We start from the raw sequence: 184,861 nt of genomic DNA, 5'->3' as shown, positions 1-184,861 counted from the left end.
CCGCCGCCGGTGACGCGGCGCCCGGCTGCTCCACGGGCTCGCCGTCGTCGTCGACCGCGCCCTCGATGCTCAGGCGGGAGCGGAGCACCGGACGCTGATCGGCGCCGGCGACCGCCTCGTACGCGGCGCGCACCGGTCCGCTCAGCTCCTCCACCAGGGTGAGGCGCGACTGCATGATCTCTGTCCCGAGCGCGATCAGGCGCTCGTCCCAGATGTCGAGGGTCCCGAGCTTCGAGGGGTCGCGGACGCCGCTCGCCCGTGCGGACTTGAGCAGCGAGTTGCGCTGGCGCAGCACCCGCTCGTAGTCGGCCTGGACGGCGCTCATCCGCGGGGAGCGGAGGATCACCAGCTGGTCGAGGAAGCGGCGGCGGGCCGACGGGTCGCCGCGGATGAGGAGGAGGTCCTCCGGCGCGAAGAGGACGCTGGAGAAGAAGCGGGGGAGCTCGCGCGGCTTGATCCCGCCGCGGTTGATCTGCGCGCGGTTGGGGGAGGAGCGGTTGATCTGCACCTCGGCCAGCAGGTCGCGCTCGCCGTTGCGGAGGCGGGCGCGCACCACGGCGCTGTCCCGGCCGGCGCGGATGAGCGCCTGGTCGCTCGACACGCGGTGCGAGCCCAGGGTGGAGAGGTAGCCGAGAGATTCGACGAGGTTCGTCTTGCCCTGGCCGTTGCGGCCGACGAAGAGGTTCGGTCCGGGCACGAGCTCGACATCGACCGACTCGTAGTTCCGGAAGTCGCTGAGCGCCAGCTGCGTCACCTGCACGTCGCGCTCCTCTCCTCCACCCGTCGTCGCGGGCCTTCACTGCACCCCTGCGGGCTCCTGGCCCGTCTCGCTCGGCCGATCCACCCGCTCCGGCGCCTGCGGCCCGCTGTCCCACGGTCGGCCAGGCCTTCGCCCCCGGTCTCGACACACCCCTGCGGGCTACTCGACCAGCACGGCGGCGGAACCGTCCGGGACGCGGATCCCGATACGCCCGTCCGGGGCCACTACTCGCTCACCATGATCGGCGGCGCCCCGTCCCCGCCCGTGAAGGCGGCCGCAGGCTCGCCGCCCGACGCCGGTAGCAAGGTGGAGGCGGCCGGAGGCCCGCCGCCTCCATGAGAGCATCCCTGCCTCACGGGGGCGGCGGGCCGCAGTCCGCCGCCCGTCACCGGCCCTGCGGAACGCGCCCCCCTCCGGAAGCCGACCGCCGTGAGGACTGCCGGAGGCAGTCCTCACCAGCCGACTCAGTCGACGGCCTTGACGGAGTGCCCGCCGAACTGGTTGCGGAGCGCTGCGACGGCCTTCATCGCGGGGGAGTCCTCCTGACGGGAGACGAAGCGGGCGAAGATCGAGGCGCTGATCGTGGGCACCGGGACGGCGTTGTTGATGGCCTCCTCGATGGTCCAGCGGCCCTCGCCCGAGTCCTGCACGTAGCCCTCGATGTTCTTGAAGTCCGGGTCCTGCTCGAGGGCGCGGACGAGGAGCTCGAGCAGCCAGGAGCGCACGACCGTGCCGCGCTGCCAGGCCTTGAAGGTGCCCGTGACGTCCTTGATGATGTCGCTGCGGGTCTCGAGCAGCTCGTAGCCCTCGGCGAACGCCTGCATCAGGGCGTACTCGATGCCGTTGTGGACCATCTTCGCGTAGTGGCCGGCGCCGACCTCGCCGACGTGGACGAAGCCCTCCTCGCGGGGGCCCTCGGGGCGCAGCGCGTCGAAGACGGGCATGGCGTACTCGACGAGCTCCTTCGGGCCGCCGACCATCAGGCCGTAGCCGTTCTGGAGTCCCCAGACGCCGCCGGAGACGCCCGCGTCGATGTAGTGGATGCCCTTGGGCTTCAGCAGCGCGTCGTGCTTGAAGTCCTCGGTGAAGCGGGAGTTGCCGCCGTCGATGACGAGGTCGCCCTCGCTGAGCTTCTCCGACAGGTCCTTGACGACCGCGTCGGTGATCTCGCCGGCCGGCACCATCACCCAGACGATGCGGGGCGAGGGGAGTGCGGCGATCATCTCGTCGAGAGAGGCCGCGTCCGAGACGTCGGGATTGCGGTCGTAGCCGGTGACCTCGAGCCCCTTGGAGCGGAGGCGGGAGCGCATGTTGTCGCCCATCTTGCCGAGGCCGACGAGTCCGATGTGCATGGTGAACCTTCCTGGATTCGTTGTCCGGCGGGCGGGCGCTCGTCGGGAGCGGGGCGGTCGCGGCTCTGCGATCCGGGGAGTGGTCAGCGCAGCAGCAGGTTGGGCTGGAGCAGGTAGCGGTAGCTGTCGCTGCCGGGCTGCTCCCGCGAGGTCTGCGCGGTGATCAGGACGGGGCCGGGCTTGTTGGGGTTCTCGGTCTTCGTGAACGCGATGCGCACGAACTCCGAGTGGACGGCGGCGAGGCCGTCGAGCAGGAACTGCGGCTTGAGCGAGACGACCACGTCGTCGCCGGTCACGATCGCGTCGATGCTCTCGGACGCCTGCGCCTGCTCGGAGCCGATGGCCTCGAGGGTGAGGCCGTCGCTGCTGAAGCTGAAGCGGAGGGCCGCCTCGCGCTCGAGCACGAGCGAGACGCGGCGGGTGGCCTCGATGAGGTCGCTGGTCGACATGACCGCGTAGTTCTCGACGGAGGCGGGGAAGAGGCGCTTCACGGGCGGGAAGTTGCCCTTGATCAGCAGCGAGGTGACGGTCTTGCGGTCCGCGGTGAAGGCGATCAGCTCGCGCTCGTCGCGGTTGGTGATCGCGACGGAGACGGTGCCGGAGTGGCCGAAGGTCTTGCCGACCTCCTGCAGCGTGCGCGCGGGCACGAGGGCGGTGAGCGGCTGGGTGGGCGCGGGGTTGTCCCCGTTGTCCCAGTCGATCTCGCGGACGGCGACGCGGTAGCGGTCCGTCGCGACGAGGCCGATCGTGTTCTCGGTGATCTCGAGCTGCACGCCGGTGATGACGGGGGTCACGTCGTCGCGGGAGGCGGCGACCGCCACCTGCGAGACGGCGGCCGCGAAGGCGTCGGCCGGGACGAGGCCGGTGGAGGCGTCGATCTCGGGGATGCTCGGGTACTCCTCCACGGGCATCTGCAGGAGCGTGAAGTGCGCCGAGCCGGCCGAGACCGAGACGCGCGACTCCTCCGTGGCGATGCGCACGGGAGCGTTGGGGAGGCGGTTCGCGATGTCGGCGAGCAGACGGCCCGAGACGAGCACGGTCCCCGTCTCCTCCACGTCGGCCGCGATCTGCGTCTGCGCGGACACCTCGTAGTCGAAGGAGGACAGCGTCAGACCCTCGGAGGTCGCCTCGATGAGGACTCCGGAGAGGATCGGCAGGGTCGTGCGCTGCGGAAGCAGCTTGACCGCGAAGGACACCGCCTCGCTGAAGACATCGCGGTTGGCTTGGAACCTCACGAGTACACCCCTGACGAGTCGCGGACGAAGACCGTCGCCCATCGTACCCGCCGGGCTCGGCGAGCTCGGAAGGGGGTGGACCGCCGAGCACTCCCGAGCCGCTGTGGAGAGGTTGCCGGTCGAGGCTTCATTAAAGAGAGAACTGCGTTAACAGTGTTAACACGTGTGGAAACTGTGGAAAACGCTTCGGACCCCTACTCCTGGGTGGGATCGGAGGGACCCGCCCCTGTGGAGGGAGTGTGAGCGGGCCCGTGGACGCCCTGTGGAGGGATCCGAGCCGACCGGTCGCCCTCCACAGGCGGGCTCTCCCGGCGCACAGTCCCGAGGCGGTTGTCCACAGTTATCCACAGGTTCCTCACACTGTGGAAATCGGCCCTCCGAGGCGCGCGAGGCGGCGTGTCCGAGGCCCGCGCGGAGGGTCGAGGAGTCCGTCGACGACTTTTCCGGGTCACGACGGAGACCGTCGAACGCGGCTCGCGCCGTCCGAGCGGCGCGGAAGACGATGCGCGCTCCCTCTCCCCTGCGCTGCTCTCCTGGCCGTCGCACGGCGGATCGACACCGTTCGATCGCACGCCGGCCGCTCAGCCGCTCACCCGGACCCCTTGAGAACGTGCGGTTCATGCTGGTCGAGTAGCCCCAGCGAGCCGTATCGAGACCCCCGCCAGCGCCTTCGCCTGATCTCGACGCGCGCCGACACCGACGTCCTGCTGCTCGCGCCGCGATCCCCGTCGCTCCCTCCCCTCACACGAGGAAAGGGGAGCGACTACCCGACCACCGCGCACGGACGCCGATGGACCCCGGGGCACGCCACCCGGAACAGGTGGTCCCGGGGACCGTACGACTGCGGGCTAGCGGTTCGTCTTGATGCGGGTGGTCAGCTCGGTGACCTGGTTGTAGATGCTGCGGCGCTCCTTCATGAGCTCCGAGATCTTCTTGTTCGCGTACATGACCGTGGTGTGGTCGCGGTTGCCGAACAGCTGGCCGATCTTGGGCAGCGAGAGGTTCGTCAGCTCGCGGCACAGGTACATGGCGATCTGGCGCGCGGTGGCGACGGCCTGCGAGCGCGACGAGCCGTAGAGGTCGTCGACCGTGAGCTTGAAGTAGTCCGCGGTGTGGTTGATGATGTCGACCGGCGAGATGACGTTGTCCTCGTCGAGCGTGATCAGGTCCTTCAGCACGGTCTGCACGAGCGACATGTCGACCGGCGTCCGGTTCAGGCTCGCGAACGCGGTGACGCGGATGAGCGTCCCCTCGAGCTCGCGGATGTTGCTCGACACCTTCGACGCCATGAACTCGAGGATGTCGTCGGGCACGAGCAGCTTCTCGCTGACCGCCTTCTTGCGGAGGATCGCGATGCGGGTCTCGAGGTCGGGAGCCTGCACATCGGTGATGAGGCCCCACTCGAAGCGCGAGCGCATCCGGTCCTCGAAGCCCGTCAGTGCCTTCGGCGGCAGATCGGACGTGATCACGACCTGCTTGTTGTGGTCGTGCAGCTGGTTGAAGGTGTGGAAGAACGCCTCCTGCGTCTCCGCCTTCCCCTGCAGGAACTGGATGTCGTCGATCAGGAGGATGTCGACGTTGCGGTAGCGGCCGTGGAAGGCGTTGCCCCGGTTGTTCGCGATCGAGTTGATGAAGTCGTTCGTGAACTCCTCGCTCGAGACGTACCGCACGCGGATCCCCGGGTAGAGGCTCATCGCGTAGTGGCCGATGGCGTGGAGGAGGTGCGTCTTGCCGAGCCCGGAGTCGCCGTAGACGAAGAGCGGGTTGTAGGCCTTGGCGGGAGCCTCGGCGACGGCGACGGCCGCGGCGTGCGCGAACCGGTTGGAGCCTCCGATGACGAAGTTGTCGAAGCTGTACTTCGGGTTCAGCCGGGTGTCGGTCGCCGGCACGGTCCGCAGCTCCTCGACCCCGCGGGTCGGCGCGACCGTCGCCGAGGAGGCGGTGATCGGCTCGAACGGGTTCATCGACTCCTGCGACGACGGGGAGCTGAGGGGCTCGTGCTCGATGTCGGGGTTCACCACGAAGGCGAACGTCGTGACGCCGAAGGAGTCGTCGAGCGTCCCGATCGCGCTGAGCAGGGGCACGCGCACGCGCTGCTCGAGCATCCCGCGGGTGAACTCGTTCGGGACCTCCAGGTAGAAGGTGCCCGCCATGATGCCCTTGGGCTCCACGAGCGAGACGAACCCGTAGAGGGGAGCGGTGATCCGCTCGTCCTGGGACAGTGCGCCGAGGATCACGTTCCACGCGTCGACCATCGACGTGTCGTCTGCCATCTGTCTCCGGTCCTGGGTGCTGTCGCTGTGAAGTCGCTGCGGGATCGCCGTCTCCGCCGGACCCGTCGCCGCCCGCTGCAGGGGCGTCGCGGACCGGGCGCGGAGCCGGGTCTCGAGTGCCGCTCTCTCCACAGGGTTGTCCACCGGCCTCGAGCGATGCCTGTGCGGGCGCGGGAGGACGCGGATCCCACCTGTGGATAACTGCGGCTCAACACCGTAACGAACGGAGTCGACGGGAGACAAATCCACCACAGCGACACCCGCGTGTCAATGCGCGGAACCCCGTGTCCCGTGTGCATGATCGAGGTTTCGCGCCGTCCACATTTGACCGGTGGCGGAACAGGCCGTAGTTTAAATCAGTTGACGCCTGCCCGGTGTCGTCCGTGCGGCCCTCGCAGGCCGAGCGGATTCCGCAGCCGGGCACCCCTTCTTCCCGGAGGATCCGAGTCTCCGCCCGAGCGGGTGGTGCCGGTTCGCGCCGCGGAACACGTACGTGGAGATCTGATTATGAGCAAGCGAACCTTCCAGCCGAACAACCGTCGTCGCGCCAAGGTGCACGGCTTCCGTCTGCGCATGCGCACCCGTGCCGGCCGCGGCATCCTCAGCGCGCGCCGCGCCAAGGGGCGCACCGAGCTCTCCGCCTAGCAGCGAGCGGTACCGACCAGCGGTGCTGGCCAGAGCCAATCGCATCGTCCACGGAGGCGAGTACCGGACAGTCGTCCGTCGCGGTGTGCGGTCCACAGGACCGCACACCGTCACGTATGTCCGCCGGTCCTCCGCGGGCGATCCGGCGCGGTTCGGGTTCATCGTCGCCAAGACGGTCGGCACCGCGGTGACGCGCAACACCGTCCGCCGCCGGCTCAAGGCCGTGGCGTTCGAGCTCGTCCCCGAGATCGACCCCGGCACCCAGGTCGTCGTCCGCGCGCTGCCCGGCAGCGCCGACGCCCCCTGGTCGGAGCTGCGCTCCGAGGTGTGGTCCGCGATGGCGCGAGCCGCGCGGAAGAGCGGGGCGTCCTCGTGACCGCCGTGCTCCCCCGCCGCGAGGCGCCGTTCGCCCGGCTCGGGTGGGCGATCATCCTGCTGCCGCGGAACATCGGCGTCCTGCTCCTGATCGTCTACCGGGCGGTCGTGTCCCCTCTCTACGGGGACGTCTGCCGTTACTACCCCTCGTGCTCCGCGTACGCGCTCCAGGCGGTCCAGCTCCACGGGCTCGTCCTCGGCTCCGTCCTCGCGGCCCGCCGTCTGCTCCGCTGCCACCCGTGGGCGGCCGGCGGCATCGACGACGTCCCGACCTCGATCCCCCTGCACCGACCGGCTTCCGGCCGGACCCGCTTCGCCGTGACGCGAGCCGGGTTCGTCGTGGGCCCTCGAAAGGACTGACCCCACTCCATGGACCTCCTCGGCACGATCCTCTGGCCCCTCAAGTGGGTGGTCGAGCTGCTCCTCGTCGCCTTCCACCAGCTGCTGACCTTCACCGGCATGGAGGCGGCCGCGGGAATCACCTGGGTCCTCTCGATCGTCGGCCTGGTCATCGTCATCCGCGCCGCGCTCATCCCGATCTTCGTCAAGCAGATCAAGAGCCAGCGCCGGATGCTCGAGGTCGCGCCCCAGCTCAAGAAGATCCAGGACAAGTACAAGGGCAAGCGCGACCAGCTGTCCCGCGAGGCGATGTCCCGCGAGACCATGGAGCTCTACAAGAAGACGGGCACCAACCCGCTCGCCTCCTGCCTGCCCCTTCTGATCCAGATGCCGATCTTCTTCAGCCTGTTCTCGGTGCTGAACGCGGCTCAGCACAGCCAGAAGGGCGTGGGCCCGCTCGACGAGACGCTCGCTCGCCAGTTCGGCGAGGCGAACCTCTTCGGCGTCGCACCGCTGCACCAGTCGATCCAGGGCGCACTCGCCGAGGGCGGCCAGGAGCCGGTCATCATCATCGCGGTGATCATGGTCGTCCTGATGACCGCGTCGCAGTTCATCACGCAGCTGCAGATCGTGTCGAAGAACATGTCGCCCGAGGCGAAGGCCTCGCCGACGTTCAAACAGCAGCGGATCCTGCTCTACATCCTCCCCCTCGTCTTCGCCTTCTCGGGCTTCGCCTTCCCCCTCGGCGTGATGTTCTACTGGCTGACCTCGAACATCTGGACGATGATCCAGCAGTTCATCGTCATCCGGAACATGCCGACCCCGGGCAGCGAGGCCGCCAAGGCCCGCGAGGAGCGCCTGCGCCGCAAGGGCAAGCTGGTCGAGGAGACCACGGCCGCCGGCGACGTCACCCTCGTCGAGAAGAAGGCCGTGCAGCGCACGCAGCCCGTGAGCAAGAACCGCTCCAAGAAGCAAGCCGGAAAGAAGTAGAGCCGCCATGACCGATCCGATGCAGACCATCACCGACGACGCGTCCGCACCCGTGGACGTGGACGCGTCCGCCGTCGACGAGGCGCCCGAGTCCACGCTCTCTCAGCTCGAGGACGAGGGGGACGTCGCCGCCGACTACATCGAGGAGTTCCTCGACATCTGCGATCTCGACGGCGACATCGACATCGAGGTCCGCAACGGCCGCGCCTACCTCTCGGTCACCGCCTCCGGCGACACGAACCTCCGGGTGCTCTCCCGTCCCGACGCCGTCCAGGCGCTGCAGGAGCTGACGCGACTGGCGGTCCAGACGAAGACCGGCGCGTTCTCCCGCCTCATCCTCGACATCGGCGGCTCCCGCGACGCCCGCGAGGCGGAGCTCGCCCAGCTGGTCGACCGCGCGATCGAGCGGATCGAGGACGGCGCGACGTCGGCCTCGCTCCCGCCCATGTCGTCGTACGAGCGCAAGCTGGTCCACGACATGGTGGGCGAGCGTGGCTTCGTGTCGGAGTCGCGCGGCGAGGCGCGCGAGCGCCACACCGTCATCACCCGCGGCTGAGCAGCGTGGAGTCGAGCCTCGAGGCCGAGCCCGCAGCCGCTGCGGCGATCGCCGGCGACCGCCTGCCCCTCCTGCGGCGCTTCACGGAGGCTCTCGCCGACCAGGGCGAGGAGCGCGGCCTGATCGGGCCGCTGGAGCTCCCCCGGCTCTGGACGCGGCACGTGCTCAACAGCGCCCTGGTGGCCCCTCTCCTGGGTCCTGGACTGGTCGGTGATGTCGGCAGTGGCGCGGGCCTTCCCGGGCTCGTCCTGGCCATCGTGCGGCCCGACGTCCGCTTCGTGCTCATCGAGCCGATGGAGCGTCGCGTCGTCTGGCTTCAGGAGCAGGTCGACGGACTCGCACTCGAGAATGTCTCAGTTCTTCGAGCCCGTGCTGAAGAGGCGGAGCTCGCGGAGCCTCTCGACCAGGTGACCGCTCGGGCGGTCAGCGCCCTCTCGAAGCTGATCCCGCTGACCGCGCCGCTGCTGCGGCCCGGAGGCGAGCTGGTCCTGCTGAAGGGCATCAACGCCGAGAAGGAGATCGAGGCGGCGGCCAAGCAGATCCGTCGTTTCCGGCTCTCCCCGCCCGAGGTCGTCGTGCTCGGCGACGGCGTGCTCTCCGAAGTGACGAGGGTCGTCCGGGCTACAGTGGGTTGATCGCCACGACGCCGCAGTGAGCCCCCGACTCCTCGTCCGTCGACTCCTCGGTGCTGATGTCCGTCCCACTCGCTGAGCGAAGGTTTCACGTGAAACAAACCGATTCCGCCGGTCTGACCGGAGGCTTCGATTCCTCGACTCCCCTGGCCCGGGAGATCGCGGACATGACCCGTCGGCGCGCACTGCTGAACGCCCAGCCGCTGCCGAAGCCCGAGTCGACGCGCGTCATCACGATCTCGAACCAGAAGGGCGGCGTCGGCAAGACGACGACGACCGTCAACCTCGCCGCCGGGCTCGCCCGCGGTGAGGCGAAGGTGCTCGTCATCGACCTCGATCCGCAGGGCAACGCGTCGACGGCCCTGGGCATCGAGCACCGCGCCGAGACGGCCAGCGTGTACGACGTGATCGTCAACGACACTCCCCTCGCGGACGTCGTGCAGAAGAGCCCGGAGTTCGCCTCGCTCTACGGTGTGCCGGCGACCATCCACCTGGCCGGCGCCGAGATCGAGCTGGTCTCGCTCGTCGCACGCGAGCAGCGTCTCCGCCGTGCGCTCGACCGCATGCTCGACACCATGGACGAGCCGTTCGACTACGTCTTCATCGACTGCCCGCCGTCGCTCGGTCTGCTGACCATCAACGCGTTCGTCGCCGCTCGCGAGGTGCTCATCCCGATCCAGTGCGAGTACTACGCGCTCGAGGGGCTCAGCCAGCTGCTCAAGAACATCGACTTGATCGAGCGGCACCTCAATCCGAACCTCGGTGTCTCGACGATCCTCCTGACGATGTACGACGGCCGCACGAACCTCTCCCAGCAGGTGGCAGCGGATGTCCGAGAGCACTTCCCGAAGGAGGTGCTGCGCGCGGTGATCCCGCGCAACGTGAGGATCTCGGAGGCGCCGAGCTACGGACAGAGCGTGATCAGCTACGACCCGCAGTCGTCCGGTTCGCTGGCGTATCTGGAGGCGGCCGCGGAGATCGCACGACGCGGAGCCCGGAAGACACCCGAGACGGCACACGAAGGAGAGGCACGCTGATGGCGACCAAGCGCACGGGACTCGGCCGGGGGATCGGCTCGCTCATCCCGACCAGCGACGAGTCGCGCTCCCGGCCCGTCGACGTCTTCTTTCCTGATCAGGTCGGCGATTCGGCCCGTGCCGAGGAGCTCCTCGAGGTCCCCGGAGCGCGCTTGGCGCGACTCCCCCTCGCCGACATCACCCCCAACACGGCGCAGCCGCGGTCGGTGTTCGACGAGGACGACCTCGCCGAGCTCGTCCACAGCATCCGCGAGTTCGGAGTGCTGCAGCCGATCGTCGTCCGGCCCGTGACGGCTCGCGGCGGAGCGAAGTACGAGCTCGTCATGGGTGAGCGCCGGTTCCGCGCCTCGAAGGCCGCGGGACTGACCACCATCCCCGCGGTCGTCAAGGACACGGCCGACGAGAACATGCTCCGCGACGCGCTGCTGGAGAACCTGCACCGCGCCGACCTCAACCCGCTCGAGGAGGCGTCCGCCTACCAGCAGCTCCTCAGCGACTTCGGGATCACCCAGGAGGCCCTGGCGACGCGGCTCGGACGTTCGCGGCCGCAGATCTCGAACACGCTCCGTCTCCTGCGGCTCCCGGCCGATGTGCAGGCCCGCGTCGCTGCCGGCGTCCTGACCGCAGGACACGCGCGTGCAGTTCTGTCCCTCGACGACGTCGAGATGATGCGCCGCCTGGCCGACAAGATCGTCAACGAGGACCTGTCCGTCCGTGCCGCCGAGGCTGCCGCCGCGCAGATGAAGGCGCCGCGGACGACCGTGCGTCCCGTGGTGGAGGAGCAGGGCGGGCACTCCGGACACCTCTCGTCGATCGCGGATCACCTCGGCGACCGGTTGAACACGCGCGTCAAGGTCACCCTGGGCGCACGTAAGGGCCAGATGGTCATCGACTTCGCCACCATCCAGGACTTGAACCGCATCCTCGCCGAGATCGGGGAGCCGACCGAGGTGTCGCTCGCTCCGTAGTGGGCCGGCCTAGCGGCTGCCACTGATCCGCCGTGGGGTGGCGAGGGCGCGCTCTTGCTGTGGTCTAGGCAGTAATGGCTGATGAGGCGGTATCTGCTTCCCTCGTCGGCATCACGATCACAGAGATCAGTACGCTTGAGGTGACCTACGAGCTGCCGTGCGAGCTCGGCACTCTCGGTCGTCGCCATTTCTCTGATTGTCAAGCCCTTATGACCGGTAGAGCCTGATGAGGTGGCCCCAGGATCTGCGAGGCCCCGCTGACTCCGGGCCTGGTCGCGAATACGGCCGGTATTACCGATCGGCGACAATCGCCGGGTGTCGGGGGCATTGATTTCTGGATAGAGCAACTCACGATATGCCTATGTGCGGTCGAGTAGGCGTGGAGCGCCGGATCGAGGGTTGGCGTAATTCAGACATCGTCGCCCTCCGGAGTTGATATCGCGTGCGGTGACTCGCTGGCGGGCGCAGGACGGGCGCCTGGACGGGTCGTACTCGTTGGCGCTCTCCGCTACCCAGGGCGACGTCATCGTCGCCGATAGTCGCGTACGCAATGTTTCACGTGAAACAGCCCTCCATTCACCGCTGCGATGAGGACCCCCTTGGCTGACCGTGCATCCCATGTTCCTCGGGAGGAGCGCTTCCTGGGCCTCCAGGCATTGGCCAGCGGGCGGGCAAGTAAGACGAAATGCAGTATCCCTCCATTTGCGGATCGACGCCGATGTGATCAGTGGGTTCGCCGATGTCCTACGGAGGACCCCGTCGGCGGTCGCCCCCAGAGAGCACTGAAAGACACATTGGAAGGGCCGTTTCACGTGAAACGGTGCGCTCTAGGGCGGCCTGGCCATTGAAGAGCTACGAACTCGTCAGGTCAATCAGGAGGCCCTCGTCGGCTTGACTCGCTCCACAGGGCGCATCTCTTCCGATTGAAGTTGCTCAACGGCCGCGGAAGCATTTCACGTGAAACGCCCCTGCCGAGAACCTTAGACGCACCTGCGGATCATCGTGGGACGGACTTCGACCGCAGTGTTTGAAAGAGATCGCTCACCTGACCAACGAATTTCAGGCACCACCCCCCCGAGGCGGAGTTGAGGTCGGAGAACCAAGCGAGAGGGGTCCCTTCGGGCCGCGGGTCCCGATACGTCGCGTCGTGGCCACTCGACCAGCATGGCCGTGAGTGCCTGGTGTCGATCAGTGTCGATAGAGCAGGTCGGTTCTTCCCAGAGATGGCGCGGGTGGCGATCGTGGTGAGCCTCGATTCGACACACTACCGCTCTTCACCGGTATGTCTGCGGATAAGGGCGAATGATGGGCGTGGATATATTGCTCCAGGCAATGCCTCACCTGGTACCCACTGAGGGGTGTCCGGGTTTCGATACGCGGCAATGCGGTTCCTCGACCAGTATGACGATGAGGACCAGGTGGCGATCGATGCCCGTGGGCCAGGTCGACTCTTGGCGGGCTTAGCGCGGTGGAAGGCGGGATCCCCGCGCTGATCTGCGGTTAGTCGACCGGCACGGCGACATACGTCTGGCGTTGGTGGGAGTCGATACGCGGCCGTGGGCAATCCCCCGAGTTGGCACTGACGGTCTGCAGATGAAGACCAGGACACGTAGTTGCGCGGCTACTCGACCCGCGTCATAAGAGAAGGGAGCGATCGCGGGTCTCGATCGGCCGAGACGCGTCTACTCGTCGGGTTTGCTTTGAAGCATCTGATCAGAACGACGTCGCAGCCACTCGACCAGGAGCGGACGCGCAGCGGACCGTTTCACGTGAAACGGTATGGAGTCAGAAGGCTGCGAGCTTCGCGAGGGTGGAGTAGACGTCGCCGAGGTAGCGGCCGGACGCCTCGATGGCCTGGGGAACGAGCGACGTCTCGGTCATTCCGGGAAGGACGTTCGCGTCGAAGAACCAGGGGAGTCCGGCGTCGTCGATGATGAAGTCGAGCCGCGACAGGTGGCGGAGTCCCAGCAGTTCGTGGATCGCAACGGCCACGCGGGACACCTCCTCCGTGATCTCCGGCGAGATCCGGGCCGGCGTGTAGAAGTGCGTCTCCCCCGCGTTGTAGCGCGCCTCGAAGGTGTACTGGCCCGCGACGGGTGCGATCTCGACAGGCGGCAGGGCGAAAGGTCCGTCACCGAGGTCGAGAACACCGACGGAGACCTCGGTTCCCTGGATCTGCTGTTCGATGAGCACGACGTCGCCGTAGGTGTACGCCTCGACCATCGCTCGCGGGAGCTGCGACGACTCCGTCACGATGCTGACGCCCTGGGCTGAACCGCCCTGAGCGGGCTTCACCACGAGGGAGCCCGGCAGGTGCGCCTCGACCTGCTCCAGGATCCCAGCGGCTCCGAGCTCGCGGAAGGTCTCGCGGGGGAGGGTGACGGAGCGCGGGGTCGAGAAGCCGGCGCGAGCGACGAGCGTCTTCGCGGTCGGCTTGAACCAGGCGAGGCGCGCCGCGTCCGTCTGCGAGCCGACGTAGGCGAAGCCCGCCGCCTCGAGGAGCCCGAGGAGTGCACCGTCCTCGCCGCTCGCTCCGTGCACCGCGGGCCAGACGACGTCGGGACGCTTCTGCAGGAGCGTCGAGAGGAGGCCGGCGTCCGGTTCGTGCAGGGAGACGCGGTGGCCCATGGCGGACAGACGGTCCGCCACGCGACGGCCCGACCGCAGGGAGACGTCGCGCTCGTGGCTGATGCCACCGCTGATGACGACGATGTCGAGTGTACGGTCGAGCACAGAGAAATCGGTCATGACCAGGGCTTTCTTATCGAAGGAGCGGTGTCAGGAGACGTTCGGCGGCAGGACGGCGTCACGCTTGCTCGCGTCGGCGCTGCTCAGCCGGCCCGTGCCCGCGAAGGTCGACAGCAGATCGAGCTCTCCGTTGATGACCGTGGCGAGGCGGCGGATGCCGTCACCGATGCGCTCCGGCGTCGGGTAGCAGAACGAGAGGCGGATGTTCTGACGTCCGTCTCCGTTGCCGTAGAACGCAGTGCCAGGCGTGTACGCGACGAGCTCCTTCACTGCGCGCGGCAGCATCGCCTTGGAGTCGAGCTCCTCGGGCAGCGTGACCCAGACGTAGAAGCCGCCGTTCGGGTTCGTCCAGCTGAGGCCGGGCAGATGGGTCTGCAGGCCCTTCAGCATCGCTTCCTTCCGCTCGCGGTAGACGCCGCGGAAGGTGTCGATCTGTCCGCGCCAGTCGGCCGTCTCGAGGTACTTCGAGATGACCAGCTGGCTGAAGGACGACGGGCTGAGGACGGCCGCTTCGTTGGCGAGGATCAGCCGCTCGCGGATCGCGTGCGGAGCGAGAGCCCAGCCCACCCGGAAGCCGGGAGCGAGCGTCTTCGAGAACGTGCCGAGGTAGATCACTCCGTCCTCCTCCAGCGAGCGCATCGCCTTCGGCGGGACGTCCTCGAAGTAGAGGAGGCCGTACGGGTTGTCCTCGAGCACGAGGATTCCTTCGGACTTGCAGATCTCGAGGATCTCGACCCGGCGCTCCCAGCTGAGGGTCACGCCCGCGGGGTTGTGGAAGGTGGGGATCGTGTACAGGAACTTGATCGTCTTGCCGGCGGCGCGCACGCGGGCGATGTGCTCGCGGAGGGCGGCGGGGATGAGCCCGTGCTCGTCCATCGGGACGTGCTCGACCTCGGCCTGGTACGACCGGAAGATGACCATCGCCGTGACGTAGCTGGGGCCCTCGGAGAGGACGACGTCCCCCGGGTCCAGGAACAGCTTGGAGACGAGCTCCAGGGCGTGCTGAGAGCCCGTGGTGACCACGATGTCGTCCGCGCTGGCGGAGATGCCCTCGAGGGCCATGACGTCGAGGATCTGCTCGCGCAGGACGGGCACGCCCTGGCCCGACCCGTACTGCAGCGCGACGGGTCCCTGCTCCCGCATCACGGTGTCGATGGCACCGGTCACCAGGTCCTGGGGGAGCGCGGACACGAACGGCATGCCGCCGGCGAGCGAGACCACTTCGGGGCGTGACGCGACGGCGAACAGGGCTCGGACCTCGCTGGCGGCCAGACCGGCCGTGCGCTCCGCATAGGAGTTGTACCAGGGGTCGAGGTTGGTGCCGCGGTTGGTCACGATGGTTCCGCTTCGCTCGGTGGACAGTGTCTCTCCGGCCGGAGCCGGGTGGATCCACAGTACCGGCCGGTCCTGTGCTGCGGCGGGGCGGTCGGGCGCCACCGCAGGGAGCGTGGCCTGCGTCCCAGCGGGGCTGTTTCACGTGAAACAGCCCCGGGAACGAGGAGAGCCCCCGTCACGACGTGACAGGGGCTCTCGGAGACCGCAGAGGGCGGTCAGGGGTGCGAACTCAGAGGAACGCGGCCAGGTCGGCCTCGAGGGCCGGCTTCGGCTTGGCGCCGATGACGGTCTTCACGACCTCGCCCTTCTGGTAGACCTTCATCGCCGGGATCGACGTGATCTGGTACTTCGCAGCGGTCTGCGGGTTCTCGTCGACGTTCAGCTTGACGATCTCGATCTTGTCGCCGTGCTCGGCCGAGATCTGGTCGAGGATCGGCGCGACCATGCGGCAGGGGCCGCACCACTCGGCCCAGAAGTCGACCAGGACGGTCTTCTCGGAGTCGAGGACGTCGGACTGGAACGATGCGTCGGTGACGCTCTTCGCGGTGGACATGGTGTTCTCTCCTTCACGAGTCGGCGGGCTGCCGGCTCCGATGTGCGATGACCGGACGGTCAGCGGGTGATGAGCTCGGCCCGGGGTGAGCCTTCGGTGTGGGCGGTGCCATCGGCGAGCGAAGCGAGGTAGTGCTCCGCGTCGAGGGCGGCGACCGTTCCGGATGCCGCGGCGGTGACGGCCTGACGGTAGGTCGGGTCGATCACGTCGCCGGCGGCGAAGACGCCGGGAACGGAGGTCTGGGAGGAGCGGCCGACCACCGAGATGGTGCCCTCGGTGGTGAGGTCGAGCTTGCCGTGAACGACGTGCGTGCGCGGGTCGTTGCCGATCGCGATGAACAGGCCGTCGAGGTCGAGGTGGGACTCGGTGCCGTCGACCGTGTCGCGCAGCTTCACGCCGTCGACGTGGTTCTCACCGGTGATGCCGGTGACCTCGGCGTTCCAGATGAACTCGATCCTCTCGTTGTCGAAGGCGCGCTTCTGCATGACCTTCGAGGCGCGGAGAGAGTCCTTGCGGTGGATCACATAGACCTTCGCGGCGTGCTTGGTGAGGAAGGTCGCCTCCTCCATGGCGGAGTCGCCTCCGCCGACGACGGCGATGGTCTTGCCCTTGAAGAAGAAGCCGTCGCAGGTGGCGCACCACGAGACACCATGTCCCGACAGGCGGTCCTCATCGTGGAGGCCCAGCTTGCGGTAAGCGGATCCGGTTGCGACGACGACGGTCTTCGCCTCGATGCTCTCGCCGGAGCCGAGGTGGACGGTCTTGACCTCGCCCTCGAGATCGAGGGAGGTGACGTCGTCGTAGAAGGTCTCGGCGCCGAACTTCTCGGCCTGCGCCTGCATCGAGGTCATCAGCTCGGGGCCGAGGACGCCGTCGGGGAAGCCGGGGAAGTTCTCGACGTCCGTCGTGTTCATCAGGTCGCCGCCGATCTCGACCGACGAGGCCACGACCACCGGGTGCAGCTCGGCGCGCGCCGCGTAGATGGCGGCGGTCCAGCCGGCGGGGCCGGATCCGATGATGACGATGTCGCGCACGGCAACTCCTCGGGGTCTGTACGAGCGGTGACGGGTGGGGCGGGAGCCGAGCACCCGGAGCCGGTCGCTCGAATCGTTCCGCGGCTCCGTGGGCTACAACACATCCTAGGCGGGCACTATTCCGCGGGCCCGGGAGCGTGGGCAGCGCTACGGTCCGGTCGACTCAGCAGAACCGGAAAGGGCCTCTGACCAGGTTTTTACCAGAGCAGCATCAGTGGCCCAGTCGGCGGAGCACCGGAGCGAGGACGGCGCGCAGCTCCGGCACCCGGAGGAACCAGAGGACCGTGAAGTAGACGAGCGCCATCACGGTGCCGATCGCGGCCATCGAGAGCAGCGGCTCCACGTAGTTCGAGACGGCGAAACCGCCCGCGCGCGTGCCGCCGAGGGCGACCAGGACGCCGTAGCCGGCGGCGGCGGAGGGCAGCGCGGCGAGGACGAACTGCGCGAGCCTGACGAGGATCCGCCTGCCTCCGCGGCCGCCGAGCCGGCGGCGCAGGAGGAGGGCCGCCACGAGGGCCTGCACGCAGATGCCGAGCGAGGTCGCAGCGGCGATGCCGACAGCGGTGCGGTCGGCGGGGAGCCGGAGCACGATCAGGTACCCGGCGACCGCCACGACGACCTGCACCAGGGTGAACAGGAACGGCCGCGCTCCGTCGCTCAGGGCGTAGAACGCGCGCTGCATGATGGCGATCGAGGAGAACAGCGGCAGGGCGATCACGTAGGCCATGGCGATCGCTCCGATGGCCTGCGCGTCCGCGAACGAGTCGGTGAAGACGGAGCCGAACGGCACCGCGACCACGACGATCGCGGCGGCGGCGAAGACGAGCATCATCAGCACCAGGCGGAGCGAAGTGGAGACGTCCGAGCGGAACTCCTTCATCTCCCCCCGTGCGGTGTGGCCGCTCATCTTGGTGAAGTAGGCCATGGCGATCGAGATCGCGATGACCGAGTGGGGCAGCATGAAGATCAGCCACGCCTTCTGCAGCGCCGCGGCCGAGGGCCCCTCGCCGGACGCGGTGGAGGAGACCTGGCTCTCGACGATGCCGGCGACGATGGTCAGCAGCACCGTGGCGAACGACCACAGCGACATCCGCCCGGCCGTGCCGAGGCCGACGCCCCGGAAGCGGAAGTCGGGGCGGTAGCTGAGGCCGACCCTCCGCCAGAAGAGCATCAGGAACAGCGACTGGACGACGATGCCCAGCGTCGCGCTCCCGCCGAGGAGGGTGACCATCGCCGGGGACCACGAGTCGACCGGACGGTTCCCCTCCGGATCGGCGCCGAACAGCACCATGAAGGCGACGAGCCCGGCGATCACCACGACGTTGTTCAGCACGGGCGCCCAGGTGAAGGGGCCGAACGAGCCGCGGGCGTTGAGCACCTCGCCGAGGATCGTGAAGAGGCCGTAGAAGAAGACCTGCGGCAGGCACCAGAACGCGAAGGCGACGGCCAGCTGGTACTGCTCCGGTCCGTAGCCGGGCGCGTAGAGGCGCACGAGCAGGGGAGCGAGGACCGTGGCGGCGATCGTTGTCACCAGGAGCAGGCCGAGCGCCAGGGTCAGCAGGCGGTTGATGTAGCCGCGGCCGCCGTCGGCGTCGAGGCCCGCCCGCACGATCTGCGGGACGAGGACGGCGTTCAGAGCGCCGCCCGCGATGATCGAGTAGATCGTGTTGGGAAGCAGGTTCGCCGTCGTGAAGGCGTCCGCGCCCGGCGCGACCGCGGCTCCGATCGTGTTCGCCATGACGATCGACATGACGAAGCCGAGGATCCGCGAGACCATCGTGCCGGAGGCGAGGACGGCGCTCGCGCGTCCGAGGGAGAAGCTAGCCACGCGGGTCCGATCGCTGGTCGTCGAGGTCGGGCTGGACCTCGAGCACGGCGTTCGGGTCCTCCTCGTCCTCAGGGGTGTCGCCTCGACGGCGACGGCGGATGTTGCGGAGGATGCCGGCTCCGAAGACGACGACGAGCGCGATCCCGATGACCAGGGTGCCGACGGTCTCCCAGTCGGCGCGGACGCTGGTCGTCATGCCCGTGGGGGTGCCGATGGGGACGCCCTGCGCCGAGGTCAGCTGCAGGCCGAGGCTCGTCTCTCCGTTGCCGACCCGGGCCTTCACGGGGATGAGGACGCGGCCCTGCGAGCGGGCGTCGATCTCGGTGGTCTCGATCGCCTCCTCGTCGATGTCGAGGACGGCGTTCGAGGTCGAGGCCTGGATGCGGACGGCGATCGGCCAGGGGAGCTCGTTGCGGACGTACACGGGGATGCTCGAGTCGCGGGAGACCTGCAGGATGCTGCCGGTCGCGTCGATCGACACCAGCGAGAGCGTCCGGTCGGCCTCGGTCATGGCCGCGCCGACGGCGTCGCCCCAGCCGCTGCCGTCTCCGCGCCAGGTCACCGAGAGCAGCGCCAGCACGTCGTTGCGGCTCTTGCCCGACAGCAGCTCCGGCTCCTGCAGCACGGAGGAGAACGCCTCGACCTCGGAGCCGGCGTCGAGCAGGTCGCGCACCCGGTCGAGCCGCGACTCCGACTCCGGCGAGTCGACGACGCTCGCGCCCTCGGTCGCGGGGACGGCGAGGGCGGTGGAGAGGGCGACTCCGCGGGCCCAGGGCAGCGACTCGATCGCGTCGAGGGTCTCGGAGAGGCGCGCGGCGCCGATCGCCGAGCCGCGGCCGAGGGTGAGCACGACGTCCGGCGCGGTCCCCTCCTCCTGCACCTCGGCGAGATCGGTGGCGATCTCGGACATGCGGGCGCGCCACTCGGTGTCGTCGGTGGCGGTGGCGGCCGCGTCGAACGCCTCGGTGAGGCGCGAGTCGGCCACGACCAGGTCCGAGTCGCCGACGGTGGCGCGCGAGGTCGTGGTCACCTCCTCCGGCAGCAGGAGACCGGAGGAGGGGACGACCGTGCGGTTCATGCCGCTGGCCGCGTAGACGTCGAGGTCCGACCCGCGGAGGGTGCCCTCGTCGGGCCAGGCGACGCTGCCGAGGGAGGTGCTCCAGTCGGAGGCGAGCAGCGACTCGGTGCTCGGACGCGCCGGCAGGTCCTCGGCCGGCTGGTCGGAGTCGACGGCGACCGTGGGCGCCGGGCTGGCGGTGCCGGGGACCGCGGCGAAGCGGGTGTCGTCGATCGCGTACTCGAAGGAGGTGGGAGAGAGGAGCGCGGAGAGCCCGGCCTGCGCCTGGGCCGAGACGTCGGCGTCGGCGTACGGCAGGGCGAAGCGCTCGTTCGGCACGGACTGCAGCCGGTCGAGCCAGTCGAGCGCCGACTCCGGAGCGGCGCTGCCGAGGATCCGGATCGAGGCGAGGATGCGCGGGTCGACCCCGATCGTGACGCCCTTCCCCGCGACCGCGTCGAGCTGCCGGGTGAGGGTCCCCGTGCCGTCGGTGTAGTCGGCGAGGGCCTCGGCCGAGAGCAGGCCGTCGGCCGTGTCCGGGACGGTGAGCGGGACGAGGACGCTGACGCCGGTCTCGGGCTCCGGGGCCGCCGCGTCGTCGGTCAGCTCGACGGCCGTGCGGGCGGTCGAGACGACACCACCTGGACCGGTGACCGTGACGAGGACGGCGTGGGTGCCGAGCGCGGTCCGGTCGTTGGAGAAGGGGATCTGGTCGACCGGCACGGTGAGGCCGGCCTCGGCGGTGCTGGAGGGCAGCAGGCGCAGCTGGGCGGTCGCACGGACCGGGTCGGTGTCGTTGTCGGCCTCGGCGTCGAGCCAGTCGTGCAGCTCCGCGCGGGTGTCGAGGGTGGCGTAGGAGAGGGCGACCGTCACGTCGGCGCTGTCGATCGCCTCGGTGGTGCCGTTGCGCACGGCGATCGAGAGCTCGAGGTCCTGGCCGGGCCGCAGGACGCCGTCACTGCCGGCCCCGGCGGTCGTGGTGACGGTGCCGGGAGCGGGCGTCGAGGTCGCCGTCGCGGCGGCGACCGGGGCCGCGAGGGCGGGGGAGGCCACGCCGGTCAGGCCGAGCGCGAGGGCGGCAGCACCTGCCGAGCGGAGCAGGAGGAGGGCCGCCCGCGAGCGGCGGGAGCGGAGGGAGGGGTCGCGCCGATGCATCGGACTCACTCGGCCTCCATGCGGGTGATTCTACGGGCAGCCCTCCTCGGGGCAGGCGGTGCGTCCGCTGTGCAGGCGGTTCCCCGGCGTAACCCCCTGGCACGGTCTCCCGCTGCCGGGACACCCCCCGCCACTAGGATCGTGCGAATGCACAGCGTCCAGACCGCTCTCGAGACCCTCCGCGCGCTCGCGGGGACGCCCACGGTGACGCGGCTGGCGGAGGCGTTCGCAGCCCAGGGCCACGAGCTCGCGCTGGTCGGCGGCCCGGTCCGCGACGCCTTCCTCGGCCACGGCGTGCACGACCTCGACTTCACCTCCTCCGCGCGCCCCGACGACATCGTGCGGATCGTCGCTCCGATCGCCGAGGCGCACTGGGACATCGGCCGGGCCTTCGGCACGATCGGCGCTCGCGTGGCCGGCGAGACGGTCGAGATCACGACCTACCGCAGCGACAGCTACGACGGGGTGAGCCGCAAGCCCGAGGTCGAGTTCGGCGACTCGCTCGAGGGCGACCTGGTGCGGCGCGACTTCACGGTCAACGCGATGGCGCTGCGGCTTCCGGAGGTCGTCCTCGTCGATCCCTCGGGAGGAGTGGAGGACCTGCTCGCCGGCCGGTTGCGCACCCCCTCCCCCGCCGACCTCTCCTTCGGCGACGATCCGCTCCGGATGCTCCGCGGCGCGCGCTTCACCTCACAGCTCGGCTTCCGCACCACCGACGAGGTCGAGTGGGCCATGGCCGAGCTCGCCGGCCGGATCGACGACGTCTCGGCGGAGCGCGTGCAGGAGGAGCTGCGGAAGCTCCTCGCGACCGCCTCGCCCCGCGCCGGCCTGGAGCTGCTGGTCGACACCGGTCTGGCCGGTCGCTTCCTCCCGGAGCTGCCCGCGCTGCGTCTGGAGCAGGACGAGCACCACCACCACAAGGACGTCTACACCCACAGCCTCACCGTGCTGGAGCAGGCGATCGCGCTGGAGGAGTCGCGGCACCCCGGAGCCGCGCCCGACGTGGTGCTGCGGCTCGCCGCCCTCCTGCACGACATCGGGAAGCCGGCCACGCGGCGGCTCGAGCCGGGCGGAGCGGTGAGCTTCCACCACCACGACCTGGTCGGCTCCAAGCTCGCGATCAAGCGGATGCGCGCGCTGAAGTTCGACAACCAGACGACGAAGGACGTGGCCCGCCTCATCGAGCTGCACCTGCGCTTCTTCGGGTACACGGACGGCGCGTGGACCGACTCCGCGGTGCGCCGCTACGTGACCGACGCCGGGCCTCTGCTCGAGCGGCTGCACATCCTCACCCGCGCCGACGTGACCACGCGCAACCGCCGCAAGGCCGACCGGCTCGCACACGCCTACGACGACCTCGAGGCGCGCATCGCGGAGCTCGCCGAGAAGGAGGAGCTCGCCTCCAAGCGCCCCGACCTCGACGGCACGCGGATCATGGAGATCCTCGGCCTCGCCCCGGGCCCCGAGGTCGGGCAGGCGTACCGGTTCCTGCTGGAGCTGCGGCTGGAGGAGGGTCCGCTCGGCGAGGAGGTCGCGACGCAGCGGCTCCGCGAATGGTGGGCGTCGCGCTGAGGCGCTGAGCCGGGCCCCGTGCCCGCCTCGCCCTGCGCCCGGGATGGTGCGCCTCGAGCGGATCCGTCCGGCGCGTCGCGGCGGTCCTGTTGTAGTCTGTACAGGTTGTCCACGACCAGACGCACTCGCGTCCGCGGGAGTGGGCAGATGCTACATACCCTCCTGTCACGGAAATACCGTGGCCGTTCAGTCCGAAGGAGGTGGGTTAGTGACGCATCAGTACGAGATCATGGTCATCCTGGACCCCGAGATCGATGAGCGCACCGTCGCTCCGAGTCTCGACAAGTTCCTCAACGTCATCCGCACCGATGGTGGATCCATCGACAAGGTCGACGTCTGGGGCCGCCGTCGTCTGGCGTACGAGATCAACAAGAAGTCCGAGGGCATCTACGCCGTCGTCGACTTCACGTCGACCTCCGCCGCAGCGAACGAGCTCGACCGTCAGCTGAAGCTGTCCGAGGCCGTCATGCGCACCAAGGTGCTGCGGGCCGAAGAGGGCATCGCCCAGGTCGCGGCCGCCGCGAAGCTCGCCGACGAGAAGGCCGCCCGCAAGGCCGCCAAGGCCTCGGCCGCTCCCAAGGCGTAGCGCTCATGGCCGGCGAGACGATCATCACCGTGGTGGGGAACCTCACCGCCGACCCCGAGCTGCGCTACACGCAGGGCGGGCTCGCGGTCGCGAACTTCACCATCGCCTCCACGCCGCGCACCTTCGACCGTCAGGCGAACGACTGGAAGGACGGCGAAGCGCTGTTCCTCCGCGCCTCCGTCTGGCGCGAGTTCGCCGAGAACGTCGCAGGAACGCTGACCAAGGGCAGCCGCGTCATCGCGACCGGCCGCCTGAAGCAGCGCTCCTACGAGACGAAGGAAGGCGAGAAGCGCACCAGCATCGAGCTCGAGATCGACGAGATCGGGCCCTCGCTGCGCTACGCGACCGCGCAGGTCACGCGCGCCTCCGGTGGAGGCGGACGCGGCCAGGCCGGTGGCGGCCAGGGCAACGGCGGTCAGATCGGCGGCGGCCAGGGCGGCTTCGGCGGCGGCGGTCAGGGGGGCTCCGGCAACGCCGGCGGCAACCGTGGCGGTCAGGCCGAGGAGCCGTGGGCGCCGAGCGCTCCCGCCGGTGGCGACGTGTGGAGCACGCCGGGCAGCTACAACGACGAGACGCCGTTCTGAGCCTCGGCTCGGACGCTCTCCTCACCTGAATCACGCCTCCCCCGCACCGCGATCGCTCGCGGCGGGGCAGGGGCGAACCAGAATCTAAGGAAACCACTATGGCTGGAAAGAGCAGCGGCGACCGCCGCAAGCCGATCCGCGGCAAGGGCGCGAAGAACGCGGCCCCCGCGAAGTCGGTCCGCGTGGGTGTCATCGACTACAAGGACGTCGCGACCCTCCGCAAGTTCATCTCGGAGCGCGGGAAGATCCGCGCCCGTCGTATCACCGGCGTCTCCGTTCAGGAGCAGCGCCTCATCGCCCGTGCCGTCAAGAACGCCCGCGAGATGGCGCTCCTGCCCTACGCCGGCAGCGGAAGGTAGGTAACGGTATGTCCAAGGTCATCCTGACCCACGAGGTCGACGGACTCGGCTCGGCCGGCGACGTCGTCGACGTGAAGAACGGGTTCGCCCGCAACTACCTCATCCCGCAGGGCTTCGGCGTCGCGTGGACCCGCGGTGGCGAGAAGCAGGTCGAGCAGATCAAGTCGGCGCGAGCCGCTCGTGAGCACAAGACCATCGAAGAGGCCCAGCACACCAAGCAGGTCCTCGAGGCCAACCGCGTGAAGCTGACGGTCAAGGCCGGCAAGGACGGCCGCCTGTTCGGCTCGGTGAAGACCTCCGACATCGCGAACGCGGTGGCGGCGGCCGGATTCGGCGAGCTCGACAAGCGCAAGATCGTCATCTCGAACGCGATCAAGCACGTCGGCGAGCACGAGGCCGTGGTGCGTCTGCGCGACGACATCCAGGCCACTGTGAAGCTGCAGGTGGTCGCGGCCAAGTAAGGCCGTGAGAACGCCGCGGAGGGCGGTGCGACGGGACTTCCGAGTTCCCTCGCACCGCCCTTCGTCGTTCCCGTTCTCCACAGCTCCATCCACATACACCCTCCAGCGGGACCAACCTTCACTGTGGTCTTGAGACTCTTTTCCCCACACACCTGTGGAAAGCAGGAAATGCCTGGTCAAGAGCCGGAAAAAACTTGCTGAGGGCCGCTGATCCCACAGGGTTGTCCACACGTTGCCCACAGTGGGCCCGGCGTTTCCCCTCGGTTCTGCACAGATCTCTCCACAGGGCGGTTTGCGTGCCGCGGTCGGCGGTCCGTAGGGTGGCGCAGCGCCCCGCGAGGGGTGCGGGCAGGCGCCCGTGCGCCGCTGTCGGAGGTCGCTGGTAGACCGGATCCCGGCACCGGCTCGACCGGACGCGCAGCACCCGACAGGAGGAGGCGAAGGCATGACGATCGCGCACCTGGCGGTACCCGGCTCGGAAGGACGGGACGGTCGCGGAGACCGCGGCGAGTCGCGCGGGAACGAGCGGACCCCTCCGCACGACCTCCTCGCCGAGCAGTCGTCGCTGGGCGGCATGCTGCTCTCGAAGGACGCGGTCGCCGATGTCGTCGAGAGCGTCAAGGGCACCGACTTCTACATCCCCAAGCACGAGATCATCTTCGACGCGATCCTCGCCCTCTACTCGCACGGCGAGCCGACCGACGTCATCGCGGTCACCGACGAGCTCACGAAGCAGGGCGAGCTGCAGCGGGCCGGCGGCGCCGACTACCTGCACACGCTCACCTCGATGGTCCCCACCGCGGCCAACGCCGGGTACTACGCCTCCATCGTCGCCGAGCGCGCTCTGCTGCGCCGCCTCGTCGAGGCGGGCACCCGCATCGCGCAGATGGGCTACCAGGGCGAGGGCGAGGTGCTCGACCTGGTCAACACGGCGCAGGCCGAGATCTACAACGTCACCGGCTCCGAGACGGCGGAGGACTACGTCCCGCTGACCGACGCAGTGACCGTCGCGATCGACGAGATCGAGGCGGCCGCTCACAAGGACGGCAGCTTCACCGGCGTCCCCACCGGCTTCGCCGACCTCGACGACCTGACCAACGGCTTCCACGCCGGGCAGATGATCATCGTCGCCGCGCGCCCCGCGCTCGGAAAGTCGACGCTGGCGCTCGACTTCGCCCGCGCCGCCGCGATCAAGCACAACATGGCCACGATCTTCTTCTCCCTCGAGATGGGGCGCAGCGAGATCGCGATGCGCCTCCTCTCGGCCGAGGCGTCCGTGCCGCTGCAGCACATGCGCAAGGGCACGGTCGACCAGCGCGACTGGACGACCATCGCCTCCACCCGTGGCCGGATCAACGACGCGCCGCTCTACATCGACGACTCGCCCAACATGACCCTCGTCGAGATCCGGGCGAAGTGCCGCCGGCTCAAGCAGCGGGTCGGGCTCAAGATGGTCGTCATCGACTACCTGCAGCTGATGACCTCCGGCAAGAAGGTCGAGAGCCGCCAGCAGGAGGTCTCGGAGTTCTCGCGTGCCCTCAAGCTCCTCGCGAAGGAGCTGCAGGTGCCGGTCATCGCGCTCTCGCAGCTGAACCGAGGCCCCGAGCAGCGCGCCGACAAGCTCCCCGCCATCTCGGACCTCCGCGAGTCCGGCTCGATCGAGCAGGACGCCGACATGGTGATCCTCCTGCACCGCGAGAGCGCCTACGAGAAGGACAACCCGCGCGCGGGCGAGGCCGACCTCATCGTCGCCAAGCACCGCAACGGCCCGACCCGCACGGTGACCGTGGGCTTCCACGGCCACTTCTCGCGCTTCGCCGACATCCCGGCGGTCTGACGTGACAGGTGCTGCTGCCGTCCCCGAGCCCGTCGACGTCCCGCTGGGCGGCGGGTCGATCCGCCTGGGCCAGTTCCTCAAGTTCGCGGGGATCCTCTCGGGCGGCGAGGCCAAGGAGGCGGTCGCCGAGGGGATGGTGACCGTCAACGGCGAAGTCGATCTGCGCCGCGGGCGCCAGCTCGCCGTCGGCGACGTCGTCGGGTTCGACCGGAACCGCTTCCGCGTCTGCGAGTGAGCGCGGCCGCGCCTCGACGGGTGCGATCGGCCGAGACGCCGCGGAACGGATGAGACGCCGCTCAGAGGCGGGCGCGTCGGCGTGTTGAGCGGTGGCTCGGCGCACACTGGCTCCTGGACATCCCGGGACGACAGGAGACGCGCGTGCAGCTCGGCATTCACTTCATGAACTTCACCCTTCCGGGCGGAAGCGCGGGGATCGCGCCGATCCTCGGAGCGACCGCGCGGACGGCCGAGGACGTCGGCTGCGCCTGGTTCACGCTGATGGACCACTACTTCCAGATGGAGCACTTCGCGACGAGCGAGGATCCGATGCTCGAGGGCTACACCTCGCTCGGCTTCGTCGCCGGCCGGACGGAGCGGATGCGGCTGGGTCTCCTCGTCACCGGCGTGACGTACCGCCATCCGGGACTGCTCGCGAAGATCGTCACCACCCTCGACGTGCTCTCCGGCGGGCGCGCGATGCTCGGCATCGGGGCCGCCTGGTACGAGCGCGAGCACCTCGGGCTCGGCGTGCCGTACCCGCCGCTGAAGGAGCGGTTCGAGCGGCTGGAGGAGACGCTGCGGATCTGCCGTCAGATGTGGAGCGACGACGACGGGCCGTTCGAGGGGACGCACTACCGGCTCGCCGAGACGCTGAACCACCCGGCGCCGATCCAGCAGCCCGGCCCGCCCATCCTCATCGGCGGCGGCGGAGAGAGGAAGACGCTGCGGCTGGTCGCGCAGTACGGCGACGCCTGCAACCTGTTCGGCACCGGCGCGGACGACGTGGCGCACAAGCTGGACGTGCTGAAGCGGCACTGCGACGATCTCGGGCGCGACTACGCGACGATCACGAAGACCATCACCGGGGGCGGCGATCCGATCGGCGATCCCGACGGCTTCGTCCGCGCGATGGAGGAGTACGCGGCGCTGGGGATCGACCACGTGCAGCTGGCGCCGGCCGGGCCGGATCCGGAGGGGTACGTCGCTCGGCTGGGCGAGGCCGTGATCGAGCGGGTGGCGGCTCTCGGCTGAGGGCTTCGGGACGCACGGCACTCCGACCGGTTCGGGTGCCGCGGGCGTCACCGCTGATCCGCTCCGCCGGCCGGGTCCGCCGTCACCGGCGCGAGGACTCCAGTGGCGGCCATGTCCCGGGTCGGGGGACGCCGTCGGCGGATCCTGCCCCCCGTCAGGGTCGCGGCGTAGACGCGGGCGAGGAGCGCGACCTACGGTTCGAGCCTCCCACCTCGGGTTATTGAGCTCACGCTGACGTGGGCAGATCGCTGGCCTCATGCCGCACGTGTCCTCTCGTACCTCGCTCCGCCGTCATCGGCAGAACCGCAGAAGAGGGGCGATCGGGACGGGTGTCGTCCTCGCCGTCGTCGGCGCCGCGCTCTTCGCCGGCGTCTCGGCGCAGGCGGCCACTGCTCCCGATCTCGGCACGGCGGAGGACTACTCGGTCCTGGCCGCGTCGACCGTGACGAACACGGGGTCGAGCGTCCTGGACCAGAGCGTCGGGGTCAGCCCGCTGACCGCCGTCACCGGGTTCCCGCCCGGACGGACGGACGGAGTGATCCACCGCGGAGACGCGGAGGCGGCCCAGGCCCAGGCCGACGTGGGCACCGCCTACGGACAGCTCGCCTCGCAGGCGACGACCGCGCAGATCGGCGCCGAGATCGGCGGCAGCACGCTGAAGCCCGGGGTCTACACCGCGGCCGGACCGGTCGGAGTGACGGGGACGCTCACGCTCGACGCCGAGGGCGTCAACGAGGCGGTCTTCGTGATCCGCGCCGCGTCGACGCTGACGACGGCCTCGTCGAGCACGGTGGCCCTGATCAACGGAGCGCAGGCCTGCAACGTCTACTGGCAGATCGGCAGCTCCGCGACTCTCGGCACCGACTCGGACTTCGTGGGCTCCGTGCTCGCCTCGGTCTCGATCACGGTGACGACGGGCGTCTCCGTCGAGGGCCGCGCACTGGCCCGCACGGGAGCGGTCACGCTCGACTCCAACGACTTCACCGAGCCGGGCTGCGAGCCCTCCGACGGCGGATCGTCGCCGACGGCGACTCCGACCATCACGCCGACCGTGACGCCGACGATCACGCCGACCGTGACGCCGACGGTCACGCCCACCGTGACGCCGACCGTGACTCCGACGGTCACGCCGACCGTGACCCCGACGGTCACGCCCACCGTGACGCCGACGGTCACTCCGACCGTGACGCCGACGGTCACTCCGACCGTGACGCCGACGGTCACTCCGACCGTGACGCCGACGGTCACTCCGACGGTGACGCCCACGGTCACTCCGACGGTGACGCCCACGGTCACTCCGACGGTGACCCCGACCATCACGCCGACCGTGACGCCGACCGTGACTCCGACGGTGACCCCCACCGTCACGCCGACCGTCACGCCGACCGTCACGCCGACCGTGACTCCGACCGTGACTCCGACAGTGACTCCGACAGTGACTCCGACGGTCACGCCGACCGTGACGCCGACCGTGACTCCGACCGTCACGCCGACCGTCGTGCCCACCGTGGCTCCGACGGTCACGCCCACTGTCACTCCGACCGTGACTCCGACGGTCACGCCCACCATCACTCCGACGGTGACCCCGACGATCGCGCCCACCGTGGCTCCGACGGTCACGCCGACGACCACGCCGACGGCGACTCCCACCACCACGCCGACGGTGACCCCCACCACCACGCCGACCGCGACGCCCACGGCCTCGCCGTCTCCGACCGCGACCACAGCGCCGCGACCGGCGCCCTCCCACGCCGCGGTCGTTCCCGTGTCCGGGTCGAACGGTCCCCGCGGTCCGGCTCTCGCCTCGACCGGAGTGGACGCCGCAGCGACGGCGACCGCCGGAGTGCTGGGCCTGCTCGCCCTGGTCGGCGGCGGTCTGATGCTCCTCACCCTCCGACGCCGCGGTGAGCGCACCGGCAGCTGATCCCGGCTGATCACCGGCAGCTGATCACCGCCAGGCCGTGCGCCGGACTCCCGAGGGGTCCGGCGCACGTCTGCGTCCACGATCGCGCTCCGCCCGTCTCTCCGGTGTCCTCGCCGCTGTGCGCAGGCCCGCTCGTGGGTCGAGACGCCGCTCCGAGCGTCGGGGCACCGCTGAGCAGGCGGTGTCTCGGACGTGGGGCGGTGTCCGGGCAGGAGGCGGGTGCGCGTCCGGGTGAGCACGCACTGCTCGTGACACGGGTGTATCCCGGTGCCGTCGGGCCCGCTCGTGCGTCGAGACGCCGCTCCGATCGCCGGGACATCGCGGTAGGGCCAGTGTCTCGGGGCGGAAGGCGCAATGCGAGGAGTGCGCGACCGTTCTGCTCGGAACGCGGGCGTCCGCTCGATGCCGGGGTCCGCTCCGCCCGGCCGTCAGACGCCGGCCAGCTCGGCTCGGAAGGGCGGGTCCGCGCCGATGCGGGAGGCGGTGACTCCCGCCGCCCGGGCCGCCCACCGGCCCGCCGCGAGGAGGGCGTCCTCGTCGAGAGCGGTGGTCCCGCTGTCGAGGAGGGCGTCGATCAGCCCGGCCATCGCCGTGTCGCCGGCGCCGATGGTGTCCGCGACGGTGATGCGGGAGGCGGGGACGACGACCCGGGCCCGGCGGGACGCGAGGACCATCCCCTCGCCGCCGCGCGTGACGATCGCCAGCGAAGGGCCGGCGGCCAGGAGGCGGTCGAGGACGGCGTCGACGGAGTCGCCGGGGTGGAGCCACTCGGCGTCCTCGTCGCTCAGCTTCACCAGATCGCAGCGCCGGAGGAGCCGCTCGAGGACGCGGTGGACCTCAGCGCGCGCAGGGAGCACCTCGGGCCGGATGTTGGGGTCGAGGCTGACGGAGGTCCTGGGCGGCAGACGGTCGAGCAGGTCCGCGACCGCGTCTGCTCCGGGATGCAGGAAGGCGGCGATCGACCCGGTGTGGAGGTGCACGGCTCCGTCGGGATCGATGCGGTCCGGGTCCCAGCTGAGGTCGAACTCGTACCGGGCCGACCCGTCGGCGCCGATGACCGCCGCCGCGGTCGACGTGGTGCCGCGCGCGGGCGCCGACACCGCGACTCCGGCCTCCTCCAGGTGCGCTCGGGCCCGGCGTCCGCGCTCGTCGTCGCCCAGGGCGGTGGCGAAGCGGACGGAGCGGCCGAGCCGGGAGAGGGCGACGGCGACGGTCGCGGGCGAGCCGCCGACGTGCTCCGACCGGCTCCCGTCCCGCTCGACGACGTCGACGACGGTCTCGCCGACGACGAGGACGCGAGAGCCGGAGCCCGCGCCGGGGCCGCTGCCGGAGCCCGCGCCGGGCCCGCTCACTCCGCCGCCGCGCGGACCTGCAGCGTCGTGAACGGCGCCGACGGGAAGACGAGCTGGGTGAGGGTGCTGAGACCCCCGCCGAGGAACACCTCGACCACCGAGGCGTCGACGACGATGCGGACCGGGATCCGCCCCGACTCGTCCGGCCCGGGCAGCGGAGCCCAGTCGACCGAGGGGAAGGACGCCGCGAAGTCGACCGCGCCGCTGCGCGTGCGGTCGCAGGTCAGCACTCCCTCGTCGCCGTCGACCGTGAGCACCACTTCGTCGTCGGTCGTGCCGGTGAGCAGGCGCAGCTCGGTGCGGTCGCCGGGGAGGCGGGACACGTCGACGTCGAAGACGCGGACGTCGCGGGACGCCGGCCCGGTCGGCAGGACCGCCCGCTGCGCGAGGCGGAGACGGCCGTCGGCCCCGCGGACGAGGTCGAGCTCGCGCACGAGCGACATGGACGAGCGCCACGGGCCGGTGGGCGTCTCGTTCGCGTAGTCCCAGTTGCTGGCCCACGCGATCGTGAGGCGGCGGCCCTCGGGAGCGTCGTTGAAGGAGACGGCCGCGTAGTAGTCCCGGCCGTAGTCGAGCCAGTCGTAGTCGGCGGGGTCCTCGGACGCGCTGAGCCGGTCGGCGGTGAACTCGGCTCCGTCGAAGTCGCCGAGGAAGTACTGGCTGCCGGAGCCGCCGGCGATGCCGCCCGGGTTGAGGCTCACGATCATCATCCAGCGGACCTCGTCGGTGCCGCGCACGCGCAACGGGAAGAGGTCCGGGCACTCCCAGACGCCGCCCGTGGCATGGGCGGGGCCGAAGTGGGAGCGCCGGGTCCACGCGATCAGGTCGGGCGAGGTGTAGACCGCGACGCGGCGGTCGACCGCCTCGACGGCGACCATCACCCAGTGGCCGTCGTCCCCGCCGAACCAGAAGACCTTCGGATCGCGGAACTCCGCGGAGCCGATGTCGAGGACGGGGTTGCCCGCGTACCGGGTCCAGGTGGCGCCGTCGTCGACGCTGTAGGCGAGCGCCTGGGCCTGCGAGGCTCCGGTGCCGTCCGGGAGGGCGTCGCGGGCGGCCGTGTAGACCGCGACGAGGGCCGTCTCGCCGGGGCCGGCGAAGCCCGCCGTGTTGCGGACGTCGGCGACGGCGCTGCCGGAGAAGGCCATCTCGCCGTCGAGGACGGGGATCGCGACGGGCTGCTCGCTCCACGACACCAGATCGGTCGAGGTCGCGTGGCCCCAGGACATGTTGCCCCAGGTGCTGCCGGTCGGGTTGTTCTGGAAGAACAGGTGGTAGGTGCCGTTGTGGAAGAGGAGCCCGTTCGGGTCGTTCAGCCAGGTGGATCGGGCGGTGAAGTGGGCGGATGGACGCCAGGCGTCGGTCGTCGTGGTGATGGTCACAAGGGCTCCTGAGGAGAGGGGTTCGGTGCGGCCGGACGAGGGGCGCGGGCGGCTGCCGCCCGCGCCCCCGGGGACTACTCGCCGCCGTTCTGGAAGCGGTCGTAGGCCTGCTGGTACGTCGCGGTCACGTCGGAGGCGCCCATCGACTCCAGCTGCGAGACGTAGGAGTCCCACTCGCTGTCGACGGTCCCGTTGACGATCCAGGCGGCGAACTTCTCCTTCACCAGGGTGTTGATGTCGGTCAGCGCGTACGAGACGCGGTCGAGCTCGTCGTTCGAGAGCATCACCGGCGGGTAGGCGTCGTTCGCCTTGTAGGGGAGGTAGTACTCGTTCACCAGGTCCTGGCGCTCCTTCGCGCGCGGCTCGGGGGCCACGACGGTCTCGAAGTCCTTCTCGGTGGTGATCTTCGGGCCGCCCGGGGCGACCTTCTGGCGGCGCTCGCCCTCGGCCTCGCCGGCGGCGGCGGGGATCTGCACGAGGAGGCCGGTGGCCTCGTCCTTCTGGAGGGTCACGCCGAGGGGTCCCCAGCTGCTCTGGGCGCTCATCTCGGGGTCGAAGAGGCGGTCGGCCCAGCGCATCGTGGCGGCGGGGTACTCGTTGGAGCGGGTGATCGCCATCGCGCCGCGGTTGATCTCCTGGTTGCTGGTGACGCTGGCGCGCTTCTCGCCGTCGACGCCCTCGAGCACGCCGAGGATCGCGTAGTCGCCGAGGCGGTCCTCGCCGACCATCTCCTTCGCCTCCCACCAGAAGAAGGAGCCGAGGACCGGGGTGTCGGCCTTGCCCTTGGAGAGGAAGGCGACGTCGTCCTGCGAGAACGACTCGGGGTCGATGAGCCCGTCGGCGTACCAGTCGGAGAGCGCCTCGACGCCCTGCTTGTAGCCGTCGGTGTCGGCCGTGAACTGCACCTTCCCGTCGACCACGATGCGGTGGTCGTTGTTCTCCGGCTGCCCGCCGAGCGCCGCGACCAGGTCGTGCGGGTTGCCGCAGAAGGAGTCGGTGCGGAAGGACAGCGGGATCTCGTCGGCCTTGCCGTTGCCGTTGGGGTCGCCGGTTCTGAAGGCCTCGAGCGCGGCCCGGTACTCCTCGATCGTCGTCGGCATCGGGAGGCCGAGCGCGTCGAGCCAGGCGGTGTTGATGAAGAGGAAGTTCGGGTACTGGAGGATCCCGAGCTCCTCGACCGAGGGCAGCGTGTAGATGTGGCCGTCCGAGGCGGTGAGCGCGGCGCGGATGTCGGGCCGGTCCTCGAGGATCGCGGAGAGGGTCGGCGCGTGCTCCTCGATCAGGTCCTCGAGCGGGATGAGCGTGCCGTTCTCGCCGTACTGCACGATCTCGGCGTCGGTGAGGCCCGAGTTGAACAGCACGTTCGGCACGTCGTCGCTGGCGAGGAGGAGGTTCTTCTTCTCGGCGTAGACCTGCTCCGGGAGGTTCTTCCAGTCGATCGAGATGTTGGTGTCCTCCTCCCACTGCTGCACGAGCTGCATCGAGGAGTAGTCGGGGGACAGGGCGGACTTGGTGCCGCCGAAGGTCAGCGACAGCGTGTCGTCGACGATCGGCAGGCCGGTCTCGTTGAAGCCGACCTCGCTCGAGCGGTCCTGGACGGGGTCGTTCCCGCCGCCGGTCGTGCAGCCGGCCAGGAGCAGTCCGCCGGAGAGGGCGAGTGCGGTGGTGGTGAAGAAACTGCGGTGTCTCATCGTTCGTGTTCCTCTTGTCGAAAGGGTGGTGCGGGAGGGGTGGAGGGTCAGCTCTTCACGGCGCCGAGAAGGGCGCCCTTGGTGAAGTGCTTCTGCATGAAGGGCAGGACGATCAAGAGGGGGATCGTCGAGACGACGATCATTCCGTACTTGATCAGCTCGCCCAGGCGCTGGGCGGCGGCGTAGGAGTCCATCGCTCCGGAGCCGCCTGCGGAGGTGACCTCGGACTGGATCAGGACGTTGCGCAGCACCAGCTGGAGCGGGTACTTGCTCTCGTCGTCGAGGTAGATCAGGGCGTCGAAGAAGGCGTTCCAGTTGGCCACGAGGTGGATCATGATCATGAGGAAGATCAGCGGCTTCGACAGCGGCAGGACGATGCTGAAGAAGAAGCGGAAGTCGCTCGCGCCGTCCATCTGAGCGGCGTCGCGCAGCTCGCCCGGCACGTTGTTCTCGAAGAAGGCGCGGGCGATGATCAGGTTCCAGACGCCGACCGCGCCGGGCAGGACCACGGCCCAGATCGTGTCCAGCATCCCGAGGTCGCGCACCACCAGGTAGCGGGCGATCAGGCCTCCGTCGATGAACATCGTGAGGATGAAGATCAGGAGGAAGACGGTCCGCCCGTAGAGGTCCTTCCTCGACAGGGCGTAGGCCGCGCAGAGGATCGTGCTGACGCTGATCGCGGTGCCGACGACCGTGTACAGGACCGAGTTGCCGAAGCCCTGCCAGATCGCGCCGTCCGAGAAGATCCGCCCGTAGCCCTCGAGGGTGAAGCCGGCCGGCCAGAGCCAGACGTTCCCGTTGAGGATCTGCGACGGCTCGCTGAACGAGGCGATCACGATGAAGTACATCGGGTAGACGATCGCGACGATCGCCAGGAGCAGGACGGCGATCGCGATCGTGTTGAACACGGGGTCCGCGTACCGTCCGGTGCGCTTCGCCGGCGCGGTGCGGCGAGGGGGAGTCGGTGCCGACGGCTCGCGGACGGCGCGGTCGGGGTGGATGGTCTGTGTCATGGCGTCGTCACCAGAGGCTCGATTGGCCCGCACGGCGGGCGACCTGGTTGAAGGTCGCCAGCAGGACGAGGTTGATCAGGGAGTTGAAGAGGCCGATGGCGGCCGAGTAGCTGAACTGCGCCTGCTGCAGCCCCGCCTTGTAGACGTAGGTCTGGATCACCTCGGAGGTCGGGAGGTTGAGGTCGGTCTGCATGAGCAGGACCTTCTCGAATCCGAGGTTGAAGAGATTGCCGATCGCCAGGATGAACAGGATCGTGATCACCGGCAGGATGCCCGGGATGTCGATGTGGCGGATCCGCTGCCACTTGCTCGCTCCGTCGACGCGGGCGGCCTCGTGCAGAGCCGGGTCGATCGCGGTGAGGGCGGCGAGGTAGACGATCATCGAGAATCCGGCGTTCTGCCAGATGTCGGAGCCGATGTAGAGGGGCCGGAACCAGTCCGGCGAGCCCATGAAGAACACCGGCTCTCCCCCGAGGGCGACGATCGCGCTGTTCACGATCCCGGACCGCGGCGAGAAGAGCAGGTGGATCATGCCCACGACCACGACGACCGAGATGAAGGACGGCGAGTAGAGCACCGTCTGCGTGAACTTCTTGAACCGCTCGCTCTGCAGCTGGTTGACGATCAGCGCGAGCACGATCGGCACCGGGAAGGCGATGAGCAGCCCCAGGGCGTTCACCGTCAGGGTGTTCTCGATCAGGCGCCCGAACTGGAACGACGAGACGAAGCGGGTGAAGTTGTCCAGGCCCACCCACGGGCTGCCCGAGAAGCCGAGCGACGGGTTGTAGTCGCGGAAGGCGATCTGAGCGCCGTACATCGGCCAGTACTTGAACAGCGCCACGAAGACGAGCGCCGGGGTCAGTAGTACGTATAACTGCCAGGAGCGCAGGGCGCGCCTCGCAGCGGAGCCGAGGCGCTGCCTCGGGCTCAGGAGGCGCCGTGGCCGGGGGATCCCGGGGGCGGACTTCATCGTCGTCATGCGCGCACCTCTGCACTCGTCACCGATCCGCGGAGGACCGGTGAGCAATGGATGGGATGGGGTCGGGGCTCCTCGCGCGGTTCCGCGAGGAGGAGGGAGACGGCGTCGCGGGCCATGCGCTCGTGGGGGAGCGCGACGGTCGTGAGGCCGGGGTCGAGGTAGGAGGCGAGGGTCTCCTGGTCGTCGAAGCCGACGATGGAGCAGTCCTCGGGCACGCGGAGGCCGCGCGCCTCGAGAGCCCGGTAGGCGCCCCAGGCGGTGCGGTCGTTGCCGCAGAAGATCGCGGTGGGGGGATCGGCCTCGTCGAGGAGCTCCGCGGTGAGCGCGAGGCCGTCCTCGACGGTGCCGCCGGAGCCGTGCCGGACGAGGCGGGGGTCCACGGTGAGGCCCGCCTCCTCGAGGGCGCGGCGGTAGCCCGCCCGCCGTCCGACACCCGCGGGGAGATCGCTGTCGGCCGGCTGGATGTCGATGTAGGCGATGCGGCGGTGGCCGGCGCCCGTCAGCTGGCTGGTGGCGGTGTACCCGCCCTCCTCCTCGTCCGGGAAGACGCTCGAGAAGCGCCCGCCGGCGGACTGGGCGTTCACGACCACGGTGGGCACGTCGCCCAGCGCCTCCGGCACCTCGACGACGCGGTGGTACATCGAGGCGTAGATGACGCCGAGCACGCGGTACGACAGCATCATGTCGATCGCCGACTCCTCGAGGGCGCGCTCGCCGAAGGTGTCGACGCTGAGGATGATGTGGCCGCTCTCCCAGGCCCGCATCTGCGCGCCCTTCAGCAGGCGGCCGGCGAAGGGGGAGCTGGCGACCTCGTCCGAGACGAAGCCGATCATGCCCGACTGCCCGCTGCGGAGCGACTTCGCGAAGGCGTTGGTGCGGTAGCCGAGATCATCGACCGCCTCCATCACGCGGGCTCGGGTGGCCTCGGTGACGCGGTTGCCGGGAGCGTTGTTGAGCACGAGGGACACGGTGGCCTGGGAGACGCCGGCGCGCTCCGCGACCTGCCTCATCGTCGCCGTCCGTCCGGCCATGACCCACCTCCTCGTGGTCTCGGTTATTCGTATAACTGGAAAGTACACATCCGAGAGCGCGGCGTCAACATCCGATTCCGCGAGCCCCGATCGGCAGGTCGCGAGAACGCAGGAGTCGTCGTTCCGGAGCTCGAGTGCGACGACGTCCGCGTTCTCGCGGAGGGCGGGGGCGTCAGCCGGAGGACTCCCGCGGCACGAGGCGGACGGGCATGGCCTGCACGCCCGCGGTCGGACGTCCGTGGATCGCGTTCGAGAGCTCCTCCGCGGCGGCACGGCCGAGCGTGTCGAGCATCATGTCGATGCTCGAGAGCGGCGGGCGGGCGGCCTCGACGAGGAGGTCCCAGTTGTCGAAGCCGACGACGGCCACGTCCTGCGGCACCCGCCGGCCGGTCTCGCGCAGGTGGTCGAGGGTGCCGCGGGCGATCTGGTCGCTCGCGCAGATGATCGCGTCGAGGTCCGGATGCGCGCGCAGCAGCGACTCGGCGCACTGGCGGCCCCAGCTCTCGGACCACTGCCCGAAGAGGACGCCGCCGCCGACCAGCGGTAATCCCGCCTCCGTCAGCGCCTGCTCGACGCCCCGGGCACGGTCGTGGGCGGCGGTGTAGCTCGGCTCGCCGTTGACGAGGGCGATCCTCGTCCGTCCGCGCTCGATCAGGTGGCGGGCGGCGAGGACGCCGGCCTGCACGTTGTCGGGCGTGAAGGAGGAGTCGCGCGGATCCTCCGAGGGCGCGTAGGCGTAGACGACCGGCACCGGGATGGTGCGGGTGATCGAGGGGCGCGGGTTCGTCGTCCGACCGAGCACCACGATCCCGTCGACGCGCTTGGCGAGCAGGTTCTTGATGTGGTGCTGCTCGCGGATCGAGTCGCCGCGGGCGTCGCAGAGGAGCACCGACGTCGATCCGGCGCCGAACGCGTCCTCGGCGCCGAGCAGCACGGGGAGCACGAAGCGGTTGTCGAGATCGTTGGTGAGCATCCCGATGGTGCCCGTGCGCCGGGAGTTGAGGGCCTGCGCGAACGGGTTCGGGGTGAAGGAGAGGGCCTCGGCGGCGTCCAGCACGCGCTGGCGGGTCTCGGCGCGCACCTGGTCGCGGCCGTTGAGCGCCTTGGAGGCGGTGGCGATCGAGACGCCGGCGGCGGCCGCCACGTCGGTGAGCGTGATGGTGCCGGTGGGCTTGCGTGGTGGCACCGCGTCTCCGTTCCGGGCCCGACGGGCCGCCGCGATGATCCTCGCACGACTCGGCGTAAAAACCGAAAAGACCGAAAAGGTCGCATCTCTTGACGGACTGACCTGCTCTGCCTAGGTTTACCCGACAGAAAGTAGTTTCGGCCCGGCGTAGACGATCGGGACGACTGCCGAGGAATCCGTCAACGACGAAGGGATCATCCGTGAAGACGAGGAAGCACGCTCGGGGCCTCGCCGCCGCCGTCCTGCTGGGAACGGCCGCGGCCGCACTGACCGGCTGCGCGAGCGGCACCGGGGGCGACTCCGGCTCCGCCGCGGGAGGCAGCTACACGTTCTGGGACCCGTACCCCCAGTTCGACGAGTCGTCCGACTGGGCGAAGCTCATCGACTCCTGCGGGACCGAGGCCGGCGTCACCGTCGAGCGCACCGGCTACGACACCACCGACCTGACCAACAAGGCGCTGCTCGCCGGTCAGCAGGGCAACTCGCCCGACCTCCTGCTCGTCGACAACCCCGTGGTCTCGACGCTCGCGGAGTCGGGCATCCTGACCACGACCGCCGAGTCCGGGCTCTCCACCGAGGGGATCGACGCGAACATCCTCGCGGCCGGCCAGACCGGCAGCGACACCTTCGGCGTGCCGATCGGCGCCAACACGCTCGCGCTGTACTACAACAAGGCCGTGCTCGAGAAGGCCGGCGTGGACGCCGCCTCCATCACCGACTGGGCCGGGCTGACCGACGCGCTCGAGAAGGTCACCGCCTCCGGCGGCAAGGGCATCACGTTCTCCGGCATCGGCACGGAGGAGGGGACCTTCCAGTTCCTGCCGTGGTTCTGGGGCTCCGGCGCCGAGCTGACCGACCTCGACTCGCCCGCCGCGGTCGACGCCGTCTCGCTCTGGAGCGACTGGCTGGAGAAGGGCTACGCGCCCAACTCCGTGATCGGCAACACGCAGACCACGAGCTGGCAGGAGTTCGAGACCGGCGAGTACGCGTTCGGCGAGAACGGCACCTGGCAGCTGGCCAACGCGAAGGCCTCGGGCATCGACTACGGCGTCCTGACCATCCCGTCGAAGGACGGCGGAGCGGCCCCCGCACCGACCGGAGGCGAGTTCCTCACCCTCCCGGTGCAGTCGGACACGGCGCGCTACGAGACCTCGAAGAAGATCGCCGAGTGCCTGACCTCGACGAGCAGCCTGGTCACGACCGACAACACGCTCTCGTACATCGCGCCGACGGCCGAGGCGCAGCAGGAGCAGGTCGCCGGCAACGCCGACCTCGAGCCGTGGGTCACCGCCGTGCAGGCCGCGAAGGGCCGCACCTCGGACGATCTCGGCACGAAGTACCCGAAGATCTCGGAGCAGCTGTGGGGCGCGGTGCAGACCGTGCTCAGCGGCTCGCAGTCTCCCGAGGACGCCCTGAAGGCCGCCCAGTCGGCCGCCGAATCCGCCACGAAGTAGGACGACCGGGGGCTCCCGCTCCCCGAACGAGGTCCTTCCGGCCGGTGCTCCGCGCACCGGCCGGGGGGACGGGAGAGACCATGACCACTGCCACCGAGACCGCCCGCCTCCTGCGGCGCGGCACCGAGCCGCCGGCCCCGCCCGCCCCGGCCGCCGAGAGCCGTCGGCGCCGCCGGCGCCCCGAGGGCGGCCGCCTGGTCGCGTGGGCGTTCCTCGCCCCGCTCGTCGCCTACCTGCTCGTCTTCTACGCGTTCCCGCTCTACCGCAACCTCGAGCTGAGCCTGAAGGACTACACGGTCCGCTCGTTCGTGCAGGGGAACGCGCCCTTCGTCTGGTTCGACAACTACGTCCAGGTGTTCCAGGACGCGACCTTCGGCCCGGCGCTGCTGCACACGGCGGTCTTCACCGGCGTCTCGCTCCTCTTCCAGTTCACGCTGGGGCTGGCGCTCGCCGTGTTCTTCTACCGCCGCTTCCCGCTGGCGAGCACGCTCCGGGCACTGTTCCTGGTGCCGTGGCTCCTGCCGCTGATCGTCTCGGCCTCGACCTGGTCGTGGATGCTCAACAGCGACTCCGGCATCGTGAACGCGTTCCTGGAGTCGTTCGGGATCGGCCAGATCAACTGGCTCACCTCGCCGACCACCTCGCTGATCGCGGTCCTGATCGCGAACATCTGGATCGGCATCCCGTTCAACCTGGTGATCCTCTACTCCGGCCTGCAGAACATCTCGCAGGACCTCTACGAGGCGGCCTCGCTCGACGGCGCGACCGGCGCCCAGCAGTTCTGGCGGATCACGCTGCCGCTGCTGCGCCCGGTGTCGGCGATCACGATCCTGCTCGGCCTCGTCTACACGCTGAAGGTGTTCGACATCATCTGGATCATGACGAAGGGCGGCCCCGCCGACTCCTCGACCACGCTCGCCACCTGGACGTACCAGCTCGGCTTCGGCTCGATGCTGCCCGACTTCGGACCGGCCGCGGCCGTCGGCAACCTGCTGATCATCCTGGCCCTCGTCTTCGGCCTCGTGTACATCCGGGTCCAGCGGAAGCAGGCCGACTCGTGACCGCCCGCCGCCCCTGGTATCTCACGGTGGTCGGGATCGCCCTCACGGCGGTCATGCTGTTCCCCGTCTACTGGATGATCAACGTCTCCCTCACTCCGACCGGCTCGATGCGGAAGGATCCGCCGGACTGGTTCCCGTTCTCGCCCACGTTCACCGGCTACCAGGCGGTGCTGAGCGAGCAGCTGCCCTACCTGGGCACCAGCCTCGTCGTCGGCCTCGGCACCGTGCTGCTGACCGTGGCGATCGCCGCTCCCGCCGCCTACTCGCTGGCGAAGCTGCGGCCCCGCGGCGGGCAGGCCCTCTCGTTCGTGCTGCTGATCGCGCAGATGATCCCGGCGATCATCATGGCGATGGGCTTCTACGCCATCTACCTCAACCTGGGGCTGCTCAACTCGATCCCGGGCCTGATCGTGGCCGACTCCACCATCGCGGTGCCGTTCGGCGTGCTGATCTTCACGGCCTTCATGTCGGGGATCCCCGACGAGCTCACCCAGGCGGCCCGGATGGACGGAGCGAGCGCCTGGCGCACCTTCACCTCGGTGATCATGCCGATCAGCCGCAACTCCGTCGTCACCGTCTCGCTGTTCGCGTTCCTCTGGGCCTGGTCGGACTTCATCTTCGCCTCGACGCTCGACAGCGGCGGGAAGCTCCAGCCGATCACCCTCGGCATCTACAAGTACATCGGCAACAACAACCAGGAGTGGAACTCGATCATGGCGACCGCCGTGGTCGCCTCGCTCCCGGCCGCCGTCCTCCTCGTCGTCGCCCAGCGGTACGTCTCGGCGGGAGTCACCGCCGGCGCCGTCAAGGACTGACCCGTCCCTCCAAGGAGACACCGTGACCCTCACCGCCCCCACCGCCACCGCCCTCGGCGGCCCGGTCGCCCCCTCGCGGAGCGTGCTCCGGCCGCTCCGCCAGGACGAGATCCGCCTCACCGGCGGCTTCTGGAAGCACTACCAGGACCTCAACTCCTCCGCCGTCATCGAGCACTGCCGCTCGTGGATCGAGCGCGTCGGCTGGGCCGGCAACTTCGACCGCGCGGCCGACGGCTCGATCTCGTCCGCCGAGAGCGGCGACGCGCACGCGGGCATCGAGTTCGTGGACTCCGAGGTCTACAAGCTCCTCGAGGCCATGGCCTGGGAGCTCGGCCGGAGCGACGACACCGGGCTGCAGGAGCGGTACGACGACCTCGTCGCGCGGGTCGCCTCCGCCCAGGACCCGGACGGCTACCTGCACACGAGCTTCGGCCGGCCCGGCCAGCGTGCGCGCTACTCCGATCTGGAGTGGGGCCACGAGCTGTACAGCTTCGGGCACCTGATCCAGGCCGCCGTGGCGCGGCTCCGCACCGGGCACGACGACCTCCTGCCGCAGGTCGCCCGACGGCTCGCCGACCACGTGCACCGCGAGTTCGGGCCCGAGGGGAGGGTCGCCGTGTGCGGCCACCCCGAGATCGAGCCGGCGCTCGCCGAGCTGGCGCGGGCGACGGGGGAGGAGCGCTACCTCGAGCTGGCCCGCCTCTTCGTGGAGCGGCGCGGGACGGGGACGCTGAAGCCGATCGCGTTCGGCGCCGAGTACTTCCAGGACGACGTGCCCGTGCGCGACGCGGAGGTGCTGCGCGGCCACGCGGTGCGGGCCCTCTACCTCGCCTCCGGGGCTCTCGATGTCGCGGTCGAGACCGGCGACGCCGAGCTGGAGGAGGCGGTCAGGCGCCAGTGGGAGGCGACCGTCGAGCGGCGGACCTACGTCACGGGCGGGATGGGCTCGCACCACCAGGACGAGGCGTTCGGCGCCGACTACGAGCTGCCGCCGGATCGCGCCTACGCCGAGACCTGCGCGGCGATCGGCTCCACGATGCTCAGCTGGCGGCTCCTGCTCGGCTCGAACGAGCACCGCTACGCGGACCTGATGGAGCGGACGCTGCTGAACGCGGTGCTCCCCGCCACCCGCGAGGACGGCCGCGCCTTCTTCTACACGAACACGCTGCAGCAGCGCGTCGACGGAGTGGCTCCGGACGAGTCGCGCGAGACCGACCGCGCGCAGTCCAGCCTCCGCGCGCCCTGGTTCTGGGTCTCGTGCTGCCCGACCAACACCGCCCGCACCCTCGCGAGCGTCGAGCTCGGCTTCGCGACCGCCACCGACGACGGGGTGCAGCTGCACCAGTACGGCGCGTACGAGGTGCGCACCGGAGGCGTCGCGCTGCGCGTCGAGACGGAGTACCCGGCCGACGGCGAGATCGTCGTGCGGATCCTCGAGGACGCGGAGTTCGCGTTGACGCTGCGGGTGCCGCCGTTCGCGCGGGGCTCGGCGCTGCTCGACGGCGAGCCGGTCTCGACGCCGACTGTCACCGTCCGCCGGGCGTTCTCCGCCGGCGACACCGTGCGGCTCTCGCTGCCGATGACGGCCCGCTTCGTCGCCCCGCACCCCCGGATCGACGCGGTGCGCGGCCAGGTCGCCCTCGAGCGCGGGCCGTTCGTGCTGGCGATCGAGTCGCTCGACCTGCCCGAGGGCCTGGACACCGAGCACATCGCGGTCGACGCCTCGGTGCCGCCCGTCGTGACGGCGGAGGGAGCGCGCGTGTCCCTCGTGGCGCGCGAGGCGGCTCCCGGCTGGCCCTACGGTTCCGTGCCGGTGGAGGAGGGGCGCCGCTTCGAGGTGGAGTTCCGGCCGTACCACCGCTGGGCGAACCGCGGACCGTCGACGATGCGGATCTGGACGCCGACGGCCTGACCCGGCGGCGCTCGCGAGAACGCAGAAGTCGTCGCACCCGAGTGTGAGTGCGACGACTTCCGCGTTGTCGGCGGGGGACCGGTGGAGGGGAGCCGGGCTCCCCTCCGACCGGCTCAGCCCTGGGGCGAGGAGAGACTGACCTGGCGCGCCTCCATCGCGAACATCGAGAGGTTCGGGTGGATGCCCGCCGCGGACGAGTCGCCGTAGGGCTGCGCGATCCAGCGCGTGCTCTGCGGCTGGCAGATCCCGTGGTCCTCGGACTGCGAGCGGATGTCGACCAGCCGCAGCTGACCGGCGGGGAGCCCGAGGTCGCTCGAGATCGCGGTGAGCGTGGAGGCCTCGGTGGTGGTCAGCGTGTCGAGCAGGTTCTGCAGATACGTCGACTCCGCCGCGGTGTAGCTCCAGGCGGGATCGCTGCCCGATGCCGCGCCGGAGCAGGAGACCGAGGTCCCCGGCCTGCCGAACACCGACGGGTAGCTGATGAACCGGATCTGCACCGACGAGGTGCCGTCCTTCTTCGTGGCGGCGAGGATCTGCTCGACGATCGGCTTGAGGTTCGCCTTCATCGCCGCAACGGTGATGTCGCCCTTCCGAGTTCCGCCCTTCGTTCCGTTCCAGTTCGGGACGCCGTTGCCGTCGACGCACGAGGTCGTCCTGTCGCAGGCGTACATCGCTCCGGTCACCGTGCCCTCGTACCTCTTGCCAGCGGAGTTCGTGCCGGAGTAGACGTCGTTGCCGCCGACCGAGACGGTCACCGTCTTCGTCCCCCAGCCGAGCGCTCCCGCTCCGCGCCACGGGTTCGCGGCGTAGCCGGTCGCGGCCTCGGCGAGCTCGTCGCCCTGACCGGTCGACGTCGCGATGGACTGGCTGGTGTCGGAGGGGCAGGACGCGTCGTAGAAGGTGTCGCGCTGCCCGAAGCGGTCGGCGAGGTACTGCACCTGGTTCCAGCGGGAGCGCTGGCAGGCGCCGCGGTCCACTCCGCCGCTCTTGATGAACTGGCGAGCGTTCTGGTCGGTGAAGGTCGAGACGCCGGGACCGGCCGCGTAGGAGCTGCCGAAGCCGACCGTCGTGGCCCAGCCCATCCCGGTCGGGACGACGGTGAGGCGGTCGAGGTTGAAGCCGCCCTTCTTCACCAGGACGTAGAGCGCGTGCGTCCCTGCGGGGATCGGCACGTTCTGCACGACCTGGGTGCGCCAGGTCTGCCAGCCGTTCGTGTTCGGGATCGTGGTGTCCGCGGGGCTGACGATGTTCGACCGGTCGTCCAGCGCGTAGGCGATCACTCCCGAGTCGAAGCCGCTGGCGACGCGGGCGCTGATGTCGAACGCCCCGGCGCTGTCGGCGTGCACGTCGTAGCGGAGCCACTCCCCGTCGTCGGTCCCGCCGACGTCGAAGTTGTCGCCCTGCGAGGACTCGACCGACGAGGACTCGAGGTCGACGTCGCCGCCGCGGTAGTAGCCGACGAGCGGCAGGCCGCGGTACGTCGTGTTCCCGTTGCCCGCCGTGGTGTCGTGGTAGCCCGTTCCCTCGCCACCGGCCGCCCAGTCCTCCGCCTCGATGGTGCTGCCGGCGGTGATGTCGGTGATGCGCGACGCGGTGAGAGTGCGCAGGTCGATGAGTCCGCTCGCGACCACGGTGAGGGTGTGGGTGCCCGCCGGAAGAGTGACTCCGGAGACGGACCGGTCGGCCCAGGCTCCCGCGGTGGTGGATGCCGGGAGGGTCGCGAGCGGCTGCCCGTCGAGCAGGATGCTCGCCCCGCCGGTGAGGTTGTTCGTGGTCCGGAGCCGCAGCGCGAGGTCGTAGCGGCCGCCGGCGACGACGTCCACCGTGTAGTTCAGGCGGTCGCCCGAGGCGAGCCCGACGACGGCCTCGCCGCCCCCGTAGGTGGTGTCCGTGCTGGTCGCCAGGTTCACCGCGTCGGGGCGGTAGCCGCTCGTCGTGCTCTGCGGCTGGGCGATCGAGTAGCCGACGCCGGAGCCGCCGTCGTTGTAGTCCTGGGCGAAGACCACGCCGGGGAGCACTCCCGCGTTCGTGCTGTAGCCGGAGGCGAGGCCGCCGGTCACGGTCGAGCGGTGCGCGTCGCCGGTCGCGGGCAGCGGGGAGACGCGGACGCCGGCGAGCGAGGGCGTACCCTGTCGCGCGACGGTCGCGAGGTTCAGCGTGCCGTCGGAGACGGCGACGACGGCGCTCGCCGTGGAGGCGCTGCGGGCACCGGATCCGGCCGCGAAGGGATCGACGCCACTGAACGCGGTCGCTCCCTCCGCTGTCACGTCGAAGACGTTCTGCCCGGCAGCGGTCCCCGCGTTCTCGCTGAGGAGGAGGGAGACGCGGTAGCGGCCGTTCGGGACCGGCAGTGCGTACGAGACGGCGCCGGTGCGGGTGGTGCGGTAGAGCGTGTCGTCGGCCGTGTTCGCGATGTCGCCCGCGACCTGCGCGGTGGCGCCGCCGGAGACGAGCCCGGAGTCGCCGGTGAAGTGCTCGGAGGCGATGTCGCTGTAGCCGGCGGTCGCTCCGGGCGAGAGCGCGTAGCTGCTCTTCGCCCCGGCCCAGGTGTAGGTCGAGGTCGAGTGGGCCTGCAGCTTCGCGGTGAAGCCGGTGGTCCCCTCGCCGACGGTCGCCGTCGTGGCGGGTCCGCTGTTCACGACGACGAGCACGCGGCTTCCGTCGGGGTTCTCGAACGCGGTCTGAGCGACGTCGTCGCCGGTCAGTCCGCCCTCGGCGCCGATGCGGTGCGCGCCGGGCTTCACGAACTTCGAGAACTGCGCCAGCTCGTAGAACTTGGGCATGTACGAGACCGTCGCCGCGGATCCACTGGTGTCCACCTCGACGAGGGGCTCCTGCGGAGCAGAGAGGTCGGTGACCGGTCCGCCGTTCTGGTCGAGCACCATGTTCCAGTAGATGTACGCGCTCTGACCGTGGTTGATCTGCTTGACGATCTCCTTCGCCCACTTCTCGTCGCGGATGTAGTTGGTGGGCTCCGCCTGGCCGAGGTCGGTGTGCTCGCTCATCCAGGAGGAGTACCCCGGGCTGGACTGGGCGAAGAGGTCGAGGTTGGCGTCGGAGCAGTAGTTCTGCCCGAAGTCGCACTCGTAGGGGTGGAAGTCCGCGCCGGAGGCGTACGGCTTCACGGCCGGGTCGTTGAGGACGTTGGACGGGTAGTACCAGTGGTCCTGGTTGTGCTCGTAGACGCGGATCTTCGTTCCGGTGCTCTGTGCGGCGAAGGTGGGGCCGAGGTAGGAGCCGACGAACTGCGCCATCTGCGAGTCGGTCCAGAGAGTCGCCTCGAATGATGCGGGGTTCTCGGGCTCGTTCTGCACCGAGACGTCGGTGACGTCGATCCCCTGCTGCTTGTAGGCGGCGACGTACTTCGCGAAGTAGTCGGCGTAGGCCTGGTAGTAGCGGGGATCGACGGACGGGGCGACGAGGGAGGCGTCGCCGGAAGCGGTCGGCTTCCCGAGGAGGGACTTGTTGTTCTTGAGCCAGGAGGGCGCAGTCCACGGCGAGGCCATGAGGCGGAAGGGTCCGCCGGCGGAAGCCTGGGCGGCCTTGATGTAGGGGATCAGGTACTGCTGGTCCCGCGCGACCGAGAAGTCGTTCAGGCCGAAGTCGCCGTCCGTCTCGTCGTAGGAGTAGTGGTCCAGCGCGAAGTCGTTGGACCCGATCGAGGTGCGGGCGATCGAGAAGCCCGCTCCGGTCCCGGGGTCGAAGAGCTGGTCCATCACGGCGCCGCGCTGCGCGGCGCTGACGCTCGGGCGGTTGAGCACGTCCCAGCCCGCCTCGTTGAAGGTGGCGCCGAAGCCGTCGATGGCCTGGTGCTGCTGAGCGGCGTCGATGCGGATGTCGGGGACGGCGCCGTTGAGGCTGCCGAAGGTGGTCGCGGTCTTGGTGGCGAGGCGGTCGGCCGCGAGTGCGGTCTGGGTGACCGACACGGTGGTGCCGGAGGGGGCTGCGACGGCGGACGTGGCGAGGGCGCCCGTCGTCAGTCCGGCCGAGGCCAGCGCTGCGATCGCCGCGGCGGCGATCACGATTCTCGGTTTCATGGTTCTCCTCATCGAGTTCCCGCTCGGAGCGGTCTGGGCACACGATAAGGACTTACCAAGTCGTAAGTAAACACCGACCGCAGAAATGGACTGAACGCGGCTGGAGTCCGTCACGGCCCGCAGGACCGCCCGGTGGGCGTCGGCGCGGCCGGCCGGAGTGGCGCTTCGGACGCACCGGAGCGCTCCCGAGAGGGGGTGGCGCGGCGGGGATCAGCGCAGGCGCGCGAGCAGCGACTCGATGACCAGCTGGACGCTGCGCCGCATGGTGACGCGGCGGTCGCTGAGGAGCCACTGCGTCTGCAGTCCGTCCATCGTCGCGATGATGACGGAGGCGGCCTCGGCCACCTCCACGTCCTCCGGATCGCGACCGGTCGCGTCGGCGACGGCCGAGGTGATCATCGAGCGGAGGCCCTCGTAGCGCTGGGCGAAGAAGGCGCGGGCGGGGTGGTTGTCGGTGACGGACTCGCCCAGCAGCACCGTGTAGGTCTGCACGATCCCGGGCCGCAGAGCGTTGGCGGCGGCGGTGTCGATGAGGTGGTCGAGCAGGGCGGCGCCGCGCGGGGCGTGGTGCCCCTCCAGGTCGGCGACGTCCGCGTCGTCGCGGTACTCGAGCAGTGCGATGAGCAGCTGCTCCTTGGAGCCGAAGTGGTGGAGGACGCCGGCGTGCGTCATGCCCACGCGCTCGGCGATGTCGGCGAGGGAGCCGTTCGCGTAGCCGTGCTCCCCGAACACGGCCATCGCCGCGTCGAGGATCTCCTTGCGCCGCTGCCCCGACCGCTTCTGCGGCCTCTGCGCCTTGCCCGCCCCCGATGCGGCAGGCGCCGGCCAGCTCTGCTGTGCCCTCATCCGCGCCCCTTCCGCCGAGTCGATTCTACCTCTCGAAAAATTTACTTACCGGTCTGTCAGTAACTGTGTGATGATGACTCCCATCAGCCCGACCCGATGGAGCGACGACGATGATGTCACCCCCTACTTCCCACCTCCCCGACGACTTCGTCTGGGGTCTCGCCACCTCCGCGTACCAGATCGAGGGCGGAGTGCGGCAGGACGGCCGCACGGCCAGCATCTGGGACACCTTCGCGCACACCCCCGGCCGCACCCGCCACGGCGACACCGGCGACACCGCGTGCGATCACCGACGGCTCTGGGAGGCGGACCTCGACCTGCTGGTCGAGCTCGGCGTCCCCGCCTACCGCCTCTCGCTCTCGTGGACGCGCCTGCAGCCCGGAGGCCGCGGACCGCTGAACCCCGCCGGCGTCCGCTGGTACCGCGAGCTCCTGAGCGGCCTGCACGCCCGGGGCATCCGCCCCTTCGTCACGCTCTACCACTGGGACCTCCCGCAGGAGCTCGAGGACGAGGGCGGCTGGACGGCGCGCTCCACGGCCCGCGCCTTCGCCGAGTACGCCGGAGCGGTCGCCGCGGCCCTCGGCGATCTCACCGGGGACTGGATCACCATCAACGAGCCGTGGTGCGCGGCGTTCCTGGGCTACGGCCTCGGTGTGCACGCCCCCGGCCGCTCCAGCACCCGCGACGCCGTCACGGCGGCCCACCACCTCAATCTCGCGCACGGCCTGGCCACCCGCTCGATCCGCACGGCGGCCCCCGGTGCCCGCATCGGAGTCACGAACATCGTCGCGGACCTGGTTCCCGCCACTCCCGACGACCTCGACGCCGTCGAGCGCCTCGACGCCGTGAACCACCAGCTGTTCCTCGCGCCGGTCTACCGCGGGGAGTACACGCCGCGGACCCGGGCCCTGCTGGACCCGTGGGGGCTCTCGGACGCCGTTCTCCCCGGCGACCTGGCGATCATCGCCGAGCCGACCGACTTCGTCGGCATCAACCACTACCAGCGCGTCGTGGTCGAGGACGACGCGGACGGCGGGGCGGCCCGGGTGCGCGAGACGCCCGCGGGCTCGGAGCACACCTCGTTCGGCTGGTCGGTCACTCCGGAGGCGCTCACCGCCGTCCTGCTCCGCGTCACCTCCCGCTACTCCGATCTGCCCGTCTACATCACGGAGAACGGGGCGAGCTTCCACGACTACGTCGACCCCGAGGGCCGCGTACTCGACCCCGAGCGGATCGACTACCTCGCCGGCTACATCGGAGCGATCGACGCCGCCGCCGCGCAGGGTGTGCCCGCGGCCGGCTACTTCGCCTGGTCCTTCCTCGACAACTTCGAGTGGGGCGAGGGCTACGACAAGCGCTTCGGCCTCGTCCACGTCGACTTCGGCACGCAGAAGCGCACGCCCAAGCAGTCCGCCTCCTTCTACCGCGACGTCATCGCCGCGCACCGCTCCTCCGCCGCCGCCCCCGCGGCGGCCCTCACCCGCTAGCCCCACCCCCCACGAGAAAGCGAACTTCGATGAAGAAGCTCATCACCGCGATCGCCCTGACCGCCGTCACCGGGATCGCCCTGACCGGCTGCGCCGTCGGCAGCGCCGGATCCTCCGACGGCTCGACGACCCTCACCTTCCAGAACCAGTTCTCGGACGCCGAGACGGCCGAGGCGCAGAAGCTGGTCGCGGAGTACCACGAGGCCCACCCCGACGTCACCGTCACCCTGGCGCGTGACAACGACTCCTCCTACTACGACAAGCTCGTCACGCAGATCTCGGCGGGCAAGGGCCCTGACATCGTGCGCCTGGAACCGCCGAAGGTGGCGCAGTACGCGGCCAGCGGATTCCTCGCCCCCGTCGAGGACTCGCTCGGCGACAGCTCCGACTACTTCGAGAACACCATCACCGCAGCCACCCGCGACGGCCACGTCTACGGCGTCCCGCAGGACGTCTCGACGCTCGCGCTGTTCTACCGGAAGGACCTGCTGACCGCGGCGGGGATCGACGCGCCGCCGACGACCTGGGAGGAGCTGACCGCCGACGCGCAGAAGCTCACCGCCGACGGCAAGTACGGCATCGGCCTCTTCGGCGGCTGGGGCGCGTACGAGTTCTACCCCTGGCTCTGGCAGTCGGGCGCCGAGGTGATGGCCGACTCCGGAAGCGAGGTCGCCTTCGACTCGGCCGACGGGGTCCGCGCCCTCGAGCTCTGGACCGACCTGCAGAAGACCGCGATGCCCGCGGGCATGGCGACCGCCACCGAGGACGACGTCCGCGGCCCGTTCACGAACGGCGACATCGCGATGATGACCTCCGGCCCTTACATGACGTCGATCCTCGAGGCCTCGGGCCTCCAGGACGACCAGTGGGGTGTCGCGCCGCTGCCTGCGGACGCGACCAGCGCCTCCGTGCTGGGCGGGATGGACCTGTCGGTCCTGGCGAGCAGCCCGCACCAGGAGCAGGCGGGTGACTTCCTGAGCTGGTGGGCCTCCGACGACGTGCAGTCGCGCTGGGCTGACGACCTGGGCTATGTGCCCGCGAAGAAGTCGCTCTACGAGCAGGCGCCCTTCACCGACGACCCGACCGTCGCGACCTTCGGCACCATCATCGAGGCGTCGAAGTCGCGGCCGACCGTGGCCCGCGCCGCGGACGTCGACTCGGCGCTCGGCAACGCCGTCGCCGCAGCCCTGTCCGGCGCGGCCAGTCCGCAGGAGGCGCTCGACGAGGCGGCGCAGAAGGCGAACAGCGCGCTCGATGAGTAGCCAGACGCTCCTCGCGGCCGCCGTGCGCCCCCGTGCACGGCGGCCCCGCCGCGACGGTGTCGCACCGGCGGTGATGCTCGCGCCGATCTCGATCGCCGCCGTCGTCGTGATCGGCCTGCCGATCCTCTTCGTGATGGTCGAGAGCTTCTTCGACGTGAACCCCAGCCGCCATGTGGGCTGGCAGTGGACCGGCCTGGACAACTACGCCCGGATCGCCGGCGACAGCGAGCTCGGCCCGGTCATGCTGAACAGCGCGGTCTGGACCTTCGGCTCCGTCGCGCTGCAGTTCGTGCTCGCGTTCGCCGCCGCTCTGATCGTCCGCGAAGCCCTCCAGGGGCGGGCGTGGGCCTGGCTCCGCGCCGCGTACGTGGTCCCGTGGGCGACGCCGATCATCGTCGGAGCGATGTCGTGGCGCTGGCTCTACCAGCCGCAGTTCGGCCTGCTCAACGATGTGCTCCAGCGCGTCGGTCTCGGCGACCTCCAGCACGCGTGGCTCAGCGACCCTTCGACGGCTCTCGCCGCGGTGATGGTCACCAACGTGTGGCGCGGCTTCCCGTTCATCATGATCATGCTGCTCTCGGGTATGGCGGCCATCCCCGACGAGGTCTACGAGGCGGCCCGCGTCGACGGCGCCCGCACCGGGCAGCGGATCCTCTGGATCACTCTGCCGCTGCTGCGTCCCGTGATCCTCCTCAGCACGCTCATGTCGCTGATCTGGACGTTCAACAACTTCGGCCTCATCTACGTGATGACGCAGGGCGGCCCGGACGGCGCCAGCGACATCCTCACCACGTTCGTCTACAAAAACGCGTTCCAGCGCTTCGACTTCGGCTACGCGAGCGCCCTCTCGGTGTTCCTCTTCGTGATCGTCGCCGCCGGGTCCCTCCTCTACGTCCGCGCACTCGGGAAGGGCGCCCTGAAATGACCGCCACCGTCGACCGGCCCGTGCTCACTCCGAGCACCCCCGTCCCTCCGCCCCGTCCGCCCCGGCGCGTGCGCCGCCGGCCCCGCCCCGGCATCGTCGCCGTGCGGATGCTCGGCGTCGTCATCGGCGTCTTCGCCGTCGTGCCGGTGCTCTGGACCGTCCTCGCCTCGTTCAAGGACGGCACCGAGATCTTCCGGAGTCCGCCGACGATCCTGCCGGCGAACCCCACCATCGAGAGCTACCTCTACGTGCTCGGGCGGGGAGCCTTCTCGGCCTGGTTCGTCAATTCGCTGATCGTCTCGTTGTCGACCGTGGCGCTCGGGCTGCTGATCGGGGTACTCGGCGGCTACGCCCTCTCCCGCTATCGGATCCGCGGCAAGCGCTTCTTCCTCGTCGGCCTGATCATGACGCAGATGTTCCCGAGCGTGCTGCTGATCATCCCGCTGTTCTGGCTGGTCTCGAATGTGGGGCTGTACGACAGCATCGCGGCGCTCATCATCGCGGGCGTCTCCACATCGGCGCCGCTCGGCGTGTGGCTGATGAAGACCGCCTTCGACGAGATCCCGCGGGAGTTCGACGAGGCGGCGCGGATCGACGGCGCCGGAGCGTTCCGGACGCTCTTCAGCGTCGTGCTGCCCGCGGCCCGGCCGGGCGTCGTCGCGACCGGCATCTTCCTCTTCATCGGAGCGTGGGAGGAGTTCGTCTTCGCGCTCACCTTCACCAGCTCGGACCAGAACCGCACGCTGCCCGTCGGACTCTCGCAGCTCAGCTCGGCGTTCGAGGTGCACTGGAACGACGTCTCGGCGATGAGCGTGCTCGTGCTGATCCCCTCGCTCGTCCTCTTCGTGTTCATCCAGCGCTGGCTGCTGGGCGGGGCGATCGCGGGCGGAGTGAAGGGGTGAGCCTCGTCGAGCCGGGTGCCCTGCCGATCAGCGGTGAGGTGCAGTTCTGGCGCATGGAGCCGGAGGAGTGGGAGCCGGCGCTGCGCGCGGTGCAGGAGATCGGCATCGACACGGTCGCCACCTACCTCTCGTGGCGGCGGCACGAGCCGGTGCAGGGCACGCTCGATCTGCGCGGCACCCACGCGCCGGAGCTCGACGTGCACCGCTTCCTGCGCCTCTGCCGCGAGCGGGGTCTGCGCGTGATCCTCAAGCCGGGGCCGTGGATCTGCGCGGAGGAGCCCAACGGAGGTCTGCCCGACTGGGTGGTGGCCGATGACGCGCTGATCGCCCTCGATCACCGGGGCGAGCAGGTGTCCGGCTACAACCCGCCCTTCAAGCACCCGATGCCCAGCTGCTCGAGCCGCGCATACCGTGCCCTGGTCGAGAGGTGGATCCGCGCCGTCTGGAGCGACCTCGCGGAGTTCCTCGGCGAGGACGGCCCGGTCGTCGGCACCCAGTACGACAACGAGCCGAGCCTGGGGTTCCAGGACAGCATGCACGGCTTCGACTGGCACCCGGACGCACTGGCCGACTGGCACCGGTTCATCGGCGGGACGGTGGAGCCGCCGCGCCCGCGGACCGGGCCCCCCGAATCCGCGACCGCTCTCGAGTCGGCGTGGGCCCACTGGCACCGGGTCTACTTCGCGGACTACCTCGCGTGGCTCCGCGAGGTGACGGCCGACGCCGGCGCCGCGGTACTGGCGGGCACGATCAACCTCAACACCCACCCCGTGCGGGGCTGGCCGCAGGACGGGCGGGTGCTGGTCGAGGCGCTCGAGGGCACCGTGGTCGGCGAGGACCACTACTACGTGCCGCCGCTGGACGACCGCGACCTCGCGGGGCTGGCGCTCGCCGTGGCGCAGGCGCGCGCTTCGGCGACTCCGCTGGTCTGGTCTCCCGAGATGCAGGCGGGCATCTGGCGCTCGCCCGGCGAGGTCGTCGACTACCCGGACCCGACGGTTGAGGAGCAGGTGGCGTGGTGGGGAGCCGCTCTCGCCCTCGGCTACCAGGGCTTCAACCTGTACATGCTGGTCGACCGGGAGAACTGGGAGCACGCGCCGATCACGCGGAGCGGTGTCGTCACTCCGCTCGGACGCGCCCTCCAGCGGATGCTGCGCGAGCTGCGCGGGGTGCGGATCCGTCCGGGCTCCCGCCCGCTGCCGGCCACCGCGCTGGAGTGGGACGACCTCGCTCGGGTCGACGCCTACCGGGTGCGCGGCACGCAATCGGCGCCGGACACCGCCTGGGACTCGCCTGCCGCTCGCCGACGCTACGACGCGGTCGAGAAGCAGGCGCTCGAGGCGGTGCGAGCGGGCCGGCAGTTCGACCTCGGCGGGACCGCTTCGGGCGTCGCGATCGAAGCGCCGGCGGGGTTCCTCGTGCGGGCGCACGAGGACGCGCAGGGGGCGGTGCTGCTGTACGTCGTGCGGCTGCCCGGAGCGGCGGTGCGGGGTCCGGTGGAGCTCGGGGTGCCGCTCGCCTGGCGCGCGGTCCGGCGCGCGGACGCCCAGGTGCGGTGCGAGTCGGGGCGGGTCGTGCTGCCGGCGGCGGCGGACGTGTTCGAGATCTGGAGCGTGGAGGCCTGAGGCGGAGCGGCATCCGGCCGTTCTGGGCGGCGGTGGTGCAGCCGGGCCGTGCGCTCAGATCCAGCCGCGCTCGCGGGCCTCGATCACCGCGCGCTGGCGGGTGTCGACGTCGAGCTTGCGGAGGATCGACGAGACGTGATTGCGGACGGTGCCGGAGGAGAGGTGCAGAGCCGCGCCGATCTCGCCGATCGTCTCGCCGCGGGAGCCGGCGCTGAGCACGTCGAGCTCCCGGTCGGTCAGCGGGCTGCGCGTGTTCGCCAGGGCGTCGGCGGCGATCTCCGGATCGACGTAGCGGCGTCCGCTCGCGACCTGACGGATCACCTCGGCGACGTCCTCGACCCGGCGCGACTTCGGCAGGAAGCCGCTGACGCCCGCTCCCAGCGCTCGCCGCAGGACCCCCGGCCGCGCGTGCCGGGTGACGACCACGACCCGCGTCGCGGAGACCCGGCGCAGCCGCTCCGCCGCCTCGATCCCGTCGAGCCCGGGCATCTCGACGTCGAACAGGCACACGTCGGGCTGCAGGCGCAGCGCCTCCGCGACCGCCTGCTCGCCGTCGCGGCACTCGCCCACGATCTCGAGGTCCTCCTCGAGGCGGAGGAGCGCGGCCAGCGCCGTGCGGATCATGTCCTCGTCGTCGGCGATCAGCACCCGGATCACGAGTCGCTCCCCACCGGCAGGCGCGCGTCCAGCTCGAAGGAGCGGCGGACCGCCCCGGCGCGCAGCGTCCCGCCCGCGCGCTCGACCCGCTCCGCCATGCCGAGGACGCCCGAGCCGGTCCCGTCCGCCTCCTCCGCGTCCGGTGCCAGGTCGTTCACCGCCTCGAACCGCCACTCGTCCTGCTCCCGCGCGAGCCGCAGCCGCGCGCTCGAGCCGCCGCCGTGCTTGAGGATGTTGGTCGTCGTCTCGCGGACCACCGGCCCGAGCGTCTCCGCCGGCGCGTGGGACGCCGCCGGGTCGACCTCGAGCTCGACGCGGAGCCCGGCCGAGCGGAGCAGGTCGGCGGCGTTGGCCAGCTCGTCGACGAGCGGGACGCTGCGGAAGCGCGTCGCCAGCTCGCGGGTGCCGGTGCGGGCGCCGTCGACCGAGCGCTGGGCGGCGCGCAGCTGCTCGAGAGCGGCCTCCGGGTCGCTGCCGAGGAGGCGCTCGGCGAGCTCGAGCTGCAGCGCGATCACCTGGAGGTGGTGGCCCTGGAGGTCGTGCACGTCGCCGGCGAGCAGCAGGCGCTCCTGCGCGGCGGCGAGCCGGCCCTCGGCGGCGCGCGCCCGGTCGAGCTCGCGGACGATGTCCCACCACCACAGCGCGCTGACGACCGTCAGGGGCAGCAGCGTCGCGAACAGCAGGAGGGTCGAGAGCGCGGCCGACGCGTCCGGCGCCGCGCGCGTCTGCTCGAGCACCGCCGCGACCGCGAGGACGATCGTGCAGAGCACCATCACCCGGAGCCGCACCCCGCTCTGCCAGGGCAGCACGGCGACCAGGGTCGCGGCGAGCGAGAGTCCGAGCGCGAGGCTCCCGGCGGCCGTGCCGGTGAGCGCCGCGGCCGCCACTCCGAGGCAGAAGACCAGGGTCGGCACAGCCCGGAGGCGCACCGGGCCCTCGCGGTCGGCGCGCCGGTACGCGAGCGCGGTCGGCGAGAACACCGCGACCCAGGCGGCCGCGCCCAGGAAGTAGGCGCCCTTCCGCCACTCCTCGGCCTCGGCGCTCAGCACCGCCACGGACCAGACGGCCAGGACGATCACTACGAAGGAGGCGGCCGACGCGAGGGTGTACCACCAGGTCACGGCGACGCCGCGGCCCGCGCGCACGGGCGGATCCGCCTCGGTCGAGTTCACCATGCGGCCCAGGCTACGACCATGACACTTGTCACCCCTCGGGCCGTCGATCCTCCCGGGAAGCGGTGACCCGGCGGCACTGCCGCAGCGGGCGCGGACACGGTCGGATGGAGGAGTCCCGAGAGCCGGGGCCACGATCCGGAAGGCACGACCATGACGATCATCAGCGACGCGATCCTCGGATTCCAGGACCTGATCGGCCGCGTTCCCGAGCTCGTGCAGCCCCTCGTCGTCGCCGGGGCCGGGGCCGTCCCCTTCATCGAGGGAGAGGGAGCGGCGAGCATCGGGATCATCGGCGGCATCCACCCGGTCGTCGCCGGGCTTGCGGGGGCGATCGGCAACTTCGTCTGCGTGGCGCTGCTCGTGCTGCTGGGCACCGGCGTCCGCTCGGCGATCACGGGCCGCTCGGAGGCGAAGCGGACGACTCCGCGGCGCGAGAAGTTCCAGCGGGCCTTCACCCGCTACGGCGTCCCGGGCGTGAGCCTGCTGGGGCCGCTGCTGCTCCCGACGCACTTCACCGCGGTGATGCTGGCGGGCGCCGGAGTCGGCCGAGGGCGGATCCTGCTCTGGCAGGGCGTCGCGATCGCGCTGTGGACGACGGTGCTGACGGTGATCGTCGGGCTCGCGGTCTCGGGCGCGACGCAGGCGGGCTGAGCGGGCCGGACACGGTCCTGAAGCGTGCGACCCCGGTGGCGCAGAGGCGTCCGCGCCATCGGTCAGCGCCGGATGCGCCGTCCCGGTCCGCCGTCCGGGTCCGCCGGGCCGGCGGACTGCAGGTGGGTGTGCAGGCGGATGAGGGTGTCGCGCAGCCGGGTCTTGACGGTGCCGAGCGGGATCGACAGCTCCTCCGCGATCTCGGAGTGGCTGTACCCGCGGACGTAGGCGAGGTAGAGGACGTCGTGGTGGATGGCGGCGAGCTGCCGGATCGCGCCGGCCGCGGGCGCCAGGGCCAGCCGGACGTCCGAGCGCTCCCACTCGTGATCGCGCGGCCGGTCGAGGACCGTGTACTGCAGCTCCCGGCGCCGCGCCGACCGGTCCGCCCGGGCGCGGTCCACGGCACGGCGGTGCGCGACCTGGGCCAGGAAGGCGAGCACGGGACGGCCCGGGTCGAGCGAGCGCGCGGTGCGCCAGAGCTCGAGGTAGACCTCCTGCGCGACCTCCTCGGCTGCGGCGCGGTCGTCGAGCACGGCGTCCGCGACGGAGACGACCCGGCCCGCGGTGAGCGAGTAGAGCTGCCGGAAGGCGGTCCGGTCGCCCGCGCAGACCCGCAGCAGCAGGGCCGCTGACCGCGCAGGGCTGTCCCCGGGCTCACGCCGCTTGCCCGTCATCGTCGACACAGGGCTCAGCCTGGCACCGCGGACGCGCTCCTCCCGGGGTCGCCCCCTGTGAGGTGGCCCCCGTTAGAGGCTCACTTTCACAGGAGTCCGCCGATGCGCGCCGCATGTCCGCCGATGCGCGGCCCCGGTCGCGCGCGGGGCCCGTGCGGCGGCGTCGACGGACTCGGCCGCCCGCCCGTCAGGCGGCGACGCGCGCGTTCGACTGCGCGAGGAGCGCGACCGAGCGCAGGCGCGCCTCCGTCTGCAGCGACGCGTGGGCGACGATGACCTCGTCGGCGTCGGCGGAGCGGGCGAAGTCGGCGGTGTAGTCGGCCACCTGGTCGCCGGTGCCGACACCGGTGTAGGTGGTCATGCTCGCGACGTGGGCGCCGATCGGGGCGCTGAGCAGGGCGTCGAGCTCCTCGTCGTCGAAGGTCTGGCCGACGGGGATCTGCCCGCTCTGGCGCAGCAGCATCATCAGGCGGGCGCGCTTCATCTGCGCGAACTGCTCCTGCGCGTCCTCCTCGGTGTCGGCGGCGATGGCGTTCATCCCGGCGATCACGTAGGGCGCGTCGAGCTGCTCGGAGGGGCGGAAGCCGCGGCGGTACTCCGCGACGGCCTGGTGCAGCGCGTCCGGAGCGAAGTGCGAGGCGAACGCGTACGGCAGGCCCAGCGCGGCCGCGAGCTGCGCGCCGAAGAGCGAGGAGCCGAGGATGTAGAGGGGGACGCGGGTGCCGGCACCGGGCGTCGCGCTCACTCCGGGGATGCGGGACTCGCCGGCGAGGAAGGCCTGCAGCTCCAGCACGTCCTGCGGGAAGCGCTCGGAGGAGTCGGGGTCGCGGCGGAGCGCGCGGAAGGTCGCCTGGTCGCTGCCGGGGGCGCGGCCGAGCCCGAGGTCGATCCGGCCCGGGTGCAGCGTCTCGAGGGTGCCGAACTGCTCGGCGATGGTGAGCGGGGAGTGGTTCGGCAGCATGACGCCGCCGGAGCCGAGGCGGATCGTGGAGGTCTGCGAGGCGACGTGCGCGATGAGCACCGAGGTCGCGCTGGACGCGATGCTCGCCATGTTGTGGTGCTCGGCGTACCAGACGCGGCGGTAGCCGTTCCGCTCGGCCTCCTGGGCCAGGGCGACGGAGGCGGCGAAGCTGTCGCGAGCGGTCTCACCGGGGGCGATGGGGGCGAGGTCGAGGATGGAGAGGGGAACGCTCATGGTGAGGGCAACGCCCGCGACGGCTCCGGTGTTCCCGTCGCGGGCGCCTTCCTCACGCCTCGGGGATGTCGCGGCCGTACGCCTCCAGCGTCACGGCCTCGGGCTCCGGTCCGCCGCGCACGCCGGCCTCGAGGGCGTCGATCCGGGCGAGCTCCGAGCCGGAGAGCGCGAAGTCGAACACGTCGATGTTCTCGGCGATGCGCTCGGGGCGGGTCGACTTCGGGATGACCTGGCGGCCCTCCTGCAGGTGCCAGCGGAGCATCACCTGCGCGGCCGTCTTCCCGTACTTGGCGCCGAGCTCGAGGAGCACCGGGTCGTCGAAGCTGCGGCGCGGGGAGTCGCGGTAGGCGGTGATGCCGCCGATCGGCGACCAGGCCTGGGTGAGGATGTCGTTCTCGCAGCCGAACCGCTCGACCCGCCGCTGCTGGAAGTACGGGTGCACCTCGAGCTGGTTCACCGCGGGGACGACGTCGGTCTCGGCGAGCAGGCGGGTGAGGTGCTCGACCATGAAGTTGCTCACGCCGATCGCCCGCACCCTCCCGTCGGCGAGCAGCCGTTCGAGCGCCCTGTAGGCGTCGAGGGTGCGATCGAAGGCCTCGGGCAGGGCCTGGTGCAGGATCAGCAGGTCGATCCGCTCGACGCCGAGCTTGCCCGCGCTCTTGTCGAAGGCGTGCAGCGTCTCGTCGTAGCCGTAGTCGCTGATCCACACCTTCGTCTCGAGGAAGACGTCGTCGCGGCCGGCGATCGCCTCGCCCACCTCGCGCTCGTTGCCGTAGGCCGCCGCCGTGTCGATGTGCCGGTACCCCGCGTCGAGCGCGGCGGCGACGGCGGCGCGGGTCTCGTCGGGCGGAGTCTGGAAGACGCCGAGTCCGAGGGCGGGGATCTCGACACCGTTGTGGAGAGTGAACGTGTTCATGAGCCCACGCTACGTCCGCAGACGCCGAGTCGCCCGAGAAGCCGCGCGCGACTCCTCAGGCGACCCCGTCGCTCCGGCCCTGTTCAGCCGTCGATCGGCAGCAGGATCCCCTTCACCGTCTCGTCCGTGGCGAGGAACTCCTGCACGGCCGGGTCCTGGAAGGCCTGGACGAGCTTCTTCACGTTCTCGGTGTCGCGGTACTTCGAGCCGATGGTGAGCTGCCCGGCGAAGTCGTCGGGGGCCTGCGGGGCGAAGATCTGCTGCTCGATCGGGATGCCGGCGGCGAGGTAGTACTCGGTGTAGCCGACGGCCGCGTCGAGGTCCGGCAGCGCGCGCGACTGGGCGGCGAAGTCGAGCAGGGTGAACTGCAGGTTCTTCGGGTTCTCGGCGATGTCGTCCTGGGTCGCGGTGCCCGGCTCCGTGCCCGGCTTCAGCGTGATCAGGCCGGCGTTCTGCAGCAGCCAGAGGCCCTGCGCCTCGTTGGCGGGGTCGGAGTAGAGCGAGACCGTGCCGCCGTCGGGGATCTGGGAGACGTCGGAGTACTTGTCGCTCCAGAGCCCGAAGCCCCAGCGGAAGACGGGGGTGGCCGCCTCCTCCTCGAAGTCGGGGTTGGCCTCGAGCACCTGTCCCAGCCAGAGCTTGTGCTGGTAGACCGTGGCCGCGACCTCGCCCTCGCTCACCGCGCGGTTGATGGTGTTGCTGTCCGAGAGCCCCTTGAAGGCGACGGTGATGCCGTAGCGCGGCGCCACCTCCTTCGCGACGAAGTCGACCAGGGCCTGCTCGGAGGCATTGCCCTCGGCGGTCGCGACGTAGAGCGTCGCGCCCTCCTGCTCGTTGGCCGAGACGGCGGGGGAGAGGAGCGGGACGGCGATCGCGGAGGCGACGCCGACCACGACGACGGCCGCTCCGGCGATCCAGGGCCAGCGGCGCTTCTTCTTGAGATCGAATCCGAGGTCGTCGGGAGTGGACATGGCGGTGCCTTTCGAAGAGGGGGTGCGCGGGCGCGCGGGAGGGGCGCCCGAGGGCGCAGGAGGAGGAGTGGTGGTTCTAGACGGCGGCCGCGACCCGCGGCGCTCGCCGCGAGCGGGAGGCGCCGGGCGTGGTTGCGCGGACGAGGGCGTCGCCGGTGAGCTGCACGGTCGCGACGGTGGCGACCAGGATCACGATGGTGGCGAGCATGACGGTGGTGTCGAAGCGCTGGTAGCCGTAGGTCACCGCGACGTAGCCGATGCCGCCGGCGCCGATCGTGCCGGCGATCGCCGAGTACTCGATCATCGCGATCGTGTTGATCGTCAGGCCGCCGATGATCTGCGGCACCGCCTCGCTCAGCTGGGCGGTCCGCATCACCTGCAGCCGCGACGCTCCGGAGGCGCGGGCGACGCGGGTGAGCGAGAGCGGCACGCTGCGCAGCGCGTTCTCGACGATGCGGGTGAAGAAGGCGACCCCCGCGATCGACATCGGCACGACGGCCGCCGCGATCCCGATGTTGGTGCCGGTGATCAGGCGCGTGAACGGCATGATCGACGCCATCAGGATGAGGAACGGCAGCGAGCGGCCGACGCTGATGACGGCGCTGAGCACCTGGTGGGCGGCCCGGTTCTCGGCCAGCCCGCCCGGAGCGAGGTTGTGCACGAGAGCGCCCAGCGGCACGCCGACCAGCACCACGATCGCCATGACGATGCCGACCATGATCAGCGTCTCGCCGAGCGCCGGCAGCACCAGCGCGGGGATCTGCTCGAGCGGGACCTTGTTGTCGAGGTGGAGGATCACGCCGCCACCTCCTCGGCGAGGACGCGCACGCCGGCGGGCCGGACCGACAGGCCGAGCTCGGCCGCCGCACGGGTGAGCCGCGCCTCGTCGACCGGGCCGAGCCCGATCGTCGCGTGGCCGACCGCCTGCCCGTCCACCGTCTCGATCGCCGCGCCGAGCAGCGCGACCGGGCCGACCGCCTCCGCGAGCCGGGTGACCCAGTCGGTCGGCACTCCGGAGCGGGAGTAGCCCACCACCCATTCGCCCAGACCCGGGCCGGGCGCGACGGAGGGGCGCACCGGGTTGAGGGCGAGGCCGAGCGGGGACGCGGGGTCGCGCAGCAGGTCGACGAGACGGCCCGACTCCACGATGCGGCCGTGGTCGAGGCGGGCGACGGAGTCGGCCACCTGGCGCACCGTCTCCATCTCGTGGGTGATGAAGAGGATCGAGAGGCCCAGGTCGTCGCGCAGCTCCTTCAGGAGCGTGGTGATCGCGGTGGTCGAGGCGGGGTCGAGGCCCGAGGTGGCCTCGTCCGAGAGCAGCACCGAGGGGCGGAGGGCGAGCGCGCGGGCGATGCCGACGCGCTGGCGCTGACCGCCGGAGAGCTGGTGCGGGTAGTAGCGCGCGCGGTCCGAGAGGCCGACGCGCTCGAGCAGCTCCGCGACGCGCCGCTTCGTCTCGGCGGCGGTGACGCCGAGGTACTCCAGCGGCAGGGCCACGTTCTGCTCGGCCGTGCGGCGGCTGAAGAGTCCGTCGGACTGGAAGACGGTGCCGATGCGGCGGCGGGCGACGCGCAGCCGCTCCTCCGAGAGCTGCGAGAGCGCCTCCCCGTTGACGACGACCGTGCCCGAGGTGGGCCGCTCGAGGAGGTTCACGCAGGCGGCGAGCGTGCTCTTGCCCGCACCGCTCGGGCCGACGACGGCGAAGATCTCGCCGGTCGCGACCGAGAAGTCGAGGCGGTCGAGAACGGTCGCCGGACCGTACGACTTGCTGAGCTGCTCGAGCCGGATCATCGCGTTCCTTCGGACGGGTCGGGCGGCCGCGGCCTCTCCGCGTCGTCCCGGACACGATGATGGAGCACCGCGGTCCCGCCCGTCCCGGCCCGCGTCGCCCGGCGTAACCCTTCGTCGCCGGGCGTAACACGGCGCGGGGCGGAGGGGGTCGCTCACGCCGGTCCCGCCGCTGCCGGGCGCGGCAGGGCGCTCCCGTTCAGCTCGCGGCGGCCGCCGCGCGGGGGCTCTCGGCGCTCGCCTCGCGGTCGAAGCGCTCGCGGCTGAAGACCTGGTCGGCTGTCGTCAGGGCGAGGCCGATCACGCCGGCCAGCTCGCCCAGGTCCGATGTGTGGATGGTCAGGTGCCGCGTGGCGAGCGGGTGGGTGCGCAGGTAGACGCGCTCGCGCAGGCCCGACATCAGCACCTCGCCGCAGTCGCCGAGCTGGCCCGAGATCACGATGGTCCGCGGGTTGAGGATGTTGACGAGGTCGGCGACCGCCTCGCCGAGGACGCGGCCGGCCTGGCGCACGGCCTGGGTGGCGCGCATGTCGCCGCGGAGCACGCGGGCCGTGACGTCGGCGACGTGCTTGATCGAGGGGTCGTCGGCCGAGAGGTCGCGGACGAGGGCCCAGCCGCTCGCGTACGCCTCCACGCAGCCGGCGTTGCCGCAGCGGCAGGGCAGCGGATCCGCGTCGACCGTGCCCGTGACCGCGCGGGTGTGGCCGATGTCGCCGGCCGCGCCGACGGCTCCGCGGATCGTCGCTCCGTTGAAGACGAGGCCCGAGCCGATGCCGGTGCCGAGCTTCAGGCTGATCAGGTTGTCGGAGCCGTGGTGGCGCGACTCGGCGAGGGCGCGGGCGTTCGCGTCGTTCTCGATGACGACCTGCACGCCCTCGTACGGCTCGGCGAAGTAGCCGGCGATGTCGAAGTCGTCCCAGCCGGTCATGATCGGCGGGTTGCGCACGCGCCCGGCGGCGAACTCGACCGGCCCCGGGACTCCGACGCCGATGCCGGCGACCGCGTCGCCCTGCTGCAGCCGCTCGAACGCGGCGATCACCAGCGAGAGCACGGCGTCCGGTCCCTCCCAGACGTCGACGACGCCGCTCTCGTGGCGGAGGGGGGTGCCGCGCAGGTCGCAGGCGGCGGCGACGAACCCGCTCGCTCCGATGTCGGCGGTGAGGAACACCGTGCCGACGAGGTTCATCGCGAACATGCTCGAGGGGCGCCCGCCGGTCGACTCGCCGCCGGTGGTGGGGGCGATCAGGCCGAGCTCCACGAGGGTCGCCAGGCGCTGGTTGACGGTGGAGCGGGAGAGCCCCGTCTGCTCCATCACCGCGTTGCGCGAGACCTCGCCCTGCTCGCGGAACAGCGCGAGGACGTCGGCCACGTGCGAACCGGCCTCGCCGGTGGAGTACGCCTTCATCGCTCCCCCTCTTGTCACGGTCAGCGTACATGCCTGCCGACGGGAAACCTGAAGTTCCCCGACTTTCGTATTGCGATAACGCGAAAGCCCCGGTAGTTTTCACACACCGGCACGCAGTGGTGCCACTGATCCTCAAGGATGACGATGAACCGCACAGCACGCCGCCTCCTCCCGGTTCTCGCACCGGTCGGCGCCCTCGCACTCCTCCTCACCGGCTGCGCCTCGGGTGGCGACACCGCCGCCGGCGGCTCCGGATCGACCAAGGTCGCCGCGGTCATCAAGGGCCTCGACAACCCCTTCTTCCAGGCGATGGAGAACGGCATCGAGGACACCGCGAAGGACGACTCCGTGGACGTCTCGGTGCAGGCCGCCGCCGACATCGGCGACACCACCGGCCAGGCCGACAAGCTCACCACCGTCGCCGGCCAGGACTTCGGCTGCCTCATCGTCAACCCGATCAGCGGCACGAACCTGGTGCAGGCCCTCGCCTCCGCCACCGGCAAGACGATCGTCAACATCGACAGCCCGCTCGACCCCGACGCGGTCGAGGCAGCGAACCTCGACGTCACCACCTACATCGGCACCGACAACGAGGCCGCCGGCGGCAAGGCCGGCGACTTCCTCCTGCAGCAGCTGCCCGCCGGCTCCGAGGTCGCCGTCATCGGCGGAGTCTCGGGAGACGTCACCAGCGCCGCCCGCGTCGACGGCTTCACCGCCGCGATCGGCTCCGACCTCACCGTCGTCCAGGAGGCCGCGGCCGACTGGAAGCGCGAGGTCGCGCTGACCAAGGCGACCGACATCCTCGCCGCCAACCCCGACGTGAAGGCGTTCTTCGCCGCGAACGACGACATGGGCCTCGGCATCGTCAAGGCCGTCGAGAACGCGGGCCTCACCGGCTCCGTGCAGGTGGTCAGCGTCGACGGCAACGAGGACGCGCTGCAGTCGGTGAAGGACGGCGGCCTCACCGCCACCGTCGCCCAGTACCCCTACGCGATCGGCCAGCTCGGCGTGCAGGCGTGCGAGGCCGTCGGCGCCGGCGAGGAGATCCCCGCCGAGATCGAGTCGCCCACCGCGCTCGTGACCTCCGAGACCGCGGAGCAGGCCCTCGGCGCCTTCCCCCAGCCGTTCGAGGAGTTCGACAACCCGCTCGCCGCGCTCGTCCCCAGCAAGTAGGACCTCCCGCCCATGGCAACCCAGGAAGCGACCATGACCTCAGTCACCGCCCGACCCCCGGCCAGCGCCTCCCCGCTGCTGGCGAACCTCCGTCAGCTCAGCTTCTGGGCCGAGAACGCCGCACCGATCGGGCTCGTCGCCCTGGTGATCGTGTTCTCGATCGCGACGCCGACGTTCCTCAGCCTCGGCAACATCAAGGCGATGCTCGTCGCCGCCGCGATCCTGGTCATCCTCTCGATCGGCCAGTCCTTCGTCATCACCACCGGCGGCATCGACCTCTCGATCTCGGCGACGATGACCGTCGGAGCGGTCGGCTTCGGCATCGGCTGGAGCGCCGGCTGGGGCTTCTGGCTCTCGGCGCTCGCGGCCCTGCTCTTCGCGGGGCTGATCGGAGTGATCAACGGCTTCCTGATCGCGAAGGGCAAGGTCACCGACTTCATCGCGACACTGGGCACGCTCTCGGTGGCGACCGGCCTCGCGCTGATCATCTCCGACGGCAAGCCGATCACGGTCGGCAGCCCCGAGCTGCTCCGCCTCACCACCGGCTCGATCGGGATCATCGGCTACCCGATCATCCTGGCCGCGGTCATCGGAGTCGTCGCCTGGGTCGTCATGTTCCGCACCCGCTTCGGCCTGCACGTGCAGGCGGTCGGCGGCAACGAGGAGAGCGCGGTCGCCAACGGCATCAAGGCCGGACGCGTGCGCATCGCGGTGTACATCATCGCCGCGGTCCTCGCCGGAGTCGGCTCGCTCCTCCTCGTCGCCCGCGTCGGCGCCGCGGAGCCGGCCATCAACACGCAGTACCTGCTCAACTCCATCGCGGCCGTCGTGCTCGGCGGAGTGAGCCTCACCGGCGGCAAGGCCAAGATCGTCGGCCCGATCATCGGAGCGTTCCTCCTGACCGCGCTGACCAACGGCCTGACCCTGCTCGGCGTCTCGCAGTTCTACCAGCCCCTCGCCGTCGGCCTGGTGGTCGTGCTCGCCGCCCTCATCACCCGCTACCAGAAGAAGTGAGCCCAGCCATGACCAGCGACATCCTGCTCGAAGCGCGGGACATCAAGAAGTCCTTCGGCGGCGTCCACGCTCTCAAGGGAGCGTCGATGTCGATGCGCCGCGGCGAGATCACCGCCCTGATCGGCGACAACGGCGCGGGCAAGTCCACCCTCGTCCGCTGCCTCTCCGGAGTGCACCCCGCCGACTCCGGCACCATCACCCTCGACGGCGACGTGGTGCACTTCACCACTCCGCTCGGCGCCCGGGACGGCGGCATCGAGACGGTGCACCAGACCCTCGCCCTGGTCGAGGACCTGACCGTGTGGCAGAACTTCTTCCTCGGCCGGGAGCTCACCAAGGGCGTGCCCGGGGTGCGGTTCCTCGACCGGACGCAGATGAAGAAGACGGCCCAGGAGCTGCTCGGCGACCTCGCCGTGAACGTCCCGCCGGTCACCAGCAAGGTCCGCCGCCTTTCGGGCGGCCAGCGCCAGGCGGTCGCGATCGCCCGGGCCGCGGGCTGGGGCAGCAAGATCGTGATCATGGACGAGCCGACCGCGGCGCTCGGCGTCCAGGAGACGGCGCGCGTCGAGAAGATCATCCTCAAGCTGCGCGACGCCGGAGTGGCCGTGCTGCTGATCAGCCACAACTTCGACCAGGTGATGCGCCTGAGCGACCAGGTGTGGGTGATGCGCGCGGGCCTCGCCGTCGCCGGCCGCCGCACCGCCGAGACCAGCGGCGACGAGCTCGTCTCGCTGATCACGGGCGCGAAGGCCGCCTGATGCACCCCGAGTTCCTGCACCGCGGGAGCACGGAGCGCTCGTCGCCGATCGGGGTCCACGCGGGCCTGCTCGTCGGCGACTGGACGCCGGAGTCGGGGCGCCGCGCGATCGGCGCCGCCGCCTCGATCGGCTTCGACCTGATCGAGATCCCGGCTCCCGCCGACCCCGACGCCTCCGCGTGGACCGCCGACCTGCTCGACGAGCACAGGATCGACGCGGTCGTCTCGCTCGCGCTGGACGCCGACTCCGACATCACGGACCAGGCCACGGCCGGCCGCGGCGAGGAGCGGCTCCTGGCGGCCGTGCGGTTCGCCGAGGCGATCGGCGCGCGGTACGTCGGCGGAGTCACCTACTCGGCCATGCGCAAGTACGAGCACGCGGCCGACGCGGCTGCCCGCTCGCGCTCGCTCGACGTGCTGCGGAGGGTCGCCGCGGCCGCCGCTCCCGCCGGCGTCGTCGTAGGAGCGGAGTACGTGAACCGCTACGAGAGCAACCTGCTGAACACGGCCGCCCAGACCGCCGCGTTCCTGCGCGAGCTCGACGCGCCGAACGTGCTCCTGCATCTCGACACGTTCCACGCCCACCTCGAGGAGGTCGACCTCGCGAGCGCCGTCCGCGACGCCGGCGACCTGCTCGGCTACCTCCACGCCTCCGAGAACCACCGCGGAGGGCTGGGCACCGGGAGCACCGACTGGACCGGGCTCGCGGCGGCGCTCGCCGACTCCGGCTACCGCGGCCCGCTCACCCTCGAGAGCTTCTCGCCCGCCGTCCAGCCCCCGGCCTCGGCCGAGGGCATGGGCCTCTGGCGCGAGCTCTGGCACGACCCCGTCGCCCTCGCGACCTCCGGTCACGCGTTCCTCGCGGACCTGCTCGACACCGACCCCGCGGCCCGACGCCGCCCCTGAACCTCTCGAACCAAGGAGCACCACCATGACCACGAACCCTCTCGGAGTGCACGCCCTCGTCTTCGCCGGCGGCACCACCCCCGACGAAGTGACCGCGACGATCGAGCAGACCAAGGCGGCCGGATTCGACCTGCTGGAGCTCTCGCTGCACGACGTGCAGAACCTCGACACCGCCTCCGCCCGCGCCGCCCTCGAGGCGAACGACCTCGGCATCGTCTGCTCGCGCGGCCTCGCCTTCTCGGCCGACGTCTCCAGCGACGACCCGGAGGTGGTGGCGCGCGGCGCGAAGCTGCTCGCCGACTCCCTCGAGACCACCCACGCGCTCGGCGGCACCCACTTCACCGGCGCCCTCTACAGCGCGCTCGGGAAGTACAGCGCGCCCCTCTCGGCCGCGGGCCGCGCGAACGTCGTCTCGGTGCTGACCGACCTCGCCGCCGAGGCTGCGACGAAGGGCATGACCCTCGGCCTCGAGATCTGCAACCGCTACGAGACCAACGTCATCAACACCGCCGCGGACGCCCTGCGCCTCGCCGACGACATCGGCGCCGACAACGTCCTGATCCACCTGGACACGTACCACATGAACATCGAGGAGGACGACTTCTTCCGCCCGGTGCTGCTGGTCGGGGATCGTCTCGGGTATGTCCACATCGGCGAGAACCACCGCGGCTACCTCGGCAGCGGCCACCTCGACTTCACGACGTTCTTCCACGCCCTCGCCGCGATCGACTACCGCGGACCCATCACCTTCGAGTCCTTCTCGTCGGCCGTCGTCTCGCCGACCCTCTCGAACGACCTCGCCGTGTGGCGGAACCTCTGGAACGACGGCCCCGCGCTCGCCCGCCACGCCCACGGCTTCCTGGTGAACGCGCTGGAGAGCAGCCGTGGCGAGGCCTGAGACCGAGGTCGCGCCCGACGCGGTGCGGCCCGGCCTCGACGAGCTGGCCGGGCGCGCGCTCGCGCTGACCTCGCCGGGCCGCCGTGCGATCGTCGCGATCGCCGGCAGCCCCGGCGCCGGCAAGACCACGCTCGCCCGGGCCGTGGTCGCCCGCGCGAACGAGCTCGCGGGGGAGGGGACCGCTGCCTTCGTGCCGATGGACGGCTTCCACCTCGCCAACGCCACGCTCGACGAGCTCGGCCGCCACGACCGCAAGGGCGCCCTCGACACGTTCGACGGCTGGGGCTTCCTCGCCCTGGTGCGGAGGCTGCGCGCCGAGACCGACCACGTCGTCTACGCGCCCACCTTCGAGCGCACCGTCGACGAGGGAGTGGCCGGCGCGCTGGCCGTGCACCCCTCCGCCTCGCTCGTCGTGCTGGAGGGCAACTACCTCCTCGTCGACGAGGGCCCGTGGGCGCTGCTGCGCGCCGAGTTCGACGAGGCCTGGTTCTGCGCGACTCCCGAGACCGAGCGCTTCGAGCGCCTGGTCGACCGCCACGTCTCCTTCGGCCGCGCCCCCGAGGCGGCCTCCGCCTGGGCCTCCGAGGTCGACGGGCGGAACGCGCAGCTGATCGAGGCCACCCGCGACCGCGCCGACCTGATCGTGTCGGGAACGGCGGCGGGGGTGGTCTGACGCCGGACGTGGCGGAGGAGCGGTCGGCTTCGGGGCGCGACGTGGGCTCTCGGGCGTGTCCGGCCGGTCGATCGGTGGGACGACGGAGGACCCGTCGCCCGGCGGATGCGGTCTCGACGGGTCGGGTGCCAGGCTCGAGGGATGGACGACTCGACACGGAACTCCTCGGAACAGCCCGCTCCCACTATCCCGCCGGCCGCTGCGCCCCTCGGAGCCGGGCAGCCGCCCCTCCCCGTCGCTCTCCTCCTCCTGCTGCGGCGGAGCGACGGGCGGCCCGCGGCTTCGTCGGGCGCTCTCGACACCGTCCTGGCCGCCTCCGTCCTCGCGGAGCTCTCCCTCCGGCGGCGCGTCGAGGTGGACGCCGGAGTCGTCGCCCTCGGGCCGGAGCGGTCGGCGCTCGGGGACGCCGTGCTCGACGGGGCACTCGGGTGGATCGCAGCGGAGCGAGCACCGCGCAGCGTCTCCTGGTGGATCGCCCGCCTCACTCGGAGGGAGCTGCATGCCGCCCTCCTCGAGCGGGTCGCCGCCGTGGAGCCGGCGGAGGACGAGCGGCTGCGGATCCGGGTCGCCGAGGTCCTCGCGGCTCGGACGGCGCCCCTTCCGTCGGACGCGGCGCTCATCGGCCTGCTCGACGCGGCCGGAGCGCTCTCGCCGAGGCCCGGCATCCCGGACCGGCAGGCGATCCGGTCGCTCGCGGCGCAGCACTGGGCAGGGCCGGCGGCCGCCGCCGTCCTCGCGGGAACCGCCGCGAGCGTCACGGGAGCCGCGGTGATCGCGGCGACGACGACGGTCACGATCACCGGCATGTGATCCGATGCGTGTGACTCGCTGAAGCCGCGCGCCCCTACTCCGCCGGGTAGTCGGGCGCGACGAAGACGCAGAACGGGTGGCCGGCCGGATCGGCGAGGACGTGGAGCGCCTCCTCCGGGTCCTCGCTCCTGTCCTCGATCAGCTCGGCGCCGAGAGCGAGCGCCCGGGTCTTCTGCCGGTCGAGCTCGTCGGCGTCCGCGACCATGAAGTCGAGGTGCAGCTGCTGCGGGACGGGCCCCTCCGGCCAGGTCGCGCGCGGCAGGGCGGCCACCCGCTGGAACGTGAGCTTCGCGCCGTCGGCGGTGACGATCGCGACCCACTCCGCCTCGTCGTCGGAGCCGTCCGCGGGCGGCTCGTCGCCGGGGCGGTACTCGCCGCCGAGCAGGGCGAGGTAGAAGGCGGAGAGGGCGCGGGCGTCCTCCGTGTCGAGGACGACCTGGCGCAGGCGCATGCGGGCAGGGTACCGCCGGACGAGCACTGGAGGGGGATCACGTGCTGTGCGGAACGGCTGCGGCGGGCCGGGCGTCCGCGGGTCGCGCGCCGACGTCGGCTGAGAAGGGGCTCCCCGCCCCGACACGGCGGGCCGCCTCTCAGCGGAGGTCGTGCAGCTCTCTCGCTCCCGACCGCGCGGCCCTGCCACTCCGCGCCCGCTTCCTCAACCCCTCCCGGCTCCCGGGCTCGCGCCAGGGCCCGGCGCGTACTGTGGCCGCTGACTCACGACGGCTACGAGGGAGACACCATGACGGAGCAGATCGGAATCCCCGAGGCCGCGGCACTGGGGAGCGAGCGGCGGAGCATCGCAATCCTCGGAGCGGGCGGCGACCTCACCGAGCGGCTGCTGCTGCCGGGCCTGGGCCGGGTGGCCGAGCTCGCGCGCGACCTCGAGCTCACGCTGATCGGCGCGGCGCGCACGCCCCAGACCGACGAGGAGTGGCAGGGCCTCGTCCGCCGCAGCCTCGAGGCGGCCGGAGTCGCCGCGCACACGGTCGAGGCCCTCGCGTCACGGGCGCGCTTCGTCGCCACCGACGCCTCCGACCCGGAGCAGCTGAAGGCCCTCCTCGACGCCTGCCCGTCGACCCCGGTGCTCTACGTCGCCCTGCCGCCTGCGATGGGGCACAAGGTCGCCGCCTCGCTCGCCGAGCTCGACCTCCCCGAGGAGCTGGTCGTCGCCATCGAGAAGCCGTTCGGCGAGGACCTCGACGACGCGATCGCCCTCAACGCGGCGTTCGCGAAGGTCCTCCCCGAGAGCCGCCTCTGGCGCATCGACCACTTCCTCGGCAACGCGACCGTGCTGGGGATGCTGGGCCTGCGGTTCGGCAACAGCATGCTCGAGGCGAGCTGGAGCGCCGAGTGGATCGAGAAGGTCGAGATCGTCTACGACGAGACGCTCGGCATCGAGGGCCGCGCGGCCTTCTACGAGAAGACCGGCGCGCTGCGCGACATGCTGCAGAGCCACCTCCTGATGGTGCTCGCGCTGACCACGATGGAGCGCCCCGACGAGGTCGCGCCCGACGAGGTCCACGCGCGCATGGCCGAGGTGCTCGGCGCCGTGCGGCTCTGGCGCGACGACCCCTCCTCCGCCCGCCGAGCCCGCTACACCGAGGGCCGCGTCGACGGCCGCTTCTTCCCCTCCTACGTCGACGAGCCCGACGTCGACCCCGAGACCGGCACCGAGACCCTCGCGCAGCTGCTGCTCCAGGTCGACACCCCGCGCTGGGCGGGCGTCCCCTTCGTCCTCCGCTCCGGCAAGGCGATCGGCGACCCGCGCCGAGAGGTGGCGATCCACTTCCGCGCCGCCACGCCCCCGCGCGGCCTGCAGGCGGTCGAGGGCGACGCCGGGACGGTCCTCCGGATCGGCCTCAAGGGCGGCGACGTCAGCCTCGACCTGGTCGTGAACAGCGCCGACGAGCTGACCGATCTCGAGCGCACAACCCTGACGGCGCAGCCCGGCGCGGCCACGCTCGACCCCTACGCGCAGGTCCTCGCCGGGATCCTGCAGGGCGACACCCTGCTCTCGGTCCCGGGCGACGTGGCCGAGCAGTGCTGGCGCATCATCACTCCGGTGCTCTCCGCCTGGGCCGCGGGCGACGCTCCACTGGACGAGTACGAGGCGGGGAGCGCGGGGCCCGAGGGCTGGTGAGCTCGCGGTGAGGCGCGCGGGCTGAAGCGCGAGAGCTGAAGCGTCGGCGTGAGGCCGTGTCGGCTCCGCCGGCGCCGGACACGTTGCCGCCCGCCCGGCTCCGGTCGCTCCGCTGCTGCCCGCTCCGCTGCTGTCCGTCCCGCGTCGGCACCCCCGCCCGTTGACCCTCCCGCCCGTTGACCCTCCCGCCGGGGGAGACGGGATGCTGGAGGCATGTTGGGCATCGGGGAGTACGCAGGCATCACGGGTCTGAGCGTGAAGGCGCTCCGGCACTACGACGAGAAGGGCGTGCTGGTCCCGGCGGATGTCGACGAGCGGTCGTCGTACCGCCGGTACGCCGACGCGCAGGTCCGGGCCGGAGTCGTGATCAGCGCCCTCCGGAGCGCGGGGGTGCCGCTGCCCGAGGTCGCGGCGGCGACTCGAGCCGGCACCGCGGCGGAGGCGCTGCAGGCGCATCGGGAGCGCGTGCTCGCGGAGCGGGAGCAGGAGGACCGGGCGTTCGAGGCCGCCGAAGTGGCGCTGCGAGCGCTCGCCGTGCCGGTCGAGGTCGCCGAGCGGACGATGCCGGCGCAGCCCTACGTCGGCCAGGTCCTCACGATCGCCCTGGACGAGGCCGACGGGCCGGGCGACGACGAGGCGAACGAGATCTTCGGCGCGCTCGCCACTCGAGTGCACGCGGCAGGGCTCGGGCCGACGGGACGTTTCTGGACGGCGCTCCGGGCGGGCGAGCGGAGTTCGGCGGAGCTCGTCTGCTGCTGGCCGACGTCGGCGGAGGCGGAGGGCGACCTCGCCGATCTCGCCGCGATCCTCCCGGCGCGCACCGAGCTGGTCGCCACCTGGCGGCCTCGCGACGGGGAGGAACTGCCCGAGGGGACCCTGCATCCGGCGATCGTCGCGCTCTTCGACGCCGCCGGAGACCGCGGCCTCCGGCTCGACGGGGTCGAGGTGCGGCAGACGGTGCTGGGGGAGGGGCCCGAGGACGTGGCGGTCGAGGTGTCGCTGACCGTCGCGGGGTGAGCGGAGGGCGGGAGACGCCTCAGGTGGGCCGAGTGTCAGCGCTCGAGGACCGGCTCGGCAGGACCGGCTCCTCAGGACCGAGCGGAGGCGGGTGTGGCGCCGTCCGGCCGATCCCGCGCCACTTCGTGCCGCGGTCCGGGCCGTCTCCGTAGGCTCCGACGCATGACGAGCGGAGTCGAGGCCGGAGTCCATCGCGGTGACGAGCGGACGGTCCTCGACCGCCCGTGGTTCGCGGTCGCGGCCTCCCTGGTCTTCGCCTTCGGCTGGCTGGTGGTCCCCGGCGTCGGCTGGCTGATCGGCGCCGTCGCCGTTCTCTGCAGTTCGGCGTGGACGCGGTCCGAAAAGGGATCGGCGCTGGCGATCCCGCTGGTCGCGGCCGCTCTGGTCGGCAGCGGGGTCGGGCTCTTCTACGGTCTGCACGGCGCGCCGAGCTCCAGCCTGACGACGTGGACGGCGGTGGGTGCCGGGATGCTGGCGGGAGGCGCGGCGACTGCGCTTCTGGGGGTCCGACTGTGCGCTCGGGCACTCCGCCGGCCGGAGGAGTCCGCTGGGGGCTCGCTCTCGGCAGCTGCCCCGGCCTCGGGCGCGCACGACGTCGGCTGAGAGGAGGGGCGTGGGCTCCTGAGGGAGGCCGCCCTGTCTCAGCGGAGGTTGTGCGGCCGCTCGCCGGCCCCGCTCGCGTCGTAGCGGAGCCGCACCAGCTCAGAGCCCGGCAGAACCGTCGCGTCGAGGAGGCGCAGCCCGTGCTGCGGCGCCCCGGAGTAGAGCGGCGTCCCGCCGCCCGCGAGTCCGGCGCCGACGAGGACGATCAGCTCGTCCACCAGGCCCTGCTCGAGGAGCGGATTCCAGGTGGTGCCGCTGCCGAACATCAGCAGGTCGCCCCCGTCGCCCTGCTTGAGCAGCTCGATCTCGGCCGGACCCTGCTTCCGCGGCACGATCCGGGTGGTGGCGGCCCACGGCGCCTCCGGATCGGGAGCCAGGGAGTCGCTGATCACCAGCGCGTCGAGCGACGTGACCAGCCGCGCGGTCTCGTGCTCCCGCTCGCCCGCCGTCCCGTCCGCGGCGACGGCGCTCCAGCTGTCCCAGTTGTCGCGGAACCAGCGGCCGCCGTAGACGAGCGTCCCCGCGCGGCGCAGCAGCTCGAGGTTGTGGTCGTTGAACGCGTCCTCGAACGGCAGCGCCGAGAGGTCGTGCCCGGGCCCCTCGAAGCGGCCGTCGAGCGAGGTGAGGACGGAGACGACGAGCCTGCTCATGCGGGGGATGCTACTCAGGCGGGGGTGCCGGGTGAAGGGGTGCGACCGTGCCCCGCACCCCTCCTCACATCGCCGCTCCTAGCGCGTCCCGCAGCGTCGCCCGCGCCCGCGCGTGCCGACTCCGCACGGTCGCGGCGCGGAGGGACAGGATCTCGGCCGCCTCGGTGAGGGAGAAGCCGTCCCAGTAGACGAGGGTGATGATCTCCTGGTCGACGGGCTTCAGCTGCGCGATCGCGGCGCGGACGTCCTCCGCCGCGTCGTCGGCGGGTGCGGGCGGAGTGATGCGGAGCTCCTCCGCCAGCCGCTCGACGAGCGCGCTCCTCCGGGTCGCGGTGCGGCGCTGGCCCGAGAGCACCCGCCGCGCGACGCCGAACGCCCACATCCGCGCGCGCGTCTCGTCCTCGGGGATCGACCGCTCCTTCCGCCAGAGGATCAGGAGGGTGTCGCTGAGGAGATCCGCGGCGTCCTCGGGGCTCGCCGTCCGCCGTGCGAAGTAGCGGAGCAGGTCCGGCGCCTCCCGCTCGACCAGGGCCGTGATCTCGGCCTCCCGGTCGCGCGCGGGGGAGCGGACGACGCTGCGCGCCATGGACGGCGCCGCCTCGCCGGCGCTCATCACAGCTCTCCCGTGCAGTCGGTGCTGCCGCCCAGGCCGCCGTCGCCCTCGACGATCACGCCCTCGGGGATCGTGTCGAGGATGTGGTCGTCCGCGGCGGTTATCCAGGCCCGCCAGCGGATCGTCTCCTCCGAGAGGCCGGGGCCGTCGCTGTTCATGTCCGAGGCCAGCCAGGCGGGATCGGTCGTGTAGGCGAGCGCGTCGTCGTGGATCCGCTGGCCGACGCCGCTCCAGTCCTGCGCGCGGAGGTAGTCGGTCGCGGAGGTGGTGACCTCGCGGTAGTCGATCTCTCCGTTGAAGTAGTCGATCGAGCACGACACCGCTGCGCCGGAGTCGGTGGTGTAGCTGATCGGGATCGTGAAGTCGGGGACCGAGCGGACGTCGGTGCCGGCGCTGGTCGCCAGCACGAGACCCGGGACGAGGAGGACGGGAGCCGCCAGCCACCACGCCCTCGACCGCGCGGGACGGCGGGGCGCGCGTTCGCGGGTCTCGGCGATCACGGCGCGGAGGGCGGTGCGGACGCCGGGCGCCCGGTCGTCGGTCGCGGGGTCGCTGCGGGAGAGCAGGTCGTCGAGTGTGGGTCGCGTCATCGGGTCCATCCTTCGTCGGTCGGGCGTCTACCGAGTACGTGGCCGGGTGGGGCCCGAGCGTTGCACGGGACTGACGGGAGGAGTGAGCCGAGGCGGTCGCGCGTGCTCACTTCTTAGAACTCCTTCGCGAGGACCCGTCAAAAGGCGCCATATTCGGCTTCACCCCGGTCCTTTTCTCATCGGTTATGGCCCCGACAAGGGGGGCTCACTTCTCTATGGCGAGAGGGAGGCCGACCTATACGTTCATCTTCGGAAGCCCGCGGGGAATGCGTGCTCCCCTCCGGAGTCTGGGGCCTCCGCACTCGCTGCGACATCCGTGTCGTTCGTCGTGTCGACGTTTCGCTCATCTCCACGATCGACAACACGACTGAGAAGCAGAACCATGGCTTTCACGACCCGGCGGCGCCGCCACTCACGGCACCGATCGCCGTCGCGCCTCGGAATGCGGGCCGTCGTCTTCGCGACGATCGGCGCTCTCCTCGTCGGCTCGTGGGGGCTCGGCGACGTCTCCGCCTCGTCTCCCGCTCAGGCCGCGAACCAGGCGGATCCGGTCGCCGGCGACGCCCCCGCCCTTCTCCCGACGCCGGTCGCACCGACACCGCCGACAGCCCCCGAGGCCGATCCGGCACCCGCCCCCTCCGCATCTGCCACCTCGGCACCCACTCCGTCAGCGTCCGCCCCGTCGACGTCCGCCCCGTCGGCACCCGCCGAGGCCGCGGAGTCGCCGAGTGCCACGGCGGAGGAGCCCGCTCAGGACGAGCCCGATCCCGCAGCGCCCCGCAGCGCCGCGCAGACGGAGCAGCCCGTCGAGCCGGCGCCCGCCGAGTCGGCGCCCGCTCCCACGGCGGCCTCGGACGACGTTCAGGAGTCGGACCGCGGCCCGCCCGCGACGGCGCGAGCAGCGGGAGGCTTCTCCACGCTCGCGGCCGGCGTCGCCGAGGCCCCGCGGCAGGTGTGGACGGAGACCTTCGAGCAGGGCCTGACCGCCACCCCGAGCGCGCTCACCGCCTACGCGAACGGCCGCTACACGGCCGCCACCGGCTGGTCGACCGCCACGAACTGCACCGGCGTCCTGGTCAACTACACGGCGCCCTACCCCAACTCCGCCTTCTGCCCGACCCGGCCCCTCCTCACCGTCGGCACGGGATCGTCGGCCGCACGCGAGACCCGCCGCATGGCGGACGTCCTCGGCCAGGTGGCGGCCGGAGTGCAGGGGTCCACCTCCAGCACCGCACCGGCCAACGGCTCGAACACCGGCACGCAGGCGAACCACGCCCTGGTCGAGTACCCGTACGCCACCATCACCGGCGGCACGACCGTCGCCCAGAGCGCCGCGGGGATCGGCGTCTCCGCGCCCGCCGCCCGCTACTACGCCGTCGGCATGAACGCCGCCGGCGGGCAGTGCGGGACGAACAACGCGTCCCTCTCCCTCAACCTGGTCTCGGGCGGGTCCACCGTCCTCACCGGATTCGCCGCACCGGTCGTGCCCTGCGCCGCGACCGGCAGCGTGTTCTACACGTCCCCGACCCTCCCGCTGGTCGGCGGGCTCGGCGCGCTCGTCGATCCCGCGCTCCCCGCCTCCGCCCGCGCCGTCGCCTACACCGGCACGAGCACCGCGCTCCTCACTCCGGCGCAGATCGCCGCAGCCCAGGTGCAGCTCGTGAACACGGTCACCGGCACGGGAAGCGCCTTCGCCGTCGACGACCTCCGCGTGCTCGACGTCACCCCCGCTCTCGACGCGGCCTTCACGCAGGCCGTGCCGACCGCGACGGTGCCGACCACGCTGACCTACACGGTCACCAACACCAGCGACCTCCTTGCGAAGGCGGACTGGCGCTTCTCGACCGCTCTCCCGGCCGGCCTCGTCGTGGCCCCGACGCCTGCTGTCGGCGGGTCCTGCACTGACGTCACCGGAACGGCGTTCGCCGTGACCGCGGCCGCCGGATCCTCCTCCGTCTCGACGGTCGGCGGCGACCTCGCCGCGGGCGCGACCTCGTGCACGATCTCCGTGGACGTGGTGGCCGCCGCCGCCGGGACGTACAGCACCGGGACCACGACTCCCACCGGCCTCATCGCCTCCGCCCCCACGTCGGTGACGGTCCAGGCCGCGACGACCCTCACCGTCCGGAAGAACCTGCCGGTGCGCAGCGCCACGGGCGACCAGTTCACGCTCTCGGTGCGCAGCGGCACGACGGTCCTCGCGTCGGCCACGACCACGGGCACCGCCACCGGGATCCAGGCCGCGCAGATCAGCCGCCTCACCGTGCAGTCCGGAGCGACGTACACGATCGCCGAGGCGCAGACCGCGGGCGCGGGCCTGGGGTACTCCAACAGCTACGAGTGCTCGCGCGGCGGCACGGTCATCGCCTCCGGAGCATCCGCCGCCGGGTCGATCACGATCCCCAGCGAGGCGGGAGCGGAGGTGCTCTGCACCTTCACGAACACGGTGCAGACGCCGCGCCTGTTCTGCGACACCGGCCGCTTCTACTCCCTCACGGCGGCCGGCGCCCTGCAGCAGGCCGACATCGTCACGGGATCCCTGACCTCGATCGGCAGCTGGTCGGGGACCGCCGAGGCCAACGCGCTCGGCGTCGGCGCGAACGGCGCCTTCGCCTACGCGCTGGACCGCTCGTCCGACGCGACGGACGTCGACGCCGTCCTCAAGTGGACGCCGGAGGCCGGCTTCCAGAGGATCGCGAACAGCGCGTACACGACCGTGGCCGGCGGAGCGCAGGTGACCGGCAGCATCGTCGCCGGCGCGGTCGACCTCCGGACGGGCCGGTATCTGTTCGGCAGCTTCGCGAGCGGCCAGTTCTACATCTGGAGCTTCACGGAGGCCAACCCCGTCGCCACCCGGTTCGCCCTCGTCGGCTCCTTCCCCACCTCCGGAACCCCCAACGGCAATGGCGACATGGCGTTCGACGCTCGCGGCAATCTCTACGTCGTCGGCGCGGGCTCGGTCAACAACGCCAGCAGCGCCGCGATCTTCACTGTGCCGGCCGACGCCCTGGCCGCGGCGACCGGCGGCACCCTCCCGGTGAACACCTCGATCGCGAAGGCCGTGACGGGGACCGACGCCGCCTTCGCCAACATCAACGGCATCGCCTTCTCGCCGCGCGGAACCGTCTACCTCGCCAACGGCGACGTCGCCGCCGCGAACGGTGTCCCCGCCATCCCCGGCAGCGCGTACGAGTTCGACGCCACCACGTGGACCCGCGTCAGCGGCACGCCGCGCGTGAGCGTCAACGCCGTCGACCTCTCCGGCTGCTCCTCGCCGGCCACGATCACCGTGCAGAAGAGTGTGGTGGGCCGCCTGGCCGCGGCGGACCAGTTCCAGCTCACGGCCGCCGCCGGCTCCCCGGCGTCGCCGTTCGCCACGGCCACCACCACCGGCGCCACCACCGGCCGCCAGACCGCGCAGATCGGCCCCTTCCCCACTCCGATCAACAGCACGGTGACGGTCTCGGAGGCGATGGCCGCGGGTTCCGCCTCCCCGATCACCGCCTACACGAGCATCTACGAGTGCTATGCGGACGGCGTGCGGGTGAGCACGGGCTCGAACCCGACCGGCACGGTCACCCTCCCGAACCGGCTCGGCGTCAACGTCACCTGCACCTTCTTCAACTCCCCGCGCCCCGCCTCCACCGTGCGCATCACCAAGACGATCCGGGACGCCTCCGGCACGACCCGCCCCGGCGCGGACTGGACCGTGGGCACGACGGCGACGGCCACCGCGGGCACCGTCGCCCTGCTGCCGGAGCAGTCGCCCCGCCAGCAGACGGACGCCGCGGGCCAGGCCGCCTGGACCGTCCTGTTCGGCACGGAGGCGTCGCGGGCGACGCTCACCGTCTCGGAGGTGCAGCAGACGGGCTTCGCGTTCGTCAGCGGCGCCTGCACGGTCAACGGCGCCGCCCGGGCGACCACGTTCTCGCAGTCGGGGACCGTCATCAGCGCGAGCCTCACCGGCATCGCCTCCGCGGCGGTCGTCGAGTGCTCGATCGTGAACCGGCCCACGGCCTCCCTCACGCTCGTGAAGACGGTGAGCTCCGGCAGCGCGCTGCCCAGTGACTTCACGCTCAGCGCCACCGGCCCGACCGGCGCCCTGCCCGGCCCGACCGGCCGCGCGGGCTCCGCTGGCGTGTCGGCGATCCCCGTCACCCCGGGTGCCGCCTACCGGCTCGCCGAGACCGGGGGCCCCGCCACCTCCGTGCAGACCGGACCCTGGCAGTGCCGCACCGACACCGGCGCCGCCCTCACCGTGAGCGCGGCCGGAGACGTGACCCCGACGAACGGCGCCGCCGTCACCTGCACCGTGGACAACGCCAGCGCGACGATCACCCTGGTCAAGCAGGTCCTGCGCCCCCAGACCGGCTTCCAGGCGGCCGACTGGCGGGTCACCGCGACGCCCGCCGCACTGGCCGGAGCGACGCTCCCGACGGAGACCCGGGCCGGCGCGGAGTACGTCGCCGCGGGCAACCCGGCGAGCACCTTCGAGGTGCGACCGGGTCATGGCTACACGCTGTCCGAGGCGGCGACGGATCCGACCCGCCGCCTCGCCTACCAGGAACTGCGTCTCGAGCGCCTGACCGGGACGACGTGGTCCCCGGTCGCCTCGCGGACGATCACGGCCCCCACGGCCGGTCAGACGGCGGTCTACCGCTTCGTCAACGCCCCCGTGGACCCCACACGCCTGCCGCTGACCGGTGGCGCCAGCACCGACGCGTTCCTCCTGGGCGGGGGGTCGGTGCTCACTCTCGCACTCGGCCTCCTCCTCTGGGAGCGGCGCCGGAGGCTGCGAGGCCCCTCCCGGTGACGCCCCGACCGAGAGCCCCGGCGCTCTCCCGCAGACCCCTTCCCGCACACCTTCGACTCCACGACACCAGCACTCACGACCTCAGTAGGAGAGATCACATGTCCCGCTCACTCACCAGGCGGCTCGCCGCCGCAGCCGGCGTCCTCGCGCTGAGCGCTGCGGCGGTGTTCACCGCCGTCGCGCCGGCGTCAGCGGTCACGCTGCCCGGCAACATCGACCCGACCATCAGCCGCACCCTCACCGTGCACAAGCTCGCGCTGGGATCCAACAACGGCCAGGCGATCGGCACCGGCCAGGAGATCACGGTCCCCGGGGACGCGCTGCCCGGAGCCGTGTTCACCGCCGCGCGCGTCCAGGGCGTCGACCTGACCACGCCCGACGGCTGGAACCAGGTCGCGAACCTGACCCCGGGCACCGCCGCGACCCGTGTCACCGCCGCCGACACCTTCACCGCCACCAGCGGCACGGACGGCGAGGCCGTGTTCAACAACGGCGCGAGCATGCCGCTCGGCCTCTACCTCGTGACCGAGACCCAGCTCCCCGCCGGAGCGACCAACGGCGCGGCGCCGTTCCTCGTGACTCTGCCGTTCCCGACGGGCCCGACCGGTGCGCCGGCGAACCAGTGGATCTACGACGTCCACGTCTACCCCAAGAACGCGGTCACGGAGCTCACCAAGACGCGCGTCCCCGCGGCGGCGAACTCGGTCGAGGCGCGCAACCCCGACCTCATCCGCTGGGCCATCGCCTCGGACGTGCCGGTGCTCGCCGCCGGTGACGCGCTGGAGGCGTTCACCCTCACCGACACGCTCCCCGCCGAGCTGACCTACCTGCCGACCGGCCCGGCCGGCGTCGCGCCCACCGGCATCACGGTGACCAGCGCCGCGGGCACCGCGCCCGCACCGGCGTTCATCGCGAACACCGACTACACGCTCGGCTACGACGCCGCGACCCGGAACGTGACGCTGAACTTCTTGCAGTCCGGCCTCACGAAGCTCCAGGGTCTTCAGGGCGGCGTCGTCACCCTCACCGTGCTCACCCGTGCCACCGCCATCCCGGCCAACGGCATCATCACCAACTCGGCGACGAGCGTCGTGAACGGGGCCACGGAGACGGTCACCGGCAGCACCCCGATCGGTCAGCTGACCGTGTACGCGTACCAGAACAACGGCGCCAACCGCGTGCCGCTCGCGGGTGCGGTCTACCAGGTGTTCCTCACCGAGAACGACGCCAACCTCGGCCAGAACCCGGTGTTCATCAACGGCAACCAGAACTGGACGACCGGAGCGAACGGCATCGTCGAGATCCCGATCATCACGCCGGGCAACTACTACGTCCGCGAGCTGACCCCGCCCGCCGGATTCCGTCTGCCCACCCCGGCCCAGGTGCTGACGCAGGTCGTCGCCGGACCGAGCTCGGCCACCGCGCCGATCCAGAACTACGTCGAGTTCCTCCACACCCAGGTGCCGGCGTTCGCCCTGCCCCTCACCGGTGGCGGCGCGCAGTGGTTCACCCTCGGTGGAGGCGCGCTCCTCGCCCTCGCGATCGGTTCGGGCCTGATCGCCTCGCGCCGCCGCACCGCGCTGGCTGCTCAGACCGCCGAGTAACGTCGCACCATGACGAAGTCGAATGCGGGGCACCCGTCGGGTGCCCCGCATTCCTCTGTCTCCAGCCCTTTTCCTCCGCGGAGGCGGATCCACCGCCGGCCGCGCTGGCGGCTCCCGATCGCCCCGCTGGTCATCGCGCTCATCAGCCTCTCGGGAGTGGCGCTGCTGCTGTACCCCGTCGCCGCCAGCTGGCTCAGCGCCGTCGAGCAGGCGCGCGAGATCGACTCCCTCACGCAGGACATCACCGACCTCGGCGCCGAGACCCTCCGGCAGAACCTCGTCGAGGCCCGCGCCTACAACCAGAGCCTCAGCGGAGGCGGCGCGGCCGTCGCCGCCAACGAGCGCCTCCCCCTCGCCGACGACGAGCAGGTCGCCGACCGCGAGCGCTACTCCTCCCTCCTGCGCGGCGACGCCGAGGGTCTGATGGCCCGCATCCGGATCCCCGCCATCGACGTGGACCTGCCGATCTTCCACGGCACGAGCGACGCCGTCCTCGAGCGCGGCGTCGGCCACCTCGAGGGCACCGCCCTGCCGGTCGGCGGCCCCTCCACCCACTCGGTGCTCACCGGCCACCGCGGCCTCGCCTCGGCCGAGCTCTTCACCCACCTCGACCGCGTCGACGTCGGCGACACCTTCACCATCGAGGTCTACGGCGAGGTGGTCACCTACCGTGTGCGCGAGACGCTGGTCGTTGAGCCGGAGGACACGCAGAGCCTCCTCGTGCAGCCCGGCCAGGACCTCCTGACCCTCGTCACCTGCACCCCGCTCGGGATCAACACCCACCGCATCCTCGTCACCGGCGAGAGGGTGATCCCGACGCCCCAGTCGGACGTGGACGCGGCGGGGGAGTCGCCCGACGTCGCCGGGTTCCCGTGGTGGGCGGTCGCGGCCGGAGGCGCCGTGGTCGCTGCCGGAGTGTACGTGTGGTGGGCGGGGCGGCCGGCGCGCGGGGCGTGGGTGCCGGCGGTGGTCGCCGGTCAGGAGCGGGACAGGGTTCCTGCGGGTCAGTGAGGCGAGGGGGGTGCGGATCTCCGCAGTCCTGCTCCGGACGCCTCGGCGCCATGCTCTCCCCGGGATCGCTGCTGTGCCGGCCTGGTCAGGCGGGGCGCCACTCCTCGAGGAACTCGGCGACCGTCTTGGTCTCGAGGTCGAGCTCGACCTGCCCGAGGAGGTAGTGGGGATCGGTGAGATCGGCCTTCACGCGGATGATCTCCGCGCCTGTGTCGAGGCGGACGACGACGAGGTCGTAGGGAGCGAGGATCCCGCTGCCCAGCGCTATGTCGATGGTGAGGCGGAGCCGCCCGAAGCGCCGCAGCTGCAGCTCGGCGCGGAGGTGCTCGGCGGCGACCTCGGGGGTGTCGGGAGTGGGGTCGGGCATGGGGAAGACGGTACCGAAGCGGTGGTGGCAGGACCCTGGTCGCGCCCGGGACGGCGTTGTCGCGACGTGAGCCGCTGGTCAGTCCCGCAGGCCGACCGTCACCGCCCGGCTCTCCGGCGCCTCGATCAGGTTCTTCGCCACCGCGGCCGAGAGGTAGGACGTCGCGTCGTGCCGGCGCAGAGTGACGACCGAGGCGACGGCTCGCACCGCCAGGACGATCGGAGCGAAGCTCGGCCCTGAGGTCAACCAGTCTCCGACCGCGACGCCGACCTCGGTCATCGGGATCAGCACAGTCATCGGACCCATTCGCCCGCCGCGCTCGCCTGTCAGAGGTCCGGACGCTCGATGCAGCTCGGAGACACGCGACTTGTAGGTGAGGAGCGAGGGCTCATCCAAAAACATCCGCGATCCCTTCGGCGGACGATTTACGCAATACCCTTAGTCGATCTGCCGCCGTAGGGCGCCCCCCCTCGTATGGGTCCCATAGCTGGTAGAGGAGGCGCTCGAGGTCGGTGCGTTGCGTGGTGCCGGTGAGGTCGAGGAACGGGTCAATGATGATGATGCGTGCGCTGGTGTTCGTCGCCGCCCAGCGGGTGATAGTCCCGGTGATATGGGAATCGTTGAAGCTGAAACCGATGACAACGAGTGTTTCTGCCCGCTCGAGTTGCGTCTCCCACTCCCGATAGAGTGACCCGAATGGTCCGTATGGGGTGAGCTTGTTCCCCTTTCCAAAGATGAGGGTGGGATCCACACGTGGTAGTGATCTTGCTGGTCCGGTCCCGTCGCCACCTACTTCTTCGAGGCGTTGGTCGGCAAGTAGTCCGCCGGTACTGAATGGAGCTACTCGACGCCAGTTCAGAGAACCGTGAGGCTTCAGGATCGGAACGGCTTCTGCGGGGAGGTCATCGTTGAACCATCGGAATCCGCCGTCCCAAAGCTCTGCTCCAGTTGCAATTCTTAGCCCGCCCTCACGGGCAGCCTTTTCGATCATGAGGTCGTAGTTTAACGTCACGACAGCTTGAGGCCGAGAATTGAGGAGAGGGAGTAAGTAGCTCGGATCTGCCGCCTCAGTACGTTCAGCGAGGATCATCATCACGAACTGTTCGACGCTACTCGCAAGGAAATCGACCGATTGATCGAACGTCACGTCTTCCTCAGCCGAAGGCTCGGGTAGCTCGGCCCACTGGGAGACCCATAGCCGAGTCGGATCGCTCAAGCGATGTGGGACGTCTGCTATTGCGGTATAGAACTCTTCAATGTTTTGCGTCTCCTGACTCATCAATTGGTCTCGCATCGCCCGCCACAGCCGATCTATGTATCGGTCGCCCGACAGGCTCGCCGACAGTCGTGCAATCACCAACGCCGTTAGCTCGGTCGACACTGGCAGGCTTGGAGCCGAGGCGCCAGCCCCCAGCAGTGCGACCGTGGACCGCGGCCGAATCCACTCATGCATTCTCTATTGATCCTCGCCTGTAGTTACGGCTCAGCCCCTGTTGTCCTCGTTGCGCGAAAGGCCCTAGCCGAAACACTCGGCGTCCGCAGTGCTGTTGAGACCGACAAGATCGTCGAGTTACAAGAGCTTGGGATCGCATCTTCTGTAGAAAGCTGCTAAATCCTGATTTCGAGGGGATCGTTGCACGAGACTCGGGCGAGCTCATGCCACGATCTCGGGCCGAGCGCGAGCCTCCACGTCGGCCAGGATCTCCACGATGACGGTCACGTCGGACTCGTCGAAGAGGTAGTCGACGCCGCTCGGAGCCCGGTCCGTGTAAGGCGATTCGTAGAGGCGTCCTGCGTCCATCAGGCCGTTCGAGGTGAGCTCGTCGGCGATCAGGTGGATGAATCGGATCTGATCGACGGAGAAGCGTGACCCGTCGAGGAAGCGCGCGAACGACTCGAGCGCTGCCTCTCGATCCAAGCCGACGAGGGAGCGGATGAACGGTCCGAGTCCGTGCGCTTGTTCGGTGGCCAGTTCGATGTCGGCCTTCGAGCCCGCTCCGCTGGCGAGGAGCATCGTCTCGAGGGCGCTGAGGTCGTCGGGTGTGAGTTGCCGGTTGCGGCGCAGGCGTTGGAGTGCGAGGTGGTCCTCGTGCTGCCGCAGGTAGGCGGCCGCTTTCGCTCGGAATCGTTCGAGGTCGGTGCCCGGGGTGGTCTGGCGCAGCTGGATCTCGGTTGCGTCGCTGAGTTCGTCGATGAAGTCGGTGTAGACGCGCGGGCGGGTGACGTTGGGCACGAAGCGCACGAGCGCTCGGATGCGCTGCCGTGCGATCTCGAGCATGCCGAGGGTCACGTCGATCCACCAGTCGTCGGTGGCGACCTCTTCCAGCAGCACAAGTTGTTCCGCGACCGGGGGGATCGCTGTTTTCGCGAGCAGTGCTGTCGTGATCGCCTGGACCTGCTGGCGGATGCGGTCGGCGGCGGCCAGGTCTCCGTCGAGTTGTGCGAGTTGCCTGCGCAGGATCAGCAGGTCGAAGCGTTTCGCGTCGACGTCGTCGTCCGTCACTTGCGATGGCAGGCCGGCTAGGTGCTCGAGGACCTCGGCTGCGTCCTCGGGTGTCAGGGCGTCCCAGGCAGTCGAGTCGGCGAACTGCTCGACCCAGCGCCGTTCTGGGCGTACGAGGAAGTTGTCGATGTTCATGCCTGCGACGATCTCGTGCAGGGTGTCGGCGGCTGATGCACGTAGCTTCTCGTCGAGGTGTGCTCGGTCGAGCGCGGTGATTAGCCCGAGCCGGGCCTCGAACAGTCGCTGGGTGAGGGACTTCTGGGTTGAACCTTCGCTGGCGGGTAGGTCCTGGCTGAAGAACTCGAGGTTGCCGCAGAAGTCGAAGACCAGGAAGTCCTGCTTGGGCTGGCCTTCCCCGAACAGGTCGGGGCGCAGGCGGGTCCCGCGGCCGATCATCTGCCAGAACTTCGTTTTCGACCGCACGGGCTTGAAGAAGACCAGGTTCACGATCTCGGGCACGTCGATGCCGGTGTCGAGCATGTCGACCGAGATCGCGATGTGTGGCGCGAGGTCGGCGATCGAGAACTCGTCGATCAGGTTCTGTGCGTAGGGGGTGCTGTGGGTGATGACGCGCGCGAAGTGTCCTGCGTGCTCGGGGTACTGCTTGTCGAAGCGTTGCTGGATGAACTCGGCGTGCGCTTGGTTCTTCGCGAACACGATCGTTTTGCCGAGCCGGTCACCGCCCGCGACCTTGTACCCGCGCGTCATCAGGGTCGCCAGCACCTTGTCGACGGTGTCCTCGTTGAAAAGGAACCGGTTCACTTCGTCCGCATCGACCGTGGTCGGCGTTCCGCCGTCGCCCCAGTCGAGCGCGTCCCAGTCGTCCTTCTCCGCTTCGCTGAGGTCGTCGTAGCGGATGCCCTGACGCAGAAACCGGGTGCCGACTGACACCCCGCGCGGCGGGACCAGGAAGCCTTCTGCGACTGCCTCGTCGAGCCCGTACGCGTCGGTGGGTACGCCGTCTTCGAGGTGGAACCGACGGTAGGTGTTGTGGTCGACCTCGTCTTTCGGCGTTGCCGTCAAGCCGACGAGCAGCGCGTCGAACCAGTCGAAGATCGCCCCGTACTTCTGGTAAATCGACCGGTGCGCTTCATCGATCACAATCAGGTCGAAGAATCCCGGCCCGAACCGCCGCGTCGGCCCGCCCTCGCCGTCGGTCACCTGGTCGATGAGGTTCATCATCGTGGGATACGTCGACACGTAGACGCGCCCCTCAGCGTTCCGCTCGGTCACCAGGTTCACCGTCGCGGCGCCGGGCAGGTGTGCCTTGAACGCATTCGCCGCCTGGTTCACCAGCGCGGTGCGGTCGGCGAGGAACAGGATGCGCTTGGCCCAGTTCGCCTTCATCAACTGATCGGCCAGCGCGATGACCGTCCGCGTCTTGCCCGACCCCGTCGCCATGACCAGCAGCGCCTGCCGCTGCTTCCGGTCGAACGTGTCACCGACTGCTCGGATCGCCCGCACTTGGTAATGCCGGCTCGCGATGCCCGAACTGAGCGCCGCCCCGGATAGTGGCAGGCGGGTGGAGCGGCGCTGGATCATCAACTCCAGCTCGCTGCGCGTGAAGAACCCCGCGACCGGCCGCGGCGGATAGCCAGCCGCGTCGTCCCACAGCCAGTGCTCATACCCGTTCGTGAAGAACACGACCGGACGCCGCCCGAACTCCGCTTCAAGGCAGTCGGCGTAAAGCTTCGCCTGCTGCTGCCCAACCTGCGCACTCTTCGTCGTGCGCTTCGCCTCGACGACCGCGAGCGGCAGGCCGTCACTTCCCCACAGCACGTAGTCGACGAACCCGACTCCCTGCCCGTTTGGCATGCCGGCGACCTCGAACTCGCGATCGCGCGCGTCGGTGAGCGGCCAGCCCGCCTCGGCCAGCAGCACATCGATGAACAGGTCGCGAGTCTCGGCCTCGGAGTAGTCGTGGTCGTCGGACGCGTGGTTCGATGCCTGCGCCGCGGCCACCTGCGCCCGCAACCGCTCGATCTCCGCCGCCTGCCCCGCCGCGAGCTCGTCCCGTTCAGCAAGAGCCTTGACGTGTGCTTCGTCCTGCGCGGCGAACTTCGCCGCGAGCCGCTGCACGTCCTCGCGCGTGAGCGGTGCCGCTCGGGCCGCGAGAGCGGGATCAAACGCGGCTCCCGTCGGGACGACCTCCGGGTGCGCCGAATGCCGGAACACCGCCCACACCAGAACGTGGTGCAACTCCCGCAGCACTGCAAGCGCGATGTCGGGCCGGATCGGCTGCGGCACGTGCACCGCCTGGTTGCCAAGCTTGCGGATCAGGTTCAGCTTCTGCCCGATCCCCACCCCCGCGACCCGCGCGAAGCCAGCGTCGTTGATGCGCGCGGCGAGATCGTCCTGGTAGGGGACGGGCAGATCGAGTACCTCGTACAGGTGGCCAACGAGTTGCTCCACTGCACGGCGGCTGTAGAAACAAGCCGACCGCGGGTCGCTCGACAAATAGGACTCCGCGCGGGAGGCGTCAGCGAACACGTCAGGCCATGCCGCCCGTACGAAGTCAAAGTTTGCGGTCACAGTTCACCCAGGAAGGCACGGCGCTGCAGTGACGCAAACAGGCTGTCATCGAGCTTCAACAAGCGCCTCACCTCGCTCTGCCGATTCTCGATCTCAGTCACAAAATTGGCGAAGGCGATTTGGTCCTCAATTGGAGGAATCGGGACCAATATTGTCGCAAACGCTTTAGCGTACATGGCGAATACGCTCGTAGTTCCAGACTTTCTAGACTCCAGCTGCCTTCGCCCATCGAGCGACCACAGGAAGCCATGGATGTACTGCGGGGTAACTTGTTCTGAGAACCTAATTCGGCTCAAATTGTTATTGTACAGACAGGGCGGACCGTGATAGACGGCTGACTTACCCACTAGTTCACGCGAATTTCTGGTATTCAACAGCAAGTCGCCGTCGCGAACGGCATACCTCTTCGCCTCATCGACGGACGCATCGACATTCGTGAGACGCGTGAGATCTAGTTGGCCGTCACGAGTGATGACGTCCATCTTCAGATAACCGTGCGCACGGTCGGCGCCCTGCTCGCTGGAACGGCGATCTAGCCCTATCTGTTGCTCGGCGATTAAATCACTCATTGGGACCAGGTGCCAAGCCCGTCCAGCAAATGCTTCGTCGAATCGTCGCGACGGGAGCGAACCGAGCTGAGTGAGCACCAGGCGGCGCTTGGCTCGCAATGCGCTAGCGTGGTCGAGGATCGAGGCAACCCGCCGCTGCTCCTCGAGCGGCGGCAGGTCAATCGCAATATCCAGCAGGATGTCAATTGGGAAGTTATCGGCGGTGGTGGCCCGAACCTGCCCCAATACAACGGCCTCCAACGCTTTAATGCGCCGCGCAAGGTAGCGCGCATCAACACCTGGCGAGGGAGTCAATGCCTTCATGTCTTGATTGACAGTGACAGGAACGCCTGTCAGAGCAACGGGAAGTGTGTGTTTTAGTACACCCGAACGCACGACAACAAGAATGGAGCCAGCAGGGATCCATTTTGCCGGAGAATTGGCAACCCCGTCCGCTGTCAGAGTGATTTCTGAGGAAACGATTGTAGGTCGCTTCATATCTTTGGGAGTCACCCAGGGGATTGAGCCACCGTAATACGAGCCGTTCGAGCGCCGCGGCGTCCCTCCTCCCGAAACGTGGACGAGGTCCCGAATCGTGACCGAGGTCAAGCGAGCATCGCCTTCAGCTCGGCGAGCCCGCTCGCAATTTCTGCTTCTAGGGCTTCGATGTCGGCGATGATATCGAGTGGTGGCCGGTGCTCGACCTCGTCGTGGACGATCTCCTTATAACGGTTCAGGGAGAGGTCGTAACCCTGCGCGGCGATGTCCGCCTTGGGCACGGTGAACGACTGGTCGGTGCGGGCGCGGTCGCGTTCGCTGCTGCGGCGGTCTGCCCAGCGGGTGAGCACGTCGGGAAGGTCGTTCGCCTCGATCGGGTTGCGCTTGTCGTCGAGCGAGAGTCCGTCGGCGTGCACGTCGTAGAACCAGACGTCGTCGGTGCCGCCGGAGTTCGTCTTCGTGAAGAACAGGATCGCGGTCGAGACGCCTGCATAGGGGCGGAAGACGCCGGACGGGAGCTTGACTACCGCGTCGAGCTTTTGGTCCTCCACGAGCATCCGTCGCAGCGCCCTGTGTGCCGTCGACGAGCCGAACATCACGCCGTCGGGCACGATGACGGCCGCGCGGCCGCCGGGCTTCAGGAGCTTCAGGAACAGGGCGACGAAGAGCAACTCGGTTTTCTTCGTCTTCACGATGCGCTGCAGGTCCTTCGACGTCGACTCGTAGTCGAGCGAGCCGGCGAAGGGCGGGTTGGCGAGGATCAGCGTGTACCGCTCGGCGTCGTCGCTTACGCCCTCGGAGAGCGAATCGCGGTAGCGGATGTCCGGCGCTTCGATGCCGTGGAGCAACATGTTCATGCTGCCGATGCGCAGCATGGTCGAGTCGAAGTCGAACCCGTGGAACATGCTCGTGTGGAAGTGCGAGCGCTGCGCTGTGTTCGTCAGCACACCAGGGTGCTCCCGCCGCACGTACTCCGATGCAGCGACGAGGAACCCGGCCGTGCCGCACGCTGGGTCGCAGATCTCGTCCGCCGGCTGGGGCGCCATCATGGCGACCATCAGCTCGATGATGTGACGGGGCGTGCGGAACTGCCCGTTCACTCCTGCGGCGGCAATCTTCGACAGCAGGTACTCGTAGAGGTCGCCGTTGGTGTCGCGCTCGGCCATCGGGATGTCGTCGAGCATGTCGACCACCCGCGAGAGCAGCGCGGGCGTCGGGATCGTGAAGCGGGCGTCACGCATGTGCTCGCCGTACGTCGACCCGTCACCACCGAGGCTGCGCAGGAACGGGAACACCTCGTCGCCGACGACCTGCCACATGACCTCGGGGTCGTCGTTCTTGAAGCGGCTCCACCGCAGATGCTCCAGACCCAGCCGGTAGATCGGCCGCTCGATCGCTCCGCCGGTGACGCGCGCCTTCCTCTCGGCGAGCGTCTGCAGGTCATCGAGCCGCCGCACGAACAGTAGGTAGGTGATCTGCTCGATCACCTCGAGCGGATTCGAGATGCCTCCGGACCAGAACGCATCCCAGACCCGATCGATCTTGCTCTTAAGCTCTCCGGTGATCACGTTTTCACCATATCCGAGCTACAGGCGCTGTCCCTGGCGCCTCACGCGGTCGTCAAGACGCCACAAGGCCGTCGCGCCGCCGTCCAGGCAGCCCGGCAAACCGTCACATTGCTGCCGACGGTCGACCGATTGTGCGCTGGCGTCGGCTGAATAATCCCCTTTGACCCCCGATGAAGTCTGGCGACGGGCGTCGAACGAGACAGGCGTCAGCACGGGTTGGGTCCCGTCGATGGTCGGTTCCATGCGGCTTCGCCGGTGGGTGATGCAGCGAAGCCTGTTGGTCTCGTGAGCACGGTGCGCTACTGCGCGGTGCGTCGATAGCGAGCACTCCGTTGCGAGACAACCGCAGCCGCTCCTCATCCGGTGGCCGCCTCGTTAAACATTAGCTTCCTGGGACTCGCGGTCGCCTCACGGGCGAAGCCCGAGCGCTCGTCGGATCTCGGGCGCACGTTTGTCTCGGCAAGGCGTCTCGTGGCGGGACGTCTCGCTTTGGGTTCGCGAGGGGGTTTTTGAGGCGGAGCCGCACCACAGTTGCTTGGCCTCGGGCGCACGTCCGATAGATCGTTGCGCTCGGCTGCACCTCGACGCGCCCGTCGCTGCTGGGATCCAACAGCTGCAAGCTCTGCGTCGTAGCCCCGGGGGAGCAAGGTCGTAGTCGAGCGCTCTGGGGTGAGGATGCGCCTCGAGTGAGCCGAGGGGCAAGTTGGTGCCTTCGTGTGTTGCATTAGCCGATTCAGCCGGATCTTGATCGCTCTACTCACACCGCCACCCTGCTGAGGGCGGGCGGGTCACCCGATTGTCCTTCGAGGCGCATCGGAAGCATCAGTGTGCCCTTGCGTGAGGGAGGGCGCCCGTCGCGGCGCGCGCCGTCAACTTTCTACTTCCGCCGGTTCAGCACCTTCGTCCCCACCCCCGCGATAGCAGCACCCACGATCGGCGCCACCAGGAACAGCCACACCTGCCCGAGCGCATCCGGCCCCGCGAACACAGCGGCAGCGATCGATCGCGCCGGGTTCACCGACGTATTGCTCACCGGGATGCTGATCAGGTGCACGAGCGTCAGCGTGAAGCCGATGGCGAGCGGCGCGACGGCCTTGTACTCGCTCTTGGCGGTGACGGAGAGGATGACGGCGACGAAGACGGCGGTCAGGACGATCTCGGTCAGCATGACCGCGCCGAGGCCGAAGCCGCCGGGGGAGGCGGCGCCGTAGCCGTTGGAGGCGAAGCCGGAGTCGCGGGCGGCGGCCAGGTAGCCGGCGGGGCCGTCGGCGGCGACGAGGAAGACCACTCCGGCTCCGACGAGTCCGCCGAGGATCTGGCTGACGATGTAGCCGGGGATGTGCTTCCACTCGGTGCGGCCGGCGATGGCGAGGCCGACGCTGACGGCGGGATTGAAGTGGCCGCCGGAGATGTGGCCGACGGCGTAGATGCCGGCCATCACGGTGAGGCCGAAGGCGAGGGCGACGCCGAGGAAGCCGACTCCGAGCGCGTTGCCGGAGTCGGGGAAGGCGGAGGCGAAGACCGCGGTGCCGACGCCGCCGGCGACCAGGAGGAAGGTGCCGAACGCCTCCGACGCGTAGCGCGCTCCGGCCGAGTACTGCTCGGCGTGCTCGGTGCGCTGCTCGCTCGTGGTGCGGCTGGCGGGGTGGGGGCGGGCCATGATCGTTCTCTCTCTCGGGTCGGGGGAGTGCCTGCGGGATCACCGGGCACCGGGACACTCCAGCACCAGCCAGCCGAGCCTGAGCCGGGACGCGGAGGGCTCTCAGATTCCGCCGGACGACGGTTCCGTGAGCGGCCTGGAGCCACTCGCTCGGCGGCCATCCCGGGCGCACATGCACAGGCGTCCGACACCGTAGCGACCGGCCGAGGCCCGCACGTCTCAGCGCCGGGGACAGGCGGGAAACGGGCTCCAGGTGGCACGAGCACCGCTTCATCCACCTCCCTCTTCTCCTCCGCGCGCCTCCCTGCTACGGTGCTCTGAACCGGTTTACAAAACCGGTTCAGACGCGGCGACGAGCGAAGGAGCTCCCATGGCGGGCAGACCGACGATCCTCGACGTCGCGCGCGAGGCCGGCGTGAGCAAGGCGCTCGTCTCGTTCGCGCTCAACGACCGGCCGGGCGTCTCGCCCGACTCCCGCGAGCGGATCCTCCGCGTCGCCGCCGAGCTCGGATACCGGCCCAGCCTCACGGCCCGCTCCCTCTCCACCAGCGTCTCGTTCGCGGTGGGCCTCGTCGTGGCGCGCGACCCGGCGGTCATCGCGGCCGACCCGTTCTTCCCCTCCTTCATCTCGGGGGTCGAGCGGGTGCTCGCCGAGCGCGGCCGCGTGCTGGTGCTCAGCGTCGTCGATCCGGGCGCCTCCGAGGAGGCCGTCTACCGCACGCTCGCGGCCGACCGCCGCGTCGACGGCGTGTTCCTCACCGACCTCCGGCAGGACGACTCCCGGCCGGCACTGCTCGCCGAGCTGCAGATCCCGGCCGTCACGCTCGGGCGCCTCGAGGGCTCCTCCTCACCCGCCGTCGTGATGGACGACTCCGCGGGCATCGCCGACGCCGTCCGGCACCTGGCGGAGCTCGGCCACCGCCGCATCGCGCACGTCGCGGGGCCGGACCACCTGCTCCACTCCTCTCGCCGCCGCGAGGCGTTCACGCGGGCCTGCACCGACGCGGGGCTCGAGCCCACCGCGCTCGTCGCCACCGACTTCAGCGCGGAGCAGGGCGCGGCGGCCACCGAGCACCTCCTCGACAGCCCGACCCCGCCCACCGCGATCGTCTTCGGCAACGACCCGATGGCCATCGCCGGGCTCGGCGTCGCGCACGCCCGCGGGCTCCGGCTCCCCGACGACCTCTCGATCACGGGCTTCGACGACTCCGAGATCGCCGCCCACGTCTACCCGTCGCTGACCTCGGCCCGCACGCGCCCCGCGCGCTGGGGCGAGGAGGCCGCCCGCACGCTGCTCGACCTCATCGAGTCCGGCAGCGCCCCCGACGTCGACCTCGAGCCCGCCGGGCTCGTGGTGCGCCACTCGACCGCTCCTCCGCGGCCGTCGACCCACTGAAGACGCGTGCGCACCGTCGCGCACGCCGGACAAGGAGAACACCATGGCCCCCTCGACGACGAGACGCTGGCTGACCGGGATCGCCACCGCCTCCCTCGCGACCCTCGCCCTCACCGCCTGCAGCGGTGGTGGCGGAGCGTCGACCGACCTCACCGCCACCGGACCGATCACCATCTGGTACTCGAACAACGAGCAGGAGGTGCAGTGGGGCAAGGCGATGGTCGACGCGTGGAACGCGGACCACCCGGACGAGGAGATCACCGGACAGGAGATCCCCGCGGGCAAGAGCAGCGAGGAGGTCATCGGAGCCGCGATCACGGCCGGCAACGCGCCGTGCCTCGTCTTCAACACGGCCCCGAGCGCGGTCGGCCAGTTCGAGCGCCAGGGCGGACTCGTCGACCTCTCGAGCTTCGACGGCGGCGCCGACTACATCGAGACCCGCAGCGGCGACCTCGCCGAGCAGTACCAGAACGCCGACGGCGAGTACTTCCAGATGCCGTGGAAGAGCAACCCGGTCGTCATCTTCTACAACAAGGACCTCTTCGCGAAGGCGGGACTCGACCCCGAGAACCCGTCGCTGTCGACCTACGACGACTTCCTCGCCACGTCGAAGACGCTGGTCGAATCGGGAGCCGCGCCCGCCGCGATCCAGCCCGCGCCCACCAGCGAGTTCTTCCAGACCCAGTTCGACTTCATGCCGCTCTACGCCGCGGCCACCGGAGGGACGAGCCTCGTCGAGGACGGCAAGGCCACCTTCGCCGACGACGAGGGCTACGAGGTCGCCGACTTCTGGAAGAGCCTCTACGACCAGGGCCTCGCCGGCCGCGAGCAGTACCAGGGCGACGCCTTCGCCGACGGCCAGGCCGCGATGTCGATCGTCGGCCCCTGGGCGGTCTCGGTCTACGACGACCTGAACTGGGGCTCCGTCTCGGTGCCCACCCCCGACGGCACGCCCGCCGAGGACACCTGGACCTTCAGCGACGCGAAGAACGTCGGCCTCTACTCCGCCTGCGCCAACAAGGGCACGGCGTGGGAGGTGCTGAAGTTCGCGACCAGCGAGGAGCAGGACCGCTCGCTGCTCGAGACCACCGGCCAGATGCCGCTGCGCACCGACCTGCAGACCACCTACGCCGACTACTTCGAGGCGAACCCCGCCTACCAGCGCTTCGGCGACCAGGCGAGCCGCACCATCGAGGTGCCGTCGGGGCCGAACACCGTGCAGATGCTGCAGGCGATCCGCGACGCGTGGGGCAAGACGGTCATCTTCGGCGAGGGCGACGTGAAGACGGCGCTCGACGGAGCGGCCGAGACCGTCACCGGGCTCGCCGGCCAGCAGTGACCCGGCCGTGACCACCCTCACCCGCCGGCCCGCGCCGGCCGGGGCACCGGGGAAGCGGAGCCTCCTGCACCGCGTCCTCGGGCCCCAGCCCCTCGGGCTGCTGTTCGGCAGCCCCTACCTCCTCTTCGTGCTCGCGGTCTTCGCGTTCCCGGTCGTCTACTCGGTCTGGATCGCGTTCCACGACTTCTTCTTCGCGGCTCCGGGCGTGCAGGTGGAGCGGCCGTTCGTCGGCCTCGACAACTTCGTCACGGCGTTCTCGAGCCCGCAGGTCATCCGCTCCTTCGGCAACATCGGGATCTTCCTGGTGATCAACGTGCCGCTGACGGTGGTGCTCTCGCTCCTGCTCGCCGCGGCGCTCGACAAGGTCGTGCACCTGCGGACGTTCCTCCGCGTCAGCTTCTACGTGCCCTACGTCACGGCGAGCGTCGCGGTCGTCGGCGTCTGGCTGTTCCTCTTCAACGGGAACGGCCTGGTCAACAGCCTCCTCGGGCCGCTCGCGCCGAACCCGTCGTGGCTGATCAACGAGCAGCTCGCGATGCCGATCATCGCGCTCTACGTCACCTGGAAGCAGCTCGGGTTCTACATCCTGCTGTACCTGGCGGCGCTGCAGAACGTGCCGAAGGAGCTCTACGAGTCGGCCTCGACCGACGGCGCCGGACGCATCCGCCAGTTCTGGTCGGTGACCGTGCCGAGCGTGCGGCCCGCGACCCTCCTGGTGCTGCTGGTGTCGACCGTCACCGGGGCGAACCTCTTCACCGAGCCCTACCTCCTCACCGGCGGAGGCGGCCCCAACGGCGCGTCCGCCTCGCCCGTGCTGCTGATGTACCAGCTCGGGATCCAGCAGGGGCAGCCCGACGTGGCCTCGGCCATCGGCGTGGTCCTGGTGCTGCTGGTGCTGGTCATCGCCTATCTGCAGAACCGCTTCGCGGGGGAGAGGAACTCATGAGCACCCTGTCCAGTGCCGGAGGCGCCGCCTCGGCCGTGCCCGCCGCCGTCGCCCCCGAGAAGTCGCCGCGGAGGCGCCCCGTCGGCTCCAGCCGCGGAGCCGTGATCGTGCGCGGAGTCGTGCTCGCGATCGGCGCGATCGTCTTCCTCTTCCCCTTCTACTACATGATCGTCGGCTCCCTGCAGACGGATCCGGACCCGACGCTGGCGGGAGCGATCCCGGAGCCGGGCAACCTCACGCTCGACAACTACGTCAACGTGAACGAGCGGATCAGCCTGCTCACCGGCCTGGTCAACTCCGGGATCTTCACCGGCGGCGTGCTGCTCTGCACGGTGTTCTTCGGCGTCCTCGCCGGGTACGCGCTGGCGATGCTGCAGTGGCGGGGGCGCAACGCGGTGTTCGCGCTCGCCCTGCTGGTGCAGGTCATCCCGTTCCAGCTGCTGCAGATCCCGCTCTACGTGCTGATCGCGCGCGACTACGGCCTCGCGGACAGCCACCTCGGGATGATCCTTCCGTTCGCCATCAACTCGACGGCGGTGATCATCTTCCGGCAGTACTTCCTGCAGCTCCCCAAGGAGCTGTTCGAGGCGGCCCGGATCGACGGCGCCGGCGAGCTGAAGCTGCTGTGGACCATCGCGCTCCCGCTGGTGCGGCCCGCGCTGGTGACCGCCGTGCTGCTGACCTTCATCGGCCCCTGGAACGAGTTCCTCTGGCCGTTCCTCATCACCAAGGACGCGTCGCTGCAGCCGCTCGCCGTGTCCCTGGCCAACTACATCTCGAACGTGGCGTCGTCGACCGACAACCCGTTCGGGGCGATCCTCGCGGGAGCCGTCGTGCTCGCCGCGCCCGTCGTGGTGCTGTTCATCGTGTTCCAGCGCTACTTCGTCTCGACCGATCTCGGATCCGGAGTGAAAGGCTGACCATGTCTCCCACCCTCACCACTGTCCCCTACCGTCTCGAGCGCGTCGGCGTCGTGATGGAGCCCGCCCCGGGCGACGCCCTCGAAGCCGAGGGGGTGCTCAACCCCGGCAGCGGCCGCGGACCCGACGGCGAGCTGTACCTCCTGCCCCGGATGGTCGCCGCCGGCAACGTCTCCCGCGTGGGCCTGGCCCGCGTGGTCGTCGAGGGCGGCGTGCCCGTCGGGGTCGAGCGCGAGGGCGTCGTGCTCGCGCCCGACCGCGGCTTCGAGCGCGGCGCGCACAACGCAGGCGTGGAGGATCCGCGGATCACCTTCATCGAGGCGCTCGGCCTGCACGTGATGACCTACGTCGCCTACGGACCGCTCGGGCCCCGGACGGCGCTCGCCGTGTCGGAGGATCTCCGCGACTGGCGGCGCCTGGGCCCGGTGACCTTCGCCTACGACGACGCGCTCGACATCGACCTCGGCCTGTTCCACAACAAGGACTGTGTGTTCTTCCCCGAGATCGTCGCCGCCCCGGACGGCACCCGCTCGTTCGCGGTGCTGCACCGGCCGATGTGGGACCTCGGCGAGACGCGGCCGGGCGAGGGCGTGCGCCTCCCGGCCGGGATCGAGGACCCGCGGCAGAGCATCTGGATCAGCTACGTGCCGGTGGACGAGGTCGACCGCGACCTGGCGAGCCTCACGCGCTGGACGCGGCACCGGTTCCTCGCGGGCCCGGAGTTCCCGTTCGAGGAGCTGAAGGTCGGCGGCGGCCCCGCGCCGCTGCGCGTGCCCGAGGGGTGGCTGCTCATCCACCACGGGGTGACCGGAGTGATCGACAGCGCCTTCGCGCAGCAGCAGCACGTGAACTACTCGGCCGGAGCGATCCTCCTCGACGGCGACGAGCCGTCGCGGGTGATCGCGCGCACCGCCGAGCCGCTGCTCGAGGCCGAGACGGAGGAGGAGCGCAGCGGGATCGTCCCGAACGTCGTCTTCCCGACGGCGATCGAGGAGATCGACGGGCAGCACTACGTCTTCTACGGCATGGCCGACTCGAAGATCGGCGCGGCCCGCCTCGTCCGCACGGACGGCTGACTCCGCTGATCGAGTCCGCCGGCGCCTCCCGCTGATCGAGCAGCCCGCACCGCCGGCGCATCGAGATCCGCCCCCCCACATCCCCCACCCAAGGAGAGTTCGATGACGAACACGCTCACCAGATCGGCGGCCGTCCTGGCCGCCGCCGCCCTCACCGTCGGGGGCCTCGCCCTCGGCGCGACCCCCGCGCAGGCGGCCGAGCCGCTGACGAACACGGCGCACCTCGACTTCCTCCTCGACACCGCCACTCCGGTGCCCGAGCCCGGCCACACCACCTACCGGCTCGACGAGGAGCCGACCCTGGTGATGCCGTGGACCTACGCCGACGCCCGCGACGGCGGCGCCTTCGAGCGCGTGGGCGGCGGCCGCCTCGATCCGGCGACCGGCGACTACGAGCAGGGCGCGTTCAACACCGACGACATCTCGCGCGCCGCGGTCGTCTACCTCCGTCACTGGCAGCAGACCGGATCGACCGAGAGCCGCGAGAAGGCCTTCGAGACGCTCCGCGCCCTCGCCTACTTCCAGACCACCGAGGGCGACGACGCCGGGAACGTGGTGCTCTGGATGCAGACCGACGGGGAGCTGAACGCGAGCGCCGAGCCGGTCGAGCTGCCGGATCCCAGCGACTCCGAGGACAGCTACTGGCTCGCCCGCACCCTCTGGGCGCTCGGCGAGGGCTACGCGGCGTTCCGCGACACGGATCCGGAGTTCGCCGCCTTCCTGCAGGAGCGGCTGCGCCTCGGCGTCGCCGCGGTCGACCGCGAGGTGCTCACGCGCTACGGCGAGTACGCGCAGGCCGACGGCGTGCAGGTGCCGGCCTGGCTGATCGTCGACGGCGCCGACGCCACCTCGGAGGCGCTGCTCGGCCTCTCCGCCTACCTCGAGGCCGCCCCCGACGACTCCGCGGTGCGCACGAGCACGGCCGAGCTCGCCGAGGGCGTCGCCGCCTACGCCCGCACCACGACGGAGGCGGACACCACCGCCTGGCCGTACGGCGCGATCCTGCCGTGGACGAAGTCGCGCACGCTCTGGCACTCCTGGTCGTCGCAGATGGCCGGCGGACTCGCCGCGTCGTCCGCGGCGCTCGACGACTCCTCCCTCCTCGAGCCCGCGATCGTCGACGGCGCCCGCTTCGCTCCGGAGCTGCTCACCGCCGGCGGCCCCGACAACGGCTGGAACCCCACTCCGACCGACCGCGTGCAGATCGCCTACGGAGCCGACTCCCGCCTGCAGAACTCGCTCGCCCTGGCCGACGCCACCGGCTCCAGCGCCTTCACCGACCTCGCGGCCGTGCAGGGCGCCTGGTTCTTCGGCCTGAACCGCAGCCTCGCCCCGGTCTACGACCCGGCCACCGGAGTCGTCTTCGACGGCGTCCAGGCCGACGGCTCCGTCAACCGCAACAGCGGCGCCGAGAGCACCATCCACGGCCTGCTGGCGATGCTGGCGCTCGACGAGCACCCGGACGTCGCCGACCGTGCCCGCTCCGTCGCCACCGAGCGCTCGCGCGACGGACTGACGCTGGTCGAGGCGGAGAGTGCGCGCGGTGGCACCGTCGTCACGCCCGAGTCGTCCTGGACGGGGGAGGCCGGCTGGAGCGGCTCGTACCTCTCGCTGACCGACCCGCGCCGCGCGATCTCGATCCCGATCGGCTCGTCCACGCAGGACCGCGTGGTCGAGGCCGTCCTTGACCAGCCGCAGCGCGGCACGGAGCGCACGCCCCTGAGCGTCTGGACGTCGGGGAAGCGGCCGCTCGACCTGCTCCGCTCGACCGTCGGGTCGCAGGGGGTCACCGAGGCGTCGGGCGCGCTGCTCCCGGAGAAGCTCCGCCGCACCGTGCCGGCCGGCTCGTCGAGCGTCGAGGTCCGCCCGCTGAGCGGCCGGACGCGCCTCGACGCGCTGCTGGTGCGCCCGCTGGTGACGCGCCTCGTGGTCGGAGGAGAGGGCGGCCGCACCGAGCTGATCCGCAACTCCACCGACGGGGTGCGCACCACGGCGATCGGCGTCTCGGGCGGCTCCGGCACCCTGCGCGTCTACTCGCAGGACGGCGCGCTCGCGAGCGAGTCGTCGCCGTCCGGTGCCGTCTCCGTGCAGCTGCCCGCGCAGGGCTTCGCGGTGCTGGTGGGCTGAGGGCGGCCTGCTGATCGAGTAGCCGCTACTCGATCGGCAGAGGGCGGTGAGTCCACGGAAGTCGCGATACTCGCGTTCGAGTACCGCGACTTCTGCGTTCTCGCGGGGCGAGGGCGGCGGGGAGGCGCGCGGCTGGGCGGGGACCATCAATTCGATGAGAGCGCTCTCTCGAAAACGCTTGACCTCTCCGAGGGGGCGTGCGTAAGCTCGCCGCACACCTCGTGAGAGCGCTCTCACATACGCGGAACAGCACGCGTGAGAGCGCTCGCAGGGGTGCCCCACCACCATCACGAAGGAGTGACCGTGCCCTATTCACGACGCACCAGGATCGCCGCGGCGATCGCCGGCGCCTCGGCCCTCGCCCTGATCGTCACCGGATGCTCGTCGGGATCCGACGCCTCCGAGGGCGGCGAGATCGAGCTGACCGTCACCACGTTCAACGCCATGGGCTTCGACGAGCTCTACGGCGAGTACGAGGACGCCAACCCGGGGATCACCATCGTCCCGAACAACATCGACACCGGCGGCAACGCGCGGACCGACGCGTTCACCAAGCTCGCCGCCGGCTCCGGACTCGCCGACGTCGTCGCCATCGAGGAGGGCTGGCTCGGCTCCGTCATGGAGGTCTCGGACCAGTTCGTCGACCTGCGCGACCACGGCATCGAGGACCGCAAGGCCGACTGGGTCGACTGGAAGTACGAGCAGGCGACCGACCCCGAGGGACGCGTCATCGGCTACGGCACCGACATCGGACCCGAGGGCCTCTGCTACAACACGGCCGCCTTCGAGGCCGCCGGCATGCCCACCGACCGCGCCGCCGTCGCCGAGATGCTCGGCGGACCGGACGCGACCTGGGACGACTACTTCGCCGCCGGCCAGAAGTACCACGACGCGACCGGCAAGGCGTGGTTCGACCACTCCGGATTCGTCTGGAACGCCATGGTCAACCAGCTGCCCGAGGGGTACTACACCTCCGACGGCGAGCTGAACGTCGAGGGCAACCCGGAGCTCGAGGAGCGCTGGGGCCAGCTGACCGACGCCACCGCCTCCGGCCTCTCGGCCGCGCAGAAGGCGTGGGACTGGAACAAGGGCAAGTCGTTCACCGACCAGACCTTCGCCACCTTCGTCTGCCCGGGCTGGATGTTCGGCACGCTGAAGAGCAACGTCGAGGCCGGCGGCGGGAACGCCGAGGCCACCGGCTGGGACTTCGCCGACGTCTTCCCCGGCGGCCCCGCCAACTGGGGCGGCTCGTTCCTCTCGGTCCCGACCCAGTCGAAGCACCCCGCCGAGGCCGCAGCGCTGGCGTCGTGGCTCAGCGAGCCGGAGCAGCAGCTGAAGGCGTTCGAGGCGGCCGGACCGTTCCCGAGCACCCTCGACGCGCAGAAGGAGCTCGCCTCCGCGGCCGCTCCCGACCCCGGCATGAACGACTCCCCGACCGGCGCGATCCTCGCGCAGCGCGCCGAGGGCGTCGTCGCCCAGTACAAGGGCCCGGACGACTCGCTGATCCAGGAGAACGTCTTCGGACCGGTCCTGCAGAAGGTCGACCGCGGCGAGATCGACGGCAAGGAGGGCTGGAACGAGGCGCTCCAGCTCCTCGGCGAGCTCGTCGACTGATCCGGTCGGGCCGACGCCCGGGGGCTGACCCCTCCGGGACGAGGCCCCACCATCACGGGAGGTCCGGCCGCCACCGGACCTCCCGGTCCCCGTGCGGCCGGGCCGCCCGCATCCCGGGCCACCTCGCCGCACGGGAGAAACGCTGCCGCCCGCCGGCCGAGGCCTCTCCGGCCCCGCCGCCCGCGACTCCTCCCGGCCGGCCCCGCCGTACGAGAGACTCCGGCCCCGCCGCATCCCCTCCGACTCCGACTCGACCTCGAAGAGAGCGCCATGACGAGCACACTCACCCCGCCGGCCACGGCGACGCCCCCCGCGGGGAAGCGGCGCCCGGCGCCCCGACTCCCGCTGACCTTCCGCCAGCGCGCGAGCCGCTTCGACGTGAAGGCCTCGCCCTACCTCTACATCTCGCCGTTCTTCCTGCTCTTCGCGCTCACCGGAGCGTTCCCGCTGGTCTACACGCTCGTCGTGTCGCTCTACGACTGGCAGCTGCTGCAGGGCCAGGGCGACTTCGTCGGGTTCGCGAACTTCGCGGCCGTGCTCGGCGACCGCTTCTTCTGGAACTCGATCGTCAACACGCTGAGCATCTTCCTGCTCTCCACGATCCCGCAGCTCGCCGTCGCGCTGCTGCTCGCGGCCGCCCTCGACCAGGCGCTGCGGGCCAGCACCTTCTGGCGGATGAGCGTCCTGCTGCCGTACATCGTCTCGCCGGTCGCGGTCGCGCTGATCTTCTCGAGCGTCTTCAGCGACCAGGAGGGCCTGATCAACAATCTGATCGGCCTCGTGGGCATCAGCCCGATCGAGTGGACGAACGACCGCCTCGCCAGCCACGTCGCGATCGCGACGATGGTCAACTGGCGCTGGACCGGCTACAACGCCCTCATCCTCCTCGCCGCCATGCAGGCCGTGCCGCGCGAGCTGCACGAGTCGGCCGCGATCGACGGGGCGAACGCGTTCCGCCGCTTCCGCTCGATCACGATCCCCAGCATCCGGCCGACCCTGATCTTCGTGATCATCACCGCCACCATCGGCGGCCTGCAGATCTTCGCGGAGCCGCGCCTGTTCGACGTGTCGAACGCGGGCGGCATCGGCGGCTCGGACCGGCAGTTCCAGACCACCGTCCTCTACCTCTGGGAGATGGCGTTCTTCCGTCAGAACTTCGGCGAGGCGGCCGCGATCGCGTGGCTGCTGTTCCTCCTGATCGTGCTGATCGGCCTGCTGAACTTCGCGATCTCGCGGCGGATCGCCTCCGTCGAGAACCGCATCTCGCAGCGCTCGAAGCGGCGCTCCGCCCGCCCCGCGACCGCCGACGAGATCGCCGCCGCGGACCCCCTGCTCACCACCACCGGCCTCGGCCAGAACGAGAGCGAGCGATGACCGCCCCCGCCACCTCCGCCGCCTTCCCGGTGCGCCGCGTCCGCGCCTCCCGCGCCGGCCGCGTCGACCGGCCCGGCTTCCTCACCTACGGGCTGCTGAGCGCCTTCATCCTCGGCTCGACCTACCCGCTGTGGTGGTCGTTCGTCGTGGCGAGCGGCTCGAACGCGACCCGCAGCGAGACCCTGCCGCTCGTCCCGGGCGGCAACTTCCTCGCCAACGCCTCGCAGGTGCTGACGGCGATCCCGTTCTGGACGGCGCTGCTGAACAGCGTCATCGTCTCGGGGATCATCACGCTCTCGGTCGTGTCGTTCTCGACGCTCGCCGGCTACGCCTTCGCGAAGCTGCGGTTCCGCGGGCGCGACGGCCTGATGATCGGAGTCGTCGCGACCATGGCGATCCCGACGCAGCTGGGCATCATCCCGCTGTTCATCCTGATGCGGCAGCTCGGCTGGACCGGCTCGCTCGGCGCCGTGATCGTGCCGACGCTGGTCACCGCGTTCGGCGTGTTCTTCATGCGGCAGTACCTGGTCGACGTGATCCCGGACGAGCTGATCGAGGCGGCGCGCGTGGACGGAGCGAACCAGTTCCGGACGTTCCTCACCGTCGCCGTCCCGGCGGCGCGACCGGCGATGGCGATCCTCGGGCTCTTCACGTTCATGATGGCCTGGACCGACTTCCTCTGGCCGCTGATCGTCCTCAGCCCCACGAACCCGACCCTGCAGACCGCGCTCGCGCAGCTGCAGTCGGGCTACTACGTCGACTACTCGATCGTGCTGGCCGGCGCCGTGCTCTCGGTGATTCCGCTGCTGGTGCTGTTCCTGCTCGCCGGACGCCAGCTCATCGCGGGCATCATGAGCGGAGCGGTGAAGGGCTGACGCCCGGAGACTCCCGCGAGACCGGGTCGGGGGACATCGGACCGCGGGACGGGGGCCTCGGGCCCGGGGCCGTGGTGCTCCTGGTCCGGGGGTCGGGGGCTGCGGTGAGGGATCGGGCCGTGGACTGAGCGGTCGGCGGGTTCTCGGCTCGGCCGTTCGTCGTGCTCGGCTCATCCTGACCGCTGCCGCGCAGGATCCCGTCGATCATGCCCCGTCCGGCCCTCCTGGCCCGGCCTCCCGCCGCCTAGGCTGGCGCGGAGGAGGCGACATGGAGCCGAAGGACCCGCGCGACGAGGACCCCTCGAGCGGGCCCGCGCAGCCGCGTCCGGGGGACGGGCCGACGCCGTCCGAGCAGGCGCTGCGCGCCATCCGCGATGTCGCGAACGGGGCGGACCCGACGAGCGAGGCGTTCCGGCTGTCGAACGACTTCACCGACCGGCAGGCCGAACGGCTCCGGAGACTCCTCGCGCGCTTCCGTCGCGGGCGCTGACCGTCACGGGGGCGGCCTGCCGCCGGCGGCGGGCGATCGATCGCTGCGCGCCGGTCGTGTCGGCCATCGCCGAGGCGGTGCCCCCGACCGCCCGGCGCCACCCCGAACGGCCTCGATCCGCGCCCTCGCACGCCGCGGACTCACTCCGCCGGCCCGCTCCGCCGCCCCGCATCACCCCCGAATGGCCGCGATCCGCGCCCCTTCGCGCCGAGGACGCCGTCCACGAGCCCGCTCCTCCGGCGCTCGGCTAGCCTCGGAGGCACCCGCGAGGAAGGCCCGCATGACCCACGACACCGCCTCGGCCGCCCCGACCCTCGAAGCCGTCGCCGCGCTGGCCGGAGTCTCCCGCGCGACGGTCAGCCGGGTCGTCAACGACTCCCCGCGCGTGAAGGACGGCGCCCGGACGGCCGTGCTCGCCGCGATCGAGCAGCTCGGCTACGTGCCCAACCGCGCCGCGCGCTCCCTCGCCAGCCGCCGCACGCAGACCGTCGCGCTCGTGGTGCCGGAGTCGGCGGCGAAGGTGTTCGCGGATCCGTTCCTCGCCTCGGTCGTGCAGGGCGCCGCGATGGCCTTCGCCGGCACCGAGTACACGCTCACCATCGTGATCGCGTCCGAGGCGGCTCCCGAGAAGACGCGGCGCTACCTGCTCGGCGGCAACGTCGACGGCGCGCTCGTCGTCTCGCACCACAGCGGCGACCACTCCTACGCGCAGCTCGGCGCCTCCCTCCCTGTGGTCTTCGGCGGGCGGCCGCTGACGGAGGAGGGCGGCAGCTTCTTCGTCGACGTCGACAACACCGGAGCGGCGCGCACGGTCACCGAGCACCTCCTGGGCCTCGGCCGCACGGCCCCCGCGATGATCGCGAGCCGCCAGGACATGCCCGCCGCGATCGACCGCCTGTCCGGCTGGCGCTCGGCCGTCACCGCCGCGGGGCTCGACGACTCGCTCGTCGAGTACGGCGACTACTCGCCCGAGGACGGCGCGACCGCGATGCGCCGCCTGCTCGACTCCGGGCGGCCTATCGACGCGGTCTTCGCCTCCAACGACCAGATGGCGGCGGGCGCCCTGACGGCGCTGCGCGAGCGCGGCCTCACGGTGCCGGGCGACATCGCGCTCGCGGGCTTCGACGGCGACTACTTCGCCGAGGCGAGCGAGCCGCGCCTCACCACGGTGCGCCAGCCCTCCACGGGCCTCGGCGAGGCGATGGCGGACGTGCTGGTGCGACTCCTGGCGGGCGAGGAGGTGCAGCGCGTGACGCTGCTGCCGACCGAGCTGCTGGTGCGCGGCTCCACGGTCGCGGGCGCGTGACCCTGCGCCGCCCTGCGCGGATCCGCTCGCTGAGTCGCCCGGATCGGCTCCCCGCTGCGGTGTGTCGCGAGCCGATCCGGGCGACTCAGCGCGGGACGGGCTCGTCGGGGATCTCGAGCAGGTGGAAGGGGCCCCGGGGGAGCGGGCCTGTGCTCCACAGCGCGACGACGGCCCAGCCGAGGTCGGCGTGCGCGACGGCGCCCTCGGGCAGGGTCCGGGTGAAGAGCGCGTAGTCGATCCCGTCGAGGGGGAGGGGGCTCACGTCCCACGCGGGCCGGTCGGCGGCCAGCTCCTGAGCCCGCGCCTCCGCCGCCACCATCGCCGCTCGCGTCCGGTCCCCGGGCAGGCCGGCGGGGATCACCGAGAGGAGGAGCGAGCCGATCGCGAGCGCGGCCGTCGCGACCGGGTCGGTGACCACTCCGTGCACCGAGCCGCGCGGCCCGAGGCGGACACCGGTCAGCCGCAGCGTCCGGACCGAGTACGAGCCGCCGTCCCGCTCGGCGCGGACCGCGAGGTCGTCGACGGGCCCGTCGTCCGCCCGCCCGCTCCCGTCGACGGACCACGGATCGGAGACGGGGACCAGCGCGCGCACGCCCTCATCCGACTCCCTGCGGTGCCGCCGGTCAAGAGGCGCAGCTGGAATGCGGCCCCGGCAGGCCGGCCGGTCGGTGGGGACGCGTCAGGCGCGGAGCGCTCGCAGGACCCGCTCGACGTGCCCCTCGATCCACGCGCCGGTGAAGAGGCCGCTCCGGAGGAGCCATCGGTGGAGGATCGGGCCGAGCAGGAGCTCCGCCGCGCCGGAGGGGTCGGCCGCTCCTCCACTCGCGAGACGCGCGGCGATCGCGCTCAGCTGGGGCTCGAGCAGCAGGGTGCGGTACTGCGCGGCGAGCTCGGTGTCGGTCTGGATCGCAGCGGTCACCGCGCGCAGGAGCGGCTCGGCCACTGGGTCGCTCAGCTCGGCGGCAGTGCCGGTGACCAGGAGGAGCAGGTCGGCGCGCAGATCTCCGGAGTCCGGGACGGCGATCACCCCGTCAGGAGTCAGGCTCCGCGCGAGGAGCGCGTCGAAGAGGATCGCACCGGTGGAGGGCCAGCTGCGGTAGAGGGTCTGCTTCCCGACTCCGGCGCGGGCGGCGACGCCCTCCATCGTCAGGCGCGGAAGCCCCTCGGTCCCGACGAGGTCGAGCACGGCGGCGTGCACGCGCTGCCGGGTCCTGCTGGTGGCCATTCTCCGATCCTACCGCGAAACGAGACGGAGCGTCTTGTTCGGAGTAGCGTGCAGGCATGACCACTCGACAGACCTGGCTGATCACCGGAGCCTCCCGCGGGCTGGGGCGTGCGCTCGTCCTCGCGGCGCTCGCCGAAGGCCACTGCGTCCTCGCCGCCGTCCGGGGCGCGCACTCCCTGCCCGAGCACGAGCGGCTGCAGGTCCACCGGATCGACGTCGCGGACTCCTCCGCAGCCGCGGGCGCCGTCGCCGCGGCCACGGCGATCGAGGGGCGCCTCGACGTCCTCGTCGACAACGCGGGCTACGGGCTCATCGGCACGGCGGAGGAGGTGGGCGAGGACGAGGTGAGGGAGCTGCTGGACGTCGACCTGCTCGGTCCGCTCTGGCTCTGCCGGGCCGCGCTGCCTGTGATGCGGCGGCAGGGGGCCGGGCACATCGTGCAGATCTCGACCGTCGGCGCGGTGGGGACGATGCCGACGCTCGGGGTCTACAACGCGGCGAAGTGGGGCCTCGAGGGCTGGACGGAGGCGATGGCCGCAGAGGTCGCCCCCTTCGGCGTCCGCGTGACGCTCGTGCAGCCCGGGGAGATCGCCACCGACTGGGCCGGCGGCAGCATGCGGTTCGCGGCGCCGATGCCGGAGTACGACGACCTGCGGCGGGAGCTCTTCGGAGCGGCCGAGGTCCCCTGGCCGACCGACGGTCCGCAGGGAGGCACGCCTCCGGCCGAGGTGGCGGCGGAGATCCTCGCGCACGTCGCTGATCGGAGCGACGCCCGGTTCCGTCTGCTCGTGGGCGACGACGCTCCCGGTCAGGTGCGCGCCGCGCTCGAGAAGCGCCTCGCGGACTACGCCCTCGACCCGCGCTGGGCTGCGTCCGCGCTCTGAGGGACCGCCGCTGAGGTGCCCGGATCGGCTGGCAGTTCCGGCGTGTCGCGAGCAGATCCGGGCAACTCAGTGCGGAGGAGGCGCGGAAGTGCTGAGACGTGGAGGCCCGCAGGCGCTGCTCAGAACTCCTCGTAGTTGTAGGGCTCCGGGTCCTCGTCGATCACGGGGCGCGCGATCGTGGCGCGGTTGCTCTTGATGCGGGAGCGGATGTCCTCGACGGCGGCCTCGACGGCGCCGGTGGTCGACTCCTCGTCCTTGATGGAGACCTCGACGGGGACGGCGACGAGCTCGCTGCTCGCGTCGAGGGTCATCTTCGCCTCGATGAGCTCGCCGTCCTCGGTGAACGCCGGGACCGTGACCGCTTCGGAGTGCTCCTGGCGGTCGATCGCGGTCACCAGGTCGAGGAGGGCCTCGGTCACTGCATCGGTCGTCACGAAGCTCTTGGAGGCGTAGGTCAGCTGCTGCATGCCTCCACTCTCCCGAACGGGAGCGCCCCTCGCGCGGGGTTGCGCCTCGTCGGCCCAGCCCGTAGCGGAGGGGCAGCACGACCGGCGCGGGCGCGAGGAGTCAACCCTCTAGGCCGCGATCCGCGCGTCCGCTTCCCTGAAGGCGGGGCCTCGGGAGGAGGCGCGGGGGTCTCGGGATCCCGGGGCCCCGGCACTCGATCGGGAGGGGACCGGATGCGGCGGAGCGGCCGGGGACTCCGCGGCGACCGGGCGTTCCAGGGCGCCTTCCTGATCGGAGTCGGCCTCATGGCGGCCGTCGACGAGATCGTCTTCCACCAGATCCTCGCCTGGCACCACTTCTACGACCGCTCCACCCCGGCGATCGGCCTGCTCTCGGACGGGCTGCTGCACGCGGCCGAGCTCCTCGCGCTCGTCGGCGGCGGCTTCCTGCTCGCCGACGCCCGGCGCCGATCCGCTCTGCGTCCGCGCACGGCGTGGGCCGCGGGGCTCACGGGGGCGGGACTGTTCCAGCTGTGGGACGGAGTCGTCGACCACAAGCTGCTCCGCGTGCACCAGGTCCGCTACGACGTCGACCTGCTCCTCTACGACTCCGCCTGGATCGCCTCGGGAGCGGTGCTGCTGGCGGCGGGGCTGCTCCTCCTGCCGCGGCGACGGCGCACGACGGCGTGACCCCGCACGCCGACCACTCCCTGCTCGACCCGGGCCTGCTGCTCCTGGTCCCGCTGGCCGCAGCGGCGGCGCTCGGAGGGGGTGCGGCGGCACTCGAGCGGCGGCGCGGACGGCCGTGGCCGCTGTACCGCACCGCCCTGCTCCTCGGCGGGCTCGCGACCGCGGCGCTCTGCTTCGCGGGTCCGCTCGCGGAGTGGTCGCACGCGGACCCGCGCGGGGCGATGCTGACGCACCTGGTCCTCGGGATGCTCGCGCCGCTCCTCCTGGTGCTCTCGGCCCCCGTCACCCTGGCCCTGCGGGCGCTCGACGTCACCGCGGCCCGACGGCTCTCGCGGCTGCTCCGGAGCCGCCCGGCCCGTCTCCTCGCCCACCCGGTGACGGCGCTCCTGCTCTCGACGGGCTCCCTCTGGCTCGTGCACGCGACCGGGCTGCTCGCCGCCGCACACGCGGATCCGCTGCTGCACCTCGCACTCGGCGTGCACTTCCTGCTCAGCGGCTGCCTGATGACGGCGGCGCTCGCCGGAGTCGATCCGAACCCGCACCGCGCCCCGTTCGGCCTGCGCCTGGGGTGCTCGGAGCGGGCATCGCCGCGCACGGGCTGCTCGCGAACGTGCTCTACGCGGAGGCTCCGGACGAGACCGGACGCCAGGCGGCGCTCCTGCTGTTCTACGGAGGCGACCTGCTCGAGACGGCGCTCGCCGTGGTCGTCTGCGCCCGGCGCTACGCGGCGACGGCGCCCCGGCAACCCCCTCCGCCGAGCGCGCCCTGCTCCCTACGCTCGGACGCATGCTCCTCATCTTCGGGACCCGAGCCGTCGAGGACCTCCTCCGGACGCTCGTCTTCGTCTGCCGCGTCTGCGGGCAGCGCGACGAGCAGCGGATCCTCCGCCGCCGGACGCGCCTCTCGCTCTTCTTCGTCCCCGTCCTGACCGTCTCGACCCGCTACCTGCTCGAGTGCTCGCACTGCCGCACAGTGTCCCCGATCAGCAAGGAGGAGGCGCAGGGCTCCGTCCGCTGGGCCGGCAACTCCGACCAGTGACCGCCCCGAGCGGGAGGCTCCCGCGGTGCGCTCAGCGCACCGGAGCCGGCACCGCCGCGGGACGCGCGGCGACCGCGGCCGCGCGCCGCGTCGCCCAGTTGTTGAGCAGCAGCGCCGTCACGACGATGGCCGCGCCGAGCAGGGCGACGGGCCCCGGCCGGTAGCCGCCCGCCATGCTGATCGCGAAGGTCGTGACCGGGACGAGGTTCTGGAAGAGCGTGCCGTTGAGGGCGCCGAGCAGCTTGATGCCGGCGTTCCACAGCAGCACGGCGACGACGCCGGCCAGGAGGATCAGGTAGGCCAGCTGCGGCCAGGCCGCGAGCACCTCGGCCCCGGTCGGCGGGTGCGCGGAGCCGGTGGCCGTCGCCACGGCGACCGCGACGGCGATCGAGGGGCAGCCGAGCGCGGTGGTGAGCGTCGAGTACCGCAGCGCCGACCAGCCGGGGAACGCCGCTGCTCCACGCGTGTAGACGACCCAGCAGATCGCGCCGAGCAGGGCGAGCAGCTCGCCGAACCCCAGCTCGCCGTCGAGGAGGAGGGCGACGTCGCCGCGGGTGACGACGAGCGCGACTCCGGCGAGCGCGAGCAGGATGCAGCCGACGGTGGCGGCCGGCGGCAGGCGACGCGCGCCGATGCTCGCGAGCACCGCGCCGATCGCGGGCATCATCCCCATCATCAGGCTGACGTTCGGGGCCGAGGTGAACCGCAGAGCCGTGAAGGCGAGCAGGCCGAAGCCGGCGAATCCGGAGGCGCCGAGCAGCGCCAGCCGCCACCCGCGGCCGTCGAGCCGGAAGGCGCGGAGCCCCTCCGCCCGGGCGAGCAGCAGGGCGAGGACGACCGCGGCGGCCGTGTAGCGGATGAGGGTCATGAAGAAGGAGTCGACCGTCGCCGCGATGCTGTCCGCGACCGGGAGCATGCCGCCCCAGAGGATCGGCGGGATCAGGCAGAAGAGCAGACCTCGCGACCGCATGGCGCCCCTGACCCGTCGGGTGCGGCCGCCCCGGGCGGGGGCCGTCGCTCGATGGTGGACCCCGGCGGCTCGGCGCACAAGAGCGCCGCCGACCCCCGAACGGCCCGCCGCGGGGCCGAGCGGACAGGGGTGCGCCGGGTGTGGAGGAGGCTCGGCGAGCCGACGGATCAGCTACGACGAAGACGAAGAAGCCGCAAGGACCTTGCGTGGCCCCTTTAGGGTGACAAAATTTGCTTGCTTCCATCATCTCCGTGCCCCTAGGTTGATCGCAGCACCCCCCGATGCTGTCCTCTGTCAGGCCCTGCTCCGATCCCCCCGTCGGACGCCGTTCCTCACTCGGGTCGCGCCCACCCCGGCGACGACCTCCGTTCCGCGCGGGCGCTCATCAGCGCACATCGGCCCCCGGCCGCGGAGAGGAACAGTCATGACCACACAGCCCGGCCACGGCGCGGACGAGCCGACGGCTCCCCGTCGCCGGGCGACCTGGGAGGCGCACGACGAGACGGCCTCGCGCCCGCTCTCGGGACGCCGTGCCGCCCGCTCCGGGCGCGAACGGGTCTCCGCTCCGCGCCGCCTCGCGTCCGCGACGCCTGCCGGAGCGGTGACGGTTCCCGCCGCCCCGACCGCGGTGCTGGAGCGTCCGGCCGCCCCGTCCGCGGTGGTCGAGCGACCGGTCGTGCCGACCGCTGTCCTGGAGCATCGGGCCGCGATGGTCGAGGGTCCGGCCGCGCCGACCGCCGTGGTCGAGCGTCCGTCCGCCGTGACCGCGCTCCTGGAGCGTCCGTCCGCCGTGACCGCGCTCCTGGAGCGTCCGTCCGCCGCGACCGCGCTCCTGGAGCGTCCGCCGGCCCCCGCCGCGGTCCTCGAGCGCACCCTGCTCCCCGCCGTCGACGCCGACCGGCTCCCTCCGGCATCCACTCCGATCCGCGGCACGCGCCCCCGCAGCGGCCGCCGCGCCTCGTCGCGCATCGGCGACCTGGTCGCCGCCCTCCCCGCCCACAACGAGGAGGCCGGGATCGCCGCGGCGATCGAGGGCCTGCGCCGGCAGACCTGGCCGCCGGACCGGATCGTCGTCATCGCCGACAACTGCACCGACGCCACGGTCGAGATCGCTCTCGCGCACGGCGCCGAGGTCTTCGTCACCGTCGGGAACAGCCACAAGAAGGCGGGCGGCCTCAACCAGTTCCTCGCCGAGGTCCTCCCGGGGCTGCAGGACGACGACCTGGTTCTCGTGCAGGACGCCGACTCCGCGCTCGACCCCGGGTTCCTCGAGATCGCCCGCGGCAGGCTGCACGGCGGCATCGGCGCGGTCGGAGGAGTGTTCCGCGGCGGCGAGGGCGGCGGCTTCGTCGGCCACCTCCAGCGCAACGAGTACGCGCGCTACGCCCGCGACGTGCGCCGGCTGAACGGGAAGTGCCTCGTCGTCACGGGCACCGCGGCCGTGCTCCAGGTCGCCGTGATGCGCCGCATCAGCGCGGCCCGCCTGGCCGGCTCCCTCCCCTCCGGAGACGGCATCGGCGGCATCTACGACACCACGGTCCTCACCGAGGACAACGAGCTCACGTTCGCGATCCGCCACCTCGGCTACGACGTGCTGAGCCCCGCCGGCTGCACCCTCGTCACCGAGGTCATGCCGACCTGGGGAGACCTCTGGCGTCAGCGCCTGCGCTGGAAGCGCGGAGCGGTCGAGAACTGCGTGCAGTACGGCTTCACGCGGGTCACGGCTCCCTACTGGGGGCGCCAGCTGCTCACGATGCTCGGCTGCATCATCACGTACGTCTACCTGGCCACGATCGTCTACGCGGTCGGCTGGGGCGAGCTGAGCCTCCAGCCGTTCTGGCTGGCCGTCACCGCGATCTTCGTCGTCGAGCGGATCGTGACGGTCCGCGACCGCGGCTGGCGGTACATGCTCGCCGCCGCGTCGATGTACGAGCTCGTCGTCGACCTGTTCCTGCAGGTCGTCCACACCAAGGCCTACCTGGATGCGCCGACACGCCGTCGGCGCGACTGGTGAAACAGAGAGAGAGACATGTACAACCACATCGGAACAGCCGCCGGAGCCGGAGTCGGTGCCGGAACGCTCGCCATGACCGGGTTCGACTCGGTCTGGCTCGCCCTCGCGGCCTTCGCCCTCATCGCTGCGGGGACCGCCGTCCTGCGCATCGCTCCTCGCCGCAAGCGCGAGGTCTGAGACACGGTGGCGGGCGGGGGACAGCCCGCGCCCGTCACCGTCCCACGACCGCCGTCGCCGCGGAGGTCCGGCTCGCGGTGGTGTACCCGGTCTTCGTCCCGGTGACGGTCAGCGTGATCCGCTTCCCCGCCTGAGCCTTCGTGAGCGTGAACCGCGGCGACGTCGCTCCCGCGATGGCCGCGCCGTCCGCCTTCCACCGGTAGGTGAGGTTGACGGGGGTCGGCGTCCACGGACCCGGGGCTGCCGTGAGCACCGCTCCGACCCGGGCCGTGCCCGTGACGGTCGGCGTCGCGGCGCCGAGGGTGCCGGCGGCGACCGGTGCGGTCGGCTGCGAGGTCGTCGGGCCGGAGCCGTCGGCGGCGCTCACCGTCACGGTCACCCGCTTGCCGACCGCGGAGGAGGGGACCACGAGATCCGGACCCGTCACTCCCGCGATGTCGACGCCTCCCGCCGCCCAGCGGTGCACGAGCGGTCCCGTCCGGCCGGCGGAGGAGGACAGGGTCGCGCCCACCGCGGCGGTCCCGACGACGACCGGAGCCGGCGCCGCGTCGGACCGGTAGACCGCGACGTGGTCGACGAGCATCGTCCCGCCGGAGCTCTTCGGAGCGGCTGCACTGTCGCACCCGCACACGCCGTTCGGCAGCCCGCCCCCGATGGCGAGGTTCAGGATCAGCAGCACGTCGTTCGGGACCGCGGCCTGCCACGCGGCCGTCCCCACCTCCGACTCCCGCACCACGTGCCGGGTGACGCCGTCGACGAGGAACTCCACGCGCTCGTCGCCGGGCACGGTCCGGTCGAGCAGGGCGGAGTAGCGGTGGAACCCCGTCACGCAGGACGCGCAGTCCAGCATCCCGCTCGTCCGGCCGGCGGGCTCGTCGCAGGGGCCGCCGTCCGGCACTCCGCAGTGCAGCGTCTGGATCACCTGGGCGGTGCCGTTGACGGCCTCGAGCATGTCGAACTCGCCGGTCGCGGGCCAGTCGATGACGGCGTTCGCGTCCCGCCCGAGAGCCCAGAAGGCGGGCCAGTAGCCGGTGGCCTGCGCGACGTCCGGCAGCTGGATCGAGGCGGTCATCAGCAGTCGGCCGCCCGCCGGCGCCGAGAACGACTTGTCGGCGGTGACGATCCGCCCGGACGTCCATGCTCCGGCGGAGTCGCGGAGGGCGCGGATGCCCAGAGCGCCGCCGCCCGTGAGGAAGACGTTCGCCGTCGACGCGGTCGTGCGGTCGACCGCCCCGGTGCCCCAGGTGCCGACCTCGTGCTCCCACTGGCTCCCGACCGGCGCGCCAGCCGGCCCGGTGAAGTCGTCGCGCAGGAGCGTGGTCCAGCCCGGGGCGTCGGCGGGCGCCGCCGTGACGGCCTGGCCGGCGGACGAGGCGGTCGGAGTCGCGGACGCCGGTGCGAGGGCGGCGACCGCCTGCGGGGGTGTCGCCGCGAGCACTCCGAGGCACAGGGCCGCGAGGGCGAGGGCGAGTCGCGGCCGGTCGAGGAGTCGTGAAGGCATGGCGAGTCCTCTGCGTCGAAGGGGCGCGCAGCTGCACGCGCCTCGACGCTAGTGAGGAGTGCTCGCTCTCCCTCCACCCTCCAGGCGGGGTGATCCCCGGGACGAAAGCTCATGACCGGGCTCAGCGGGGCCGGGTCTAGGGTGCTGGCAGAGGGGCGGCCGCCGTCGCCTCCGATCGCCCGTTCGAAGGAGAACACCATGCACCGTCGTCTCACGGCCACGCTCGCCGCGATCGCCCTCGCCCTCGGAGGGGCCGTCGCCGTCGCGACCCCCGCCTCCGCCGGGCAGCTCGTCTACCAGAACGGCGGCCCGGGCAACTGCTACGAGGTCCGCTCGCAGCGCGACTCCCTGGGTCGCGCGCAGGTCACGGTGTGGTGGCACTGCGACCAGGCGAGCAACGTCAAGGTCATCTGGAAGAACGGTCCGGACAGCGGCTGCAACAAGATGAGCGTCATCAACCGCAAGTTCAGCGACAGCTCGGGCGTCGCGTCCCGCTTCGACCGCCTCGTCTCCTGCTGACCCGGGCTGCCCCTGATCCCTTCCGCGAGACGCCGCTCCGCTACGCGGCACGCCGCACGCGGCGTACCCGAGCGGCTTCCCGCGGGAGGGGACGGCGGCGGCACCGCTCAGTGCTCGGCGCGCCCCGAGTCCTCGATGAGGCGCACCTTCACGTTCACGGCGAGCGGCCCCGAGACCGACGGGTCGGCGGCGAGCAGCGCGTGCATCCGCTCGCCCACGAGGCGGAGCGTCTCGGGGGCCGGCAGTGCGGCGGACGCGGCGATGTGCGCGCTCACCGTGGTGAACCCCTCCGACCGGTCGATGTCGACCAGCACGTCGGGCTGCCGCAGGTCCAGCTTCACGGCGAGCGCGTCGGCCGCGGCCTCGACGATCGGCTGGGCGGGGTAGACCCCCGCGACTCCTTCGATGTCGCGGATCTCGGCGGTCAGCCGCTGCGAGAGCTCGGTGTCGTCGGTCATTCCCGCTCCTCCCGGTGGGGGTACACGTCGTCGACGGTCACGTCGATCGCGCCGACGGTCAGCTCGGTGTGGCGCTCCAGGGCGTAGCGGATGCGCTCGCGCAGGCGGTCGGCGGCCACGGCGACCGGCAGGCCGAACTCGAGGGCGCAGGTCACGTCGATCCGCACCACCGCGCCGGGAGCCGAGACGTCGCCGTCGAGGGTGCAGCGGCCCATGATGACGCCGCCCATCGTGTCGCCGGCGCGGCGGATCATCCCGCGCACGGCCGCCTCCGTGAGCGCCAGGCGGAGGGTCGGGTCGGGGTGGCGGACGGGGATGTCGCGGCCGGAGCGCACCTCGGAGCGGATCGCGTCGAGCAGGCCGGCGATCCAGACCTCGTCGCGGTCGGGCTCGCGGTCGGCCTCCTGGCGCAACGCCCGTGCCGAGAGCTCGGTGAGGCGGGTGAGGTTCGCGAGAGCGAGCCGGCACGCGGCGGAGTTCTCGATCGAGGGGTCGCGCGGCTCGCGGCCGCGGTCGAGGTACTCGCCCAGCTCCTCGAGCGTGTGGCCGTCGAGGTCGTCCTCGGGCACGGCGGCGTCGTCGGTCATCGCCATGCCTCCAATTCGTGGAGCAGGAATCGACGGGCCCGGGCGAGGAGACCGCGGACCGTCGAGACGGGGAGTTCGAGAGCGTCGGCGATCTCCTGGTAGCTGTAGCCGGCGGTCTCGCGGAGTAGCCAACAGCGTCGCTGATCAGCAGGCAATCGGTCCAGCGCTTCCCAGACCGCGTCCAGCTGGAGTCGTGCCTCGACGATGCGCTCGGGGGAGTGCTCGGGCGGCGCGGGCGGATCCCAGTCGTCGATGTCGTCGTGGCGGCGGCGGACGCGGATCCGGTCGATCGCCTTGTGGGTGACGATGCGCATCAGCCAGTTGCGGATGTGCGCCGGGCTGTCGAGATCGGCCAGACGCCGCCAGCCGGTGAGGAACGCCTCCTGCACCACGTCCTCGGACTCCGCCTCGGAGCCGAGGAGCTTCGCGGCGTAGACGCGCATGAGCGCGCCGTGGCGGCGGGCGAGCTGCTCGAACGCCTGCACGTCGCCGTCGACGGCGCGCGCGGCGAGGGTCGCGTCGGACGCGTTCAGGAGGGGGTCGTCGTCGATGAGCGCCTCCTCCGCGGTCCCGCGCGCGGTGTCCCCGCGCGCCGATGCCCTCAGTGTGGAGCGCCGTCCGGCATGACTACCAGCCTTGACAACGGGCCGCCGAATCCGCTGGCCGGATTGCGAGTGCCGCCGATGGGGGACGTCTCGAGACGGGATTCGTGACATTCCGGCTCCTCGACACGTCTTGATTCCGTACCCCTCGTGCGTCCCCCCGAGCGCACGGACCCCGAACCCGGAAGAAGTCCCCCATGCACTGCTCCCTCCGCCGCCGCCCCGGGCGGACGTCATGAGCGAGTCGACCTTCACCCTCGGCAGCCCGTTCGCGGGCGACGAGCGGGCCGACCGGCGCTACGAAGCCTCCGGCGACGATCCGTCCGCCGCGTCCGCCGTCTACTCCGAGGCGTACGGCGGAGGCGAGTTCCGCGTCGCTCCGTCGCAGCGCGGCTTCTCCTACCGCTACGCCGTCCGCGGCAGCGACCGGGTGACCCTGCGCACCTCCGACTGCTCCGGCGCCCTCACCGGCCAGGTCCCCCACCTGAAGGAGTACGTCGTCGGCTGGTTCCGCGCCGGCGGCGGACGCCTGAACCTGCCGCCGTTCACCCGGACCGGCGCGCTGTCGGCCCCGTTCCTGTTCCCCGCGGAGCGCCAGTTCGGGCTCGAGTTCGAGCCGCACCGGCAGAACCTCATCCACTTCGCCCCCGGGTTCCTCGAGGACGTCGCGACCGAGACGCACGCCGGCCCCCGCCAGCCCGTCTCCTTCGACCACGCGGCGGACGCCGACCCCGGCGTCCTCGCCCGCTGGCGCGCCGCGGTGACGGAGGCGAGCGCCGCGCTCGCGACGGCCGCGATCACTCCGCTCGTGCGCTTCACCGCCGAGCTCGACCTCGCCCGCGTGCTGCTCCTGCTGTTCCCGTGGCGCGCGTGGGACGTGCCGGCCGTGCTGCGGCGCCCGTCCGCGTCCCGCACCCGGGTCGCGCTCGACTTCCTCCAGCACCACGCCCACGAGCCGATCACTCCGGCCGACGCCGCCCGCGCGGCAGGCCTGCACACCCGCACGCTGCAGCAGGCGACGAAGCGGCACCTCGGAGTGTCGCCGTCGGTCTACCTGCGCGACGTGCGGCTGGACCGCGCCCACTCCGACCTGGTCGCCGGCGACCCCTGCTCGACCACGGTCGCCGCGGTCGCCCGCGACTGGGGCTTCGGCAACCTCGGCCGCTTCGCGAGCGCGTACCAGGTGCGCTTCGACGAGAAGCCGAGCCACACGCTGCGCCGCTGACGCGCAGCCCCTGCGAGCCCGAGGGCCCGGACCGTCTCACGGCGGCGCCGGGCCTTCGTCGTCTCCGGGTGCCTCCCGAGGGACCGTCTCGGAAACCGGTTCCACGGCTAGCCGGGCGTTCGTGCCGCTCGGCCGACCGGCCGCGTCCGAGAAGGCCGCCGAGGTCATCGGCCTCCTCGTTTCGGATGCCGCCGCCTCGGTCCCGGGCGCGGAGATGGTGGCCGACGGCGGCACGGCCCGCACGGTCTGAGGCCGCCCAGCCGCTCCGGCCTCCTCGTGAGCGGTTGCTCATCGACGTCGCCAGATGAGGCGCCACACGAGAACGAGTCACCGAAGATCGCCTCACCTCTCCTCAGCACCAGACCCTCATCGCCGACGCCGGCCCTCGAGGGCGTACAGCCGGTCGATGCAGCGCCGTCCCCAGAACCGTGTTTGGTGGGTGGAGCCGTCGCGATAGCGACGGAAGCAGTGGTGGCGTTCTGCCGGGCAACGCTCGCCCACGACACCTGGATCGGCGAGCTCTACCCGTTCGCGGGCCAGTAGTGGCCTACAGGACGGTGGACCCTGCGAGCGTGCCCTGCATGAGCATCACAGGCGCTACGACCATCCGAGACGGTGATGGCGCGTTCACGATGCGCATCCTTCTCCCCACGGACGCGGGGGAGTACCCCATGTACGTCCACCGCACAGCGGAGAGCGCTCCCTGGGCCGTCACTTCGACGCGCTCACCCGCCTGGACCGTGCGCGCGGCGTGGGCCCGGCGATGATCAGCCACACCATGTTCGACCTCCTCGCACTGGCCTCCTCGGAGGATCAGATGAAGGCGAAGGGCTTCGTGGAACGCTCCGGCATGGTCATCTGCGGCGGCCTCCCCGGCGCGGAGATGCCGCTGCTGACCTCGGCCGTGCCGATGTCGATCGCGGAACAGGGGATGCTCACCTCCTGGCAGGACCCGCCCGCCTGGGACCCCGTGTCAGGGCACGAGTCCGAGCCTCCCGGCCGCGGCCGCTTCCTGATCAAGGTCGGCGGACGTCCCGGGATCCCGGTGCGCGTCGAGCTGACCGCGGCGGAGAAGGAGGTCAACGACACCAACAAGCTCTGGCACGCGACCTCCCGCGCCGGCCGCGCAGCGGAGCCGCTGCCCACCGATCCCGTGAACGTCGAGATCCTGCCGTAGGCGTTCTCGTCGCCCTCGGCGCGAGCTGCGTCGCGGCCAGCGCCGGCGGCGCCGCGATCGTCAGCGCGATCCGCGCCCGCCGGCGGACCGCGGACCGCGACCGGTTCCTGCTCACCGTCTGCTGGGCCGGCGTCGCGCTCCTGGCCGGCTTCGTCGCCTGGGACCAGGGGGATCGAGTGATCGCGTGAGCTGCCCGTCGACGCTCGCCTTCGAGGGCTACCGCTGGACCTGCCAGCGGTCCGCTCCGGGGGAGCACGGCTTCCACACGACCGACCTCCCCGTCTCCTTCGCGGAGCGGGGCCTCGCGGTCCTCTCCTGGGGAACCTCGCACCAAGCACCCGCCGACGACTGCACCCCGCAGTGGACCGGCCCGATCTACACAGAGGAGTCCGCATGAGCGCCACCGCCAACAACCGCCGCCGCGAGCCCGGCAAAGCCAACAACGACGCCCTGATGCTCGGCGCAGCCCTCGTGGCGATCGCTGCGATCGGCATCGTCTGGGTGGCCGTCGCGGTCGGTTCCAAGCTCGACGGAGTGAACGAGGGCTTGCCCGCGGACCCGTTCGAAATCATCTCGGGCCTGTTCCGCGGCCGAGTGGTGTGGTCGACGTCGGCAACGATGATCGCCGCGGCCGCGGCCGCGGCCGCCGTCGCCGTCATCGTCCTCGTGGGCCTCTGGCTCGTGTGGATGCGCTCACTCGGACGCAAGAACCGCTCGAGCGTCGACCACGCCGCCCGATACACGGCGACTCCGCGCGATCTGGCGCCGATGATGCGCAAGCAGGCGTTGAAGAAGTCCGCCCGCCTCGGCGTCGCTGAGAACCCCGGCGTCCCGGTGGGGCGGCTGCACCTGGGGAAGCAGATGCTCTATGCCTCGTTCGAGGACATGATGCTGCTGATCGCCGGCCCTCGCGTGGGCAAGTCGACCTCCCTCGTTATCCCCGCGATCATGGCTGCGCCCGTGGTCACGACGTCGAACAAGCGCGATGTGCTCGACGCGACCCGCGACGTCCGGGCCGCCAAGGGTCACGTGTGGGTGTTCGACCCGCAGCGCGTCGCGTTCGAGGACGCGACCTGGTGGTGGAACCCCCTCTCCTACGTCACCGACGACACCAAGGCCGCGAAGCTCGCCACCCACTTCGCCTCCGGCACGAGGGCCATGGACGCGAAGACCGACGCCTACTTCGACGGGAAGGGCCAAGAGCTGTTGTCCGATCTGCTGCTCGCGGCCGCGGCCGGGAACCGGCCGATCAGCGACGTCCTGCTCTGGCTGACCTCCGTCGAGGACGAGACACCCGTCGAGCTCCTGCACGACAACGGCTACCCGACCAACGCACGAGCGGTCCGCGGCATCATGAACACCGCCGAGAAAGCCCGCGACGGGATCTACTCGACCGCGCAGGGCATGGCCGTGTGCTTGAAGAGCGCCGCCACCGCCGACTGGGTGAACGCCCGCCCGAACGACACCCGCCCGCAGTTCGTCCCGGAGACATTCGTCACGTCGACCGAGACGCTGTACTCGCTGTCCAAGGAAGGCGCCGGCACCGCCGGACCCCTCGTCACCGCCCTCACCGCCGCGACGATCGAAGCCGCGGAAGAGCACGCAGCGCGCTCCCGCGGCGGGCGCCTGGCGACTCCGCTCGTGGCCGTCCTCGATGAGGCCGCGAACGTCTGCCGGTGGAAGGACCTCCCCGACCTGTACTCGCACTACGGCTCGCGCGGCATCCCGATCATGGCCGTGTTCCAGTCCTGGTCGCAGGGCGTTGGCGTGTTCGGCAAGGAGGGCATGCTCAAACTGTGGTCCGCCGCGAACGTGAAGCTGTACGCCGGCGGAGTGGCGGAAGACGAGTTCCTGCGCACCCTCTCCGAGCTGATCGGCCCCTATGACAAGGAGACCACCTCCGCCAGCTACAACAAGGGCGTCCGCTCCACCACCTCGGCGCTGCGCCGAGAGAAGATCCTCGAGGTCGCCGATCTCACCAGCATGGGCCGGGGCCGCGCGATCATGCTCTCCTCCGGCGCCCGCGCTGCCCTGGTCGACACGGTGCCCTGGTACAACGGCCCGAAGGAGCAAGTCGCCGCGATCAACGCCTCCATCGCCGCCCACGACGCCAGCAGCGGACCCGCCAACACCGCGCCGGAATCGCCCGTCGTGACGGTGATACCTCCGCTCGAGGCGTTGCCGGCGGCGGACCTCGATACGGCGCAGGACGCGACTCTCCGGGGTGAGCGATGAGCGACGAGGACCTGTTCGACGTCGACACGGATGCGTTCTCTGCCCCGGTTCGACCCGTCAGCCGACACCCCGTCGAGGTGGAGGACGTGGACGAGGAGGAGGTGCCGGCGACGTACTTCGGATCAGCCGACGAGTGGGTCAGGAAGTTCCTCCGGCCTTCCTACCGGCGCCGGGTGACGGCCAAGGGCCAGGCGGCCGGCGATCGGTGGGCGGCTGAGTGGTGGAGCAGCGTCGAGGCGCTGACCCGCATCGAAGCCCTCTGGCGAATGTGGGAAGAGATTCGAACGAGCGCCGGGTCTCTGAGCGCGTACTGGATCAATCACCTCGACCCGCACATGCGAGTCCTACTCTCACCCAGCGGGCCGTTCGCGACGTCGACGGACGAGAACCGGCCAGGCGACATGCTGCCCTATACAGCCCCGCCCATCGGAATGTTCCCTCCGGACTCCCAAGGCTGATGTCAGCCAACGAGGAGAGTGGCGGTAGCACCACCCCCGTCCTCGACCACTGACGGCGCCAATCCCGCACGGATCGTGCGGCTACAGCTCGGCGCGGGTCGGGAGGTTCGCGCCGGAGCGGGAGGTGGTGATGCCGGCGACGCGGGCGGCCCAGTGGCCGATCGCGCGCAGCGACGGCTCGTCGAGGAGCAGGCCGTTCGGGGCGCCGAGGCCCTGGCGGAAGGCCTCGTCGAGGATCGCGCCCATCGCCGAGTCGCCCGCGCCGATGGTGTCGGAGACGACGATGCAGGCGGCGGGGCCGGTGGCCCGGGCGACGGCGGAGGCGTGGCCTCTGCCGAAGCAGGTATACGGGTCGGTGCTCGTCCAGCTTTGCGGCTAGACCAAAACGGGAACGGCCAGCAAGTTGGGACGTGCGGTGTGAACCGAGGTGCTGCCGGCGAACCGTCCCCGAGTAGGTGGCTGGCTCTACCAAGGGTCGCGCTGCAGGTGATGCCAGTCAGTGCCGATTCAAGGAGCGATGCTCGATTTCAGCGCCAATCCGGGTTGCGATCCGGTCCACTTCCCAGATGATGCGATTCTCGTCGAGGGTGAGCAGCTCGCGGTCGAGCATCAGGGGGCGACCGTTCACGAAGACGCTGTGGACGTCCCGAGGGCCAGCGGCCCACTGGAGAAAGGCCGCGGCTGAGTGCTGGGGTCTGGCATGGACTCCGTCGGTGGAGAGCACCGCCAGGTCGGCGATACTGCCCGGGGAGAGATCTGTCGATTCGAACCCCAGCGCGCGCGAGCCGTTCGTCGTAGCGATCCTCAGCGCATCGTCGAAAGGCATCGCGTCGGCGTTCTGGTGGACGCCGCGTTGGAGGGCGACGGCGAGCCGGAGTGCTCCGACCATGTCGAGGGAGTCGCTGGACGCGGGTCCGTCTGTACCGAGGGCGACGGGTACTCCTTCTGCGAGGAGTCGCGAGACGGGGGCGATGCCGGAGCCTAGCTTGAGGTTGGAGGCGGGGTTGTGGACGACGGTGGCGCCGGATTCGTGGAGGAGTTCGATGTCGTGGTCAGTGAGGTGCACGGCGTGCGCGACGAGTGTTGTGGGGCGGAGGATCCCGGTGCGGTGGGCGAGTTCGACGGGGGAGAGGCCGGTCTTCGTGCGGCAGGTCTGGACTTCGGCTGCCGTTTCGGAGAGATGCACGTGGATCGGGATGCCGGTGTCTTGTGAGCGGTTGGCGACGTCTCGGAAGACCCTCTCGCCGGCGGTGTAGACGGCGTGCGGGCCGTAGAAGACACGCACGAGCGGGTGGCCGTCCCACGTGTCGGCCAGAGCGTCGGTCGCGTCGAGCTGCGCTTCGTAGCTCGGTGCCTGAGCGCCCGTGAAGTGGTGAATGTCGGGGCCGAAGAGAGTGGGAGCGACGGCGCACCGGAGTCCGGCATCGACGACGTCCCCGATGAGCTCGTCGTCCCACAGGAACATGTCGGCGACGGCGGTAGTCCCGGAGCGGATCATCTCGCAGAGAGACAGCCGCAGTGCCCAGCGCAGGTCGTCCTTGCTGAGGGTGTCCTCGGTGGTGAGCATCAGCTCGAGCCAGCGCTCGAGCGGGAGTCCGTCGCCGACTCCGCGGAGCACGCTCATGCCCGAGTGGGCGTGCGCGTTGACGAAGCCGGGCAGGAGGATGAACGGCGACGGCGTCACAGACAGATCGTTCGAGGCGATGCGGCCGGCTGAGACGACGACGTCTCGGATGCTGCTTTCGCTTCCGGGCGTCAGTGCTGTTCCGGTCAGTCGATGCTGGTCAGCCACGAGAGAGTGCTTCCTTGACGAGGTCGGATTGAGACTCGCCTACGAAGGCGGTCACGAGCAAGTCGGTGAGGGCGTCGCCGAAGTTCCCTTCGACCGTCAGCAGGATCCGCGGATCGGTCGCCGCCTGGTCGGCGTAGCCGCTGTAGCGTCCGCGCAGATCCACGATGGTCTGTCCGCGGCCGGGGCCGTCGGAGTGGTCGATCGTCACCGGCGCCCGAGGTGCGCTCCGGCTGGTGACGGCGCCGATCGCCACCGCAGCGGCGAGGGGATCGTGCAGCGCGGCGGAGCGCTCGGGGAAGCGCGAGCCGTAGAAATCGAAGTAGTACTCGAGCATGTCCGCGAGTGCTGTCAGGGAGGCCGCGCCGGTGGCGCGAAGACGGCTGCAGTGGCCGGCGGTGATGCGCTGCTCCATTGTCACGTCGAGTGGGACGAGTGTGATGTTCCAGCCCGCTCCGAGCACCGCGCTGGCGGCCTCGGGGTCATTGTGGATGTTCGCCTCGGCCGCTGGTGTCACGTTGCCCGGGGCTGATGCTGCTCCACCCATGATCGTGACGCTCTCGATCAGCGCCGGCAGATCGGGGTCGCGCGCGACCGCGGTGGCGAGATTGGTGAGGGGACCGAGGGCGAGGATCCGCAGTCGCCCGGGATGCTCTCTGGCGAGTGCGCTGAGAAGTCGTCCCGCGTCGCCGGTCTCCGACGGTCGGCCGGAGGAGGGGAGCTGGACGTCGCCGATGCCGTTGCGTCCGTGCACGTCTGGTGCTCCGCCGGAGAAGGGCCGTGTCGTGAAGTCGGCCGCTCCTATCGCGACGGGGACGGCCGGCGCGCCGAGGAGATCAAGGAGATCGAGGGTGTTGCGGGCGGCCTGCGCGGCACTGGTGTTGCCGCTGACCGTGCCGATTCCGACGATGTCTGCTCCGGCAGCGACGAGGTACGCGATCGCGAGGGCGTCGTCGATGCCGGTGTCGCAGTCGATGAACAGGGGGTGGCCGTTCATGCCGATCCTTCAGGTCGCGGCGGGGCGAACGCGTGCAGGACCTGGTCCCGCTCGCGGTCGTCAGGGTAGGAGGCGGTTGTGCCGTGCCCGGACACGGCGATCGACCCGACGACGGCGCCCTCGAGAACGGCGGAGCGCAACGCCGCCCCTCGAGCGAGCGCTGCGCAGAGCGCTCCGACGAAGGCGTCGCCCGCGCCGGTCGTGTCCGAGACGCTCTCCGGAGTCGGCGCCGGTTGCAGCCACGTCTCCTCATCGGTGAAGGCCATGGCCCCGCGCGCGCCGAGGGTGACCACGACGGACCGGGCAGTGGTGAGGAGCGCTGCGCCGATCGAGTCGATGCTGTCGCCGTGGGGTAGCTCGAGATCGGCGACGAGCCGATGCGCTTCGGATTCATTGAGGATCAGCGGGTCCGCCCTGCTGAGCGTCGCTTCGGTCACGGGGACCACCGGAGCGAGGTTCAGCACGAATCGGATGTGCTGCTGCTCGAGGTGTTCCGCGAAGGCGTCGATGGTCGTCGTCAGCGATTCGCCTTGAGTCAGGCCGAGAGCCGGTCGTACCTTCTTCTTCGACGCTGTATCGAGGAGGTCCGCGAGGACCGCGGGGGTCAGTCCGGGATTCGCGCCGGGGTGCACGACGATCGAGTTCTCTCCCGTGTCGTCGATGATCACCTCGGCGCGTCCCGACTCGGCCCCGGCGATGTCGACGACCAGAGAGGTCTCGACGCCGGCCGAGGTGAGTCGGTCGCGGAGGTGAGTACCCATGGTGTCGTCGCCGACCGCTCCGAGTGCGATGACGTGGGCGCCGAGGCGGGCGGCCGCGACCGCCTGATTGGCCCCTTTCCCACCGAGCCCTTGCGTCCTGCTCGCGGCGAGGACGGTCTCTCCGGGGCGGGGGAGCGCGGAGACGTGATGGGACACGTCGAGGTTGATGGATGCCAGCACGAGGATCGAGCCGTCCGCAGGCGCGGGTGGGGATGAGGTGAGACGCGTCATGAGCCGACCAGGGGAATCGGGCGACGCTTGATCACGAAGGACATCACGACGGCAAGTACGCCGATCCCTACCGAGATCCACAGTGCCTGCGCGAACCCGGCCGGTTCGCCTGATCCGACGAACGGCGCGACGAGGACGATTCCGAGGCTGGCTCCGATGCCGAAGGAGGAGCCGTTGAGTCCCGGGAGGGTTGACGGCGCGTGAGGAGGTGACTGCACGACACTCAGGCCGTTGAGCGAGGTCAGCAAGACGCCGTTGAAGGTGATGCCGAGGAGAGCGACGAGAGCGATGGTCACCCAGAGGGTGTCGTGGAAGAGCGCGAGCAGGATCAGGAGTACGAGGCTCGAGATCGCGCCCACCCGCAGCCATCGCGCCCAGCCCTGCCGCCCTGCGAGGGTGCCGGCGATGGGAGCCACGACGGCTCCGAGGAGGGCGGGCGGTGTCAGGAAGAGCAGAGCCGCGATGCTGGCCGTCATCCCGAAACCCGCGGGGCTCTCGGCGATGAGGACAACGGTGAAAGTGATCGCCGCGAAGAAGGAAGCCAGCGACAGGATCGTGGACAGGAGCACGGGCCACATGTACCGAGTGACGAGCTCCTCCATGGGAACGAGCGCGTCGCGGCGGCGTCGTTCGACAGCGACGAAGACGACCGCGGCGATGAGGGTCCCGAGTCCCCAGACGAGCGTGTCGATGTTCGCGCCGGAGGTGGAGGCGGACGAGATGAAGGTGGTGAGGCAGATCAGGGTCGCTCCGAGCAGGGCGGCGCCCCACCAGTCCATCCGGCCGCCCGGGACGGAAGGCGCGTCACGCGGGATCACGCGCCAGCTGACGGCGATGGTGATGAGCCCGAGTACGAGGATGACGACGAAGATCGCGCGGAATCCGGTCCAGTCGGAGAGGAGGCCTCCGACGTAGCCATCGATGCCGCCGACTCCGCCGTTGACGGCGGAGACGAAGCCGACCGCGGTGCCGAACAGGCGTGCGCGCACGTTCCCGGCGAGGATCAGATAGGCGAAGTTGAAGGTGGCGTTCGAGGCGCCCTGCAGCGCCCGGCCGACGAGCAGCACCTGCAGGTTGGGGGCGAAGACGCAGAGCAGCGTTCCCACGGTGAGGACCGTGAGCACGATGAGCAGTGTCTTGCGCCTGCCGAGGTAGTCGGACCAGCGGGTGAAGATCATGCCGGCGACGGCGCCGGCGAGGAAGAACACGGAGGCGACCTGGGCGACGCTGGCGATATCGGTGCCGAGGGAGGCGGCGACGTCTGGCAGGGCGGGCGAGAGCATGCTCGCATTGAGCTGGTACGAGAGGACTCCGAGGATCAGGGTCGCGGTGAGGACGGCGGCTTTGCGGCCGCCGAGTCTTCCCTCGTCATCGGTACCGAGTGGGGGTGCGGAGGGCGCTGGTGCTGCGGCATTCATGAGTGACTCCTTCGTCGGGGTGCTGCAGGGGTGTGTCTGGGGAAGTGCGAGGTTTTCAGTCGCGGGTCGCGCCGCCGTCGACGTTCACGATCTCGCCGTTGATGGAGCGGGCTGCTGTGGAGGCGAGGAAGACGACGGTGGCCGCGATCTCCTCCGGTGTCTGCATGCGCTTGGTGGGGATGCCCGCCTCGAAGGCGAGGCGCTGATCGGCGAGGGACAGGCCGGTGCGCGAGGCGACGTCGGCGATCACCTTGTCGATCATCGGAGTGGCGACGGTTCCCGGGGCGATGCCGTTGACGGTGATGAGCGGGCTGAGGTCCAGTGCTCCGGCGCGGGTGAGTCCGATGAGTCCGGCCTTGGATGCGACGTAGTCGGGCTGGTCCGGGAAGGCGTGCTTGCCGGCGACGGAGGTGATGTTGATGAAGGCGCCTTCGGCCCCGGCGGCGAGGAGTCTGCGGCCGATCTCGCGCTGGATGACGTAGGGGCTGACGAGGTTGACGTTCAGCGTGGTGAGGAAGTCGGCGGTGTCCACCTCGAAGCCGTCGCGCGCGGCGACGATGCCCGCGGCGTTGACCACGATGGTCGGTGTCTTCTCGAGCGCCGCGGCGGCGTGAGCGACGTCGTCGGGTCGCGAGAGGTCGACCACGGCGCCGGTGACGCCGAAGCCCACGGTGTCGACGCGGTCCCATCCGTAGACGGTGGTCGCGCCCGCAGCGACGAGGGCGGCGGTGATGGCTCGACCCATGCCGCCGGCGGCACCGGTGACCAGGGCGACATCGCCGACGAGGGTGAAGTGGTTGTCGGTGAGAAGAGTGGTCATGACTGCGTCGCCTCCCAGGCGTTGGATGCTGCTGATGTGGTGACGGCGTCGAGGACCGCTGCGTTCGCGACACCGTCGGAGAAGGACGCGACGCCGGCTTCGGCCGCTCGTCCGGAGTAGACCGCGGCGATGGTGTCCGCGAGCGCGGTGCTCGGTGCGTCCATCCCGAGCGTGCGGATGCCCGACGTCTTGTTCCCGACGCGGACGAGGTTGGGGTGCGCAGCGTCCCAGAAGGCGCTGCCGAGCGATCCGTCGATCCGGAGCTCGATCTCGTCGAAGGAACCGTGTGAGAGCTCGGTGCCGTAGACAGCCCCGGTGACGCCGTCGTCGAAGCGCAGGAGCGCGGCGAACAGATCCTCGTTCGGGGGAGCGACCCTGCCCGAGCCCTCCGGGCCCGTCCATGAGCGCTCGCCGAGGAACCCGAACTGCGCGTTGACCGTCGTCGGCGGGGTGCCCAGGACGAACGCGACGAGATCGAACCAGTGGGATCCGATCTCAGTCACCGTTCTCGAGGGTCCGACGGCGGCCGGGTCGTAGCGCCAGTCGTTTCCCGACGGCTCGGCGTTCCACTGCTGGCGGTAGTGGCCGAAGACCGACACCGGGCGGCCGATCTCTCCCTCCCCGATGACCTTCCGCATGAGCTGGATGCCGCCGTCCAGTCGCCGGTTGAAGCCGACCCATCCGGCTGCTCCGCCGCGCTCGACCGCGTCGGCCGCTCGCCGAGCGAGCTGCAGTGTGGGAGCGAGCGGCTTCTCCGAGAGGATCGTCAGTCCACGTGCGGCGGCGCGCTCGATCGGCTCCAGATGCTGCATCGGAGTCGAACACACGTGAGCATGGGTAGCGCCCGTGTAGTCGAGGGCCTCCTCCAGCGTCGACGCGATCGTCGCGCCCCACTGATCGGCGAAGCGGCGGCGGCTGCTCTCCCGCGGGCTCCACACGACGAGGTCGTGGATGCCGAGAGATCGGAGTGCGGCGGCATGGCTCTGGGCGATGAGACCCGAGCCGATGATGACCGGGATGGGCGGAGCCGACATGGCGACCTTCTTCCTCGAAGATGCTGGCTCGGACTGCTCGTGCCGCCCGATGCGCTGAAGGGGACGCTAAAGTCGTTATGCGCATAACGCAACGGCGCATCCTCACTTCGACGAAGGAGCTCGATGGACGGCCTCGATCGACCTCCGACGTCGTTCGACGTCGCTCGACGCGCTGGATGCTCGCAGGCTGCGGTCTCGATCTGGATGACGGGGAAGTCCGCGGGCCGGCTCGGGCCCGACCTGCAGGCCCGCATCGCGACAGCCGTGTCCGAGTTGGGCTACCGGGCGAACAAGACCGCGCAGCGTCTCTCGCGGGGCACGGGGAAGACGATCGCGTTCGTTTTCCCCGGCTTCCACTACCACTACTTCGGCAGCATCCTCGAGGGCATTCATCGCGTGCTCGACCGAGAGTGGCAGATCTCCTTCGTCGACAGCCGACCTCACGACTCGCGCCTGGCACCGGAGTCGATCTTCGCGTCCAGCATCGGCCCGGACACCAGTGCCGTCCTGGTGGCCAGCCCCTCCGCTCACGACCTCGCGGCTCTGGCGCTGGTCGAGGGCCCACGCCGTCTCATCGCCGACTCCCCGCTGTCCCTCGACGGAGCAGGCCTCGCGACGTACGACCTGGGCCCGGCAGTTCGGGCAGCGACGACGGATCTTCTCGATCACGGACACCGACGGATCGGCTACATCGGCCTCGACAGTGCTCTCTCACTCTCTCTCCTGCATCGCCGCAAGCTGGTGGAGGACGGTGTGACCGGCGGTGGTGGCGTGCTCCGCGTCGCCGACCTGGCACCGTCGGGTCCGCGAGTCGACGTCACCGCGCGCAAACTCCTCCGCTCCTGGAAGGAGCAGGGGATCACTGCGATCATCGCCGCCGACGAGAGACTGGCCTACGCCGTGGTCCGCGCGGCGACGGAAGAGGATCTCAGGCTGCCGGAGGACTTCTCACTACTCTCGTTTAACGACAGCGATGCCGCCGCACTGCTCTCGCCCGCTCTCGCATCGATCCGGCTTCCACCGGAGGAGCTCGGGCGCGCGGCCGGCACCCTCCTGAGTACCCCACGAGGTGCTGACCGCACGATCACGATCGCTGCGGAGTACATCCGCAGATCCTCGATCGCCGCGGCCGATTCGCGCTGACGAGCCGGAGAGACGTGTCGGCCGGATCGCCCTCCTCGCCGGCCACGGCCCGAGGACTCGGCGTCAGGACAGCTCAGAGAGAGCTTCGAGGATGAGATCAGCGACCGGCTGAGGGTTGGAGACCATCACCGAGTGAGAGGCCCCCTCGATCTCGACGGTTCGGCGCGAATCGGCGCGCTCGGCCATGAAGCGGAGTCCCTCGACGGGGATGTTCCGGTCGCCCGAGCCGAAGACGAACCACGACGGGAGCGTCCGCCACGCCGGGGTCGCGGCTGGCTGCGGCTCGTCGAGAGCGGCGTCGCGGATCGCGCGCTGGGTGGCCGCGGCGATCACCGCATTGGCGAGGGGGACGTCGCCGGCGAACTGCGCGGGGTAGAGCTCCCGATCAACGATGAGGTCGTTCGTCCCGTCCGCCAGCGCAATGGGCCGCACCGTCTCGCCCAGGGTGCTGCCGGGGAACCGGCCGGTGAGGCCGAGGGAGGTCTCGCCGTGCTCGGGCGCGAAGGCGGCGACGTACACGAGCCCTTTCACGGAATCGCTTCCGACTGCGGCTTCTGTGATGACGGCTCCACCGTAGGAGTGGCCGACGAGGAGCACGGGACCGCCGATCGACTCGGCCGCACGCCGGACGTTGTCCGCGTCGGTGGCGACGCTGCGCAGTGGATTGGGAGTGGCGATGGCAGCGATGCCTCTGCTCTGCAGGGCTTCGAGGACCCCGCTCCAGCTCGCGGACTCGGCGAAGGCGCCGTGGACGAGGACGACGGTCAGGTCAGTCATGAGTTCTTCTTTCTCTGTCTGTGGTGTGGTGGTGCTGGTCTGTCGATCCGACGGCGTTTATGAGTAGCTCACTCCGACTGGGGCTGCCGAAGACCGAAGAGGTTGCCGAACGGGTCGAGGAGTTGGCAGAGCCGCTCTCCGGTGAAGACGGTTTTAGGTCCACGGTGTGCTGTCGCACCATGTGCGGTCCATTCGGCGACGATTTCGTCGAGGTCGTGAACTGTCCAGTAGGCCGAGACGCCGGCGGGGCCGGGCGAGTTGTAGTTGTCGGCCTGGTGCAGGGTGAGCTTGATGCCATCGATGTCGAAGGCCACGAGCGCGCCGCCACGGAGGACGGGTTCTCGGCCGAGTCTCGCCGAGTACCAGACGACCGCGTCGTCCAGCTCATGGACGAAGTAGAAGATGTTGTCGATCGTGCCGAGGGACAGCTTCACGGCCGAGATCCCGTCGCGACCCAGCTCCGGAGCAGATCGATCCTTTCTGCGGGCCACGGCCCGTCGCAGGGCATGGAACCGTCCGCGAGGTGGGCGATGATCGCGTCCTGATGGTGGACGACGTCGGCATGGCTCCACAGGTCGAAGGCCTTCAGCATGCTGGTTCGATCCATCTCGCGGAAGAGTGGGCGAATGTCGGCCGCGAAGCCGGGCGGTGTTGGGGGGACCTCGTCTGTGGCGTGCTGGTCGGTCATGATGTGCTCCGTTCGAGTGGTTGACGGGTACTCGGGGTGAGGCGCCCGGCGGCCCATGTGAAGGCGGCTGCGGCGAGGAACCCGACTGCGATGCCGATGGTGGTGTCGAGCATGCGCAGCAGCGGCTGCAGCCACCGGTCCGACGCCGGTCCAAGGTCTGCCACGACGAGGACGACGGTCGAGGTGATGCCGGTGAGGCTCGCGTCCTGGGGTCGTCCCACAAGTACTACGAGGACGGCTCCTGCGGCTATGACGGCGCCGACTCCGACGGCGGTGACGGGGAAGATCAGGAGGTAGGCGAGGCAGATGACGAGGCTCACGGTGGTTGCGGTGATGCGGGTGCGCGCGTCCTGAAGTCGCTCGGTGAGGTGAGCTCGGAAGACGAAGATGGTGGAGACCACGGCCCACATCGCGCCGATCTCGCGTGATTCCGAGGGCTCGGACAGCAGCGGTCCGACGATGTCGTTCAGGAGCACGAACACGACGGCGCACGCGACGCCGAGAACGATCGCGGAGGCGGCGTCCTGGCGAGTGAATCGTCGTTTCATGAGGGCGCGCCTTCTGGCCTCGTGTTCTGCGCCCGGATGATCGTGTCGAGCCGTTGGTATCGGCGTTCCTGATAGATGCCGTGAAACACGGCTAGGAGGAGCGCTGTGGCAAGACCGGCGGTGATGGCCGCGGCGAAGACGCTGCTGAGGGCGTAGACCAGAAGGGCGCCGCCGGCGCCCGCGACGATGGAGTTGACGACGCCAATGGCGGAGGACACGGTGAAAAAGACGCCGCGTCGGTATCCGCGTTGGCCGATCTCGAGCATCTGGTTCGGTACGGATCCGGGAGGGATGGGGAAGTACCGTTCCGCGCCGGGAAGGAGTCCGGCGTAGTAGCGGCGGATGCGTTGGATCGAGTTCAGCGCCGCCACATCTTCAAGGGAGGTCTGCACGAGGCGGACGTAGGTGAAGACGCCCAGGATGACGACGACGGGGATGATGACGGCGAGGTAGCCGGGCGCGAATGGGGTGTCGGCGAGGAACCCGAAGGCGACGAGTGCGCTGGAGAGCGTCATGAGGTACAGCGACGCTCGGCTGCTGGATTCGCTGACGGTGATGCTGCGCGCGGATTCGAGGACGAAGTGCTCGGTGAGCAGTGCGTTATAGAACGCGAGAGGCCGGTCTGCGAGCGCCTCGACCGATGTGTCGGCCGTCACCTTCAGTGGCGGGGGCAGCTGCTCGCCCGTCATCGCTGAACTCTCTCGTCCACCGCGACCGACTCAGCCGCCGGCGCAGCGCCTGTCGAAGCCGGTGCGGGCGCCTTGATGCGGAAGGTGATCCCGATCAGGATCGCGACGGCGATCATCGCGATCGCGGAGACGGTGAAGGCGGTGGCGAATCCTCCGGCGACGGAGGCGCCGCCTGCGGTCGACGAGGCGGCAATCGTCGCGAGGGTCGCAACTCCGAGCGCTGCACCGATCTGCTGCGCTGTGGTCAGCAGGCTGGCGGCTTCACCCTGCACCGACGCGTCGACCCGTGCGGTTGCGGCGATGGAGAGCGCCGGGAGGAGCAGGCCGATGCCGAGGGCGGTGAGCAGCAGTCCGGGCAGGATGTTCACGGCGTAGCTGCCGGTCGTGCTGACGAAGGCGAAGGCGCTCTGGCCGGCAGCCACCAGGATGCCGCCGCTGAGCGCGACGCTGCGAAGCCCGTATCGGGCGATGATCCGGCGAGTGATGACGGAGGAGACGACGACGATCGTCACCGTCGCGGGCAGCAGTCCGATTCCGGTGAGGAGCGGGTCGAAGTCAAGAACGGTCTGCAGGTAAAGGGAGACGAAGTAGACGTAGGCGGCGAGGACGGCTCCCGTGACCAGCATCGCGCCGAGGGCTCCGCGTCGCGCGGTCGAGGCGAGCACAGAAACCGGGATCAACGGGTCGTGCGCCCGCGCCTGCATCATCACGAAGACCGCGGCGAGCACGACGCCGAGAACGACAGGTCCGAGGGTGAGCGGGTCGAGGATGCCGTACTGCTCGAGGTTGCTGAGACCGAAGATGACAGTGGCGATCGCCGCGGTGATCAGAAGCGACGGCCCGACATGGAGGGATCCGCGGGCTCCCTGGGGCCGTCGTCGGGGGAGGGTGAGCGGGACGGCGACGAGCAGGATCGCGACGATCGGGATGTTGATCAGGAAGATCGAGCGCCAGCCGATCAACTCGACGAGGAAGCCGCCGAGGACGATCCCAGCGGTGCCGCCGGCAGCGGTGGCGCCCTGCCAGATGCCCAGGGCGTGAACGCGCGCAGGTCCATCAGGAAACAAAAGGGTGAGGGAGGACAGCGCTGCGGGGGCGACCAGGGCTCCGCCCGCACCCTGGATGATGCGGGAGGTGATCAGCAGCTCGGGCGTGGGTGCCAGTCCGGCACTGATCGACGCGACACCGAACAGCGCGAGTCCGAGCATCAGCACTCGACGTTGACCGTAGAGGTCTCCCGCGCGTCCGCCGAGCAGGAGCAGCGCCCCGAAGGTGAGGGCGTAGCCGGTGACGATCCACTGCAGGCTCGAGCCAGTGAAGCCCAGGCCGCTGCGGATGGAGGGCAGCGCGACGTTCACCACACTGAAGTCGAGCTGTAGCACGAATTGAGCGGCGCACAGCAGCAGGAGTGCTCGTGCGGTTCCTGCTGGACCCAGGGCGATCTTGTTGGTGTGCGGCGTCATGTCGTCGTCTCCCTCGCATCGATCACGGCCGGCGCGGGATCGCGCACGTTCGCGGTCCCGCGCCTAAGCCGTCAGCTCAGTGCGGTGTACTCAGGTGCCCACATGGCGTCCTGAATCGCTTCGACGACGTCGTCCGGCGTGATGGTCGCGAGACCTTCGGCGACGGCCTGGTCATAGACGGCGTGCGCGACGATCGCGGAGATCTCGCGCAGGTTCGAGACGTCCGGCAGCAGGGACGCGCCAGGGGCGGTGGCGTCGGTGCGTGCGGCGACGGCCTTCGCGGCCGCGGCGAGGATCCCGGGGGTGACGTGGCGGGCACCGCTGACGATGACGCCGAGTCCGATTCCAGGGAAGACCAGGAAGTTGTTCGCCTGCCCGATGTGGAAGGTCGCGCCCTCAAAGGTGAAGGGGTCTACGGGGATTCCGGTGGCGACCAGAGCCGCCCCCTTGGTCCAGGTGATGACATCCTTCGGGTCCGCTTCGATCTTCTCGGTCGGGTTGGAGATCGGGAGGATGATCGGTCGGGGAGTCGAGTCGGCCATGGCCGTGATGACGTCCTCGGTGAACGCGCCGTGCGCAGTGGACGTGCCCAGCAGCACTGTCGGCTTAACCGCACGGATGGCGTCGACCAGGGTGACGGTGCCTGCGCTGCCGGGGACGGCGCTGCGCGGCTTGGCGTAGAGGGTCTGGAAGTTACGCAGGTCGTCCATGTCGTCGAAGAGCAGTCCCTGCTTGTCGACGAGCCAGATCTGGGCGATGGCGGCGTCGCGGGTGGCGCCGTCGGCGATCATGGCGTCGCGCAGCTGGTCGGCGATGCCGACGCCTGCGGTGCCGGAGCCGAAGACGACGAGGGTCTGCTCTCGCATCGGGATGCCGGTGGTCTTCACGCCGGCGTAGAGGGCTGCCATGACGACGGCGCCGGTGCCCTGGACGTCGTCGTTGAAGATGCGGTAGTCGTCGGAGTAGGTGGCGAGGATGTCGCGGGCGTGCTCGGGACCGAAGTCCTCGAAGTGCAGGAGAGCGTTGGGAAAGAGGCGTGTCGCGGTCTCGATGTAGCTCTTGATGAATGCGTCGTAGTCGGCGCCGCGGTGTCGGGAGTGCCGATTGCCGAGGTAGAGCGGGTCGTTCAGCAGCGCGGGGTTGTCGGTGCCGACGTCGAGGGAGACAGCGATGGCGCGGTTGGGGTGGATGCCGGCGCCGGCGGTGTAGATGGCGAGCTTGCCGATGGAGATCTGGATGCCGCCGACTCCCCAGTCACCGATGCCGAGGATCTCTTCGGCGTCGCTGCAGACGATGAGGTCGACGTCCTCGGGGCCGAGCCCGAGGGTGGCGAAGGCCTCTTCGATCTCGTCGGCCGCGTCGATGGAGAGGTAAACGCCGCGCTGACCTCGGTATTCGTCGGAGTACTTCTCGATCGCTTCGCCGACGGTGGGGTCGTAGACGATCGGCAGGAGCTGGGGCAGGTGATCGGTGAGCACCTTGTAGTAGAGGGTCTCGTTGCGGTCGTGGATCTGCTCGAGCAGCAGGTTGCGCTGCAGGTCGCTGCCGAGCTCGCCGAGCTGGCGCCAGACGCGGTCGGCCTGCTGCTGGAGGGAGAGCACCCCCGCGGGGAGGCGGCCGGTGAGCCCGAGGCTCTTGCGTTCGGCGGTCGTGAACCCGGATCCGCGGTTGCTGATCGGATCGGTGAGCGCCTCGGGGATGGCGGGGGACACGGTCGTGGGCTTCTGGTCGATGGTGGACATGTTCGACTCCAGTTCTCGGATGCGACGTGAGGTGTGGTGAGAGGTGGTGGCGTGCTCAGGCGCCGCGGACGCCGGTGCCGGTGAGCTTGGCGGGGATGACGATCTGATCGAACTGCTGCGCGGTCACGTGGCTTGAGGCGATCGCTGCCTCGCGCAGGGTCTGATCGTTGGCGAGGGCGTTCTCGGCGATGTGCGCGGCGTTCTGGTAGCCGATGACGGGGCTGAGGGCGGTGACGAGCATGAGGCTCTCGCCGACGTACTCGGCGATCTTCTTCTCGTTCAAGGCGGTGTCCTTCACTGAATAGGTGAGGAACTTCTCGATGCCGTCGCCGAGGATGCGCGCGGAGTGGAGGTAGTTGTTGATGATCACGGGCCGCATCGCGTTCAGCTCGAAGTTGCCCTGCGAGCCGGCGAAGGCGACCGCGGTGTCATCGCCGAGGACCTGGATGGAGATCATCACCATCGCTTCGCACTGGGTCGGGTTCACCTTGCCGGGCATGATCGAGGAGCCCGGCTCGTTCGACGGCAGCACCAGTTCGGCGAACCCGGTGCGCGGGCCGGAGGCCAGCCAGCGCATGTCGTTGGCGATCTTCATCAGCGCGACGGCGAGGCCTCGCAGTGCTGCGTGCGCGCGGACCATCGCGTCGAGCGATCCTTGGGCCGCGAACTTGTTCGGTGCGGTGAAGAAGGGCTTGTCGGTCAGCTCGGCGATGGTGCGGGCGATGTCCTCGCTGAAGCCGGCAGGGGCGTTCAGACCAGTTCCGACGGCGGTGCCGCCGGCGGCGAGCTCGTACAGGCCGACACGGCTGCTGTGGATCTGGGTCAGGCAGGAGCGCAGCTGTGCGGCCCAGCCGGACCACTCCTGGCCGACGGTGAGCGGTACGGCGTCCTCGAGGTGGGTGCGGCCGATCTTCACGACGTCCATCCACTGCGCGGACTTCGCCTCGAGCTCCTCGGTGAGGGCGGTGACTTGCGGGAGGAGGCGGCCGTCGATCTCGAGGATCGCGGCGATGTGCATCGCGGTCGGGAAGGTGTCGTTGCTGGACTGGCCCATGTTGACGTCGTCGTTGGGGCCGATCGGCTGCTGTGAGCCGATTTCTCCGCCGAGCAGTTGGATCGCACGGTTGGAGAGCACCTCGTTGACGTTCATGTTGCTCTGGGTGCCCGAGCCGGTCTGCCAGACGTAGAGCGGGAAGTGCTCGTCCAGCTCGCCGGAGATCGCTTCGTCCGCTGCTCGGACGATCGCGGCGGCCTTCCATGCCGGCAGCCGGCCCGCCTTCTCGTTGACCAGGGCGGCGGCCTTCTTCACGTAGCCGTAAGCGTGGTACACCTCCTTCGGCATCTTGTCGTTGCCGATCGAGAAGTGCCGCAGGGAGCGCTGAGTCTGAGCTCCCCAATACCGGTTCGCGGGGACGTCGACGGAGCCCATGCTGTCGAACTCAGTGCGGGTTCCTTCGGCGCTCAGGCCGACAGGCAGATCCGTGATGTGGTGGCCCTGCCCGGTGTCGGTTCCGGCGCCGGTCGGACTCTGCGCGCTCATCGGTGATCCCCGAGTTCAAGGACATGGTTCTTCGAGTTGATGATCGACATGGGAAGCCTTTCAGACGATTCGGAAGATGGCGGTGAGACGGTCTTCATCGGGTCACCCAGGACGGTAAGTGGGTTCCTCCCTGAGGGCATTGGCCTCGCGTCGCAACCTCGCCCGACAAATGTCGCGTTGCTGACGCCGTGTGCAGGATCGCTATCGTCCGGCGCTGTCCCAGAGACGGATGAGTTTGAGGCACAGGTGCAGAGCACTGCGAGCGACTCCGTCATCGAGCGCTTCGCGCACCACGTCCGGCATGCGCTCGATGCGGTAGTAGAGCGTGGTGCGGTGGATGTGCAGAATCCTGCTGGCGACGCTCGGGTGGCAGCCGGAATCGAGATAGACCTCGACGGTTCTGCGGCGTTCCTCATCATCCGGACCGCTGAGGGCGTGAGCCGCGGGGGAGAAGATCTCGAGGTAGGAGCGGTCGCAGGAGATCATCGACAGCATCGCCCACGGGCCGAGCTGAGTGATGTCAGCAGTGTTGGGGAGCTGAGGGACGATGGCCGTGATGCGTGCAGCGGTCATCGCGCGTTCCACCGCAGGGAGAAGGTCGTCGTCTCGACTGTTGACCTGAGCGGTGCCGATCGACTGGATCTGCAGGCCGCGTTGCTGCGCATCCTGGCGGATGGCGCCGTCATCGCTATGGGCATGAGCCCGGGACCCGAGGAAGAGAAGAAGTCCGTCGCGTGCTTGGAGGAAGTCCATCGAGGTCGCTCGACTGCCACCGAGGCGGCGCCCCATGGCGACTTGCTCCAAGTCCGAGATATCGGCGTCGAGGGTCACGGCCCAGACCGCGGTCTGGGTGCCGCGGAGGATCCAGCGCTTGGCGACCGCGTCGGCGAAGGCTCGTCGCCGCTCACCAGGTTGCGGGTGCAGGAGAGCCGACATCGTCTCTTCACGCAGCAGCCCGAGTGGTCGGGAGGAGACGAGGGGCTGGTAGCGGAGGTCATCGATTACCGCGGGGCGTCTGATCGTCTCGGCGAGCTGGTCAGCTACATCGTGAATCGTCATGGTGAGGCGACGGTAGGGCTGTGCCCGCGATCCCGGGTAGGACCCTCAGTCCCACTCCTCTAGGCGCGCCCGGAGCTGTCAGACACGCTCGACCAATGTTGTGTGCATTCTCAGGCGAGATCGTCTTCGATGAAATTTCGACGCGACGACCGCAATCAACGACGAGAGGGCCAGCACTCATGAACCTCGATGCCGAACCGAGATTCCCAGCTGCCGACACGGTGGATCCGAGGCCGTTCCTCTACTCCTTCGTGGAGGCAATGGGTGCAACGCCGGCGGTGCTGGTCGATCGGCATCTCACCGTCATCGCTTCCAGCGCCGCCTTGCGAGCGCTCACACCGACGTTCGCGCGAGGCGCCAACCTCGCGCGACGCGCCTTCATTGATGCCGCTGATGCACCTGAGCTCGTGCACGCGCGAGGCGTGAGAGCGCGGGTGGCCGCCATCCTGCGCTACTCCCTCGACGTGCACGGCCCGGATGACGCGTTCCGCGCTCTGGTCGGGGAGTTGGCGTCGTTGAGCCCGCACTTCGCAACGGAGTGGGCGGCCGCCTCCACTGAGATGGAGCAGAACGGGACTCAGACTCTTCGCCACGAGGCCGTGGGAAAAGTCGAGTTGCGCTACCAAATCTTCACCGTTCCCGACGATGCCGATGATCTCCTCATCATCGGCCAGGGCGCAGATCCGGGGTCTGAGGCTGCCCTCGCGCGCCTGGCGTCCGGCTCGTGTTAGGTGAACACCCTCTCCGCTCCGTGCCGCATGAGGGGGTCTGATCAGCAGTGTTGAATGGACGAATGAGTACACCGGACGCCTCATCTGACAAGCGCTCGAGTGCGCGCGATGTCCTCGTTGGAAGCGCCAGCAGCAACTTCCGGCTTCCCCTGCGAGGCCGCGGCTGGGAGACAGGAATCGTTGACCAGGCGATCCGGGATGTCGCGTCGGGCGAGAGCCGCGCTTTGCTTTTCGTCGGCGCCCCAGGGGCCGGGAAGACCCGTCTTCTCGGAGAGGTCATCACCAAGAGCGAGCGGCTCGGGTGGCGCGCCGTCGTCGCCGCCCCGGAGCCGGAGTCGCACTTACTGCCCACAGCTGCTCTCGTGGAAGCGGCTCTCGCCGCTCGTCCACCGATTCTGCGCACGGCCGACGTAGAGGCTTTGACGGGCAACCTCGACAGCCGGTACTGGCTCACTCAGGCTTTCCGTAACGGCCTGGAATCCGCTGCCGCCGAGAACTGCGTCCTGGTCGTCGTCGACGACTTGCAGTGGGTGGACTCGGCGTCCCTCGCGATCCTCCGGTCCCTCATCGCGACCCTCAGCGACCTTCCGATCCTGTGGGCGTTCGCGGTTCGCGGGGGAGAGCACGGACCTGGGGTTCGCGCGACCATGAATCAACTACTCACAGCAGGAACGACGGTGACAGTCGAACCATTGCATATCGCTGCTGCGATGGAAATGGCCGCCGACATCCTTGGAGCGAGACCCGACCATCACCTGGAAACGATGCTCAGCCGGGCCGAGAGCCTTCCCCTGCTCATCGCGGAGTTCGCGCACGGGCTGCTCGAAGAGGACCTCGTCAGGCTTGACGGCGACGTCGCCACTGCTCGTGCGGATCAGGCGACCCTGCCGATGATGTTCGGATCGTCGATTCGCGAGCGCATCGCGCATCTCCCGGACTCCACATCCCGAACGGTTCAGGTCGCGGCGACGCTGGGACGCACCTTCACCCTGACCGACCTGGCCGAGCTGCTCGAAGAGACCACATCGAATCTCATCCGCGACGTCGAGCAGGCCATCACGGCCGACATCCTCGTCGACGGCTCTCCGCTGCACTTCCGGCACGATGCGATCCGGGAGACCGCGGAGGCAATGCTCAGTCCTTCCATCCGTGCGCATCTGCGTCGGCGCGCCGCGGACATCCGTCTGCGCTCGGGCGAGCCTCTTCTAACTGTCGCTTCTTCCGTCGCAGATTCTGCAAACCGAGGGGATGCTGCAGCGGTGGCGCTCCTACACGACGCGGCCCTCGAGCTGGCAGCCAGCGACGCGATCGGTGCCGCCGGTCTCGCCCGTCGGGCACTCGAACTCGCGACGACCAATAAGCAGAACGAACTGCTGTCCGAGCTGGTCCCCGTCCTCTGGGTCGGGGGCTCTCCGGACGTAGCGATGCAGTTCTCCGAGCGAGTCAGCCGTGTATTGCCACTCGAAGCTTCGGCGCGTCTGCAGCTCGCCGTCGCCCGACTGCAGACCGAGTCGTCGTTCAGCAGCGCGGTCCGAACCACCACCGCCGCCCTGCTCGTCGATGGCGTCTCCATCAACACCCGCGCTCAGCTTCTCGCCGTGAAGGCGCTCAATCTGGCGAATCTCGGCGACCACACGCGCTTGGAGTCCACCCTCATCGAGGCGCGCGCGGCTGCTGAGGCGGCGGGGGAGGCCGCCGCACTCTCGACGGTGGACGCCACCGAATCCGTCCTGCGCTTCTACGAGAACCGGTTCGACCTCGCCGCGGATCTCATCGAGACAGCGACGGCTCGCATGATGAACCTGCCGGGCTTCATCGCCGCGCAGTGGCTTCCCGAAATCTTGTGGCCGGCGTTTCTCGCGAACTCGGTCGGTGAGAACCGCGAAGCTCTCCGCCAGGCCGAGGTTTCCAGTGACGAGATGCGACGCACGCGCAATGCCGTGGCGCTCGCATTCTGGACCATGGTGCGGTGCCGGATCCTGTTCGACCTGGGGGAGTTGGCCGAAGCGAAGCTGCACGCGGAGAACGTGATCGCGATGTCGGAAGAATTGGGCTTGGGCGATTTCGCCCGCGCCACCGCCGGCGTCGTGCTCTATCGGATCGCACTCGTCGAGGGTGATTTCGCGGCCTGCGCTGCGCAACGCGCCGACGTGCAGCAGATGGCCGCGGACCCGTCACTGCGCCTCGCCGGATCCTGGCTGCTCGCACTCACTGCCGACGCGGACGGCGATAGCGAAGCCGTGCTGCGCACTACAGAGGGCGCGTACGAGACATTGGCGGCACCGACCCCCTCGATGACGACACCTGCCGACTTCGGGGACGATGCCATGCTCGCTCGGATGTGGCACCGCAGCGGTGCAACGAAGCGGCTGCAGCGTCTCTCAGCAGTGACGAACGAACGGGCTCTGATGAACCCGGGGAACACGCTCGCCAACGCCATCGACAGCCAGGTGCGCGGCATCGCCACCGGATCGGTGACCGAGCTCGAGCGCAGTGTCGCTCTCTTGCGGCAGGGCGAGCGGCCGCTCCTTCTCGCCAGCGCTCTCGAAGACCTCGGTCGTGCACGCCTGGACACTGACGAGCCACAACGCGCATCCGAGGAGCCGTGGCAGGAGGCCGCGGACCTGTACGAGGCGCACGGAGCGAACCGTGACGCTGACCGCGTGCTGAAGCGACTGCGCGCCGTCGGCATCCGTCGACGCCCAAAGGCCGCCGCCGATCACCACGGCATGCTGAGCGCTCGCGAGCGACAGGTAGCGGAGCGCCTGGCGCAGGGGGTCACCACCAAACAGATCGCCTTGGACCTCTCGGTGACACAGAACACCGTCATCACGCATGTCCGACGCATCTACGACAAGTGGGGCATCTCCAGCCGGCGCGCACTCATCGAGCGGGTGCAAGGAGAACGCGAAAACAGATGACATCGGCTCCGGGTGCAGGGGATGTCGCGCGACAGTAGCGACGTCATGCTGAGTGCCCTCGGCGATGATCGTCGCCGGGCCACCCCCGACCGAAGGTCTGTATGTCCTCGGATGCACGTCAGCTGGCTGAGTTCCTCCGGGCTCGCCGGGCTCAGCTCCGGCCTGAAGACGTCGGATATCCGCCCGACCCGAACCGACGGGTGCACGGCCTGCGTCGGGCAGAGGTCGCCGACCTGGCCGGGATCAGTCTCGACTACTACGTCCGTCTGGAACAGGGTCGGGCCTATCAAATGTCGGAGCAGGTACTCGCCGGACTGACCCGCGCCCTCTCGTTGAAGGACGATGCGGCGGCCTACTTCTACCGCCTCGCCCTCCCCGCTCCGCCACACACCGCAGTGCGGTCGGCACCGCCCGTCTCCGACCTGGTCAGACACCTCGTCGAGCAGTGGTCCGATCTGCCGGTCTACGTCGTAGATCCTAATCAGGACGTGCTCATCTCGAACGCTTTGGCCGAGGCATTGATCCCGTCAGTCGGAGTGCCGGGCTACAACACCGTCCAGTCGACCTTCCTAGCGCCGGCTGAGGGTCGGGGACTGGCCAGCTGGCAGAACGTCGCGAGGACCTGCGTAGCGGCTCTGCGCTACCACGCCAACCCGCATGATCCTCGGCTTCAGGAGATCGTTGGAGACCTCTCGGTACGCGATACGGACTTCCGGAGGATGTGGGCGCAACACGAGGCGTTCCCGTTCTCGGACGGAACAGCCCCGGTGTTCGTCGACGGGTTCGGGTTCGGCGAGTTCCCGTGGCAGACCCTCGCCGTGCCCGGCGGCCTGTTGATGCTGGTGTGGCTCGCGCCGCCCGGAACATTCGCTGCCGACGCCATCGATTTCCTGCGGAAAAAGCTCCATGCCGACTCCGACTCGATTTCCACTCGCCCTCAGAAGATCGTCCGACGAACCTGGGACGAGCAGCAGCAGGCGATCCAGCACTACATGATCCGGGCGAACCAGGCCACTCTTGCCGCTATCGAGCAGGAGGCCGGCTGACGTCGGCTCTCGCCAGGTGGTGAGCGCCGTATCTACATCCGGCCCGCGGCCAGGAAATGCTCGGTGACCGGCACGCCCGTCGCGAGCGCTCGAGCGGACTCGATGATCTGCTGGTCGTACCCGGTGGTGCGGGAGTCATGTTGCTGCAGGTGCTCTCGCCACGAGCCCACGCCGAAGACCTCGATCAGGACGCTTGCGTTCTCGCGCTCCGTGTACAGCTGCCAGCTGCGAGCACCTGTCCGTCGCCGGCTGCGCTCGAGATCGCGTGCCACGGCGAGGAACGCACTGCGGGCTTCGCCGGGCACCTCGTAGCGGACCATCACGAGGGTGGAGCGGTCGTCGTCATCCGGGCCGGACGCTGCGTCGTCAGGCTGTGAAGGTGTGACGACGGGTGGAACATCCGTCAGCGGGAGCGAGAGGACGCGCCGATCCTTGTCCGCTGTAGACAGCAGCGGAGCGATCAGAAGCGATCCGCCGACGGCGATGATGACGATTCCTGCGCCGACGAGGGTCTGCGTCGTGCCGAAGGCGGTCCCCAGAGCGCCCGTGAGCGCGGCTCCGAGTGCTGTTCCGCCGAAGAGCACGAGCTGGTAGATCGAGAGTCCCCGCGAACGCACCCACGCGGGCAGGAACGCCTGCACGGTCCCGTTCAGAGTGGCGATCACTCCGATCCAGGCAGCACCGACGATGAGAAGGATCGGCAGCGTGACGACGAGCTCCGTCGAGAACGCGGCGCCGGCGAGTCCCGCTCCGTAGACGACGGTGGAGATCATCACCGTGGCGTTGGTTCCCCATCGACTGCGCAGGCGCGGGATCAGGAATGCACCGCTGACAGATCCGATCCCGAGGGCGGCGAGCAAGATGCCGTAGCCGCTGGAATCGAGTCCGAGGTGGGCGCTGGCGAAGACCGGTAGAAGAGCCCAGAGCGCGTTGGCGGGGATCATGAACAGGCCCAGCTGCAGGTACATCCGTCGGACAACGCCGGCGTGCAACACATAGCGGAGCCCGGCCCGGGTCGCGGAAACGAACGGCTCTCGCTGAGGGGCGGCCGGCGTGTAGCCGCGCCAGCCGATCAGGACGAGGAGGAACAGGGCGAACGTGAGCAGGTTCGCCGCGAAGACGAACGGGATCCCGGCCTGCGCGATGACGAGCCCGGCGAGTGCTGGGCCGATGGCGCGCGCCACGTTCACTCCGATGGAGGAGAGCGCGGCGGCGTTCGGGATCAGCGGGCGCGGAACCAGCTCAGGAATCAGCGCCTGGTAGGCCGGCAACCAGACGGTGGAGGCTGCGCCGATCAGGAAGGTCAGGGTCAGCAGCAGGACAGGGTTGAGGAGGTCGGCGACGGACAGGACGACAAGCGCGAGTCCGGCGAGGGTCTGGAACGCCTGGACCCCGATCAGGAGGTGGCGTCGGTTCAGGAACTCGCCGAGCACACCGGCGGGGATGCCGAGAAGCAGCGCCGGCGCGGCGGCGGCGGTCTGGACCAGGGCGATCACCGCCGGGGAGGCATTGTTCTCGACGAGGAACCACTGCGCTCCGACGGTCTGCATCCAGCTGCCGATGCTGCTGATCGTCGACACGATCCAAAGCCAGCGGAAGATCCGGATGCGCAGCGGCGCGAAGGCGCCCGGTTGGGCGACCGCAGACGTCGCCGCGCTCACGAGAACCGCCCCGGACGGGTCGGGGAACGGCGGGTGAGCTGCGGCGACGTCATGCCAGGACCTACTCGGCCGAACGCTGGAGCAGGTACGTGTGCTCCCCGGCGAGGACGATCTCGGAGCGCTGATTGCGCACCGTGACCTTCGCCGTGACGACACCGTTCGGGCCCTCGGGGGTCAGTGCGGTGATCTCGAGCTGCGAGTACAGCGTGTCGCCGGCGTGCACCTCTCCGAGGAACTGCGCCGACAGGCCGGTGAAGGAGATGAACACCTCACCGATCACGTGGGGGAACAGGGTCGCTCCCGGAGCCGTGAAGGCGAGCACCTGCAGACCGTGGACCACCGGAGCACTATGCCCGTGGGCTCTCGCCCACACTTCGTCGTAGTGCACGGGGTGGTTGTCGGCGGAGACGGCCTGGAACGCGGACGCGTGAGCCTCCGTCAGCGTCCGGCTCGGGGCCCGGAAAATCTCACCGATCTGCAGCTGCTCGAAGGTGCGCGGCTCGACGATCGCGAAGGCGAGCGGGTCGAAGCTCATGCGGGGGCCAGGGCGTCGATCGACTCGATGATGAACGCGGCGACCTCGGCCGGGTGGGTCTGCATGACCAGGTGCGGCGCGTCGATCTCGATGACGGTGCGGGCTCCGGCGCGCTTGTAGCCGAAGCGCTCGACGTCGGGGTTGATGGTGTGGTCGGCGCTGGACACGATGCCGAAGGAGGGCTTCGTCTTCCACGCGGCCACGGGTGCGTTCTCCCCGAACGCGACAGCGGATAGGGGCCGCTGCGAGACGGCGAGCACGCGCGCCTCGTCCTCCGGCACACCTGCGGCGAAGACGGCGGGGAAGGCGTCGATCTTCACCGACACGTCCGTTCCGGGGTCGGCGCCCTCGATCGGATACGGGGCGTAGACGAGGTTCGCCGCGAGGTCGGAGTCCGGGAAGCCGCCCTGCAGCGCACCCAGGCTCTCGCCTTCCTCGAGTGCGTACGCCGAGACGAAGACGAGGCCGACGACGTTCTCGGCGACTCCCGCGACCGTGATCACAGCGCCGCCGTACGAGTGCCCGGCCAGGATGACCGGTCCGTCAATCTGCTCCACGAACGACTTGATGTAGGCGGAGTCGCCGATCAGGCTCCGGTTGAACACGGGCGGGACCCGGACGTCGTAGCCCTCCTCGAGAAGGCGGCGGGTCACAGGCGCCCAGCTGGCGGCGTCGGCGAAGGCACCGTGGACCAGGACGATGGTGGGGTTGTCAGACATGACGGAACTCCTCGCGGCTCGTGATCCGTCGGACACAGATCAGCACGCCGCGAGACTACGACCGGGCTCCGGCGCGCCGGCAGGAACGGGAGTCGACACCTTTCCCGACATTCGTCGAGCAGCGATAGTCGGCGGCCGGAGGGGAAGCCGGGTCGTATCACCTACCGCCGTCGGAGACATCCGAGCGCTCGAGGTCGTCCCTGCGGAGCAACGTGATCCCGTCATCCTCCGCCACCACTCGGTAACCCGAGCCCGCAGCCTCGGCGAGCAGCTCCCGCAGGCTGTCCCCACCGACCGGCCACTGCGACGCCAGGGACGTATCGGCGACGACGTACTCGGGCGCGACAGCATCCACCGGCAGGATCCCGAGGAGGGAGACGTCCGCGCGTGCGGTCAGGTGCGGAGCAAGCGAGTTGGACGCGGCGACACGCGCTCCCGACGGGATCCGGTCGAGCACCGCCTCCGCTGCGAGGGCGTGCACTGGCTCCCGCCAGAGGTCCGGCGACACGAGCCGCATCAGCGGGGAGTGCACGAGGAGAGCCGCGGTGGCGAGCGCGCTCGCGACGAGGAGCAGACGGCGCCGCGTGCGCTGAGCGGACGTCGTCGCCGAGGTGCGCGCGAGGACGTCGACGAGGGCCGCGGTGACGATCGGCACGAGCACGGCGTCGTAGTGGAACGCCGTGCCCCAGTAGTTCGGGTTGTCCGAGAGCAAGCGCCACGCCAGGGTCGGGACGGCGACGAGGGCGAGCGGCGACCGCACCGCGAGGAACGCGGTCGGGAGCAGGAGCACCACGAGCGTCGAGATCTTCAGCTCGTTCGTCAGGAGCCCGGACAACTGCTGAAGCGCCGTCGGCAGGGTCACCTGCCCCGTGTAAGCGTTCGCGCCCAAGGGATTGGCCGCCGGGATGAGCACGCCGGTCTCCAGCAGCGTCGCGGCGACCCCGAAGGCGGCCGTCAAGAGTCCGAGGAGCCTGTCCCGCGCCGCTCCGCGACCGAGCAGGAGGATCACCCCGCCCACCGCACCGACCGTCAGCCCGAGGTCCTCCTTCACCAGCACCAGCGGACCCGCCCACAGCGCGGCGGCGAGCAGCCGCCGCCGTCCGAGGGCCGAGAGCGAGAACGCCAGCAGCGGGACCGCGAAGGCGATCTCGTGGAAGTCGAAAGCGACGGCGTGGGCGAGACCGCCTGCCAGGCCGTAGGCGGCTCCCACGATCACGGCCGCCACGGCGCCGAGGGCGCGACCCGCCCAGAGCATCAGCGGGACGACGCCGACGGCGAGCATCACGGCCTGGGCGGCGAGCAGAGTGCCGGGCCCGGGAACGAGAGCGTAGACCGGGCCCAGGAGCGCGATGATCGGGGAGAAGTGATCGCCCAGGAGGGGGTAGTCGACGCCTTTCAGCAGCGACGTCGGCAGCCTGCCGTCCGCGTACGCCCGCACTCCCTGCTCGAAGATCCCGAGGTCGTAGCCGGTGGTCTCAAAGCGAGCGTGCCGACGGAAGGAGAGGGCCGCGTAGAGGAGCGCGAGGGCGAGCGCCGCGGCCCACGCCAAGACGAGGACGGCCCGGGCGGGCCGGGGCGCGCGCAGGGCCCTCCCTGCCTGAGCGGAGGCAACGGCGCCCGGGGTCGTGGCTGCTGAGGTCATCACGTCAGCGTGCGCGGGAGCCGCTGACGCGCCCCTGACGACGGCTGACGTCCCCGTCAGGAGCGCGGTCCGGCCGCTGTGGAACACTCGCCCCATGCGCATCCTCCTCGTCGACGACGAACGGAGCTTCGCGGGGATCCTCGCCGCGGGACTCACCGCCGAGGGCTTCGTGGTCGACGTCGCGCACGACGGAAGGGCCGGCTACCTGCTCGCAGCGACCGGGGCCTACGCGGCGATCGTGCTCGACCTGATGCTGCCGGTGATGAGCGGATTCGCCGTCAGCACCCGGCTGCGGGCGGAGGGGATCCAGACGCCGATCATCGTCCTCACCGCCAAGAACGGCCGACTCGACGAGGTGGAGGCGCTGGAAGCGGGCGCGGACGACTACCTCCGCAAGCCGTTCGCCTACGCCGTGCTCGTCGCTCGCCTGCGCAGCCTGCTCCGACGGCCCGCCGCGCTCGTGGACCCCTTGGTGACCGTCGGCGACCTGCGGCTCGACAGCGCACGGCGGCGGGTCCACCGCGGCGAGACGGCGATCGAGCTGAGCGCGCGCGAGTGGTCGCTGCTCGAGATCCTCGCGCGAGCGGACGGAGCAGTGGTCGGCAAGCAGACGCTGCTCCTCGAAGCCTGGGAGGGCGAGCAGGACGACGTGAATCTCGTGGAGGCCCGCATCAGCGCGCTGCGCCGAAAAATCGACGGCCCCTTCGACCGCCGGTCGCTAGTCACAGTGCGCGGAGCGGGCTACCGGCTCGTGGATGACCGCCGATGACCCGGCGGCGGCGCGCCCTCCTCGCTCGCGGCGGGATCGCCGGGCGGATCGCCCTGTGGGCCGGCGCGCTGACGCTGGCGCTGCTGGTCGTCGCCGCACTGCTGATGCGGGGAGCCCTCTACTCGAGCCGGATGGAGGCGACGGAGCGTCTCGCCGGCTCGCAGGCCGACCAGATCGCCGATGCCGTGCAGGCGGGCGAGCCCGTCTCCGGCGGGTACGGAGCGCTGCCCTACGTCCTCGTCCGGGGAGACGGAGCGGTCGTCGCCGCTTCCGGCGAGTTCTCCTGGCCGGGCGACGCCCCCTCGCTCCCCATCCCTCCGCCCTCAACGGAGCGCTTCGTCGGAGGACGCTGGCCGGTCGTCATCACGGCGGGACCGCTCGCCGGCCGCACCCTCACCGCCATCAGCGGCACCTTCATGGGGCCCTCCGACGGGCTCGACGGCAGCTCCGACGACACGCCCTACCGCGTGTACGTCATGGCCACCACCGACGCCGCGGACGCGACCGTCGCCGTCCTCGATCCGTTCCTCTGGGGCTCGGTCCTGCTCGTCGTCGTCCTCGTCGCGGGCACGGCCGCGGTCGCCGTCCGTCGCGCCCTCCGCCCGGTCGAGCGGATGCGGCGCGCGGCCGACGCGGTGTCGGGCGCCCCGGCGGGTGCCCGGATCGACGAGCCGGCCGTCGACGACGAGCTCCGAGCCCTCGCCCGCACTCTGAACGGGATGCTCGAGCGGATCGACGAGGCGTCTGCGCGCCAGGCCCGCTTCATCGCCGACGCCGCGCACGAGCTGCGCACCCCCCTCTCCTCCCTCCTCGCCGCGCTGGAGGTCGCCCGCGCCCATCCCGGCTCGCTGTCACCGGACGAGGTCCTCCGGCACGTGGAGACGGAGGCGCAGCGGCTGCGCGTGCTCGCCGACGATCTCCTCGACCTGACGGTGAGCTCCGCGGGTGGCGCCGGGTCTGAGGATCGGGTCGACGCCGTCGAGGTCGTGTCCGAGGCGCTCGACCGCCGGCGAGCGCGGGTGCCGAAGCGGGTGCGCCTCGCCGCCGAGCTGCCCACGACTCCGCTAGTGGTCGGCCTCCGCGGACCGCAGCTCGAACGGGTCGTCGAGAACCTGCTCGACAACGGACTCCGCCACGCCCGCTCGCTCGTCGTGGTCCGGCTTGACCGTGTGCCGAGCGAGGAGGGCTCGTTCGTGCGGCTGGAAGTGCAGAACGACGGCCCCGCGGTCGCCGAGCAGGACCGCGAGCGGATCTTCGAGCCCTTCGTTCGGCTCGACGAAGCCCGAACCCGCGACGACGGCGGCACCGGTCTCGGCCTCGCTATCACCCGAGCGATCCTGACTCAGGCTGGCGGGACCATCACCGTCTCGACACCGACCACGCGTCCCGCCCGAGGCGCGGTATTCACAGCGATTCTCCCTAAACTGACATAATATCAATTATCGATATCGTGGAGAGGGGTTCGGAGCGTGAGCTTGAAGCTGTTCGGCTAGGACCACAGCGCTAGCTGCGCGTCGACCGTTGGAGCGCCCTTCACGAGCGCGGTCCGCCAGTTCAACACATGGTCATTTTGAAGTCTGCCGACGACCAAAATCTGGTGGACACCCATCGTGTTGGCTACTTGCGCAACCCAGTCAGCTCCGACTCGTGCGGGCGCCGCCGGGAAGGTTCCGGGGAACATCCATCCGCCTGCGAGCTTGTCAGCATCATCTTCTACACCTAGCGTGTGGTGGTCGTCAGGTTCGTCGACGATCACGCCGCCTCCTTCCAGATGACCGAGCACTATGTGAGCGACCTCGTGGAGCAACGTGAAAAGCACCTTGTCGAGGCGCTTTCCCCGGCCTGAGATACCGATGATGGGGGTCTCCTCCAGCATGAAGGAGCAGCCGTCGAGCTTGCTTGAGGGGAACGCTTCCACATAAACGAGCGCCACGCCGCACTCAGCGAAAAGCTCAGGGAGTGTCCCGAAATCTGCTTCGTCTCGCACGGCCCGGGATAGACGCACGGCCAGAGACCTGAGCGCCTCCTGAGAGTACTCGGCGACCGCCTTCCGCCTCGCCACCGCACGAACACATGCGACCCAGGCCCGCTGCGTAGCGCTCAACTGTTCGTTTTCATTTGTTCGGCGGGCGGCGATCTGGAGGTCGGGCTCGCCTTCAATGGAGGGCATTCCGTAGAGCTGCGCGAGTTGCTCGGCTTGCTCCTCGAGCCGGCTTGACGTGATAAATCCTCGCTTGACGAGAATCGAGATCGGAGCAAGCTCCTTCAAGCGAGCACGCACCCGAACCTCACCTAGTGCCGCCTGAGTGCGCTCGTCCTGCTCCTGACGCCAGAGGAAGTACTGGTCCTGCAGCTTCAGCCACGTCTCGGGCGAGGTTCCGAGGGCGGCGCCGAGCTGCGCTGCAGATTCGCGGGTGATCTCCTTCTTGCCAGCGATGATCTCCGACACGAACTGAGGAGGGCGGCCGAGAATCTCGGCGAATTCGGCTTGGGTCCAGCCGCGCTCTTCAAGCTCGTCGGCAAGGAACTCCCCCGCTGGGAACACTTCAGCGCGGACGGTTGCCATGGTGCGGCTCCTTTCAGTGATAGTCATCGATTTCGAGGACAACGACGAAGCGGCCGTCGTCATCGGTCTCGAAGCGGAGGATCAGGCGGTACTGGTCGTTGAGCCGGATCGACGATGACCCCGCTCGGTCTCCCAGCAGTTTTTCGAGATGCAACGACTTCCAAGCGCGCACCTCCCGTTCGTCCTTCGCCGCTTCGAGCAGCTGCAGTTTCTTGCGGAAGGAGCGGATGACGTCCTGATTCCAGCCCTTGGGCATGAAGCTTCGGTCTTCCGCGAGACGACGGAGGACGTCGTCTCTGATGTCAACGCGCAACCCCCACCCACCTCATCACCTACGGGCTGATGCCTAGCTGAGGGTAACGCACGTTTGAGAGGCTGCTAAACTGTAATCAGGTCATCACCCCTTGCGTGATACATACTAGACGAGTACGGTCCAAGAGACAAGCGATCGGAGAGCACCATGTCGACGTTCACGCCGCAGCAGTTCGGCCAGACAGTGATGCGGGACTTCGCGGCCCGCCGCGACGGATCGGTGCTGCTCTCGAAAGCTCAGGAGCGCTCTCTCGCTCACCCCCGCTTCGAAGACCTCCCGGTCGGTGGACGGACGACGGCAGCGATGACCGTCGCCTTCCTGGACCTCACGGACTTCACTGGCCGCAGCTTCTGGGACGACCCCGCCGAGGTCGCAGATCTTGCCCACGCCGTGCTGTCAGGGTTCATCGAGACCGTCATCGCGTTCGGCGGGTTCCCCCTCGGACTGCGTGGAGACGGTCTCTTCGCCGGATTCGGACCCGGAACGAGCGAGGTTGACGCCGCAATGGCACTAGCTGCCTGCGCCTTCGCGCTCAACGCCGTCAACACGGAAGTCAATCCGCTGCTCAAGCAGCGCGGGATCCGCCCTGTCCAGGCGCGTGCCGGTCTCGACCACGGCACGATCACTTTCATCCGTAGCGGCAGCGACGAGCACAGCGAGGTCAACCCGCTCGGCTTCGCGGCGAACTTCGCTGCGAAGTGCGAGAAGCAGGCGAAATCGTGGGAAATCGTCATCGGCGAGAACCTCGCAGGTCTCCTGCCGGACGAGGACAACTACACCGAGCACGCCGAGTCTCCGAAGAAGTACCAGCGGGATTACGAGCCCCGGTACTACCACTTCTACGACTACCGCTGGCGCCGCTCGCTCCCCCACCTTCAGTCGGCGCTCGACCAGCTGCACGGCCGACCCACGGCTTCCATCGCCATCTCCTAGAGGAGGACCTCATGACCATTCCGTCCCTGCTCCGTCACCTCGGCATCGAGGTACCCCGCTACGTGACAGTCGACGGTCGGATCGTCACCGACGGCATCACTCACGCTGCCACCGGCGCGAGCCATTCCACATATGGCTCGGTCACCCCCATCGCATCACACACCTTCCACGGCGGACGAGACCCTCTCCTGGCAACCACGACAGCAGCCTGGTGGGACGACGAGGACGCTCTTCTGCGTCACCGCGAGTCGATGGGGACCGCGTTCCCGGGCTTCAAGTTCTCTCCCGCAAACGGAACGCGACCGCCGACGTGGTTCGGCGTGATCAACACCGGCCGCGGCCGCTTCAAGGTCGGAATCTTCCTCCGCCGCGACGAGGGGCTCCCCAGCATCCGAGTGTTCGGCCCGCAGCTCGGCGCGTACTCCTCAGGTCGCTGGGTGCGATCTCCTCACCTCTACGACAGCGGCAACCTCTGCGTCGCCGATCAGAGCGACTGGAATCCCGCCGTACACACTGCAGCAACCGCAACCGCCTGGGCCGCACACTGGCTCGCCGCCTACACCGAATGGCGCATGTCCCGCCGCTGGCCTGCCGAAGGAGTGCGCCATGAGCTGGATGAAGCCTAAGAGCAGCCCTTCACCCAGCGACCAGCCGGAGGGCGCGCTTGAGGCGATGGAGCACGTCTCGAACTGGGTGCGCTTCGCCGACACAAAGGCGACCATCCTCAGCGCCGGCGTCGCCGCGGTGCTCGCGATGTCCGTGGCGAACGCGAAGACGGTGCTCAAGCAGATCGACTACACACCCACCGGCATCGCCATCGCAGTTCTTGCGACAGTGTCGATCGCCGCTCTGCTCTGGACGGTCATCTGGATCGTCCGCGCAATCACGCCGAGCAGGACTACGGGAACGCTCGAGCCGAACCGCTTCGCTTGGCCAGCAATGGCTCGACTTCCCCTGGATGACCTGCAGCATCACGCCCGCACCACCTTCCGCGACGAAGACGCTTGGCGACAGACGCACGACCTCGCGAAAACAGCAGATCGAAAATTCGCCGCCTGCAAAAAAGCGACATTCGGATTCGCCGCCCTCATCATCGCGACGCCCGCCTGCCTGATTACAGCCATCTCGAGCTCGATCTCCTAAGACACCAGACTGCGACGCAGCACTTGGCTCGGTTCCTCAGAGGCAGCTCGATCAGTGAGATAGGTAGCTAGATACGTAGGTAGCTCTTCGCATGGCCGGCGGGATGATCCTGCTGCCGAGGAAGGCGTCAGCGGCCGGGCTTGTACCGCTCGATCTGAGCCCCCTGGCCGCGGCTACCACGGGTCGAGGGGACGCGCGCGCGCTTCGTGGACTCCACACCGCGGGCGGGAGTGGCGAAGGATGCGTCGACGGTCATCCGCGCATTCACCTGCTCCTCCGGGACGTTCTGAGCCTGCATCGTCGCTGCCGTGTGCGCGCGGCGCTCGGCGCTGTCGTACGCAAGTTCTCCTTCGGAGCGAGCCGCGACTGCACGCCCCGCCCCAGTTGGCGCCTGAACGTCATCCGGGTTGCGCTGCGTACTGCTGTCGTCGCGGTAGAGGGCGACCTGGGCCCTGGCGTCCTCAGCGAGGCTACGCAGCTCCTCCGAGCTCTGCGTGGGCGTGCCACCCCCATCCGCGTCGCGGTCGTACTGAGCGGCCTGCTGCTCGAGCGCGTCGGCACGTCGTGCGGAGTCGATAGGGATCTCGGACGACGCGACCGAAGAGGAGCCTTCGTTGGCGCGGTCGAGGCGGTCGGCTTCCGCGATCATCACCTGGGCCTCGGTGACGTCGCGCCGGGATTGTGCCCGCTCGGCGTCCGCCGCGGCGACGGTAGGTCCGCCGGCCTGGTCGGTGCGCCACTCCTGCACGAGAGCCGCGCGCGCGGCTTCAGCCACCGCCGGGTCCGCCGGCTGCACGCGGCCACGGTCATCAAAGGCGACGGCAGTCTCGACGCGGTAGTCCTGGTAGCCGACCGGATCGCTGACGCGCTTCCACTCCTCCGCAACACTCAGCTCGAGTGCGGGGACGTCGCCGGCGACCGCCGCGCGGTAGTCCGCGATGAGCGCCCGCTCCGCCGAAGGGTTGGGCTCGCGGATGTCGCCGACGGGCATGGTGAGCCGGTCGTCGTCGACGGCTGACCGTCTGCGAGAGCGCCTTGTCATACGCGACGTGCGCCTTCGTCCTGTCGGCGCGCACCGCGGAGACAGCGATGTGGATGTGGTCGTTGCCGTTCTTCGACAGCCCGTGCCGCACGGCGATCCACCGGCAGTCCGCCTTTGCGGAGGACTCGCCGGCGGACCCCATCCGGTCCACGAAATCGGTCGCGATCCGTCCCCACTGCTCATCGGTGAGCTGCCCCTCCTCCGCACGCAGCGAGAGGGAGCAGTGCCAGACGTCAGCGGCGACGCGCTTGCTGCCGATCTACTCGCCGGAGTCCTTGTCGAACACCTTCTCGTGGCGGGTCACCTCGACGCCGAAGAAGTTCTTGTACTCGTTCAACTCTGCCGCGATCGCGGCGGCCTCGGCTTGGTCGAGGACGCTCTCACCGTGCATCGCCATGATCGCCGGGTTCCCCGCGATCAAGTGCTGCTCGGTGTGCTCGTTCGCGCGCCCCTCGCCCGCGAGGTAGCGCACGAGACCGCCCATGTCCCCGCCGTACGTGACGTTGGGGATCACTGGTCGGCCAGTCGTCGCAGCGTCTCATTCACCCGCGGCACAGCGCCCGGTACTCCGCCGCCACTTACGCTGCTTCCTCAGGGAAGCGGCCCTCGGCGTTAGCGAAGGATCATCGACTCGATCAGCGCCGAACTCACCCCCCGAGGGACTCCTCGGACTCAACACCCGCAGCGTCGAGGAGCAGGCATCCCCCGCGACCATCGCCCGTGACCGGCTCGCCGAGACCCCACTCGACGAGGAGCGGCCTCGAGCCCCTCGGCGTCCGGAGTCGTCAGCGTCCGACCTCAGCCTCGGGCCGCTCGGCGACGTCCGCGGAAGGCGACGATCCGGCCGTGCAGGAGGAGCAGCCGCGGCACGACCTGGTAGACGGCGAGCGGCACCACGACGGCGGTCAGGACGAAGGCCCGCAGAACAGGAGGCCACTCGTCCGCGACGAGGGCCGGCACTGTCATCCCGATGGTGACCAGAGGAGAGATCGCCAGCCAGGTCACCACCGCCCTGACGTGCACGCTCGCGACAGGTGAGGGATCGGTCTCGTCGGCGGCGAGTGCTCTGCCGTCATGCTCCATCGTGTCCTCCGACCGGTCTTTCGGACACGGACCTCGTGACACTCGGCGCCGGCTCAGCCCGGCTGATGCACGTGGATGTCGCTGCTCGACGTCACGCCGTTGAACTCGAGATACAGCTGCCCCTCGACGACCGACACGGTCAGCGTGTTGCGGCGCTCGAGTACCGCGACCGCGGCATCCAGGAACCCCTGGTCGAAGCTCTGCACGGTGATCTGCTCGAGCTGGTGGACGCGCTTGCCGGACCACGCCGCGATCACCTTCTCCGGGTTGCGATGCGTGTAGACCGTCGTGCGGTCGGCCAGTCTGCTCCCGAAGTGCAGTCGCTCGGCATCCGGCGCGCCCACCTCGATCCACGTGGTCAGTTTGCCGGTGAGATCGCGAACCAGCACCGCCGGCTCGGTCGCCGTCGACGAGATCCCCTCGCTGAAGGTGATCCCCTCCACGTATTCGAGGCAGTACGCGAGCACGCGCGTCATCATGTACGCGTCGGTCTCGGAGGGGTGCCGAGCGGCCCGCAACGTGATGTCCTCGTAGACACCGCGGTCCACATCAGCCAGCTGTATCGCGAAGTTGTACATCACTGCGCCGGCTGCCACGTGTGCGAGCTTATGTCCTCTCGCTCATCGAGGAGCGCGAGGCTTCTCCGGCGCCGGTGGGGGCATCGTGTCCGCGCGCCTCCACGCAGGAACGGCCCGGCAGGAGGCATTCACTCCGTCGAGAGCGTCTCGCCCTGGGCGACGTCGGCGCGCATGCGCAGGTCGATGACGACGGGAGCTGAACGCTCGGCTCGCCGGGAGGGTGGGAGGCCCCGACCAGGCGACCGGACCACTCCGTTCATCCGCCTCGGGAATTCCCCGCCACCCTCTCGCCTTCTTCTACCTGCATGCAATATATTGCATGCAGTCGTCCGACCACCTCATCCCGAAGGAGCAGCCATGTCCACGTCCGCGTTCACCCCTGAGGGCGACCGGCCCACCGCCGTCCTCGTCCACGGCGCGTTCGCCGAGTCGTCCAGCTGGAACGGAGTCGCCTCCCGGCTCCTCGCCGAGGGCCTGCCCGTCCTCGCGGTCGCCAACCCCCTCCGCGGGCTCGCCCCCGACGCCGAGTACCTCCGCAGCGTCCTCAACGGGATCGACGGACCCGTCGTCGTCGCCGGCCACTCCTACGGGGGCTCCGTCGCGAGCGAGGCGGCGGAGGGCGCGGCGAACGTCCGGGCGCTCGTCTACGTCGCCAGCTTCCTCCTGGAGCCGGGCGAGAGCACCGGGGAGCTGGCCGGGAGGTTCCCGGGCGGCGAGCTCGGCCCCGCCCTGACCCCCGTCCCCTTCGCGTCCGGCGGGTTCTCCGGCGACGACCTCTACATCCAGCAGGACCGGTTCCGCGAGGTCTTCGCGGCCGACGTCGACGAACCCACCGCCGCTCTGATGGCCGTGACCCAGCGGCCGATCGCGGCCGCCGCGCTCGAGGACTCGGCCACGGCCGCCGGGTGGAGGAGCATCCCGTCCTGGACCCTGATCACCCGTCAGGACCTCGCCGTCCCCGCCGAGTCGCAGCGGTTCATGGCCGAGCGCGCCCGCTCCACCGCGGTCGAGATCGACGCGTCGCACGCCGTGACGGTCTCGGAGCCGGACGCGGTCGCGCAGCTGATCCTCGACGCGGTGCGGGCGACGCGGTGACGGGGCCGGCGGGCGGAGGAGCCGCCTCCGGCCGCCGGACCCGGGCTGCCGCGGTCGTCCTCTCGTCGGCGCTGCTGCTCGTCGGCTGCGCGCGCGCGGCGGATCCCGGCCCCGCCGTCGAGGACGCCGCCGAGGCCGCGGCGGGCGGATCGTTCGCCCTCGCGGAGGTGGACGGCGTCGACGGCTCTGACTTCCTCGTCGTCTGCCCCTACGAGTCGCCGGAGTCGGTCGAGGAGCGGACCGGGATCTCCTGGTCCGGGCCCGACCGGTCCGAGGATGAGGGGGTGCAGACGCTGGTCGTGCTCGACGGCGGCGAAGTCGTGACGACGAGCGGACTGGACCGGGACCGCGCCGACTTCTGCTCGGGCGACCGGTGGGAGCCGCTCCCGCTCGACACCCGGCTCGCGGTGAGCGGAGCGGGTGCGGTGTCGGTGGAGTGACACCGGTGGCGGCGGTCGAGTGGCATATGCAATATATCGCGCGGTGCTATCGTCGCCGTATGCCCATCCCGAAGACGACCGCCGTCACCCCCCGGTCCCTCCTCCGCGACGACGTCTACCGCGCGCTGCGCGACGCGATCGTCGACGGGACGTTCGAGCCGGGGGAGCGCCTCCGCGACCAGGAGCTCGAGGCCTGGCTCGGGGTCAGCCGGACGCCGATCCGGGAGGCGCTGCTCCGGCTGGCGCGCGTCGGCCTCGTCTCGGCCAAGCCCGGCAGGGCGACGATCGTGACCCCCGCCACGGCCGAGAGCATCAGCGACGCCCAGCAGATCGCCGCCGCCATGCACGAGCTCGCCACGCGCCTCGCCGGCCCGGCCGTCACTCCGGAGGCGCTCGCCGCGATGGAGTCGGCGAACGACGATTTCGCCCGGGCGCTGGCGGACGGCGACGTCGAGCTGGCGCTGCGCTCCGACGACGCGTTCCACGCGGTGCTCACCGGGCTCAGCGGCAACGGAATGATCGAGGACGTGCTCGAGCAGGCCACTCCGCTCATCCGCCGCGCCGAGCGCCAGCGCTTCGCCTCCCTCGCGGCCCGCGGATCCGTGGAGCAGCACCGCGCGATCGTGGAGTCCCTCCGCGCGGGCGACACCGACGGCGCCGCCCGCCTCAGCCGGGAGAACTGGATGACGCTCGACCGCCACCTGCACGAGGCCTGACGCGCTGCTCCTCCGCGGGGAGGAGTCCGCGCTCGGTCATGCGCGAGGCCGACGCGATCGCATCCGCGACGAACCGCTCGGTCAGCTCGGTGTACCGGCGGACCTCGTCGTCCGACCATCCGGCCAGGACCTCGGCGATCATCCGGTCGCCCAGCGCGTACACGCCCCGGGCCGCCGTCTCTCCGGCGTCCGTCAGAGAGACCAGGCTGGCCCGCCGGTCGGTCGGGTCGGTCGTCCGCCTCACGAGTCCGTCGCGCTCCAGCCGTCCGACGATCTTGCTGATGTAGGAGGCGCCGGTGCCCAGCGCCTCAGAGAGGGCCGTCGGGCGCATCGGCCCCCAGGCGAGGAGGTGCCGGAGGGTCTGGTGCGCGGGCTGGTCGAGCGATTCGCCGGTCGCCGCGAGGATGCGGCCCTGCAGCGTCGGCGACTCCCAGAGGAGGATCAGCGCGCTCAGGTTCGCGAGCAGCTGCGACCGGTACGGGAAGTCACCCGGCGCCGGGGTCGGCGTCCCCTCGCCCGCGCGCTCCGCATCCATCCCGAGAGCGTAGCGCCGCCCTCCCCGCGCCTCCGCCGCCGGGATGCGGGTCGAGGCGGGTGCCGGGCGCGGCGCGGAACGACGGACGGCCGACGCGCGGGCGACCGGAGCGCTCTGGAACACTCGAGCGAGGGGCGGGGGCTCCGGAGCGGGGGAGCCGTGGCGTCACGCTTCGTCGAGCTCGACGGTCTGCGCGGCCTCGCCGCCCTCGGCGTGGTCGTCTACCACTTCACCACCGCGTTCTCGCTCGATCATCCGGATGCACCGCCGGGATCCGTCGCGCTCCCGTTCGGCGAGTTCGGCGTCCAGCTCTTCTTCGTCATCAGCGGCTTCGTGATCCTGATGTCCGCGGACCGCGCGCGGCGGCCGTCGGACTTCGCGATCTCCCGCGTCAGCCGCCTCTACCCGGCCTATTGGATCGCGGTGGTCGTCTCGATCGTCGTCGGCGCTCTCGCCCGCGTCCCCGGCACCGACCTCACGCCGCTGGAGCTGCTGCTCAACTTCACGATGGTGCAGCGGCTGCTGCTGGTGCCCAACGTGAACGGCGCGTTCTGGACGCTGGCCGTCGAGATGCAGTTCTACCTGCTGGTGCTGCTCGTGCTCGTCCTCACGAAGTGCCGGTTCACGGATCGGCTGGTCCGCGTGCTGGTGGTCGTCTGGCTCGGCGTCGCCGCGACCGCCTCCGTCGCCGCCCACCTCGTCTCGGGAGGCGTCGACGTCGTCTCGGCGCCGGTCGCCGTCCGGGTCCTGGCGAACCTGACGCTGGCCGAGTACGGACCGCTCTTCTGCGTCGGGATGCTGCTGTTCCTCTCGCGAGGCCAGGGGCGCTTCGAGCTCCTCGCCGTGCCGGCGGCTCTGATCGCGGCCCTGAACGCCCAGCTCCTCCACGGCGGGCCGGACGGAGCAGTCGTCCTCGGCGTCTGCGCGGCCGTCGCGGTCGTCGCGATGCGGCGCCGGACCGCCGTGCTGCGATGGGCGCCGCTGCTCTGGCTCGGGCGGATCAGCTACTCGCTCTACATCCTCCATCTGGTCGTGGGCAGCGCGATCGTCAGCGCGCTCTGGCCGCTGATCGGCCGCGACGGAGCAGGACTCGTCGCCTTCGTCGTCGTCCTCCTGCTGTCCTGGGGCCTCAACGCGGTCGCCGAGGAGCGGTGGAGCCCCGCCTGGCGCCGCGCCCTCACCCGTCGGCGCGACCGCCGGCTCCCGGCGGGGACGGCGACCGCGGCCTGACGCGGCTGTGCACTCCGCTGGCCGCTCAGCGAGTGCGCCGCCGAGGCCTGTGGACGCCGGTGGCCGCGAAACGCATCTCCGCTCGACGTTCCCTGAACCTTGGCTGAGCCACCGGGACGTCCGGGCCCCGGGCCACGTCTTCATCATGTGCCACGGATCGTGAGCACCGCGGCCCCGGCCACGACCTCTGACCATCTGGAGAAGATCATGACCAACGTCACCCCCACCAGCCTCGCCAACGCCTCCTCGGCCAAGCACGGCACCGCCACCTCGGCCGGCAAGAACACGATCGCCGACGGCGTCGTCGAGAAGGTCGCCGGCATCGCGGCCCGCGAGGTCCCCGGCGTGCACGACCTGGGCAACGGCGCCGCCCGCGCCATCGGCGCCATCCGCAACGCGATCAACGCGCAGGACCGCGGCCAGGGCATCTCCGTCGAGGTCGGCGAGAAGCAGGTCGCCGCCGACATCACCGTCGTCGCCGAGTACCCCGTCGCACTGCAGAAGCTCGCCGACAGCATCCGCTCCGCCGTCTCCGAGGCCATCTCCTCGGTCGTCGGCATGGAGGTCGCCGAGGTGAACGTCACCATCTCCGACGTCTTCATCCCCTCGGACGACAAGGACGACGAGACCGAGAGCCGCGTCAAGTGACTCCGTCCCACATCGGCCTGGTCCTCGGCGCGGTCCTCGCGCTGACCGCCCTCGTCTTCGGCTTCTGGGCGCTCCTCTGGGTCGCGCTCGCCATGGCGATCGGCTACGGCGTCGGGCGGGTCGTCGAGGGCAAGCTCGACCTGCGCTCCCTCGGCGACACCCTCCGCGGGCGGCGGTCCTCGTGACCGCGGCGGTGATGGCCGACGAGGCCAGCCACGGCCGCACGACGATCAGCTCGCGCGCCGTGCGCCGAGTCGTGTCGGCCGTCACCGCGGAGGCGCTGGACGTGAACTCGTCCGACGTGTCCGTCGAGCTCGACGACGAGGGAGGACGCCTCCACGTCGTCGCGCACGCCCCCATCCACGTCACGCCCCTGGGCGAGACGGGCCGCCGCTCCTCCGGGACGCTGCTGGACCGACTCAGCCGGGCGCAGACGACCATCCGCTCGCGCTGCCTCGAACTGACGGGCTCCACGATCGGCCGGGTCGACCTCCGGATCACCGGTGCCGACCTCCGAGAACGAAGGAGGGTGTCGTGACGACTCCCACCACTGCCGGCCGGGCGCTCTACCCGCGCCTGGTGCGGCGCGAGACGCACTCGTCCCGCTCCGGATCGGCGATCGTCCTCGCCGTCCTGCTCATCCTCCTGTTCGCGTGGCTGGGCACGGAGGCGGTCCTCGCCGTCCTCGGCCAGCCCGCGCTGCTCGTGGCCCCGCAGGACGGAGCGTCCTCGCTGCTCAACGCGGCCGCGGCGCCCATCGCGCTGACCGCCGCCGCCGGCGCCGTGCTCGCGCTGATCGGGCTCGTCCTGATCGTCGTGTCGCTCAAGCCCGGCCGTCGCGGCCGTCGCGCCGTCAGCACCGACCGCACCGCGGCCATCGTCGACGACCGCGTCATCGCGCAGGCCGTCGCCCGCACCGCCGGCTACGCCGGAGACGTCGACCCGGACAACGTGTCGGTGTCGGTCGGATCCCGCGTCGTCGACGTGACGGTCTCCCGCACCTCCGGCCGCAGCATCGACGTCACGCCGATCCGCGAGGCCGTCGACGCCGAGCTCGCCACGTTCGACTGCACCCCGCGCCTGCGCTCCAAGGTGCGCCTGTCCGAGAAGGGAACGGTCCGCTGATGACCACCACGAACCGATTCCTCAACCGGCTGCTCCTGTTCGTCGTGGGCCTCGTCCTCCTCCTCGCCGGCGGCGCCGTCGCGGTGGGGTCGCTGCTCCCGCAGGTGCAGGAGAACGTGTCCACCGCCGCGCAGGACGCGGCCGACCCCACGAGCCAGGCCCTCTCGGGCGGCACCCCGTGGATCCTCTGGGTCATCGCGGTCGTCGCGCTCGTCCTCATCCTGCTGCTGGTGCGCTTCATCGTGCGCCAGGGCCGCGGCCGCACCGCCACGCTGCTGCGCGTCGGCTCCGGAGAGGGAGCGGGGACGCCCACCGGCGGCTCCGTCACCATCGACGCGAAGGTCGCCGAGCAGGTCCTCGAGGAGGCCCTGTCGCAGGAGCCGTCCATCGTCGCGGTCGACGTGACCGCGTTCGAGATCAAGCACCAGAAGGTGCTGCGCGTCACCGCGCACACCCGCCGCGGCGCCTCGCCCGCCCGCACCCGGCAGACGGTCGACCAGGCCGTCCGCCAGTGGGACGCCCTCCTCGGCGAGGAGACGCCCGTCGTCATCCAGATCGTCAGCGGTCTGCGGACGAAGATGAGCGGCACCGCCCGCGTGCAGTAGCCGCCGGCACCACCGTCCGGCCCTCCCGATCGGGAGGGCCGGAGAGCCCCGCTCAGGCGGGATGGAAGTCTTTCTGAAGGAGCACCCCATGTCCGATCCGATGGAGCCCGGCACCGTCGAGCGCATCCGCACCGATGAGCAGCCGACCCCGAACGAGCAGAGTCGGCGCGAGTCCGCCCGCCGCGACGGGAAGCCGTCCGAGCCCGAGTCGACCGAGAGCCGGGTCGCGACCGCCGCCGGCGAGAGCGCCCAGCGCGTGTCCGGCGTCCACCACCTCGGTGGAGCCGTCGCCCGCGGCCTCGACCGCGCCTCCCGCCGCGTGCTGGGCACCAGCACCGTCCCCGGAGTCACGGTCTCGAAGGCCGACGGCGTCACCACCGTCGACATCGACCTCGTCGTCGAGTACCCCCACCCCGTCCGCGAGGTCCTGGACGCCGTGCGCGATCAGGTGCAGCGCGTGGCGGAGCCGGTCGCCGGCGGCCACGTCGTCGTCAACGTCGAGGCGACCGACGTCCACGGCCCGTTCGACCCGATCGAGAAGCCGGAGGAGGACGAGGAGCCGCTCGTCGACACCGCCAAGCGCGCCGCCTCCGACGCCCGCGACTCCGCCAAGGAGGCCGCCGGGAACGCTCGCGACGCCGTCTCCGGTGCCGTCGACTCCGCCCGCGGACGTCTGGCGGACGCCGCCGACGACGCCGCTGACGCGATGGACCGTGCGGCCGACGAGCGCGACGAGCGCGCAGCCGCCCAGAAGACGGCCGACGACGAGCGCGCCGCCGAGCGCGACGAGGACGACCCCCGCGTCGAGACGCACGCGGCTCCGGCCGTCGTCGAGACCGCGGAGTTCGTGGTCCGCGTCCAGGTCGAGCCGGTGGACGACGACGGCGACCCCCGCACCGCGACCGTCAAGGTCGCTCCGGCGGAGGAGTCCGAGCACGTCGAGCGCGACGAGGCCGCGGCCGATCGCGACGCCGCTTCCGACGACGCCCACCGCTCCGAGGACGACCGCGCGTCGTCCACCGCCGGTCGGGAGTAGTCCCGTGCGCACCCGCTCGTACGGCGCGCGACGCAAGCCGCGTGCGGCCTGGATCGCGCTCGGCACGGGCGTCGTGCTCTCGTTCGTGGTCGTCGTCGCCGTGCTGCTGCCCGTCCTCGGGCTGATCGGCGCGGCCGACGGCACCACGGCCGGGGCGCTCGACGTCCCGGTCGGCGCGATCGTCCTCTCGATCGCCCTCAGCTACGCGGTCGGCCTGGCCTGCCTCGCCGTCGCGTTCCTCTCCCGCAACGCGGCCCTCGCCTGGGTCGCCGCGGTGGCCGCCGTGATCGCGACGCTCATCGGCTCGATCTGGCCGCTCGTCGCCACCGGATTCGCCAGCGTCGACCAGGCGAAGGACGTCATCCCCTTCATCCAGGACCTGATCGCCCGGGTCCGGGGGTAGCGTCGGGGCGATGAGCTCCGATTATCTCCGCGCCTACGACGACCAGCTCCGCTCCGACGCCGAGACCCCGAGCGCCGTCTCCGTGACGCGCGAGGGGCCTCTGCGTCTGGTGACCTTCGCCGGCGGACGCGGCTTCGTCACCTACCGCGACCTCGCCGGCGCCTCCTCCGCGGAGATCGCCCGCCTGGTCGCCGCGGCCTGCGCGCACTTCGACGCCGATCCCGGCATCACCCGCGTCGAGTGGAAGACCCGCGGCCACGACGAGGCCCCCGGCCTGCACGACGCGCTCGTCGCGAACGGCTTCGCGCCGGACGAGGCCGAATCGATCATGATCGGCCCGGTCGAGGCGCTGCTCTCGGAGCGGCCGGTCCCGGAGGGGGTCGTGCTGCGGCGGGTCGTCGACGAGCCGGACGTCCGCGCGTTCAGCGCCATGATCGACGCCGCCTTCGAGGAGGAGGTCGACGTGTCGATCGCCGACTCGCTCGTCGCCCGCCTGGCGCGCGGCGACGGCATGGAGCTGTGGGTCGCCGAGGTCGACGGGCGGATGGCGTCCGGCGGCCGGCTCGAGCCCGTCCCGGGCACCGCCTTCGCCGGCATCTGGGGCGGAGCGACGCTGCCGGAGTACCGCGGACGCGGGCTCTACGGCCTGGTCACGGCCGCCCGCGCCGCCTCCGCACAGGCACTCGGGAAGACCCTCGTGCACAGCGACTCGACCGAGTACTCGCGGCCCATCCTGGAGCGCGCGGGCCTGGTCCGGGTGTCGACGACGACTCCGTACCGTCGCCGTCGTCCGTAGTCCGCGCTCCGTGGGTTCGCGGGGATCCCGAGACGCGCGCTGAGCGCGCTACTCGATCAGCATGTCGGGGACTTCTGCTGGTCGAGTAGCCCGAAGCGGCGTATCGAGACCTGCCCGTTCGTGCGTGGAGATCTCGATACGCGCGCTGCTCCGATCAGCTCGGGGACGTGATCTCGAGCGCGATGTTGTCGGGGTCGCGGAACTCGAGGAGGCTCATGCCGCCGGCGTCCTTGATCGGCTCGTGGGCGATGCCGAGGTCGTCGAGCACGGCCGCGGCCGCCTTCAGCGCGTCGAGGTCGGGGACGGTGAAGCTGACGTGGTCGAGCCCGACCCGGTCCTCGTCGAAGCGGTCGTCGCCGGGCGCGACGGGGCGCAGGCCGAGCAGTCCGCCCGGGAACTGGTAGATCACTCCGCCGAACACGAACGCCAGCTGCTCCTTCTCCTCCGGCGACGCGTCGGCCGGCGGCGCCTCGAAGGCGACGTCGAAGCCGAAGACGGAGTCGTAGAAGGGGCGCGAGACGGCGATGTCGCGGACGGTGAGTCGGACGTGGTTGTAGTCGACAGCGGGGATCGGCACAGGGGTTCCTCTCGGCGGTGCGGGCGGAGTGCCCGTCTCCAGTGGTTCGGAGGCGGCGGGCCGCCGGTTCGGGGCTGGCGCCGCCTCCGAGGATCGGGTAGCGCGTCAGTCCAGCTCGGTCGGGCGCGCCGGCTCGGCCAGCAGGGCGCGCGCCGCCATTCCGATCACCGCGCTGTAGGTGGGGTAGGCGAAGCGGACGTTCGCGAGGGTCGCGAGGTCGACTCCGGCCGCCATCGCGGTGGTGACCGACTGCACGACCTCGATCGCGTTCTCGCCGACCGCGTGCGCGCCGAGCAGCAGCTCGCGGCGCCGGTCGGCGATCAGCGTGAGGAACCCGTTCTCGCGGTCGTCGATGACGGCGCGGTCCAGGTGCGAGAACGGCACCGAGGCGACGACGCACTGCGGGTCGCGCTCGCGGGCCTGCTCCTGGGTGAAGCCGACGCCCGCGTAGTCAGGGTCCGTGAATCCGCCCGCGGGCAGGAGGAACTGGGGCGTGCGCCGGTTCGCGCCGAGCACCGCGTTCTCGGCGGCGGCCTCCGCCTCGAACTGCGCCGCCTGGACGAGCATGTCGCGCCCGTTGGCGTCGCCGACCGCGAAGATGTGCGGCACGACGGTGCGGAAGTACTGATCGGCGGGGATCGCCGAGCGGACGACCTCGATGCCCGCGTTCTCGAGTCCGAGGTCCTCGACGTCGGCGGGCCAGCCGGTGGCCATGATCACCACGTCGACCTCGGCCGTGCGGTCCTCGCCGCCCTCGCGCCACGCGATCGCGAGCGAGCCGTCGTCCTGCCGCTCGATGCCCGACACCGTCTCGATCCCGGTGCGGACGCGGACGCCCTGGCGCTCGAAGGCGGACGCGACGTGCTCGGAGATGCTGGAGTCGGAGGTCATCAGGATCCGCGGGGCGACGTCGAGGAGCGTCACCTCCGAGCCGAAGGCGTTGAAGACGGTGACGAGCTGGGCGCCCGTGTTGCCGCCGCCGATCACGGCGACGCGGCGCGGCAGCTCGGTCAGCCCGAGCACGTCCTCCGGCACGGTCGCGAGCTCGGCGCCCGGGATCGGCAGCCGCCGCGAGTGCCCGCCGACGCAGACCATGATCGAGCGCGCGCGGATCCGCCGCCCGCTGTCGAGCACGAGGGTGCTCTCGTCGACGAAGCGGGCGCGGCCCTCGTGGATCAGGTCGACCCCCGCCTCCTCGAACCGCTGCGCCTCGCGCTTGATCGAGCGCACCAGGTCGACGCGCTCGTGCACGTGGCGCACGGTCGCGGCCCAGTCGAGGACGGGAGTGCCGATCTCGATCCCGTAGTCGCCGGCGGAGCGGGTCTCGCGCATCATCCGCGCCGTCTTCGCCAGGACGCGGGTGGGCACGCAGCCGGTGTTGACGCAGGTGCCGCCGACGCGCGCGGCCTCGAGCACGACGACGCGCGCTCCCAGCTCCGCGGCGCGGAGGGCGGCGGCCGTCCCCGCGGGTCCTGCGCCGATGACGGCGACGTCGTACTCGGCCTGCTCGGGAGTGCTGTCGGGCACGGGGACCTCCGGTTCTGGGTGTGCTCCGATCCTGCCGCTCCGCGCCCCGCTGCACCCGGCCTTGACAGCCCGCCCGCGGACCGGCGTCGCGGGCGTCCCGACGCTGAACATCGGCCGAGGACGGTTGCTCGGCGGGCGCCCGGCACGGTGGGATGACCGGGTGGGCTGCGGCGGGGGACTCGGGCGGAAGGCGCTCCGATGAGCGCCCGCACCTTCGGGGTGGAGGAGGAGTACCTCCTCGTCGACGCCGGCACGTTCCTCCCGACGCCCGCGGCGCCGCTGCTGCTCGGCTCCGTCCGCGGTTCCGCGGCGGTCGCCCTGGCCGCCGAGCTCAAGGCGGAGCAGATCGAGGCGGTCGGCTCGCCCGCCCGCACGCACGACGCGCTGCTGGCCGGGCTGCGCGAGGGCCGCCGCCTGGCCGACGACTCCGCCCGCGAGGTCGGTGCCCGCGCCGTCGCGGTCGCGACCAGCCCCGCCGCGTTCGAGCCGCACCTCTCGGCCGACGAGCGCTACGACCGGATGGCCGAGCGCTTCGGCCTCGTCGCCCGCGAGCAGTTCACCTGCGGCCTGCACGTCCATGTCGGGATCGGGTCGCCGGAGGAGGGGATCGCGGTCCTCGACCGGCTGCGCGGCTGGCTGCCCGCCCTCCTCGCCCTGAGCACCAACTCCCCGCTGAGCGCCGGCGCCGACACCGGGTTCGCCAGCTGGCGCTACCAGTCGTGGGGGCGCTGGCCCACCGCCGGCCCGGTCGGCATCTGGGGCGACCTCGAGCAGTACCGGAGCGTCGTCGCCTCCCTCACCTCCTGCGGCGTGCTGCTGGACGAGGGGATGCTCTACTTCGACGCCCGTCTCTCCCGTGCGCACCCGACCGTCGAGGTGCGCATCGCCGACGTCCCGCTGCACGCCGAGGACTCGGCGCTGATCGCCGTTCTGATCCGGGCGCTCGCCGAGACGGCCGTGCGCGACGCGGGCGCCGGTGTCCCGCCCGTGCCGCTGCCGACTCCGGTGATCGCCGTCTCCTCCTGGCTGGCGAGCCGCCACGGCACGACCGGCGACCTGATCGATCCGGTCGACGGCTGCCCGGCCCCCGCCTCCGCGGTACTGGCGCGCCTGCTCGACCACGCGGGTCGGGCGCTGGCGGAGTCGGGCGACGAGGAGGTCGCGGCGTGCGGTGTCGAGCGGGTCCTGGCGCGGGGCACGGGCGCCGAGCGGCAGCGCGCGGTGTGGGAGCGGACGGCGTCCGCGGCCGAGGTGATCGCGGACGCGGCGGAGGCGACGCGCGCCTAGCGGCTCGCTGGCCGCAGGCTCACCGCTTGCTGGTCGCGGGCCCGGCGGCTCAGGGCTCGCTGGTCGCGGGGTCCGGTGACCCGGACTCCACCGTTCCGGACTCCGCCGTTCCGGGGTCCGCCGCCTCGGGCTGCGGCGACTCCGGCACCAGCTGGTAGCCGCCCTCGATCGTCCCGTCCGGGCGGAGCAGGATCTGCGTGTACACCGGGGCGCCGCTGCGGAGCGTCGTGCCGCTGACCCGGAGGGGCTCCCCGGCGAAGAACGCCTCCGAGCCGGTGCAGCCGGCGAAGAAGGACGCGTCCGGGCGCTGCACGGCGAGGCACACCGTGGTGCCGTTCGGCTCGGTGATCAGCAGGCGGTCGTTCTCGGCGGTGTCGAACCCGGAGCCGTAGACGACGGCCTCCCCGGCGAGCAGGGCGAGGCCCGGCGGGACGTCGGTGGTCGGCTCCCAGCCCTCGACGAGCGCGGCGAAGCGGTCGGCGGGATCCGCGGAGGCGGTCGGCGGGGCGACGGGGTCCGCGGGCGGAGGGAGGAGGAGCGCGGTGGGGACGATCGCGCCGACCGCGGCTCCGCCGACGATCGCGGCAGCGAGCACGAGGCGGCGGCGGCGCGGGTGCGGCGTCCGCGGGGCCGGCCCGTCGGGGTGCTCGGCGGGCGACTCCGGAGTCCCGGAGCCGGCGGTCGCCGACAGCGGAAGTGCGGTCGCCGGCAGGGGGGCGCGCGAGTCGGTCGCCGTCCCGGGATGCGCCGTACCCGGCTGCGCCACGGACGGCGCGGCGCCGGTCTGCGCGCCGGACCCCGTCACTCCGGGAGGAGCGTCCTCCGCCTCCAGCTCGCCGAGCCGTCGCAGCGCCTCGCGCCGCTCGTCCCGGTCGGCGCCGTCGTCGCGGGGTCGGGCCGACAGGATCCGCTCGAGATCCCTGCGCTCGTCGTCCTCGGCCTGCACTCCGTCAGTATGGCGGCGCCGGACACGGGAACGGCCCGCGACCCCCGGGACTCCGCCTTCTCAGCGGTGTCCCGGTGGCCGCGGGCCGTTCCGGTGCGGGCGTCAGCCCGACGGGTTCTCGACCGGGTCGCCCTCGGGGTCGGTGGCCGTCTCGGGGTCGACGTGCTCGGGGTCGGTGGTCTGCGGGTCCTCGGGAGTGTTCTTCTCGGTCATCGGATCCTCCTTGTCGCTGGATGCGGAACGTGCGGACAGGTTCCACGCTACGGCGGGAGCTCCGTGGAGCGCGCCCGGTTGACTCCGCCGCCCGGTGTCCGGAACCGAGGTCAGGAGCGGCGGATCAGCCCGAGCGGCCCGTCACGCTGCTTCCGGCCTCGGCTCCGGACGCCGCTCGCCTCAGCCGGCCACTTCACCCGTGGCAGCCGCGGGCGTCCACCGCAAGGCCTGGCAGCGCTCTGTCGCGATTCGTACGCTGAACCCATCGAGCCGAGGAGCAGCAGCGCCACATGATCCGCACCACCGTCACCATCGAGGGCAAGACCTACGGGCTGTCCCAGGGGACCGACGTCGCCGAGCTGAAGCGGTCGGCGACCGAGGCGACGCAGGCCGGAGGAGGCCTCGTCGACTTCGTGATCGTGGGCAACCGCCAGGTCAGCGTCCTGATCTCGACGGGTGTTCCGGTGATCTTCGAGGAGCTCGAGGTGCCGGACGACGACCGCGACACCGGTGACGTCCACCAGCCGTGGGACGACATCGACTACCTCGACTGACCCCGTCCTCCCGGTCGCGCCGAGTCGCGGCCGGGTCCCAGACGCCTGAGGGGCGCCGCCGGCTGGACCCGGCGTCTCTCGGGCACCTCGTGCCGCGCTACTCCGCGGACTCGCTCTCGGCCAGCTCGCCCTCGACCAGCGTGCGGGCGGCCGAGGCGAGGGCCGAGCGGATGCGCTCCGCCGGCTCCTGCAGCATCGCCGCGATCGCGTCGACGTCGTGGCCGCCGGTGTGCCGGAGCAGCCAGGCCTGGCGCTCGAGCGTCGGCAGGGCGTGCAGGCGGCGGTGGAAGCCCGAGCGCAGCAGGTCGTCCTCGCGGATCGCCGGCGGGGCCTGCTCGGCGCGCTCCATCGCGGAGCCGCCGCGCTGCACGCTCGCGCGCCCGACCTCGGAGCGCATCAGGTCGAGAGCGCCCGTGTCGTCGAGTCCCTGCGGCCGTCCGCTGCGGACGGTGACCGCCGCGTGGCGGAGGGCGGCGCTCGCCGCGGAGTCCGACAGCGTGAGGCGGTAGGCGTACGCGTAGAGGCCGAAGGCGCGGTTCTCGAGGGCGCGGCCGGCGAGCAGCTCGCCCTGCTGCTGCGACTGCGTCATGCCGACGGCGGCGACGGGTCTGTCGTAGGTGGTCACGGTGACTCCTCGGCTCCGCGCGCTCCCGGTCGGGAAACGCGTCGGAGGCGATGCTAGGGAGTCGAGAACGATCGTTCTACCCTTGACATTTCAGAATCTTTTTCGATGCATGCGCATGGAAGCGCTTTCCCGACAACCGTCCTGGAAAGTGGAAGCGCTCTCACTCCCGCGCCGAGAGGATGCAGAACTCGTTGCCCTCCGGGTCGGCGAGCACGACCCAGGACTGCTCGCCCTGCCCGACGTCGGACCGCGTCGCCCCCAGGCCGACCAGCCGCGCGACCTCCGCCTCCTGGTCGTCCGGCACGAAATCCAGGTGCAGCCGGTTCTTCACGGTCTTGCGCTCGGGCACGTCGAGGAAGAGCAGGCTCGGCCCGCGGCCCGACGGGGCGAGCAGCTCGATGCCGTCCTCGTCCTCGTCCACGACGTCCCAGCCGAGCGCCTCCTGCCACCAGTGCCCGAGGGTCCGGAAGTCGGTGCAGTCGACGATGATCTCTTCGAGTCGGAGGGCCATGCACCGACGCTAATCGGCGCGGGGCGTGTCGGGGAAGTGCGTCCGGCGGGTCCGCGCGGCGCCGCGGCTCCGTCCGGCCGTGTCGTCCGCGGGGACGGGTGCCCGTGCCGGTTCGGCACGACGGCTGGCGGCCGGAGCGGCGGCGCGGCATCCTCGACGCGGGTGCCCCTGCGCCCGGGGACGAGGAGCAGCATGAGCACCGCACGCGAGCAGTGGGAGGCGCGCTACGCCGACTCCGATCGGATCTGGTCGGGCCGGCCGAACGCGACGCTGGTCGGGCTGGTCGGCTCGCTGCCGCCGGGCCGCGCCCTCGACCTCGGCGCCGGTGAGGGGGCGGACGCGCTGTGGCTGGCGTCGCTCGGCTGGCGCGTGACCGGGCTCGACCTCTCCGAGACGGCGCTGGGCCGGGCGCGCGCGGCCGCGGCCGAGCGGGGCGCCGATGTGGACTTCGTGCAGGCAGACCTCGCCGAGGACTGGCCGGTCGTGGGGGAGTTCGATCTGGTGACGGCGAGCTTCCTGCACTCGATGGCCGAGTTCCCGCGGATCGACGTGCTGCGGCGGGCGGCCTCCGTCGTCGCTCCCGGCGGCCGCCTCGCCGTCGTCTCGCACGCCGCACCCCCGCCGTGGGCGAGCGGCGACGACCACCGCCACGGAGCGATGCACCTCCTCGGCCCCGAGGAGGAGCTCGCCGAGCTGGCCCTCGACCCCGCCGAGTGGACCGCGGAGCTCGTCGAGACGAGGGAGCGCGCCGTGACCGCTCCCGACGGCACGGCCGCCGTGCTCCTGGACGGCGTGCTGCTCCTGCAGAGACGCGGCTGAGCAGGCGCCGCTCGAGGACCGCGGCCGGGCTAGCGTGGTCCGCGACCCCGACCCCGCAGGAGGCGCCGATGCCGCTCGATCCGTACCTCGCCGCTCGGCTGCCCCTCCTGGCCGGCCTCGCGTATCCGCTCGACGCCGAGCAGGTCGCCCGCATGGCCGCGTTCGAGGAGGATCCGGGGCCCTGGTCGCTGCCGGAGGGGATCGACGTCGTCGCGGAGACGGCGTCCGGCCCGCACGGACCGGTCCCGCTGCGCGTGTACTCGCCCGCCGCGCCCGAGCGCGCTCTGCTCTGGGTGCACGGAGGAGGATTCGCCGCCGGCAGCGTCGACATGCGCGAGTCGCACGTCGTCGCGGCGGAGCTCGCGCACCGGGCGCGGGCCCGGGTCGTCTCCGTCGACTACCGGCTCGCCGGCCCCGACGTCCGCTACCCCGTCCCGCTCGACGACGTGCACGCCGCCTGGCGGCACCTCCGCAGCACGGAGTCCGGATCCACGCCCGTCGCGATCGGCGGCGCGAGCGCGGGAGCGGCCCTGGCCCTCGGCGCGGTCCTCCGCGAGCGCGACGCCGGTGCGCGGCTGCCGGAGCACGTGCTCCTGGCCTACCCCTTCGCCCACTTCCCCAACCCCGCCGTCGACGACGCGATCGCGGCCGAGCTGCGCGAGCTGCCGCCGGTCCTCCGCTTCCCTCCGTCGAGCATCGAGGGCATGGTGCGCACCTACCTCGGGCGGATCTCCGACCTCCCCGTCGAGGCGCTGCCCGGCTCCGCGCCGCTGGCGGGTCTGCCTCCGGTCACGGTCCTCGTGAACGAGTACGACGAGCTGCGCGGGTCAGCGGAGCTGCTCCTGCGCCAGCTCGCGGAGGCGGGCGTCGCCGTGACCGGGCACCTGGCCGCCGGCATGCCCCACGGGCACCTCAACCGGACGCCGGCGCTGCCCGAGGTCGACCGGTCGCTGCACCTCTTCGCGGCTCAGCTGCGCGCGATGGGCTGAGGCGCCCGGCCCCGTCTCGTCCGCTCCGCCCCGCTCAGCTCAGGCGCGGTCGGCCCCGCCCCGTCTCACTCCGCTCAGGCGCGGTCGTGCAGGGTGACGTGGTACCCGTCCGGGTCGGCGAAGGTGAAGGTGCGCCCGAACGGGCCGTCGATCGGAGCCGCGACGACGGGGTGCCCGTCGGCGACGAGCGCGTCGTGGATCTCCTGCACGCCGGTCGCGTGCAGCCAGATCGCGGCGCCCACCCCGGGGCGGGAGGCGGAGTCGAGGTCGGTGCCGGGCGCGAGGTCGCGCAGGGCGAAGGCGATCGGAGTCGTCGCGAAGACGACGGCGTGCGGCGGGCCGGCGGGCGAGCGGACCAGGCCGAGGTACTGCTCGTAGAACGCCTGGGACGCCGCGAGGTCGCGGACCTGGAGCGAGACGAAGTCGGGGCCGGTGACGGGCATGGGGTTCCTCCTCGGTTGTGTCAGCTTTCTGACACACCAGAGCGTATGTCAGAATACTGACGTGAGTCAAGACGGCATCGACCTCGAGACCTCGCTCGGCTACCTCCTCAAGGAGGCGTCGAGCGCCCTGCGCGCGGCGATGGAGGCCGTGCTCCGCCCGCTCGGGATGACGGTCACCCACTACTCCTGCCTCGAGCTCCTCGCCCAGCGGCCGGGCCTCTCGAACTCGGAGCTCGCGCGGGGCGCCTTCGTCACCCGGCAGTCGATGAACGTCCTGCTGCAGACTCTGGAGCGCGACGGCGTCGTCACCCGCCCCGACGCGGCTCCGGTCGGAAAGGTGCTCCCCGCCCGGCTCACCGAGCGCGGACGCCGCAGCCTCGCCGAGGCGTCCGCCGCCGTCCGCGGGGTGGAGCTGCGGATGCTGGAGGGGCTCGCGGAGGAGGAGCGGCAGGCGGCGGCGCGCCTGCTCCGCGGGATGATCCGGTCGCTGCGGGCGGACGACCGCGCCTGAGGCCGCGCTGTTCCGCCGTCTGTAGGAACGGGCGTCGCGCGCTCGCCGGTACGGTCGCGCTCATGGCAGCAGGAGGAGCGGTGCGCCCGCTCGACGTCGGGATCGTCGGCGGCTCGATCGGCGGACTGTTCGCCGCGGCCCTGCTCGTCCGCGACGGGCACCGCGTGACGGTCCTCGAGCGGTCGGCGACGGGCCTGTCGCGGCGGGGCGCCGGGCTGGTTGCCCAGCAGGACCTGATCGACCTCCTGCACGCGATCGGCCGCGACGACGAGGCGCGGGTCGGCGTCGTCGCGCACGAGCGGATCACCCTCGACCGCTCCGGGCGCGTGATCGGCCGCGACCCCTCCCCGCAGACGCAGGTGTCGTGGGACCACCTCTACGACACGCTCCGCTCGCGGATCCCCGCCGACCGCTACCTCCTCGGCCACGCCGTCGCCGGGGTGCGCCCCTCGACCGGGACGGACCCGGTCGTCGTCGAGCTGCGCGACGGGAGCGGCCTGGAGTTCGACGTCGTCCTCGGAGCCGACGGCCTCGGATCCGTCGTGCGCGCGGCGGTCGCACCCGAGGCGCCGGGGAACCGCTACGCCGGCTACTCGACCTGGCGCGGGCTGATCCCGGAGTCGGCGCTCCCCGCCCAGGCCGCGGCGACTCTGCTCGGACGCTTCGCCTTCTACACCGCGCCCGGCGAGCACATGCTCGGATACCTCGTCCCCGGACCCGCCGGCGAGGTGGAGCCCGGCCGACGGCGCTACAACTGGGTCTGGTACCGGCCCCTCTCGGAGGACGCCCTCCGCGGAGTGATGACGGCGTCCGGCCGTCCGCCGGAGAGCGTGTCCCTCGCGCCCGGCGATCTCGCCCACGATCTCCGCCGCCGGCTCGAGGAGGACGCGCTCGACCGCCTGCCGCCGCCCTTCGCGGCTGCCGTCCTGGCCGAGCCGCAGCCCTTCCTGCAGGCGATCGTCGACTACGTCCCGCCGCGGACGGTCCGCGGCCGGGTCGCCCTCCTCGGTGACGCCGCCGTGACGGTGCGGCCGCACACGGCCATGGGTGCGGCCAAGGCGGCGGGCGACGCGCTGGCCCTCGCTGGTTCTCTCGCGCGGCACCCGGTCGACGAGGCGCTCGAGCGCTACGAGACCGAGCGGCTCCCCGTCGGCCGCGCCATCGCCGAGTACGGCAGGCGCCTGGGCCGCTCGATCCCGCTGCTGTCCGAGTGACCGCAGTACCGCGCTCCTGATCGATCCCGGACGTCCGCAGTGATTACCGCCTTCCCGGTGACGAGCCGCCACTGCGAAAGAGTGCGATCGAGAGCGAAGAAGAAGGTCTCCGCTGGAAGTCCTCAGGTGAGCCGAGGTCCGTGCCCGTCACGAGTTCATCCCCCGCCCCCGCCTGGCCGCTCCCCGCCGTCCGCCGCGCGTCCCTTGCTCCTCGACCGCGGAGACGGCACCCTCGGGTGACGGCCCACGGCGAAGGAGACGCATGGACGACGACGGACTCCTGGCTGCGCTGCTGCGGGGACGGCCGGCGACGCTGGCCGACGCGGCGGAGCTGACCCACATCGACGAGGCCGAGGTCGCTGCGGCGATCGAGCGGCTCCGCGGCCGGGGGCTCATGGGCGGCGAGGGCGAGCAGCTCGACTTCCCGGCGCCGATGGAGTGGGCGGCCGCGGCCATCGCCCGGCACACGGAGTCGGCGCGGCGGGCGGGCAGGGAGTCCCTGGACGGGATCGAGAGCGTGGTCGCGGGCCTGCCGATGCTGCTCGGCGCCTGGCGGGTCGGCGAGGACACGACGGATCCGGTGCCGACCCTCCTCCGTCACGGGCCGCACGCGTCCGAGGACCTCTGGTTCGACCTCGTCCGCCGCGACTCCGGCTCGCTCGTGGCGGTGCTCCCGAACGTGGAGCGGTTCCTCGACCCGCCGACGGAGCGGGCGATCCGCTTCGGGCACGCGCTCGCGGCGAAGGACCGGGTGCGCGTCATCATGCCGGCCGCCGGCGCGCGCGACCCGCGGGTGCTCGCCCGGGTGGAGGCGTACCAGGCGGCGGGCGTCGAGTACCGGCTCCTCGAGAGCCCGCCGAGTTGGTTCTGGGTCGACGGCGACCACCTCGCCGTCCCGTTCGAGCGGGGCGAGACGAAGCCGACCAGCGTGCTCGGCGTGCGCCATGCGGCGCTGGCGGGGCTGGTCGAGTCGTACTTCGAGGTGCTGTGGCGGCAGGCCGCTCCGATCGGCGCCGTCGACCAGAGCTGGCTGCCGCTGCTCCGGCTGATGCGCCAGGGCGTCACGCTCGAGACCGCGTCGCACCGGCTCGGCATGAACCCGCGGACCGGCCGCCGCCGCGTGGCCGCCGCGATGGAGCACTACGGAGTGGCGACGCTCTTCGCGCTCGGCACGGCGTGGGCGGCGGACTCGCGCACCCGCGACGGCGACGCCGGTGCCGGAGAGCCGGTGCTCGTCGATCCGGAGGCGCTCGAGCCGGGAGCGCTGGACGACGGCGAGATCGACCTCGCCGAGACGGTGCCGCGCGAGGACTGAGCCGGGGCGGGGCAGTGCCGCCGCGGGGACGGGGCTCGGCGTGGACCGGCCGCGGGACCTGATCCCGGCGTTACCGTCGCAGCCCCTGCACGTACCCGAGCACGTCCCGGCCGAGCGCCGAGGCGTGCGGCCAGGTGTCCGAGATCTGCCGGGCGAGCGGCGCGAGTGCCGCGGCCCGCTCCTCGGGATCGTGCGTGTCACGAGCGCGGGCCAGTGCGAGCCGGGCCGCCTCCACGGCGCCCGGCGGCAGTCCGTCGCGGGCTCCCTCCTCGTCGAGGCGCGCGAGGAACCGGTCGAGGATCGTCATGCCCGCCATCGTCGCAGACACGGTGCGGCCGACCCCTCGACGCCTTCGGGTGGCAGTGAGGAGTCGGCCGATGCGCCCGCCCGGGCACCTCTCCAGTGTTCGGACGTGACCACGGCGGGGACAAGAGCCTGTAGCGGACACGTCCGGAAGAGGACACCGCACCCGGGAGCGGATCGCCGGCGCTCCCGCTCCGGGGCGGGCGCGTGCCAGGCTTGCCGCATGGATCTCGAGGTGCGGCCGGGGCTCGTCGTCCCCGCATCGGAGCTGCAGTGGCGGTTCTCGCGCTCCTCCGGGCCCGGCGGGCAGCACGTGAACACCTCCGACAGCCGCGTGCAGCTCACCTGGAGCGTCGAGGAGTCGGCGGCTCTCTCGGACGAGCAGCGCTCGCGCCTGCTCGAGCGCCTCGGGCGGCGGCTCGTCTCCGGAGCGGTCACCGTCACGGTGGCGCAGGAGCGCTCGCAGCTGCGCAACCGCGAGACGGCCCTCGAGATGCTCCGCGGGATCATCACCGCGGCCCTCGCGCCTCCCTCCGCCCCGCGGCGCCCGACCCGGCCCACGCGCGGCTCCACCCGCCGGCGGCTCGCCGCGAAGCAGCAGCGCTCCGAGACGAAGCAGCAGCGCCGGCGGCCGCCCGGCGACTGAGCGGAGCCGCGGGGGCCCGTCCGGCGGGTGCTCCAGGCCGCGGTGCCCCGGTCGCGCCCGACCCGGCTCAGGGAGTGAAGAACGCCTCGATCGCCGCGGTCAGACCGACCAGGTCGTCCACGTGGGCGAGCTCGCGCGCCGAGTGCATCGAGAGCAGCGGCACTCCCACGTCGACCGTGGAGATGCCGAGCCGGGTCGCGGTCAGCGGGCCGATCGTGGATCCGCACGGCACCGAGTTGTTCGAGACGAACTCCTGGTACCCGACCCCGGCGCGCTCGCAGACGCCCGCCCACAGCGCCGCGCCGCGCGCATCCGTCGCGTAGCGCTGCGTCGCGTTGATCTTGAGCAGCGGCCCCTTCCCGGCGACCGGCTGGTTCGCCGGGTCGTGCTTCTCGGAGTAGTTGGGGTGCACCGAGTGGCCCGCGTCGGCCGAGAGGCACCAGGAGGCCGCGATCGCCCGGGCGCGCTCGTCGACGCCGGCGCCGAGGGCCGTGCCGATGCGCGAGAGGACGTCCTCGAGGAACGGCCCGCTCGCTCCGGACCGGCTCGCCGAGCCGAGCTCCTCGTGGTCGAAGGCGGCGAGCACGCTGATGTGCGCGGGCGGCGCCGCGGGATCGGCGCTCGCCGCGAGGAGCGCGACGAGGCCGGCGTGCACGGAGCTGAGATCGTCCATCCGCCCGGCGGCGAGGAACATCTCGTCGAGGCCGAAGCGGCGCGGCGCCTGCGTGTCGGCGGTGAGCAGGTCGCAGCCGGCGATGTCGGAGGCGTCGTCGAGCCCGGCGTGCGCGGCGAGCAGCTGGAGCAGGTCGACCTCGGAGGCGTCGCCGACGCCGAACACGGGGACGGTGTGCTTCTGGCGGTCGAGAGTGAGGCCCTCGTTCGCCGTGCGGTCGAGGTGGATCGCGAGCTGCGGGATGCGCAGCAGCGGGCCGGTCCGGAGCAGGCGCGTCGAGCCGTCGCGGGTGACCACGCGCCCGGCCAGCTCGAGCTCGCGGTCGAGCCAGGAGTTGAGCAGCGGGCCGCCGTAGATCTCGACGCCGGCCTGCAGCCAGCCCTTCGAGCCGATCGTCGGCCGGGGCTTGAGCATGAAGCCGGGGGAGTCGGTGTGGGCGCCCAGGATGCGGAAGGGCGTGGTTGCTCCGGAGCCCTCGGGCAGGTGCCAGGCGATGATCGCGCCGTCGCGGACGACGTAGTACCGGCCGGGCTCCGCGGGCCACGCCTGCGTCTCGTCCAGCCCCGTGAATCCGGCTCCCTCGAGGCGCCGTGCCGCCTCGGCGGCCGCGTGGTACGAGGAGGGGGAGGCGGTCAGGAACTCGGCGAAGTCGGCGATGTGGTCGTCACGCGTGGTCATCCCTCCAGTGAAGCACGCGGCGCGGCCGGGACGGAGAGGGTGCCGGGGAGCCCCTGCGGCGGCCGTCACGGCCGGGCAGGGGCGCCCCCGGGCGGAGGGTCAGCGCCGTGTCAGGTCGACGTCGGCCTCGGCGGCGATCGCCTTGATCAGCGCCGAGGCGTTCTCCCCGCCGAAGCCGGCGGCCATCGCCTCGTCGATGTAGTGGCGGGCCGTCGCGACGCCGGGGACGGGCGCGCCGACGCTGTCCGCGTAGGCCTGGATCAGCCCCGCGTCCTTCTGCATCAGCGCGAGGGCGAAGGACGGCGAGTAGTCGCCGGCGAGGACCGAGGGACCGACGCCGTCGAAGATCGGCGACTTGAAGTCGGTGACGGCGAGCACCTCCAGCACCTTGTGCAGGTCGAGCCCGCCCTTCTCGGCGAGGGTGAGCGCCTGGCCGAGCGCCAGCAGCTGCGACGCGACGATCAGGTTGCCGACCAGCTTCATCCGAGCACCGGAGCCGCCGGGGCCGATGTGGTGGACGGTCTCGCTGATCGCCTCGAGCACGGGCCGCGCCTCGGCGAAGACCTCGGCGTCACCTCCCACGACGACCCAGAGCCCGCCCGCCGCGGCCTCGCCCTTCGAGCCGAACACCGGGGCGTCCAGGAAGCGGACGCCGCGGGCGTCGAACGCCGCGCGCTCCTCGTCGCTGGCCTCGGGGCTGATCGTGGACAGGTCGACGACGATCGTCGACGGATCGACGAGGCCGGCGAGCCCGCCCTCGGCGAGCACGACCTCGCGCACGGCCGTGTCGTCGGCGAAGCAGGAGAGGACGAAGTCCGCGCCCTTCGCCGCGTCGGCGACGGACCCGGCCGTCGCCGCTCCCGCGACCTCCGGGACCGCGCTGCGGTTCCAGACGGTGACGTCGTGCCCCGCCTTCACGAGGTTGTCCGCCATCCCGCGTCCCATGGTCCCCAGTCCGAGGAATCCGATTCTCGCCATCTCAGTGCACCTTCATCTCTGTGTCGGAGGTCGTCTCCGCGGGGAGCTCCGCCCCCTGGTCGGAAGTGGCGGCCTTCCAGGACTGGAGGAACCGCAGGTAGGCGGTGGCTCCGGGGTCCTGCAGGCCGATGCTGCGGTCCTGCAGCCACGACGCACGGCCGCGGCGGGACTGCAGCTCCTTCGAGCTGATCACGCCCTGCTCGGCGGCCGCGATCGCCGCGTCGAGGGCGGCGGGGCCGGGCTCCGACGTGCGCAGCGCCTCCGCCGCGGGGAACATCGCGTCGAGGATCGTCTTGTCACCCACCTGCGACTTGCCCCGCTGGCTGATCGACTCGGCGGCCGCGAGCGCGAAGGCGCTGACGTCGTCGGAGCCGATGGCGGCGGCATCGCCCCAGACCCGGGAGCCGGCGAGCAGCGCACCCGCGACGAGTGCGGCCATCGTCGACGGGTTCGCGTTGGCGAAGGCCTTGGCGCAGGCGAGCACGACCTCGGTCGGCGTCGCCGTGTCCGGGAGCAGCGCGAGCGCCTCGCGGGCGGCCTTGGCGCCGAGCGACACCGTGATGCCCAGGTCGCCGTCGCCGAGCGCCTGGTCCAGGTCGCCGAGCTCGTCGGCGTGCTCGGGGAAGACGACCAGGCACTTCGCGATCGCGGAGCTGAGTTCGGTTCCGTTCATCGTGATCAGACCTCTCGGAAGAAGGGGGACTGGGCGGGGGCGTTCAGCAGCTCGAGACGCGCGTCGTCGAGGGCGAGGAGCGAGATCGACGCTCCGGCCATCTCGAGGCTGGTCGCATACTCGCCGATGTAGTTCTTCGCGACGGTGACGCCGCGCTCGGCGAGGAGCCCGTGGACCCGCCGGTAGAGCAGGTACAGCTCCTCGAGGGGAGTGGCGCCCATGCCGTTGACGAGCACGGCCACGCGGTCGCCCTCGCCGATGCCGAGATCGGCGACGAGCCGCTCCGTGAGGTGCTCGGCGATGCTGTCCGCCGACTCGAGTGCGCCGCGGTGGATGCCGGGCTCGCCGTGGATCCCGATCCCGATCTCCATCTCGTCCTCGGCCAGCTCGAAGCTCGGCTTGGCCGTCATCGGGAGGATCGTCGGGGAGAGGCCCACTCCCATGGTCGCCGTGTGCTCGATGACGTCCTCGGCGACGGCCGCGACCTCGTCGAGCGAGTCCCCGCGCTCGGCGGCGGCGCCGGCCGCCTTGAACGCGAAGAAGATCCCGGCGACTCCGCGGCGGTCCGCGGCCCGCTCCTTCGGCTGGCTGGCGACGTCGTCGCGTCCGAGGGCGGTCAGCGTGCGGATCCCCTCGAGCTCGGCCATGTCGACCGAGAGGTCGAAGTTGAAGACGTCGCCGCCGTAGTTGCCGTACAGGTAGAGGACGCCGGCGCCGCCGTCGACGGCCTTGGTCGCCTCCAGGATCTGCGCGGACGACGGCGAGGAGAACACGTTGCCGATGGCGACCGCGTCGCACAGCCCCGTGCCGACGTAGCCCTTGAACAGCGGCAGGTGGCCGGAGCCGCCGCCCGTGACGATCCCGACCTTCCCTGCGACGGGGGCGTCGGCGCGGGCGAGGATCCGCAGGTCGTTGCCCGGCGTCTTCACCAGGGTCGGGTGGGCGAGCAGGATGCCCTCGACGAACTCGTCGACGAAGTCCTTCGGCTCGTTGATGATCTTCTTCACTGGTGCTCCGTTCTGGTGGACGCGTCCACGGTGGGCCGCGCGGGCGCGGGAGGGGTCGGGGCCGTCGCCCGCTGCCGGCGCGGCCGGTTCGCGGTGACGGAGTCGAGGACCATGACGGCGATGAGGAGGACGCCCTGGGCGATGGCGTACTCGTAGGAGGTCAGCCGCAGAGCGGTGAATCCGCTCGAGACGACCTGGAGGGTGAGCGTGGCGAGCACGACTCCGGCGACCGAGGCGAAGCCGCCCGACGGGTTCGTCCCTCCCAGCACCGCGATGACGATGACGAGCAGCACGTACGAGGAGCCGTAATCGGCGGACGCGGTGGGGTTGCGGGCGAGGAACAGCACCCCGGCGCCGCCGGCGAGCAGCCCGCCGATCATGTAGCTGCGCGAGAGGACGCTGACGCTGCGGATGCCCGAGAAGCGCGCGGCCTCGGGGTTCGCTCCCTCCAGCTGCACCTTGCGGCCGAGGGAGGTCGTGTTGATCAGCAGGGCGACCGCGACGGCCACCACGAGCAGCACGAGGAACAGCACCGGGACGGGCCCGACGGCCATCATGCCGAAGGTCGTCAGGGCCGACGGTGCTCCGTAGAGCGTGGTCCCGCCGGTCCACACCACCGCGATGCCGTTGAGGATCTGCATGGTGCCGAGGGTCGCCAGGATCGGGGTGATCCCGACGACGCTCACGAGGAATCCGTTGAGGGCGCCGCAGAGGACTCCGACGACCAGGCCCGCGAGGACGATCGGCACGGTCATCGCCTCCGCGGCGGCGGGGTCGGCGGCGGCGACCTGGGAGTAGATCGTCGCCATCGTCACCGCCGACAGGTTGGCGATCGCCACGAGGGAGAGGTCGATGCCGCCCGTGAGCATGGCGAGCATCATCGCGATGGCGATCACGCCGATCTCGGGAGCCGCGACGCCGATGTTCTGCAGGTTGAGCGGGCTGAGGAACACGCGGGGATTGGCGATCGCGAAGATCGCGACCGCGACGACGAGCGCGATGAGCATCCGGCCCGTCCCGCGGTTGCCCGCGGCGCGTCCGACGACACCGCGGGTGAACGCGTCGAGGCGGTCGTTCATGCGCCGAGCCGGGTGCTCGGAGGTGGTCCGGGATCCGTCGGTCATGATGCGACCCTCGCGCTCTCTCGTTCGTGGCTCACGTCGTCGTCGACGGGCCGGACCCGCTTCGCCTTGCGGCGCGCGGCGATCGCCTGCACGCCGACTCCGACGATCAGCAGGACTCCGACCGCGGCGCGCAGCCAGGCGCTGGGGACGCCGGCGAGCAGCAGGCTGTTGTTGATCACCTGGATCAGGACGACGCCCAGCACCGTGCCGAGCACCGACCCGCGGCCGCCGAAGATCGACGCGCCGCCGAGGACGACCGCGGCGATGATGTCGAGCTCGTCGCCCACCAGGTCCTGCGGGTTCGCGCTGCGGCCGAGGACCATGTGCGCGATCCCGGCCAGGGCGGCGAGGACGCCGACGAGGACGTAGACCGAGAGCTGGGTCCTGACCACGCGGAAGCCCGCCCGGCGGGCGGCCTCGATGTCGCCGCCGATCGCGTAGAGCGAGCGTCCGAACATCGTGCGCGTCAGCATCAGCCAGACCACGACCGCGAGCACGACGGCGAGCAGCGTCATCAGGTGGAGGGCCGCGCGGCCGCCCGAGGTCGCCACGTCGACGACGTTGACCGAGGAGAGCGCCGCGAGCGACGGGGGCAGCTGCGCGTAGTACTGGGCGCCGACGAAGGTGTACATCACACCGACGAACACGCCCTGCGTGCCGAGCGTGACGATCAGTGTGGGAAGCCGGAACCTCGCGATCACGAAGCCGTTGACCAGGCCGAGCACCGCCCCGATCACCACGGCCATCGCGATGATCGCGAGCGCGGGGAGGTCCTGCCCGGTGGCGAGGGTGACGCTGACCGCCGTGTAGGCCGAGAAGATCGCGACGGCCGCGAACGAGACGTCGATGCCTCCGGAGACGATGACGATCAGGACCGCGAGCGCGAAGATCAGCGGCACGGTGGCGCTGCGGAGGATCGACAGACCCGTCGTCGCGCTGAAGAAGACCGGGTTCACGGCCGTCATGACGATCACGAGGGCGACCAGGACCAGGGCGAGGACGCCCTCGTTGTTCGCGCCTCGGAGGGATCGGAGCGTGGACACGTCAGACCGCCATTCTGTTCTGGAGGTTCTCGGCGGTGATCTCGTCGCCGCGGAGCTCGTGGGCGATGCGGCCGCGGGCGACCACCAGCACGCGGTGGCAGCAGGCGACCAGCTCGGGGGCGTCGTCCGAGATCACGACGACGGCCATCCCGCGGGCGGCCTCGCGCCGCAGCAGCTCGAGGATCTGCGACTTCGAGCCGACGTCGACTCCGACCGTGGGGCCGTTGAGGATCAGCACCTTCGGGTCGGTCGCCAGCCACTTCGCGATCACCACGCGCTGCGCGTTTCCTCCCGAGAGGGAGCGGACGGGCGCCTGGGGGTTCGGGGCCTTGATGGACAGCTCGGCGAAGAGCCGGTCGATGGTCGCGCGGATCCGCCGCTTGTCGAGCGAGCGCCACGGCGTGCGGTGCGCGTCGAGGGAGCCCGCGATGATGTTGTCCGCGATCGGCTTCTCCAGGAAGAGGCCCTGCGAGAGGCGGTCCTCCGGCACGTAGCCGATGCCGGCGCGGACGGCGTCGCGGATGCTGCGCACCGCGGTGGGCGCTCCGTCCACGGCGATGATCCCGGAGGCGGCGGGCTGGGAGCCGAAGACGGCCTCCGCGATCTCGGTGCGGCCCGAGCCCAGGAGCCCGGTGATGCCGAGGATCTCGCCCGGGCGCACCGAGAACGAGACGTCGTGGAAGGCGCCGGGGCGGGAGAGGCCGACGACCTCGAGCATCGGGGGCGCCGACTCGTCGAGC

Annotated in this window: 179 protein-coding genes and 3 pseudogenes (1 of these 182 cut by a window edge); 93 read left to right on the top strand and 89 right to left on the bottom strand. The window is 70.8% G+C overall.

What is annotated here, in order from left to right; genetic code table 11:
- The 4 genes from recF to dnaA all read right to left on the bottom strand — a co-directional run.
- Nucleotides 1-760 (bottom strand): DNA replication/repair protein RecF (gene recF, locus C5C39_RS02865; protein WP_146083868.1); only part of this gene is annotated, 760 nt, incomplete at its 3' end.
- 464 nt (nucleotides 761-1,224) lie between these two features.
- Nucleotides 1,225-2,112, bottom strand: a complete 888-nt coding sequence (gnd, locus tag C5C39_RS02860; protein ID WP_104222677.1) for a phosphogluconate dehydrogenase (NAD(+)-dependent, decarboxylating) — start codon at nucleotides 2,110-2,112, stop codon at nucleotides 1,225-1,227.
- Nucleotides 2,113-2,195: 83 nt separating this feature from the next.
- The gene (dnaN, locus tag C5C39_RS02855) at nucleotides 2,196-3,347 is read right to left on the bottom strand and encodes a DNA polymerase III subunit beta (protein ID WP_104222678.1); all 1,152 of its coding nucleotides are present in this window, start codon (nucleotides 3,345-3,347) and stop codon (nucleotides 2,196-2,198) included.
- An 848-nt stretch (nucleotides 3,348-4,195) separates the two neighbouring features.
- Nucleotides 4,196-5,500, bottom strand: coding sequence for a chromosomal replication initiator protein DnaA (gene dnaA, locus C5C39_RS02850; RefSeq protein ID WP_374952921.1), 1,305 nt, complete (start codon nucleotides 5,498-5,500; stop codon nucleotides 4,196-4,198).
- 627 nt (nucleotides 5,501-6,127) lie between these two features.
- Here dnaA and rpmH point away from each other — a divergent pair.
- The 8 genes from rpmH (at nucleotide 6,128) to C5C39_RS02810 (ending at nucleotide 11,162) form a co-directional block, all read left to right on the top strand.
- Complete coding sequence (gene rpmH / locus C5C39_RS02845) at nucleotides 6,128-6,265, top strand: 50S ribosomal protein L34 (protein WP_055784512.1); 138 nt, start codon at nucleotides 6,128-6,130, stop codon at nucleotides 6,263-6,265.
- 22 nt (nucleotides 6,266-6,287) lie between these two features.
- Nucleotides 6,288-6,641, top strand: coding sequence for a ribonuclease P protein component (rnpA, locus tag C5C39_RS02840; protein WP_104222680.1), 354 nt, complete (start codon nucleotides 6,288-6,290; stop codon nucleotides 6,639-6,641).
- A gap of 5 nt (nucleotides 6,642-6,646) precedes the next feature.
- Nucleotides 6,647-7,000: a membrane protein insertion efficiency factor YidD gene (gene yidD, locus C5C39_RS02835; protein WP_258075757.1), complete on the top strand. Its 354-nt coding sequence runs from the start codon at nucleotides 6,647-6,649 to the stop codon at nucleotides 6,998-7,000.
- 9 nt (nucleotides 7,001-7,009) lie between these two features.
- Entirely contained in the window at nucleotides 7,010-7,969 is a 960-nt protein-coding gene (gene yidC / locus C5C39_RS02830; RefSeq protein ID WP_104222681.1) for a membrane protein insertase YidC, read from the top strand.
- A 7-nt stretch (nucleotides 7,970-7,976) separates the two neighbouring features.
- Nucleotides 7,977-8,525 carry a R3H domain-containing nucleic acid-binding protein gene (locus C5C39_RS02825; protein ID WP_258062514.1) on the top strand — a complete coding sequence of 183 codons (549 nt, stop codon included), beginning with the start codon at nucleotides 7,977-7,979 and terminating at the stop codon, nucleotides 8,523-8,525.
- A 5-nt stretch (nucleotides 8,526-8,530) separates the two neighbouring features.
- Nucleotides 8,531-9,160, top strand: coding sequence for a 16S rRNA (guanine(527)-N(7))-methyltransferase RsmG (gene rsmG, locus C5C39_RS02820; RefSeq protein ID WP_104295081.1), 630 nt, complete (start codon nucleotides 8,531-8,533; stop codon nucleotides 9,158-9,160).
- Nucleotides 9,161-9,324: 164 nt separating this feature from the next.
- Nucleotides 9,325-10,194, top strand: a complete 870-nt coding sequence (locus tag C5C39_RS02815; protein ID WP_104247021.1) for a ParA family protein — start codon at nucleotides 9,325-9,327, stop codon at nucleotides 10,192-10,194.
- Complete coding sequence (locus tag C5C39_RS02810) at nucleotides 10,194-11,162, top strand: ParB/RepB/Spo0J family partition protein (RefSeq protein WP_104247022.1); 969 nt, start codon at nucleotides 10,194-10,196, stop codon at nucleotides 11,160-11,162. The genes C5C39_RS02815 and C5C39_RS02810 overlap by 1 nt, the downstream gene beginning before the upstream one ends.
- 1,785 nt (nucleotides 11,163-12,947) lie before the next feature.
- Here the strand turns inward: C5C39_RS02810 and C5C39_RS02805 are convergent.
- The 6 genes from C5C39_RS02805 to C5C39_RS02780 form a co-directional block, all read right to left on the bottom strand.
- Entirely contained in the window at nucleotides 12,948-13,910 is a 963-nt protein-coding gene (locus tag C5C39_RS02805; RefSeq protein ID WP_104352626.1) for an ATP-grasp domain-containing protein, read from the bottom strand.
- A 30-nt stretch (nucleotides 13,911-13,940) separates the two neighbouring features.
- A complete protein-coding gene (locus C5C39_RS02800; protein ID WP_104225793.1) occupies nucleotides 13,941-15,245 on the bottom strand; it encodes a PLP-dependent aminotransferase family protein in 1,305 nt (434 codons plus the stop codon).
- 229 nt (nucleotides 15,246-15,474) lie between these two features.
- Nucleotides 15,475-15,798 (bottom strand): thioredoxin, encoded by a 324-nt coding sequence (gene trxA, locus C5C39_RS02795; RefSeq protein WP_104222687.1) that lies wholly within the window; start codon nucleotides 15,796-15,798, stop codon nucleotides 15,475-15,477.
- Nucleotides 15,799-15,857: 59 nt separating this feature from the next.
- Nucleotides 15,858-16,832 carry a thioredoxin-disulfide reductase gene (trxB, locus tag C5C39_RS02790; protein ID WP_104225794.1) on the bottom strand — a complete coding sequence of 325 codons (975 nt, stop codon included), beginning with the start codon at nucleotides 16,830-16,832 and terminating at the stop codon, nucleotides 15,858-15,860.
- A 211-nt stretch (nucleotides 16,833-17,043) separates the two neighbouring features.
- A complete protein-coding gene (gene murJ / locus C5C39_RS02785; protein WP_258075756.1) occupies nucleotides 17,044-18,660 on the bottom strand; it encodes a murein biosynthesis integral membrane protein MurJ in 1,617 nt (538 codons plus the stop codon).
- Nucleotides 18,653-20,872, bottom strand: a complete 2,220-nt coding sequence (locus tag C5C39_RS02780) for a DUF6049 family protein (RefSeq protein WP_104352625.1) — start codon at nucleotides 20,870-20,872, stop codon at nucleotides 18,653-18,655. The genes murJ and C5C39_RS02780 overlap by 8 nt, the downstream gene beginning before the upstream one ends.
- 147 nt (nucleotides 20,873-21,019) lie before the next feature.
- Between C5C39_RS02780 and C5C39_RS02775 the strand changes: the two genes are divergently transcribed.
- The 9 genes from C5C39_RS02775 (at nucleotide 21,020) to C5C39_RS17800 (ending at nucleotide 29,446) form a co-directional block, all read left to right on the top strand.
- Nucleotides 21,020-22,444, top strand: a complete 1,425-nt coding sequence (locus C5C39_RS02775; protein ID WP_104352624.1) for a CCA tRNA nucleotidyltransferase — start codon at nucleotides 21,020-21,022, stop codon at nucleotides 22,442-22,444.
- 208 nt (nucleotides 22,445-22,652) lie between these two features.
- Nucleotides 22,653-23,030, top strand: coding sequence for a 30S ribosomal protein S6 (gene rpsF, locus C5C39_RS02770; protein ID WP_068207796.1), 378 nt, complete (start codon nucleotides 22,653-22,655; stop codon nucleotides 23,028-23,030).
- 5 nt (nucleotides 23,031-23,035) lie between these two features.
- Nucleotides 23,036-23,614: a single-stranded DNA-binding protein gene (locus C5C39_RS02765; RefSeq protein ID WP_104222691.1), complete on the top strand. Its 579-nt coding sequence runs from the start codon at nucleotides 23,036-23,038 to the stop codon at nucleotides 23,612-23,614.
- 98 nt (nucleotides 23,615-23,712) lie between these two features.
- Nucleotides 23,713-23,973, top strand: coding sequence for a 30S ribosomal protein S18 (rpsR, locus tag C5C39_RS02760; protein WP_055784551.1), 261 nt, complete (start codon nucleotides 23,713-23,715; stop codon nucleotides 23,971-23,973).
- 8 nt (nucleotides 23,974-23,981) lie between these two features.
- Nucleotides 23,982-24,434 (top strand): 50S ribosomal protein L9, encoded by a 453-nt coding sequence (rplI, locus tag C5C39_RS02755; protein WP_104222692.1) that lies wholly within the window; start codon nucleotides 23,982-23,984, stop codon nucleotides 24,432-24,434.
- A 445-nt stretch (nucleotides 24,435-24,879) separates the two neighbouring features.
- Nucleotides 24,880-26,271: a replicative DNA helicase gene (dnaB, locus tag C5C39_RS02750; RefSeq protein WP_104352623.1), complete on the top strand. Its 1,392-nt coding sequence runs from the start codon at nucleotides 24,880-24,882 to the stop codon at nucleotides 26,269-26,271.
- 1 nt (nucleotide 26,272) lies between these two features.
- Complete coding sequence (locus C5C39_RS02745; protein ID WP_104247028.1) at nucleotides 26,273-26,506, top strand: RNA-binding S4 domain-containing protein; 234 nt, start codon at nucleotides 26,273-26,275, stop codon at nucleotides 26,504-26,506.
- Nucleotides 26,507-26,649: 143 nt separating this feature from the next.
- Entirely contained in the window at nucleotides 26,650-27,522 is an 873-nt protein-coding gene (locus tag C5C39_RS02740) for an LLM class F420-dependent oxidoreductase (RefSeq protein ID WP_181136302.1), read from the top strand.
- Between the two features lie 265 nt (nucleotides 27,523-27,787).
- Nucleotides 27,788-29,446, top strand: a complete 1,659-nt coding sequence (locus C5C39_RS17800) for an ice-binding family protein (RefSeq protein ID WP_258075755.1) — start codon at nucleotides 27,788-27,790, stop codon at nucleotides 29,444-29,446.
- A gap of 428 nt (nucleotides 29,447-29,874) precedes the next feature.
- On the opposite strand, the gene C5C39_RS02730 is transcribed toward C5C39_RS17800, so the two are convergent.
- The 7 genes from C5C39_RS02730 to C5C39_RS02700 all read right to left on the bottom strand — a co-directional run bounded on the left by C5C39_RS02730 (nucleotide 29,875) and on the right by C5C39_RS02700 (nucleotide 38,080).
- On the bottom strand, nucleotides 29,875-30,798 hold the full coding sequence (locus C5C39_RS02730) for a PfkB family carbohydrate kinase (RefSeq protein WP_104352621.1): 924 nt from the start codon (nucleotides 30,796-30,798) through the stop codon (nucleotides 29,875-29,877).
- Entirely contained in the window at nucleotides 30,795-32,180 is a 1,386-nt protein-coding gene (locus C5C39_RS02725) for a glycoside hydrolase family 32 protein (RefSeq protein ID WP_104352620.1), read from the bottom strand. Before C5C39_RS02725 ends, C5C39_RS02730 begins: the two co-directional genes overlap by 4 nt.
- Before the next feature lie 74 nt (nucleotides 32,181-32,254).
- On the bottom strand, nucleotides 32,255-33,871 hold the full coding sequence (locus C5C39_RS02720; RefSeq protein ID WP_104352619.1) for an ABC transporter substrate-binding protein: 1,617 nt from the start codon (nucleotides 33,869-33,871) through the stop codon (nucleotides 32,255-32,257).
- 47 nt (nucleotides 33,872-33,918) lie between these two features.
- Nucleotides 33,919-34,884: a carbohydrate ABC transporter permease gene (locus tag C5C39_RS02715; RefSeq protein WP_104268804.1), complete on the bottom strand. Its 966-nt coding sequence runs from the start codon at nucleotides 34,882-34,884 to the stop codon at nucleotides 33,919-33,921.
- A 7-nt stretch (nucleotides 34,885-34,891) separates the two neighbouring features.
- Nucleotides 34,892-35,863 (bottom strand): sugar ABC transporter permease, encoded by a 972-nt coding sequence (locus C5C39_RS02710; RefSeq protein WP_244229528.1) that lies wholly within the window; start codon nucleotides 35,861-35,863, stop codon nucleotides 34,892-34,894.
- The gene (locus C5C39_RS02705; RefSeq protein WP_104352618.1) at nucleotides 35,860-36,894 is read right to left on the bottom strand and encodes a LacI family DNA-binding transcriptional regulator; all 1,035 of its coding nucleotides are present in this window, start codon (nucleotides 36,892-36,894) and stop codon (nucleotides 35,860-35,862) included. The genes C5C39_RS02710 and C5C39_RS02705 overlap by 4 nt, the downstream gene beginning before the upstream one ends.
- A gap of 172 nt (nucleotides 36,895-37,066) precedes the next feature.
- The gene (locus C5C39_RS02700; RefSeq protein WP_104352617.1) at nucleotides 37,067-38,080 is read right to left on the bottom strand and encodes a LacI family DNA-binding transcriptional regulator; all 1,014 of its coding nucleotides are present in this window, start codon (nucleotides 38,078-38,080) and stop codon (nucleotides 37,067-37,069) included.
- A gap of 200 nt (nucleotides 38,081-38,280) precedes the next feature.
- Between C5C39_RS02700 and C5C39_RS02695 the strand changes: the two genes are divergently transcribed.
- From C5C39_RS02695 to C5C39_RS02680, 4 genes are all read left to right on the top strand, one after another.
- Nucleotides 38,281-39,534: an extracellular solute-binding protein gene (locus C5C39_RS02695; protein WP_104352616.1), complete on the top strand. Its 1,254-nt coding sequence runs from the start codon at nucleotides 38,281-38,283 to the stop codon at nucleotides 39,532-39,534.
- An 80-nt stretch (nucleotides 39,535-39,614) separates the two neighbouring features.
- Complete coding sequence (locus C5C39_RS02690) at nucleotides 39,615-40,595, top strand: carbohydrate ABC transporter permease (protein ID WP_104247032.1); 981 nt, start codon at nucleotides 39,615-39,617, stop codon at nucleotides 40,593-40,595.
- A complete protein-coding gene (locus C5C39_RS02685; RefSeq protein WP_104222699.1) occupies nucleotides 40,592-41,410 on the top strand; it encodes a carbohydrate ABC transporter permease in 819 nt (272 codons plus the stop codon). The genes C5C39_RS02690 and C5C39_RS02685 overlap by 4 nt, the downstream gene beginning before the upstream one ends.
- A 22-nt stretch (nucleotides 41,411-41,432) precedes the next feature.
- A complete protein-coding gene (locus tag C5C39_RS02680) occupies nucleotides 41,433-43,322 on the top strand; it encodes a glycoside hydrolase family 127 protein (protein WP_104352615.1) in 1,890 nt (629 codons plus the stop codon).
- A 113-nt stretch (nucleotides 43,323-43,435) separates the two neighbouring features.
- Here C5C39_RS02680 and C5C39_RS02675 read toward each other — a convergent pair whose 3' ends face one another.
- Together C5C39_RS02675 and C5C39_RS02670 are read right to left on the bottom strand one after the other, a co-directional pair.
- A complete protein-coding gene (locus C5C39_RS02675; protein WP_181136301.1) occupies nucleotides 43,436-47,359 on the bottom strand; it encodes a carbohydrate-binding protein in 3,924 nt (1,307 codons plus the stop codon).
- A gap of 210 nt (nucleotides 47,360-47,569) precedes the next feature.
- Nucleotides 47,570-48,205 carry a TetR/AcrR family transcriptional regulator gene (locus tag C5C39_RS02670; protein ID WP_104237749.1) on the bottom strand — a complete coding sequence of 212 codons (636 nt, stop codon included), beginning with the start codon at nucleotides 48,203-48,205 and terminating at the stop codon, nucleotides 47,570-47,572.
- 110 nt (nucleotides 48,206-48,315) lie between these two features.
- Between C5C39_RS02670 and C5C39_RS02665 the strand changes: the two genes are divergently transcribed.
- The 5 genes from C5C39_RS02665 to C5C39_RS02645 are packed head-to-tail and all read left to right on the top strand — an operon-like array spanning nucleotide 48,316 to nucleotide 54,406.
- Entirely contained in the window at nucleotides 48,316-49,692 is a 1,377-nt protein-coding gene (locus C5C39_RS02665; protein WP_219813171.1) for a GH1 family beta-glucosidase, read from the top strand.
- A 29-nt stretch (nucleotides 49,693-49,721) separates the two neighbouring features.
- Nucleotides 49,722-50,954: a sugar ABC transporter substrate-binding protein gene (locus C5C39_RS02660; RefSeq protein WP_104237748.1), complete on the top strand. Its 1,233-nt coding sequence runs from the start codon at nucleotides 49,722-49,724 to the stop codon at nucleotides 50,952-50,954.
- The gene (locus C5C39_RS02655) at nucleotides 50,947-51,879 is read left to right on the top strand and encodes a carbohydrate ABC transporter permease (RefSeq protein ID WP_181136300.1); all 933 of its coding nucleotides are present in this window, start codon (nucleotides 50,947-50,949) and stop codon (nucleotides 51,877-51,879) included. Before C5C39_RS02660 ends, C5C39_RS02655 begins: the two co-directional genes overlap by 8 nt.
- Nucleotides 51,876-52,781 carry a carbohydrate ABC transporter permease gene (locus tag C5C39_RS02650; RefSeq protein WP_104314529.1) on the top strand — a complete coding sequence of 302 codons (906 nt, stop codon included), beginning with the start codon at nucleotides 51,876-51,878 and terminating at the stop codon, nucleotides 52,779-52,781. The genes C5C39_RS02655 and C5C39_RS02650 overlap by 4 nt, the downstream gene beginning before the upstream one ends.
- Nucleotides 52,778-54,406 carry a beta-galactosidase gene (locus tag C5C39_RS02645; RefSeq protein ID WP_104352612.1) on the top strand — a complete coding sequence of 543 codons (1,629 nt, stop codon included), beginning with the start codon at nucleotides 52,778-52,780 and terminating at the stop codon, nucleotides 54,404-54,406. The genes C5C39_RS02650 and C5C39_RS02645 overlap by 4 nt, the downstream gene beginning before the upstream one ends.
- A 54-nt stretch (nucleotides 54,407-54,460) precedes the next feature.
- Here C5C39_RS02645 and C5C39_RS02640 read toward each other — a convergent pair whose 3' ends face one another.
- Both C5C39_RS02640 and C5C39_RS02635 read right to left on the bottom strand, forming a co-directional pair.
- The gene (locus C5C39_RS02640; protein ID WP_104237744.1) at nucleotides 54,461-55,063 is read right to left on the bottom strand and encodes a response regulator transcription factor; all 603 of its coding nucleotides are present in this window, start codon (nucleotides 55,061-55,063) and stop codon (nucleotides 54,461-54,463) included.
- Nucleotides 55,060-56,238 (bottom strand): sensor histidine kinase, encoded by a 1,179-nt coding sequence (locus C5C39_RS02635; protein ID WP_104348546.1) that lies wholly within the window; start codon nucleotides 56,236-56,238, stop codon nucleotides 55,060-55,062. The genes C5C39_RS02640 and C5C39_RS02635 overlap by 4 nt, the downstream gene beginning before the upstream one ends.
- A 150-nt stretch (nucleotides 56,239-56,388) precedes the next feature.
- Between C5C39_RS02635 and C5C39_RS02630 the strand changes: the two genes are divergently transcribed.
- The gene (locus C5C39_RS02630) at nucleotides 56,389-56,889 is read left to right on the top strand and encodes a small multidrug efflux protein (protein WP_104352611.1); all 501 of its coding nucleotides are present in this window, start codon (nucleotides 56,389-56,391) and stop codon (nucleotides 56,887-56,889) included.
- A gap of 62 nt (nucleotides 56,890-56,951) precedes the next feature.
- Here C5C39_RS02630 and C5C39_RS02625 read toward each other — a convergent pair whose 3' ends face one another.
- From C5C39_RS02625 to C5C39_RS02595, 7 genes are all read right to left on the bottom strand, one after another.
- Nucleotides 56,952-57,563 carry a sigma-70 family RNA polymerase sigma factor gene (locus tag C5C39_RS02625; protein WP_258067745.1) on the bottom strand — a complete coding sequence of 204 codons (612 nt, stop codon included), beginning with the start codon at nucleotides 57,561-57,563 and terminating at the stop codon, nucleotides 56,952-56,954.
- A gap of 187 nt (nucleotides 57,564-57,750) precedes the next feature.
- Nucleotides 57,751-58,758 carry an LLM class flavin-dependent oxidoreductase gene (locus C5C39_RS02620; RefSeq protein WP_104260887.1) on the bottom strand — a complete coding sequence of 336 codons (1,008 nt, stop codon included), beginning with the start codon at nucleotides 58,756-58,758 and terminating at the stop codon, nucleotides 57,751-57,753.
- A 52-nt stretch (nucleotides 58,759-58,810) separates the two neighbouring features.
- Complete coding sequence (locus C5C39_RS02615) at nucleotides 58,811-59,674, bottom strand: aldo/keto reductase (protein WP_104222706.1); 864 nt, start codon at nucleotides 59,672-59,674, stop codon at nucleotides 58,811-58,813.
- An 83-nt stretch (nucleotides 59,675-59,757) separates the two neighbouring features.
- The gene (locus tag C5C39_RS02610) at nucleotides 59,758-60,645 is read right to left on the bottom strand and encodes a MetQ/NlpA family ABC transporter substrate-binding protein (RefSeq protein WP_104257783.1); all 888 of its coding nucleotides are present in this window, start codon (nucleotides 60,643-60,645) and stop codon (nucleotides 59,758-59,760) included.
- A 76-nt stretch (nucleotides 60,646-60,721) separates the two neighbouring features.
- Nucleotides 60,722-61,444 (bottom strand): methionine ABC transporter permease, encoded by a 723-nt coding sequence (locus C5C39_RS02605; protein WP_258075754.1) that lies wholly within the window; start codon nucleotides 61,442-61,444, stop codon nucleotides 60,722-60,724.
- The gene (locus C5C39_RS02600; protein ID WP_104256583.1) at nucleotides 61,441-62,436 is read right to left on the bottom strand and encodes a methionine ABC transporter ATP-binding protein; all 996 of its coding nucleotides are present in this window, start codon (nucleotides 62,434-62,436) and stop codon (nucleotides 61,441-61,443) included. Before C5C39_RS02600 ends, C5C39_RS02605 begins: the two co-directional genes overlap by 4 nt.
- Before the next feature lie 196 nt (nucleotides 62,437-62,632).
- Complete coding sequence (locus C5C39_RS02595; RefSeq protein WP_104352610.1) at nucleotides 62,633-63,838, bottom strand: ROK family transcriptional regulator; 1,206 nt, start codon at nucleotides 63,836-63,838, stop codon at nucleotides 62,633-62,635.
- Between the two features lie 144 nt (nucleotides 63,839-63,982).
- On the opposite strand from C5C39_RS02595, the gene C5C39_RS02590 reads away from it, so the two are divergent.
- The 7 genes from C5C39_RS02590 (at nucleotide 63,983) to C5C39_RS02560 (ending at nucleotide 70,069) form a co-directional block, all read left to right on the top strand.
- A complete protein-coding gene (locus C5C39_RS02590) occupies nucleotides 63,983-65,011 on the top strand; it encodes a substrate-binding domain-containing protein (RefSeq protein WP_104222713.1) in 1,029 nt (342 codons plus the stop codon).
- Nucleotides 65,012-65,044: 33 nt separating this feature from the next.
- Entirely contained in the window at nucleotides 65,045-66,025 is a 981-nt protein-coding gene (locus C5C39_RS02585) for an ABC transporter permease (RefSeq protein ID WP_104352609.1), read from the top strand.
- Between the two features lie 8 nt (nucleotides 66,026-66,033).
- A complete protein-coding gene (locus C5C39_RS02580) occupies nucleotides 66,034-66,783 on the top strand; it encodes an ATP-binding cassette domain-containing protein (protein WP_104222715.1) in 750 nt (249 codons plus the stop codon).
- Complete coding sequence (locus tag C5C39_RS02575) at nucleotides 66,783-67,688, top strand: sugar phosphate isomerase/epimerase (protein WP_104352608.1); 906 nt, start codon at nucleotides 66,783-66,785, stop codon at nucleotides 67,686-67,688. The genes C5C39_RS02580 and C5C39_RS02575 overlap by 1 nt, the downstream gene beginning before the upstream one ends.
- Nucleotides 67,689-67,713: 25 nt before the next feature.
- A complete protein-coding gene (locus C5C39_RS02570) occupies nucleotides 67,714-68,586 on the top strand; it encodes a sugar phosphate isomerase/epimerase (RefSeq protein WP_104222717.1) in 873 nt (290 codons plus the stop codon).
- Nucleotides 68,573-69,259 (top strand): nucleoside/nucleotide kinase family protein, encoded by a 687-nt coding sequence (locus tag C5C39_RS02565; protein ID WP_219813309.1) that lies wholly within the window; start codon nucleotides 68,573-68,575, stop codon nucleotides 69,257-69,259. Before C5C39_RS02570 ends, C5C39_RS02565 begins: the two co-directional genes overlap by 14 nt.
- 141 nt (nucleotides 69,260-69,400) lie before the next feature.
- Nucleotides 69,401-70,069: a GPP34 family phosphoprotein gene (locus C5C39_RS02560; RefSeq protein WP_181136299.1), complete on the top strand. Its 669-nt coding sequence runs from the start codon at nucleotides 69,401-69,403 to the stop codon at nucleotides 70,067-70,069.
- A 34-nt stretch (nucleotides 70,070-70,103) separates the two neighbouring features.
- Here the strand turns inward: C5C39_RS02560 and C5C39_RS02555 are convergent, their stop codons facing one another.
- Complete coding sequence (locus C5C39_RS02555) at nucleotides 70,104-70,520, bottom strand: VOC family protein (protein ID WP_104239613.1); 417 nt, start codon at nucleotides 70,518-70,520, stop codon at nucleotides 70,104-70,106.
- 288 nt (nucleotides 70,521-70,808) lie between these two features.
- On the opposite strand from C5C39_RS02555, the gene C5C39_RS02550 reads away from it, so the two are divergent.
- The 3 genes from C5C39_RS02550 to C5C39_RS02540 all read left to right on the top strand — a co-directional run bounded on the left by C5C39_RS02550 (nucleotide 70,809) and on the right by C5C39_RS02540 (nucleotide 73,829).
- Complete coding sequence (locus tag C5C39_RS02550) at nucleotides 70,809-72,209, top strand: glucose-6-phosphate dehydrogenase (RefSeq protein WP_104352606.1); 1,401 nt, start codon at nucleotides 70,809-70,811, stop codon at nucleotides 72,207-72,209.
- A gap of 213 nt (nucleotides 72,210-72,422) precedes the next feature.
- Nucleotides 72,423-73,226 carry a MerR family transcriptional regulator gene (locus C5C39_RS02545; RefSeq protein ID WP_104352605.1) on the top strand — a complete coding sequence of 268 codons (804 nt, stop codon included), beginning with the start codon at nucleotides 72,423-72,425 and terminating at the stop codon, nucleotides 73,224-73,226.
- A 162-nt stretch (nucleotides 73,227-73,388) separates the two neighbouring features.
- Nucleotides 73,389-73,829: a hypothetical protein gene (locus tag C5C39_RS02540; protein WP_104352604.1), complete on the top strand. Its 441-nt coding sequence runs from the start codon at nucleotides 73,389-73,391 to the stop codon at nucleotides 73,827-73,829.
- Between the two features lie 38 nt (nucleotides 73,830-73,867).
- Here the strand turns inward: C5C39_RS02540 and C5C39_RS02535 are convergent, their stop codons facing one another.
- From C5C39_RS02535 to C5C39_RS02525, 3 genes are all read right to left on the bottom strand, one after another.
- Complete coding sequence (locus C5C39_RS02535) at nucleotides 73,868-74,479, bottom strand: dihydrofolate reductase family protein (RefSeq protein ID WP_104352603.1); 612 nt, start codon at nucleotides 74,477-74,479, stop codon at nucleotides 73,868-73,870.
- Between the two features lie 64 nt (nucleotides 74,480-74,543).
- Nucleotides 74,544-75,092 (bottom strand): RNA polymerase sigma factor, encoded by a 549-nt coding sequence (locus tag C5C39_RS02530; RefSeq protein ID WP_219813308.1) that lies wholly within the window; start codon nucleotides 75,090-75,092, stop codon nucleotides 74,544-74,546.
- Complete coding sequence (locus C5C39_RS02525) at nucleotides 75,092-75,682, bottom strand: hypothetical protein (protein ID WP_104352602.1); 591 nt, start codon at nucleotides 75,680-75,682, stop codon at nucleotides 75,092-75,094. The genes C5C39_RS02530 and C5C39_RS02525 overlap by 1 nt, the downstream gene beginning before the upstream one ends.
- 382 nt (nucleotides 75,683-76,064) lie before the next feature.
- Between C5C39_RS02525 and C5C39_RS02520 the strand changes: the two genes are divergently transcribed.
- The 3 genes from C5C39_RS02520 (at nucleotide 76,065) to C5C39_RS02510 (ending at nucleotide 83,110) form a co-directional block, all read left to right on the top strand.
- The gene (locus C5C39_RS02520; protein ID WP_146083866.1) at nucleotides 76,065-80,495 is read left to right on the top strand and encodes an LPXTG cell wall anchor domain-containing protein; all 4,431 of its coding nucleotides are present in this window, start codon (nucleotides 76,065-76,067) and stop codon (nucleotides 80,493-80,495) included.
- A gap of 98 nt (nucleotides 80,496-80,593) precedes the next feature.
- On the top strand, nucleotides 80,594-82,099 hold the full coding sequence (locus C5C39_RS02515; protein WP_104261673.1) for a SpaH/EbpB family LPXTG-anchored major pilin: 1,506 nt from the start codon (nucleotides 80,594-80,596) through the stop codon (nucleotides 82,097-82,099).
- A gap of 9 nt (nucleotides 82,100-82,108) precedes the next feature.
- Complete coding sequence (locus C5C39_RS02510) at nucleotides 82,109-83,110, top strand: class C sortase (RefSeq protein ID WP_104352600.1); 1,002 nt, start codon at nucleotides 82,109-82,111, stop codon at nucleotides 83,108-83,110.
- An 85-nt stretch (nucleotides 83,111-83,195) separates the two neighbouring features.
- Here C5C39_RS02510 and C5C39_RS02505 read toward each other — a convergent pair whose 3' ends face one another.
- The 7 genes from C5C39_RS02505 to aqpZ form a co-directional block, all read right to left on the bottom strand.
- Complete coding sequence (locus C5C39_RS02505; protein ID WP_104352599.1) at nucleotides 83,196-83,477, bottom strand: hypothetical protein; 282 nt, start codon at nucleotides 83,475-83,477, stop codon at nucleotides 83,196-83,198.
- Between the two features lie 78 nt (nucleotides 83,478-83,555).
- The gene (locus tag C5C39_RS02500; protein WP_146083865.1) at nucleotides 83,556-83,774 is read right to left on the bottom strand and encodes a hypothetical protein; all 219 of its coding nucleotides are present in this window, start codon (nucleotides 83,772-83,774) and stop codon (nucleotides 83,556-83,558) included.
- A gap of 91 nt (nucleotides 83,775-83,865) precedes the next feature.
- Nucleotides 83,866-84,930, bottom strand: a complete 1,065-nt coding sequence (locus C5C39_RS02495) for an SIR2 family protein (RefSeq protein ID WP_104352597.1) — start codon at nucleotides 84,928-84,930, stop codon at nucleotides 83,866-83,868.
- Nucleotides 84,931-85,131: 201 nt separating this feature from the next.
- Nucleotides 85,132-88,470: a DEAD/DEAH box helicase family protein gene (locus C5C39_RS02490; protein ID WP_258075753.1), complete on the bottom strand. Its 3,339-nt coding sequence runs from the start codon at nucleotides 88,468-88,470 to the stop codon at nucleotides 85,132-85,134.
- A 38-nt stretch (nucleotides 88,471-88,508) separates the two neighbouring features.
- Nucleotides 88,509-89,669, bottom strand: a complete 1,161-nt coding sequence (locus tag C5C39_RS02485) for a restriction endonuclease subunit S (protein WP_104352595.1) — start codon at nucleotides 89,667-89,669, stop codon at nucleotides 88,509-88,511.
- Entirely contained in the window at nucleotides 89,666-91,126 is a 1,461-nt protein-coding gene (locus C5C39_RS02480) for a class I SAM-dependent DNA methyltransferase (protein ID WP_104352594.1), read from the bottom strand. The genes C5C39_RS02485 and C5C39_RS02480 overlap by 4 nt, the downstream gene beginning before the upstream one ends.
- Before the next feature lie 877 nt (nucleotides 91,127-92,003).
- On the bottom strand, nucleotides 92,004-92,786 hold the full coding sequence (aqpZ, locus tag C5C39_RS02475) for an aquaporin Z (RefSeq protein ID WP_104352593.1): 783 nt from the start codon (nucleotides 92,784-92,786) through the stop codon (nucleotides 92,004-92,006).
- Between the two features lie 370 nt (nucleotides 92,787-93,156).
- Here aqpZ and C5C39_RS02470 point away from each other — a divergent pair, with 370 nt between their 5' ends.
- The 11 genes from C5C39_RS02470 (at nucleotide 93,157) to C5C39_RS02420 (ending at nucleotide 106,249) form a co-directional block, all read left to right on the top strand.
- Nucleotides 93,157-94,182 (top strand): LacI family DNA-binding transcriptional regulator, encoded by a 1,026-nt coding sequence (locus C5C39_RS02470; protein WP_104352592.1) that lies wholly within the window; start codon nucleotides 93,157-93,159, stop codon nucleotides 94,180-94,182.
- Nucleotides 94,183-94,225: 43 nt separating this feature from the next.
- Nucleotides 94,226-95,521: an extracellular solute-binding protein gene (locus tag C5C39_RS02465; protein ID WP_104223955.1), complete on the top strand. Its 1,296-nt coding sequence runs from the start codon at nucleotides 94,226-94,228 to the stop codon at nucleotides 95,519-95,521.
- Nucleotides 95,522-95,528: 7 nt separating this feature from the next.
- Nucleotides 95,529-96,467: a carbohydrate ABC transporter permease gene (locus C5C39_RS02460; protein ID WP_104223956.1), complete on the top strand. Its 939-nt coding sequence runs from the start codon at nucleotides 95,529-95,531 to the stop codon at nucleotides 96,465-96,467.
- On the top strand, nucleotides 96,464-97,387 hold the full coding sequence (locus C5C39_RS02455; protein ID WP_104263403.1) for a carbohydrate ABC transporter permease: 924 nt from the start codon (nucleotides 96,464-96,466) through the stop codon (nucleotides 97,385-97,387). The genes C5C39_RS02460 and C5C39_RS02455 overlap by 4 nt, the downstream gene beginning before the upstream one ends.
- Before the next feature lie 2 nt (nucleotides 97,388-97,389).
- On the top strand, nucleotides 97,390-98,463 hold the full coding sequence (locus C5C39_RS02450; protein ID WP_104352591.1) for a glycosidase: 1,074 nt from the start codon (nucleotides 97,390-97,392) through the stop codon (nucleotides 98,461-98,463).
- Nucleotides 98,464-98,565: 102 nt separating this feature from the next.
- Nucleotides 98,566-100,590: a hypothetical protein gene (locus tag C5C39_RS02445; RefSeq protein ID WP_104352590.1), complete on the top strand. Its 2,025-nt coding sequence runs from the start codon at nucleotides 98,566-98,568 to the stop codon at nucleotides 100,588-100,590.
- Between the two features lie 303 nt (nucleotides 100,591-100,893).
- Nucleotides 100,894-102,204 (top strand): ABC transporter substrate-binding protein, encoded by a 1,311-nt coding sequence (locus C5C39_RS02440; protein ID WP_104224001.1) that lies wholly within the window; start codon nucleotides 100,894-100,896, stop codon nucleotides 102,202-102,204.
- 270 nt (nucleotides 102,205-102,474) lie between these two features.
- Nucleotides 102,475-103,578, top strand: coding sequence for a carbohydrate ABC transporter permease (locus tag C5C39_RS02435; RefSeq protein WP_104225835.1), 1,104 nt, complete (start codon nucleotides 102,475-102,477; stop codon nucleotides 103,576-103,578).
- Complete coding sequence (locus tag C5C39_RS02430) at nucleotides 103,575-104,453, top strand: carbohydrate ABC transporter permease (protein ID WP_104223961.1); 879 nt, start codon at nucleotides 103,575-103,577, stop codon at nucleotides 104,451-104,453. The genes C5C39_RS02435 and C5C39_RS02430 overlap by 4 nt, the downstream gene beginning before the upstream one ends.
- 268 nt (nucleotides 104,454-104,721) lie before the next feature.
- A complete protein-coding gene (locus C5C39_RS02425) occupies nucleotides 104,722-104,943 on the top strand; it encodes a hypothetical protein (protein WP_104223962.1) in 222 nt (73 codons plus the stop codon).
- Nucleotides 104,944-105,223: 280 nt separating this feature from the next.
- Entirely contained in the window at nucleotides 105,224-106,249 is a 1,026-nt protein-coding gene (locus tag C5C39_RS02420; protein WP_104352589.1) for a LacI family DNA-binding transcriptional regulator, read from the top strand.
- An 85-nt stretch (nucleotides 106,250-106,334) separates the two neighbouring features.
- On the opposite strand, the gene C5C39_RS02415 is transcribed toward C5C39_RS02420, so the two are convergent.
- Together C5C39_RS02415 and C5C39_RS02410 are read right to left on the bottom strand one after the other, a co-directional pair.
- Entirely contained in the window at nucleotides 106,335-106,841 is a 507-nt protein-coding gene (locus C5C39_RS02415; RefSeq protein WP_104352588.1) for a hypothetical protein, read from the bottom strand.
- An 87-nt stretch (nucleotides 106,842-106,928) separates the two neighbouring features.
- Complete coding sequence (locus C5C39_RS02410) at nucleotides 106,929-107,474, bottom strand: TetR/AcrR family transcriptional regulator (protein WP_104352587.1); 546 nt, start codon at nucleotides 107,472-107,474, stop codon at nucleotides 106,929-106,931.
- Between the two features lie 56 nt (nucleotides 107,475-107,530).
- Between C5C39_RS02410 and C5C39_RS02405 the strand changes: the two genes are divergently transcribed.
- On the top strand, nucleotides 107,531-108,358 hold the full coding sequence (locus C5C39_RS02405) for an SDR family NAD(P)-dependent oxidoreductase (RefSeq protein WP_258075752.1): 828 nt from the start codon (nucleotides 107,531-107,533) through the stop codon (nucleotides 108,356-108,358).
- Nucleotides 108,359-108,477: 119 nt separating this feature from the next.
- On the opposite strand, the gene C5C39_RS02400 is transcribed toward C5C39_RS02405, so the two are convergent.
- Nucleotides 108,478-108,825 (bottom strand): hypothetical protein, encoded by a 348-nt coding sequence (locus C5C39_RS02400; protein WP_104223965.1) that lies wholly within the window; start codon nucleotides 108,823-108,825, stop codon nucleotides 108,478-108,480.
- Nucleotides 108,826-109,038: 213 nt separating this feature from the next.
- On the opposite strand from C5C39_RS02400, the gene C5C39_RS02395 reads away from it, so the two are divergent.
- From C5C39_RS02395 to C5C39_RS02385, 3 genes and pseudogenes are all read left to right on the top strand, one after another.
- Complete coding sequence (locus C5C39_RS02395; RefSeq protein ID WP_104352586.1) at nucleotides 109,039-109,494, top strand: DUF2243 domain-containing protein; 456 nt, start codon at nucleotides 109,039-109,041, stop codon at nucleotides 109,492-109,494.
- A pseudogene (locus tag C5C39_RS17960) lies at nucleotides 109,491-110,003 on the top strand (cytochrome c oxidase assembly protein); the annotation flags it as partial. The gene C5C39_RS02395 and the pseudogene C5C39_RS17960, both read left to right, overlap by 4 nt.
- A gap of 277 nt (nucleotides 110,004-110,280) precedes the next feature.
- The gene (locus C5C39_RS02385) at nucleotides 110,281-110,532 is read left to right on the top strand and encodes a zinc-ribbon domain-containing protein (RefSeq protein WP_104225838.1); all 252 of its coding nucleotides are present in this window, start codon (nucleotides 110,281-110,283) and stop codon (nucleotides 110,530-110,532) included.
- Between the two features lie 31 nt (nucleotides 110,533-110,563).
- Here C5C39_RS02385 and C5C39_RS02380 read toward each other — a convergent pair whose 3' ends face one another.
- Nucleotides 110,564-111,502, bottom strand: a complete 939-nt coding sequence (locus C5C39_RS02380; RefSeq protein WP_104257493.1) for a DMT family transporter — start codon at nucleotides 111,500-111,502, stop codon at nucleotides 110,564-110,566.
- Between the two features lie 424 nt (nucleotides 111,503-111,926).
- Between C5C39_RS02380 and C5C39_RS02375 the strand changes: the two genes are divergently transcribed.
- The gene (locus tag C5C39_RS02375; RefSeq protein WP_258075751.1) at nucleotides 111,927-113,516 is read left to right on the top strand and encodes a glycosyltransferase family 2 protein; all 1,590 of its coding nucleotides are present in this window, start codon (nucleotides 111,927-111,929) and stop codon (nucleotides 113,514-113,516) included.
- Nucleotides 113,517-113,531: 15 nt separating this feature from the next.
- On the top strand, nucleotides 113,532-113,693 hold the full coding sequence (locus C5C39_RS17370; protein WP_167305255.1) for a hypothetical protein: 162 nt from the start codon (nucleotides 113,532-113,534) through the stop codon (nucleotides 113,691-113,693).
- A gap of 34 nt (nucleotides 113,694-113,727) precedes the next feature.
- Here the strand turns inward: C5C39_RS17370 and C5C39_RS02370 are convergent, their stop codons facing one another.
- Nucleotides 113,728-115,194, bottom strand: a complete 1,467-nt coding sequence (locus C5C39_RS02370) for a family 16 glycosylhydrolase (protein ID WP_104319693.1) — start codon at nucleotides 115,192-115,194, stop codon at nucleotides 113,728-113,730.
- A gap of 198 nt (nucleotides 115,195-115,392) precedes the next feature.
- Here C5C39_RS02370 and C5C39_RS02365 point away from each other — a divergent pair, with 198 nt between their 5' ends.
- The gene (locus C5C39_RS02365) at nucleotides 115,393-115,713 is read left to right on the top strand and encodes a hypothetical protein (protein WP_104352585.1); all 321 of its coding nucleotides are present in this window, start codon (nucleotides 115,393-115,395) and stop codon (nucleotides 115,711-115,713) included.
- A 107-nt stretch (nucleotides 115,714-115,820) separates the two neighbouring features.
- On the opposite strand, the gene C5C39_RS02360 is transcribed toward C5C39_RS02365, so the two are convergent.
- Genes C5C39_RS02360 through C5C39_RS02350 form a run of 3 tightly spaced genes read right to left on the bottom strand, consistent with a single transcriptional unit; the run spans nucleotide 115,821 to nucleotide 117,243 of the window.
- Nucleotides 115,821-116,171, bottom strand: a complete 351-nt coding sequence (locus C5C39_RS02360; protein WP_104223972.1) for a hypothetical protein — start codon at nucleotides 116,169-116,171, stop codon at nucleotides 115,821-115,823.
- On the bottom strand, nucleotides 116,168-116,758 hold the full coding sequence (locus C5C39_RS02355; RefSeq protein WP_146076902.1) for an Asp23/Gls24 family envelope stress response protein: 591 nt from the start codon (nucleotides 116,756-116,758) through the stop codon (nucleotides 116,168-116,170). Before C5C39_RS02355 ends, C5C39_RS02360 begins: the two co-directional genes overlap by 4 nt.
- Nucleotides 116,755-117,243: an RNA polymerase sigma factor gene (locus C5C39_RS02350; RefSeq protein ID WP_244248147.1), complete on the bottom strand. Its 489-nt coding sequence runs from the start codon at nucleotides 117,241-117,243 to the stop codon at nucleotides 116,755-116,757. Before C5C39_RS02350 ends, C5C39_RS02355 begins: the two co-directional genes overlap by 4 nt.
- 352 nt (nucleotides 117,244-117,595) lie before the next feature.
- Between C5C39_RS02350 and C5C39_RS02345 the strand changes: the two genes are divergently transcribed.
- From C5C39_RS02345 to C5C39_RS02320, 6 genes and pseudogenes are all read left to right on the top strand, one after another.
- Nucleotides 117,596-118,585 (top strand): helix-turn-helix transcriptional regulator, encoded by a 990-nt coding sequence (locus C5C39_RS02345; protein ID WP_104352584.1) that lies wholly within the window; start codon nucleotides 117,596-117,598, stop codon nucleotides 118,583-118,585.
- A 121-nt stretch (nucleotides 118,586-118,706) separates the two neighbouring features.
- Entirely contained in the window at nucleotides 118,707-118,835 is a 129-nt protein-coding gene (locus tag C5C39_RS17795) for a hypothetical protein (RefSeq protein ID WP_258063571.1), read from the top strand.
- Nucleotides 118,836-119,303: 468 nt separating this feature from the next.
- Nucleotides 119,304-119,762: pseudogene (locus C5C39_RS02335) on the top strand (ATP/GTP-binding protein); the annotation flags it as partial.
- Between the two features lie 184 nt (nucleotides 119,763-119,946).
- Nucleotides 119,947-120,159 carry a hypothetical protein gene (locus tag C5C39_RS02330; RefSeq protein ID WP_104352582.1) on the top strand — a complete coding sequence of 71 codons (213 nt, stop codon included), beginning with the start codon at nucleotides 119,947-119,949 and terminating at the stop codon, nucleotides 120,157-120,159.
- Nucleotides 120,156-121,997, top strand: a complete 1,842-nt coding sequence (locus C5C39_RS02325) for a type IV secretory system conjugative DNA transfer family protein (protein WP_104352581.1) — start codon at nucleotides 120,156-120,158, stop codon at nucleotides 121,995-121,997. The genes C5C39_RS02330 and C5C39_RS02325 overlap by 4 nt, the downstream gene beginning before the upstream one ends.
- Nucleotides 121,994-122,455: a DUF4913 domain-containing protein gene (locus C5C39_RS02320; protein ID WP_104352580.1), complete on the top strand. Its 462-nt coding sequence runs from the start codon at nucleotides 121,994-121,996 to the stop codon at nucleotides 122,453-122,455. The genes C5C39_RS02325 and C5C39_RS02320 overlap by 4 nt, the downstream gene beginning before the upstream one ends.
- Nucleotides 122,456-122,536: 81 nt before the next feature.
- Here C5C39_RS02320 and C5C39_RS17365 read toward each other — a convergent pair whose 3' ends face one another.
- The 7 genes from C5C39_RS17365 to C5C39_RS02290 form a co-directional block, all read right to left on the bottom strand.
- Nucleotides 122,537-122,701: a hypothetical protein gene (locus tag C5C39_RS17365; RefSeq protein ID WP_181136298.1), complete on the bottom strand. Its 165-nt coding sequence runs from the start codon at nucleotides 122,699-122,701 to the stop codon at nucleotides 122,537-122,539.
- A gap of 250 nt (nucleotides 122,702-122,951) precedes the next feature.
- Entirely contained in the window at nucleotides 122,952-124,247 is a 1,296-nt protein-coding gene (locus C5C39_RS02315) for an amidohydrolase (RefSeq protein WP_146083864.1), read from the bottom strand.
- Nucleotides 124,240-125,241: a nucleoside hydrolase gene (locus C5C39_RS02310; RefSeq protein ID WP_104352578.1), complete on the bottom strand. Its 1,002-nt coding sequence runs from the start codon at nucleotides 125,239-125,241 to the stop codon at nucleotides 124,240-124,242. Before C5C39_RS02310 ends, C5C39_RS02315 begins: the two co-directional genes overlap by 8 nt.
- Nucleotides 125,238-126,182: a ribokinase gene (locus tag C5C39_RS02305; protein ID WP_181136297.1), complete on the bottom strand. Its 945-nt coding sequence runs from the start codon at nucleotides 126,180-126,182 to the stop codon at nucleotides 125,238-125,240. The genes C5C39_RS02310 and C5C39_RS02305 overlap by 4 nt, the downstream gene beginning before the upstream one ends.
- A 47-nt stretch (nucleotides 126,183-126,229) precedes the next feature.
- Nucleotides 126,230-127,651 carry an MFS transporter gene (locus C5C39_RS02300; RefSeq protein ID WP_104352576.1) on the bottom strand — a complete coding sequence of 474 codons (1,422 nt, stop codon included), beginning with the start codon at nucleotides 127,649-127,651 and terminating at the stop codon, nucleotides 126,230-126,232.
- Nucleotides 127,652-127,706: 55 nt separating this feature from the next.
- Nucleotides 127,707-128,471: an SDR family NAD(P)-dependent oxidoreductase gene (locus C5C39_RS02295; protein ID WP_181136296.1), complete on the bottom strand. Its 765-nt coding sequence runs from the start codon at nucleotides 128,469-128,471 to the stop codon at nucleotides 127,707-127,709.
- On the bottom strand, nucleotides 128,468-129,505 hold the full coding sequence (locus C5C39_RS02290; RefSeq protein ID WP_104352574.1) for a Gfo/Idh/MocA family protein: 1,038 nt from the start codon (nucleotides 129,503-129,505) through the stop codon (nucleotides 128,468-128,470). The genes C5C39_RS02295 and C5C39_RS02290 overlap by 4 nt, the downstream gene beginning before the upstream one ends.
- Before the next feature lie 204 nt (nucleotides 129,506-129,709).
- On the opposite strand from C5C39_RS02290, the gene C5C39_RS02285 reads away from it, so the two are divergent.
- On the top strand, nucleotides 129,710-130,648 hold the full coding sequence (locus C5C39_RS02285; RefSeq protein WP_308471205.1) for a LacI family DNA-binding transcriptional regulator: 939 nt from the start codon (nucleotides 129,710-129,712) through the stop codon (nucleotides 130,646-130,648).
- 63 nt (nucleotides 130,649-130,711) lie between these two features.
- Here the strand turns inward: C5C39_RS02285 and C5C39_RS02280 are convergent, their stop codons facing one another.
- The 9 genes from C5C39_RS02280 to C5C39_RS02240 form a co-directional block, all read right to left on the bottom strand.
- Nucleotides 130,712-131,425, bottom strand: coding sequence for an alpha/beta fold hydrolase (locus C5C39_RS02280; protein WP_104352572.1), 714 nt, complete (start codon nucleotides 131,423-131,425; stop codon nucleotides 130,712-130,714).
- A gap of 68 nt (nucleotides 131,426-131,493) precedes the next feature.
- Nucleotides 131,494-131,859, bottom strand: coding sequence for a VOC family protein (locus C5C39_RS02275; protein WP_104352571.1), 366 nt, complete (start codon nucleotides 131,857-131,859; stop codon nucleotides 131,494-131,496).
- Complete coding sequence (locus C5C39_RS02270) at nucleotides 131,856-132,113, bottom strand: hypothetical protein (protein ID WP_104352570.1); 258 nt, start codon at nucleotides 132,111-132,113, stop codon at nucleotides 131,856-131,858. The genes C5C39_RS02275 and C5C39_RS02270 overlap by 4 nt, the downstream gene beginning before the upstream one ends.
- Nucleotides 132,110-132,661 carry an FUSC family protein gene (locus C5C39_RS02265; RefSeq protein ID WP_104352569.1) on the bottom strand — a complete coding sequence of 184 codons (552 nt, stop codon included), beginning with the start codon at nucleotides 132,659-132,661 and terminating at the stop codon, nucleotides 132,110-132,112. The genes C5C39_RS02270 and C5C39_RS02265 overlap by 4 nt, the downstream gene beginning before the upstream one ends.
- Nucleotides 132,658-133,350, bottom strand: a complete 693-nt coding sequence (locus tag C5C39_RS02260) for a hypothetical protein (protein ID WP_104352568.1) — start codon at nucleotides 133,348-133,350, stop codon at nucleotides 132,658-132,660. The genes C5C39_RS02265 and C5C39_RS02260 overlap by 4 nt, the downstream gene beginning before the upstream one ends.
- Nucleotides 133,347-134,813, bottom strand: a complete 1,467-nt coding sequence (locus C5C39_RS02255; RefSeq protein ID WP_104352567.1) for an MFS transporter — start codon at nucleotides 134,811-134,813, stop codon at nucleotides 133,347-133,349. The genes C5C39_RS02260 and C5C39_RS02255 overlap by 4 nt, the downstream gene beginning before the upstream one ends.
- A gap of 71 nt (nucleotides 134,814-134,884) precedes the next feature.
- The gene (locus C5C39_RS02250; RefSeq protein WP_104352566.1) at nucleotides 134,885-136,555 is read right to left on the bottom strand and encodes an NAD-dependent malic enzyme; all 1,671 of its coding nucleotides are present in this window, start codon (nucleotides 136,553-136,555) and stop codon (nucleotides 134,885-134,887) included.
- Between the two features lie 55 nt (nucleotides 136,556-136,610).
- Nucleotides 136,611-138,095, bottom strand: coding sequence for a class II fumarate hydratase (gene fumC, locus C5C39_RS02245; RefSeq protein WP_104352565.1), 1,485 nt, complete (start codon nucleotides 138,093-138,095; stop codon nucleotides 136,611-136,613).
- A 201-nt stretch (nucleotides 138,096-138,296) separates the two neighbouring features.
- Entirely contained in the window at nucleotides 138,297-139,154 is an 858-nt protein-coding gene (locus C5C39_RS02240; protein WP_104352564.1) for a helix-turn-helix domain-containing protein, read from the bottom strand.
- A gap of 179 nt (nucleotides 139,155-139,333) precedes the next feature.
- Between C5C39_RS02240 and C5C39_RS02235 the strand changes: the two genes are divergently transcribed.
- The 3 genes from C5C39_RS02235 (at nucleotide 139,334) to C5C39_RS02225 (ending at nucleotide 143,852) form a co-directional block, all read left to right on the top strand.
- Complete coding sequence (locus tag C5C39_RS02235) at nucleotides 139,334-139,885, top strand: hypothetical protein (RefSeq protein ID WP_104352563.1); 552 nt, start codon at nucleotides 139,334-139,336, stop codon at nucleotides 139,883-139,885.
- Nucleotides 139,886-139,947: 62 nt separating this feature from the next.
- On the top strand, nucleotides 139,948-142,806 hold the full coding sequence (locus tag C5C39_RS02230) for an AAA family ATPase (protein ID WP_104352562.1): 2,859 nt from the start codon (nucleotides 139,948-139,950) through the stop codon (nucleotides 142,804-142,806).
- A 101-nt stretch (nucleotides 142,807-142,907) separates the two neighbouring features.
- A complete protein-coding gene (locus tag C5C39_RS02225) occupies nucleotides 142,908-143,852 on the top strand; it encodes a helix-turn-helix domain-containing protein (RefSeq protein ID WP_104352561.1) in 945 nt (314 codons plus the stop codon).
- A gap of 32 nt (nucleotides 143,853-143,884) precedes the next feature.
- On the opposite strand, the gene C5C39_RS02220 is transcribed toward C5C39_RS02225, so the two are convergent.
- From C5C39_RS02220 to C5C39_RS02205, 4 genes are all read right to left on the bottom strand, one after another.
- On the bottom strand, nucleotides 143,885-145,513 hold the full coding sequence (locus C5C39_RS02220; protein ID WP_181136295.1) for an MFS transporter: 1,629 nt from the start codon (nucleotides 145,511-145,513) through the stop codon (nucleotides 143,885-143,887).
- A 61-nt stretch (nucleotides 145,514-145,574) separates the two neighbouring features.
- A complete protein-coding gene (locus C5C39_RS02215) occupies nucleotides 145,575-146,048 on the bottom strand; it encodes a MaoC family dehydratase (RefSeq protein WP_104352559.1) in 474 nt (157 codons plus the stop codon).
- Entirely contained in the window at nucleotides 146,045-146,767 is a 723-nt protein-coding gene (locus C5C39_RS02210) for an alpha/beta fold hydrolase (RefSeq protein ID WP_104352558.1), read from the bottom strand. Before C5C39_RS02210 ends, C5C39_RS02215 begins: the two co-directional genes overlap by 4 nt.
- 157 nt (nucleotides 146,768-146,924) lie before the next feature.
- The gene (locus C5C39_RS02205; RefSeq protein ID WP_104352631.1) at nucleotides 146,925-148,409 is read right to left on the bottom strand and encodes a DUF2079 domain-containing protein; all 1,485 of its coding nucleotides are present in this window, start codon (nucleotides 148,407-148,409) and stop codon (nucleotides 146,925-146,927) included.
- Nucleotides 148,410-148,503: 94 nt separating this feature from the next.
- Between C5C39_RS02205 and C5C39_RS02200 the strand changes: the two genes are divergently transcribed.
- Both C5C39_RS02200 and C5C39_RS02195 read left to right on the top strand, forming a co-directional pair.
- Nucleotides 148,504-149,178, top strand: a complete 675-nt coding sequence (locus tag C5C39_RS02200) for a response regulator transcription factor (protein ID WP_104352557.1) — start codon at nucleotides 148,504-148,506, stop codon at nucleotides 149,176-149,178.
- On the top strand, nucleotides 149,175-150,611 hold the full coding sequence (locus tag C5C39_RS02195; protein ID WP_104352556.1) for a HAMP domain-containing sensor histidine kinase: 1,437 nt from the start codon (nucleotides 149,175-149,177) through the stop codon (nucleotides 150,609-150,611). Before C5C39_RS02200 ends, C5C39_RS02195 begins: the two co-directional genes overlap by 4 nt.
- 56 nt (nucleotides 150,612-150,667) lie before the next feature.
- Here the strand turns inward: C5C39_RS02195 and C5C39_RS02190 are convergent, their stop codons facing one another.
- Both C5C39_RS02190 and C5C39_RS02185 read right to left on the bottom strand, forming a co-directional pair.
- Nucleotides 150,668-151,744 carry a HigA family addiction module antitoxin gene (locus tag C5C39_RS02190; protein WP_104352555.1) on the bottom strand — a complete coding sequence of 359 codons (1,077 nt, stop codon included), beginning with the start codon at nucleotides 151,742-151,744 and terminating at the stop codon, nucleotides 150,668-150,670.
- Nucleotides 151,745-151,757: 13 nt separating this feature from the next.
- On the bottom strand, nucleotides 151,758-152,057 hold the full coding sequence (locus C5C39_RS02185) for a type II toxin-antitoxin system RelE/ParE family toxin (RefSeq protein WP_104352554.1): 300 nt from the start codon (nucleotides 152,055-152,057) through the stop codon (nucleotides 151,758-151,760).
- 147 nt (nucleotides 152,058-152,204) lie between these two features.
- On the opposite strand from C5C39_RS02185, the gene C5C39_RS02180 reads away from it, so the two are divergent.
- Genes C5C39_RS02180 through C5C39_RS02170 form a run of 3 tightly spaced genes read left to right on the top strand, consistent with a single transcriptional unit; the run spans nucleotide 152,205 to nucleotide 154,133 of the window.
- Nucleotides 152,205-152,990 (top strand): adenylate/guanylate cyclase domain-containing protein, encoded by a 786-nt coding sequence (locus C5C39_RS02180; RefSeq protein WP_104352553.1) that lies wholly within the window; start codon nucleotides 152,205-152,207, stop codon nucleotides 152,988-152,990.
- Nucleotides 152,991-153,001: 11 nt separating this feature from the next.
- Nucleotides 153,002-153,616 carry a hypothetical protein gene (locus C5C39_RS02175; protein ID WP_104352552.1) on the top strand — a complete coding sequence of 205 codons (615 nt, stop codon included), beginning with the start codon at nucleotides 153,002-153,004 and terminating at the stop codon, nucleotides 153,614-153,616.
- A complete protein-coding gene (locus C5C39_RS02170; protein WP_104352551.1) occupies nucleotides 153,597-154,133 on the top strand; it encodes a Pycsar system effector family protein in 537 nt (178 codons plus the stop codon). Before C5C39_RS02175 ends, C5C39_RS02170 begins: the two co-directional genes overlap by 20 nt.
- A 127-nt stretch (nucleotides 154,134-154,260) precedes the next feature.
- On the opposite strand, the gene C5C39_RS02165 is transcribed toward C5C39_RS02170, so the two are convergent.
- From C5C39_RS02165 to C5C39_RS02150, 5 genes and pseudogenes are all read right to left on the bottom strand, one after another.
- On the bottom strand, nucleotides 154,261-155,124 hold the full coding sequence (locus tag C5C39_RS02165; RefSeq protein WP_146083863.1) for a hypothetical protein: 864 nt from the start codon (nucleotides 155,122-155,124) through the stop codon (nucleotides 154,261-154,263).
- A 28-nt stretch (nucleotides 155,125-155,152) separates the two neighbouring features.
- Nucleotides 155,153-155,434: pseudogene (locus tag C5C39_RS17955) on the bottom strand (relaxase/mobilization nuclease domain-containing protein); the annotation flags it as partial.
- The gene (locus C5C39_RS02160; RefSeq protein WP_146083477.1) at nucleotides 155,435-155,659 is read right to left on the bottom strand and encodes a hypothetical protein; all 225 of its coding nucleotides are present in this window, start codon (nucleotides 155,657-155,659) and stop codon (nucleotides 155,435-155,437) included.
- 314 nt (nucleotides 155,660-155,973) lie between these two features.
- The gene (locus C5C39_RS17790) at nucleotides 155,974-156,258 is read right to left on the bottom strand and encodes a hypothetical protein (RefSeq protein WP_104352549.1); all 285 of its coding nucleotides are present in this window, start codon (nucleotides 156,256-156,258) and stop codon (nucleotides 155,974-155,976) included.
- A 53-nt stretch (nucleotides 156,259-156,311) separates the two neighbouring features.
- Entirely contained in the window at nucleotides 156,312-156,854 is a 543-nt protein-coding gene (locus tag C5C39_RS02150; RefSeq protein WP_104352548.1) for a YaeQ family protein, read from the bottom strand.
- Nucleotides 156,855-157,193: 339 nt separating this feature from the next.
- Here C5C39_RS02150 and C5C39_RS02145 point away from each other — a divergent pair, with 339 nt between their 5' ends.
- Genes C5C39_RS02145 through C5C39_RS02135 form a run of 3 tightly spaced genes read left to right on the top strand, consistent with a single transcriptional unit; the run spans nucleotide 157,194 to nucleotide 159,087 of the window.
- Nucleotides 157,194-157,931: an alpha/beta hydrolase gene (locus C5C39_RS02145; RefSeq protein ID WP_104352547.1), complete on the top strand. Its 738-nt coding sequence runs from the start codon at nucleotides 157,194-157,196 to the stop codon at nucleotides 157,929-157,931.
- Complete coding sequence (locus C5C39_RS02140; RefSeq protein ID WP_104352546.1) at nucleotides 157,928-158,371, top strand: hypothetical protein; 444 nt, start codon at nucleotides 157,928-157,930, stop codon at nucleotides 158,369-158,371. The genes C5C39_RS02145 and C5C39_RS02140 overlap by 4 nt, the downstream gene beginning before the upstream one ends.
- Nucleotides 158,372-158,430: 59 nt before the next feature.
- Nucleotides 158,431-159,087 (top strand): GntR family transcriptional regulator, encoded by a 657-nt coding sequence (locus C5C39_RS02135; protein WP_104352545.1) that lies wholly within the window; start codon nucleotides 158,431-158,433, stop codon nucleotides 159,085-159,087.
- On the opposite strand, the gene C5C39_RS02130 is transcribed toward C5C39_RS02135, so the two are convergent.
- The gene (locus tag C5C39_RS02130) at nucleotides 159,038-159,622 is read right to left on the bottom strand and encodes a MarR family winged helix-turn-helix transcriptional regulator (protein WP_104352630.1); all 585 of its coding nucleotides are present in this window, start codon (nucleotides 159,620-159,622) and stop codon (nucleotides 159,038-159,040) included. The two genes, C5C39_RS02135 and C5C39_RS02130, sit on opposite strands and share 50 nt — an antisense overlap.
- A gap of 159 nt (nucleotides 159,623-159,781) precedes the next feature.
- On the opposite strand from C5C39_RS02130, the gene C5C39_RS02125 reads away from it, so the two are divergent.
- The 9 genes from C5C39_RS02125 to C5C39_RS02085 all read left to right on the top strand — a co-directional run bounded on the left by C5C39_RS02125 (nucleotide 159,782) and on the right by C5C39_RS02085 (nucleotide 165,465).
- Nucleotides 159,782-160,852 carry an acyltransferase gene (locus C5C39_RS02125; protein WP_181136294.1) on the top strand — a complete coding sequence of 357 codons (1,071 nt, stop codon included), beginning with the start codon at nucleotides 159,782-159,784 and terminating at the stop codon, nucleotides 160,850-160,852.
- A 207-nt stretch (nucleotides 160,853-161,059) separates the two neighbouring features.
- A complete protein-coding gene (locus C5C39_RS02120) occupies nucleotides 161,060-161,500 on the top strand; it encodes an Asp23/Gls24 family envelope stress response protein (RefSeq protein ID WP_104223989.1) in 441 nt (146 codons plus the stop codon).
- The gene (locus tag C5C39_RS02115) at nucleotides 161,497-161,685 is read left to right on the top strand and encodes a DUF2273 domain-containing protein (RefSeq protein WP_104223990.1); all 189 of its coding nucleotides are present in this window, start codon (nucleotides 161,497-161,499) and stop codon (nucleotides 161,683-161,685) included. The genes C5C39_RS02120 and C5C39_RS02115 overlap by 4 nt, the downstream gene beginning before the upstream one ends.
- Complete coding sequence (locus tag C5C39_RS02110) at nucleotides 161,682-162,038, top strand: hypothetical protein (RefSeq protein WP_244230558.1); 357 nt, start codon at nucleotides 161,682-161,684, stop codon at nucleotides 162,036-162,038. Before C5C39_RS02115 ends, C5C39_RS02110 begins: the two co-directional genes overlap by 4 nt.
- On the top strand, nucleotides 162,035-162,625 hold the full coding sequence (locus tag C5C39_RS02105) for a DUF6286 domain-containing protein (RefSeq protein WP_104225847.1): 591 nt from the start codon (nucleotides 162,035-162,037) through the stop codon (nucleotides 162,623-162,625). Before C5C39_RS02110 ends, C5C39_RS02105 begins: the two co-directional genes overlap by 4 nt.
- Nucleotides 162,625-163,230, top strand: a complete 606-nt coding sequence (locus tag C5C39_RS02100) for a hypothetical protein (RefSeq protein WP_104232926.1) — start codon at nucleotides 162,625-162,627, stop codon at nucleotides 163,228-163,230. The genes C5C39_RS02105 and C5C39_RS02100 overlap by 1 nt, the downstream gene beginning before the upstream one ends.
- An 88-nt stretch (nucleotides 163,231-163,318) precedes the next feature.
- A complete protein-coding gene (locus C5C39_RS02095) occupies nucleotides 163,319-164,266 on the top strand; it encodes an Asp23/Gls24 family envelope stress response protein (RefSeq protein WP_181136293.1) in 948 nt (315 codons plus the stop codon).
- A gap of 4 nt (nucleotides 164,267-164,270) precedes the next feature.
- Entirely contained in the window at nucleotides 164,271-164,669 is a 399-nt protein-coding gene (locus C5C39_RS02090; RefSeq protein ID WP_104345677.1) for a hypothetical protein, read from the top strand.
- A gap of 10 nt (nucleotides 164,670-164,679) precedes the next feature.
- Complete coding sequence (locus C5C39_RS02085; protein ID WP_104352542.1) at nucleotides 164,680-165,465, top strand: GNAT family N-acetyltransferase; 786 nt, start codon at nucleotides 164,680-164,682, stop codon at nucleotides 165,463-165,465.
- A 154-nt stretch (nucleotides 165,466-165,619) separates the two neighbouring features.
- Here C5C39_RS02085 and C5C39_RS02080 read toward each other — a convergent pair whose 3' ends face one another.
- Nucleotides 165,620-166,042: a VOC family protein gene (locus tag C5C39_RS02080; RefSeq protein WP_104223996.1), complete on the bottom strand. Its 423-nt coding sequence runs from the start codon at nucleotides 166,040-166,042 to the stop codon at nucleotides 165,620-165,622.
- Nucleotides 166,043-166,147: 105 nt separating this feature from the next.
- Nucleotides 166,148-167,569, bottom strand: a complete 1,422-nt coding sequence (locus tag C5C39_RS02075; RefSeq protein WP_258060409.1) for an NAD(P)/FAD-dependent oxidoreductase — start codon at nucleotides 167,567-167,569, stop codon at nucleotides 166,148-166,150.
- A gap of 198 nt (nucleotides 167,570-167,767) precedes the next feature.
- Between C5C39_RS02075 and C5C39_RS02070 the strand changes: the two genes are divergently transcribed.
- Entirely contained in the window at nucleotides 167,768-168,856 is a 1,089-nt protein-coding gene (locus tag C5C39_RS02070) for a glutamate--cysteine ligase (protein ID WP_104352541.1), read from the top strand.
- 49 nt (nucleotides 168,857-168,905) lie between these two features.
- Here C5C39_RS02070 and C5C39_RS02065 read toward each other — a convergent pair whose 3' ends face one another.
- Nucleotides 168,906-169,802 carry a hypothetical protein gene (locus C5C39_RS02065; protein ID WP_104352540.1) on the bottom strand — a complete coding sequence of 299 codons (897 nt, stop codon included), beginning with the start codon at nucleotides 169,800-169,802 and terminating at the stop codon, nucleotides 168,906-168,908.
- 503 nt (nucleotides 169,803-170,305) lie between these two features.
- Between C5C39_RS02065 and C5C39_RS02060 the strand changes: the two genes are divergently transcribed.
- Nucleotides 170,306-170,569, top strand: coding sequence for a hypothetical protein (locus C5C39_RS02060; protein WP_104224053.1), 264 nt, complete (start codon nucleotides 170,306-170,308; stop codon nucleotides 170,567-170,569).
- 97 nt (nucleotides 170,570-170,666) lie between these two features.
- Here C5C39_RS02060 and C5C39_RS02055 read toward each other — a convergent pair whose 3' ends face one another.
- Entirely contained in the window at nucleotides 170,667-171,194 is a 528-nt protein-coding gene (locus C5C39_RS02055; RefSeq protein WP_104282873.1) for a hypothetical protein, read from the bottom strand.
- Between the two features lie 160 nt (nucleotides 171,195-171,354).
- Nucleotides 171,355-171,705 (bottom strand): VOC family protein, encoded by a 351-nt coding sequence (locus C5C39_RS02050; protein WP_104224051.1) that lies wholly within the window; start codon nucleotides 171,703-171,705, stop codon nucleotides 171,355-171,357.
- A 192-nt stretch (nucleotides 171,706-171,897) separates the two neighbouring features.
- On the opposite strand from C5C39_RS02050, the gene C5C39_RS02045 reads away from it, so the two are divergent.
- Both C5C39_RS02045 and C5C39_RS02040 read left to right on the top strand, forming a co-directional pair.
- Nucleotides 171,898-172,524, top strand: coding sequence for a class I SAM-dependent methyltransferase (locus tag C5C39_RS02045; RefSeq protein WP_104352539.1), 627 nt, complete (start codon nucleotides 171,898-171,900; stop codon nucleotides 172,522-172,524).
- A gap of 68 nt (nucleotides 172,525-172,592) precedes the next feature.
- On the top strand, nucleotides 172,593-173,513 hold the full coding sequence (locus C5C39_RS02040; protein ID WP_104352538.1) for an alpha/beta hydrolase fold domain-containing protein: 921 nt from the start codon (nucleotides 172,593-172,595) through the stop codon (nucleotides 173,511-173,513).
- Nucleotides 173,514-173,587: 74 nt separating this feature from the next.
- Here C5C39_RS02040 and C5C39_RS02035 read toward each other — a convergent pair whose 3' ends face one another.
- On the bottom strand, nucleotides 173,588-173,956 hold the full coding sequence (locus tag C5C39_RS02035; protein ID WP_104238135.1) for a VOC family protein: 369 nt from the start codon (nucleotides 173,954-173,956) through the stop codon (nucleotides 173,588-173,590).
- Between the two features lie 61 nt (nucleotides 173,957-174,017).
- On the opposite strand from C5C39_RS02035, the gene C5C39_RS02030 reads away from it, so the two are divergent.
- From C5C39_RS02030 to C5C39_RS02020, 3 genes are all read left to right on the top strand, one after another.
- Nucleotides 174,018-174,467 (top strand): MarR family winged helix-turn-helix transcriptional regulator, encoded by a 450-nt coding sequence (locus C5C39_RS02030; RefSeq protein ID WP_104232916.1) that lies wholly within the window; start codon nucleotides 174,018-174,020, stop codon nucleotides 174,465-174,467.
- Between the two features lie 62 nt (nucleotides 174,468-174,529).
- A complete protein-coding gene (locus tag C5C39_RS02025; protein ID WP_219813307.1) occupies nucleotides 174,530-175,681 on the top strand; it encodes an FAD-dependent monooxygenase in 1,152 nt (383 codons plus the stop codon).
- 262 nt (nucleotides 175,682-175,943) lie between these two features.
- On the top strand, nucleotides 175,944-176,996 hold the full coding sequence (locus C5C39_RS02020; RefSeq protein WP_104352536.1) for a hypothetical protein: 1,053 nt from the start codon (nucleotides 175,944-175,946) through the stop codon (nucleotides 176,994-176,996).
- 70 nt (nucleotides 176,997-177,066) lie between these two features.
- On the opposite strand, the gene C5C39_RS17165 is transcribed toward C5C39_RS02020, so the two are convergent.
- Nucleotides 177,067-177,303, bottom strand: coding sequence for a hypothetical protein (locus tag C5C39_RS17165; RefSeq protein WP_146083862.1), 237 nt, complete (start codon nucleotides 177,301-177,303; stop codon nucleotides 177,067-177,069).
- A gap of 219 nt (nucleotides 177,304-177,522) precedes the next feature.
- Between C5C39_RS17165 and arfB the strand changes: the two genes are divergently transcribed.
- On the top strand, nucleotides 177,523-177,945 hold the full coding sequence (gene arfB, locus C5C39_RS02010; protein ID WP_104352534.1) for an alternative ribosome rescue aminoacyl-tRNA hydrolase ArfB: 423 nt from the start codon (nucleotides 177,523-177,525) through the stop codon (nucleotides 177,943-177,945).
- Nucleotides 177,946-178,012: 67 nt separating this feature from the next.
- On the opposite strand, the gene C5C39_RS02005 is transcribed toward arfB, so the two are convergent.
- From C5C39_RS02005 to C5C39_RS01975, 7 genes are all read right to left on the bottom strand, one after another.
- Nucleotides 178,013-179,296 carry a M18 family aminopeptidase gene (locus C5C39_RS02005; RefSeq protein WP_104352533.1) on the bottom strand — a complete coding sequence of 428 codons (1,284 nt, stop codon included), beginning with the start codon at nucleotides 179,294-179,296 and terminating at the stop codon, nucleotides 178,013-178,015.
- Nucleotides 179,297-179,395: 99 nt separating this feature from the next.
- Nucleotides 179,396-180,274, bottom strand: a complete 879-nt coding sequence (locus tag C5C39_RS02000) for an NAD(P)-dependent oxidoreductase (protein WP_104352532.1) — start codon at nucleotides 180,272-180,274, stop codon at nucleotides 179,396-179,398.
- 1 nt (nucleotide 180,275) lies between these two features.
- On the bottom strand, nucleotides 180,276-180,947 hold the full coding sequence (locus tag C5C39_RS01995) for a DAK2 domain-containing protein (protein WP_104352531.1): 672 nt from the start codon (nucleotides 180,945-180,947) through the stop codon (nucleotides 180,276-180,278).
- A gap of 5 nt (nucleotides 180,948-180,952) precedes the next feature.
- Complete coding sequence (locus tag C5C39_RS01990; protein WP_104352530.1) at nucleotides 180,953-181,954, bottom strand: dihydroxyacetone kinase subunit DhaK; 1,002 nt, start codon at nucleotides 181,952-181,954, stop codon at nucleotides 180,953-180,955.
- A complete protein-coding gene (locus C5C39_RS01985; RefSeq protein WP_244229523.1) occupies nucleotides 181,951-183,078 on the bottom strand; it encodes an ABC transporter permease in 1,128 nt (375 codons plus the stop codon). The genes C5C39_RS01990 and C5C39_RS01985 overlap by 4 nt, the downstream gene beginning before the upstream one ends.
- The gene (locus tag C5C39_RS01980) at nucleotides 183,075-184,121 is read right to left on the bottom strand and encodes an ABC transporter permease (RefSeq protein ID WP_244229522.1); all 1,047 of its coding nucleotides are present in this window, start codon (nucleotides 184,119-184,121) and stop codon (nucleotides 183,075-183,077) included. The genes C5C39_RS01985 and C5C39_RS01980 overlap by 4 nt, the downstream gene beginning before the upstream one ends.
- Nucleotide 184,122: 1 nt before the next feature.
- Nucleotides 184,123-184,861, bottom strand: the end of a protein-coding gene (locus tag C5C39_RS01975) for a sugar ABC transporter ATP-binding protein (RefSeq protein ID WP_104328618.1). It continues 773 nt past the right edge of the window; 739 of the gene's 1,512 nt are visible here — the last part of the coding sequence; its start codon lies off the right edge, out of view; the stop codon is at nucleotides 184,123-184,125.

Source organism: Rathayibacter sp. AY1F3 (assembly GCF_002931975.1).
Lineage (GTDB): Bacteria > Actinomycetota > Actinomycetes > Actinomycetales > Microbacteriaceae > Rathayibacter.
This window is presented reverse-complemented; position numbering and strand designations above follow the sequence as displayed.

What these genes read in the sequence shown, in the direction of transcription:
- C5C39_RS02420 (WP_104352589.1), top strand. Translation starts at nt 105,224, where the DNA reads ATGACCCACGACACCGCCTCGGCCGCCCCGACCCTCGAAGCCGTCGCC.
- C5C39_RS02545 (WP_104352605.1), top strand. Translation starts at nt 72,423, where the DNA reads ATGTTGGGCATCGGGGAGTACGCAGGCATCACGGGTCTGAGCGTGAAG.
- C5C39_RS02360 (WP_104223972.1), bottom strand. Translation starts at nt 116,171, where the DNA reads ATGACCGACGACACCGAGCTCTCGCAGCGGCTGACCGCCGAGATCCGC.
- yidC (WP_104222681.1), top strand. Translation starts at nt 7,010, where the DNA reads ATGGACCTCCTCGGCACGATCCTCTGGCCCCTCAAGTGGGTGGTCGAG.
- C5C39_RS17370 (WP_167305255.1), top strand. Translation starts at nt 113,532, where the DNA reads ATGTACAACCACATCGGAACAGCCGCCGGAGCCGGAGTCGGTGCCGGA.
- C5C39_RS02610 (WP_104257783.1), bottom strand. Translation starts at nt 60,645, where the DNA reads ATGTCCACTCCCGACGACCTCGGATTCGATCTCAAGAAGAAGCGCCGC.
- C5C39_RS02470 (WP_104352592.1), top strand. Translation starts at nt 93,157, where the DNA reads ATGGCGGGCAGACCGACGATCCTCGACGTCGCGCGCGAGGCCGGCGTG.
- rpmH (WP_055784512.1), top strand. Translation starts at nt 6,128, where the DNA reads ATGAGCAAGCGAACCTTCCAGCCGAACAACCGTCGTCGCGCCAAGGTG.
- C5C39_RS02285 (WP_308471205.1), top strand. Translation starts at nt 129,710, where the DNA reads ATGACGGGGAAGTCCGCGGGCCGGCTCGGGCCCGACCTGCAGGCCCGC.
- C5C39_RS02655 (WP_181136300.1), top strand. Translation starts at nt 50,947, where the DNA reads ATGAGTAGCCAGACGCTCCTCGCGGCCGCCGTGCGCCCCCGTGCACGG.
- C5C39_RS02435 (WP_104225835.1), top strand. Translation starts at nt 102,475, where the DNA reads ATGACGAGCACACTCACCCCGCCGGCCACGGCGACGCCCCCCGCGGGG.
- C5C39_RS02300 (WP_104352576.1), bottom strand. Translation starts at nt 127,651, where the DNA reads ATGAATGCCGCAGCACCAGCGCCCTCCGCACCCCCACTCGGTACCGAT.
- C5C39_RS02580 (WP_104222715.1), top strand. Translation starts at nt 66,034, where the DNA reads ATGACCAGCGACATCCTGCTCGAAGCGCGGGACATCAAGAAGTCCTTC.
- C5C39_RS02425 (WP_104223962.1), top strand. Translation starts at nt 104,722, where the DNA reads ATGGAGCCGAAGGACCCGCGCGACGAGGACCCCTCGAGCGGGCCCGCG.
- C5C39_RS02050 (WP_104224051.1), bottom strand. Translation starts at nt 171,705, where the DNA reads ATGGCCCTCCGACTCGAAGAGATCATCGTCGACTGCACCGACTTCCGG.
- C5C39_RS02070 (WP_104352541.1), top strand. Translation starts at nt 167,768, where the DNA reads ATGAGCGCCCGCACCTTCGGGGTGGAGGAGGAGTACCTCCTCGTCGAC.
- C5C39_RS02270 (WP_104352570.1), bottom strand. Translation starts at nt 132,113, where the DNA reads ATGACCGACCAGCACGCCACAGACGAGGTCCCCCCAACACCGCCCGGC.
- C5C39_RS02170 (WP_104352551.1), top strand. Translation starts at nt 153,597, where the DNA reads ATGAGCTGGATGAAGCCTAAGAGCAGCCCTTCACCCAGCGACCAGCCG.
- C5C39_RS02040 (WP_104352538.1), top strand. Translation starts at nt 172,593, where the DNA reads ATGCCGCTCGATCCGTACCTCGCCGCTCGGCTGCCCCTCCTGGCCGGC.
- arfB (WP_104352534.1), top strand. Translation starts at nt 177,523, where the DNA reads ATGGATCTCGAGGTGCGGCCGGGGCTCGTCGTCCCCGCATCGGAGCTG.
- C5C39_RS02160 (WP_146083477.1), bottom strand. Translation starts at nt 155,659, where the DNA reads ATGGGCGGTCTCGTGCGCTACCTCGCGGGCGAGGGGCGCGCGAACGAG.
- C5C39_RS02210 (WP_104352558.1), bottom strand. Translation starts at nt 146,767, where the DNA reads ATGTCTGACAACCCCACCATCGTCCTGGTCCACGGTGCCTTCGCCGAC.
- C5C39_RS02400 (WP_104223965.1), bottom strand. Translation starts at nt 108,825, where the DNA reads ATGCAGCAGCTGACCTACGCCTCCAAGAGCTTCGTGACGACCGATGCA.
- C5C39_RS02135 (WP_104352545.1), top strand. Translation starts at nt 158,431, where the DNA reads ATGCCCATCCCGAAGACGACCGCCGTCACCCCCCGGTCCCTCCTCCGC.
- C5C39_RS02035 (WP_104238135.1), bottom strand. Translation starts at nt 173,956, where the DNA reads ATGCCCGTCACCGGCCCCGACTTCGTCTCGCTCCAGGTCCGCGACCTC.
- C5C39_RS02085 (WP_104352542.1), top strand. Translation starts at nt 164,680, where the DNA reads ATGAGCTCCGATTATCTCCGCGCCTACGACGACCAGCTCCGCTCCGAC.
- C5C39_RS02515 (WP_104261673.1), top strand. Translation starts at nt 80,594, where the DNA reads ATGTCCCGCTCACTCACCAGGCGGCTCGCCGCCGCAGCCGGCGTCCTC.
- C5C39_RS02250 (WP_104352566.1), bottom strand. Translation starts at nt 136,555, where the DNA reads ATGTCCACCATCGACCAGAAGCCCACGACCGTGTCCCCCGCCATCCCC.
- C5C39_RS02025 (WP_219813307.1), top strand. Translation starts at nt 174,530, where the DNA reads ATGGCAGCAGGAGGAGCGGTGCGCCCGCTCGACGTCGGGATCGTCGGC.
- C5C39_RS02825 (WP_258062514.1), top strand. Translation starts at nt 7,977, where the DNA reads ATGACCGATCCGATGCAGACCATCACCGACGACGCGTCCGCACCCGTG.
- C5C39_RS02175 (WP_104352552.1), top strand. Translation starts at nt 153,002, where the DNA reads ATGACCATTCCGTCCCTGCTCCGTCACCTCGGCATCGAGGTACCCCGC.
- C5C39_RS02690 (WP_104247032.1), top strand. Translation starts at nt 39,615, where the DNA reads ATGACCACTGCCACCGAGACCGCCCGCCTCCTGCGGCGCGGCACCGAG.
- C5C39_RS02045 (WP_104352539.1), top strand. Translation starts at nt 171,898, where the DNA reads ATGAGCACCGCACGCGAGCAGTGGGAGGCGCGCTACGCCGACTCCGAT.
- C5C39_RS02230 (WP_104352562.1), top strand. Translation starts at nt 139,948, where the DNA reads ATGAGTACACCGGACGCCTCATCTGACAAGCGCTCGAGTGCGCGCGAT.
- C5C39_RS02500 (WP_146083865.1), bottom strand. Translation starts at nt 83,774, where the DNA reads ATGACTGTGCTGATCCCGATGACCGAGGTCGGCGTCGCGGTCGGAGAC.
- C5C39_RS02405 (WP_258075752.1), top strand. Translation starts at nt 107,531, where the DNA reads ATGACCACTCGACAGACCTGGCTGATCACCGGAGCCTCCCGCGGGCTG.
- C5C39_RS02310 (WP_104352578.1), bottom strand. Translation starts at nt 125,241, where the DNA reads ATGAACGGCCACCCCCTGTTCATCGACTGCGACACCGGCATCGACGAC.
- C5C39_RS02095 (WP_181136293.1), top strand. Translation starts at nt 163,319, where the DNA reads ATGTCCGATCCGATGGAGCCCGGCACCGTCGAGCGCATCCGCACCGAT.
- C5C39_RS02395 (WP_104352586.1), top strand. Translation starts at nt 109,039, where the DNA reads ATGCGGCGGAGCGGCCGGGGACTCCGCGGCGACCGGGCGTTCCAGGGC.
- C5C39_RS02295 (WP_181136296.1), bottom strand. Translation starts at nt 128,471, where the DNA reads ATGACCACTCTTCTCACCGACAACCACTTCACCCTCGTCGGCGATGTC.
- C5C39_RS02450 (WP_104352591.1), top strand. Translation starts at nt 97,390, where the DNA reads ATGTCTCCCACCCTCACCACTGTCCCCTACCGTCTCGAGCGCGTCGGC.
- C5C39_RS02560 (WP_181136299.1), top strand. Translation starts at nt 69,401, where the DNA reads ATGGACGACTCGACACGGAACTCCTCGGAACAGCCCGCTCCCACTATC.
- C5C39_RS02290 (WP_104352574.1), bottom strand. Translation starts at nt 129,505, where the DNA reads ATGTCGGCTCCGCCCATCCCGGTCATCATCGGCTCGGGTCTCATCGCC.
- rpsR (WP_055784551.1), top strand. Translation starts at nt 23,713, where the DNA reads ATGGCTGGAAAGAGCAGCGGCGACCGCCGCAAGCCGATCCGCGGCAAG.
- C5C39_RS02130 (WP_104352630.1), bottom strand. Translation starts at nt 159,622, where the DNA reads ATGGATGCGGAGCGCGCGGGCGAGGGGACGCCGACCCCGGCGCCGGGT.
- C5C39_RS02365 (WP_104352585.1), top strand. Translation starts at nt 115,393, where the DNA reads ATGCACCGTCGTCTCACGGCCACGCTCGCCGCGATCGCCCTCGCCCTC.
- C5C39_RS02615 (WP_104222706.1), bottom strand. Translation starts at nt 59,674, where the DNA reads ATGAACACGTTCACTCTCCACAACGGTGTCGAGATCCCCGCCCTCGGA.
- C5C39_RS02005 (WP_104352533.1), bottom strand. Translation starts at nt 179,296, where the DNA reads ATGACCACGCGTGACGACCACATCGCCGACTTCGCCGAGTTCCTGACC.
- C5C39_RS02535 (WP_104352603.1), bottom strand. Translation starts at nt 74,479, where the DNA reads ATGAGCAGGCTCGTCGTCTCCGTCCTCACCTCGCTCGACGGCCGCTTC.
- C5C39_RS02525 (WP_104352602.1), bottom strand. Translation starts at nt 75,682, where the DNA reads ATGACGCGACCCACACTCGACGACCTGCTCTCCCGCAGCGACCCCGCG.
- C5C39_RS02195 (WP_104352556.1), top strand. Translation starts at nt 149,175, where the DNA reads ATGACCCGGCGGCGGCGCGCCCTCCTCGCTCGCGGCGGGATCGCCGGG.
- C5C39_RS02190 (WP_104352555.1), bottom strand. Translation starts at nt 151,744, where the DNA reads ATGGCAACCGTCCGCGCTGAAGTGTTCCCAGCGGGGGAGTTCCTTGCC.
- C5C39_RS02325 (WP_104352581.1), top strand. Translation starts at nt 120,156, where the DNA reads ATGAGCGCCACCGCCAACAACCGCCGCCGCGAGCCCGGCAAAGCCAAC.
- C5C39_RS02635 (WP_104348546.1), bottom strand. Translation starts at nt 56,238, where the DNA reads ATGGTGAACTCGACCGAGGCGGATCCGCCCGTGCGCGCGGGCCGCGGC.
- C5C39_RS02205 (WP_104352631.1), bottom strand. Translation starts at nt 148,409, where the DNA reads ATGACCTCAGCAGCCACGACCCCGGGCGCCGTTGCCTCCGCTCAGGCA.
- C5C39_RS02385 (WP_104225838.1), top strand. Translation starts at nt 110,281, where the DNA reads ATGCTCCTCATCTTCGGGACCCGAGCCGTCGAGGACCTCCTCCGGACG.
- C5C39_RS02550 (WP_104352606.1), top strand. Translation starts at nt 70,809, where the DNA reads ATGACGGAGCAGATCGGAATCCCCGAGGCCGCGGCACTGGGGAGCGAG.
- C5C39_RS17365 (WP_181136298.1), bottom strand. Translation starts at nt 122,701, where the DNA reads ATGGGCGCGATCCTCGACGAGGCCTTCCGCCAGGGCCTCGGCGCCCCG.
- dnaA (WP_374952921.1), bottom strand. Translation starts at nt 5,500, where the DNA reads ATGGCGGGCACCTTCTACCTGGAGGTCCCGAACGAGTTCACCCGCGGG.
- gnd (WP_104222677.1), bottom strand. Translation starts at nt 2,112, where the DNA reads ATGCACATCGGACTCGTCGGCCTCGGCAAGATGGGCGACAACATGCGC.
- C5C39_RS02000 (WP_104352532.1), bottom strand. Translation starts at nt 180,274, where the DNA reads ATGGCGAGAATCGGATTCCTCGGACTGGGGACCATGGGACGCGGGATG.
- trxA (WP_104222687.1), bottom strand. Translation starts at nt 15,798, where the DNA reads ATGTCCACCGCGAAGAGCGTCACCGACGCATCGTTCCAGTCCGACGTC.
- C5C39_RS02380 (WP_104257493.1), bottom strand. Translation starts at nt 111,502, where the DNA reads ATGCGGTCGCGAGGTCTGCTCTTCTGCCTGATCCCGCCGATCCTCTGG.
- C5C39_RS02445 (WP_104352590.1), top strand. Translation starts at nt 98,566, where the DNA reads ATGACGAACACGCTCACCAGATCGGCGGCCGTCCTGGCCGCCGCCGCC.
- C5C39_RS02585 (WP_104352609.1), top strand. Translation starts at nt 65,045, where the DNA reads ATGACCTCAGTCACCGCCCGACCCCCGGCCAGCGCCTCCCCGCTGCTG.
- C5C39_RS17790 (WP_104352549.1), bottom strand. Translation starts at nt 156,258, where the DNA reads ATGGAGCATGACGGCAGAGCACTCGCCGCCGACGAGACCGATCCCTCA.
- C5C39_RS02280 (WP_104352572.1), bottom strand. Translation starts at nt 131,425, where the DNA reads ATGACTGACCTGACCGTCGTCCTCGTCCACGGCGCCTTCGCCGAGTCC.
- C5C39_RS02575 (WP_104352608.1), top strand. Translation starts at nt 66,783, where the DNA reads ATGCACCCCGAGTTCCTGCACCGCGGGAGCACGGAGCGCTCGTCGCCG.
- C5C39_RS02510 (WP_104352600.1), top strand. Translation starts at nt 82,109, where the DNA reads ATGACGAAGTCGAATGCGGGGCACCCGTCGGGTGCCCCGCATTCCTCT.
- fumC (WP_104352565.1), bottom strand. Translation starts at nt 138,095, where the DNA reads ATGAGCGCGCAGAGTCCGACCGGCGCCGGAACCGACACCGGGCAGGGC.
- C5C39_RS02805 (WP_104352626.1), bottom strand. Translation starts at nt 13,910, where the DNA reads ATGACCGATTTCTCTGTGCTCGACCGTACACTCGACATCGTCGTCATC.
- C5C39_RS02590 (WP_104222713.1), top strand. Translation starts at nt 63,983, where the DNA reads ATGAACCGCACAGCACGCCGCCTCCTCCCGGTTCTCGCACCGGTCGGC.
- C5C39_RS02710 (WP_244229528.1), bottom strand. Translation starts at nt 35,863, where the DNA reads ATGACGACGATGAAGTCCGCCCCCGGGATCCCCCGGCCACGGCGCCTC.
- C5C39_RS02240 (WP_104352564.1), bottom strand. Translation starts at nt 139,154, where the DNA reads ATGACGATTCACGATGTAGCTGACCAGCTCGCCGAGACGATCAGACGC.
- C5C39_RS02235 (WP_104352563.1), top strand. Translation starts at nt 139,334, where the DNA reads ATGAACCTCGATGCCGAACCGAGATTCCCAGCTGCCGACACGGTGGAT.
- C5C39_RS02165 (WP_146083863.1), bottom strand. Translation starts at nt 155,124, where the DNA reads ATGCCCGTCGGCGACATCCGCGAGCCCAACCCTTCGGCGGAGCGGGCG.
- C5C39_RS02670 (WP_104237749.1), bottom strand. Translation starts at nt 48,205, where the DNA reads ATGAGGGCACAGCAGAGCTGGCCGGCGCCTGCCGCATCGGGGGCGGGC.
- C5C39_RS02100 (WP_104232926.1), top strand. Translation starts at nt 162,625, where the DNA reads ATGACCACCACGAACCGATTCCTCAACCGGCTGCTCCTGTTCGTCGTG.
- C5C39_RS02555 (WP_104239613.1), bottom strand. Translation starts at nt 70,520, where the DNA reads ATGCGCCTGCGCCAGGTCGTCCTCGACACGGAGGACGCCCGCGCCCTC.
- C5C39_RS02650 (WP_104314529.1), top strand. Translation starts at nt 51,876, where the DNA reads ATGACCGCCACCGTCGACCGGCCCGTGCTCACTCCGAGCACCCCCGTC.
- C5C39_RS02370 (WP_104319693.1), bottom strand. Translation starts at nt 115,194, where the DNA reads ATGCCTTCACGACTCCTCGACCGGCCGCGACTCGCCCTCGCCCTCGCG.
- C5C39_RS02180 (WP_104352553.1), top strand. Translation starts at nt 152,205, where the DNA reads ATGTCGACGTTCACGCCGCAGCAGTTCGGCCAGACAGTGATGCGGGAC.
- C5C39_RS02120 (WP_104223989.1), top strand. Translation starts at nt 161,060, where the DNA reads ATGACCAACGTCACCCCCACCAGCCTCGCCAACGCCTCCTCGGCCAAG.
- rplI (WP_104222692.1), top strand. Translation starts at nt 23,982, where the DNA reads ATGTCCAAGGTCATCCTGACCCACGAGGTCGACGGACTCGGCTCGGCC.
- C5C39_RS02625 (WP_258067745.1), bottom strand. Translation starts at nt 57,563, where the DNA reads ATGACGGGCAAGCGGCGTGAGCCCGGGGACAGCCCTGCGCGGTCAGCG.
- C5C39_RS02765 (WP_104222691.1), top strand. Translation starts at nt 23,036, where the DNA reads ATGGCCGGCGAGACGATCATCACCGTGGTGGGGAACCTCACCGCCGAC.
- C5C39_RS02810 (WP_104247022.1), top strand. Translation starts at nt 10,194, where the DNA reads ATGGCGACCAAGCGCACGGGACTCGGCCGGGGGATCGGCTCGCTCATC.
- C5C39_RS02715 (WP_104268804.1), bottom strand. Translation starts at nt 34,884, where the DNA reads ATGACACAGACCATCCACCCCGACCGCGCCGTCCGCGAGCCGTCGGCA.
- C5C39_RS02540 (WP_104352604.1), top strand. Translation starts at nt 73,389, where the DNA reads ATGACGAGCGGAGTCGAGGCCGGAGTCCATCGCGGTGACGAGCGGACG.
- C5C39_RS17165 (WP_146083862.1), bottom strand. Translation starts at nt 177,303, where the DNA reads ATGACGATCCTCGACCGGTTCCTCGCGCGCCTCGACGAGGAGGGAGCC.
- C5C39_RS02060 (WP_104224053.1), top strand. Translation starts at nt 170,306, where the DNA reads ATGATCCGCACCACCGTCACCATCGAGGGCAAGACCTACGGGCTGTCC.
- C5C39_RS02520 (WP_146083866.1), top strand. Translation starts at nt 76,065, where the DNA reads ATGGCTTTCACGACCCGGCGGCGCCGCCACTCACGGCACCGATCGCCG.
- C5C39_RS02430 (WP_104223961.1), top strand. Translation starts at nt 103,575, where the DNA reads ATGACCGCCCCCGCCACCTCCGCCGCCTTCCCGGTGCGCCGCGTCCGC.
- C5C39_RS02775 (WP_104352624.1), top strand. Translation starts at nt 21,020, where the DNA reads ATGCACAGCGTCCAGACCGCTCTCGAGACCCTCCGCGCGCTCGCGGGG.
- C5C39_RS02200 (WP_104352557.1), top strand. Translation starts at nt 148,504, where the DNA reads ATGCGCATCCTCCTCGTCGACGACGAACGGAGCTTCGCGGGGATCCTC.
- C5C39_RS02260 (WP_104352568.1), bottom strand. Translation starts at nt 133,350, where the DNA reads ATGACGGGCGAGCAGCTGCCCCCGCCACTGAAGGTGACGGCCGACACA.
- C5C39_RS02345 (WP_104352584.1), top strand. Translation starts at nt 117,596, where the DNA reads ATGAGCGAGTCGACCTTCACCCTCGGCAGCCCGTTCGCGGGCGACGAG.
- C5C39_RS02505 (WP_104352599.1), bottom strand. Translation starts at nt 83,477, where the DNA reads ATGCCCGACCCCACTCCCGACACCCCCGAGGTCGCCGCCGAGCACCTC.
- C5C39_RS02225 (WP_104352561.1), top strand. Translation starts at nt 142,908, where the DNA reads ATGTCCTCGGATGCACGTCAGCTGGCTGAGTTCCTCCGGGCTCGCCGG.
- aqpZ (WP_104352593.1), bottom strand. Translation starts at nt 92,786, where the DNA reads ATGGCCCGCCCCCACCCCGCCAGCCGCACCACGAGCGAGCAGCGCACC.
- C5C39_RS02720 (WP_104352619.1), bottom strand. Translation starts at nt 33,871, where the DNA reads ATGAGACACCGCAGTTTCTTCACCACCACCGCACTCGCCCTCTCCGGC.
- C5C39_RS02595 (WP_104352610.1), bottom strand. Translation starts at nt 63,838, where the DNA reads ATGAAGGCGTACTCCACCGGCGAGGCCGGTTCGCACGTGGCCGACGTC.
- C5C39_RS02495 (WP_104352597.1), bottom strand. Translation starts at nt 84,930, where the DNA reads ATGCATGAGTGGATTCGGCCGCGGTCCACGGTCGCACTGCTGGGGGCT.
- C5C39_RS02530 (WP_219813308.1), bottom strand. Translation starts at nt 75,092, where the DNA reads ATGAGCGCCGGCGAGGCGGCGCCGTCCATGGCGCGCAGCGTCGTCCGC.
- C5C39_RS02265 (WP_104352569.1), bottom strand. Translation starts at nt 132,661, where the DNA reads ATGAAACGACGATTCACTCGCCAGGACGCCGCCTCCGCGATCGTTCTC.
- C5C39_RS01985 (WP_244229523.1), bottom strand. Translation starts at nt 183,078, where the DNA reads ATGACCGACGGATCCCGGACCACCTCCGAGCACCCGGCTCGGCGCATG.
- C5C39_RS02020 (WP_104352536.1), top strand. Translation starts at nt 175,944, where the DNA reads ATGGACGACGACGGACTCCTGGCTGCGCTGCTGCGGGGACGGCCGGCG.
- C5C39_RS02660 (WP_104237748.1), top strand. Translation starts at nt 49,722, where the DNA reads ATGAAGAAGCTCATCACCGCGATCGCCCTGACCGCCGTCACCGGGATC.
- C5C39_RS02465 (WP_104223955.1), top strand. Translation starts at nt 94,226, where the DNA reads ATGGCCCCCTCGACGACGAGACGCTGGCTGACCGGGATCGCCACCGCC.
- C5C39_RS02815 (WP_104247021.1), top strand. Translation starts at nt 9,325, where the DNA reads ATGACCCGTCGGCGCGCACTGCTGAACGCCCAGCCGCTGCCGAAGCCC.
- C5C39_RS02455 (WP_104263403.1), top strand. Translation starts at nt 96,464, where the DNA reads ATGAGCACCCTGTCCAGTGCCGGAGGCGCCGCCTCGGCCGTGCCCGCC.
- C5C39_RS02665 (WP_219813171.1), top strand. Translation starts at nt 48,316, where the DNA reads ATGATGTCACCCCCTACTTCCCACCTCCCCGACGACTTCGTCTGGGGT.
- C5C39_RS02780 (WP_104352625.1), bottom strand. Translation starts at nt 20,872, where the DNA reads ATGCATCGGCGCGACCCCTCCCTCCGCTCCCGCCGCTCGCGGGCGGCC.
- C5C39_RS02410 (WP_104352587.1), bottom strand. Translation starts at nt 107,474, where the DNA reads ATGGCCACCAGCAGGACCCGGCAGCGCGTGCACGCCGCCGTGCTCGAC.
- dnaB (WP_104352623.1), top strand. Translation starts at nt 24,880, where the DNA reads ATGACGATCGCGCACCTGGCGGTACCCGGCTCGGAAGGACGGGACGGT.
- C5C39_RS02630 (WP_104352611.1), top strand. Translation starts at nt 56,389, where the DNA reads ATGACGATCATCAGCGACGCGATCCTCGGATTCCAGGACCTGATCGGC.
- C5C39_RS02570 (WP_104222717.1), top strand. Translation starts at nt 67,714, where the DNA reads ATGACCACGAACCCTCTCGGAGTGCACGCCCTCGTCTTCGCCGGCGGC.
- C5C39_RS01995 (WP_104352531.1), bottom strand. Translation starts at nt 180,947, where the DNA reads ATGAACGGAACCGAACTCAGCTCCGCGATCGCGAAGTGCCTGGTCGTC.
- C5C39_RS02620 (WP_104260887.1), bottom strand. Translation starts at nt 58,758, where the DNA reads ATGAGCGTTCCCCTCTCCATCCTCGACCTCGCCCCCATCGCCCCCGGT.
- C5C39_RS02355 (WP_146076902.1), bottom strand. Translation starts at nt 116,758, where the DNA reads ATGACCGACGACGCCGCCGTGCCCGAGGACGACCTCGACGGCCACACG.
- C5C39_RS02145 (WP_104352547.1), top strand. Translation starts at nt 157,194, where the DNA reads ATGTCCACGTCCGCGTTCACCCCTGAGGGCGACCGGCCCACCGCCGTC.
- C5C39_RS02375 (WP_258075751.1), top strand. Translation starts at nt 111,927, where the DNA reads ATGACCACACAGCCCGGCCACGGCGCGGACGAGCCGACGGCTCCCCGT.
- C5C39_RS02215 (WP_104352559.1), bottom strand. Translation starts at nt 146,048, where the DNA reads ATGAGCTTCGACCCGCTCGCCTTCGCGATCGTCGAGCCGCGCACCTTC.
- C5C39_RS02600 (WP_104256583.1), bottom strand. Translation starts at nt 62,436, where the DNA reads ATGATCCGGCTCGAGCAGCTCAGCAAGTCGTACGGTCCGGCGACCGTT.
- C5C39_RS02320 (WP_104352580.1), top strand. Translation starts at nt 121,994, where the DNA reads ATGAGCGACGAGGACCTGTTCGACGTCGACACGGATGCGTTCTCTGCC.
- C5C39_RS02255 (WP_104352567.1), bottom strand. Translation starts at nt 134,813, where the DNA reads ATGACGCCGCACACCAACAAGATCGCCCTGGGTCCAGCAGGAACCGCA.
- C5C39_RS02705 (WP_104352618.1), bottom strand. Translation starts at nt 36,894, where the DNA reads ATGGCCGGACGGACGGCGACGATGAGGCAGGTCGCGGAGCGCGCCGGC.
- C5C39_RS02675 (WP_181136301.1), bottom strand. Translation starts at nt 47,359, where the DNA reads ATGAAACCGAGAATCGTGATCGCCGCCGCGGCGATCGCAGCGCTGGCC.